At 71.0% G+C, this 224,264-nt stretch carries 204 protein-coding genes, 1 tRNA gene and 7 pseudogenes (2 of these 212 cut by a window edge); 103 read left to right on the top strand and 109 right to left on the bottom strand.

What is annotated here, in order from left to right:
* Together ACQEV2_RS22860 and ACQEV2_RS22855 are read left to right on the top strand one after the other, a co-directional pair.
* On the top strand, positions 1–1,955 hold the 3' portion of the coding sequence (locus tag ACQEV2_RS22860; RefSeq protein ID WP_433044501.1) for a glycosyltransferase. It extends 568 nt beyond the left edge of the window; only the last 1,955 of its 2,523 coding nucleotides appear in the window; its start codon lies beyond the left edge, outside the window; the stop codon is at positions 1,953–1,955.
* A gap of 156 nt (positions 1,956–2,111) precedes the next feature.
* Positions 2,112–2,762: a hypothetical protein gene (locus ACQEV2_RS22855; RefSeq protein ID WP_433044498.1), complete on the top strand. Its 651-nt coding sequence runs from the start codon at positions 2,112–2,114 to the stop codon at positions 2,760–2,762.
* Positions 2,763–2,777: 15 nt separating this feature from the next.
* Here the strand turns inward: ACQEV2_RS22855 and ACQEV2_RS22850 are convergent, their stop codons facing one another.
* Both ACQEV2_RS22850 and ACQEV2_RS22845 read right to left on the bottom strand, forming a co-directional pair.
* Entirely contained in the window at positions 2,778–3,068 is a 291-nt protein-coding gene (locus ACQEV2_RS22850) for a DUF3303 family protein (RefSeq protein ID WP_433044495.1), read from the bottom strand.
* 146 nt (positions 3,069–3,214) lie between these two features.
* Complete coding sequence (locus tag ACQEV2_RS22845; protein ID WP_433044492.1) at positions 3,215–4,498, bottom strand: adenylosuccinate synthase; 1,284 nt, start codon at positions 4,496–4,498, stop codon at positions 3,215–3,217.
* Positions 4,499–4,694: 196 nt separating this feature from the next.
* On the opposite strand from ACQEV2_RS22845, the gene ACQEV2_RS22840 reads away from it, so the two are divergent.
* Complete coding sequence (locus ACQEV2_RS22840; protein ID WP_433044489.1) at positions 4,695–5,555, top strand: diacylglycerol kinase; 861 nt, start codon at positions 4,695–4,697, stop codon at positions 5,553–5,555.
* Position 5,556: 1 nt separating this feature from the next.
* On the opposite strand, the gene ACQEV2_RS22835 is transcribed toward ACQEV2_RS22840, so the two are convergent.
* Entirely contained in the window at positions 5,557–6,153 is a 597-nt protein-coding gene (locus ACQEV2_RS22835) for a Uma2 family endonuclease (protein ID WP_433044486.1), read from the bottom strand.
* A gap of 102 nt (positions 6,154–6,255) precedes the next feature.
* Positions 6,256–6,750 carry a GbsR/MarR family transcriptional regulator gene (locus ACQEV2_RS22830; RefSeq protein WP_433044483.1) on the bottom strand — a complete coding sequence of 165 codons (495 nt, stop codon included), beginning with the start codon at positions 6,748–6,750 and terminating at the stop codon, positions 6,256–6,258.
* Between the two features lie 73 nt (positions 6,751–6,823).
* Between ACQEV2_RS22830 and ACQEV2_RS22825 the strand changes: the two genes are divergently transcribed.
* Positions 6,824–7,732 (top strand): ABC transporter ATP-binding protein, encoded by a 909-nt coding sequence (locus ACQEV2_RS22825; RefSeq protein ID WP_433044480.1) that lies wholly within the window; start codon positions 6,824–6,826, stop codon positions 7,730–7,732.
* A pseudogene (locus ACQEV2_RS22820) lies at positions 7,729–9,338 on the top strand (ABC transporter permease). Before ACQEV2_RS22825 ends, ACQEV2_RS22820 begins: the two are co-directional and overlap by 4 nt.
* 6 nt (positions 9,339–9,344) lie before the next feature.
* On the opposite strand, the gene ACQEV2_RS22815 reads toward ACQEV2_RS22820, so the two are convergent.
* The 6 genes and pseudogenes from ACQEV2_RS22815 to ACQEV2_RS22790 all read right to left on the bottom strand — a co-directional run bounded on the left by ACQEV2_RS22815 (position 9,345) and on the right by ACQEV2_RS22790 (position 14,494).
* Complete coding sequence (locus ACQEV2_RS22815; RefSeq protein WP_433044477.1) at positions 9,345–9,872, bottom strand: Uma2 family endonuclease; 528 nt, start codon at positions 9,870–9,872, stop codon at positions 9,345–9,347.
* Positions 9,873–9,960: 88 nt separating this feature from the next.
* Positions 9,961–11,181 carry a cytochrome P450 gene (locus ACQEV2_RS22810; RefSeq protein WP_433044470.1) on the bottom strand — a complete coding sequence of 407 codons (1,221 nt, stop codon included), beginning with the start codon at positions 11,179–11,181 and terminating at the stop codon, positions 9,961–9,963.
* A gap of 66 nt (positions 11,182–11,247) precedes the next feature.
* Positions 11,248–11,682, bottom strand: a complete 435-nt coding sequence (locus ACQEV2_RS22805; RefSeq protein WP_433044467.1) for a VOC family protein — start codon at positions 11,680–11,682, stop codon at positions 11,248–11,250.
* 23 nt (positions 11,683–11,705) lie between these two features.
* Positions 11,706–12,371 (bottom strand): response regulator, encoded by a 666-nt coding sequence (locus ACQEV2_RS22800; RefSeq protein ID WP_433044464.1) that lies wholly within the window; start codon positions 12,369–12,371, stop codon positions 11,706–11,708.
* Positions 12,368–13,756, bottom strand: coding sequence for a sensor histidine kinase (locus tag ACQEV2_RS22795; protein WP_433044461.1), 1,389 nt, complete (start codon positions 13,754–13,756; stop codon positions 12,368–12,370). The genes ACQEV2_RS22800 and ACQEV2_RS22795 overlap by 4 nt, the downstream gene beginning before the upstream one ends.
* A gap of 137 nt (positions 13,757–13,893) precedes the next feature.
* Positions 13,894–14,494 (bottom strand): annotated as a pseudogene (locus ACQEV2_RS22790) (TetR/AcrR family transcriptional regulator).
* A 210-nt stretch (positions 14,495–14,704) separates the two neighbouring features.
* Here ACQEV2_RS22790 and ACQEV2_RS22785 point away from each other — a divergent pair.
* The 5 genes and pseudogenes from ACQEV2_RS22785 (at position 14,705) to ACQEV2_RS22765 (ending at position 20,231) form a co-directional block, all read left to right on the top strand.
* Positions 14,705–15,612: pseudogene (locus tag ACQEV2_RS22785) on the top strand (alpha/beta hydrolase family protein).
* A 172-nt stretch (positions 15,613–15,784) separates the two neighbouring features.
* A complete protein-coding gene (locus tag ACQEV2_RS22780; RefSeq protein WP_433044458.1) occupies positions 15,785–16,888 on the top strand; it encodes an alpha/beta hydrolase in 1,104 nt (367 codons plus the stop codon).
* Complete coding sequence (locus tag ACQEV2_RS22775) at positions 16,881–18,197, top strand: acyltransferase family protein (RefSeq protein WP_433044455.1); 1,317 nt, start codon at positions 16,881–16,883, stop codon at positions 18,195–18,197. Before ACQEV2_RS22780 ends, ACQEV2_RS22775 begins: the two co-directional genes overlap by 8 nt.
* Positions 18,190–19,560, top strand: a complete 1,371-nt coding sequence (locus ACQEV2_RS22770; protein WP_433044452.1) for a sensor histidine kinase — start codon at positions 18,190–18,192, stop codon at positions 19,558–19,560. The genes ACQEV2_RS22775 and ACQEV2_RS22770 overlap by 8 nt, the downstream gene beginning before the upstream one ends.
* Complete coding sequence (locus ACQEV2_RS22765; RefSeq protein ID WP_433044449.1) at positions 19,557–20,231, top strand: response regulator; 675 nt, start codon at positions 19,557–19,559, stop codon at positions 20,229–20,231. Before ACQEV2_RS22770 ends, ACQEV2_RS22765 begins: the two co-directional genes overlap by 4 nt.
* An 82-nt stretch (positions 20,232–20,313) precedes the next feature.
* Here ACQEV2_RS22765 and kynU read toward each other — a convergent pair whose 3' ends face one another.
* The 3 genes from kynU to ACQEV2_RS22750 form a co-directional block, all read right to left on the bottom strand.
* Positions 20,314–21,519 (bottom strand): kynureninase, encoded by a 1,206-nt coding sequence (kynU, locus tag ACQEV2_RS22760; RefSeq protein ID WP_433044446.1) that lies wholly within the window; start codon positions 21,517–21,519, stop codon positions 20,314–20,316.
* Entirely contained in the window at positions 21,512–22,384 is an 873-nt protein-coding gene (locus tag ACQEV2_RS22755) for a tryptophan 2,3-dioxygenase family protein (RefSeq protein ID WP_433044443.1), read from the bottom strand. The genes kynU and ACQEV2_RS22755 overlap by 8 nt, the downstream gene beginning before the upstream one ends.
* A gap of 152 nt (positions 22,385–22,536) precedes the next feature.
* Complete coding sequence (locus tag ACQEV2_RS22750; RefSeq protein ID WP_433044440.1) at positions 22,537–22,950, bottom strand: DUF3151 domain-containing protein; 414 nt, start codon at positions 22,948–22,950, stop codon at positions 22,537–22,539.
* Between the two features lie 59 nt (positions 22,951–23,009).
* On the opposite strand from ACQEV2_RS22750, the gene ACQEV2_RS22745 reads away from it, so the two are divergent.
* The 4 genes from ACQEV2_RS22745 to ACQEV2_RS22730 all read left to right on the top strand — a co-directional run bounded on the left by ACQEV2_RS22745 (position 23,010) and on the right by ACQEV2_RS22730 (position 27,100).
* Positions 23,010–23,798: an aldose 1-epimerase gene (locus tag ACQEV2_RS22745; RefSeq protein ID WP_433044437.1), complete on the top strand. Its 789-nt coding sequence runs from the start codon at positions 23,010–23,012 to the stop codon at positions 23,796–23,798.
* A gap of 10 nt (positions 23,799–23,808) precedes the next feature.
* Positions 23,809–24,357, top strand: a complete 549-nt coding sequence (gene pyrE / locus ACQEV2_RS22740; RefSeq protein ID WP_003999325.1) for an orotate phosphoribosyltransferase — start codon at positions 23,809–23,811, stop codon at positions 24,355–24,357.
* A 175-nt stretch (positions 24,358–24,532) separates the two neighbouring features.
* Positions 24,533–25,564, top strand: coding sequence for a class II fructose-bisphosphate aldolase (gene fbaA, locus ACQEV2_RS22735; protein WP_433044434.1), 1,032 nt, complete (start codon positions 24,533–24,535; stop codon positions 25,562–25,564).
* Between the two features lie 69 nt (positions 25,565–25,633).
* Positions 25,634–27,100, top strand: coding sequence for an MFS transporter (locus tag ACQEV2_RS22730; protein ID WP_433044431.1), 1,467 nt, complete (start codon positions 25,634–25,636; stop codon positions 27,098–27,100).
* 105 nt (positions 27,101–27,205) lie between these two features.
* Here ACQEV2_RS22730 and ACQEV2_RS22725 read toward each other — a convergent pair whose 3' ends face one another.
* The 4 genes from ACQEV2_RS22725 to ACQEV2_RS22710 all read right to left on the bottom strand — a co-directional run bounded on the left by ACQEV2_RS22725 (position 27,206) and on the right by ACQEV2_RS22710 (position 31,166).
* Positions 27,206–28,057 (bottom strand): SRPBCC domain-containing protein, encoded by an 852-nt coding sequence (locus ACQEV2_RS22725; RefSeq protein WP_433044428.1) that lies wholly within the window; start codon positions 28,055–28,057, stop codon positions 27,206–27,208.
* Between the two features lie 182 nt (positions 28,058–28,239).
* Positions 28,240–29,883 (bottom strand): polyamine aminopropyltransferase, encoded by a 1,644-nt coding sequence (locus tag ACQEV2_RS22720; RefSeq protein ID WP_433044425.1) that lies wholly within the window; start codon positions 29,881–29,883, stop codon positions 28,240–28,242.
* Positions 29,884–29,919: 36 nt separating this feature from the next.
* Positions 29,920–30,519: a DUF2617 family protein gene (locus ACQEV2_RS22715; protein ID WP_433044422.1), complete on the bottom strand. Its 600-nt coding sequence runs from the start codon at positions 30,517–30,519 to the stop codon at positions 29,920–29,922.
* A 380-nt stretch (positions 30,520–30,899) separates the two neighbouring features.
* The gene (locus tag ACQEV2_RS22710) at positions 30,900–31,166 is read right to left on the bottom strand and encodes a hypothetical protein (protein ID WP_433044419.1); all 267 of its coding nucleotides are present in this window, start codon (positions 31,164–31,166) and stop codon (positions 30,900–30,902) included.
* Positions 31,167–31,305: 139 nt separating this feature from the next.
* On the opposite strand from ACQEV2_RS22710, the gene ACQEV2_RS22705 reads away from it, so the two are divergent.
* A complete protein-coding gene (locus tag ACQEV2_RS22705) occupies positions 31,306–32,490 on the top strand; it encodes a pyridoxal phosphate-dependent aminotransferase (RefSeq protein WP_433044416.1) in 1,185 nt (394 codons plus the stop codon).
* 194 nt (positions 32,491–32,684) lie between these two features.
* The gene (locus ACQEV2_RS22700) at positions 32,685–33,806 is read left to right on the top strand and encodes a hypothetical protein (protein WP_433044413.1); all 1,122 of its coding nucleotides are present in this window, start codon (positions 32,685–32,687) and stop codon (positions 33,804–33,806) included.
* 55 nt (positions 33,807–33,861) lie between these two features.
* Here ACQEV2_RS22700 and ACQEV2_RS22695 read toward each other — a convergent pair whose 3' ends face one another.
* From ACQEV2_RS22695 to clpB, 3 genes are all read right to left on the bottom strand, one after another.
* The gene (locus ACQEV2_RS22695; protein ID WP_433044410.1) at positions 33,862–34,389 is read right to left on the bottom strand and encodes a YbjN domain-containing protein; all 528 of its coding nucleotides are present in this window, start codon (positions 34,387–34,389) and stop codon (positions 33,862–33,864) included.
* Positions 34,390–34,509: 120 nt separating this feature from the next.
* On the bottom strand, positions 34,510–35,037 hold the full coding sequence (locus ACQEV2_RS22690) for a hypothetical protein (protein ID WP_433044407.1): 528 nt from the start codon (positions 35,035–35,037) through the stop codon (positions 34,510–34,512).
* A gap of 414 nt (positions 35,038–35,451) precedes the next feature.
* Positions 35,452–38,049, bottom strand: coding sequence for an ATP-dependent chaperone ClpB (gene clpB, locus ACQEV2_RS22685; RefSeq protein WP_433044404.1), 2,598 nt, complete (start codon positions 38,047–38,049; stop codon positions 35,452–35,454).
* Positions 38,050–38,168: 119 nt separating this feature from the next.
* On the opposite strand from clpB, the gene ACQEV2_RS22680 reads away from it, so the two are divergent.
* Positions 38,169–38,582 (top strand): pyridoxamine 5'-phosphate oxidase family protein, encoded by a 414-nt coding sequence (locus ACQEV2_RS22680; RefSeq protein ID WP_433044401.1) that lies wholly within the window; start codon positions 38,169–38,171, stop codon positions 38,580–38,582.
* A 175-nt stretch (positions 38,583–38,757) separates the two neighbouring features.
* Here the strand turns inward: ACQEV2_RS22680 and ACQEV2_RS22675 are convergent, their stop codons facing one another.
* Positions 38,758–39,093, bottom strand: coding sequence for a hypothetical protein (locus ACQEV2_RS22675; RefSeq protein ID WP_031482824.1), 336 nt, complete (start codon positions 39,091–39,093; stop codon positions 38,758–38,760).
* A 297-nt stretch (positions 39,094–39,390) separates the two neighbouring features.
* Here ACQEV2_RS22675 and ACQEV2_RS22670 point away from each other — a divergent pair, with 297 nt between their 5' ends.
* Positions 39,391–40,428: a helix-turn-helix transcriptional regulator gene (locus ACQEV2_RS22670; protein ID WP_433044397.1), complete on the top strand. Its 1,038-nt coding sequence runs from the start codon at positions 39,391–39,393 to the stop codon at positions 40,426–40,428.
* Complete coding sequence (locus tag ACQEV2_RS22665; protein ID WP_433044394.1) at positions 40,425–41,453, top strand: LuxR C-terminal-related transcriptional regulator; 1,029 nt, start codon at positions 40,425–40,427, stop codon at positions 41,451–41,453. Before ACQEV2_RS22670 ends, ACQEV2_RS22665 begins: the two co-directional genes overlap by 4 nt.
* Here the strand turns inward: ACQEV2_RS22665 and ACQEV2_RS22660 are convergent.
* Complete coding sequence (locus ACQEV2_RS22660; RefSeq protein WP_433044391.1) at positions 41,365–42,459, bottom strand: LuxR C-terminal-related transcriptional regulator; 1,095 nt, start codon at positions 42,457–42,459, stop codon at positions 41,365–41,367. The genes ACQEV2_RS22665 and ACQEV2_RS22660 overlap by 89 nt on opposite strands.
* 386 nt (positions 42,460–42,845) lie before the next feature.
* Here ACQEV2_RS22660 and ACQEV2_RS22655 point away from each other — a divergent pair, with 386 nt between their 5' ends.
* From ACQEV2_RS22655 to ACQEV2_RS22645, 3 genes are read left to right on the top strand one after another with little or no spacing between them, the layout of a single operon-like run.
* The gene (locus ACQEV2_RS22655) at positions 42,846–44,390 is read left to right on the top strand and encodes a circularly permuted type 2 ATP-grasp protein (RefSeq protein WP_433044388.1); all 1,545 of its coding nucleotides are present in this window, start codon (positions 42,846–42,848) and stop codon (positions 44,388–44,390) included.
* Positions 44,387–45,319 (top strand): alpha-E domain-containing protein, encoded by a 933-nt coding sequence (locus ACQEV2_RS22650; protein ID WP_433044385.1) that lies wholly within the window; start codon positions 44,387–44,389, stop codon positions 45,317–45,319. Before ACQEV2_RS22655 ends, ACQEV2_RS22650 begins: the two co-directional genes overlap by 4 nt.
* 2 nt (positions 45,320–45,321) lie before the next feature.
* Positions 45,322–46,176, top strand: coding sequence for a transglutaminase family protein (locus ACQEV2_RS22645; protein ID WP_433044382.1), 855 nt, complete (start codon positions 45,322–45,324; stop codon positions 46,174–46,176).
* Between the two features lie 63 nt (positions 46,177–46,239).
* Here ACQEV2_RS22645 and ACQEV2_RS22640 read toward each other — a convergent pair whose 3' ends face one another.
* The gene (locus ACQEV2_RS22640) at positions 46,240–47,358 is read right to left on the bottom strand and encodes a sugar ABC transporter substrate-binding protein (protein ID WP_433044379.1); all 1,119 of its coding nucleotides are present in this window, start codon (positions 47,356–47,358) and stop codon (positions 46,240–46,242) included.
* 305 nt (positions 47,359–47,663) lie between these two features.
* On the opposite strand from ACQEV2_RS22640, the gene ACQEV2_RS22635 reads away from it, so the two are divergent.
* The 4 genes and pseudogenes from ACQEV2_RS22635 to ACQEV2_RS22620 all read left to right on the top strand — a co-directional run bounded on the left by ACQEV2_RS22635 (position 47,664) and on the right by ACQEV2_RS22620 (position 55,531).
* Complete coding sequence (locus ACQEV2_RS22635) at positions 47,664–49,358, top strand: fibronectin type III domain-containing protein (protein WP_433044376.1); 1,695 nt, start codon at positions 47,664–47,666, stop codon at positions 49,356–49,358.
* A gap of 163 nt (positions 49,359–49,521) precedes the next feature.
* Positions 49,522–51,242 (top strand): annotated as a pseudogene (locus tag ACQEV2_RS22630) (PA14 domain-containing protein).
* Between the two features lie 186 nt (positions 51,243–51,428).
* Positions 51,429–53,456 carry a fibronectin type III domain-containing protein gene (locus tag ACQEV2_RS22625; protein ID WP_433044373.1) on the top strand — a complete coding sequence of 676 codons (2,028 nt, stop codon included), beginning with the start codon at positions 51,429–51,431 and terminating at the stop codon, positions 53,454–53,456.
* Positions 53,457–53,458: 2 nt separating this feature from the next.
* Complete coding sequence (locus tag ACQEV2_RS22620; RefSeq protein WP_433044370.1) at positions 53,459–55,531, top strand: PA14 domain-containing protein; 2,073 nt, start codon at positions 53,459–53,461, stop codon at positions 55,529–55,531.
* Between the two features lie 60 nt (positions 55,532–55,591).
* Here the strand turns inward: ACQEV2_RS22620 and ACQEV2_RS22615 are convergent, their stop codons facing one another.
* The 5 genes from ACQEV2_RS22615 to ACQEV2_RS22595 form a co-directional block, all read right to left on the bottom strand.
* A complete protein-coding gene (locus ACQEV2_RS22615; protein ID WP_003999354.1) occupies positions 55,592–56,038 on the bottom strand; it encodes a heat shock protein transcriptional repressor HspR in 447 nt (148 codons plus the stop codon).
* A gap of 5 nt (positions 56,039–56,043) precedes the next feature.
* Complete coding sequence (dnaJ, locus tag ACQEV2_RS22610; RefSeq protein WP_433044366.1) at positions 56,044–57,222, bottom strand: molecular chaperone DnaJ; 1,179 nt, start codon at positions 57,220–57,222, stop codon at positions 56,044–56,046.
* A gap of 42 nt (positions 57,223–57,264) precedes the next feature.
* A complete protein-coding gene (gene grpE, locus ACQEV2_RS22605) occupies positions 57,265–57,933 on the bottom strand; it encodes a nucleotide exchange factor GrpE (protein WP_433044363.1) in 669 nt (222 codons plus the stop codon).
* Positions 57,933–59,783: a molecular chaperone DnaK gene (gene dnaK / locus ACQEV2_RS22600; RefSeq protein WP_433044360.1), complete on the bottom strand. Its 1,851-nt coding sequence runs from the start codon at positions 59,781–59,783 to the stop codon at positions 57,933–57,935. The genes grpE and dnaK overlap by 1 nt, the downstream gene beginning before the upstream one ends.
* Before the next feature lie 94 nt (positions 59,784–59,877).
* Positions 59,878–60,942 carry an MraY family glycosyltransferase gene (locus tag ACQEV2_RS22595; RefSeq protein ID WP_433044357.1) on the bottom strand — a complete coding sequence of 355 codons (1,065 nt, stop codon included), beginning with the start codon at positions 60,940–60,942 and terminating at the stop codon, positions 59,878–59,880.
* A 220-nt stretch (positions 60,943–61,162) separates the two neighbouring features.
* Between ACQEV2_RS22595 and ACQEV2_RS22590 the strand changes: the two genes are divergently transcribed.
* Positions 61,163–63,457 carry a heterodisulfide reductase-related iron-sulfur binding cluster gene (locus ACQEV2_RS22590; RefSeq protein ID WP_433044354.1) on the top strand — a complete coding sequence of 765 codons (2,295 nt, stop codon included), beginning with the start codon at positions 61,163–61,165 and terminating at the stop codon, positions 63,455–63,457.
* A gap of 92 nt (positions 63,458–63,549) precedes the next feature.
* On the opposite strand, the gene ACQEV2_RS22585 is transcribed toward ACQEV2_RS22590, so the two are convergent.
* Complete coding sequence (locus tag ACQEV2_RS22585; protein WP_433044351.1) at positions 63,550–64,074, bottom strand: hypothetical protein; 525 nt, start codon at positions 64,072–64,074, stop codon at positions 63,550–63,552.
* 124 nt (positions 64,075–64,198) lie between these two features.
* Here ACQEV2_RS22585 and ACQEV2_RS22580 point away from each other — a divergent pair, with 124 nt between their 5' ends.
* Together ACQEV2_RS22580 and ACQEV2_RS22575 are read left to right on the top strand one after the other, a co-directional pair.
* On the top strand, positions 64,199–65,557 hold the full coding sequence (locus ACQEV2_RS22580; RefSeq protein ID WP_433044348.1) for a HEAT repeat domain-containing protein: 1,359 nt from the start codon (positions 64,199–64,201) through the stop codon (positions 65,555–65,557).
* Between the two features lie 58 nt (positions 65,558–65,615).
* Positions 65,616–65,909, top strand: coding sequence for a zinc-ribbon domain-containing protein (locus ACQEV2_RS22575; RefSeq protein ID WP_433044345.1), 294 nt, complete (start codon positions 65,616–65,618; stop codon positions 65,907–65,909).
* A gap of 5 nt (positions 65,910–65,914) precedes the next feature.
* Here the strand turns inward: ACQEV2_RS22575 and ACQEV2_RS22570 are convergent, their stop codons facing one another.
* The 4 genes from ACQEV2_RS22570 to ACQEV2_RS22555 all read right to left on the bottom strand — a co-directional run bounded on the left by ACQEV2_RS22570 (position 65,915) and on the right by ACQEV2_RS22555 (position 69,205).
* Positions 65,915–66,661, bottom strand: a complete 747-nt coding sequence (locus ACQEV2_RS22570) for a DUF2637 domain-containing protein (protein WP_433044342.1) — start codon at positions 66,659–66,661, stop codon at positions 65,915–65,917.
* Between the two features lie 2 nt (positions 66,662–66,663).
* A complete protein-coding gene (locus ACQEV2_RS22565; protein ID WP_433044340.1) occupies positions 66,664–66,843 on the bottom strand; it encodes a hypothetical protein in 180 nt (59 codons plus the stop codon).
* Between the two features lie 567 nt (positions 66,844–67,410).
* Positions 67,411–68,625: an MFS transporter gene (locus ACQEV2_RS22560; RefSeq protein WP_433044338.1), complete on the bottom strand. Its 1,215-nt coding sequence runs from the start codon at positions 68,623–68,625 to the stop codon at positions 67,411–67,413.
* A gap of 31 nt (positions 68,626–68,656) precedes the next feature.
* Positions 68,657–69,205 (bottom strand): YciI family protein, encoded by a 549-nt coding sequence (locus ACQEV2_RS22555; RefSeq protein WP_433054702.1) that lies wholly within the window; start codon positions 69,203–69,205, stop codon positions 68,657–68,659.
* Between the two features lie 46 nt (positions 69,206–69,251).
* Between ACQEV2_RS22555 and ACQEV2_RS22550 the strand changes: the two genes are divergently transcribed.
* Complete coding sequence (locus ACQEV2_RS22550) at positions 69,252–69,710, top strand: GNAT family N-acetyltransferase (protein ID WP_433044335.1); 459 nt, start codon at positions 69,252–69,254, stop codon at positions 69,708–69,710.
* 42 nt (positions 69,711–69,752) lie between these two features.
* Here the strand turns inward: ACQEV2_RS22550 and ACQEV2_RS22545 are convergent, their stop codons facing one another.
* Positions 69,753–70,547, bottom strand: a complete 795-nt coding sequence (locus tag ACQEV2_RS22545) for an SAM-dependent methyltransferase (RefSeq protein ID WP_433044332.1) — start codon at positions 70,545–70,547, stop codon at positions 69,753–69,755.
* 248 nt (positions 70,548–70,795) lie between these two features.
* Here ACQEV2_RS22545 and ACQEV2_RS22540 point away from each other — a divergent pair, with 248 nt between their 5' ends.
* The gene (locus tag ACQEV2_RS22540; protein ID WP_433044329.1) at positions 70,796–72,091 is read left to right on the top strand and encodes an FG-GAP repeat domain-containing protein; all 1,296 of its coding nucleotides are present in this window, start codon (positions 70,796–70,798) and stop codon (positions 72,089–72,091) included.
* A gap of 30 nt (positions 72,092–72,121) precedes the next feature.
* Here ACQEV2_RS22540 and ACQEV2_RS22535 read toward each other — a convergent pair whose 3' ends face one another.
* The 4 genes from ACQEV2_RS22535 to ACQEV2_RS22520 are packed head-to-tail and all read right to left on the bottom strand — an operon-like array spanning position 72,122 to position 75,097.
* Complete coding sequence (locus tag ACQEV2_RS22535) at positions 72,122–72,733, bottom strand: hypothetical protein (protein WP_433044326.1); 612 nt, start codon at positions 72,731–72,733, stop codon at positions 72,122–72,124.
* A 14-nt stretch (positions 72,734–72,747) separates the two neighbouring features.
* Positions 72,748–73,488: a hypothetical protein gene (locus ACQEV2_RS22530; protein WP_433044323.1), complete on the bottom strand. Its 741-nt coding sequence runs from the start codon at positions 73,486–73,488 to the stop codon at positions 72,748–72,750.
* Positions 73,485–74,786, bottom strand: coding sequence for a hypothetical protein (locus tag ACQEV2_RS22525; protein ID WP_433044320.1), 1,302 nt, complete (start codon positions 74,784–74,786; stop codon positions 73,485–73,487). The genes ACQEV2_RS22530 and ACQEV2_RS22525 overlap by 4 nt, the downstream gene beginning before the upstream one ends.
* A gap of 5 nt (positions 74,787–74,791) precedes the next feature.
* Positions 74,792–75,097, bottom strand: coding sequence for a hypothetical protein (locus tag ACQEV2_RS22520; protein WP_433044317.1), 306 nt, complete (start codon positions 75,095–75,097; stop codon positions 74,792–74,794).
* A gap of 189 nt (positions 75,098–75,286) precedes the next feature.
* Here ACQEV2_RS22520 and ACQEV2_RS22515 point away from each other — a divergent pair, with 189 nt between their 5' ends.
* Positions 75,287–75,658, top strand: a complete 372-nt coding sequence (locus ACQEV2_RS22515; protein WP_433044314.1) for a squamosa promoter-binding protein 15 — start codon at positions 75,287–75,289, stop codon at positions 75,656–75,658.
* A 59-nt stretch (positions 75,659–75,717) separates the two neighbouring features.
* Positions 75,718–76,374, top strand: a complete 657-nt coding sequence (locus ACQEV2_RS22510; RefSeq protein ID WP_433044311.1) for a DUF5701 family protein — start codon at positions 75,718–75,720, stop codon at positions 76,372–76,374.
* On the opposite strand, the gene ACQEV2_RS22505 is transcribed toward ACQEV2_RS22510, so the two are convergent.
* Together ACQEV2_RS22505 and ACQEV2_RS22500 are read right to left on the bottom strand one after the other, a co-directional pair.
* Entirely contained in the window at positions 76,371–76,544 is a 174-nt protein-coding gene (locus tag ACQEV2_RS22505) for a DUF397 domain-containing protein (protein WP_433044308.1), read from the bottom strand. The genes ACQEV2_RS22510 and ACQEV2_RS22505 overlap by 4 nt on opposite strands.
* 11 nt (positions 76,545–76,555) lie before the next feature.
* Positions 76,556–77,401 (bottom strand): helix-turn-helix domain-containing protein, encoded by an 846-nt coding sequence (locus tag ACQEV2_RS22500; RefSeq protein WP_433044305.1) that lies wholly within the window; start codon positions 77,399–77,401, stop codon positions 76,556–76,558.
* A 192-nt stretch (positions 77,402–77,593) separates the two neighbouring features.
* Between ACQEV2_RS22500 and ACQEV2_RS22495 the strand changes: the two genes are divergently transcribed.
* From ACQEV2_RS22495 to ACQEV2_RS22480, 4 genes are all read left to right on the top strand, one after another.
* Positions 77,594–78,007, top strand: a complete 414-nt coding sequence (locus ACQEV2_RS22495) for an ATP-binding protein (RefSeq protein WP_433044302.1) — start codon at positions 77,594–77,596, stop codon at positions 78,005–78,007.
* A gap of 176 nt (positions 78,008–78,183) precedes the next feature.
* Positions 78,184–79,677, top strand: coding sequence for a VCBS repeat-containing protein (locus ACQEV2_RS22490; RefSeq protein WP_433044299.1), 1,494 nt, complete (start codon positions 78,184–78,186; stop codon positions 79,675–79,677).
* Positions 79,678–79,764: 87 nt separating this feature from the next.
* Positions 79,765–81,198: an FG-GAP-like repeat-containing protein gene (locus ACQEV2_RS22485; RefSeq protein ID WP_433044296.1), complete on the top strand. Its 1,434-nt coding sequence runs from the start codon at positions 79,765–79,767 to the stop codon at positions 81,196–81,198.
* 103 nt (positions 81,199–81,301) lie between these two features.
* A complete protein-coding gene (locus ACQEV2_RS22480; protein WP_433044293.1) occupies positions 81,302–82,330 on the top strand; it encodes a Yip1 family protein in 1,029 nt (342 codons plus the stop codon).
* A 114-nt stretch (positions 82,331–82,444) separates the two neighbouring features.
* Here the strand turns inward: ACQEV2_RS22480 and ACQEV2_RS22475 are convergent, their stop codons facing one another.
* From ACQEV2_RS22475 to dcd, 3 genes are all read right to left on the bottom strand, one after another.
* A complete protein-coding gene (locus ACQEV2_RS22475) occupies positions 82,445–83,230 on the bottom strand; it encodes a calcium-binding protein (RefSeq protein ID WP_433044290.1) in 786 nt (261 codons plus the stop codon).
* Between the two features lie 120 nt (positions 83,231–83,350).
* Positions 83,351–83,857, bottom strand: a complete 507-nt coding sequence (locus ACQEV2_RS22470) for a phosphoribosyltransferase (protein WP_433044287.1) — start codon at positions 83,855–83,857, stop codon at positions 83,351–83,353.
* Entirely contained in the window at positions 83,854–84,429 is a 576-nt protein-coding gene (gene dcd, locus ACQEV2_RS22465) for a dCTP deaminase (RefSeq protein ID WP_030054451.1), read from the bottom strand. Before dcd ends, ACQEV2_RS22470 begins: the two co-directional genes overlap by 4 nt.
* Before the next feature lie 597 nt (positions 84,430–85,026).
* Here dcd and ACQEV2_RS22460 point away from each other — a divergent pair.
* Positions 85,027–85,100: transfer RNA gene (locus ACQEV2_RS22460), tRNA-Gly, on the top strand.
* 348 nt (positions 85,101–85,448) lie between these two features.
* The gene (locus ACQEV2_RS22455) at positions 85,449–87,140 is read left to right on the top strand and encodes an acetolactate synthase large subunit (RefSeq protein WP_433044284.1); all 1,692 of its coding nucleotides are present in this window, start codon (positions 85,449–85,451) and stop codon (positions 87,138–87,140) included.
* Positions 87,141–87,654: 514 nt separating this feature from the next.
* On the opposite strand, the gene ACQEV2_RS22450 is transcribed toward ACQEV2_RS22455, so the two are convergent.
* Both ACQEV2_RS22450 and ACQEV2_RS22445 read right to left on the bottom strand, forming a co-directional pair.
* Positions 87,655–88,374, bottom strand: a complete 720-nt coding sequence (locus tag ACQEV2_RS22450) for an SRPBCC family protein (RefSeq protein WP_433044281.1) — start codon at positions 88,372–88,374, stop codon at positions 87,655–87,657.
* A gap of 50 nt (positions 88,375–88,424) precedes the next feature.
* The gene (locus tag ACQEV2_RS22445) at positions 88,425–89,456 is read right to left on the bottom strand and encodes a medium chain dehydrogenase/reductase family protein (RefSeq protein ID WP_433044278.1); all 1,032 of its coding nucleotides are present in this window, start codon (positions 89,454–89,456) and stop codon (positions 88,425–88,427) included.
* 103 nt (positions 89,457–89,559) lie between these two features.
* Between ACQEV2_RS22445 and ACQEV2_RS22440 the strand changes: the two genes are divergently transcribed.
* Positions 89,560–90,216: a TetR/AcrR family transcriptional regulator gene (locus ACQEV2_RS22440; RefSeq protein WP_433044275.1), complete on the top strand. Its 657-nt coding sequence runs from the start codon at positions 89,560–89,562 to the stop codon at positions 90,214–90,216.
* 613 nt (positions 90,217–90,829) lie between these two features.
* On the opposite strand, the gene ACQEV2_RS22435 is transcribed toward ACQEV2_RS22440, so the two are convergent.
* The 3 genes from ACQEV2_RS22435 to ACQEV2_RS22425 all read right to left on the bottom strand — a co-directional run bounded on the left by ACQEV2_RS22435 (position 90,830) and on the right by ACQEV2_RS22425 (position 93,592).
* Positions 90,830–91,966 (bottom strand): PQQ-dependent sugar dehydrogenase, encoded by a 1,137-nt coding sequence (locus ACQEV2_RS22435; protein WP_433044272.1) that lies wholly within the window; start codon positions 91,964–91,966, stop codon positions 90,830–90,832.
* 397 nt (positions 91,967–92,363) lie between these two features.
* Positions 92,364–92,786 (bottom strand): DUF4345 family protein, encoded by a 423-nt coding sequence (locus ACQEV2_RS22430; protein WP_433044269.1) that lies wholly within the window; start codon positions 92,784–92,786, stop codon positions 92,364–92,366.
* Between the two features lie 44 nt (positions 92,787–92,830).
* On the bottom strand, positions 92,831–93,592 hold the full coding sequence (locus ACQEV2_RS22425) for an SDR family NAD(P)-dependent oxidoreductase (protein WP_433044265.1): 762 nt from the start codon (positions 93,590–93,592) through the stop codon (positions 92,831–92,833).
* A 273-nt stretch (positions 93,593–93,865) separates the two neighbouring features.
* On the opposite strand from ACQEV2_RS22425, the gene ACQEV2_RS22420 reads away from it, so the two are divergent.
* Positions 93,866–94,762: an AraC family transcriptional regulator N-terminal domain-containing protein gene (locus tag ACQEV2_RS22420; protein ID WP_433044262.1), complete on the top strand. Its 897-nt coding sequence runs from the start codon at positions 93,866–93,868 to the stop codon at positions 94,760–94,762.
* 232 nt (positions 94,763–94,994) lie between these two features.
* Here ACQEV2_RS22420 and ACQEV2_RS22415 read toward each other — a convergent pair whose 3' ends face one another.
* Complete coding sequence (locus tag ACQEV2_RS22415; protein WP_433044259.1) at positions 94,995–95,324, bottom strand: hypothetical protein; 330 nt, start codon at positions 95,322–95,324, stop codon at positions 94,995–94,997.
* A gap of 249 nt (positions 95,325–95,573) precedes the next feature.
* Here ACQEV2_RS22415 and ACQEV2_RS22410 point away from each other — a divergent pair, with 249 nt between their 5' ends.
* Positions 95,574–96,038, top strand: a complete 465-nt coding sequence (locus ACQEV2_RS22410) for a hypothetical protein (RefSeq protein ID WP_433044256.1) — start codon at positions 95,574–95,576, stop codon at positions 96,036–96,038.
* Positions 96,039–96,321: 283 nt separating this feature from the next.
* On the opposite strand, the pseudogene ACQEV2_RS22405 reads toward ACQEV2_RS22410, so the two are convergent.
* A pseudogene (locus ACQEV2_RS22405) lies at positions 96,322–96,655 on the bottom strand (hypothetical protein); the annotation flags it as partial.
* Positions 96,656–97,065: 410 nt separating this feature from the next.
* Between ACQEV2_RS22405 and ACQEV2_RS22400 the strand changes: the two are divergent.
* The 3 genes from ACQEV2_RS22400 (at position 97,066) to secD (ending at position 101,716) form a co-directional block, all read left to right on the top strand.
* The gene (locus tag ACQEV2_RS22400; protein ID WP_433044253.1) at positions 97,066–98,502 is read left to right on the top strand and encodes a non-reducing end alpha-L-arabinofuranosidase family hydrolase; all 1,437 of its coding nucleotides are present in this window, start codon (positions 97,066–97,068) and stop codon (positions 98,500–98,502) included.
* A gap of 404 nt (positions 98,503–98,906) precedes the next feature.
* Positions 98,907–99,311 carry a hypothetical protein gene (locus ACQEV2_RS22395; RefSeq protein WP_433044250.1) on the top strand — a complete coding sequence of 135 codons (405 nt, stop codon included), beginning with the start codon at positions 98,907–98,909 and terminating at the stop codon, positions 99,309–99,311.
* A gap of 62 nt (positions 99,312–99,373) precedes the next feature.
* Positions 99,374–101,716, top strand: a complete 2,343-nt coding sequence (gene secD / locus ACQEV2_RS22390) for a protein translocase subunit SecD (protein WP_433044247.1) — start codon at positions 99,374–99,376, stop codon at positions 101,714–101,716.
* A gap of 946 nt (positions 101,717–102,662) precedes the next feature.
* On the opposite strand, the gene ACQEV2_RS22385 is transcribed toward secD, so the two are convergent.
* The 3 genes from ACQEV2_RS22385 to ACQEV2_RS22375 form a co-directional block, all read right to left on the bottom strand.
* Positions 102,663–103,106 carry a PIN domain-containing protein gene (locus ACQEV2_RS22385; RefSeq protein ID WP_433044244.1) on the bottom strand — a complete coding sequence of 148 codons (444 nt, stop codon included), beginning with the start codon at positions 103,104–103,106 and terminating at the stop codon, positions 102,663–102,665.
* Complete coding sequence (locus tag ACQEV2_RS22380) at positions 103,103–103,363, bottom strand: CopG family transcriptional regulator (RefSeq protein WP_433054699.1); 261 nt, start codon at positions 103,361–103,363, stop codon at positions 103,103–103,105. Before ACQEV2_RS22380 ends, ACQEV2_RS22385 begins: the two co-directional genes overlap by 4 nt.
* 301 nt (positions 103,364–103,664) lie before the next feature.
* Positions 103,665–104,438 (bottom strand): calcium-binding protein, encoded by a 774-nt coding sequence (locus ACQEV2_RS22375; RefSeq protein WP_433044241.1) that lies wholly within the window; start codon positions 104,436–104,438, stop codon positions 103,665–103,667.
* Positions 104,439–105,185: 747 nt separating this feature from the next.
* On the opposite strand from ACQEV2_RS22375, the gene ACQEV2_RS22370 reads away from it, so the two are divergent.
* Positions 105,186–108,953, top strand: coding sequence for an FG-GAP-like repeat-containing protein (locus ACQEV2_RS22370; RefSeq protein WP_433044238.1), 3,768 nt, complete (start codon positions 105,186–105,188; stop codon positions 108,951–108,953).
* Between the two features lie 281 nt (positions 108,954–109,234).
* Here the strand turns inward: ACQEV2_RS22370 and ACQEV2_RS22365 are convergent, their stop codons facing one another.
* From ACQEV2_RS22365 to ACQEV2_RS22355, 3 genes are all read right to left on the bottom strand, one after another.
* Positions 109,235–109,471 carry a helix-turn-helix domain-containing protein gene (locus ACQEV2_RS22365; protein ID WP_433044235.1) on the bottom strand — a complete coding sequence of 79 codons (237 nt, stop codon included), beginning with the start codon at positions 109,469–109,471 and terminating at the stop codon, positions 109,235–109,237.
* On the bottom strand, positions 109,471–110,055 hold the full coding sequence (locus ACQEV2_RS22360; protein WP_433044232.1) for a DUF2975 domain-containing protein: 585 nt from the start codon (positions 110,053–110,055) through the stop codon (positions 109,471–109,473). The genes ACQEV2_RS22365 and ACQEV2_RS22360 overlap by 1 nt, the downstream gene beginning before the upstream one ends.
* A gap of 294 nt (positions 110,056–110,349) precedes the next feature.
* Positions 110,350–111,750: a M1 family metallopeptidase gene (locus ACQEV2_RS22355; protein ID WP_433044229.1), complete on the bottom strand. Its 1,401-nt coding sequence runs from the start codon at positions 111,748–111,750 to the stop codon at positions 110,350–110,352.
* 263 nt (positions 111,751–112,013) lie between these two features.
* On the opposite strand from ACQEV2_RS22355, the gene ACQEV2_RS22350 reads away from it, so the two are divergent.
* The 9 genes from ACQEV2_RS22350 (at position 112,014) to ACQEV2_RS22310 (ending at position 121,236) form a co-directional block, all read left to right on the top strand.
* Positions 112,014–112,448: a hypothetical protein gene (locus ACQEV2_RS22350; RefSeq protein WP_433044226.1), complete on the top strand. Its 435-nt coding sequence runs from the start codon at positions 112,014–112,016 to the stop codon at positions 112,446–112,448.
* 149 nt (positions 112,449–112,597) lie between these two features.
* On the top strand, positions 112,598–113,488 hold the full coding sequence (locus ACQEV2_RS22345) for a hypothetical protein (protein ID WP_433044223.1): 891 nt from the start codon (positions 112,598–112,600) through the stop codon (positions 113,486–113,488).
* A 60-nt stretch (positions 113,489–113,548) separates the two neighbouring features.
* A complete protein-coding gene (locus ACQEV2_RS22340; RefSeq protein ID WP_433044220.1) occupies positions 113,549–115,171 on the top strand; it encodes a peptidoglycan-binding protein in 1,623 nt (540 codons plus the stop codon).
* Between the two features lie 107 nt (positions 115,172–115,278).
* Positions 115,279–116,007 carry an ABC transporter ATP-binding protein gene (locus tag ACQEV2_RS22335; RefSeq protein ID WP_433054696.1) on the top strand — a complete coding sequence of 243 codons (729 nt, stop codon included), beginning with the start codon at positions 115,279–115,281 and terminating at the stop codon, positions 116,005–116,007.
* A 71-nt stretch (positions 116,008–116,078) separates the two neighbouring features.
* A complete protein-coding gene (locus ACQEV2_RS22330) occupies positions 116,079–117,290 on the top strand; it encodes an ABC transporter permease (RefSeq protein WP_433054693.1) in 1,212 nt (403 codons plus the stop codon).
* A gap of 150 nt (positions 117,291–117,440) precedes the next feature.
* A complete protein-coding gene (locus tag ACQEV2_RS22325) occupies positions 117,441–117,908 on the top strand; it encodes a DUF5990 family protein (protein WP_433044217.1) in 468 nt (155 codons plus the stop codon).
* 413 nt (positions 117,909–118,321) lie between these two features.
* Entirely contained in the window at positions 118,322–118,525 is a 204-nt protein-coding gene (locus tag ACQEV2_RS22320; RefSeq protein WP_048585022.1) for a cold-shock protein, read from the top strand.
* Between the two features lie 252 nt (positions 118,526–118,777).
* Positions 118,778–120,271, top strand: coding sequence for a DEAD/DEAH box helicase (locus tag ACQEV2_RS22315; RefSeq protein ID WP_433044214.1), 1,494 nt, complete (start codon positions 118,778–118,780; stop codon positions 120,269–120,271).
* Between the two features lie 611 nt (positions 120,272–120,882).
* On the top strand, positions 120,883–121,236 hold the full coding sequence (locus ACQEV2_RS22310) for a MerR family transcriptional regulator (RefSeq protein WP_433044211.1): 354 nt from the start codon (positions 120,883–120,885) through the stop codon (positions 121,234–121,236).
* A gap of 92 nt (positions 121,237–121,328) precedes the next feature.
* Here the strand turns inward: ACQEV2_RS22310 and ACQEV2_RS22305 are convergent, their stop codons facing one another.
* Positions 121,329–122,030, bottom strand: coding sequence for a DUF4232 domain-containing protein (locus tag ACQEV2_RS22305; protein ID WP_433044208.1), 702 nt, complete (start codon positions 122,028–122,030; stop codon positions 121,329–121,331).
* Positions 122,031–122,258: 228 nt separating this feature from the next.
* On the opposite strand from ACQEV2_RS22305, the gene ACQEV2_RS22300 reads away from it, so the two are divergent.
* Entirely contained in the window at positions 122,259–123,599 is a 1,341-nt protein-coding gene (locus ACQEV2_RS22300; protein ID WP_433044205.1) for a helix-turn-helix domain-containing protein, read from the top strand.
* A 217-nt stretch (positions 123,600–123,816) separates the two neighbouring features.
* On the opposite strand, the gene ACQEV2_RS22295 is transcribed toward ACQEV2_RS22300, so the two are convergent.
* Complete coding sequence (locus ACQEV2_RS22295; protein WP_433044202.1) at positions 123,817–124,815, bottom strand: RNA polymerase subunit sigma-70; 999 nt, start codon at positions 124,813–124,815, stop codon at positions 123,817–123,819.
* A 248-nt stretch (positions 124,816–125,063) separates the two neighbouring features.
* Here ACQEV2_RS22295 and ACQEV2_RS22290 point away from each other — a divergent pair, with 248 nt between their 5' ends.
* Positions 125,064–127,715 carry an RICIN domain-containing protein gene (locus ACQEV2_RS22290; RefSeq protein ID WP_433044199.1) on the top strand — a complete coding sequence of 884 codons (2,652 nt, stop codon included), beginning with the start codon at positions 125,064–125,066 and terminating at the stop codon, positions 127,713–127,715.
* Between the two features lie 70 nt (positions 127,716–127,785).
* Here the strand turns inward: ACQEV2_RS22290 and ACQEV2_RS22285 are convergent, their stop codons facing one another.
* A complete protein-coding gene (locus ACQEV2_RS22285) occupies positions 127,786–128,466 on the bottom strand; it encodes a hypothetical protein (RefSeq protein ID WP_433044196.1) in 681 nt (226 codons plus the stop codon).
* A 332-nt stretch (positions 128,467–128,798) separates the two neighbouring features.
* Between ACQEV2_RS22285 and ACQEV2_RS22280 the strand changes: the two genes are divergently transcribed.
* On the top strand, positions 128,799–131,951 hold the full coding sequence (locus ACQEV2_RS22280) for an FG-GAP-like repeat-containing protein (protein ID WP_433044193.1): 3,153 nt from the start codon (positions 128,799–128,801) through the stop codon (positions 131,949–131,951).
* A 57-nt stretch (positions 131,952–132,008) separates the two neighbouring features.
* Here the strand turns inward: ACQEV2_RS22280 and ACQEV2_RS22275 are convergent, their stop codons facing one another.
* Genes ACQEV2_RS22275 through ACQEV2_RS22265 form a run of 3 tightly spaced genes read right to left on the bottom strand, consistent with a single transcriptional unit; the run spans position 132,009 to position 135,709 of the window.
* Positions 132,009–133,052: an ABC transporter ATP-binding protein gene (locus ACQEV2_RS22275; protein ID WP_433044190.1), complete on the bottom strand. Its 1,044-nt coding sequence runs from the start codon at positions 133,050–133,052 to the stop codon at positions 132,009–132,011.
* Positions 133,049–134,656 carry an ABC transporter permease gene (locus ACQEV2_RS22270; RefSeq protein ID WP_433044187.1) on the bottom strand — a complete coding sequence of 536 codons (1,608 nt, stop codon included), beginning with the start codon at positions 134,654–134,656 and terminating at the stop codon, positions 133,049–133,051. The genes ACQEV2_RS22275 and ACQEV2_RS22270 overlap by 4 nt, the downstream gene beginning before the upstream one ends.
* 6 nt (positions 134,657–134,662) lie before the next feature.
* Positions 134,663–135,709: an iron ABC transporter substrate-binding protein gene (locus ACQEV2_RS22265; protein ID WP_433044184.1), complete on the bottom strand. Its 1,047-nt coding sequence runs from the start codon at positions 135,707–135,709 to the stop codon at positions 134,663–134,665.
* A 220-nt stretch (positions 135,710–135,929) separates the two neighbouring features.
* Between ACQEV2_RS22265 and ACQEV2_RS22260 the strand changes: the two genes are divergently transcribed.
* Entirely contained in the window at positions 135,930–138,548 is a 2,619-nt protein-coding gene (locus ACQEV2_RS22260; protein ID WP_433044181.1) for an AMP-binding protein, read from the top strand.
* A 181-nt stretch (positions 138,549–138,729) separates the two neighbouring features.
* Entirely contained in the window at positions 138,730–138,855 is a 126-nt protein-coding gene (locus ACQEV2_RS22255) for a hypothetical protein (RefSeq protein ID WP_433044178.1), read from the top strand.
* Positions 138,856–138,909: 54 nt separating this feature from the next.
* On the opposite strand, the gene ACQEV2_RS22250 is transcribed toward ACQEV2_RS22255, so the two are convergent.
* Both ACQEV2_RS22250 and ACQEV2_RS22245 read right to left on the bottom strand, forming a co-directional pair.
* A complete protein-coding gene (locus ACQEV2_RS22250) occupies positions 138,910–139,332 on the bottom strand; it encodes a peptidase inhibitor family I36 protein (protein ID WP_433044175.1) in 423 nt (140 codons plus the stop codon).
* Between the two features lie 146 nt (positions 139,333–139,478).
* Positions 139,479–140,420: a hypothetical protein gene (locus ACQEV2_RS22245; protein ID WP_433044172.1), complete on the bottom strand. Its 942-nt coding sequence runs from the start codon at positions 140,418–140,420 to the stop codon at positions 139,479–139,481.
* A 548-nt stretch (positions 140,421–140,968) separates the two neighbouring features.
* On the opposite strand from ACQEV2_RS22245, the gene ACQEV2_RS22240 reads away from it, so the two are divergent.
* From ACQEV2_RS22240 to ACQEV2_RS22230, 3 genes are all read left to right on the top strand, one after another.
* Positions 140,969–142,120, top strand: coding sequence for a hypothetical protein (locus tag ACQEV2_RS22240; protein ID WP_433054690.1), 1,152 nt, complete (start codon positions 140,969–140,971; stop codon positions 142,118–142,120).
* 226 nt (positions 142,121–142,346) lie between these two features.
* Positions 142,347–143,147 (top strand): serine/threonine protein kinase, encoded by an 801-nt coding sequence (locus tag ACQEV2_RS22235; RefSeq protein ID WP_433044169.1) that lies wholly within the window; start codon positions 142,347–142,349, stop codon positions 143,145–143,147.
* A complete protein-coding gene (locus ACQEV2_RS22230; RefSeq protein WP_433044166.1) occupies positions 143,144–144,679 on the top strand; it encodes a serine/threonine-protein kinase in 1,536 nt (511 codons plus the stop codon). The genes ACQEV2_RS22235 and ACQEV2_RS22230 overlap by 4 nt, the downstream gene beginning before the upstream one ends.
* Before the next feature lie 82 nt (positions 144,680–144,761).
* Here ACQEV2_RS22230 and ACQEV2_RS22225 read toward each other — a convergent pair whose 3' ends face one another.
* Positions 144,762–145,574 (bottom strand): peptidoglycan DD-metalloendopeptidase family protein, encoded by an 813-nt coding sequence (locus ACQEV2_RS22225; protein ID WP_433044163.1) that lies wholly within the window; start codon positions 145,572–145,574, stop codon positions 144,762–144,764.
* Between the two features lie 201 nt (positions 145,575–145,775).
* On the opposite strand from ACQEV2_RS22225, the gene ACQEV2_RS22220 reads away from it, so the two are divergent.
* Positions 145,776–147,071, top strand: a complete 1,296-nt coding sequence (locus tag ACQEV2_RS22220; protein WP_433044160.1) for an SH3 domain-containing protein — start codon at positions 145,776–145,778, stop codon at positions 147,069–147,071.
* A gap of 103 nt (positions 147,072–147,174) precedes the next feature.
* On the opposite strand, the gene ACQEV2_RS22215 is transcribed toward ACQEV2_RS22220, so the two are convergent.
* The 5 genes from ACQEV2_RS22215 to ACQEV2_RS22195 form a co-directional block, all read right to left on the bottom strand.
* The gene (locus tag ACQEV2_RS22215) at positions 147,175–147,570 is read right to left on the bottom strand and encodes a DUF5994 family protein (RefSeq protein WP_433044157.1); all 396 of its coding nucleotides are present in this window, start codon (positions 147,568–147,570) and stop codon (positions 147,175–147,177) included.
* 365 nt (positions 147,571–147,935) lie between these two features.
* Positions 147,936–148,220: a hypothetical protein gene (locus ACQEV2_RS22210; protein WP_433044154.1), complete on the bottom strand. Its 285-nt coding sequence runs from the start codon at positions 148,218–148,220 to the stop codon at positions 147,936–147,938.
* 240 nt (positions 148,221–148,460) lie between these two features.
* Positions 148,461–148,646: a hypothetical protein gene (locus ACQEV2_RS22205; protein ID WP_433044151.1), complete on the bottom strand. Its 186-nt coding sequence runs from the start codon at positions 148,644–148,646 to the stop codon at positions 148,461–148,463.
* 35 nt (positions 148,647–148,681) lie between these two features.
* A complete protein-coding gene (locus ACQEV2_RS22200; protein ID WP_433044148.1) occupies positions 148,682–149,719 on the bottom strand; it encodes a fatty acid desaturase family protein in 1,038 nt (345 codons plus the stop codon).
* A 138-nt stretch (positions 149,720–149,857) separates the two neighbouring features.
* On the bottom strand, positions 149,858–151,006 hold the full coding sequence (locus ACQEV2_RS22195) for a ferredoxin reductase (RefSeq protein WP_433044145.1): 1,149 nt from the start codon (positions 151,004–151,006) through the stop codon (positions 149,858–149,860).
* 1,644 nt (positions 151,007–152,650) lie between these two features.
* On the opposite strand from ACQEV2_RS22195, the gene ACQEV2_RS22190 reads away from it, so the two are divergent.
* The gene (locus ACQEV2_RS22190) at positions 152,651–153,424 is read left to right on the top strand and encodes a polysaccharide deacetylase family protein (RefSeq protein ID WP_433044142.1); all 774 of its coding nucleotides are present in this window, start codon (positions 152,651–152,653) and stop codon (positions 153,422–153,424) included.
* Positions 153,425–153,436: 12 nt separating this feature from the next.
* Here the strand turns inward: ACQEV2_RS22190 and ACQEV2_RS22185 are convergent.
* A pseudogene (locus ACQEV2_RS22185) lies at positions 153,437–153,968 on the bottom strand (dihydrofolate reductase family protein).
* Positions 153,969–154,270: 302 nt separating this feature from the next.
* Here ACQEV2_RS22185 and ACQEV2_RS22180 point away from each other — a divergent pair.
* From ACQEV2_RS22180 to ACQEV2_RS22140, 9 genes are all read left to right on the top strand, one after another.
* Positions 154,271–154,780, top strand: a complete 510-nt coding sequence (locus ACQEV2_RS22180) for a DUF5994 family protein (protein WP_433044139.1) — start codon at positions 154,271–154,273, stop codon at positions 154,778–154,780.
* Positions 154,777–155,133, top strand: coding sequence for a PRC-barrel domain-containing protein (locus ACQEV2_RS22175; protein ID WP_433044136.1), 357 nt, complete (start codon positions 154,777–154,779; stop codon positions 155,131–155,133). Before ACQEV2_RS22180 ends, ACQEV2_RS22175 begins: the two co-directional genes overlap by 4 nt.
* A 21-nt stretch (positions 155,134–155,154) precedes the next feature.
* Positions 155,155–155,325 carry a hypothetical protein gene (locus tag ACQEV2_RS22170; protein WP_433055248.1) on the top strand — a complete coding sequence of 57 codons (171 nt, stop codon included), beginning with the start codon at positions 155,155–155,157 and terminating at the stop codon, positions 155,323–155,325.
* A 175-nt stretch (positions 155,326–155,500) separates the two neighbouring features.
* Positions 155,501–155,839, top strand: a complete 339-nt coding sequence (locus ACQEV2_RS22165; RefSeq protein ID WP_433044133.1) for a MerR family transcriptional regulator — start codon at positions 155,501–155,503, stop codon at positions 155,837–155,839.
* A 231-nt stretch (positions 155,840–156,070) separates the two neighbouring features.
* On the top strand, positions 156,071–156,274 hold the full coding sequence (locus ACQEV2_RS22160; RefSeq protein ID WP_007383480.1) for a cold-shock protein: 204 nt from the start codon (positions 156,071–156,073) through the stop codon (positions 156,272–156,274).
* A 239-nt stretch (positions 156,275–156,513) separates the two neighbouring features.
* On the top strand, positions 156,514–158,076 hold the full coding sequence (locus ACQEV2_RS22155) for a DEAD/DEAH box helicase (RefSeq protein WP_433044129.1): 1,563 nt from the start codon (positions 156,514–156,516) through the stop codon (positions 158,074–158,076).
* A 133-nt stretch (positions 158,077–158,209) separates the two neighbouring features.
* Complete coding sequence (locus ACQEV2_RS22150; RefSeq protein WP_433044126.1) at positions 158,210–158,617, top strand: CBS domain-containing protein; 408 nt, start codon at positions 158,210–158,212, stop codon at positions 158,615–158,617.
* Positions 158,618–158,690: 73 nt separating this feature from the next.
* Positions 158,691–158,981: an SCO5918 family protein gene (locus ACQEV2_RS22145; RefSeq protein WP_433044123.1), complete on the top strand. Its 291-nt coding sequence runs from the start codon at positions 158,691–158,693 to the stop codon at positions 158,979–158,981.
* Positions 158,982–159,037: 56 nt separating this feature from the next.
* A complete protein-coding gene (locus ACQEV2_RS22140; RefSeq protein WP_433044120.1) occupies positions 159,038–159,421 on the top strand; it encodes a hypothetical protein in 384 nt (127 codons plus the stop codon).
* Positions 159,422–159,784: 363 nt separating this feature from the next.
* Here the strand turns inward: ACQEV2_RS22140 and ACQEV2_RS22135 are convergent, their stop codons facing one another.
* On the bottom strand, positions 159,785–160,552 hold the full coding sequence (locus ACQEV2_RS22135; RefSeq protein WP_433044117.1) for an ATP-binding cassette domain-containing protein: 768 nt from the start codon (positions 160,550–160,552) through the stop codon (positions 159,785–159,787).
* A gap of 111 nt (positions 160,553–160,663) precedes the next feature.
* On the opposite strand from ACQEV2_RS22135, the gene ACQEV2_RS22130 reads away from it, so the two are divergent.
* Positions 160,664–161,704 (top strand): substrate-binding domain-containing protein, encoded by a 1,041-nt coding sequence (locus tag ACQEV2_RS22130; RefSeq protein WP_433044114.1) that lies wholly within the window; start codon positions 160,664–160,666, stop codon positions 161,702–161,704.
* Positions 161,705–161,744: 40 nt separating this feature from the next.
* On the top strand, positions 161,745–162,758 hold the full coding sequence (locus ACQEV2_RS22125; RefSeq protein WP_433044111.1) for an ABC transporter permease: 1,014 nt from the start codon (positions 161,745–161,747) through the stop codon (positions 162,756–162,758).
* 57 nt (positions 162,759–162,815) lie between these two features.
* On the opposite strand, the gene ACQEV2_RS22120 is transcribed toward ACQEV2_RS22125, so the two are convergent.
* From ACQEV2_RS22120 to ACQEV2_RS22095, 6 genes are all read right to left on the bottom strand, one after another.
* On the bottom strand, positions 162,816–163,592 hold the full coding sequence (locus ACQEV2_RS22120) for an Fpg/Nei family DNA glycosylase (RefSeq protein WP_433044108.1): 777 nt from the start codon (positions 163,590–163,592) through the stop codon (positions 162,816–162,818).
* A gap of 7 nt (positions 163,593–163,599) precedes the next feature.
* A complete protein-coding gene (locus tag ACQEV2_RS22115) occupies positions 163,600–164,451 on the bottom strand; it encodes an MBL fold metallo-hydrolase (protein WP_433044105.1) in 852 nt (283 codons plus the stop codon).
* Between the two features lie 172 nt (positions 164,452–164,623).
* Entirely contained in the window at positions 164,624–166,474 is a 1,851-nt protein-coding gene (uppS, locus tag ACQEV2_RS22110) for a polyprenyl diphosphate synthase (protein WP_433044102.1), read from the bottom strand.
* A 1-nt stretch (position 166,475) separates the two neighbouring features.
* On the bottom strand, positions 166,476–166,853 hold the full coding sequence (locus ACQEV2_RS22105) for a DUF6114 domain-containing protein (RefSeq protein ID WP_433044099.1): 378 nt from the start codon (positions 166,851–166,853) through the stop codon (positions 166,476–166,478).
* Between the two features lie 23 nt (positions 166,854–166,876).
* Positions 166,877–167,479 carry a DUF6230 family protein gene (locus tag ACQEV2_RS22100; RefSeq protein ID WP_433044096.1) on the bottom strand — a complete coding sequence of 201 codons (603 nt, stop codon included), beginning with the start codon at positions 167,477–167,479 and terminating at the stop codon, positions 166,877–166,879.
* Positions 167,480–167,653: 174 nt separating this feature from the next.
* A complete protein-coding gene (locus ACQEV2_RS22095; RefSeq protein ID WP_433044093.1) occupies positions 167,654–168,127 on the bottom strand; it encodes an SRPBCC family protein in 474 nt (157 codons plus the stop codon).
* A 123-nt stretch (positions 168,128–168,250) separates the two neighbouring features.
* Between ACQEV2_RS22095 and ACQEV2_RS22090 the strand changes: the two genes are divergently transcribed.
* The 3 genes from ACQEV2_RS22090 (at position 168,251) to ACQEV2_RS22080 (ending at position 170,849) form a co-directional block, all read left to right on the top strand.
* Positions 168,251–169,777 (top strand): FAD-dependent oxidoreductase, encoded by a 1,527-nt coding sequence (locus tag ACQEV2_RS22090; protein WP_433044090.1) that lies wholly within the window; start codon positions 168,251–168,253, stop codon positions 169,775–169,777.
* Positions 169,778–169,894: 117 nt separating this feature from the next.
* The gene (locus ACQEV2_RS22085) at positions 169,895–170,071 is read left to right on the top strand and encodes a hypothetical protein (RefSeq protein WP_433044087.1); all 177 of its coding nucleotides are present in this window, start codon (positions 169,895–169,897) and stop codon (positions 170,069–170,071) included.
* A 226-nt stretch (positions 170,072–170,297) separates the two neighbouring features.
* Positions 170,298–170,849, top strand: a complete 552-nt coding sequence (locus tag ACQEV2_RS22080; protein WP_433044084.1) for a tellurite resistance TerB family protein — start codon at positions 170,298–170,300, stop codon at positions 170,847–170,849.
* A gap of 39 nt (positions 170,850–170,888) precedes the next feature.
* Here ACQEV2_RS22080 and ACQEV2_RS22075 read toward each other — a convergent pair whose 3' ends face one another.
* The 5 genes from ACQEV2_RS22075 to ACQEV2_RS22055 form a co-directional block, all read right to left on the bottom strand.
* Positions 170,889–172,127 carry a sensor histidine kinase gene (locus tag ACQEV2_RS22075; protein WP_433044081.1) on the bottom strand — a complete coding sequence of 413 codons (1,239 nt, stop codon included), beginning with the start codon at positions 172,125–172,127 and terminating at the stop codon, positions 170,889–170,891.
* Between the two features lie 115 nt (positions 172,128–172,242).
* Positions 172,243–174,450: an MMPL family transporter gene (locus ACQEV2_RS22070; protein ID WP_433044078.1), complete on the bottom strand. Its 2,208-nt coding sequence runs from the start codon at positions 174,448–174,450 to the stop codon at positions 172,243–172,245.
* 533 nt (positions 174,451–174,983) lie between these two features.
* Complete coding sequence (locus ACQEV2_RS22065; protein ID WP_433044074.1) at positions 174,984–176,273, bottom strand: vWA domain-containing protein; 1,290 nt, start codon at positions 176,271–176,273, stop codon at positions 174,984–174,986.
* Complete coding sequence (locus ACQEV2_RS22060; RefSeq protein ID WP_433044071.1) at positions 176,270–177,511, bottom strand: AAA family ATPase; 1,242 nt, start codon at positions 177,509–177,511, stop codon at positions 176,270–176,272. Before ACQEV2_RS22060 ends, ACQEV2_RS22065 begins: the two co-directional genes overlap by 4 nt.
* Positions 177,512–177,632: 121 nt before the next feature.
* Positions 177,633–179,117, bottom strand: coding sequence for a hypothetical protein (locus tag ACQEV2_RS22055; RefSeq protein WP_433044068.1), 1,485 nt, complete (start codon positions 179,115–179,117; stop codon positions 177,633–177,635).
* A 282-nt stretch (positions 179,118–179,399) separates the two neighbouring features.
* On the opposite strand from ACQEV2_RS22055, the gene ACQEV2_RS22050 reads away from it, so the two are divergent.
* Entirely contained in the window at positions 179,400–180,365 is a 966-nt protein-coding gene (locus ACQEV2_RS22050; RefSeq protein WP_433044065.1) for an expansin EXLX1 family cellulose-binding protein, read from the top strand.
* Positions 180,366–180,375: 10 nt separating this feature from the next.
* On the opposite strand, the gene ACQEV2_RS22045 is transcribed toward ACQEV2_RS22050, so the two are convergent.
* Positions 180,376–181,176, bottom strand: a complete 801-nt coding sequence (locus ACQEV2_RS22045) for a hypothetical protein (RefSeq protein WP_433044062.1) — start codon at positions 181,174–181,176, stop codon at positions 180,376–180,378.
* Positions 181,177–181,519: 343 nt separating this feature from the next.
* On the opposite strand from ACQEV2_RS22045, the gene ACQEV2_RS22040 reads away from it, so the two are divergent.
* Positions 181,520–182,161, top strand: a complete 642-nt coding sequence (locus ACQEV2_RS22040) for an HAD family hydrolase (RefSeq protein WP_433044059.1) — start codon at positions 181,520–181,522, stop codon at positions 182,159–182,161.
* Between the two features lie 385 nt (positions 182,162–182,546).
* Here the strand turns inward: ACQEV2_RS22040 and ACQEV2_RS22035 are convergent, their stop codons facing one another.
* Together ACQEV2_RS22035 and ACQEV2_RS22030 are read right to left on the bottom strand one after the other, a co-directional pair.
* Positions 182,547–182,957 (bottom strand): hypothetical protein, encoded by a 411-nt coding sequence (locus ACQEV2_RS22035; protein WP_433055245.1) that lies wholly within the window; start codon positions 182,955–182,957, stop codon positions 182,547–182,549.
* A 46-nt stretch (positions 182,958–183,003) separates the two neighbouring features.
* Positions 183,004–183,288 (bottom strand): annotated as a pseudogene (locus ACQEV2_RS22030) (methyltransferase domain-containing protein); the annotation flags it as partial.
* A 206-nt stretch (positions 183,289–183,494) separates the two neighbouring features.
* On the opposite strand from ACQEV2_RS22030, the gene ACQEV2_RS22025 reads away from it, so the two are divergent.
* Positions 183,495–184,259, top strand: coding sequence for a hypothetical protein (locus tag ACQEV2_RS22025; protein ID WP_433044056.1), 765 nt, complete (start codon positions 183,495–183,497; stop codon positions 184,257–184,259).
* 12 nt (positions 184,260–184,271) lie between these two features.
* Here the strand turns inward: ACQEV2_RS22025 and ACQEV2_RS22020 are convergent, their stop codons facing one another.
* From ACQEV2_RS22020 to ACQEV2_RS22005, 4 genes are all read right to left on the bottom strand, one after another.
* Positions 184,272–184,796, bottom strand: a complete 525-nt coding sequence (locus ACQEV2_RS22020) for a hypothetical protein (protein ID WP_433044053.1) — start codon at positions 184,794–184,796, stop codon at positions 184,272–184,274.
* Positions 184,780–185,280 carry an RNA polymerase sigma factor gene (locus ACQEV2_RS22015; protein WP_433044050.1) on the bottom strand — a complete coding sequence of 167 codons (501 nt, stop codon included), beginning with the start codon at positions 185,278–185,280 and terminating at the stop codon, positions 184,780–184,782. Before ACQEV2_RS22015 ends, ACQEV2_RS22020 begins: the two co-directional genes overlap by 17 nt.
* 154 nt (positions 185,281–185,434) lie before the next feature.
* Complete coding sequence (locus tag ACQEV2_RS22010; protein WP_433044047.1) at positions 185,435–186,070, bottom strand: class F sortase; 636 nt, start codon at positions 186,068–186,070, stop codon at positions 185,435–185,437.
* Positions 186,067–186,468, bottom strand: a complete 402-nt coding sequence (locus ACQEV2_RS22005; protein ID WP_433044044.1) for a sortase-dependent protein — start codon at positions 186,466–186,468, stop codon at positions 186,067–186,069. The genes ACQEV2_RS22010 and ACQEV2_RS22005 overlap by 4 nt, the downstream gene beginning before the upstream one ends.
* A 221-nt stretch (positions 186,469–186,689) precedes the next feature.
* Between ACQEV2_RS22005 and ACQEV2_RS22000 the strand changes: the two genes are divergently transcribed.
* The gene (locus ACQEV2_RS22000) at positions 186,690–187,124 is read left to right on the top strand and encodes a DUF6153 family protein (RefSeq protein ID WP_433044041.1); all 435 of its coding nucleotides are present in this window, start codon (positions 186,690–186,692) and stop codon (positions 187,122–187,124) included.
* Positions 187,125–187,228: 104 nt separating this feature from the next.
* On the top strand, positions 187,229–187,888 hold the full coding sequence (locus ACQEV2_RS21995) for a DUF305 domain-containing protein (RefSeq protein ID WP_433044038.1): 660 nt from the start codon (positions 187,229–187,231) through the stop codon (positions 187,886–187,888).
* Positions 187,889–188,192: 304 nt separating this feature from the next.
* On the opposite strand, the gene ACQEV2_RS21990 is transcribed toward ACQEV2_RS21995, so the two are convergent.
* Positions 188,193–188,900, bottom strand: a complete 708-nt coding sequence (locus tag ACQEV2_RS21990) for a response regulator transcription factor (protein WP_433044035.1) — start codon at positions 188,898–188,900, stop codon at positions 188,193–188,195.
* A 185-nt stretch (positions 188,901–189,085) separates the two neighbouring features.
* Positions 189,086–189,547: a MarR family winged helix-turn-helix transcriptional regulator gene (locus ACQEV2_RS21985; protein WP_433054687.1), complete on the bottom strand. Its 462-nt coding sequence runs from the start codon at positions 189,545–189,547 to the stop codon at positions 189,086–189,088.
* Here ACQEV2_RS21985 and ACQEV2_RS21980 point away from each other — a divergent pair.
* The 3 genes from ACQEV2_RS21980 (at position 189,488) to ACQEV2_RS21970 (ending at position 191,309) form a co-directional block, all read left to right on the top strand.
* Complete coding sequence (locus ACQEV2_RS21980; protein WP_433054684.1) at positions 189,488–190,372, top strand: zinc-dependent alcohol dehydrogenase; 885 nt, start codon at positions 189,488–189,490, stop codon at positions 190,370–190,372. The two genes, ACQEV2_RS21985 and ACQEV2_RS21980, sit on opposite strands and share 60 nt — an antisense overlap.
* Positions 190,373–190,450: 78 nt before the next feature.
* The gene (locus ACQEV2_RS21975; RefSeq protein WP_433044032.1) at positions 190,451–190,846 is read left to right on the top strand and encodes a VOC family protein; all 396 of its coding nucleotides are present in this window, start codon (positions 190,451–190,453) and stop codon (positions 190,844–190,846) included.
* Positions 190,847–190,940: 94 nt separating this feature from the next.
* The gene (locus tag ACQEV2_RS21970) at positions 190,941–191,309 is read left to right on the top strand and encodes a DUF6479 family protein (protein WP_433044029.1); all 369 of its coding nucleotides are present in this window, start codon (positions 190,941–190,943) and stop codon (positions 191,307–191,309) included.
* 120 nt (positions 191,310–191,429) lie between these two features.
* On the opposite strand, the gene ACQEV2_RS21965 is transcribed toward ACQEV2_RS21970, so the two are convergent.
* Positions 191,430–192,056 (bottom strand): DUF7144 family membrane protein, encoded by a 627-nt coding sequence (locus ACQEV2_RS21965; RefSeq protein WP_433044026.1) that lies wholly within the window; start codon positions 192,054–192,056, stop codon positions 191,430–191,432.
* Positions 192,057–192,176: 120 nt separating this feature from the next.
* Here ACQEV2_RS21965 and ACQEV2_RS21960 point away from each other — a divergent pair, with 120 nt between their 5' ends.
* The gene (locus ACQEV2_RS21960) at positions 192,177–192,635 is read left to right on the top strand and encodes an FxLYD domain-containing protein (protein WP_433044023.1); all 459 of its coding nucleotides are present in this window, start codon (positions 192,177–192,179) and stop codon (positions 192,633–192,635) included.
* A 112-nt stretch (positions 192,636–192,747) separates the two neighbouring features.
* On the top strand, positions 192,748–193,596 hold the full coding sequence (locus tag ACQEV2_RS21955; protein WP_433044020.1) for a GNAT family N-acetyltransferase: 849 nt from the start codon (positions 192,748–192,750) through the stop codon (positions 193,594–193,596).
* Positions 193,597–193,693: 97 nt separating this feature from the next.
* Here the strand turns inward: ACQEV2_RS21955 and ACQEV2_RS21950 are convergent, their stop codons facing one another.
* Both ACQEV2_RS21950 and ACQEV2_RS21945 read right to left on the bottom strand, forming a co-directional pair.
* Positions 193,694–194,527, bottom strand: a complete 834-nt coding sequence (locus ACQEV2_RS21950) for a carboxypeptidase regulatory-like domain-containing protein (protein ID WP_433044017.1) — start codon at positions 194,525–194,527, stop codon at positions 193,694–193,696.
* 125 nt (positions 194,528–194,652) lie between these two features.
* On the bottom strand, positions 194,653–194,937 hold the full coding sequence (locus ACQEV2_RS21945) for a hypothetical protein (protein ID WP_433044014.1): 285 nt from the start codon (positions 194,935–194,937) through the stop codon (positions 194,653–194,655).
* Positions 194,938–195,077: 140 nt separating this feature from the next.
* Here ACQEV2_RS21945 and ACQEV2_RS21940 point away from each other — a divergent pair, with 140 nt between their 5' ends.
* On the top strand, positions 195,078–197,459 hold the full coding sequence (locus tag ACQEV2_RS21940; RefSeq protein WP_433044011.1) for a tetratricopeptide repeat protein: 2,382 nt from the start codon (positions 195,078–195,080) through the stop codon (positions 197,457–197,459).
* 35 nt (positions 197,460–197,494) lie between these two features.
* Here ACQEV2_RS21940 and ACQEV2_RS21935 read toward each other — a convergent pair whose 3' ends face one another.
* Positions 197,495–199,168, bottom strand: a complete 1,674-nt coding sequence (locus tag ACQEV2_RS21935; protein ID WP_433044008.1) for a glycoside hydrolase family 13 protein — start codon at positions 199,166–199,168, stop codon at positions 197,495–197,497.
* Positions 199,169–199,418: 250 nt separating this feature from the next.
* Between ACQEV2_RS21935 and ACQEV2_RS21930 the strand changes: the two genes are divergently transcribed.
* Positions 199,419–200,354, top strand: a complete 936-nt coding sequence (locus ACQEV2_RS21930; RefSeq protein WP_433044005.1) for an LAETG motif-containing sortase-dependent surface protein — start codon at positions 199,419–199,421, stop codon at positions 200,352–200,354.
* A gap of 61 nt (positions 200,355–200,415) precedes the next feature.
* Here ACQEV2_RS21930 and ACQEV2_RS21925 read toward each other — a convergent pair whose 3' ends face one another.
* The 4 genes from ACQEV2_RS21925 to thrS all read right to left on the bottom strand — a co-directional run bounded on the left by ACQEV2_RS21925 (position 200,416) and on the right by thrS (position 204,414).
* Entirely contained in the window at positions 200,416–200,919 is a 504-nt protein-coding gene (locus ACQEV2_RS21925) for a hypothetical protein (protein ID WP_433044002.1), read from the bottom strand.
* Between the two features lie 89 nt (positions 200,920–201,008).
* On the bottom strand, positions 201,009–202,004 hold the full coding sequence (locus tag ACQEV2_RS21920; protein ID WP_433043998.1) for an ArsR/SmtB family transcription factor: 996 nt from the start codon (positions 202,002–202,004) through the stop codon (positions 201,009–201,011).
* Between the two features lie 100 nt (positions 202,005–202,104).
* Positions 202,105–203,073, bottom strand: coding sequence for a nucleoside hydrolase (locus ACQEV2_RS21915; protein WP_433043994.1), 969 nt, complete (start codon positions 203,071–203,073; stop codon positions 202,105–202,107).
* Positions 203,074–203,190: 117 nt separating this feature from the next.
* Positions 203,191–204,414, bottom strand: a complete 1,224-nt coding sequence (thrS, locus tag ACQEV2_RS21910) for a threonine--tRNA ligase (protein ID WP_433043991.1) — start codon at positions 204,412–204,414, stop codon at positions 203,191–203,193.
* 278 nt (positions 204,415–204,692) lie between these two features.
* On the opposite strand from thrS, the gene ACQEV2_RS21905 reads away from it, so the two are divergent.
* Positions 204,693–205,520, top strand: coding sequence for a helix-turn-helix domain-containing protein (locus ACQEV2_RS21905; protein WP_433054681.1), 828 nt, complete (start codon positions 204,693–204,695; stop codon positions 205,518–205,520).
* Positions 205,501–205,674: a DUF397 domain-containing protein gene (locus tag ACQEV2_RS21900; protein WP_433043988.1), complete on the top strand. Its 174-nt coding sequence runs from the start codon at positions 205,501–205,503 to the stop codon at positions 205,672–205,674. Before ACQEV2_RS21905 ends, ACQEV2_RS21900 begins: the two co-directional genes overlap by 20 nt.
* A 3-nt stretch (positions 205,675–205,677) precedes the next feature.
* Here ACQEV2_RS21900 and ACQEV2_RS21895 read toward each other — a convergent pair whose 3' ends face one another.
* Entirely contained in the window at positions 205,678–206,394 is a 717-nt protein-coding gene (locus ACQEV2_RS21895; RefSeq protein ID WP_433043985.1) for a TetR/AcrR family transcriptional regulator, read from the bottom strand.
* 117 nt (positions 206,395–206,511) lie between these two features.
* On the opposite strand from ACQEV2_RS21895, the gene ACQEV2_RS21890 reads away from it, so the two are divergent.
* Positions 206,512–207,219 carry an NAD(P)-dependent oxidoreductase gene (locus tag ACQEV2_RS21890; protein WP_433043982.1) on the top strand — a complete coding sequence of 236 codons (708 nt, stop codon included), beginning with the start codon at positions 206,512–206,514 and terminating at the stop codon, positions 207,217–207,219.
* Positions 207,220–207,353: 134 nt separating this feature from the next.
* Positions 207,354–208,130, top strand: coding sequence for a hypothetical protein (locus ACQEV2_RS21885; protein ID WP_433043979.1), 777 nt, complete (start codon positions 207,354–207,356; stop codon positions 208,128–208,130).
* Here ACQEV2_RS21885 and ACQEV2_RS21880 read toward each other — a convergent pair.
* From ACQEV2_RS21880 to ACQEV2_RS21860, 5 genes are all read right to left on the bottom strand, one after another.
* Entirely contained in the window at positions 208,127–208,402 is a 276-nt protein-coding gene (locus ACQEV2_RS21880; protein ID WP_433043976.1) for a ribosomal protein L7/L12, read from the bottom strand. The two genes, ACQEV2_RS21885 and ACQEV2_RS21880, sit on opposite strands and share 4 nt — an antisense overlap.
* A gap of 66 nt (positions 208,403–208,468) precedes the next feature.
* Positions 208,469–209,158 carry a GAF and ANTAR domain-containing protein gene (locus ACQEV2_RS21875; protein ID WP_433043973.1) on the bottom strand — a complete coding sequence of 230 codons (690 nt, stop codon included), beginning with the start codon at positions 209,156–209,158 and terminating at the stop codon, positions 208,469–208,471.
* Between the two features lie 215 nt (positions 209,159–209,373).
* Complete coding sequence (locus tag ACQEV2_RS21870) at positions 209,374–210,135, bottom strand: TIGR03943 family putative permease subunit (RefSeq protein ID WP_433043970.1); 762 nt, start codon at positions 210,133–210,135, stop codon at positions 209,374–209,376.
* Positions 210,132–211,151 (bottom strand): permease, encoded by a 1,020-nt coding sequence (locus tag ACQEV2_RS21865; RefSeq protein ID WP_433043967.1) that lies wholly within the window; start codon positions 211,149–211,151, stop codon positions 210,132–210,134. The genes ACQEV2_RS21870 and ACQEV2_RS21865 overlap by 4 nt, the downstream gene beginning before the upstream one ends.
* A 75-nt stretch (positions 211,152–211,226) precedes the next feature.
* Entirely contained in the window at positions 211,227–212,576 is a 1,350-nt protein-coding gene (locus tag ACQEV2_RS21860; protein ID WP_433043964.1) for a tetratricopeptide repeat protein, read from the bottom strand.
* A gap of 109 nt (positions 212,577–212,685) precedes the next feature.
* Here ACQEV2_RS21860 and ACQEV2_RS21855 point away from each other — a divergent pair, with 109 nt between their 5' ends.
* The 3 genes from ACQEV2_RS21855 (at position 212,686) to ACQEV2_RS21845 (ending at position 215,417) form a co-directional block, all read left to right on the top strand.
* Entirely contained in the window at positions 212,686–212,865 is a 180-nt protein-coding gene (locus ACQEV2_RS21855) for a hypothetical protein (RefSeq protein WP_433043961.1), read from the top strand.
* 206 nt (positions 212,866–213,071) lie between these two features.
* Entirely contained in the window at positions 213,072–213,206 is a 135-nt protein-coding gene (locus tag ACQEV2_RS21850; RefSeq protein WP_433043958.1) for an NPP1 family protein, read from the top strand.
* A 234-nt stretch (positions 213,207–213,440) separates the two neighbouring features.
* Positions 213,441–215,417, top strand: a complete 1,977-nt coding sequence (locus ACQEV2_RS21845) for an Ig-like domain repeat protein (protein WP_433043955.1) — start codon at positions 213,441–213,443, stop codon at positions 215,415–215,417.
* 1 nt (position 215,418) lies between these two features.
* Here ACQEV2_RS21845 and ACQEV2_RS21840 read toward each other — a convergent pair whose 3' ends face one another.
* The gene (locus ACQEV2_RS21840) at positions 215,419–217,191 is read right to left on the bottom strand and encodes a hypothetical protein (protein WP_433043952.1); all 1,773 of its coding nucleotides are present in this window, start codon (positions 217,189–217,191) and stop codon (positions 215,419–215,421) included.
* Positions 217,192–217,260: 69 nt separating this feature from the next.
* A complete protein-coding gene (locus ACQEV2_RS21835) occupies positions 217,261–218,475 on the bottom strand; it encodes a PP2C family protein-serine/threonine phosphatase (RefSeq protein WP_433043949.1) in 1,215 nt (404 codons plus the stop codon).
* Positions 218,476–218,645: 170 nt separating this feature from the next.
* Between ACQEV2_RS21835 and ACQEV2_RS21830 the strand changes: the two genes are divergently transcribed.
* Both ACQEV2_RS21830 and ACQEV2_RS21825 read left to right on the top strand, forming a co-directional pair.
* A complete protein-coding gene (locus tag ACQEV2_RS21830; protein WP_433043947.1) occupies positions 218,646–219,104 on the top strand; it encodes a hypothetical protein in 459 nt (152 codons plus the stop codon).
* 226 nt (positions 219,105–219,330) lie between these two features.
* A complete protein-coding gene (locus ACQEV2_RS21825) occupies positions 219,331–220,242 on the top strand; it encodes a hypothetical protein (RefSeq protein WP_433054678.1) in 912 nt (303 codons plus the stop codon).
* Positions 220,243–220,260: 18 nt separating this feature from the next.
* Here the strand turns inward: ACQEV2_RS21825 and ACQEV2_RS21820 are convergent, their stop codons facing one another.
* The gene (locus tag ACQEV2_RS21820; RefSeq protein WP_433054675.1) at positions 220,261–221,586 is read right to left on the bottom strand and encodes a PLP-dependent aminotransferase family protein; all 1,326 of its coding nucleotides are present in this window, start codon (positions 221,584–221,586) and stop codon (positions 220,261–220,263) included.
* Positions 221,587–221,663: 77 nt separating this feature from the next.
* On the opposite strand from ACQEV2_RS21820, the gene ACQEV2_RS21815 reads away from it, so the two are divergent.
* From ACQEV2_RS21815 to ACQEV2_RS21805, 3 genes are all read left to right on the top strand, one after another.
* A complete protein-coding gene (locus ACQEV2_RS21815) occupies positions 221,664–222,443 on the top strand; it encodes an alpha/beta fold hydrolase (protein ID WP_433043944.1) in 780 nt (259 codons plus the stop codon).
* Between the two features lie 246 nt (positions 222,444–222,689).
* Positions 222,690–223,649, top strand: coding sequence for an endonuclease/exonuclease/phosphatase family protein (locus ACQEV2_RS21810; protein ID WP_433054672.1), 960 nt, complete (start codon positions 222,690–222,692; stop codon positions 223,647–223,649).
* 41 nt (positions 223,650–223,690) lie between these two features.
* Positions 223,691–224,264: the beginning of an FUSC family protein gene (locus tag ACQEV2_RS21805; protein ID WP_433043941.1), read on the top strand. 1,370 nt of this gene lie beyond the right edge of the window; the window shows 574 of its 1,944 coding nt (coding positions 1–574); its start codon is at positions 223,691–223,693; its stop codon lies off the right edge, out of view.

The following is a 224,264-nucleotide window of genomic DNA, read 5'->3' as shown; positions in this document are numbered from 1 at the left end:
GCGACACCCAGTGCGGCTTCAAGCTCTACGACGGCGACCGCGCCCGCGAGGCCTACGCCGCCTCCCGCGTCAACGGCTGGGCCATCGACGTCGAGGTGTTACGGCACCTGCACCGCGCCGGCCTCCCCGTCGCCGAGGTCCCCGTCCGCTGGTCCCACCGCCCCGGCTCGAAGGTCACCCCCCTCGACTACGCCCGCGCCCTCACGGAGACCACCCGCATCGCCCTCCGTTCCGTGCGCGATGTCCGCCCCGCCGACCTCTTCGCGGCCTTCGTCTTCCTCCTCATGTCGGTGGCCCTCTACTCCGGCCGCTTCTTCGACCCGGCCCACCGCTACCTCCCCGACTCCCTGCGCGACCAGAACCAGTGGGAGTGGTTCTTCGCGGTCACGGCCGACAACGTCGCCCACCTCCGCAACCCTCTCTTCACCGACCTCCAGGGCTTCCCCGACGGCGTGAACCTCATGGCCAACACGGTCATGCTGGGCCTCTCCGTCCCCCTGACGCCCCTCACCCTGCTCGCCGGCCCGGCAGTCGCCCTCAGCCTGGTCATGACGCTGGGCCTCGCCGCGACCGCGGCCGCCTGGTACTGGCTGATCGTCAGACACGTCGTACGCGGACGGACCGCGGCGTTCCTCGGCGCCTCGCTGGCCGCCTTCGCGCCGCCGATGGTCAGCCACGCCCACGCGCACCCGAACTTCGTCGTCCTCTTCATGATCCCGCTGATCATCGACCGCTCCCTGCGCCTGTGCACGGGCACCCGGGTCGTACGGGACGGGGTGGTCCTGGGTCTGATGGCGGCGTACCAGGTCTTCCTCGGCGAGGAGCCGTTGCTGCTGGCGGCGTTGGGGATGCTCCTCTTCGCCGCCGCCTACGCCGCCGTACGCCGGGACACGGCACGAGAAGCCTGGCGACCGCTGCTCAGAGGCCTCCTCATCGGCGCCTCCGTCTGCCTCCCCCTGGTCGTGTACCCCCTGGTCTGGCAGTTCGCCGGCCCGCAGAGCTACACCGACATCGAGCACAACCCCCGCTCGTTCAACAGCCCCCTCGCCCTGCTCTCCTTCGCCGAGCGGTCCTGGCTCGCGGGCGACGCGGAGACGGCGAACGCCCTGGCCTTCAACACCACCGAGCAGAACGCCTTCTACGGCTGGCCGCTGGCCCTCCTCGCCTTCGCGATTCTCGTACGGCTGTGGGAGCGGGCCCTGGTCAGGGCGCTGGCGTTCACCGCGGTGGCCGCCGCGTTCCTGTCCCTCGGGCGGGAGTTCCGTATTCCGCTGACGGACACCACGCTCCCCGGTCCGTGGCAACTCCTCGCCGACAGGCCGCTGTTCGAGGCGGTCATCGAGAGCCGGAACGCGATGATCTGCGCCCCCGCGCTGGGCATGCTGCTCGCGATCGCCGTCGACCGGCTCCTGGCGGCCCGCCCCCTGAGCACGCGGTACGTCGGCCTGCTGGGTGTCGGTCTCGCGCTGCTCCCCCTCGTCCCGGCCCCCCTGAAGGCCGTCGACCGCATCGACGTGCCCGCCTTCATCGCGGACGGCACCTGGACGTCGTACGTCCGCGAGGGCGAGTCCCTCGTGCCGGTGCCGCTGCCCGACCCCGGTGACGCGGAGGCGCTGCACTGGCAGACCGAGGCCGGCCTCGGCTTCAAGCTGGCGGGCGGCTATTTCAACGGCCCCTACGGCGACGAACGCGTCGGCATCTACGGCGCCGAGCCCCGCTTCACCTCCAACCTGCTGCGCGATGTGCGCAACTCGGGCCAGGTCCCGCCGGTCGACGACTCCTGGCGGGAGCAGGCCCGGGCGGATCTGGCGTACTGGCGGGCGGGCGTCCTGGTGCTGGCCCCGCAGCCGAACGACGGTGCGCTGCGTGAGACCGTGGAGAAGCTGGTGGGCGGTCCCGGTAGGTGGGTCGACGGAGTGTGGGTATGGGACCTGCACGAACGGGGACTCGCATGAGGTGCCCGGATGCGGATCCCGGGGCCGCGGCCCGCATCAGGAGCTGCATCGGGCGCTGCATGACGGGTCCGCCCCCGAGCCGCACCGATTACCCTTCCCTGACCACTGTGCTACGCCTTTGCCACGCCGTGCGACCGCTGTGTGAGGAGCCCTCTTTTGGCCTGTGACCTGTGGCTGGTACCGCTTGTCGACGTGTTGTGCCACACCCCCGACAACCCCTTCGCCGAGGAACTCGCGCAATACAACAAGGTGCTCGCCGAGGCCGGGCTGCCGCCGGTGCCGGTGTACCAGTACATGCCGGGCCTGTCCGGTGACGTCGCCCCGGTCGCCGGTTTCGACTACGACGCGCTGCATTTCCTGCGCCGCGCCTACCTGCTCCAGGTCTGCGGGCTCCCGGTCACCCCGGTCGACGAACTGGGCGGCGACTACGAGCAGCTCCTGGAGATGTTCGAGACGACGGCCCAGCAGTCCCACCTGGTCTGGCACTACGACCACGCGGGCGCCTACGTCCCCGTCGACTTCCCGAACCCGCTCTCCAACGACGAACTCCTGGCGGGCGGCGGCCCGCTCGGCTCCTCCCAGGCACTCCTGCGGGAGCTGGAGTTCGTGGCCCCGGTGATCGGCATCGACCCGGCCAACCCTCCGGCGGCCCCCCAGCCCCCGCTCGCACCCACGGCCCTGGAGGAACCGGCCGTCCCCGCCCCCTACGACCCGAGCCCCTTCGCCCGCGAACGGCACGTCTGGCTGGGACTGCACGCGGCGGCGACTCGGAGCCTGGCGCAGGGGTCGATGATCGTGTTCAGCTGACCTGCGTCAGCCGACCTACTTCAGCTGGGACAGGCCCTTCTGCAGATCCTCGAGGTTCATCACCGGCGTGTAGTCCACCTTGGCGCCGAAGACCTGGAAGAGCTGCTCGGTGAGCGGTGGCAACTGTGCGGATTCCTGCATGTCGAAGACCAGGAACATGGTGCGGACCCCGTTGTCGGGGCTGAAGTAGGAGGCCTCCGGCTTGAACCCCTCCATGATCTCCTGCATCACCTGCGGCATCTTGCCGCTGCGGATGACCTCGTTCGCCTTCTCCGTGTCCAAATGGGCCTGCAGCAGCACGCGCATGCCACTCACCTTCTTCCAGTCGCCGCTGAGCTTTACGAGCTCACGTTATGAGCGACATGCGCACTTTGCCCGTTCAGTACGCCGGCCGGGGCAACGCGAAGCGCCCCGGCGGTCGCTCGACCACCGGGGCGCGACGCCTGTGCGTCCTACAGGAACGAGTTGATCTCGATCGTCTCGTCCCGGCCCGGTCCCACGCCGATCGCGGAGATCGGCGCGCCGGACATCTCCTCCAGCGCCTTGACGTAGTTCTGGGCGTTCTTCGGCAGGTCGGCGAAGGACTTGGCCTTGCTGATGTCCTCGCTCCAGCCCGGCAGCATCTCGTAGACCGGCTTCGCGTGGTGGAAGTCGGACTGGGAGTACGGGAGTTCCTCGACGCGCTTGCCGTCGATCTCGTACGCCACGCAGACCGGGATCTGCTCCCAGCCGGTCAGGACGTCCAGCTTGGTGAGGAAGAAGTCCGTCAGGCCGTTCACGCGGGTCGCGTAGCGGGCGATCACCGCGTCGAACCAGCCACAGCGGCGGTCACGGCCGGTCGTCACGCCCCGCTCGCCGCCGATGCGGCGCAGCGCCTCGCCGTCCTCGTCGAAGAGCTCGGTCGGGAACGGGCCGGCGCCGACCCGGGTCGTGTAGGCCTTGAGGATGCCGATGACCCGGCTGATCTTCGTCGGACCGACGCCGGCGCCGGTGCAGGCGCCGCCCGCCGTCGGGTTCGACGACGTGACGAAGGGATAGGTCCCGTGGTCGATGTCGAGGAGGGTGCCCTGGCCGCCCTCGAAGAGGACCACCTTGTCGTCCTCCAGCGCCTGGTTGAGGATCAGGACGGTGTCGGCGACGTACGGCTCGATCTTCTCGGCGTAGTCCAGCAGCTCCTCGACGACCTGGCCGACGGCGATCGCGCGACGGTTGTAGAGCTTGGTGAGGATCTGGTTCTTGACGTCCAGGGCGGCCTCGACCTTCTGCTGAAGGATCGACTCGTCGTAGAGGTCCTGGACGCGGATGCCGACGCGGTTGATCTTGTCGGCGTAGGTCGGGCCGATGCCCCGGCCGGTGGTGCCGATCTTGCGCTTGCCGAGGAAACGCTCGGTCACCTTGTCGACCGTCACGTTGTACGGCGTGATGATGTGCGCGTTTCCGCTGATGAGGAGCTTGGACGTGTCGACGCCTCGCTCGTTCAGCCCGCTCAGCTCGGAGAGCAGGACCGACGGGTCGACGACGACACCGTTGCCGATGACCGGGGTGCACCCCGGGGACAGGATTCCGGAAGGGAGGAGGTGGAGGGCGTACTTCTGATCACCCACGACTACCGTGTGGCCGGCGTTGTTGCCGCCCTGGTAACGCACCACGTAGTCGACGGATCCGCCTAGCAGGTCCGTCGCCTTTCCCTTGCCTTCGTCACCCCACTGAGCACCGAGCAGCACAAGTGCGGGCACGCGCGTACACCCCTTCCGGGCGGGGCATGTCCAAGGTCAGGGGAGCACGCGTAGGGTTTCCGCCGCGTGCACCACGACCGGCCGCGATCGACATTGGCCGCGAACCGTCGGACCGGATGGCCCCGGAATAGACGAAGCCCCTGGCGCAATAGCGCAAGGGGCTCTTGCACAAAGATGCTACCCGAGGAAGCGAGGCATGGCCGAGGTGGCGACTTTCGCGATGTCCGATCAGCTGCTCGTGGTGATCGATCCGATCGCTCGCAGGACGGACGGGGAGTCCGTACGCATCGCGAAAGACGTGCTCAGCGCGGGTGCGGCGACGAAGGTGTGCCTCCCGGAGGGGCCGGACGAATTCGCCCGCGCGCTGGCCCGGCGCGGGTCGCGGCGGCCGGTGGTCATCGGCGACGACCGGGCGCTGATGCGGACGGTGTCGCTTTTGCACCGCCAGCGGGAGCTGGCCGAATGTGTGCTGTCGGTCGTGCCGGTCGGGAGCGCGCTGTCGCTGGCCGAATCCCTCGGGGTGCCGACGGGAGCGGTGGCGGCGGCCCGGGCCGTGCTGGAGGGGGTGGAGCGGCGGCTGGACCTTCTCGTGGACGACAGCGACGGGGTGGTGCTGGGCGAGCTGCGGATCCCGCCGGTCCGGGAGACTGCCGCGCCGAACGGTGCCACCGCGCTGGGGCCGGGCGCCGGGCGGCCGTGGCTGCGGACCTGCCAGTCGCTCGTACGCACCCTGGTGCCGGCGCGGGCCCCCTCCGCCGCCGGATCCGGGCCCTCGCGGCTGCGGGTCGAGGTCGACGGGGCGACGCTGGTCGATCTGGACCAGCCGGTGGCGGGGGTGTCGGTGACGCCGGGCGCCGCCGGTGTGGCCGCGGTGGAGGTACGGCGGGCCTCGGTGGGCGCGGAGGCGTCGCCGCTGCGGGCCGAGGGGCGGACGGTGACCGTGTCAGGGGCGCATTTCCGGTACCGGGCGGATGCGGAGGTGTCGGGGCCGGTGCGGACGCGGACGTGGACGGTGCGGGAGGGGGCTTGGGGGTTGACGGTGCCGGCAGCGGGGTGAGTCAGGACCGAGTGTTCTTCTTGGGTCGGTGGAACTCGCTGGTGTCGAGGATGCAGCCGAAGGGATCGGGGATGGGGAGCTTTTCGCCGAACGGCTTCTTGATACGGATCTGGTACTCCTTGGCCGACGGGGACCCGTAGACGGTGGCTTCTTGCTGTTGCATGTCAAGGATCAGGTACACGGGAACACCCGCCCCGGCGTAGACCTCCACCTTGCCGGTCAGGTCGTCGTTCCGAGTGGAGGGAGAAGTCAGCTCCGCGACGAAGGACAGGGCTTCGCCGTCCAAGCGGTTGCTCTCCGTTTCAAAGACCTGCTCATGCGCCGCATGGATGTCCGGCCCGTACGCACACGCGTCCCCTGGGAACACGTAGAGGAACGGACCGCAGCTGATGCGGTGGCCTTCAGGAAGACGGGGTTTCAGCTGTTCACACACCTGCTCCATCACGCGGTGGTAGAAGCCCTTCGACCACGGCGACAAGACGAAGCCCCCTCTGACGATCTCGGCCCTGTAGCCAGGCACGTCCAACTCGTCGAGGATGTCCAGCATGTCCTCGAAGCTGTAGGGCTCGATGCCGCTTATCGTCGGTCGCTCAGTCATCAACGTCATGATGCGCCCCTCCCCTTGATACGGGCCAGCCGCAACTCAGAGTAGCGGCTCGCATACAGCTCCCTGGCCGATCTACGCAGACAGCGCGGGGCATCACATACCGAACATCTTCTCCCGGTGCGCCCGCCACCGCTCCATCATCTCCGCGACCTCCCCCTCGATGAACTCGAAGAAGGCCAGCGTCTCCGCCATGCGGCGCCCCGCCGGGGTGTCGGGGCCGAGGCTGGTGACGCCTTCGCGCAGCGCCCCCTCCCACCGCTTGATGACGGCCTCACGGTTGGTCAGGGCCTCGTACCACTGGTCGCCGTGCACCCGGTAGCGCTCCCGGCGCGAGCCGGGCTCCCGCTCGCGGGACACCATGTGCGTCTGGGCGAGGTAGCGCACCGCCCCGGACACCGCCGCGGGGCTGATCTGCAGCTGTTCGCTGAGCTCGGCGGAGGTCAGCACACCCTTGTCGGAGGAGAGCAGCGCGGCGAACACCCGGGCGGCCATGCGCTGCATCCCGGCCTCGACGAGCTGCGCCGCGAAGGACTCGACGAACTTCGACACGGCCTCGGCGTCCCGCCCACCACCAGCTGCTTGCGTCATGGGCCCATCCTATCCGTGCTTCATACGCTTCCTTAACTTCACAAATTTCTGAAAGAAGCGTACGTTCTGAAGCATGACGAAGGCAATCACCGTCTCCGGACTGCACAAGTCGTTCGGCACGACGCACGCGCTCGACGGCCTCGACCTGGACGTCGCGACCGGCGAGGTCCACGGCTTCCTCGGCCCCAACGGCGCAGGAAAGTCCACCACCATCCGCGTCCTGCTCGGCCTGCTGCGCGCCGACTCGGGCGGCGCGCAGGTGCTCGGCCGCGACCCGTGGGCGGACGCCGTGGAGGTGCACCGCCGTATCGCCTACGTCCCCGGCGACGTCACCCTGTGGCGCAACCTCTCCGGCGGCGAGGTCATCGACCTGTACGGCCGGCTGCGTGGGGGCCTGGACCCGGCCCGCCGCGCCGAGCTGATCGAACGCTTCGAGCTGGACCCGACGAAGAAGGGCCGCACGTACTCCAAGGGCAACCGGCAGAAGGTCGCCCTGGTCGCCGCCTTCGCGTCGGACGTCGACCTGCTGATCCTGGACGAGCCGACCTCGGGCCTCGACCCGCTGATGGAGGAGGTCTTCCAGCGCTGTGTGGCGGAGGAGCGGGAGCGGGGCCGCACGATTCTGCTGTCCTCGCACATCCTCAGCGAGGTCGAGGAGCTCTGCGACCGGGTCAGCATCATCCGCAAGGGCCGTACGGTCGAGACCGGTTCGCTCGCCGACCTGCGCCATCTGACGCGGACCAGCGTCACGGCCGAACTGGCCGGTCCGCCCAACGGCTTGTCGCTTCTGCCGGGCGTCCACGACCTCGACGTACAGGGCCGCCGCGTCCGCCTCCAGGTGGACACGGACAAACTCGACGCCGTCCTGCGGTCGTTGACCGACTCCGGCGTACGGTCGCTGACGTCGACGCCGCCGACGCTGGAGGAGCTGTTCCTGCGGCACTACCAGGACGACGTGCGGGAAAGGGTGGCCGCACGATGACCACCACGACCACCGACTTCGCCGTACGGTCCGCGGGCACCCGCCAACTGGCCGGCACCGGAACCCTGTTGCGTTTCGCGCTGCGCCGCGACCGGCTGATGATCCCGGTCTGGGTGGGCGTGAACGCCCTCATGATCCTCTCCATGCCGAACACGCTGGAGAACCTGTACGCCACCCCGGCCGAGCGGGCCGACCTGGTACAGAACACGGCGGCCAACGCCTCCTTCCGCGCGCTGATCGGGCCGGTCTTCGACGACTCGATCGGCGCCCTGACGGCCTGGCGCGTCGGCGTGTACGCGGGCGCGCTCGCGGCCGTGCTGAGCCTGCTTCTCGTCGTACGGCACACCCGGGACGAGGAGGAGAGCGGCCGCCAGGAGCTGGTGGCGTCCGGGATGGTGGGGCGCAGGGCCTCCCTGACGGCCGCGCTGCTGACGGCGGCCGTCGCGAACGCCGTACTGGCTCTGCTGGTGGCGGCCGGGCTGTCCGGCCAGGGTGTCTCCGGGGCGCTGGCCTTCGGGCTCGGGCTCGCCGGGGTCGGCATGGTGTTCGCCACGCTGGCGGCGATCGTCGCCCAGTTCACGGAGAGCGCGCGGCTGGCGCGGGGGCTGACGGCCGGGCTGCTGGTGGCTGCTTTCGTGCTGCGGGCGGCGGGCGACTCGGCGTCCGACGACGGTTCGTCGGTGCTGACGTGGGTGTCGCCGCTGGGCTGGCTGGAGAACCTGCGGGCCTTCGCGGACGAGCGGTGGTGGGTGCTGTTGTTGTTCCTGGCGGCGGCTTTGGTGCAGGGCGTCGTCGCGTACGAGCTCGCTGGGCGGCGGGACGTCGGCATGAGCTTCCTGCCGGCCCGGCCCGGGCCCGCCGACGGCCGCCTCGGTACGGCGGGGGCGCTGGCCTGGCGGTTGCAGCGGGGTGGAGTGCTCGGCTGGAGCATCGGTTTCTTTCTCGCCGGGGTCGTCTACGGCGGGCTGACCGACGGGGTGGCCGACCTGGTCGGCGAGAACGACAACGCCCGGGAGGTCTTCCAGCGGATGGGCGGGCAGTCCGGCATCACGGACGCGTTCCTGGCGTCGATGGTCGGGATGCTGGGCCTGATCGCCGCGTTGTATGTCGTGGCCTCGGTGCTGCGGCTGCACGGCGAGGAGACCTCGATGCGGGCCGAACCGATCCTGGCCAACGCGGTCGGACGACTGCGCTGGGCCGCGGGCCACCTGGTGATCGCCTTCGCCGGATCCGCCCTGATCATGCTGCTCGCGGGGCTGGGCTTCGCGGCCGGTTACGGCAAGCAGGTGGGCCCGATCCTGGGCGCCTGCCTGGTGCAGCTCCCGGCGGTGTGGGTCGTCGGCGGGCTGGCGGTGCTGCTGTACGGGGTGCTGCCGCGGGCGGCGCTGGCGGCGTGGGGTGTTGCCGGGGCGGTGCTGCTGATCGGGTGGGTGGGGCCGGCGCTCGATGTTCCGCAGACGGTGCTGGACCTGTCGCCGTTCGGGCATCTGCCGAAGCTGCCGGGTGGGGGGATGGAGTGGGGGCGGTGCTGGTCCTCACCGGGCTCGCGGTGGTGCTGGTGGCCGGGGGGCTGGCGGGGCTGCGGCGGCGGGACATGACCACGTGAGCGGGATCAGTCGACGTACTGCTTGAGCTCCTCGGTGTCGAGCTCGATGCCGACGGGGTCGGGGAGGGTCACCTTGCCGCCGAGCCCGACCACGTGGATGTCCCGGTAACCGTCCTCCGGATCCGGATCGCTGTGCACGAGAATGGACAGGTTGTCCCGGTCAATCAGCAGATAGACCGGGATACCCGCCTCGGCGTACGCCCGAGGCTTCTCGACCCGGTCGCGCTTGTGAGTGTCCGAGTCGTACGACGTGATTTCGACCGCCATCGGCACGCCGCGGGGGTCGGCCCAGTCCCCCTGGCCCACGAAGTGATCGACAGGGGCGAGCATCCCGTCGGGCCGGGCACGCATGCACTGACGGATCAGCCACATGGTGATCGTGTTGTGGTTGCCGTTCGTCGCTTTCTTGAGCCCGATCCGTCCGTCGATGAACTCGAACCTGACGGTCTCGTCCTCCCTCTCGGCGAACTCGGCGATCCGCTCGAACATGTCCACCGCCAACTGAGACGACGCACGCTCTGCCATAACCGTCATGGTGCCTCCCTTCGCAGGCAGGCACCAGCTTGTCGAGCCACCGACGACCATCGATCGGGATTCGCTCGGCGATCATCCGGACAGGTGGTCACCCCACCTCGACACGCAGCCCCTCCAACCCCCGGATCACAAAGTTCGGCTTCCGTTCCGGCTCCGCCGCCAGCCGCAGCGTCGGCGCCTTCTCCAGCAGCGCCGTCATCGACGCCGCCAGCTCGATACGGGCCAGCGGAGCCCCGATGCAGTAGTGGATGCCGGCGCTGAAGGAGATGTGCGGGTTCTCCTTGCGGGTGAGGTCCAGGCGGTCGGGGTCCGCGAAGACCTCGGGGTCGTGGTTGGCGGAGCCGAACAGCATGGCGATCTCCGCGCCCCTCGGGATCGTCGTGCCGTCGATCTCGATCTCGTCCAGCACCCAGCGCTCGAAGAGCTGCAGCGGCGTGTCGTAGCGCATCAGCTCCTCGATCGCCGACGGGACCAGGGAGTGGTCCGCGCGCAGAGCCGCGAGCTGGTCGGGGTTGCGGAACAGCGCCCACCAGCCGTTGACCGTGGCGTTCACCGTGGCCTCGTGGCCGGCGTTCAGCAGGAGAACGGCCGTCGAGATCATCTCCTGCTCGGTGAGCCGGTCACCCTCGTCGTACGCCGCGATCAGGCCGGACATCAGGTCGTCCCCCGGCTCCTTGCGCCGGGCCGCGATCAGCTCCGTGAGGTAGTCCGAGAACTCCACCGACGCGCGCACCGCCTTCGCCGCCGTCTCCTCCGACGGATTCAGCTCGTACATCCCGCAGATGTCCGCCGACCACGGCCGCAGCTGTGGCCGGTCCGCCTCCGGGATGCCCAGCATCTCGGCGATCACCGCGACGGGCAGCGGCTCGGCGACGTCCGTCAGCAGGTCGCCGCCGCCCTTCTCGACCAGCGCCGCCACCAGGTCCCCGGCCAGCCCCCGCACATACGGCTTCAGCTGCTCCACCGTGCGCGGCGTGAACGCCTTCGACACCAGCCGCCTGATCCTGGTGTGGTCCGGCGGCTCCAGGTCGAGCATCCCGTGGTCGTTGAGGACGTGGAACGGCTCGTGCTCCGCCGGCGGCGCCGTCCGCCCGAACTCCTCGTGCGTGAACCGGTGCTGGTACGTCCGGCCGAGCCTGCGGTCGCGCAGCAGCGCCGAGACGTCCGCGTGGTGCGGCACCAGCCACTGGTTCGTCGGCTCGAACCAGTGCACCCGGCCCCGGGCACGCAGGTCGGCGTAGGCGGGGTACGGGTCGGCCAGGAACGCCCGGTCCCAGGGGTCGAAAGCGAGGTCGGAAGGAGCTGCCATGCACGGACGTTAGACCGCGGTCCCCCTCTCTGACCAGGGGGCCAGGCCGTCTCTCCGACCAGCGGGTCAGGCCGTGCCGAAGTCGGGAAGCGTGACCGTGCCGTCCTCGGCGAGCGGGAAGCCGGGGTTGTGGGCGACCTCCCAGGCGTGGCCGTCGGGATCGACGAAGGCGCTGGAGTAGAAGCCGATGGCGTTGACGGCGGCCGGCTTGGTGACGGTGCCGCCGGCCCCTTCCACGGCCGCGAGAAGCGCGTCGACCTCGGCATCGGAGCGGACGTTGTGCGCGAGGACGATCCCGCCGAAACCGCCCGCCTGCCCGGGCTCCAGACCGCAGTCCCGCGCCAGCTTGTCCCGGCCCCACAGCACCAGCCCCAGGCCGCCCGCCTGGAAGAAGACGGTCTCCTCGACCTCCTGCCCCCGCCAGCCCAGCGCTTCGTAGAACGCCTTGGACCGGGCGAGATCGCAGACTCCCAGCGTGATCAATGTGATGCGCTGTTCCATCTCCTCACCGTAGCCGCGGGGCCTCAGCCCGGCGTGACCAACCGGGCCTCGTACGCGAACACCGCCGCCTGCGTCCGGTCCCGCAGCCCCAGCTTCACCAGGATCCGGCTGACGTGTGTCTTGATCGTCGACTCGGCCACCACCAGCCGCTCGGCGATCTCCGAGTTCGACAGGCCCTGCGCGATCAGCACCAGTACCTCCGTCTCCCGCTCGGTCAGGTCCCCGTACGCCGCGTGCGCGGAGGACATCATGCGCGGGGCGTCGGACAGCTTCGAGAACTCCGTGATCAGCCGCTTCGTGACCGAGGGAGCGAGCAGCGCCTCGCCGGACGCCACCACCCGTACGCCGTCGGCGAGCTGGCGCGCGGAGGCGTCCTTCAGCAGGAAGCCCGACGCTCCGGCGCGCAGCGCCTGGTACACGTACTCGTCGAGGTCGAAGGTGGTCAGCACCAGCACCTTCGCCGAGCCGTCGGCCGCGACGATCTCCCGGGTCGCCTCGATGCCGTTCAGCTCCGGCATGCGAATGTCCATCAGCACGACGTCCGGGGAGAGTTCCCGCACCCGCTCCACCGCCTCGCGGCCGTTGACGGCCTCGCCGACGACCTCGATGTCCGGCATCGCGTTCAGCAGGACCGAGAAGCCCTCGCGCACCATCATCTGATCGTCCGCGATCAGCACGCGGATGGTCATGAGCCGTCCTCTGCCGTCGTGGTGACCGGCAGGAACACCGCCACCTCATAGCCGCCGTCCTCCGTCCGGCCCGCCGTCATCTCGCCGTTCAGCATGGAGACACGCTCCCGCATGCCGGTGATGCCGTGGCCGGCGCCCATCGAAGGGGGCGGGCGCAGCCCTCCATCAGGGGTGGTGGTCGGGTGGCGGGGGGGATTCACCAGGGCCGGCGCGGGCGGCGGGCCGTTGACTATGCGCAGGCCCAGGCCGCCGAGGACGTACCCGATCTCGACGCGGGCGCTCGCGCCGGGCGCGTGCCGCAGGCTGTTGCTCAGCGCCTCCTGCACGATCCGGTACGCGGACAGCTCCACCCCGGGCGGAAGTTCGCGCACCGCCCCGGTCACCGCCTTCTCGACGCTCAGCCCCGCGTCCCGCACGTTCGCCAGCAGCGCGTCCAGGTCGGCGAGGGTGGGCTGCGGGGCGTCCGGGGCCTGATAGTCCTCGGCGCGGACGACGCCCAGGACGCGGCGCAGTTCGGTGAGGGCCGCCACCGCGTTCTCCCGGATGGTGGCGAAGGCCTTCTCCAGCTCCGGCGGCGGGTTCTCCACCCGGTAGGGGGCGGCCTCCGCCTGGATGGCGACCACGGACATGTGGTGGGCGACCACGTCGTGCAGCTCGCGGGCGATCGTCGTGCGCTCCTCCAGCAGGGTGCGCCGGGAGCGCTCGTGCGCGGTCACGGTCTGCTGGGCGGTGACCTCCTGCCGGGCCTGTCTGCGGGTGTGCCAGACGGCGACGACGAGCAGGATCAGGGCAGAGAAGACCAGCATGGGGGCGGTGTCGTCGCCGTAGTAGTAGCTCGGGCCGAGGATCACGTCCGCCACGAAGCCGTACGCCGCGGTGAGGGCCCACATGTACGCGGCCGTGCGGGGCCTGGTGCGTATGGCCACGACCGTCAGCACCGTCAGATGGCAGGCGAAGCTGGCGGGCAGCCAGGGATAGCCGTCCCCGGAGCTGCCGAAGACCTGACTGACCGGGGTGGCCGCCATGGACAGCCAGAACGCTCCGACCGGCCTGAGCATGGTCAGCAGGATCGGGAGCACGGCGAGCGGACAGAGCAGCGCGGCCGCCGCATCGCTGTCGACGCCGGCCATGAGCAGCGTGAACAGGGCGGCCACGGTGATCACGGCGTGCGGTGTCCAGGCCGCGTACTCCCGCATGCGGCCCGGCAGCCGCCGGGTCAGCGGACCGTCGACACTCATCCGCCCGAGCGGACGGTAGGCGAAGGCGTCGTGGAGCAGGTCCTGCCGCAGCCCGTGCAGGGCGTCCGCGGCCAGCCGGAACTCCGGGCTGCGCGGCTTGGCCCCGCCCCCCGGTGGCGGTGTCTGCGTGTGGGTCGTCTCGGTCACGTACAGAACGGTAGGGGGAGGGCGGGGTCGCGGTCGTCACCAGTGAGAGGGGTACTTGCGGGTCCCTCTCAAGTACTACGGTCCGGCTGGTCCGCCGGGGCGGGCACCAGGGCCGGGACCGGCACCGCAATGACCGCTCATCCGCCGTCGGCGTACGCCCCTGCCACAGCGGCCGCATGCGCGGCCCGCTCCGCGGCGGGGGCGTCGGGAATCACCCCGGTCGTCAGCAACTGGTGGTAAAGGGGGCGCCGACACCGCCCGTACGACCGCCTCCGCGTCCGTCCCGGCCGGCAGCTCCCCCCTGGCCATGCCCTGTTCCACGCACGGCGCCCACTCCGCCACCCGTGCCCCGTAGAACCGGCGGAGCGCCCGCGCCGTCCGTTCGTCGCAGGTCGCCGCGGCGATGACGGCGCGGAACAGCGCGCCCTGCCGGGGATCCGCCAACGTCCGCTGGACGAGTGCCGCATTGGCCCGCAGGTCCCCCAGCACGGACCCGGTCTCCTCGCGCGGCAGCGACCGCTCGGCCATGTCGCCGAGCAGATCGGCCACCAGCCCCGTCACCGACCCCCACCGCCGGTACACGGTCGTCTTGCCGACCTCCGCGCGCCGGGCGACGTCCGCGAGGTCGAGCCCGTCGAAGCCCCGCTCCGCCAGCACATCCCCGGCCGCCCGCAGCACGGCCGCGCGGACACGCGCGGTACGCCCTCCGGGACGTACGGTGCCGGGTTCGGCGGACATATCGGCCTCCATGATGCACGGACAGTGCGCATACGCGCCGCGATGCCAGCGTAACGAGACAGCAGAACCGTTTATCCCCTCACCCAGCGTGACATCCGCGTGTCCGCGCACGTCACCCGCCTGGTACCGTCCCCGCCAACGGCCGAATTCCCACCTGGTCCGCCACCCCCGCTTCCGTCCAAATCCGTTACGTCGCTGAGAGGTTGGAGCATGCCGGACGACGCCGCCGCAGCCCGGGCCGCCGCAGAGGAGGAGTCGGCGTTCTCGCACCCGCCCGTCGACCCCGACGCCATGGCCTCGTACGGTGACCACCCCGACCAGGTGATCGACTTCTATGCCCCGCGTGGTCAGGCCGGTCCGGGTGGCCCGGCCCCGCTGGTCGTGCTGCTGCACGGCGGGGCGTGGCGGGCGCCGTACGACCGGCGGCATGTCACGCCGTTCGCGGACTTTCTGGCGCGGCGGGGGTTCGCCGTGGCCAATGTGGAGTACCGGCGGGGGGCGGAGGGTGAAGCGGGCGCCGGCCGGGGGGCGGCCGGTTCGGGCGAGGGCGGCCCGGTCGCCGGACGCTGGCCGGAGACCTTCGACGACGTGGCCGCCGCGGTGGACGCCCTTCCCGCGCTCCTACGGGAGGCGCTCCCGCAGGCAGACCCGCGCCGGACCGTCCTCACCGGCCACTCCGCCGGCGGCCACCTGGCCCTCTGGGCGGCCGCCCGCCATGTCCTCCCCGCGGACTCCCCCTGGCGCACCGACCGCCCCTCGCCCCTGCGGGGGTGGTCGCCCTGGCCCCGATCGCCGACTTCACGGTCGCCGACAAGCTGGACGTCTGCGGGGGCGCCGTGCGGCAACTCCTGGGCGGCGACGTGGAGTTCGCCGAGCGCCGGCCCCACGCCGACCCCGCGCTCCTGCTCCCGACCGGCATCGCGACGACCCTCGTCCAGGGCCGCACCGACGATGTCGTTCCGCACGCGGTCGCCGAGTCGTACGCGGACGCGGCGGCGAAGGCGGGGGAGGTCGTCGGGCTGACGCTGCTCGAGGACGTCGGGCACTTTCCGCTGATCGATCCGGCGGCGGATGCGTGTGCGGTGGTGGTGGAGGAGATCGCGCAGTTGGCGTGGTGAGGTGGTGCGTGCGGGGTGAGCCGTCTCCTACGGGTGGCCCCCCTTCATACCCGTAATACCTGAGAGCTACGTCGCAGGTGAGCTCCCTGGCGTGACGCGGACGACGAACACGGATCCGTAACTTCCCATCCAGACAAGCCCGATGGCCGGGCGGACTGGAAGGGACACGACCATGGGGCGTACGACGGGGGGAGCCGAGGCGAGCGCGTCGGGCGAGGCGCACGCACTGCCTACGGCGCGGGGAGCAGACTGGCCGAAGAAGAACCACCGCACCCGCAGAACCCACCGCGCCCACCGCACCCCCCGTACCCCGCCCCCGCGCACCCACCGATGGCGCCGAGCCCTCCTCGCCGCCCTCATCACCGGTGCCGTGGTCGTGCCGCTGTCCGGCGCCGCGCGCCCCGAGATCCCCGCTCCGGCTCCGGCCGCCCTCGCGACGGTGACGGCGGCGACGTTGGACGAGGTGTACGCGGCCAACCGCGCCAACGCCGGCGAAGCGTCCCGTATGGCCGCGGCCCACGGCAACCGGGAGCGGGCCGCCGCGGACCGGGCGATGGCCGACCCGAACCGGCACTTCCTCACCTACGACGGCCGTGGCCCGGGCCTCGCGACGGAGGTCTTCGGCGACCTGGCCCACGCCGACCGCATCGCGGTCCTGGTCCCCGGCTCCGACACGTCCATCGACACCTACGACCGCTTCCGCGACACCGCCCGCGCCCTGCATGAGCGCCTCACCCGGGAGGCTCCGCAGGGCACAGGCACCGCGGTCGTGGCCTGGCTCGGCTACGAAACCCCGGGCACGGTCAGCACCACGGTCACGACGACGGGCCGAGCGGAGGAGGCGGCCCCGAAGCTCCGGGAGTTCATACGGCAGCTGCGCGCCGTCACCGGCCGGGAGGCTCACGTCTCGCTCCTCTGCCACTCCTACGGCTCGGTGGTCTGCGGTCGTGCGGCCGCCCAACTGGACGTGGAGAACCTGGTGTTGGTCGGCAGCCCCGGCACCGGCGCGGACACCGCCGCGGCCCTGCACACCCCGGCCCGCGTCTGGGCGGCCCGCGGCGGTGACGACTGGGTGGCGGAGGTCCCGCACATCAAGGTCGACCTGCTCGGCACGACCGTCGGCTTCGGCACCGACCCGATGTCCCCGTCCTTCGGCGCCCACGTCTTCGCGGCGGGCGACGGCGGCCACAGCGACTACTTCAGGCCCGGCTCGACGTCCCTGGCGAACCTGACCCGCATCGTCCTGGGCGATACCTCGGAGGTGACCCATGACTGAGCCAACGCATGCGCCCGGGCCTGAGCCGACGTACGAGTCGAGGCCTGATCCGACGTATGAGTCGAGGCCGGAGCCGACGCACGAGTCGCGGCCTGAGCCACCGCATGAGTCGAGGTGGAAGCGCATACGCCAGGGCGCCGCCCGCGTCGATGCCGCCACCCCCGCCGACCGGGACCGGGCGGTCGACGCCCTGCGGGCCTTCGCCATCCTCGGCGTCGTCCTGGGCCACTGGCTCGTCACGGCGTTGGTGGCGGACAGCGGCGGTACGGACCTGCGCACCGCGAGCCCGCTCCACTTCATGCCCTGGCTGGCCCCGATCTCCTGGGTGTTCCAGACCCTCGCCGTGTTCTTCCTGGTCGGCGGCCATGTGGCGACCCGCGGCTACGCCTCGGCCCGGGCACGCGGCACGACGTACGGGCAGTGGCTGACGTCCCGTCTGTCCCGCCTGTTCAAACCGGTGGCGGCCGTCCTCACCCTGTGGACGGTGGCCTCAGTGCTGCTGCTCGTCTCGGGCACGAGCACGGACACCGTCCACACGCTGCTCAAACTGGCCCTGTCCCCCCTGTGGTTCCTCCTGGTCTTCGCCGCACTGACGGCGGCGACGCCCCTCCTCCGGCGACTCAACCCCCTGTGGCCGCTGGCCGTCGTCCTCCATGTGGACCTCCTCCGCTTCGGCCTGGGCGCCCCCGCCTGGCTCGGCTGGGTGAACGTGGCGGCCGGCTGGCTCGTGCCGTACACCCTGGGCGCGGCCTGGACCCGGGGCGAGCTGGAGCGCCGGCGGGCGGGCTGGATCCTGCTGGCGGGCGGGGCGGTGGTGACGGCCGCGCTGGTCGCCTGGGCGGGCTACCCGGCCGCCATGGTCGGCGTCCCCGGCGCCGGGATCTCGAATCTGAACCCGCCGACGCTGGCCGCCGTCACGTTCGGCCTGGCCCAGTGCGGCCTGGCGCTGCTCCTTCGCGAGCCACTGCGCCGCGCGATGCGCCGCCCCATGGCCTGGGCCGCGGTGGCCCTGCTCAACCTCTCCGCCATGACGGTCTTCCTGTGGCACCAGACGGCGTTGATGGCAACCACGGCCATGGGCCTGCTCGTCGGCCGCCTCCCGGGCCTGCACAGCCTCCCCGACGACCTCCTCTGGGTGGCGGCCCGCCTCGCCTGGCTCCCGGTGTTCACAGCGGCGCTGGCGCTGTGCTGGACGACGTTCCGCACCTACGAACAGGGTCCGCGGCGCCCGACCGGTCGCCCGTCCCGTGTGGTCCGGTCACGGCCGGCCGCGCGCAGCACCGAAGCGGAGGTGCACCGCCATGCCTAGGGTTGGCCCTGTGACGGAGACGGGGATCCAGCACGCGTTCGGGAGCCGAGTCCGGCGCTGGCTGCAGGTACTGCGCGACGATCTGTGGACCGCCCAATCGGATCCGTTGCCGCCCTCCACGTGGCTGCGCTGGCTGCCGCACGGGGTGCTGTGCATCGTCGCGTTCGGCGTCACCTTGGGCGCCGTGGCACAGCTGACGGACAACGGCGGGGTGGGCGGCCAGGTCGCCTTCCTGATCGGGCTCGGGCAGGGCGGTGCGGTGGTCCTCGCGCTGTGGCGGCCCGTGCCCGGGTGGTGGCTGTCGATGGCGGCCATGGTGGCGGGTGCCGTCGAGGTGCGCCGTCACCTGCTGGCCGGCAGCGCGCACGACTTCACCTGGCCCTGGTCAGCGGCCGGGATCATCGGGCAGATGGCTGTGCTGCTCCTGCTCGCCCTACGGGTGCGCACCCGAGTGTCCCTCGAAGCGCTGGCCCTGACCGCGCTCGTCACCTATGTCATCCAGGGGCTGTGGGGGGCGGGCGGCTACCAGCCCACCGGGGTGCTCGCGATCATCCTGTCCGCGGTCGTCGTGCTCCTCGGCATCGCCCTGCGCGGCCGTCGCGAGGCGCGCGCGGAGCTGAGGCAGCAGGCCACGCTGACGGCCGAGGAGCGGGCCCGGCGCACCCTGCTGGAGGAGCGCAGCCGTATCGCACGCGAGCTGCATGACGTGGTCGCCCACCACATGTCGGTGATCTCCATCCAGGCACAGGTGGCACCGCACCTGGTGGAGAATCCCTCGGAGGAGCTGAAGGAGAACCTGGCCGGCATCCGGCAGAACGCCCTGGACGCGCTCACCGAGCTGCGCCGGGTGCTCGGAGTCCTCCGCTCCGAGAACAACGGGACTCCCGGGGACCCCTACGGCCTCGGCGAACCCGGCGGCGGTGCCGCCCCGGACGCCCCCCAGCCCATGCTCGACCGGCTCGACACCCTCATCGAGAACACCCGTGCCGCCGGGCTGGACGTCGTCACCGACATCAGGGGCGAGGCCCACTCGTACCCGACGGGCGTGGAGCTGTCCGCGTACCGGATCATTCAGGAGGCACTCAGCAACGCCCTGCGGCACGCACCGGGTTCGGAAGTGCGCGTCGAGGTCTCGCACGACTTCCACGGCCTGCATCTGGGGGTCGTCAACTCCCGTCCACAGCACCCCGTTCCGCGCTCCCCGGGTGCGGGGCACGGCCTGCTCGGCATGCGTGAACGTGCGGCTATGCTCGGCGGCCATCTCACCGCGGCCCCGACCCAGCACGGCGGTTTCGCGGTCTCGGCCTTCCTCCCGCGGGGCGACACCCCGCCGACACCCCTGACAGGAGAACCGACCCCATGACGAGCAGCCCCATCCGGGTAGTCATCGCCGACGACCAGCAGATGGTCCGGCAGGGATTCAGCGTGCTGCTCAACACCAAGCCCGACATCGATGTGATCGGCCAGGCGGTCGACGGCCTGGACGCGGTCGCGAAGGTCGCCGAACTCGCCCCCGACGTCGTCCTGATGGACATTCGCATGCCCGAACTCGGGGGCATCGAGGCCACCCGCCGCATCACCACCGCGACACCGCACATCAAGGTGCTGGTGCTGACCACCTTCGATCTCGACGAGTACGTGTACGAGGCACTGCGCGCGGGAGCCTCGGGCTTTCTCCTCAAGGACGCCTCCGCCGACCAACTGGCCGAAGCGGTACGGGTCGTGGCGGGCGGCGACGCGCTGCTCGCGCCCGGCATCACCCGGCGGCTGATCGCCGAGTTCTCCCGCCTGGACAATCGGCCCCGCGCCCCGCTCAAGGACCGCGTCGGTGACCTCACCGAGCGTGAGACGGAGGTCCTCGCCCTGATCGCGCAGGGCCTGTCGAACGCGGAGATCGCCGAGCGCCTCGTCGTCGCCGAGCAGACCGTGAAGACCCACGTGGGCCGGATCCTGGTGAAGCTGGGCCTGCGGGACCGGACGCAGGCGGCGGTGTTCGCGTACGAGTCGGGCCTGGTGCGGCCGTCCGGGTACTGAGCCGGGCGGTGCCCATGGACACCGGGCGGTGCCCATGTCCACAGGGAACCGCCCGGCCTCACCGCCCGGCCCCACCGAGGCGCTAGCTCAGCAGCTCCCCCAGCACCCGCGCCGCCCGCTCCGCATCCGCGAACCCCACATACAGCGGCGTGAAGCCGAACCGCAGCACATCGGGATGCCGGAAGTCGCCCACGACCCCCCGTTCGATGAGCCGCTTCATGACCTCCCCGGCGTCGTCACAGCGCAGCGCCACCTGACTTCCCCGCTCGTCATGAGCGACCGGAGTCAGGGACTCCACGCGCCCCTCCCCCACATACGCCCCGACGCACTCCAGGAAGAAGTCCGTCAACGCGAGGGACTTGGTCCGCACCGCCTCGATCGACACGCCCTCCCAGACCTCCAGCGCCGCCTCCAGGGCGAGCATGGAGAGGATGTCCGGCGTACCGACGCGACCGCGCAGCGCGCCCGCCGCCGGTTCGAAGGAAGCCCGCATGCCGAAGGGGTCGGCGTGCGAGTTCCAGCCGGGCAGCGGGGAGTCGAATCGGTCCTGCAGCTCGCGGCGTACGTACAGGTACGCAGGTGAACCCGGGCCGCCGTTCAAGTACTTGTAGGTGCAGCCGACCGCCAGGTCGACCCCGTGCTCGTCCAGCCCCACCGGCAGCGCGCCCGCGCTGTGGCAGAGGTCCCAGACGGCCACCGCGCCCGCCGCGTGCACGGCGGCGGTGAGGGACGGCAGGTCGTGCAGCCGGCCGGTGCGGTAGTCGACGTGGTTCAACAACACCGCGGCCGTACGGTCGCTCAGCGCACCCGGCACCTCCGCGGGCGTCACGGGCCGCAGCGTACGGCCCGTCATCCGTGCCGCGGACTCGGCGATGTACCCGTCCGTCGGGAAGGTCGTGGCGTCGACCAGGATCTCGTCCCGGGCCGAACCGGAGCCGGAACCGCCGGCCTCCGCCATCCGCACCGCCGCCACAAGTGCCTTGAAGACATTGACACTTGTCGAGTCGCCGACCACGATCTGGCCCTCGGCCGCGCCCACCAGCGGAGCGATCCGGTCGCCGATCCGCTCCGGCGCCGTCCACCAGCCGCTCTCGCCCCAGGACCGGATGCGCAGCTCACCCCACTGCCGCCGCACGACGTCCTCGACCCGCCCCGGCACGTTCGCCGGCAGGGCGCCCAGCGAGTTGCCGTCGAGGTAGACGACCTCGTCGAGCACGAACCGCTCACGCAGCTTGCCCAGTTCGTCGGCCGCGTCCAACTCACTTGCCCTGCTTGCCGGTTCAGACATGGGACCGCGCCGTCCACAGCTCCGGGAAGACGGACTTCTGCGCCCGCTTCTCCAGCCAGGCCACCCCGGCCGAACCGCCCGTACCGGCCTTCGCGCCCATGGCACGGCGAGTGGCGACCAAGTGGTCATTGCGCCAGCGCCACACCAGTTCCGCGACATCGGTCAACGCCTCGCCCAGGCGGGCGAGTTGGGAGTTCTGGTCGCCGGAGTAGATCGCGGTCCAGGCGGCCTCGACCGCCTCCGAGGGCTCGTACCGCTGCGAGACGTCCCGCTTCAGCACGGCCTCGGGGATCGCGCAGCCGCGCCGGGCGAGGAACCGCAGCACCTCGTCGTACAGGCTCGGCTCGTGCAGCGCCTTCTCCAGCTCCGCGTGGACGCGCGGGGCGCCGCGGTGCGGGACGAGCATCGACGCGGACTTCTCGGCGAGCAGGAACTCCATCCGGCGGTACATCGCCGACTGGAAGCCGGAGCCCTCGCCGAGAGCGCTGCGGTACGCGTTGAACTGGGCCGGCGTGAGCTGGCCGAGCGGCTTCCAGGAGGCGTTCAGGGCCTCCAGCTCCCGTACGGAACGCTTCAGGGCGTCGATCGCCACGCCGACGCGGTCCTCCCGCAGGGCGTGCGCCGCGGTCTCCCACTCATGGACGATGACCGTGAACCACAGCTCCATCACCTGGGTCGTGACCAGGAAGACCATCTCTCCGGGGTCGTCGGAGAGGGTGTGCTGGAGGTGGGTGAGCACGTCCGCCTTGACGTAGTCCTCGTACGGCGTCGTGCCGGCGAAATCGAGATTCGGGGTCTCGGGCTCGTGAGCCTCCGCGGACGTCGGCACGGACGTCGCCCCGGATTCGTGAGCCTGCTGGGACATCGCTGTCTCCTGTGTAACTCCGGGTAGCGGTCCGCCCTGCCGTTATCGGCAAAGGGGCCCCGGTCCCCACCCGGCATACTCCGGGATCTCCCCCGGACCTCGCAAGGCCCGCCCTGGTCACACCGACCGGGCGGGCCACGACGACGGTCCGGCTAGCCCAGCGTCTGCGCCGCCGTCGGCGAGGAGTCCTTCAGGAACTGGCTGCAGCGCTCGTACTCCTCCTGCTCGCCGATCGCTCCCGCGGCGCGGGCGAGGGCGTGCAGGGCGCGCAGGAAGCCACGGTTCGGCTCGTGCTCCCAGGGGACGGGGCCGTGGCCCTTCCAGCCGTTGCGGCGCAGGGCGTCCAGGCCGCGGTGGTAGCCCGTACGGGCATAGGCGTACGACTCCACGACGCTGCCCCGCTCGAACGCGTCGTCGGCCAGCTGGGCCCAGGCCAGCGAGGACGTCGGGTACCGCGCGGCGACGTCGGCCGGGGCGGTGCCGCCGGCGAGCAGCTCGCGCGGCTCGGGGTCGTCGGGGAGGTGGGTCGGGGGCGGGCCCCCGAGGAGGTTTTCGTGAATGGCCATGCCTTCCAGTCTGGCCCATGGGGCACCCGCCCCCTTGATCACGCCAGTAGGGTCGTCCCGTGAGTGACGAAGACATCACGCTGACCGCGGGCGACGCGGAGGCGGTCGTACTGCCGGGCAACGGCGGGCGGGTCGGAGGGCTGCGCGTCGGGGGGATGGAGTTGCTGCGGCAGGGGGAGCGGTTCGGGTGCTTCCCGATGGTCCCCTGGTGCGGGCGGATCCGGGACGGGCGGTTCCTGGACGGTGCCGTGGTGCGGCAGATGCCGCTCAACGCCCCGCCGCACGCCATCCACGGCACCGCCCGGGACGGCGCCTGGAAGGTCGCCCGGGCCACGGGTGACGAGGCGGTCATCACGTACGACCTGGTCGAGCCCTGGCCCTACCCCGGCCGTGTCACCCAGATCGTGCGCCTCACCGAGGACAGCCTCACCCTCACCATGTCCGTCGAGACGTACGAGACGTCCTTCCCGGCCCAGATCGGCTGGCACCCGTGGTTCAACCGCAACCTCGGCGGCGAGGACGTACAGCTCGACTTCGGCCCCGCCTGGCAGGAGGAGCGCGACGAGGATCATCTCCCCACCGGGAATCGGATCGATCCCACGCCCGGCCCCTGGGACGACTGCTTCGGCATGCCCGGCGGCGTCGACGTCACCCTCACCTGGCCGGGGCAGCTGGAGCTGAAGGTGGCCAGCCGGGAGGAGTGGGTCGTGGTCTACGACGAGCAGGACGCCGCCGTGTGTGTGGAGCCGCAGACCGGGCCGCCCAACGGCCTGAACAGCATGCCCCGCCTGGTCACGCCCCTGGAGCCGCTCGAGGCCGCCACCGTCTGGAGCTGGCGGCGCCTCTAAGCTGGGCGGCATGACTGACGTACGCGGCGAGCTGCTGCAGCAGATCAAGGACAAGGCCGTGGTGCACGGCAAGGTGACCCTGTCGTCGGGTCTGGAAGCCGACTACTACGTCGATCTTCGGCGCATCACCCTCGACGGGGAGGCCGCCCCCCTGGTCGGGCAGGTCCTGCTCGACCTGACCGCGGAGCTGGAGTTCGACGCGGTGGGCGGGCTCACGATGGGCGCCGACCCCGTCGCCGCCGCGATGCTGCACGCCGCCGCGGCGCGCGGCAAGCGGCTCGACGCCTTCGTCGTACGCAAGGCGGCCAAGGCGCACGGGCTGCAGCGTCGGGTCGAGGGGCCGGACATCGCGGGGCGGCGCGTGCTCGTCGTCGAGGACACCTCCACCACCGGCGGCTCGCCGCTCGCCGCGGTCGAGGCCGTGCGTGAGGCGGGTGCCGAGGTCGTCGCCGTCGCGACCATCGTCGACCGGGCCACCGGCGCCGCCGAGAAGATCCAGGAGGGCGCGGGAGTGCCGTACCTGTTCGCGTACTCCAAGGACGAGCTCGGTCTCGACTGACCCCGGTCCCGGGGTCCATCCATCTCGGCTGGTGACAGACGCTCGGAGCATCCCGGTTCGTCTGGAAAGATGGGGCCGACGACGACGACGTCACACCCCCCATAGGTCTAGGTCAGGGCCGTAAGAAAAACGCAGTAACGCTGTACGTCAACCCGCACACTCAAGGAGCGGACAGATGCCCATCGCAACCCCCGAGGTCTACAACGAGATGCTCGACCGGGCGAAGGCAGGCAAGTTCGCCTACCCGGCCATCAACGTGACCTCCTCCCAGACCCTGCACGCGGCCCTGCGCGGTTTCGCGGAGGCGGAGAGCGACGGCATCATCCAGATCTCCACGGGTGGCGCCGAGTTCCTGGGCGGTCAGCACAGCAAGGACATGGTCACCGGCGCCGTCGCCCTGGCCGAGTTCGCGCACATCGTCGCCAAGAAGTACGACATCACCGTCGCCCTGCACACGGACCACTGCCCGAAGGACAAGCTCGACGGGTACGTACGTCCGCTGCTCGCGGTGTCGGAGGAGCGCGTCGCCCGTGGCGAGAACCCGCTGTTCCAGTCGCACATGTGGGACGGCTCGGCCGAGACCCTCGCCGACAACCTCTCCATCGCCCAGGAGCTGCTGGAGCGCGCCCGCGCCGCGAAGATCATCCTCGAGGTCGAGATCACCCCGACCGGTGGCGAGGAGGACGGCGTCTCGCACGAGATCAACGACTCCCTGTACACGACGGTCGACGACGCCATCCGTACGGCGGAGGCCCTGGGCCTGGGCGAGAAGGGCCGCTACCTGCTCGCCGCCTCCTTCGGCAACGTCCACGGCGTGTACAAGCCGGGCAACGTCGTGCTCCGTCCCGAGCTGCTGAAGGAGCTCAACGAGGGCGTCGCCGTCAAGTACGGCCAGCCGTCCGGTTCGCAGCCGTTCGACTTCGTCTTCCACGGCGGCTCCGGCTCCACCGAGCAGGAGATCGCGACCGCGCTGGACAACGGCGTCGTCAAGATGAACATCGACACCGACACGCAGTACGCCTTCACGCGTCCGGTCGCCGACCACATGTTCAAGAACTACGACGGTGTGCTCAAGGTCGACGGTGAGGTCGGGTCGAAGAAGACCTACGACCCCCGCACCTGGGGCAAGCTCGCCGAGGCGTCCATGGCCAAGCGGGTCGTCGAGGCCTGCTCGAACCTGCGCTCGGCGGGTACGAAGATCAAGTAACCGACGGCTCCACAGCCGTCTTCCGCGAGCCGGGTGCCACAGCACCCGGCTCGCTGTATACCTGGGGGCATGCCCGACGTCCGGCTGGCATCACCGCAGGGCAGGTGGATCCTGCTCACCACCGTCCTCGGCTCCAGCATGGCGATGCTGGACTCGACCGTCGTCAACGTCGCCCTCCCGCGCATCGGCCGCGATCTGGACGCCGACCTCGCCGCGCTGCAGTGGACGGTCAACGCGTACATGCTCACGCTGGCCGGGCTGATCCTGCTGGGCGGTTCGCTTGGGGACCGGTACGGGCGGCGCAGGATCTTCGTCGTGGGGGTCGTATGGTTCGCGGCGGCCTCACTCCTCTGCGGCATCGCCCCGAACGCCGGGGTGCTCATCGCCGCCCGGGCCCTGCAGGGCGTCGGCGGGGCGCTGCTCACGCCGGGCTCGCTCGCGCTGATCCAGGCGTCCTTCCATCCCGACGACCGCGGGCGGGCCGTCGGCCTGTGGTCGGGGTTCGGGGGCATCGGCGCGGCGGTCGGCCCGTTCCTGGGCGGCTGGCTGGTGGACGGCCCGGGCTGGCGCTGGGTGTTCCTGCTCAACGTCCCGCTGGCACTGTTCTGCATCCCCGTCGCCCTGCGCCATGTCCCCGAGTCGGGGGACGGCCGCAAGCACGGCCGCTTCGACGTGCTCGGCGCGGCCCTCGGAGCCCTGTCCCTCGCCCTGGTGACGTACGCGCTGATCGAGGCGGGCACTGGCTCTGTCACCGTCGTGCTCACCGCGGTCGCGGGTGTGGCCGCGGGGATCGCCTTCGTGGTCGTCGAGAAGCGCCGCCCCGACCCGATGATGCCGCTCGACATCTTCTCCTCCCGCCAGTTCACGGCGGTCAACCTCGTCACCCTGTGCGTATACGCGGCCCTCGGCGGCTTCTTCTTCCTCGCCGCGCTCCAACTCCAGGTCGTCTCGGGATACTCGGCGCTCGGCGCCGGTACGGCACTGCTCCCGACGACCGTCCTGATGCTCCTGCTCTCCGCCCGCTCCGGCGCCCTCGCCGACCGGATCGGCCCGCGCATCCCGCTCACCGTCGGGCCCCTGCTGTGCGCGGCCGGCATGCTACTGATGCTGCGCGTCGGGCCGGACCCCTCGTACGCCGCCGACGTGCTGCCCGCCGTGCTCGTCCTCGGCCTCGGCCTGGTCACCCTCGTCGCCCCGCTGACCGCCACCGTCCTCGCCTCGGTGGACGTCGCCCGGGCGGGCCTGGCCAGCGGCATCAACAACGCGGCGGCCCGCGCGGCCGGGCTCGTGGCCGTGGCCGCGCTGCCGCTGCTCACCGGGATGGGGCAGGAGGCCTACCGCTCACCGGACGCCTTCGACGACGCGTTCGGCCGGGCGATGCTCCTGTGCGCGGGCGCACTGACGGCCGGGGCGCTGCTCGCCTTCGCGACGGTACGGCGGCCCCCGCCGGACTGCACCCGCCCCGAGTGCCGCACCCATGGCGGCGTGACAGCACCACCGCTGGAGGGACGACCGGTGCGACGACGGGTGCCGTAGCCGCCGGGAAGTTCCTCGCCCCCGCCGCCCCTACCCGTCCCATCCTTGAAGCGGCTCCGCCCCTGGAGGACGGGATGGGTAGGGGCGGCGGGGGCGAAAAAACGCTCAGCGCCGCCGCCGCAGCATCCGCCCCACCACGATCGCCGACGCCAGGACCACCGCCGCCGCGGGTGCCGCCCAGCGCAGCGTGGAGCTGGGGACGACCGTCTGCGGCGCGGGGACCGGCGCGTAACGCCCCCGCGGCGGGGCATGGTCCACTTCCTCCGCGCTGCGGCCGATCATCGTCCGGCGGGCGTGGGCCGCCTCGGCGACGGGCGGCTCGCCCCCGGTTTCGTTCGGCCCGGTTTCGTTCTCCTCCGGCAACAGGTCCGTGCTCTCCGCGGAGGCCGCCTCGTGCCGGGGCTCCGGCGCCGGTGCGTCGTCGGCGTCCGGCGTCGTCTCGAAGTCGCTGGTCACCCGCGTTTCGAACTCTCCGGGTGCGAGGCCTTCCTCCGTGGCCTCCGTGGCTTCCGTGGCCTCCCCCGACTCCTGCTCCCCCGCCGCCGCCCCCAGGTTCTCCGCGAAGCGGTTCAGCAGGCGCGTGGCGGCCGTCCCGACCGCCTCCCCCGGCAGCTCCGACACCCGCCCGTCCGCGGAGGCCGCCCCCTCGAACCGCACCGTGGTGCCGCCGTCCGCGTCCAGGAGCCGCAGCGTGAGCGCGAGCTTGACCGAGCCGGTGCCGCGCGCCTCGGTCGCGTCGCCCTCGATGGAGTACGCACCGTCGTCCTGCGCGGTGAGCCGTACGAGCCCCCGGTACGTGATGGTGTGACCGCCGATACGCATCTTCAGCCGCCCCGCGACGGGCTCGGCGCCGGCGTCCTGCTGGAGCCCGGGGACCGCCCGGGCGACCCGCACGGGATCGGCCAGCACCGCCCTGAGCCGCTCGGGCGCAACCGGAACGAACACCTCATGCTCCATGCGTAGTGAGCCTACCTATCGGACCGGTGGCTGCACCCCTGTCGGCCGAAAACTCACCGCGCGTTGGTGTTGCCCTCGCTGGGGGCTGCCGCCCCCAGACCCCCGCTTCGGCCCCGAAGGGGCCTTGTCCTCAATCGCCGGACGGGCTGAGACGTCCTGACCGGCACCGACAAGTGGCCCCCCTAATACCGCGGATGCACCAACGTCGACGCCCCCAACCCCCCGACCCGCGTCCCCTCCGCCGCCCGCGCGTCCGCCGCCAGCCCCTCCTGCGTCACCGTCCCCAGCCGCGGCGCCCCCCGCCCCTCCCCGAGCCGCAGCGCCGGTCGCTTCCCGCCGCCGGCCAGGATGAACCCCCAGTCGTGCGGCGCGCGTGTCGGGCCCGCCGAGCGGTCGGGGCCCGGGGTGAAGCCGGAGTCATGGCCCGTGACGCGGTACGGGGCGGTGCGCAGGCCCGCCGCGCGGAGTGTCGCGTCGACCGTCCAGAAGACGCGAGGGCGGGAGGAGACCGGCCCGGCGTGCACCGCCAGGCGGCCGCGCGGGGTCAGGGCGCGGCGGGCGAGGCCGTAGAACTCCTGCGAGTACAGCTTCGTGCTGGCCGTGATGCCGGGGTCGGGCAGGTCCGAGATCACCACGTCGTACGTCGCCGGCGGCGCCGCCCGCAGCCAGCGGAACGCGTCGCCCGTCATGACGTGGACGCGGTTGTCGTCGTACGCATGGCCGTTGAGCCGGGACAGCGGAGGGTCCCGGCGCGCCAGCCGCACCACTCCGGCGTCGATCTCGACGATGTCGACCCGGTGCACCCCGGGATGGCGCAGCACCTCGCGCGCCGCCAGCCCGTCCCCGCCGCCGAGGATCAGCACGCGCGAGTGCTCGCCGCTCATCGCGGGGTGGACCAGCGCCTCGTGGTAGCGGCGTCCGTCGCGGCCGCCGACCCGGAGGCGGCCGTCGAGGAAGAGGTCGAGGGGGCGGCCGTGCGTGCCGCCGGTGATGACGACCTCCTGGATGTCCGTCTGGACCGCCACCCGTACGTCCCGCCCGTACACCGCGTGCCGTGCCGCCCGTTCGAAGTCGTCGACGAGTACGGCGGCCGCGGCGAGGACGCCGAGCACCGTGAGGTTGGCGATCACCAGCAGCCAGCGGGCACGGCGGGTGAGGTCCCCCCGGAACAGGCCGAGGACCAGCGCACCGCCCGCGACGGCGTTGACCGCGCCGGTGATCAGAGCCGAGGTCAACTGGCCGAGCAGGGGCAGGAGGAGGAACGGGAACGCGAGGCCGCCGACCAGTGCGCCCACGTAGTCCGCGGCGAACAGGTCGGCCACCGCGCCGCCCGCGTCCTGGCGGCGGATGCGCTGGATGAGCTCCATCAGCAGCGGCACTTCGGCGCCGATCAGCAGGCCGATGGTGAGGGAGAAGGCGACGAGGAGTGCCCGGGGGCCGTTGGCCCATATGCCGCCCCAGTCGCCGGTCCAGGCGAAGACGGCGTACAGGGCGAGCGCGCTGCAGCCGCCGACGAGGGCGAGGACGGCCTCGACGGCGCCGAAGCCGGCCGCTGCGAGCGGGCGCAGACGCTTCGCGACGAGGGAGCCGATGCCCATCGCGAAGACCATGACGGACAGGACGACGGAGGCCTGGGTGACCGAGTCGCCGATCAGGTACGAGGCGAGGGCGACGAGTTCGAGTTCGTACACGAGTCCGCAGGCCGCGCAGACGAAGACGCCCGCGAGGACCAGGAACCGTCCCGTGCCCGGCCGCACCGGAAGCCGCGCGCGGCCGCCCCAGGGGGGCGTTGTCCCGGGCGGGGCGGGAGCGTGCGGCTCGATCACGCTGCCGACGGTACGTTACGGAACGGGCACGCTTCGTCACCCACACGTGTGTTGTTGAGGCGGGAGACGTTTGTGTCCCCCAACGCGGGACGGGCCGAGCGGGCTTGACCGGCGCCGGGAAGTATCCGCGGCCACCCTCACCCCCACCTTCGTCCGCGTCGCCACCAACTGCCCGTCCTGCGGATACGCGTGCCACGTCCGCCAGTGGACCTGCCCCTCGTGGTGCTGGGCGAGCATGGCCGTGAAGGCGTGCGGGCTGCCGGGGAACACTCCGGCGAGGCCGTGCGGGTGGTCGGCGACCAGGGCCAGCAACTCCTGGGCGCGCCCGGCGAACTGACCCGGCGACAGGATCTCCACGCGGGCCGCGAACTCGTACTCCCAGTCGCCCACCCGCTTGGCCACGCCGAGCGGAAGGGGCGTGCTGCTGCCGGGCATGCAGGCCACCGTCTCCGAGCAGTCGCCCCGGTCCTCCTCCAGCAGCACCTGATGGGACGCGCCGAGCAGTCTCAACTGGAGCTTGGCTCCAGGCAGTTCGAGGTCCAGCATGGCCAGTGCGGGCAGCGGCTCCCGCCCCAGGGCCCAGGCGAGGTCGGCCGCGCGCGTATCGGTATAGGAGGTCTTCAGGGTCGTGAGCATGGGTCGGCTCCGCTAGCACGCAAAGAGAGGGAGGTGTCGGTCTCCGGCGCCCCCCGGCCGACACCGGGAGTCGGCCCGGTCAGCCCAGTCGGCCGGTCAGAAGGGGTGTCCGCGGGACGTCCGAGGGGCTGCGTTGGTGAAAGTTACTGAATCATGAACTGTGGCGCCGCCACAGCGTTTTTACCCAAGTTCGTAGGGTTTCCATCCCTCAGAGGGCTTATCAGCTCAACTGTTCAACTCCGGCGTGCGCCGGGGCGCACGTACAAGGCACGGCGCGCACACAAAAGGCACACGAGAGACAGGAAAGCGGGGCCGGTCCCAGGCACCGGCCCCGCTCCGTTCGGATGCGGTTCCCCCTCGGAGAGCTCAGCTGCCCCGTGTCAGCTGCCTCCGCCACCACATCCGCCCCCGCCCCCGCAGGACGACCCGCCTCCGCATGACGAGCCACCCCCGCAGGACGACGAGCTGCCCCCGCAGGACGAACCCCCCGAGCCGCCCCCACCGGCCCACCAGCTGCCGCCGCTGTCGTACGAGCGCCCCCTGCGGCTGGGCGTGCGGTGCGCCGGACGTCCGCTGCCGCGCGCGACGGACACGACGATCACCACGAACACCACTGCGACCAGCGCCCCCACGAAGAGTGTGGTCATGGCGTCAGCCTCCTTCCGTTCCCCCGAAGCGGACCGAGGCGTCCCCCGTGGGCGCCTCCCGCTCGGTGCGTGCGAGTGAGATGCCCGGCCGTGTCACGGCCCAAAGCAGAGTTGAGGAAGTCCAGAGCTTGGGCGCAGGATGACCGGCATGACCTCCACCTCCCGCCCCCTGCTGAACCGCCGGCTCGCCGAGTTCGGGACGACGATCTTCGCCGAGATGTCCGCGCTGGCCCTGCGGACCGGGTCCATCAACCTCGGCCAGGGCTTCCCCGACACCGACGGACCCGAGGAGGTCCGGGAGGCGGCGGTGCGGGCGCTGCGGGATGGGCGCGGCAACCAGTACCCGCCGGGTCCCGGCATCCCCGAGCTGCGTACCGCAGTGGCCGCGCACCAGGAGCGGCGCTACGGGCTGTCGTACGACCCGGACACGGAGGTCCTGGTCACGGCCGGCGCCACCGAGGCCATCGCGGCCGCGCTGCTTGCACTGCTGGAGCCCGGCGACGAGGTGATCGCGTTCGAGCCGTACTACGACTCGTACGCGGCCTGCATCGCGATGGCGGGCGGGACGCGGGTGCCGGTCACCCTGCGCCCGCACGAGGGAAGCTTCCGCCTGGACCTCGACGAGCTGCGCGCCGCGGTCACCGACCGCACCCGGCTGCTGCTGATCAACACCCCGCACAACCCCACCGGCACGGTCCTCACCCGTGAGGAGCTGGCCGCGATCGCCGAACTGGCCGTCGAGCGGGACCTGCTCGTGGTGACCGACGAGGTGTACGAGCACCTGGTCTTCGACGACGCCGAGCACCGGCCGCTCGCCACTTTTCCGGGCATGCGCGAGCGGACGGTGACCATCGGGTCGGCGGGCAAGACGTTCTCCTTCACCGGCTGGAAGGTCGGCTGGGTGACCGCGCCGTCCGGCCTGGTCACGGCCGTACGGTCGGCGAAGCAGTTCCTGACGTACGTGTCGTCGGGGCCGTTCCAGTACGCGGTCGCCGAGGCGCTCGCCCTGCCCGACAGCTACTTCGCGGCCTTCCGCGCGGACATGCTGGCCAAGCGGGACCTGCTGGCGGCGGGGCTGGCGGAGGCGGGATTCGAGGTGTTCAAGCCCGCGGGCACGTACTTCATCACGACCGACATCCGCCCCCTCGGCGAGACCGACGGCTTCGCCTTCTGCCGCGCCCTGCCGGAGCGGGCCGGGGTCGTCGCCATCCCCAACGCGGTCTTCTACGACCACCGGGAGGCGGGGGCGCCGTTCGTGCGGTTCGCGTTCTGCAAGCAGACGGGTGTGCTGGAGGAGGCGGTGAAGCGGCTGCGGGCGATGTGAGGAGCCACGGCCCGCGGGCGGGTCCCCTCACCCGGCAGGTGCACAAGGCGCGCGCTGGGGCGCTCAATGCTCGCTCCGCCCCGCACCGCGCCGCACAGTACGGGTGTGGCCCACGCAAGGACCCTCGTACGTCCCCCGTCACCAAGCCCCGCTCCGAACAGCCCGCCCGCCTGCCGGCGAGGACCACGGCGGCGATGGGTACCGCCCTCGGCCTGTTCGCCGCCACCCGGCTGCTGGGCGTCGCCGTAGGGGCCCTGACCGCCTGGGCCACCGACCGGCACGACGGGCATCCGCTCGCGCTGCTGGGGCGGTCCTGGGACTCGCTGTGGTACCTGGGGATCGCGGCGCACGCATACGGCCGCACCCTGCACTTCGGGCCCGGTGTCGTCCAGAGCGATCTGGCGTTCTTCCCGCTGTACCCGGCGCTGGTGCGGGCCGTCGCCGTGCTCACCCCGCTGGGCGCGGGCGCGTCGGGACTGGTCGTGTCGTGGTCGGCGGCCGGCGTGGCGGCCTGTGGGATCCACGCCCTCGGGGCCCGGCTGCACGGGCGGGCCGTCGGCACCGCGCTCGTGCTGCTCCGGGGCCTCCTCCCGCACTCGGTCGTGCTGTCGATGGCGTACACCGAGCCCGTCCTCACCGCCTTCGCCGCCTGGTCGCTGTACGCCGTGCTCGGCGGCCGCCGGCTGTGGGCGGGGGCGCTGGCCGCACTGGCGGGGCCGGCGCGGCCCAACGGGTTCGCGGTCGCGGCGGCGGTGCTGGCCGCCGCGGGGTGCGAGGCGTGGCGGAACCGCCGGCGGATCGGCGGGGTTACCCACAGGCTGTGGACGGGCGCCGCGCTCGCGCCGCTCGGCTGGGTCGCGTACGTGCTGTGGGTGGGCCGTCGCCGGGGCGACCTGCTCGGCGGCTACTTCGAGGTGCAGCGCCGGTGGGGGTCGACGTTCGACTTCGGCCGGGCTTCGGCGCACTTCGTCCGGCATGTGCTGCTGCACGGCGGCCGCTTCGTCTTCCCCATGACGATGCTGATCGTCGCGGCGGCGGTCGTCCTGTACGCGCTGCTCCTGGCCGATCGCGCCCCGCTGCCGCTGCTGGTCCACAGCGGCGTCCTGCTGCTGGTCGCGCTCGGTGGTTCGGGCTTCTTCGAGTCCAAGCCCCGCTTCCTGCTCCCCGCCTTCCCGCTCCTCCTGCCGCTCGCGCGGGCGCTGGTGCGGACGGCGAGAGCCCGGCCCTGGCACGCGGCCGTGGTGGCCGGTGCCCTGGCCGGGCTCTCCCTCGCCTACGGCGCGTATCTGGTCGTGATCGCCGATACGCCGCTGTAGGTACGTCTGCTCCCGCGCGCGGGGACGCGTTGCAGATGTGCCTGCTGTGCGCGGCTTATTCGCCGTCTTCCTCGGGCTTGTCCGCTTCGTTGACCTCCTGCTCGAGGCCGAGCTGCTCGACGAGCCACTTGTCGAACTCGATGGCGGCCCGCACCCAGCTGACCGTCGACGAGACGAAGTGCTCGAGGCTCACGCCGGTGCCGATCAGCATCTGCGCCTCGCCGATCAGGCGCACGGTGCCGTCGTCGTGCGTGTGGCTGTACACCTTCGGCCACAGGGTCCGGCGGTTCCAGTCGTCGATCGACTCCAGGAGCAGGGGCTTCTCGTCGATCTTGTGGGGCCGGTCGTAGAACGTCCGCACCGAGAAGACCTGCTGGTCGCCCTCGCCGCGGAACATGAAGTACGTACGGAACTGCTCCCACGGCGCCGCGAGGTCACCCTCGTCGTCGACGACGTACTTCAGCTCCATCTGGTCGAGGAGCTGCTTCACGAGGTCCTGATCCGGGATTACGGGGCCGGGCGGCGGCCCGGGCTGCGGCTGCTGGCCCCCGAAGTTCGGAATCGAGGACGGGTCGATGCTCACCGTGATTTTCCCTTCGTACGGATTCCGCCATCCTCCCTCATCCGGGGAGGGGGGTGGCAACCCCGGACGGGCCCTGTCAGCCGTCGGCTGACAGGATCCGGCCGCTCGTACGCAGGTGGGTCAGCCGTGGATCAGCGCGGTGCCCTGGAGTTCCTGGGTGATGGCGCCCTTGTCGTCGCCCGCGATGTCGTAGACGACCGTGGCGTCCGACGACCAGTACAGCTCACCGTCGTACGTGGTGGACGGGGCGACGCAGGTGTTCCCCGCGGTGTCGAAGTTCCAGGCGTAGTGGTCGTTGACCATGGCGGTCATGTCGCACGTCTTCTTGGTGACGACGTGGTCCTCGCCGTCCTTGGTGAGGCGCTCCTCGATCCGCGTGGTGATCTTGAAGCTGGTGAACCGGGTCGAGCCGTCGACCACGTTGTCCACGGCAAGCTGCCAGTAGACGGTCGACTTGCCGGTCATGCCGGCGCCGTTGGGCGCGTGCGCGCCGTTGTTCTCCACGATGTAGGTCGTCTTCGGCTTCTGGCCGGGGAAGACGACGTCGAACTGGGAGTTGGCCGTCCAGGCGGCCGCCGGACTGGCCATCAGGACGCCCAGGGCGACGGCGGACGAGGCGAGACCGGCTGCGGTCAGGATCTTGCGCATGCACATTCCTTCTCTGCTGGGGTGTCACAACAGGCATGCGGGGGCGCGGAGCCGCGCAAGGCGATGTGCGTGAGCGTTCCCCCGTGAAGCGTGCGCCCCAGCCGGACTGGTCAGGTCCGCTTCAGCGGGCGCCCGGTCACAGTAAGCGCTTCATGAACATGCCGACACCGGATTGATCGCCGTGGCCGAGAATCGCCGTACGAAGCGGAACGCCTCCGGTGTGGACGCCAGGCCTTGCCGTTCCGCTTCGCGATCTATGGAGATTCCGTGAAGCGGAAGGTCGGGAGTTGCGGGAGTGACTCCTGTGGTTGGCCGGAAATGATCACCGCGACAGCCTGCGTGACGCCCTCCGGCCCGCCCCGGGATGCGGGGCGGGCCGGAGGGAAGTGACCTGGCCGCGGCCAGGTCCGGCGGTCAGAGGGTCTTGCCGGTTGCCGGCCCCACCAGCAGGCCGTCGCCGAAGCGGTCGACGCGGACCGTGTCGCCGTCCTTGATCTCGCCGGAGAGGATCTCCTTGGCGAGCCGGTCGCCGATGGCGGTCTGGACGAGGCGGCGCAGGGGGCGGGCACCGTAGGCCGGGTCCATGCCCTCGTCGGCGAGCCAGGCCAGCGCCTCGTCGGTGATCTCCAGGGTGAGGCGGCGTTCCGCGAGCCGCTTGGCCAGGCGCTCGATCTGGAGCTTCGCGATGCGGCCCAGCTCCTCCTTGCTGAGGGCCGAGAAGACCACCAGGTCGTCGAGGCGGTTGAGGAACTCCGGCTTGAAGGAGGTCCGGACCACCTCCAGCACCTGCTCCTTCTTCTCCGCCTCACTGGTGATCGGGTCGACCAGGAACTGACTGCCCAGGTTCGAGGTCAGCACGAGGATCGTGTTGCGGAAGTCGACGGTACGGCCCTGACCGTCCGTCAGCCTCCCGTCGTCCAGCACCTGGAGCAGGATGTCGAAGACCTCGGGGTGCGCCTTCTCCACCTCGTCCAGCAGGATCACGCTGTACGGCCGCCGCCGCACCGCCTCCGTGAGCTGGCCGCCCTCCTCGTAGCCGACGTACCCGGGAGGCGCGCCGACCAGCCGGGCCACGCTGTGCTTCTCGGAGTACTCGGACATGTCGATGCGCACCATCGCCCGCTCGTCGTCGAAGAGGAAGTCGGCGAGCGCCTTGGCGAGTTCGGTCTTGCCGACGCCGGTCGGGCCGAGGAAGAGGAAGGACCCGGTGGGGCGGTCGGGGTCGGCGATCCCGGCACGGCTGCGGCGTACGGCGTCGCTCACGGCCCGTACGGCCTCGGTCTGGCCGATGAGCCGCTTGCCGATCTCGTCCTCCATGCGCAGCAGCTTCTGCGTCTCGCCCTCCAGGAGGCGGCCGGCGGGGATGCCGGTCCAGGAGGCGACGACGTCCGCGATGTCGTCGGAGCCGACCTCCTCCTTGACCATGGTGTCCTTGGTGACCTCCTCCTCGGCCTGCGAGGCGGCCTGCAGCTCCTTCTCCAGGGCCGGGATCTCGCCGTACAGCAACTTGGAGGCGGTGTCGAAGTCACCGTCGCGCTGGGCGCGTTCGGCCTGTCCGCGCACGTCGTCGAGCCGTTCCTTCAGCTCACCGACACGGTTGAGGGACTGCTTCTCCTTCTCCCAGCGGGCGTTGAGGCCGCGCAGCTCCTCCTCCTTGTCGGCGAGGTCGCGGCGCAGCCGCTCCAGGCGCTCGCGCGAGGCCGGGTCGGTCTCCTTCTCCAGCGCGAGCTCCTCCATCTTCAACCGGTCGACGGCGCGCTGGAGTTCATCGATCTCGAGGGGGGACGAGTCGATCTCCATACGGAGGCGGGAGGCGGACTCGTCGACGAGGTCGATGGCCTTGTCGGGCAGGAAGCGGGAGGTGATGTACCGGTCCGAGAGGGTCGCGGCCGCCACCAGCGCGCTGTCCGCGATCTGCACCTTGTGGTGGGCCTCGTACCGCCCCTTGAGCCCGCGCAGGATCGCGATGGTGTCCTCGACGGACGGCTCGGCGACCAGCACCTGCTGGAAGCGCCGCTCCAGGGCGGGGTCCTTCTCGATCCGCTCCCGGTACTCGTCGAGGGTCGTGGCACCGACCATGCGCAGCTCACCGCGGGCGAGCATGGGCTTGAGCATGTTGCCGGCGTCCATGGCGGAGTCACCGCCGGCCCCGGCGCCCACCACCGTGTGCAGCTCGTCGATGAAGGTGATGATCTGCCCGTCGGAGTCCTTGATCTCCGCGAGCACGGTCTTCAGCCGCTCCTCGAACTCACCCCGGTACTTGGCCCCGGCGACCATGGCACCGAGGTCCAGCGCGACCAGCCGCTTGTCCTTGAGCGACTCGGGCACGTCCCCCTTGACGATCCGCTGGGCGAGCCCTTCCACCACGGCGGTCTTGCCGACGCCGGGCTCACCGATGAGCACGGGGTTGTTCTTGGTCCGCCGGGAGAGCACCTGCACGACCCGCCGGATCTCCTGATCGCGCCCGATGACGGGGTCGAGCTTGCCCTCCCGCGCGGCGGCGGTGAAGTCCGTCCCGAACTTCTCCAGGGCCTTGTACTGCCCCTCGGGGTCGGCGGTGGTCACCCGGCGTCCGCCGCGCGCCTTGTGGAAGGCGTCCAGCAGCTTCTTCGCACTGGCGCCCTGCTGCGCGAGCACCTCACCCGCGGGCCCACCCTTGGCCGCGATGCCGATGAGGAGGTGCTCGGTGGAGAGATACTCGTCCCCGAGCTCCTTGGCCCGCGCCTGGGCGTCCGCGATCACGGCGAGGAGCTCACGGTTGGGCTGCGGAGGTGCGACGGTGGACCCGGTCACGCTGGGCAGCGAGGCGAGCACCTTCTCGGCGCCGGCGCGCACGGACGCCTGGTCGGCGTCGACGGCCGCCAGCAGATCGATGATGTTCTCGTTGTCCTGCCCCTGGAGCAGAGCGAGGAGCAGGTGGGCAGGGGTGAGGTCCGGGTGCCCCTCGGTCACGGCCCGGTTGCTGGCCGCGTTGATCGCGTCCCGGCTCCTGTTGGTCAGCTCGGCGTCCACGTGTCCGTTCTCCTCCTGGCGTCAGCGTCACCCAGTACTGACTGAATCAGCGTACACAAAGTTGAGTCTATTCCGCTCAAGGTAGTTCCGGGAGGGCCACGGGGGCTAGGTTCCGCACCATGGCCGCATACCCCCAGGACCCTGCCGCGCCGGACGAGCCGTACCTCACCTTCTGGCAGGAGAGGCACCTGTGCACCCTGACGACCCTGCGCCCGGACGGCACCCCGCACGTGGTACCCGTCGGAGTGACATACGACCCCGAGGCGCGGTTGGCTCGGGTCATCACGAACAAGTCGAGCACGAAGGTGGCGAACATACTGGCCGCCGGCCCCGACGGCGCGCGCGTCGCCGTCTGCCAGGTGGACGGCGGGCGGTGGGCGACGCTGGAGGGGCTCGCGTACGTCCGGACCGAGCCGGAGCGGGTCGGGGAGGCGGTGCGGCGGTACGCGGTGCGGTACGGGCGGATGCCGGCGCCGAATCCGCATCGCGTGGTGATCGAAATCGAGCTGACGCGGGCGATGGGGCGCGGGTGACCTCTTGGCGGGCGCCGAGTGGCCGGATACCGGTCGGCCGGTTTCAGCCACCGGCAGAACAGGTGGATAACAGGAAATGTCCCCGAAAACTGCAGCGGCGTCACCGTGTTCAGGTCACGGTGACGCCGCTGCGGGGGGAAGCACCTGAGCGATCTGTTACGACGGGGGAATCGCGTCAGGCACTGCGGGGGGTGGCTGAGATGGTCCTTGGGGCCGGGGCCTCCGGCTCCACCAGCCGGTGGTCGCGCTGATCGAGGTTGACGAAGATCATTCCGTACCGGATGGCACACCGCACAGGCTGCGGCGCCCCCCGAGGCCGCCGCAGACACCGGTACGCCCGCACGTCCTCTTCGTCGTCCCGCGTGACGACGACCGGCTCACCGAAGACGGTCACCATCAGCGAGTCACCGGGGTGGGGGATCGCGGTGACGAGGTCGATGAAGTGCCAGCCGGAGCGGTAGGCGGTGGCCATTTCGCGGCGGAAGGAGCGGTCATCAGGTGGAGTAGTCATGTCAGGACCAGACGCTGTCTTCTGGTGTCGGAGAAGTGTCACCGACGCCGGCAGCAGTCGTAGTGCCCGCAATGGACCAGACACTGTCCGCTCGGACGTCACCCTCCGCTGCGGAGAGGCCACTCAGAGCTCCGAAGGCCAAAACGGCGGAGAAGGCGGCGACAAGCACCGAGCGAAGCATTCTCTTCCTCATAGTCGGCTTCGTCCTCACTTGAAGGTCCCCTCTTCCCCCGTCGGATAAGACGATGGCTCATTAGGGCACTTCATGGCCACACAATCGGTGCATCATGTTCCTGCATGTTCAGGACCCTGGGGGGTGGAGATTTGACAACAAATCGGACTAAGGCGACACATCCCCATGCCATTACGCAACTGTGCGATGAGGGCGGGCGCCTCTACGCGAACGCCCTGCGCACGGGACGTATCGCCCGCGTGGATGTGGAGTCCGCTCCCTGCTTGATGGAGTTCGCTCTGCTGCACCCCGATCCTGACGACCCGAACTGGCTGCGCCCCGTGTCCCCCGCGGTGGCCCTGGCCCAACGGCTCAATCCGATCGAGCGGGAGATCACCGAGCGGAGGCAGACATCGATCGAGCTGGCCGAGGTCTTCGAGCCGTTCATGGCCCTCAGCGCCCAGGGCATGGCCCCCACTCACTCGATCACGGTCCTGGAGGGGCTCGACCGCATCAACGCCGCTCTCGACCTGGCCACCAGTCAGTGCCGGAACGAGATGCTCACGGTGCAGCCCAGCGCCCGGCACCCCGAGCGCCGGCTCATCGAAGGGCTGGAACGCGACAGGACCATGACCGAACGGGGCGTGCGGATCCGGACCCTCTACCAACACACGGCACGCTACAGCCCCGAGCGGCTGGCCTACGTGGACCGGTTCACCGATGGGAAGGTGGAGTACCGCACCATCGACGAACTGGTCGAGCGGCTGATCATCTGCGACGAGACCGTCGCCTTCATCCCCATACGCGACGACCGCCAGGTCGCCCTGGAGCTCCGCCACCCGGGCCTGGTGCTTTATCTGATCAAGGTGTTCGAGTTCATGTGGAACCGCGCTGTGCCGCTGAGCGCCGGAGCCCCCTACGAGACCGCCCATGACGGCATAACGGATATCCAGCACTCCATCGCCAAGCTCCTCGTCGAGGGCCATGTCGACGAGGCGATAGCACGACGCCTGGGCATGAACGTCCGCACCTGCCGGGCCCACATAGCCAAGCTGGCCACTGCTCTGGGCAGCGGCAGCCGTGCCCAACTCGGCTACCTCATAGCCCAGTCGGGGATCCTGGACCAGGATCAGCGGTCATCAGGTGGAGAGAACGGCGCGTGAACACGCAGGGGCACGGCCACGGCGCGGAAGAACTGTGCGATGCGGGAGCGCAGATCTACGAACGGGCCTTGCGCGAAGGCCGCGTCTCCGGCGAAGAGGCCGCCGCGGCACCGTGCCTGATCGACTTCGGCCTGCTGTATCCGGCCGTCGACGACCTGAACCGGCTGGAGCCGGTCGCGCCCGCCGTCGCCCTGCACCGGCTGCTGAGGGTGTCCGAAGAGCGGATCGCCGAAGAGCGGCGACGGGAGGAACGGCTGGCGGAGACCTTCGCGGGGCTGATGCGGATCGAGGGCCGGCGTACGGAGATCGAGGACTCACCGGCGATCCGGGTCCTCAGCGGTATGGAGCGCATCAACCAGGTCATCACCGAGGCCATGGCCGACGCGACGCAGGAAGTGCTCTGCATCCAGCCCTACAACAACGCACGCAGTGAGGCGGCAGCGGTCGTCGCCCTGGAACGCGATCAGGCCCTCCTGGACCGAGGCGGTCGCATCCGCACCCTGTATCAGCACACGCAACGCCACGCGCCCCTGGTCATCGCCCGATACGAGCAGTTGACGGGCGACGCCGAGGCCCGCACCCTCGACGAGGTCACCGAACGGCTCATCGTCGTCGACCACGCAGTCGCCTTCATCCCGGCGAGCAAGGACCGCACGCTCGCCCTCGAGGTCCGCCACCCGGCGCTGGTCGACTACTTCGTCACCACCTTCAACCGCCTGTGGCGCCTGGCCACGCCCATGCACCCCCGGACCGTCCGGCGCCCGACCCTCAACGGCATCACCCCCCGCCAGCGCGCCATCGCCGCCCTCCTCATCGAAGGCCACACCGACGCCGTGATCGCCGACCGGCTCGGCATGAACATCCGCACCGCCCGCGTCCACATCGCCAAACTCGCGGCGACGCTGGGCAGCGAGAGCCGGGCCCAACTCGGCTATCTCATCGGCCGGTCGGGGATTCTTGACCAGGAACCCCCGGCACCCCAGGCGCCCCAGGCACACCCTGCCCCGGCACCCCGGCAACGCTGATCACCGCGTCCTCGGACGACGACGCACGCGGCCGGTCCAGGCCCACCTGTGCGATACGGACCCCGAGTTGCGTACGACTCGCCGCCCCCAGCGTCTCCGACAGCCGCGCGATGTGCGCACGGCAGGTACGGACGCTTATGCCCAGCCGCTCCGCGATCACGGCGTCCTGGTGCCCCTCGGCGAGCAGCGCGGCGATGGACTGTTCGCGGTGGGAGATGCCCTCGATCCCCGTGTCCGGCAGCGGCGCCGTGAGCGGGATCGCCAGCCGCCACAGCCGCTCGAACACGGTCACCAGGTAGTGCACCAGACCCGGATGCCGCAGCTCCAGCGCCATCGTGCGGTCCGGGTTCGCCGGGACGAAGGCCACCGTGCGGTCGAAGAGGATCAGCCGGTCGATCACCTCGTCGAGCGTGCGGGCCTCGACCGAATCGCCCATCAGCTCGAGGTAGTTGAGCAGGCCCTGCCCGTGCCGGGCGACATGGGTGTACAGGTCGCGCATCCGCACACCCCGCCCGCGCAGCGCCAGCGCCCGGTGCAGCCCCTCCGTCAGCTCGTGCTCGGGTCGGATGCCGCCGGGCTGCACCGTCAGCACCTCCGTCGTGCAGGCCTCCGTCGCCGCGTCCAGGGCCCCCTGGATGCGGGAGGCGCCGTCCAGCACACGGATCGCCGTGCCCTCCGCGCCGGACGCCTGCGGTGGCTGCGGGCCGAGGCCGGCGTACCACTCGAACGCCGCCACCGCCGAACCCACGCGCCGCTGGCTCGCGCTGACCTCGTCGTACACCCCGCGCAGCAGCCGCGTCATGACCTCCTGCGGGGACGTCGGCACCAGCCAGTCCATGTCGTCGGGGTCGGGGTGCAGCAGCGCCAGCTCCAGCAGGCAGGGCACCGGCTCGGCGTCCCGGCGCGGCACGCGACCGCGCCGTACGGCCCGGGAATACACACGATCCCCGGCCTCGCACAGTCGATCGGCACCGTGCGGATGCTCCTCCGCCCCGTGCCCGGCCATCGCCCATCCACCCCCGGTCCTTGCCTCATTCGCCGGCCCGGTCCTGGTCGAGGGACCCACCGTGCACAACCCTTCGGGCCTACGGTTCACTCGCGCTTCCGCAGCGCAACTATGCGCGGACGGGCCGTGCTCCGCAACACGGCTCTCGCCGGGACGGGCGCCGTAAACCACCGATACCTCCCGTTATTTCCTGGCCTCCGTCCGCCGAGTTGCAACAAGCTGGGGGTGTCGTCCCGGACTTTGCCGTGTGCGCAGCAAAGCCCCTCGCCCCCCGCCCCTCCCTCGGGCCGTCGGCCGATTCGGCCCCCGGACGCCTCCCTTCCGCGTGCACCTCCCGGAAATCCCCCAGTGATCACCGCGTTACACCCCGCACTTAACGTCAGGCCATGGCGGACATATTTGACGCGTACGCGTTGGCCGACGCGTGGGACGAGATGTTCGAGCGGCCGGGTGAGGTCAGGACCGCCTATGAGCCGGTGCTGGCTGCGCTTCAGCCGATCGAGCCGAGTGAACTGCGCTTCCGGGCCGACCAGATGGCCCGGGCGTTCACCGACAGGGGCGTGACCTACGCCTTCGCGGGCGAGGAGCGGCCCTGGCCGCTGGACCTCGTGCCCCGCATTCTCGACGCCCTCGAATGGGATCTCATACAACGCGGGGTCGGTCAGCGGGTGCGCGCCCTGGAGGCCTACCTCGCCGACGCCTACGGACACGCCCGCGCCTTCGAGGACGGCGTGGTGCCCTGGCGGCTGCTGCTCAACTCCCCGCACTTCCACCGGGCGGCCCACGGCATCGAGCCACCGGGCGGGGTCCGGATCCACGTCGCCGGCATCGACCTCGTGCGCGACGAGGCGGGCGACTTCCGGGTGCTGGAGGACAACGTCCGGGTGCCCAGCGGTGTTTCGTACGTCATCGAGAACCGCCGGGCCATGACGCGGATCTTCCCCTCGCTCTTCGCCGAGCAGCACGTCCTGCCGGTCGACGGGTACACGCAGAAGCTGCTCGCCGCCCTGCGCGCCGCCGCACCCGACGGGACCGACGATCCGCGCGTCGTCGTGCTCACTCCCGGGCCCAATAACGCCGCCTACTTCGAACACGCCCTGCTGGCCCGGCTGATGGGCGTGCAGCTCGTCGAGGGGCACGACCTGGTCTGCCGCGGCAACCGCGTGTGGATGCGGACGACCCGCGGCGAGGTCCCCGTCCACGTCGTATACCGGCGGCTGGACGACGACTTCCTCGACCCTCTCCACTTCCGCCCCGACTCGGTGATCGGCTGCCCGGGCATCCTCAGCGCGGCCATGGCGGGCAACGTCACACTCGCGAACGCCGTCGGGAACGGGATCGCCGACGACAAGCTCCTCTACACCTACGTCCCCGAGCTCATCCGGTACTACCTCGGCGAGGAACCGATCCTCCCCAATGTGGAGTCCTACCGCCCCGACGAGCCAGGGCAACTGGAAGCCGTGCTCGACCAGATCGAGCAGCTCGTCATCAAGCCCGTCGACGGCGCCGGCGGCCAGGGCATCGTCATCGGGCCCCGGGCCGACCGCGAGACGATCGAACGCACTCGCAAAGCCGTCGTCGCCGACCCGCGCGGCTTCATCGCCCAGCGGCCCGTCGCCCTGTCCACCTCCCCCACCCTGGCGGGCGAGCGCATGGCGCCGCGCCACATCGATCTGCGCCCCTTCGCCGTCAACGACGGCAACGATGTCTGGGTGCTGCCCGGCGGCCTCACCCGTGTCGCCCTCCAGGAGGGCAACCTCATCGTCAACTCCAGCCAGGGTGGCGGCTCCAAGGACACCTGGGTGCTGGCCGAGGGCCCGACGGAGTCCCCCGCGCCCCTCAGCGCCGGCGATCCCCTCGCCGTCGCCCCGCGTCAGCTCGGACCCGACGGGACCCCCACCGTCGTACAGGAAGGGGCGCAGCAGCAGTGAACGACGTGATCCTCTCCCGTATCGCCGAGGCCCTGACCTGGACCGGACGCTATGTCGAGCGCGCCGACGCCACGGGCCGGATCCTCGACGCCTATCTCCACCGCATGCTGGAGGACCCCTGGCGCGACGAGGACGTGGCCTGCCGGTCGCTGTACGCGATCCTCGGGATGGACGCCGGCGGTGAGCCGGTGGACATGCAGCAGGTGCTCGACCAGCTGGCCTTCGACGCCCGTTCGACCGGGTCGATCGAGGGCGCGCTGGGTGCCGCCCGGCTGAATGCGCGCAGTGCCCGCGAGGCGGTGTCGTCCGAGATGTGGGAGTGCCTGAACTCGACGTGGCATGCCCTGGCCGACCAGCGGCTCGCGGCCCGCCGTACGGGTCCTTATGCCTACCTGGAGCTGGTGCGCAGGCGAGCGGCGTTGTTCTTCGGTCTGGCCGACTCGACGATGAGCCGGGACGACAGTTGGCGTTTCGTCGTCCTGGGGCGGAGCCTTGAGCGGGTGGACATGACCGTACGGCTGCTGTCGGTGCGGGTGCTGGACGCCGCGCACGCGCCCGACTGGCCGACCCTGCTGAGCGCGTCCGGCGCCGACGAGGCGTACGCGCGTGTGTACGGCGGCTTCGGCGACACCCCTCGGGTGGCCGAATTCCTGCTGCTGGACCGCGACTTCCCGCGCTCGGCGCTGCACGCGCTGACCACGGCGGAGGAGTGCCTCACCGCCCTCGGCCGCCCCCGCCAGGACCCGGCGCGCCGCCCGATCGGCCGGCTGCGCACCCGGCTCGAATATCTGGACACCCACGCCCTGGAGGAACAGCTCCCGTTGCTGCTCAGGGACCTCCAGACCGCCTGCATGGCCTCCGCCGAGGCGGTGGCGGAGCGGTTCTTCCCCTACCAGGGGCCCGTCGAGTGGGCCCAGGAAGGAGCGTGAGCATGACCACCGCAGCGTCCCGCCGTCTCCGTATCAAACACATCACGAAGGTCTCGTACGCCCAGCCGGCCGCCTCCTCGCACAACGAGGTCCGCATGACCCCGCTGACCCTGCCGAGCCAGACCACCCTGGACGCCCGGGTCACCGTCAACCCGTCGACCCCCACCTGGTCGTACTGGGACTACTGGGGCACCCAGGTCACCGGCTTCGACCTCATGGACCCGCACGGCCACCTCACCATCACGGCCTCCAGCCTCGTCGAGACGCACCCGGCGGGCACCCTGCCGCAGGCGCCCACGTGGCAGGAGCTGGCCGAACGGACCGCCGGTTCACGGCTGTTGGAGTACCTGGGCCCCACAGTCCGTACGACCGTCCCGGCCGAGCTGGTCGAGAAGGCACGGGAGGCGGCGGCCGGCCTCGACCCGCACGGGACGGCGATCGCCGTGTCCGCCCTGGTCGCCGACCGGGTCTCCTACCTGCCCGGCACCACGGGCGTGAACACCTCCGCCGCCGAGGCCTGGGACCAGGGCGCCGGCGTCTGCCAGGACATCGCCCACGTCACCATCGCCCTGCTGCGGGGCCTGGGGCTGCCGACCCGGTACGTCTCCGGCTACCTCCACCCCGAGCGCGAGGCGGAGCTGCACCGGCCGGTCGCGGGCCAGTCCCACGCCTGGGTCGAGTACTGGGCGGGCGACTGGTGCGGCTACGACCCGACCAACCGGACCCGGGCCGACGAGTCCCATGTCGTGGTCGGGCGGGGACGGGACTACGACGACGTCACCCCGCACAAGGGCATCTACCGCGGTGTGCCGGGCGGGCCGCCGGAGGTGACGGTGGAGTTCACGAGGGTGGCCTGAACGGGCCGTGGCCCGCCGGGAGACCGGCGGGCCCTGCCTGCTGAGCCGTTGCTTGCCGAGCCCTTACTTGCCGAGCCCGATCTCCTGGCAGGCGGCCTTGTACTTGGCCGAGCAGATGTCGGACAGCTCGTGGATCCCGTCCGCGACGACGGTCTTCTTGATGTTCTTCTGGGTCAGGGCGACCACGGGCACCAGCAGCGCCGGGATGTCCTTGTCGGTCGGGCTGTCGACCTGGTCCTGGGTGAGGGAGTCGAACTGGATGTCCTTGCCCTGGACCTTGGCCACGGCCATCTGCGCGGCGCTCTCGGCCTCCTGCGGGTACGACTTGTACACGCTCATGTACTGCTCGCCGCTCACGATCCGCTGCACGGCGTCCAGTTCGGCGTCCTGCCCGGTGATCGGCGGCAGGTTGGTCACGCCCGCGGCCTCCAGGGCCTTGATGACACCGCCGGCCATGCCGTCGTTGGCGGCGTAGACGCCCTTGATGTTGTTCACGCCGATCGACTGGATCGCCTGGGCCATGTTGGCCTGGGCGTTCTCCGGCTTCCAGTCCTTGGTGTCGTACGACTTGGCGATGTCCACCGCGCCGTTGAGCTCGGAGAGGGCGCCCGCCTTGAACTGCTTGGCGTTCGGGTCGGTGGGCGAGCCGTTCATCATGACGATCTTGTCGGAGGAGTCGACGGGGGCCATCGCCTCCAGGAGGCTGCGCGCCTGGACCTCGCCGACCAGTTCGTTGTCGAAGGAGACGTAGGCGTCGATCGGCCCCTCGGCCAGGCGGTCGTACGCGATGACCGGGATCCCGGCGTCCTTGGCCTTCTGCACTCCGTCGGCGATGGCGTGCGAGTCGACGGCGTCCAGCAGGATCACGTCGACCTGGTCGTCGATCATCTGCTGCAGCTGGGTCGCCTGCTTGGCCGCGTCCGCGTCGGCGTTCAGGTACTCGACCTTGCCCTGCTTGTCGGTGAGCTCGAGGACCTTGTTCCGGATGATGGGGTAGTCGAACTTGTCGTAGCGCGTGTTCGCCGTCTCCGGCAGCAGCAGCCCCACCGTGATGTCGTTGCCCTTGGTCGGGCTCGCCTCACTGCTGTCCCCACTGACGCCCAGTGCCCCGCACGCGGCGAGCGAAAGGGTCATCGTGGACGCGGCGGCCACGGCGGTGACGATACGACGCGTGGGGCGCATGGGACGCATATGAGGAGCTCACTTCTGGTGCCATCGGGACACGGGCGCGCCATTGCGCCCAGATGACTGAAAAGCCAACGCGCCGACCGCCCCCAGCGTCAAGCCGAACTACTTAACGAGTGCGCAACGCCACGCTCCGCTCCGCATGTGAAGACATGACGGACCCCCTCCAAACGCCCATTACACCCCCTCCACCGAACCTTGATCGAACAGTCGACCAAGATCCGTACAACCAAGCCCAATCCCCACGAGTCGTGATCACGACAGCCCTCGCTCCACCGTCCCCCACTCGACCAGAGGATCGAATGAACCCAGCCAGACGCACGACCGCCGCGACCGCGGCGACGGTCGTGCTCGCCACCGCGGGCACCCTGCTCACGACGACACCCGCGTCCGCCGCCGTGACCTGCACGTCGCCGGTGTACAAGCGGCAGTTCTTCGCGAACACCTCCTTTTCGGGCACACCGAAGAAGACCGACTGCGACACCACGATCAGCGAGAACTGGGGCACGGGCGCCCCGGCGTCCGGCTTGCCGTCGAACAACTTCTCCGTCCGCTGGACCGTGACGAGGGACTTCGGTTCCGGCGGCCCCTTCGCGCTGACGGCCGCCGCCCAGGACGGCATCCGTGTGTACGTGGACGGCGTCCGCAAGATCGACCTGTGGAAGAACGTGTCGTCCACGGCGTCCAAGACGGTCAACGTCGCCATGCCCTCCGGCAAGCACACCCTGCGCGTCGACCACGTCAACTGGACGGGGGCGGCGAACGTCCGGTTCACCTACGCACCGCGCACCTCAGCGACCGTCGACACGGTCAAGCCCTTTGCCCCGACCGGCACTTCGGTGTCGTACGACTCCGCCACCGGCAAGGCGAAACTCACCTGGGCGAAGAACAAGGAGATGGACCTCGCCGGGTACCGCGTCTACCGGCGCCTCCAGGGCAGCGGCAGCTGGAAGAAGCTGACCTCGACGACGGCGACCTCGTACACGGACGCCCCGCCGGCGACCGGGGAGACGTACTACTACGAGGTGCGGGCCTACGACAGGGCGGGCAACGAGTCGGCAGGCAGCGCCGACCGTCCGGTCACGACGCCGGACAGGACAGCGCCTGCCGTTCCCTCCGGGGTCACGGTCACCGACGGCCAACCGGGCGTCACGGTGGCCTGGCGCGCGGTGCCGGGGGCGACGGCGTACCTCGTACACCGGCGCTGGGAGGACGACGGCGGCGACAACCCCGTCGTGCAGGTGGCGAAGGTGACGGCCACGTCCTGGCTGGACACCAAGGTCGAGGACCGCCTGATGTACAGCTACTGGGTCACCGCGGTGGACGCCGTCGGCAACAAGTCCGCCAAGTCGGCGCCCACCTTCGTCGGGCGCGGCGACTGGGCGCCCTCGGCGCCGACCGGTCTGACGGCCGTACCGCAGTCCGGCAGTGGCATCGCACTGGCATGGCAGGCACCCACCTCGCCGATCACGCGCGACCTGTCTTCCTACCGGATCTACCGGGACGGCCGCCTCATCGACGAGGTGGGCGCCACGCGGACCTCCTACACCGACACCGGCGTCCGGCAGAGCACCTCGTACACGTACACGGTGACCGCCGTGGACACCCAGGACCAGGAGTCCGCCCCGTCGGCGCCCGTCACCGGCACCGCCCCGGCCGCCGGACTCGCCCCCGCGGCCGTGACCGGGCTGACCGGCGCCATGAACGGCACCGACATCGAGCTGCGGTGGCAGCGCAACACCGAGGAGGACGTCGATCATTACGACGTCTACCGGGGTGTGCTGGTCGACGGGGTCTGGCAGTACGAGAAGTGGGACGAGGTCCTCCCGTGGTGGGGGGACGGGACGACGCTCTTCTACTCCCAGGAGCTGTACGAGCCCCAGGGCGAGACGGCCCGCTATGCCGTGGTCGCCGTCGACCGCGCCGGCAACTCCCGCTTCACCAGCGGCGAGGACTTCTCGTACGTCACCGTCACGGAGCCGGTGAGCACCCCTTAGGCATCCGAGGGGTGAGAAGTCGGCTCCGCGCCCACGTCGCATGGCGAGGACGCCTGACGGTCCGCCCGGCAGTCACAGCGGACCGTACAACCCATGGCCCCCTCCAGGAGTCGTGATCGTCGCCGGCCCTTCCCCGGCCAACGACGATCACGACCGAGGATCCATGAACCCAGCCAGACGTACGACCACCGCGGCCGCGGCCGCCGTCGTGCTCGCCACCGCCGGCGGCCTGCTCACCGCGACCGCCACGTCCGCCTCCGCCGCGGTCAGCTGCACCTCCCCGGTGTTCAAGCGGCAGTTCTTCGCGAACACCACCTTCTCGGGGACGCCGAAGAAGACCGACTGCGACAGCGCGATCAGCGAGAACTGGGGCACCGGCGCCCCGGCCACCGGACTGCCCTCCAACTCCTTCGGCGTCCGCTGGACCGTCACGCGCGACTTCGGCTCCGGCGGCCCGTTCTCCCTCGCCGCCTCCGCCCAGGACGGCATCCGCGTCTACCTCGACGGCGTACGCAAGATCGACCTGTGGAAGAACGTGTCGTCCACGGTGTCCAAGACGGTCAACGTCACCGTCCCGTCCGGCAAGCACACCCTGCGCATCGACTTCGTCAACTGGACCGGCACGGCGAACGTCAAGTTCGCTTACGCGCCCCGCACTTCGGCATCCGTCGACACCGTCAAGCCCCTCCCCCGAGCGGAACCTCGGTGTCGTACGACTCCGCCACCGGCAAGGCGAAGCTCACCTGGGCGAAGAACAGGGAGATGGACCTCGCCGGATACCGGGTGTACCGGCGCCTCAAGGGCACGTCGTTCGGCAGCGCGCCCCTCGCGACGACGACTTCGACGTCGTACACCGACGCGACCCTGCCGGTGACCGGAGACGCGTACTTCTACGAGATACGCGCCTACGACAAGGCAGGCAACGAGTCCGCCGGTACCGCCGATCTGGGCGTCACCACCGTCGACCGGACCGCGCCCGCCGTGCCCACCGGGCTGAGCACCGCCTCCGAGCCGGAGGGGCTGACAGTCGGTTGGAGTGCGGTCGAGGGAGCGGCGTCGTACCGGGTGTACCGGGCGGCGAGTGCGGACGGGACCTACACCCGGGTCGGGACCACGAGCGGTCTCTCGTACGTCGACGCCTCGGCCGTCGAGGAGACCACCTACCACTACCGGGTGACCGCCCTCGACGCGGCGGGCAACGAGTCCGCCCGGTCCGTCGCCGTCAGCGGAAAGCGCCAGGACCTCACGCCGCCGTCCGCCGTCACCGGGGTGACCGTCACGCCGACCGAGTACGGCTTCGAGGTGCGCTGGGACGCCAACCCGACCGCCGACCTGGCGAGCTACGCGGTGCGCCGGGGCGAGCTGTGGGGGGACGAGGAGGAGCAGGTGTGCTCCCTCTACCCGGGCTTCCACGTCTCGCCCGACACCACCTCGTACGCGTACACCACCCTCCCGGACGGTGAGGAGTCCTGCTTCATCGTCGACGCCATCGACGACGCCGGGAACTCGTCCTTCAAGTGGACCGGCGAGGCCCAGGTCGTGACCGCGACCGAGCTCGACACGACGCCGAGCGTGGCAACGCCGGAGGGCTCGCCGCTGACGCTCACCGCGACCGGCGCGCAGGGCGACGAGGGGAACCTGCTCAAGTGGTCCGGGCTCGGCGGGTCGGCGCCGGAGCAGGCGGGCGGGTACCGCGTCTACCGCTGGAACCCGGCCACCTCGGTGTACGAGAAGATCGCCGACGCCGCGCCCGGAGCGGTCCAGTACTCGGACACCGGCGCCCGCCGCGGCACCACGTCCTACTACTGGGTGACCGCCGTGGCCGCCGACGGCACCGAGTCCCTGCCCGCGGCGGACTGGGCGGTCACCGCGCCGGCCGGCTGACCCGACGGGCCCCGGCCCCGCCTCGGCCCCGTGATCCCCTCACGGATCACGAAGTCCTTGGCGGGGCCTTCGGGCCCGGGCGTGGTGACGGACCCGTGCGAGATCCGTACAACCAACACCGTCCTTCGTGAGTCGTGATCAGGACAGCCCTCCGCACCGCTGTCCTGCTCAGACTCCGAGGACCGAATGAACCCACCGAGACGCACGACCGCCGCGGCCGCGACCGCCGTCGTGCTCGCCACCGCCGGCGGCCTGCTCACCACCGCCGCCCCGGCCTCCGCCGCCGTGACCTGCACCTCCCCTGTCTACAAGCGGCAGTTCTTCGCGAACACCACCTTCTCGGGCACGCCGAAGAAGACCGACTGCGACAGCGTCATCGACCAGAACTGGGGCACGGCCGCCCCGGCTTCCGGCCTGCCGTCGAACAACTTCGGCGTCCGCTGGAGCGTGACGCGCGACTTCGGCTCCGGCGGCCCGTTCTCCTTCGCCGCCTCCGGCCTGGACGGCATCCGCGTCTACCTCGACGGCGTCCGCAAGATCGACCTGTGGAAGAACACCTCCACGACCGTCTCCAAGACCGTCAACGTCACCGTCCCCTCCGGCAAGCACACCCTCCGCGTCGACTACGTCAACTGGACCGGCTCCGCCAAGGTCAAGTTCACCTACACCCCGCGCACCTCCGCGACCGTCGACACCGTCAAGCCCCTTGCCCCGACGGGCGCCGCCGTCACCTACGACCCGGCCACCAGCAAGGCCAAGCTGACCTGGGCGAAGAACAAGGAGATGGACCTCGCCGGGTACCGCGTCTACCGGCGACTGCAGGGGACCGAGGACTACCGCAGGGTCAGCAGCTTCGACCCGCTGACCACGACGTCGTTCACGGAGACGCTCGCGCCCACCGGTGCCGCCTACTACTACGAGGTCAGGGCCGTCGACAAGGCCGGCAACGAGTCGACGGGCAGCGCCGACAAGCTCGTCACCACCGTCGACCGCACCGCCCCGCTGACGCCGGTGCTGTCCGCGAGCGACGACCCCGTGCGCGGGGTCGAACTCGACTGGCAGGACGACACCTACGACGTGGACTACGACGTCTACCGGGCGGCCGCCGCCGACGGGGAGTTCGTCAAGCTGGGCATCTCGTACGGGTCGAGCCGCACCGACGAGACCGCGCCCTACGGCGACACCTCGTACTACAAGGTCGTCGCGAAGGACCCCGCCGGCAACACCGCCACCTCGCAGGTCCTCGCCTTCGCCCGGCCGCTGGCCGTGCCCTCCATGGACACCCCGCGCACGAACGACGCGGAGACCGGGATCGAGGTGCGCTGGACGACATCGAAGGCCGCGCCGACGACGTTCCGCGTCTACCGCTGGGACCTGTCCGACCCGAACGCCGTCCCCGCGCAGGTCACCTGCGAGTCGTACCGGGTGGGCAACGAGGCCGACTACTACCCGGAGTACGGCTGCACCGACTTCTCCGCCGAGCGGCACACGGGGTACGGCTACTACGTCACCAGCGTCGACAGCGCGGGCCGGGAGTCGGCTCCCTCACGAACGGTCCACGCGGGCCTGCGGGACACCACCCCGCCGCCCGCCGTCACCGGCCTGACCCACAAGAGCACGGAGTACGGCACGGTCCTGGAGTGGGACGAGAACCCCGCCCCGGACCTCGAGTCGTACAGGGTCTTCCGGGCGACCGACCTCCGCGACACCGCCACCTACGAGCATCTCGCCACGCTCCAGCCCGGCACGACCCGCTTCACCGACCTCAACGTCCCGAACGACGAGAACTGGTTCTACTTCGTGGACTCGGTGGACACGAGCCACAACTCCCTCTACACGCTGAAGGGTTACCCGGAGAGCGTCTCCGCCAACGTGAGCGTCAACGAGTTCGACCTCACCCCCGGTTACGCGCCCCCGAACACCGCGGCCACGAACCTGACCGCCCAGGCGGACGAGTCCGGCCACGCGGCGCTGTCGTGGGGCTGCGGCTCCGGCTGCGCGATCACCGGCATCCACGTGTACCGCTGGGACCGCGCCACGCAGCAGTACGTTCGGCTGACCGACGTGCCCCTGGCCACCGACGCCCGCGGCTACACGGACCCGACCACGCCGGCCGGGACCACCAGCTACTACGTCATCTCGTTCGTCGCCGCGGACGGTTCGGAGGCCTACTCCGGTCTCGCCCCCGTCGTGGTCGCGCCGAGCGGAGCCTGAGCATGAACAAGCGAACGACCCGTGTCGTACGGGCCACGGCACCCGCCGTGGTCCTCGCCACCGCGGGCACCCTGCTCGCCACGGTGCCCGCGTCCGCCGCCACGACCTGCACATCGCCGGTCTTCAAGCGGCAGTTCTTCGCGAACACCACCTTCTCGGGCACGCCGAAGAAGACCGACTGCGACGGCGTCATCGACCAGAACTGGGGCACGGGCGCCCCCGCCTCCGGACTGCCGAGCAACAACTTCGGCGTGCGGTGGAGCGTGACGCGCGACTTCGGCTCCGGCGGCCCGTTCTCCCTCACCGCCTCCGGACTCGACGGCATCCGCGTCTACCTCGACGGCGTCCGCAAGATCGACCTCTGGAAGAACACCTCCACCACCGTCGCCAAGACGGTCAACGTCACCATCCCCTCCGGCAACCACACCCTCCGCGTCGACTACGTCAACTGGACCGGCAGCGCCCGCGTCAAGTTCGCCTACGCGCCGAGGACTTCCGCCACCGTCGACAAGGTCAAGCCCCTCACCCCCACGGCCGCGGCGGTCTCGTACGACACCACCACCGGCAAGGCGAAGCTCACCTGGGCGAAGAACAAGGAGATGGACCTCGCCGGGTACCGCGTCTTCCGCCGTCTGAAGGGCACGGCGTTCGGCAGCACCCCGCTCGCGACGACCACCTCCACGGCCTACACCGACACCCCGCCGGCGACCGGCGAGACGTACTACTACGAGGTACGCGCCCACGACAAGGCCGGCAACGAGTCGACGGGCACCGCCGACCTCGCCGTCGTCACCCCGGACCGCACGGGCCCGGCCGCGCCGACGGGGCTCACCGCGCACGGCGACCTGCACGGGATGGTGCTCGGCTGGGACCCGGTGGCCGACGCGGCCGGTTACGAGCTGTACGAGAAGGACCCGGCCACCGGCGGGTACACCCTCGTCAAGAAGCTCACGGACACGTCGTACGTCCACGGCGTGGGCGACCGGGAGACGCAGCGCACCTATGTGGTGCGCGCCCACGACACGGCCGGGAACACGGGCGCGTACTCGGCGTCCATCACCTCCGACGGCGTCGACCGGACGGCCCCGGCGGCGCCCCAGGGCCTGGTGGTGAAGGCCGAGTCCGGCGCCACGCGTCTGTGGTGGAGCGCGCCGCAGAACCCCACGCAGGACGAGCTGGCCAATGGCGCGCACTTCAGCGTGGTCCGTTCGAAGGGCACCGCCCTCGGCGCCGACCCGGTGCGGGTCACCTGCGCGGAGGAGAACCAGACGCTCCAGACCGACCTGCAGACCTACTCGCTCTACTGCTCCGACGAGAGCTTCGAGCTCGACACGACCTACACCTACGGCGTCACCCTCATCGACGGCGCGGGCAACGAGTCGGCGGTCTCCAAGACGGTCACCGTGACCACCGAGGACCCCTACCCGCCGCGGCCCCTCACCGGTCTCACCGCGACGCCCCGCGCCGACGGGACCGTCCTGCGCTGGGACCCGCCGGCCGACGACGACATCGCCTCCTACCGCGCGATCCGCGGGGTGCGGCAGAGCGACGGGTCGGTCAAGTGGATCGGTGAGCTGGCGCACTGCGCGGACAAGGGCGACGACCCGCTGGCCATGATGTGCATCGACATCCCGGACGGCGAGACCTACGTGTACACGGTGATCGCCACGGACGTCTGGGGCAACACGCTCTCCCTCCTCGACCCGTCCATCCCCACCGTCACCGCGACGGAGCTGGACATCGTCCCGGGCGAACCCATCGGCAAGGACACCGGCCCGGTGACCGCCGGCGGCGGCTGGACCGTGTCCGAGCAGGTCAACCCCGCCCGCTGGGCGTGCTACGGCGACATCTGCGACACCATCACCGAGTACCGGGTGAGCCGCTGGAACACCGCGACGCAGGCCTACGAGCCGGTGGGCAGCGTGGCGGCGGTGGCGGGCACCGAGAACTACTCCTTCACCGACCGGACGCAGCCGCTCGGCTCGGTCTCCTACTACCGGGTCGTCGGTGTCCTCGCCGACGGCACCGAGACCGCGGCCGCCCACCCGTGGGTGATCCGGCCGGACCTGGTCTGAGGGACCATGCGAAAGGGGCCCGGAGAATCCTCCGGGCCCCTTCGCTCATGCGCCTGCCTGTCAGTCCTTGGCCTTCTTCGGCCGCCACACCACCAACGCGCTGGTCTGCTGCACTTCCTGATACGGCACCAGATCCCGGCGGTACGACGCGTGCACCGCCGCCTCGCGCTGCTGCATCGCCGCCGCGGCGCCGTCGAGGGCCGCCTGGAGTTCGGCGACCCGGGACTGCAGCGCGGCGACCTGGTTCTCCAGTTCGATGATGCGCTTGATACCGGCCAGGTTGATGCCCTCGTCCTGCGACAACTGCTGGACGGTGCGCAGCAGTTCGATGTCGCGGGCCGAGTAGCGGCGGCCGCGGCCGGCCGTGCGGTCCGGAGACACCAGGCCCAGACGGTCGTACTGGCGCAGCGTCTGCGGGTGCAGGCCGGAGAGCTGGGCCGCCACCGAGATGACGTAGACCGGGGTCTCCTCGGTCAGTTCATACGGGTTGCGTCGACGGCCGTCCATCTCGATCAAGCTCCCTTCGCGGCCTGGAACAGCTCCGCCCGCGGGTCCTCCCCCGCGGTCGCCTCGCGATACGCCTCGAGCGCGTCACGAGCCTTCCCCGAAAGGTCCTTCGGGACACTCACCTCGACGGTGACCAGCAGGTCCCCGCGGGTGCCGTCCTTGCGGACCGCGCCCTTGCCCCTGGCCCGCATGGTGCGGCCGTTGGGCGTGCCGGGCGGCAGTTTCAGGGTGACCGGCGGTCCGCCCAGGGTGGGGACCCTGACCTCGCCTCCGAGGGCCGCCTCCGTGAAGGTCACGGGGACGGTCACCGTGAGGTTGTCGCCCTTGCGGCCGAACACGGGGTGGGCGTCGACGTGCACGGTGACGTACAGGTCGCCCGCCGGGCCGCCACGCTCGCCGGGCGCCCCTTTGCCGCGCAGGCGGATGCGCTGGCCGTCGGACACCCCGGCCGGGATGCGGACCTGCATGGTGCGGGACGACTTGGCCCGGCCGCTGCCCTTGCAATCCAGGCAGGGGTGCTCGGCGATCAGGCCGCGCCCCTTGCAGTCCGGGCAGGGGTCGGTGAGGGAGAACCCGCCACCGGAGCCCCGGGCCACCTGGCCGGTGCCGACACAGGTCGGGCACACCCGGGGCGTGCCGTTCTTGTCGCCGGTGCCCGCGCAGGCCTTGCACGGGGACTGCGAGGACATGCGCAGCGGGACCGTCGCGCCCTCGATCGCCTCGGTGAAGCTGAGGGTGACCTCGGTGTCGATGTCCTGGCCGCGCCGGGGCTGGGTACGGGTGGTGCCCGTACCGCCGCGGTTGAACAGGCCCCCGAAGACGTCACCGAGTCCGCCGCCGAAGCCGCCGGCTCCCCCTTGGCCCTGGGCGCCGCCTCCGAAGAGGTCGCCCAGGTCGAAGTTGAAGGAGCCGCCCGTGCCGCCGGGCCCCGGGCGGAAGCCGCCGTTGCCGAAGAGGGCGCGGGCCTCGTCGTACTCCTTGCGCTTCTTGGGGTCACCGAGGACGTCGTTCGCCTCGGAGATCTCCTTGAACCGCTCCTCCGCCTTGACGTTGCCCTTGTTGGCGTCCGGGTGGTACTCGCGGGCGAGCTTCCGGTACGCCTTCTTGATCTCGGCCTCGGTGGCGTCCTTGGGGACGCCGAGGACCTTGTAGTAGTCCTTCTCGATGAAGTCCTTGGTGCTCATCCTCGACGTACCCCCTTCCCGTGGTTCCTCGTTGTTTCAAGCTCAGCCCTCGTCCGGGCCACCGCTCTCCTTGTCGTCGGCCGCCGCGGCCTGCTCGTCGGACCCCTCGGCCTTGACGGTCTGCGCGCCCGGCTGGGGCTCGGCGACGGCCACCCGCGCGGGGCGGATGGTGCGCTCGCCGATGCGATACCCCGGCTGGAGGATCGCGACGCAGGTCGTCTCGGTGACGTCCGGCGCGTAGGAATGCATGAGCGCCTCGTGGATCGTCGGGTCGAAGGGCTCGCCCTCCTTGCCGAACTGCTGCAGGCCCATCTTGGCGGCCACGGTCTCCAAGGACTCCGCCACCGACTTGAACCCGCCGACGAGTTCGCCGTGCTCCCGCGCGCGGCCGATGTCGTCGAGCACGGGCAGGAGCTCGGTCAGGAGGTTCGCGATGGCGATCTCCTTGACCGCGATCCGGTCGCGCTCGACGCGGCGGCGGTAGTTCTGGTACTCGGCCTGGAGCCGCTGGAGGTCCGCCGTGCGCTCACCGAGCGCCGTACGCACCTGGTCCAGCTGGGCCACCAGACCGGCGTCTGCTGCTGATACGTCCCCGGCCGGGGCCGCCCCCTCGCTGTTCGACGAGGGTGCGGCCTTCGACTCGGCGTCGTCGGGGGTCGCGCCGGAGGGGACGTCGGGCTTCTCTTCGAAGCCCGGGGTCTCCTCCGTCATTACGCGACACCGTCCTTGCGCTCGTCGTCCACGATCTCGGCGTCGACGACGTCGTCGTCAGCAGCGGCCTTGCCGCCCTGGGTGGCGCCCTCCGGACCGCCCGTGGCCTGTCCGGCCTGGGCGTCCGCGTACATGGCCTGGCCCACCTTCTGCGAGACCGCGGCGACCTTCTCGGTGGCCGTGCGGATCTCGGCGGTGTCCTCGCCCTTGAGCGCGGTCTTCAGCTCCTCGACGGCGGCCTCGACCTCGGTCTTGACCTCGCCGGGGACCTTGTCCTCGTTGTCCTTGAGGAACTTCTCCGTCTGGTAGACGAGCTGCTCGCCCTGGTTGCGGGTCTCGGCGGCCTCGCGGCGGCGGTGGTCCTCCTCCGCGTACTGCTCGGCCTCCTGGCGCATGCGGTCGACCTCGTCCTTCGGCAGCGAGGAGCCGCCGGTGACGGTCATCTTCTGCTCCTTGCCCGTGCCCAGGTCCTTGGCGGTCACGTGCATGATGCCGTTGGCGTCGATGTCGAAGGACACCTCGATCTGCGGGACGCCACGCGGCGCCGGCGGCAGACCGGTCAGCTCGAACATGCCGAGCTTCTTGTTGTACGCCGCGATCTCGCGCTCGCCCTGGTAGACCTGGATCTGCACGGACGGCTGGTTGTCCTCGGCCGTCGTGAAGATCTCGGAGCGCTTCGTCGGGATCGTGGTGTTGCGCTCGATGAGCTTGGTCATGATGCCGCCCTTGGTCTCGATACCGAGGGACAGCGGGGTCACGTCGAGGAGCAGGACGTCCTTGACCTCACCCTTGAGGACACCGGCCTGGAGCGAGGCGCCGATGGCGACGACCTCGTCCGGGTTCACACCCTTGTTGGCCTCCTTGCCGCCGGTCAGCTCCTTGACGAGCTCGGCGACGGCGGGCATACGGGTGGAGCCACCGACGAGGACGACGTGGTCGATCTCGTTGATGGAGACGCCGGCGTCCTTCATGACGTTGAAGAACGGGGTCTTGCAGCGCTCCAGCAGATCGGCCGTCAGCTGCTGGAACTGAGCCCGGGTGAGCTTCTCGTCCAGGTGCAGCGGGCCCTCGGCGGAGGCGGTGATGTAGGGCAGGTTGATCGAGGTCTCGGTGGAGGAGGACAGCTCGATCTTGGCCTTCTCGGCGGCCTCGCGGAGGCGCTGCAGGGCCATCTTGTCCTTGGCGAGGTCCACGCCGTGACCGGACTTGAACTGCTGCACCAGGTAGTCGACGACGCGCTGGTCCCAGTCGTCACCACCGAGGTGGTTGTCACCGTTGGTGGCCTTCACCTCGACGACGCCGTCGCCGATCTCCAGGAGGGACACGTCGAAGGTGCCGCCACCGAGGTCGAAGACGAGGATCGTCTGGTCGTCCTTGTCGAGGCCGTACGCGAGCGCGGCCGCGGTCGGCTCGTTGACGATACGCAGGACGTTCAGACCGGCGATCTCGCCGGCCTCCTTCGTCGCCTGACGCTCGGAGTCGTTGAAGTAGGCCGGGACGGTGATGACCGCGTCGGTCACCTTCTCGCCCAGGTAGGCCTCGGCGTCCCGCTTCAGCTTCTGGAGGATGAAGGCGGAGATCTGCTGCGGGTTGAAGGGCTTCCCGTCGAGCTCCATCTTCCAGTCGGTGCCCATGTGACGCTTCACGGACCGGATGGTCCGGTCGACGTTGGTGACCGCCTGACGCTTGGCGACCTCGCCGACGAGCACCTCACCGTTCTTGGCGAAGGCGACGACGGAAGGCGTGGTCCTGGCGCCCTCGGCGTTGGTGATGACGGTGGGCTCGCCGCCCTCCAGAACGCTGACGACGGAGTTAGTCGTGCCCAGGTCGATGCCGACCGCACGTGCCATGGTTGATTCCTCCAGCTGACTTGAGTGGAACGGACTCAAGTGTGCATGACGCCCCACGCCCGGTCAACAGAGCTGAGTCGACCGCACTCAACTCTTATCCGTTCCTTACACGCAACTGCGCCCTGACCTGCGTAGATGTGGAGTGACCAACCGTCCGAAAGGGATCCCCTACGGGAAAAGAGGGTTGACGCCGGGGTCCGTAGACCTTGATCCGCAGCAGTCCGAGTACGACGACGAGGGCGCCCACCCCCACCCAGTACACCCCGGACACGGGAATCCAGGCCATGTGCACGAGGACGCCGACGAGTACCCCGGCGAAGCCCGCGACACCCAGGAGGACGGTCACCGCCTGCGGGGTGAGGCCGAGCCGGCGCAGGCGGTGGGCGAGATGGTCGGGGCCGCCCCGCAGCAGCGGCCGTCCGGCCAGCCGGCGGGACAGCGTCACGAGGAGCACGTCGGCGGTGACGAGCGCGCTGAGCGCATAGAGGACGCCCGCGCTCGACGCCGGAGCGTGCCCGGCACGGGTCATCACGGCCGACGACGCCAGCACGAACCCGACGAACAGCGACCCGCACGCCCCCAGCCCGGTCCGCGCGGGAGGCCAGTTGTGCATGAGGAAACCGGTCAGGGCGGCGGCGAGCACACTCAGCAGCACGGCGAGTTCGTCCATCATCTCGGCCGCCGCGAGGACACCGACGCCGAAGGCGGTGACCACCCCGACGGTGCCGGCCAGTGCGTCCGCGTGGTCGAGCGCCTTGAAACCGACGGCGACGAGGACGATCCAGCCGACGGCCGGCACCCCCATGAGGAAGCCGGTCTCGCCGTACGGCACCACGCAGGCCGCCGCCACGGCCGTACCGCCGACCAGGAACCGCGCCTTCACCCGCCGTACGTCGGCGACCAGCCCGAGCAGGGCGACGGCGCCCGCGGCGATCAGCAGCCGCCTGATCTCGGGGCCCAGCGGGGCCACCCCCGCCCACTCCCAGCCGGCGACGACCAGACAGGTCGCGAGGACGACACCCGCACCGCCGAGCAACGGCAGCGGCCGCTGCCGCCGGCGGTCGATGATGCCGAGGCGCAGCGCGGGCAGCCGGAACAGCGCCGCAAGGAAGGCGGCGAGGAGGAGGGCGGTGGTGGCGGCGGCGATCCCGTACAGCACGGAGCTAGGTTAGTGCCGTATGCCCCATTACGAGATGAATAACACGATCGGATCTTAAGGCAACCCTCAGCGATTCAGATCACCCCGCACCTGGCTACAGTGCGACGGAAGATGGGGGTAGTCTCAAACGGACTACCTAAGTTACCGCTTAGTAGTCTCGGGAGGCCGAACCTCTCGACGATCCTCTCGAAGACCCCTCGCAGGCCCGAGGAGCCCCGAAATGCAACTCGCCGCGATCATCGTGTCGCTGGTCCTGACCGTGGTCGGCGTTGCGCTGCTCGCACGCGCCATCGGCCAGTTCGTCCGGTACTTCAAGCTCGGCCAGCCGGTGCCGGCCGGCAGCCGGACCGACAACCCCTACGCGCGCAGTGTGACGCTGGTGCGGGAGTTCCTCGGCCACACCCGGATGAACCGGTGGGGCATCGTGGGCTTCGCCCACTGGTTCGTCGCCATCGGCTTCCTGACGCTGCCGCCGACCATCATCACGGCGTACGGCCAGCTCTTCGAGGCCGACTGGACGCTGCCGGTCATCGGCGGCTTCCTCCCGTACGAGCTGTACATCGAGTTCATCGCCGCGATGACCACCGTCGGCATCGTCACGCTGATGGTCATCCGCCTGCTGAGCCTGCCCTCCCGGGCGGGCCGCAAGTCGCGGTTCGCGGGCTCGAAGATGGGCCAGGCGTACTTCGTCGAGTACGTCATCTTCACCATCGGTCTGGCCATCTACGTCCTGCGCGGCCTTGAGGGCGCGCTGCACCACGTGGACCACTTCGAGGCGGCGTACTTCGCGTCGTACCCGCTGATCCTGGCCTTCAAGGGCCTGAGCGTGGCGACGCTGCAGAACCTGGTCTACCTGTTCGCGATGATCAAGCTGAGCACGACCATGATCTGGATGATCACGGTCTCGCTCAACACCAACATGGGCGTCGCCTGGCACCGCTTCCTGGCCTTCCCGAACATCTGGTTCAAGCGCAACGCGACGGGTGAGACCTCGCTGGGTGCGCTGCTGCCCATGACCTCGGGCGGCAAGCCGATCGACTTCACCGACCCCGGTGACGACGACGTCTTCGGTGTCTCCCAGGTCGAGCAGTTCTCCTGGAAGGGCTTGCTGGACTTCTCCACCTGCACCGAGTGCGGCCGCTGCCAGTCGCAGTGCCCCGCCTGGAACACGGGCAAGCCGCTCTCCCCGAAGCTGCTGATCATGTCGCTGCGCGACCACGCGCACGCCAAGGCGCCGTACCTGCTGGCCGGTGGCGGCAAGACCATGGAGGGCGAGGAGAAGGCGTCCGAGGAGCAGCTCAAGGACGTCCCGGCGGCCGCCCTCGCGGAGGCCGAGCGTCCGCTGATGGGGACCGTCGAGGAGAACGGCGTCATCGACCCGGACGTCCTGTGGTCCTGCACCACCTGCGGCGCCTGTGTCGAGCAGTGCCCGGTGGACATCGAGCACATCGACCACATCGTCGACATGCGCCGCTACCAGGTCATGATCGAGTCCGCGTTCCCGTCCGAGGCGGGCACGATGCTCAAGAACCTGGAGAAGAAGGGCAATCCCTGGGGCCTGGCCAAGAAGCAGCGCCTGGAGTGGCTGAAGGAAGTCGACTTCGAGGTGCCGGTCGTCGGCAAGGACATCGAGGACCTCACCGAGGTCGAGTACCTGTACTGGGTCGGCTGCGCCGGCGCCCTGGAGGACCGCGCCAAGAAGACCACCAAGGCCTTCGCCGAGCTGCTCCACATGGCGGGCGTGAAGTTCGCGATCATGGGCGGCGACGAGAAGTGCACGGGTGACTCCGCCCGCCGCCTCGGCAACGAGCCCCTGTTCCAGGAGCTCGGTATGGAGAACGTGGCCGCGCTGAACATGGCCTTCGGCGAGGAGATGGACGAGGACGGCAACGTCACGCCCGAGTCGAAGAAGCCGAAGTCGGCGAAGAAGATCGTCGCCACCTGCCCGCACTGCCTCAACACGATCGGCAACGAGTACCCGCAGATCGGCGGCGACTACGAGGTCATCCACCACACCCAGCTGCTCCAGCACCTGGTGGACGAGGGCAAGCTGATCCCGGTCACCCCGGTCGAGGGCATCATCACTTACCACGACCCGTGCTACCTGGGCCGCCACAACAAGATCTACACGCCGCCGCGCGAGATCATCGCCAGCGTCCCGGGCGTCCGCAACGAGGAGATGCACCGCCACAAGGAGCGCGGCTTCTGCTGTGGCGCCGGTGGTGCGCGGATGTGGATGGAGGAGCGGATCGGCAAGCGCATCAACAACGAGCGCGTCGACGAGGCCCTCTCGGTCAACCCGGACATCGTCTCGACGGCCTGCCCGTTCTGCCTGGTCATGCTCACGGACTCCGTGAACGGCAAGAAGAACGAGGGCAAGGCCAAGGAGTCCATCCAGGTCGTCGACGTCGCCCAGCTGCTGCTGGAGTCGGTCAAGACGCCGGTCACGGACGACGATCCCCCAGCGGGCGAGGCCGAGACGGAGAACGAGCCGGAGCCGGCGCCGGCGAAGTAGCCGGCCCCGACGGCGCATGACGACGCCCCCTGTCCCGCATGGGACAGGGGGCGTCGTCGTTCCTTCCGCGTCCGGGCTGTTCGCGGTGCTCGTCAGTCGTCGGCCGCCACCAGCAGGGAGAGGACGCCCGAGCCGCGGTCGACGAGGACCAGTTCATGGAACTCGATGTGGATGGGGCCGTAGTCGTGGCGCGCGTCCTCCGGAAGGGCACCCAGCGCGTAGCGGCTCGTCGCGTCCCGGATCGGCTCGTAGGCCACCTCCCGCAGCCTTGCGTCCAGGGCGGCGGGAACGCCGGCTCCGGACGTGGCCCAGACCCGGACGGTGGCCGTCGCGGTGGCCTCGTCGACGGCCTCGTACGCGTCCGGCGTGATCCGGTGCGACCACCACTGTCCATGGCGCGGCTCGTCCCAGAGGTCGGCCCCGTCGTAGGTGTCCCGGAACTGGGGGTGCGCGATCAGGGCGGCGAGCAGGTCGCGGTCCTCACAGGGACCGGCCGGCAGGCGGAAGCGCTTGACGTCGACCCAGCGGTACCCATGGTCGTGGCTGCCCGGGAAGTCGAAGTGGCGGAAGTTGACGAAGGCGCTGTCCCAGTGGGTGAGCTCGGGTGGTGCGTGCATGCCGATCAGCTTGCTCCAGTGCGGGGCGCCGAGGAGACCCGGCCCCCGGCTCCGCCCGCCTGGAAGAAGACCGCGCGAAGAAAATGGGGCGAGCCGGAAGGAGTTCCTGCGTACCTTGACGCGCATGAACAGGGGGAAGGAACCGGACGGGCTCGTGACGGCCGTTCGCGCGGGGGACGCCGATGCCGTGCGGGAGTTGCTGGAGCAGGGCGCCGATCCGGACACGGTGGACGAGAGCGGGCTGCCCGTGCTGTGCGGGGCCGTCGCGGCGTACGACGCGCCCGTCGCCGAGGCGCTGGTGGAGGGCGGCGCGGATCCGGACCGGGTGCTGCCGGACGGGACGACTCCGCTGGAACGGGCGATCGACGGCGGCTCCCCGGCGGTGTTCTCGGCGGTACTCGGCAAGGAGCCCCGGCTGCGGCTCCCGGAAGCCGACCGGGAACGACTTCTCGCCCTGGCCCGGCACTGGTACACGACTGGCGTGGTCGAGGAGTTGCGGCGACGGACCGGATCGTCGGACCCCGCCACCACCTTCCGGGTCAAGGACGACGAGTACCACGAGATCGACCAGGTCTCCCTCGGCGGACTCGTCGTACGGGCCGGACACGCCGGCATCCTGACCTCCCTGGAGTGGGCCTTCCGCATCCTGCCCCCCGTCGACGAACTGATCGACCGTGCCATGGCGCACCCGGACGAGCGCGACGCGAACTGGTGGGCCGTGCTCTGGACCCTCCTCGAGCGGCGCAGCTACGAGGCATGGTCGGCCGTGGTGACCCATCGCCACCACCCCTCCCCGGCACGCCGCCGGTTCGTCATGGACTACCTACGGGTCAGGGCACTGATGTGGACCGGCAACGGCTATGACGAGAAGAAGGAGAGCGCCTTCCTGGCGGCCTGGGCGGCCGAGGAGTCGGACAGCGAGATCCTCGCGAAGGTACTCGACGCCTTCACCACCAACTACGACCATCCCGACCAGGAGGCCATCGGGCTGCGCCACGCCGCCCATCCCGACCCCCGCGTACGCCGGGAGGTGCCGTACGCCCTGTCCGATGAGTACGTACCCCGCTCCCCCGCGGCCAGGGAGGCCCTGCGCGCCCTCACCCGCGACCCCGACGCCGAGGTACGCCTCGCCGCCTGCACGGCGGCCGTGGGGGACGACAGCCTCCTCCCGGACCTGACCCGGGCGCTGCTGCTCCTGCTCGAGGAGCCGGACGCCTCCGTGCGGAGCGCCGCCGCGGCCGGGCTGGCCACCTCCGGGGACCGTTCGCCCGCCGTCGCCGACGCCCTGGCCGCGCTGCTCGACGACGGCGACCAGAACGTCCGCCTGGAGGCCGGCTACGGTCTCGCCAAGCGGGACGACCCACGCACCGCGGACGCGATCGAGCGGGTGGGGCCGCTCGGCGACCAGCATGTGGACGACCACAGGGCCAGTGCGCTGTGGCGCTGGGAGTGGGAGAAGAAGCAGGCGGCCGCCGATCAATGACGCAGACTGGATGCCGTATGTGTCTTCGCACTGCCCCCTCCCCCGGAAGGACCCCGGCGTGATCATCTTCGGCACCAAGGGCTACCTGTACCAGCTCGCGATACTCACCCTGGTGTGCGGCCAGTGCGGTAACCCCTCCGCGCACACGCTCAGGAAGCGCGTCACGAAGTTCACGCTGTTCTTCGTGCCGCTGTTCCCGTTCTCGACCAAGTACACGACGCAGTGCACCTTCTGCGGCGCCGAGCAGAAGGTGACCCCCGAGCAGGCCGAGCAGCTGCAGGCGCAGGCCGCCGCGGGCGGTCACGGCGGTCAGCAGCCCTACGGGCAGCCGCAGCAGCCGTACCGTCCCTGAGCGGTCTACGGCTTCGGCTGCTTGGGCCCGTTCAGCGTGTCGGCGGCGTGCTTGGGGCCGGGCCGTGACGAGAACTGGCTGACGAGTTCGCGGAAGCAGACCAGCGCGGTGATCGGCGGAATTCCGACGACCACCATTCCCAGCAGGGAATCCGCCGACTGGCCGATGCACAGAGCCACCGCCGTGCCGGAGGAGATCAGCATGACGGCCCAGGACCGCCGGGCGGTGCGTCGCTGAACGGATGCCCGCAGGATCGACAGACCCGCCAGCAGCCACGGCCCGTACACCGTGAGTGGCCACCAATGAGCCAGCTTCGGCGACACCACGGTCAGCGCGATGGAGCGCAGCTGATCGTACGAATACGAAATGGACCAGGTGAGCATCGTCACCGCGCACAGGGTGATGAGGGTGACCAGGATTCCGACGGAGAAGATCTTCGGGTTTCCGGCGATGATCTGAGCGCTCGGCTGAGGACGCCGGTGATGGGCCGGGCGGGCCGGGGGCCTGTCGTTGTCCAGCGGAGGCGGAACCGGATCCGGGCGAAACGGATCCGGCCGAAACGGATCCGGCCGAAGCGGATCCAGGCGGACCTGCTCCAGGCCCTGGGTCGTGCTCAGCATCTGTGCCAGCTCCTCGTCCAGGTCCCAGCCCTCCGACGAGATCGCCGGGTCGGGAACCTGCCAGAGGTGCTGCATATCCAGCTGCTGGGTGTAATGAGGCTGTTCGTCTACCGCTTCATAGTCGGCCCTCATCGCTAGAACTTTTCCCCTTCCAGTGCAGCCCGGAGATATTCACGCTCCATCCGGCTGATGGTTTTCAGGAAGTCCTCGAGCAGATCCGAGCAGTGCGTGATGCCCTCCGCAGCGGTCTGATCAGCTACCTGACGCGACCCCAGCGAAAGAGCCTCAGCTACGTGTTTTTCCTGCCAAGTCACGCCCACCTAACGACTGCCACGCGGGGCAGGACATCTGGCATTCGGGGGAATATGCGTCAACGGTGATTATCTGGAAGATCCAGTTCCGGGCCGGGCGCTGAAATTCAGAAAATGTATGACGCGGTGTTATCGATAGCCCGGCTGATAGCCCGACCGGGTCACAGCCGTACACCCTCCTGGAGGTACACCCCGTCGGCCGTGACGCGATCCGTTCGGTGGCCGCGCCGCAGGGCGATGTCGACGGGGCGGGTCCCGTCGCCGGCCCGCAGCGTGCGGAACGCGCCGTACTCCAGCAGGCGCTCGGGCCCTCCAGGCGCCCGGAGCGCGGAACACGGCCGGCCAGTCCCCGTCCCGGGCGGCGTCGGCCAGACGGTCCCGCTCCGCGGCCCACTCGTCCTTCAGAGAGGACCGCCGGGTGACCCCGTCCCATCGCGCAGTGCCATCGCCCTTCACGCCGCCGAGTGCAGGAACCACGTGATCACGCCCGACCGTCGGCCCCACGTCCAGAGACGGCACGAACCAGCCACACCGCGTGAACCCACCGCTGGTGTCGTGCGAGGCGCAGGCTCATCCGTCGCCGGGCTGCTCCTGGGCCGCGCCGGGCGCGGCACGCCGCCTCGCCGTCAGGACGAGAGCCGGGCCGACGGCGAGGAGGACGGCGAGGGCCGCGTAGCCGTAGGTGAGGGTGGCCAGGGAGGCGACGGCGGCGACGAGCAGGGGGCCGCCCGCGTCGCCGAGTTCGCGGCCGAGTTCGGCGGAGCCCATGGTCTGGCCGAGCCGTTCGGCGGGGGTCGAAGCGGCCAGGGCGGCGAAGCCCAGCGGGGTGATCAGGCCGGTGCCGGTGCCGATCAGGGCCGCGGCGAGGAGGACGCCGGTCAGGCCGGGGAGCATCGCGCAGGCCAGGCCCGCCGCCGTGGTCAGCAGCCCGGCGGTGAGGCCGGTGCGGACGGTGAGGCGGCCGTCGTCCAGGGCTCGCCCGGCCTTCGGCTGTACGACGGCCGCGCAGGCCGCCAGCACCGACACCGCGGCTCCGGTCGCCACCGTGCCGAGCCCCGCGGCGGCGCCGGAGACCGGCAGGAAGCCGACGCCGACGGAGAGCGCGGCGGTGGCGCCGGCCAGGGCTGCCGTGGGCCGCAGGAACGCCGGGTCGGTCAGGCGCCGGGCGAGGTCCAGGACCGTCTGCCGTTGCTTGGGCAGCGGGGGTACGTGCGGGACGGCGACCGCGGCCCAGAGCGCGACGGCGGCGCCGAGCACCGCGAGGACGGTGAACAGCAGCCGCAGGCCGCCGGCCCACACCAGGACGCCGCCGAGCAGCGGGCCGAGGGTGTAGCCGATGGACTTGTGGAAGCCGTAGCTGCCGAAGGCCCGCCCGTGCCCCGTGGCCGGGTTCAGCCGGGCGACCAGCGCGGAGGCGGACGGAGAGAAGGCGGAGGCCGCGGCGCCCTGCCCCAGGCGGGCCGCCCAGAGCCAGCCGGGGCTGTCCGCGACGACGTAGGCGGCGGAGGCGGCCGCGAACGCGACGAGCCCGCCGAGCAGCACCGGCCGGGCGCCGATCCGGTCGGCGAGCGTCCCGAACAGCGGCTTGAGCAGCACCTCGGCGCCGTCGTACAGGGCGAGCAGCCCGCCCAGGACGAGCAGGGAGGTCACGGCGTCCTCGCTGTGCCCGCCGAGGTTGGCGGCGATGCCGTGGGCGCCGAAGGCGGTGGTGAAGCCGGCGGCGTAGAGGGGCCACATCTGGGCGGAGGGGGCAGGGGCGGCCTGTCGGGCCGAGGCCGCGGTCATCCGCCGCCTCCCGCCCTCATCCCCCAGCTCCTCATCGCCGCCCGCCGAACTCCCAGTCGTGCACCTCGATCTCGGCATACCGGTCCACGGTCAGGACGGCGCGTGCCGTGTCCGGATCCGGGGCCCTGAGCAGCGCGACCGTACCCAGCCACCTCGTGCCGTCGTCCGACAGCAGCGGCCCGTACGCGATCAGTTCGTCCCGGTCGGGCGGCACGGTGAGGTCGGTGGCCTGCCCCGTGCCGAGGCCGAGCACCAGGTAGCGGTTGCCGCCTGTCCGGCCACCGGGGAAGTCCCACATGGTGCGGCCCAGCAGGTTCCGCCACCGGCGCAGCAGCACGTCCCGGTAGACGCCGGCCTGGTAGTTGGGCTCGTCGAAGGCGAAGGCGCGGGCGGCGGCGGGGTCCGGGAGGTCGACGATGTGCACGCTGCCGCTGGGCGTCTCGCCGTCGTCGGCGAAGGTCGGGCCGCGGGCGATCAACTCCTTGGCGTAGCCGTCCATGTAGGCCCAGTGCGCTTCCCCCAACTCCTCGCGCAACTCGACGGAGCCGGACCGGTCGCGGTGGTAGCAGAAGAACTCCATGCGCTCAGTCAAGCCGGGCGCACCCCGACGCGCTAGCGTGCCGATCATGGCGGACTGGGAGATACGGCCCGCCTCGGCGTCGGACGTCGAGGCGGTGGCCGAGTTGCGTGCTGTCGTGCTGCGGGCGGATCTGGAGCGGCTCGGGCGGTACGACGAGCGGCGGGTGCGGCAGCGGCTGCGGGACGGGTTCGAGCCGGCCCACACCTGGGTGATCGAGGTGGGCGGCGTGTTCGCCGGATGCGTGGCGCTGCGACCGGCCGAGGACGCCCACTGGCTGGAGCACTTCTACCTGGCCTCGCACCTCCAGGGCAGCGGTATCGGTTCGGGCGTCCTGCGGCACCTGCTGGAGCGGTGTGACCGCAGCGGCCTCCTCGTCCGGCTCAACGTGCTGCAGGGCAGTCCGGCCCGACGGCTGTACGAGCGGCACGGATTCACCGTCGAGACCGAGGATCCGGTGGACGTGTTCATGGCCCGCCGCCCGCACACCGCCGCCATCAACAGCTGACCGCGCCCGCCACTCACGGCCAGCGGCCGACCACCCCCGCCGCTACGGCTTCCGCCCCACCCCACCGAAGTCGTCGACCTCCGCCGGCACCTGCTCACCGTCCCCGCTCGGGCGCCACCGCGAGACGGACACGAGACCGGGCTCCAGCAGCTCAAGCCCCTCGAAGAACCGGGCGAGCTCCTCCGGGCTGCGGTTGACGCGGGGGTTGTCGCTCGCCTCGTTCCACTGCTCGATCATCTCGCGCATCTGCTGGGGGTTGATCACCTCGGTGTCGTCGCAGAGCACGAGGTAGCTGCCGGAGGGCAGCGCGTCCACCAGGCGGCCGACGATGTCGTACACGGTGTCGTCGGTGATGTGGGCGGTGATCCCCAGCAGGATCAGCGCGACCGGTTGCGTGAAGTCCAGGGTCTTGGCGGCCTGTTCCAGGATGGTCTCGGGTTCGCGCAGGTCGGCGTCGATGTAGTCGGTGGCGCCCTCGGGGGTGCTGGTGAGCAGCGCCTCCGCGTGGGCGAGCACGACGGGGTCGTGATCGACGTAGACGATCCGGGTTTCGGGGACGAGCCGCTGGGCGACCTCGTGGGTGTTGTTCGCGGTCGGCAGGCCGGTGCCGACGTCCAGGAACTGCCGTATCCCGGCCTCGCGGACGAGGAACTCCACCGTCCGCACGAGGAACGCCCGCTGGGCCAGGGCGATGTCGAGGATCGCCGGATTGGCGCCCGCGATCTGGTCGCCGACCTGCCGGTCTATCTCGTAGCAGTCCTTCCCGCCGAGCCAGTAGTTCCAGATCCGGGCGGAATGCGGCACGCTGCTGTTGATCAGCGGACGTTCAAGTGACATGGAAGCTCCCCGAGTTGGCCGGATGTCACCCACAACCTAACCCCGCGGACCGCCGCCCGCCCCGGAGACCGGACGGTGCGGGAAGGCGGGGAGGCGGGAAGGCGGCGAGGCGGAAATGCGGGAAGCCGGCCTGGCCGATAATCCCCGCAACCCGTGCGGCAATGCGTGCACAGGACTGTCACCCCTTCTCGAACGCGTGCATCATTACCCAGTTGTTGTCCCTGGTGCTGACGAGGTGAGCGGTGCGCATGCGAAGAGCCGGGCTGGTTACGGCGGCCCTGAGCACCACCCTCCTGCTGACGACGGCCTGCGGCTCCACGCAGCACGACGAGCCCGAGGCGACCCGGCACACGCCCCTCGCGATAGCCGACGCCCCCGCCAAGCTCCCGGTCCCCCGCGGCAAGGGCAGCGAGGTGGCGGACGACTTCAACGGCGACGGCCACCGCGACCTCGTCCTCAACGACCTGGTCAAGGCCCAGGCCCACGCCGACGACGCGGGCATCGGCATCGTCTACGGCAGCGACCGCGGACTCACCCCCGGCGCACGGCAGCTGCTCAGCCCCAAGCGGCAGGCGGCCCCGACGAAGGGCCAGTTGCCGGCCGTGTTCGACGCGGAGGCGACCTGCGACCTGGACGGCGACGGCTTCACGGACCTGGTCGTCTCCACCGACCCGCCCTACGACGGCCAGGGCCGGCCCCCGGTCCCCCTCCAACTGCTCTTCGGCTCCCCGAAGGGCCTCACCGGCAAGGCGGTCAAGCTCACCATCCCCGCCGCCGCCCGCGCCGGCAACGACTGGCCCGACCAGCCGGTGTGCGGCGACTTCGACGGCGACGAGGCGCAGGACCTGGTCGTCCACGCGTCGAACGGCCAACTGTCCTTTCTCCGCGGCCCGTTCACCCGCAAGGGCACCCCGCGAGCGGCCGGCGCACCCGTCCCGGCACCCGGCAACGCCCCCACGGGCCCGTCCGCCGACGTCAACAGGGACGGCTACGACGACCTGGTGATCCGTACGACGGAGGGCACCGGCTCCTCGGCCCTCGTCCTCGGCGGCCCCACCGGACCCACCCGCACGGGCGTCACCCTCCCCTCCGGCATCGACGTCGCCCTCGGCGCCTTCGGCAAGGCCAAGTCCACCCTGGACGCGGCGATCGGCTCACCGGGCGGCACGTCCCTGCGCTACGACCTCCCGGCCACCGCAGCACGCGGCACCCTCGACGTCCCCGGCTCGGTGCTCGACGCCGCCGACTTCGACGGCGACGGCGTCAGCGAACTCGTCTCCAGCGGCTCGCGGTTGCGGATCTTCCATGGCCGTACGGCAGGACTCGCGACGGCGGGCATGGTGACCGTGGAGCCACCGGCCCAGGGCACGACGCGTGTCGTGACCGTCGGTGACTTCGACGGGGACGGGCGGGCGGACCTGGTGGTGCGGACGTACGTCGGCGAGACGAAGGACACGGTGGCCGTGTATCCCGGCGCGAAGAAGGGGCTGGTGGCGGCGGAGCCGTCGGTGAGGTTCTCCAGCGCGGAGTTCCTGGCGCCGTAGGGGACGCAGGGGACGCAGGGGACGTCCGCGTCAGTCGGCGACGCGTGCGCCGATGGCCCGGGCGCGGCGGCGGGCTTCGGGGCTGAGGCCCTTGCGGCGGGGCGAGGTGCGGTAGTCATAGGCGGTGGGCTGAGCGAGGCAGGCCAGACCGCGCAGGCCGGGCTTGGCCACGACACAGGCGAAGCGGGGGTCGCCCGCGTACCAGAGTTCCTCGTCGTAGCCCTTCAGGGCCGCGTAGGTCCAGGACCGGAACAGCCCGGCGTTCACCTTCAGCGAGACCGTCGTCTCCGGACGGTCGGGGTCGGGCAGCACGAACACGGCGTTGCCCTTGTTGACCCGGACGGCGCCGGGCTGCTGACGCCAGGGGTAGACGGTGAGGATGCGCCATATGCGCCACCCGCGCGCCAGCCGGCCGAGGGCCAGGACCATGGCGTACATGATCCCGAACAGAACCAGCACCATGGGAACGACCGCGGCCACGGGCAGGAGGAGCGTGACGTACAGCGCGCCCCACCACAGCGCCACGAGGCCGATCGCCTTGACCAGTCGCCATGCCGCCCAGCGGAGGAACGCGGGTGGGGTGCCGGGTGTGTCCCAGGCCGGCGGTCCGTCGAAGCCGTGCTTGCTGGGGTTCGTGATCATCTGGGTGTCCCGGGTCAGCCGAAGTCGGAGGCGATGTCGTTCGCGATGCTGCCGGGGCCGTCGGCCTCGTCACCGCGTGCGGCACGCTCGATCTCGGGCAGCGGATCGTGGAAGGACACCGTGTACGCGATGCCTTCCATCAGGTCGCGGTAGTGCTTCCGTGAACCCACGGCCGTGGTGCTCAGCGTCAGGACGCCCAGCTGTGTGCCAGAAGGGGCCGGGATGTAGAGGTTGCACTGGTAGACCTCCTGGCTGGGCATCCCCTCCAGGACCGGCATGGTGATCATGGTGTCGGAGATCGTCGCCGGACGACCGCCCGGAAGCGTCAACAGCCCCACGTTCTCGGCAGATTCGCGCAGGGACACGGCACGCACCGCCGTGACCTTGGCCGGGGCCCACTCGATGTCCGTGAGCGCCACCGTGAACACGGACGAGGCGGAGGATCCGTCGTCCGCGTAGTGCATGCCGAGCGAGCAGGCGATGACGCCTTCGCTCCGCATCTGCTTGGCCATGAACCGGACGTCCCGCAGCGCTCCCGTGTACCGGTCGCGCTGGTCCTCGGGGGCGACCTCCAGGATCAGTGCGAGCGCCTGCTCAAGATACGTCTCCTGCTCGGAGCCCGGCTGGGGATCGAGAGCGTCGATGGGCACGTCGACGAAGGAGTCCGGCAGTGCGTACCAGATCTTCGAGCTCGGGTCCCTGGCCGTGTCGTCGATGACCAGACGCATCGGAACCTCGGCGGCTTCCTGTGTCATCGCAACACCGCAGCGACGTTGCGGACGACCGAGTAAGCGCCGGGGCCGTCGAACAGACCCGCGCGGGCCGCGTCGACCCCGGTGGCCGTGTTCTTGCCGCCGTCGCTCTTCAAAGCGTCGATGTTCTCGGCAGCCAGCCCGTAGCCGGCGGTGACGACACCCGCGACCGGCGAGACATAGTCCATGCCCGCTCTGACCGCCTGGCTGCCCCCCGCTGCCTTGGCCACCAGGTCTCCGACGGGATTGAAGGAACCCGCGGACGCGATCCGGCCCGCGGCCTTGGCGGTGTCGTCGGCGAACCGGCCGAGGAACTGCCCGGCGCTCACGGCCTCGGAGGCGAACCTCGTCGACTGGATCGCGCCGTTGAGGCCACGGCTCACGGCGCCCACACCCGGTACCGCGCCCAGGGCGTCACCCACGAGCCCCACCGAGTTCTCCCAGAAGTCCGCGTCGAACTCGCCCTTGGTGAACCCGTCCGCGAGCGACGCCCGCACCTTGGGATCGGAGAGCCGGGAGGCCATCGTCGCCAGGCTCAGCGCACCCGCGGCGAGCAGCATCGCGATCCCGAACGGCCCCGTGCACAGCAGCGCCAGCAACCCCGCCACCGCCGCCAGCACACTGAGGATGTTGGTCAGGTTGTCCCCGATCCAGCTGAGCGCCTTGCTCAGCCACCCCGGCTCCTCGGGCGCCAGATCCTTCGTGGAGTCCTTCAGCTGCTTCGCGATCTCCCGCGCCTGGTCCTCGTGCGTCCCCTCCAGCTCCCGCGCCTTGCGGATCACTTCGTCGAGGGCGCCCTGCGCGTTGTTGACGGCGGTGACGGCGTCGTTGAGGCGGGCGTTGGCCGCGTTCAGGCGGGCCTGGGCGGCCTGCAGCTCGGGGCCCTCCTCGAAGGTCTGCCCCGCGAGCTTGAGGTCGGGGTCCTGCTTGGCCGTCTCGTGCCGGGAGTTGGCGGCCTTCAGGTCGCCCTTGTGGTCGGCCGCCTCGGCGTCGTACTTGGACGCCAGCTCCCTGCGGCCGGTCAGCCCGCCGTGCCAGGCGCCGAGGTGACCGGCGGCCTTGGTCAGCGAGGTGTGGGCGTCCTTCATGTACTTCGGCAGGTCGCCGTCGAGGGCCTCGCGGAAGCCGACGGCGGCGTCGCCCTCCCAGAAACTCGACTCACCGAGCAGCTTGTCGATCTTCTGATACGCCGTCTGCAGCGCGTTCGCCGAATTGACGAGCTGGGTACGGAGCTTCTCGACCTCGCCCGGCTCTCCCGGCACGGGATTCCAGCCAAGGTGCACATACGGGTTCTGTGCCATCGCGATCACTTCCCCGCGGCCGCGGCGCGCTTGAAGCTCTCCTCCAGGGAGGTCTCCACTTCGCGGTAGTTGTCCGTGTTCTTCTGGAGCCCCTCGGTGAGCTTGCCGATGCGCTCCTTGATCTGCTCGTTGCCGTACTTCCAGCGCTCCTGGAACGCGTCGCACGCCTCGTCCAGCTCCGGCGTCCCGATCTGGTCGGCCCGTACATGCTGCAGAGCGGTCCGGACCTGCTCAAGGCTGTCGTGGGCGCTGTTGAGGTCCTTGGTGAACGCAGCGAGCTGATCAATATCGGTCTTGAAGTGCTCCCCCACGCAGGTCCTCCCCGTTAACGCTTCGCGCTCGCATCGGCAAACGACGGCGGCCGTCGAATGGCCAGATCATGCCATGGAAGGGTAAAGAGACCACGCCGGGATCACGGAATCCACACGAATCGGTTCGGGCGGCCGAGCGCCTCGAAAAGCGCTCGCTCGGTTGGTTCGTGTGGAGGTACAACGAGTGCCATGAGTTGGGTTGCCAATGTGATGATCTCGGCCGATTCCGCCGACGGGACGAACGTCGAAGCCCTCAATGGCTGGCTGCGCGACGAGGCCGGCGTCGGCCACCTCAATCTCACCACCGACCAGGATCCCGGGTGGGGCGGCTGGAAGTGGCCCGAATGCAGGGTGTGGGCGGGCGCCCTGAACCACTGCGATCTGGCTGCTCTGCGGAAACGGGTTGCCGAGACGCCATGGCGGGAGCCCAACGTGGTGCAGCTCTTCGTCATGGACCAGGAGGAGTCGTTCTTCCGTCTGTGGATGATCCGAGGCGGCCAACTGAGGCAGTTCGCGCCCCTGGAGCCGTCGGAAGAGGATGCGGACTTCTATCTGACCTGACGCCCCCACGACCCGAAGGCCCGAAGGCTCGACGGTCCGACCACAAACCGAGGAGGATTGTGCCCGATACGTCGCCCAACGCCACCCTGCCCCCGCTCCCGCCCCTCGCCACCCAGGCGGAACACCTGATCGCGCTCGGCGTGCACGAGCTCGCGGGGATACCCGCCGACGCCATGCGCGCCTTCGCCGAGAACACCCACGGCGGTGACGGCAACGCCCTGCTCGCCGTCCACCCGGAGCGCGCCCCCGCGTCCGCCCTCGCACCGCTGCTCCGTCACGACGGCAAGCCCGGCTTCGTCGTCGTCGACATGCCCGACGTCGACGACTTCGCCCCCGACGCCGTCGAGCTGCCCCATGCACCTCTCTACGTCGTCACCGGCGTCGACCGCGGCGACCACATGGCCAACTGGAGCCCGGAGGAGGCATTGCCCGCCCTCACCAAGGAGGAACGCACCCCGCTGCTGCTCACCGAGGGCATCCACTGGGTGCTCCAGCAGCCGGCGGCCCTCGAACGCAACCGCTGCTTCATGACGATCGGCTCCCGGCTGCGCAAGGCGAACGGCACGTTGGACGCTCGTACGCCGGCGATCTGGATCAGCAACGGCACGGGGCGGGACGGCCGAGAGCGGCGCAACGCCCCGAAGGTGGGCTGGTGCTGGTGGGGCAACCGGCATACGTGGCTGGGCTTCGCCTCCGCGACGGGGCGGGGGCGCTAGCGCAGGTGACGTATGAGGGCGGCGAGTCCGGTGGGGGTGGTGGTGATCATCGTGTCGGGCTCGTCGCTTTCGCGGAGGAGGAAGGAGCCTTGGAGGGAGGCGAGCTCCACGCAGTCGGCCTCGGCGTCGCCGGAGAAGGACGACTTCTGCCACACGGGACTCTCTGCCATGTCGGCGCCTTTCACATCTGCTGAGCCAAGCGGTGAATGAAGTCCTTCGACTCTACGATCCCCAAGGCCGCCTTCTGCACCGCCGCGAAGGCCCTCCGATACCGTTCGAGCTGCGCCTCCGCGTCCAGAAAGTTACCGCCGTGAGGGGTGTCCATCAGCACAGTGTCCAGTTGAGGAACAGGGCCGCCAAGAATCGTCGGGGCGAAGCCCACGCGGAAGTTGTCCACATCGAACGGCACCACGCGCACGGTGACTTGAGGACGCTCGGCCTGTTCCAGGATGTGCTTCAACTGCCTCCGAGCCACTCCGCTGTCAGCCTTCTTGATACGCAAGGCCGCTTCGTGGATCACCGCCTCGTACACGAAGTCATCCCGATCGAGGACCTCCTGTCGCCTGCGCCGGAACTGCACACGTAGCTCGCGCTGCTCCTCGGGCGTCCCCCACGTGCTGTCGTTGTACGACGCCCGTAGCTGTTCCCCACTCTGCAACAGCCCGGGGATGTACACGATCTCGAACGTCCTCAAGTGCCCCGTGTGGTGCTCCAGTTCCGCGAGGTCAAGATGCCCCCGGGGGAGTCGCCCCCGATACTCCTCCCACCAACCACGCACCCGCTCGGTCGCCATGACCTCCAGCGCCTCGACGAGCGGAGTCCCGCCGGCCCCGTAATGGCCAGCCAAAAACCGTACGCGTTCTGCGCTCACACCGGCGCGCCCCGCCTCCACGTTGGAGAGCTTGCCCTCGTTGATTCCGGTTGCGCGGGCTGCCTCCCGAAGGCCCAGCCCAGCTCGCTCCCGGAGCTTGCGCAACTCCTTGCCGAGGCGCTCCTGCCGAATGGTGATGACGCTCCTGGCGACCATCTGCCCCTCCTCTCCCATGAGTTGAGTACACGATATTCGGGGTCGAGCTTGACCCGAGTCAAGCTCGACCCCTACCGTCGGTGACGTCGCAACCACTCCCCGGAGCGGAAGTGCATCACCGCGCCCTGCCCTCAATCACCCGCGCGGTCGACGGAGCCACCGCCCACCACTCATCCACCCCAAGGAGCCCTCATGCCCTCGTCCTGGGAATACACCCTCTACATCCCCCACGACCCCCGAGCCGTAGCCATCTCCCGCCGCACCCTCGCCGACATCCTCACCACCCACCACCTCCCCACCCTCGTCGAACCCGCCCAACTACTCGCCTCCGAACTCCTCACCAACGCCCTCCGCCACACCACCGGCCCCGCCGCCTTGAAGCTCCGCCAGTCCGGCCCCTCGTTCCGCCTCGGCGCCTGGGACACCGACCCCACTCCCCCGACCGAAGCCCCCTGGCAATCGGACGACGACGAACCCGGCGAAACCGGCCGCGGCCTCCACCTCATCCACGCCTACGCCGACGACTGGGGCTGGTTCCAGGTCAACGGCCCAAGAGGCGGCCACGGCAAGTACGTATGGTGCGAAATCGGCGCCAAACCCAAATAGCCCCTGGCGCCTCGAAGAATCCCCGAACTCACATACAACCCTGACGCCCCACCGCGAGTCTCCTGATCGCCAACCGTCCGTGAACCCCAGGCCAACTCCCGGCCAACACATACGGACAAGGCACCCCAACGACTGCGATGCCACCCAGGCATCCCGCATGCCGCAGGAGAACCCGCATGCACAAGCTCCACCCGCGCCGCACGGCACGACTCGCCCTCGCGACGGCCACCGCGGCCGCGCTGACGGGCGGTCTGCTCACCTTCACGGCGGCGACGGCGACCGCCGCCGACTCGACCGCCGTCCCGCACGCCGACTTCAACGGCGACGGCATCGGCGACGTGGCCTTCTCGGCCCAGGACGCCTACGTCGGCGGCAAGAAGGCCGCCGGCCAGCTCGTCGTCCTGTACGGCACCGGCAGCGGCGTGTCCTCCGCCAAGCGCAGCACCGTCAGCCAGAACACCACCGGCAGCCCGGGTACCGCCGAGTCCGGCGACTGGTTCGGCGTGGACACCGCGTACGCCGACTTCAACGGCGACGGCTACGACGACCTCGCCGTCGGCTCCCCGGGCGAGGACGTCGGCAGTGACGTCGACGGCGGCGGCCTCGCCATCCTGTGGGGCTCGGCCTCCGGCATCACCGGCAAGGGCGTCACGGTCGCCGACCCGGCGCCCACCTCCCACGACCGCTGGGGCAGGACCCTCGCCGCCGGCGACTTCGACGGGGACGGCAAGGCCGACCTGGCCGTGGGCAGCTCGGCCGTCACGGTCCACGTCTTCAAGGGCGGCTTCAACTCCTCCGGCACGGCCGGCGGGCGCTACACCGTGAAGCCCCCGATCATGGGCGGCACGGGCGGCGGCCCGATGAACCTGACCGCCGGCAACATCAACGGCGGCCCGGAGACCGATCTGGTGGTCGACGGCTTCGAGACCGAGACCGGCTACGGCTGGAACCGCAACTACTTCATCCCCGGCAGCGCGAGCGGCCTGCAGGGCTCCCAGGCCACGGCCCTCAAGCCCGGCGTGATCACCGCGGTCGGCGACATCGACAAGGACGGCTACGGCGACATCGTCAGCGGTGCCTACTGGAACGCCACCACGGAGGACGGCACGACCGTCCCGGACTCCTCCAACGGCGGCAAGGTCTGGGTGACGTACGGCTCGGACGGCGGCCCGCAAACCTCGTCGGCCACCGGCATCACCCAGAACACCGGCAACGTCCCCGGCACCTCCGAGGGCAACGACTACTTCGGCTACGAGCTCGACCTCGGCGACGTCAACGGCGACGGCTTCCTCGACCTCGCGATCGGCGTCGCGGGCGAGAACATCGGCAGCGCCGTGGACACCGGCGCGGTCACGATCCTCTACGGCACCGCGGACGGCCTGAACACCGCCTCGGGCGCCCAGTCCTTCGCCCAGAGCACCGCGGGCGTCCCGGGCGAGGACGAGAGCGGCGACCGGCTCGGCATGGACGTCAAGCTCGACGACGTCACCGGCGACGGCAAGGCCGACCTCGTCGCGGGCTCGGGCGAGAACGACGGCAACGGCGCGGTCCTCTACCTGCCCTCCGACGGCACGAAGATCACCACGACCGGCGCCCGCACCATCTCCCCGAGCACCTCCGGCGTCTCGACGACGGGCGCGCCGTACTTCGGCTCGAACTTCGCCGACTGATCGGCCGTACGCCCCGGTCGTACGCCTGGACAGGCCGGGCCCGTCCCGCCACGGGCCCGGCCGCCCTCCCCCTCTGGAGCACCCACCTTGCGCAAGCGCACCCTCCTCCTCGCCGCCACCCTCACCACGGGCCTCCTCACCGCGCTGCCCGCCACCACCGCCTCCGCCGCCCCCTCCGGCCTGTCCGGCGACTTCAACGGCGACGGCTACCGTGACGTCGTCATCGGCGCGCCGCTCGCCCCGGTCGCCGGCAAGAGCGACGCCGGCTACGTCGCCGTGGTCTACGGCACGTCGAGCGGCCTGGACACCGGCAAGCGGCAGATCATCAGCCAGGCCACCGACGGCATCCCCGGCGTCCCCGAGAACTACGACGACTTCGGCGACCGTCTGACCACCGGCGACCTGGACGGCGACGGCTACACGGACATCGTCGTCGGCGTGCACCGCGAACGGATCGCCGCGACCGACCAGTTCGGGGTGCTGACGGTGCTGTGGGGCGGCGCGACCGGCATCAAGTCCGGCACCGACATCACGTCGCCGCTCCCCCAGTACAAGAACGAGCTCGGCTGGTCCGTGGCGACCGGTGACTTCGACGGCGACGGCGACACCGACCTGGCCACGGCGAACGTCGCCGCCCCCGGGCTCAACATCTTCCAGGGCCCGATCTCCCGTACCGGCGCCGCCACCGGGCTCGTCGGCATCGACACGCAGGAGCAGACCGGCGTCAGCACCGACAAGCTCGTGGCGGGCGACGTCACCGGCGACGGCACGTCGGACCTGCTGGTCATGGGCCAGGAGGAGATCACCGGCGGCTACCGCACCCGCAGCGTCCTGTACAAGGGGTCGGCCTCCGGCCTGACGGCGGGCCCCAAGGTCGCCGGCGGCTACGACGCGGTCATCGCCGACGTCGACAAGGACGGCCACGGCGACATCGTCACCGGCAACTTCATGGAGAAGTCGACCAGCGAGCCGAACGGCGGCCTCGGCGGCGCGATCACCGTGACGTACGGCGCCTCGGGCGGCCTGAGCACCCGCACCCCGGCCCGTATCACCCAGGACACGGCGGGTGTGCCGGGCGCAGCGGAGAAGGACGACGCCTTCGGCTGGAGCCTCGCGGCCGGAGACACGAACGGTGACGGTTACGCCGACATCGCGACCGGCGTCACGCACGAGAGCCTGAGCGGCAAGTACGCCGCCGGCTCGGTCGTGGTCCTGCGCGGCTCCGCCTCCGGCCTGACGGGCAGCGGTGCCAGGTCCTTCTCCCAGGACACCAGCGGCGTCCCCGGGACCGCCGAGGCCCGCGACGCCTTCGGCCACGCGGTCTTCCTCACCGACACCGACAAGAACGGCCGCGCGGAGCTGATCACGAGCGCCATCGGCGAGAACGACGGCGCGGGCGGGGCCTGGGTCCTGAAGGGCACCTCCACCGGCATCACGGCCACGGGTGCAAAGTCCTTCGGCAGCACCACCCTGGGCGGCCCCTCGGGCCTGACCTACTTCGGCGACGTACTGGCGGGCTGACCCGCCGGTGTGAACTCCCTCAGGGGAGAAGTAACCGGTGTGAACTCCCTTAGGGGAGAAGTAAGGGGAAGGCGTGCCAACCCCCTTAGGGGATGTTGGGGGGATGTCACAGCTCGGCCGCAAAGCCGGGCCCGAACCACTGGGCCCGGCACGCGAATCTCCGGGACCAGGTACGTTCGAAGACGTGGCTGGATTCAGGATCGGACGCGGCAGCCGTAACCACGGCACCCCGCAAACGCGCCCCCAACAACCTCCGTACGGGCAGCAGGCGCCCCAGGGACCGCCGTACGGCTCTCCCCCGCCGCCGCAGCAGCCGTACGGCGGCTCGCGCGGCGGCGCAGGCGGCTGGCCGCAGGCGAACGGCGGCGGTGGCTACGGCGGTTACGGCGCCGGCGGGCACGGTGGTCATGGCGGGCACGGCGAGCCGGAGTACTTCGGCGACGGTGGCTACCCGCACGGCTCCGGTGGCGGCGCCCCGGACCCGTACGCGGCGAACAACCCGGGCCACACCCAGGCCTTCTCGGTCGGCGAGGACCCCTACAGCCAAGGCGAGACCTACCAGGCCGGCGCGGCCCCCGCCGCCCCGATCGGCCCCCGCCTGCACTGGAAGGACCTGCTGCGGGGCATCGTCCTCTCCCCCGCCCAGACGTTCCTCCGGATGCGGGACTACACGATGTGGGGCCCCGCCCTGATCGTGACCTTCTTCTACGGCCTGCTCGCGGTCTTCGGCTTCGACGGCGCGAGGGAGGACGCGATCAACGCGACTCTCTCGAACGCGGTCCCGATCGTCCTGACCACGGCGATCGCGATGGTGCTGTCCGCCTTCGTCCTGGGCGTGGTCACCCACACCCTGGCCCGCCAGCTCGGCGGGGACGGCGCCTGGCAGCCCACGGTCGGCCTCTCCATGCTGATCATGTGCCTCACGGACGCCCCCCGCCTGGTCTTCGCCATGTTCGCCGGCGGCGACGCGACCTTCGTCCAGGTACTGGGCTGGGCGACCTGGGTGGCGGCGGGCGCCCTCCTCACCCTGATGGTGTCCAAGTCCCACGACCTGCCGTGGCCGAAGGCCTTGGGCGCGAGCGCGATCCAGCTGATCGCGCTGCTGTCGATCGTGAAGCTGGGCACGTTCTAGTTCTGACGCGCACAGGCATACGAAAGGGCCCCCGCTGCTCGCGGCAGGGGCCCTTTCCTTGTGCTGCTACCGGTCTCGGCTGCTACTGGTCCGTGCTGCTACTGGTCTGTGCTGCTACTGGACGTCGACGAAGTCGCCGGCCGCGTTGGCCGCCGGGGTCGTCGACGTGCCCGCGAAGCTGTAGCGGAAGTAGCCGTCGGTGGAGGCGGTGACGGTCGTCTTGAGGTTGCCCGTCGAGTTGGTCTTGATCGTCTTCACCGTGGTGTAGGTGCTGCTGCCCTTCTTGCGGAACTGCAGCTTCACCGACTGGTTCGCATAGCCGTGGTACAGGCTGTCCTCCCAGTTGGCCCGGGAGAGCTTGCCGGTGACCGTGATGGTCTTGCCCTTCTTCACCGGCTCCGGCGAGGCGTTGACCGTCAGCTTCGAGGCGCGCTGCACCTTGAACGTGGTGGCCGCGTCCCGGTGGATGTAGTCGTAGTCATGGGCGGAGACCAGCGTGGCGAGGTTCCAGGTGGCCGCCGCGCTGTTGCCGTTGATGGCCGAGCCGCCCTGCGGGTCGAAAGTCAGCGTGCCCGTGCAGGTCGAGGTGGTGACGCTCACCTTGACGCAGGTGATCTCGCCGTCGTCGTACCAGATCTGGTCGTAGTTCGGCGTCGGACCGTCGCCGGTGATGTACGTGGTCTCCTTGATGCCCGAATCGTCCGACGCGGTCACGGAGACCTTGGCGGTCACCACGTTGGTGGTACCGACCACGACCGGCTTGCCGCCGTTGACGACGACCTTGTCGATCGTGATGTTGCCCGAGCCGCCGTCCTCCGCCTGGGCGGCGGTGGCACTGACGGCGGTGGCGACCAGCGCGACGCTGGTGCCGAGCAGGGCAAGGCGCGTGGTTGCGCGCATGAACGTTCCCCCCACAAAGTCTTTGTTTGATCAGACTCGATTTGATCAAACTTGATTGATCAGAGGGGAGCGTACGGCGTTGGCCAACAATTCACCACGCCGTTATTTCACCACCTGCGGTCAGAGCGCTTCCTTGTTCACCTTGGCCGCTTCACCGGACTTGTGCACCGGAGGCAACACACTCCACGGAAAGTTGATCCACTCATCGGTGCGCTTCCACACGTACTCGCACTTCACGAGGGAGTGGGACTTCTCATAGATGACGGCGGACCGCACCTCGGCGACATGATCGAGGCAGAAGTCGTGCACCAGCTTGAGCGTCTTGCCGGTGTCGGCGACGTCGTCGGCGATCAGCACCTTCTTGTCGGTGAAATCGATCGCGTTGGGAACGGGAGCGAGCATGACGGGCATGTCGAGGGTCGTCCCCACGCCCGTGTAGAACTCCACATTCACGAGATGCAGGTTCTTGCAGTCGAGGGCGTAGGCGAGCCCGCCGGCGACGAAGACTCCGCCGCGGGCGATGCTGAGCACGATGTCCGGCACATAGCCGTCGTCAGCGATGGTCTGGGCGAGCTCGCGGACGGCGGTGCCGAACCGCTCGTAGGTCAGATTCTCCCGCACGCTCACACCTGGGTCCGATGGAAGTTCTTGAAGGACCGGGAGGCGGTGGGCCCGCGCTGCCCCTGGTACCGCGACCCGTACCGCTCACTGCCGTACGGGAACTCGGCGGGCGAACTGAGCCGGAACATGCACAGCTGGCCGATCTTCATGCCGGGCCAGAGCTTGATGGGGAGGGTGGCGAGGTTGGACAGCTCGAGGGTGACATGCCCGCTGAACCCCGGGTCGATGAACCCGGCGGTGGAGTGGGTGACCAGCCCGAGCCGCCCGAGCGAGCTCTTGCCTTCGAGCCGCGAGGCAAGATCGTCGGGAAGGGTGATGACCTCATACGTAGAGGCGAGAACGAACTCCCCGGGATGCAGGATGAACGGCTCATCACCCTCGGGTTCGACGAGCCGAGTGAGGTCGGCCTGCTCGACGGAGGGGTCGATGTGCGGGTACCGGTGGTTCTCGAACACCCGGAAGTACCGGTCCAGCCGGACATCGATGCTCGACGGCTGCACCATGGATTCGTCGTAGGGATCGATCCGTACCCGCCCGGCGTCGATCTCGGCCCGGATGTCCTTGTCTGAGAGAAGCACGCCCCGAGGATACGCAAGGCGCGCGGAACGGCCACAATCGCGGCTTCCGCGCGCCCGACGCTGCACCTGCTGTTACTGCTGTTACCTCTGTCGCAGTCTGTTACTACTGTCGCTTCTGTGACCGCTGCTGCTGTCGCTTCTGTGACTGCCGTGCTACCGCTTCTCCAGCGTCACCGGCACCACACTGCGGAGCCGGGCACACCGGGGACATCGGAGGAGCCGGCCGGGGCCGAGTCGCTCGGCCTGCTGCATCGGGAACGAAGCGGTGCTGAACACGTGCCCATCGGCACAACGGACGACGGTGCGCTCCATCAAGTCCTAGAGTCCCTTCCCCAAGAGCCGCGTCTGGCTGCTACCTGCCTGACGACGAAGGCCACATTACGGGATCAAAAGGACGACCCTCCAGGCGGCACTCCGCCCCCGCCCGGACCCTCTCCCACCCCTCCACCGTACGCCCCAACTCCGTTCCCCCGCAGCCACATCCACCCCCTGAAACGCACTCAGGCCCCACGGCGTCAGCGCCCGGGGCCGGAGATGAGGTACAGTGACGAGGCGATCGGACACCGCCTCCGGATCATCTCGGGGCGGGCGTCTTACGCGGGTGTAGTTTAATGGTAGAACATCAGCTTCCCAAGCTGAGAGCGCGAGTTCGATTCTCGTCACCCGCTCCACGACTAAGGCCCAGGTCAGAGAACCGGGCCTTTTTGCTGTCCGCTGCGATCAGTGGTCGCGTGCCAGATTCGTGCCAGAAGGCTGGTCGTCGTACCGGGCCGGCGGTGCGTCAGTGGCGGGCGACGAAGTGGTCACACGGTCCTCCCTGAGCCTGCCGCCGCTCGGTGTCCGGTGGCGAGTCCATATCCGGGTCCAGCGTGTGGGCCGACCGCGGAAAGCGCCACCACAGCGCCTCCGAATGGCCTCGGCGGTGCTTGAGCTCCGGCACGGGTCGGTACCCCGTCACTGGTCCCCGGGCGGCGGCCGACAGGTGGCCGAGGCGGGCGGGGCGTGCCTACGGTCGCCCCATGGGCACCGAAAGCGCGAACGGGTCGCGGGACACTGCAGCAGTGGATGACGTCGCGCACCTGTTGGTGCGTTGTCTGCGGGCCGAGGGCGTCGAGTACGTCTTCGGGATCCCCGGTGAGGAGAACATCCGTTTCGTCGACGCGCTGAACGACTCCGGGATCCGGTACGTCCTGGTACGTCACGAACAGGCCGCCTCGTTCATGGCGGAGATCTACGGGCGGCTGACCGGCCGGGCCGGTGTGTGTTCGGCCACGCTGGGGCCTGGCGCGATCAATCTGCTGCTCGGCACCGCGGACGCCATGACGAACAGTGCGCCGCTGGTGGCCCTGGCCGCCCAGGGCTCCCTGCGCCGCATCCACAAGGAGTCGCACCAGGTCATCGACCTGGTGTCGATGTTCGCTCCCGTCACCCAGTGGTCGGCCCGTATCGAGTGTCCGGACGCGGTGCCGGAGATGACACGCAAGGCGTTCAAGACGGCGCAGAGCGAACGGCCCGGCGCCGTGTTCCTCGCGGTCCCCGAGGACGTCGAAGCGGAGCGTCCCGCCGGGCCGCTGGCGCCCCTGCAGATCGATACGGTGCGGGCCGACGCGCCGTCACCCTCCCAGATCGCACGGGCGGCCGAAGTGCTTTCGGCCGCACGGCGCCCGGTCGTGCTGGCAGGCCATGGCGCCGCCGGAACCGGGGCCTCGGCCGCCCTGGTGCGGTTCGCCGAACGGCTGAACATCCCGGTCGCGACCACCTTCCACGGCAAGGGCGTCTTTCCCGACGACCATCCGAACGCCCTCGGCGCGGTCGGCTTCATGCGCCACGACTATGGCAACTTCGGCTTCGACGCGGCCGATGTGCTGCTCTGCGTGGGCTACGAGATCCAGGAGTTCGACCCGGCCAAGATCAACCCGAACGGTGACAAGCGGATCGTTCACGTCCACCGCTTCCCCGCCGAGGTGGACACCCACTACCCGGTCACCGTGGGTGTCGAAAGTGACCCCTCACAGGCGCTGGACGCGCTCGCGGCAGCACTGCCCGAGGGACTCACCTACGATTCGGGAAGCAGCGAGAAGATCCGCACCCTGCTCGACGAAGAGCGGCAGTACGGACGTGACAACGACGCGTTTCCCCTGGTGCCGCAGCGCGTCGTGACCGATGTGCGCACCGCGCTGGACCGCCACGACATCGTGCTCGCCGACACCGGCGCCGGAAAGATGTGGATGTCCCGTCTCTACCCCACCTACGAACCGGACACCTGCCTGGTCTCCAACGGCCTGTCCACGATGGGGTTCGCACTGCCGGGTGCCATCGCCGCCAAGCTGGCCCGGCCGGACCGGCGCGTCCTGGCGATGATGGGGGACGGCTCGTTCCTGATGAACTCTCAGGAACTGGAGACGGCCGTCCGTGAACGCGTCCCGCTGGTCGTCCTGGTCCTGGTGGACGAGGAATACGGCCTGATCACCTGGAAGATGGAACTCGAACTCGGCCGCCACAGCCACACCCGGTTCACCAACCCTGACCTGGTCGCCTACGCCGAAAGCTTCGGCGCACGCGGCTACGTGATCGAGAGCGCCGACCAACTGCTGCCCGCACTGCGTCGCGCCCTCGACGACGACTCGGTCTCCGTGATCGCCTGCCCCGTCGACTACTCCGAGAACCTGCGCCTGACCGACAGGCTGGGCAGTCTCCACGGCCCGTTCTGATCCGACAGCCCCAGAGCCTCCCGGCCGGCATCGGGAAGGACCCCACACCGGCGAACCCGCCACGGGGCCGTCGTCGGCCACACCGTCCAGGCCGGCCTGTACGTCCGCAATCCGGCGTCCGCCTCCGACAGAAGCCATCTCGACGCAGGGCCGGCCGAAGCCTTCACCCACCCGTTCCGGGCCCGCTCTCCGGACCGCGTGCCCATAGCGTGCCCTTAAGAGCGGTCAACGACGGTCGACAGCGGCGTGACCGTGTCCTGCCGACTGCTGTACCAGGGCGCTTGAGGCCAGGTCAGCGGCTGACTGGCCCTTCAAGCGCCATCGCTTCCCAAGCTGAGAGCGCGAGTTCGATTCTCGTCACCCGCTCCATGATGAAGGCCCAGGTCAGAGACCTGGGCCTGTTTGCTGTTGAGTGAGGTCAGTCGTCGCTTGCCGACTGCATGCCGGAAGGCGGATCGCCGTCAGGGCTTCGTTCGAGATCGGCGGGGAGGGCCATCAAGGCCGCCCGATCCGGTCAGTGGGGACGCGGGTGGTCGCTGGTGAGGGCTTCGGCGGTGGTCTTCAGGTCGTGCAGCCACGCTTCGAGGCCCGCGCCGAGGGCCGCGGTTGCGGTGGGCACGTCTGCTTCTACCTGGGTGCCGGCCCAGGTTTCCTCGGTGTGGACGTGCAGGCCGCCCACGACCCTGCGGAAGGTCCACAGGTGGATGCCCTCGTCGATGCGCAGCCCCTCACCTGTCGCGGGTCCGCTCCACAGGATGCAGTCGTGGCGCCGGAGTTCCTGGACGGTGGAGGTGATGGCGAGTGTGGTGGCGGGGGTCGTGGGGGTGGCGGGCGCGGGGGTCGTCCACCGGAACTGCGAACCCGACTTCAGGCGGCCGGGATCGAGACGTTCGGCGGTGGTGACAGGGGGCTGCCAGGACGGCCAGCGTTCGACGTCGGTCTGCAGTTTCCAGACAGTGCTCAGTGGCGCCTTGATCACGATGTCGGACTCGTAGCGGATGAGGGCGGTGGTATCGACGCCTCGTCCGCCGCACTGGGACGTACCGCCGTGGGGGGCGACGGCAGCCTGGGCGGTCGGGATGGTGCTCGCCAGAACGGCGGCGACGGCGAGCGCGACCGCGGCCTTACCGGCGCGAGGCCGGCGCCGGAGGGTTCGTGTGCGCGGGTGCAAGGGGTGGGGGCGCAGGGGGCGGGGGTGCTGACCGGGGGCGTTCGACGGGCCGATGCTGAACATGGTGTCCTCTTGTTTCGTTGTGGTGATCGGATCGGGCCACTCACGTTCTGCTACGGATTCAGAACGACCTTTCCGGCGGCGGTGCCCGACTCGGCCAGCCGCAGGGCTTCGGCGACGCGGGTGAGCGGCAGTTGCGCGGCGATCTGAGCTGTGACCTCGCCGCGCTGGAGGGCGGCGAAGACCTGGGTGAGGTCGGTGCGGAGGCGGGCGCGGAAGCGGTTCTTGGCCAGGGCCCGGCCGGCCCAGACATTGAAGAAGTAGGCGCGGCGGCGGTTGGGCAGGGCGTTCCACAGCCATACCCGGCCGAGCAGCTTGAGAACGGGCCACTGCTTGGAGCCCTCGTCGTCCCGGGTCGAAGCACTGCCGTACGAGACGAGCGTGCCGCCGGGGGCGAGAAGGCGCCAGGAGTCGACGATGCCGCGGCCGCCGACGTGGTCGAAGACGGCGTCCACCCCATGGGGGGCGAGTTCGCGGATCCGTGCGGCGACGTCGTCGGTGCGGTAGTCGACGGGGGCAACTCCCCGTTCGCGCAGGGCGTCGTGGTGGCGCGTGGACGCCGTGCCGATCACCTGCGCGCCTGCGGCCTGGGCGAGTTGGACCAGGACCGATCCGACGCCACCGTTCGCGCCGTGCACCACGACGGTCTGCCCCGCACGGACGCGGGCCTTGCGGTGCAGCATCTGCCAGGCGGTGATGCCGTTGACGACCAGGGTCTCGGCCTCCGCCGCACCGATCCCGTCAGGCACAGGTACCACGTCCGCCGCGTCGACGAGCACATGACTGGCCCAGCCACCGACCTTGACCAGCGCGGCGACCCGGGTGCCGGCCAGGCCCCGCTCGACTCCCGCACCGGTCGACAGCACCGTACCCACGAGGTCGTAGCCGGGCACGAAGGGGAACGGCGGCTGGTCGTAGTAGCGGCCGCGCCGCATCTGCTGCTCGGCGAAGGAGATGCCGGTCGCCTCCATCCGGATCACGACCTGGCCGGGGCCCGCGGCGGGTACGGCTCCATGCCTGATCTGGAATCCCTCGGGCTCGACCTTGCCCGGAAGGACGACCTCGACGAGTCCATCGGCGTGCATGGCAACCTCCACAGAGTCAGTGAGTTACAGGGCTTCGCGTTCGTTAGAAGTTATAACCGCACAAGTTCGAAAGTGTCAATAACTTCAGTGATAGCCTCTAACTATGGTGAACTCGGAAGCGGAGACCCCGCGTGCTCGCTACCGCACCCAGGTGCGTACGGAGATCAAAGAGCGCGCGTGGGAACAGATCGCCACGGCGGGCGCGTCCGCGCTCTCCCTCAACGCGATCGCCAAGCAGATGGGCATGAGCGGACCCGCGCTGTACCGGTACTTCGGCGGTCGCGACGAGCTGATCACCGAGCTCGTCAGGGACGCGTACCGAAGCCTTGCCGACACCTTCCGCGCGGCCTCGGAGGGCGGTGCCGATGTGACCGCGCTGGCGCACGCGTTGCGGGGATGGGCCCTGCGGCACCCACAGCGTTACTTCCTCATCTACGGCACGCCCGTCCCCGGATACCAAGCGCCCGACGACACGACCGCGATCTCGTCCGAGATCATGGCGACGCTGTTGGACGCCTGTGCCGCATTGCCCTTGGGCGGACCGGCGACACCGTTCGACGCGCACCTCGAAGATCACCGGGACTGGGCGGACGGCCATCCCGCCCCGCCCGCGGCCCTCCATCGGGCCCTGACCTTCTGGACCCGGCTGCACGGCGTCCTGTCCCTGGAACTCGCCGGCCACTTCACCGGTATGGGAATCGACCCCGCGCAGCTCTTCGCCGCCGAGCTGGACGACCTGATGGGTGCGCCGGCGAACTGACCACGTCACGCCCGGCCTTGGTTCGTGCCCACGGCGTTCCCTTCAGAGCGGACAACCACGGTCAACAGCGGTGCGATCCAACTTGTACGCCCTCCCAGGCAGAAGGCATCTGTGCAGCTCAGGGCCATAGCGTCCGCCCAAGTGCCGTCGCTTCCCAAGCTGAGAGCGCGAGTTCGATTCTCGTCACCCGCTCCATGATGAACCCCAGGTCAGCGGCCTGGGGTTTGTTGCTTGATCAGTCCAATGTGGGGGTGGCGTGCCCTCTGCGTGTCCTAAAGGCAGGCCGAAGGGCCACTGAAGGGGACACCGTGCAAACTCCCCAAGAGATCGGCCGGGTCTGCCGCCATCACTCGTCGGCCGAAGTCCTGAGCCAAGCCTCGCGCGTACCCGCCGACTGAGGGGGATCTGACGGTGCTTCCACGAAAGGGCCAGCCGGCCTGCCGCGGTTCCGGGCCGAGCCCGGAGAGGCCCGACCCGAGGTCCTGCACCCGAAGGACGTCAAGGTTCTCGGGCCGGGGCGGCGGGCTGGTCTCAGGTGGGCCGGAGATCCCGGAGATGATCCAGCCGACCTGGGTGACACTCGCTACTCGGCGGCTTGTTCATCCGGTGGTCATTACGCCGGGTCGATGCGGGAGACGCTGCCACGCAGGTCGAGCACGTACAGCTCGCCATTGCCTTCCTGCACGAACGAGACGACCCGGCCGCCGTCGACTCCGAGGTCGCTCACTCCGGTCACCTCGCCGTTCTCCATCTGCAGAGCACGGATGGTGCCGTCGCAGTAGTCGCTGAAGACGTACTGACCCTTGAGATCCGGGATCGCCTCGCCTCGGTAGACGTATCCGCCGGTCACCGAGCAGCCCAGCCCGCTGCGGTCGTACTCGTGGATCGGCGGTACGTGGTTCGCGGGCACCGTGCCGCCCCGGAAGGGATGGTTGCCCTCCATCTGGGACCAGCCGTAGTTCTCGCCGCCCTTGCTGGCTGCCGGGGCCCAGTCGATCTCCTCCCAGGCGCTCTGGCCGACGTCCCCGATCAGCAGGTCGCCCGTGCCCGCGTCGAAGGAGAACCGCCAGGGATTGCGCAGCCCGTACGCCCAGATCTCGTCCTTCGCGTTCGGGTCGTCCACGAACGGGTTGTCCGGCGGGATCGCGTACGGCTTGCCACCGCTCGGGTCGATCCGCAGTAGCTTGCCGAGCAGCGTGTCGAGGTTCTGCCCGTTGCCGTGCGGGTCGCCGCCCGAGCCACCGTCGCCGAGCGCGATGTAGAGGTAGCCGTCGGGGCCGAACGCGATGTCGCCGCCGTTGTGGTTCGCGTAGGGCTGTGTCTGGGTGAGGACGGTGCGCCGAGTGTCCGGCTGGATCTTGCCGTCCCGCACCGCGAACTCGTCAACGGTGCTGGTGCCTTGGAGGTTCGTGAACGAGATGTAGAAGTGCGCGAACTCCTTGTCGAACGCGACGCCCAGCAGGCCGCGTTCGCCGTTGGTGGTGGTCTCGCTGGAAATGTCGATGACGGGCTCGCCGAGCCCGTCATCGTCCAAGACCCTTACTCTGCCCGCGCGTTCGGCTATCCAGACCGTGCCACCGGGACCAGCGGTGCCGGCGGTTGGATTCTGGGCCGTGGCCACCTTCTTGAGCACGACTTTTGCTGCCTGACGTGGGGCGCTGAGCTCGTCAGCGGACGCCGTGGTCAAGGCGAGGGAAGCGACGAGGCAGAGGCTGCCGATGATCGCCGAGCTTCTGGTGCGAACTTTCACCGTGATCCTCCTAGAGGCGGCGAACGGGGGAGGTCACCCGGCTGCTGGAGGCAGAGATAGGTGGGTGTCGTCCACACCGGCACGCACACCTGGGGGGTGGGGGATTGGTGCGCTACTGGCCACAGCTGAGGCTACCGGGACAGGGATTGTTGAAATAGACCACACTCCGCCACCCATTTACCTCCGCTCCGCTTTCCGTCGCGTCCTCCACCTCCCCGTTCCCCGGCACTCTGGGCCCAGGTCGAGGCCCTGGGCCTTGTTGTCGGCGCGGAAGCAGAGCCTCAGCTCGTGAGGGTGAAGTACTTCCAGGCGCCGTACATCGTCGAATTCACGCTGTCGCCCGAGCCGTCGGCGTAGATCTGGACCCGGCGCTGTGGGTTGCGCCGGGGTCGGTGCGTCAGGCGGTGGCCGGCACTCGTCTGGTTCGAAGTGCGGTGGAGTGCGCCCCGATGATGGCGAACGCGAGGATGAACTCCAGGGCGCCGAAGGACAGGAACTCTGCCGGCCGGTCGGGCAGGCCGTTCTGGGCTATGGAGAGCACCCGCCCGAGCGCCCCGAAGAAGACCGGGACGGCCAGGAAGTAGACGAGCACACCCCGCGAACGGGTTGTTGCCGCCGCCCAGGCGAACAACGGCGCCCAGCCGATGTAGACGCCTGCCATGAAGCGGTGGATGTGGTCCGCGGTGGCATCGCCCTCCGCGGCTCCCCGCACTATTTGCAGCCCGGCGCCGGCGACGATGATGGCGGTTGCCAGCAGCAGGCAGACCCGGACTATGAACTCGGCCCGCGTAAGAGGCCTGAGAGGGATGTCGGCAGTCATGGTGCTTCCTCGCTTGTCTCGCAGATGGCCCGCGGGCTTGATGGTCAGACCTGCTCGGTGGGGCGTACGAGCAGGTCGGCGACGGCCACGTGGCGCGGACGGGTGACGATGTAGCCGACGGTGTCGGCGATGTCCTGGCTCTGGAGCCGCTCGATGTCACCCAGGCCGGCGGCGATGTGCTGCTGAACGGCTTCGGGGTTGTGGGTGCGCAGTTCGGTGTCGACGCTGCCCGGCTCGATGACGGACACGCGGACGTGCTGGCGTGCCAGTTCCTGGCGCAGCGACTCGCTGAAGGCGTTGACGCCGAACTTGCTGGCGCTGTACGCGGCCATCATGGGGTAGGCGCGACGGCCGCTGAGGGAGCTGATGTTGACGATGTCGGCGACCCGACGCGGCTCCTCGGCGGCGGCCTTGACCAGGTGGGGCACGGCCGCGTGGGCGGTGTACATCAGGCCCATGAGGTTGATGTCGATCATGCGCCGCCAGTCGTTGAGGTCGGCGCCCGGGGCGGGTCCGAGCAGCATGAGGCCGGCGTTGTTGACCAGCGTGTCCAAGCGGCCCAGGCCCTCGACGGTCCGCTCCACCGCCTCCGCGGCGTTCTGCGCGTCGGTGATGTCGGCGGGCACCACCAGGGCCTTTCCGCCCGCGCCGGTGATCTCCCCGGCGAGGTCGGTGAGCCGGTCCTCGCGCCGGCCGACCACGGCCACGGAAGCGCCCTCGCGGGCCAGCTCCAAGGCGGTGGCGTGGCCGATACCGCTGGACGCGCCGGTGACCAGGGCGACGGTTCCTTCAAGACGACGAGTCATGGTTGAAGCCTTTCGATGAAACGGCCACGCTGCTGCGAGCCGTGCAGGACACGCCGCGTTCGTAGGCCCTGTGGACGGTGGCGATGCTGCTCTCGGACCGATCGACTCTCGGACCGATCGACCCCGGCCGCGAGGCCCTGGCGGCCGAAGCGCGCGCTGGGCGACGGTCGTGGTCCGCTGTGCCACGTCCTCAACGCTAAGGACACGGCACCTGGGGGTCATGGGGCACCGATCGCATAGGATTGCCTGATCCTCTCAAGCAAGGAGGTCGTCGTGCTGGACCGACTCGCCTCGGCCATCGACCGGCACTTCGTGGGAGTGGGCTCGCCCACCGCGGTGCCCCGGCTCACCCTGGTCGCACTCGACGAACCCGTCGAGCCCACCGACCGGCTCGAGGATCCGATGCTCTGTTTCGTCGCCGCCGGTACGAAACGCACCACCGCGGGGGACCTGCGCCATGTCGCGCACGCCGGCGAGATGCTGTTCACCACCATCGCCCTGCCCGTCACCGTCGCAGTGGAGAAGGTGCCCTACCGGTCCGCCGTCCTGCGATTCGACAGCCAGGCGCTGGCCGAACTGCTCGTCGAGCTGCACGAGACGGGCCCGGCCACCCCGGCGACGATCGAAGCGCAGGTGACCGCGCCGATGACACCGGAACTCATCGACGCGCTCACCCGCTACGTCCGGCTCCTCGACAGCCCCGACGACATCCGCCCCCTCGCCACCCGGGTGGAGAGCGAGATCCTCTACCGCCTGCTGCGCAGCTCCCTCGGCCCCGTCCTGCGCCAGTGGTCACTGGACGACTCGACCACCGCCCGGATGCGCGAGGTGGCCCGATGGATCTGCGCCCGCTACACCGAGCCGCTCAGAATCGACGAGATCGCCGCCGTGGCACACATGAGCCCCGCCAGCCTGCACCGGCACTTCAAAGCGGCCACCGGCATGAGCCCGCTCAAGTACCAGAAATCCCTGCGCCTGCAGGAGGCACAGCGGCGCCTGGTCGCCGGCGGCGCCACCGCGGCCCAGATCGCGCAGGCGGTCGGATACACGAGCGCCACCCAGTTCAATCGCGAGTACCGCAGCACCTACGGCCTCCCGCCCGGCCAGGACGCGGCTCGCCTACGCGCTCGGCTCGCCCACACCCCCACCGCCACGACCCAGCAGGCGTAGGCCCAGGCAGTCAGACGCGCGAGAGCTTGCTCGAGCGCCGTCGCTTCCCAAGCTGAGGGCCGAGGCACCTTCGTCACGGACCGGCCCGTCGTGGCTTGCTCTGGTCGACGGCGCCAGCAGCGTGGCCAAGGTCGGTGGGGATGCGGCGAGGTATACGCGCGCGTGGTCGGTCGGCGTCCCCTCCGTCGTGGCGGACTGTCGTCGGCTGAGGTACCAACGATTCCCCGGCTCTTCAGTACGAAGGCTTAGAGCCGGCGGACTGGTCGAGGTGGAACGCGGAGCCCGGAGCCGTCGGAGTCCAACCCTCACTCAGGGCAAGCCGAACAGCCGCAGCAACACCGGACGGCAATACAGGCTCAGCCTCAAGACCGATCCAGTTGCTCGGATGCGGCTGGTCGGTCGTGACCACGAGCATCGTCCCTGGCGTATCCGCATGCTCGACCGCGAACGTGCACGGCGACCAGGCCAGGCCCTGGAAGTACGTCGGCCTGCCTCGCAGCCGCCAGCGGTACACCGTGCCGTCGACAACGATGCGTCGCGATCCCTTGCGGACCAACGCCATGACTCCCCCTTCCACAGCGAAGATGCTAACGACCCTAGCTCCGCGCTCCGTCTCACTTTCCGGTTCCGCCGTTCATGGCCGTTCAGACGAGGCCGAGGGCAGAAGCCGCTCCCAGGATCAGCCGCCCATGAACGCAGGTGAACGCCCCCGAACGACGCCCACCACCCCACCACCACAGTTGGAAAGCGTGTTGGCATCGGAGTTGGGTTACGGCCCGCGGAGGACGGCGAGGCATGATCAGCTTGGGACGTGGAGACCATCATCGCCAGCGGTATAGCCGTCCTGGGGACGCTGCTTGGTTCGGGGATCACCTTGGCGTTCCAGCAGCGCACCACCGACAGAAGCCACCAGTTCACCCGCCGCGAGAAGCTCCGGCAGGAACGACTCGATGCCTACTCTGCCTACGCCGGCGCGTTGGTCAACTACCGCCGCTGCCTGGTTCACCTCTGGTTCTGCGAGCACGAACAGCCACCACCGGAGGACCCCGACACAGTGCGGATCCGCGCCTACGACCTACGCTCCAACGCCCAAGAGGCTCTGTTCCGGGTGCAGATGCTCACCGATGACGAGACGCTGAGCCGGGCCGCGGAGGCCGTGCTCGCAGACGTTACATCGCTGTCCAAAACAGACAGCAGAACCGAACTCGACGGTGCCAGGGTACGGACCCGTGACGACATCAGCCGACTGGTCCGAGCGGCCAAGGAACACCTCTGACGCACTTGCCGACGCGCCGGTTGGCAGAGGGCCACGCTGACAGTGCTGCACCACTCGCGCACCAGATCGAGCGGGGAACAGCGGGGAATCGCGGTGAAAACAGCCGAGCCCCCAGAGGCCGCGAACCGGCCGTTTGGGCAGGTCAGCGCCTACATGGTGCTCTCGATGTCCGCAGCTTCCCAAGCTGAGAGCGCGAGTTCGATTCTGTCACCCGCTCCACGGCTAAGGCCCAGGTCAGAGACCCGGGCCTTTTTTCTGTCCATCGTGATCAGTCGTCGCGTGCCAGATTCGTGCCAGAACACTGATCGCGCGCGTGCCCCGCGTGTCGGAGATCGTAGAACCGGCAGCCCTCGGGCATGCCGACGATCTCACCCGCCTTGCGCCACTTCCGGCCGAAGGTGCTGCGCCGGAAGGGAGCGCCCTTCTTGGCGATGCACCGCTCAGCTGCCTTCTCCTTACCGGCCCCCTTGATGCGGCAAGGATTGCGCGTGATCGCTCGTCGTCCACGGCGGTCTCCATGAATGCCTTGAGGAGCCGGTATGCCTTGGCGTCATCGTCTTCGCCCCCGTGGTCCGCAGCCGGTCGGCCCGCCGCTCACGGACACGCGGCGCGGTGATCGAAGGAGGGCCGCAGGTCAGCGAGCCGGCCGAGGGCAAGCGGACCCAGCCTCACAAGCACGGCAGGGACCGGGGGAGATGCATCAGCAGGCACGGGACACTCTCGTGATCATCAGGCGTACGACACCCGCAATGATCACCAAGCCCGTGCCCGCACTGCTACCCGCCCCTCGCGCCAAAGACCCGCACAACCACGGGCCTTGAAGCCGCGCGGTGTCAGCCTGCGAATGCTTCGGCTCGGAATTGCGCGAGAGGTATTGACGCCGTTCACCGGAACCCTATCATCCAGCTGATCGACAGTTCGACCCTTGTTCGGAATACCGAACATACCAGGACCGTACCCCACCGACATCCGGACACCCTCTGGCGGGGCAAACCGGAGCCGCTTGCTCAAGGATGACGAGGTCCGCATGCACAGTCGTAGTTTCAACCGCAGACATCCGTCTGCGGTGCTCGCCGCCGCGGTTGCGGCCCTGGCCGCGTTGGCGGGGATGCTCGTCGCCAGCCCGGCTCAGGCGGCCACCACCGGCGCCGTGCGCGGCGTCAGTTCCGGCCGGTGTCTCGATGTGCCGGGCGCCAGCCAGACCAACGGCACGAACGTGCAGATCTGGGACTGCACGGGCGGGACCAACCAGCAGTGGACGCTCACGGACAACAACCAGCTGACCGTGTACGGCAACAAGTGCCTGGATGTTCCGGGCCACACCACCACGGCCGGTACCCGGCCGGTGATCTGGGCCTGTAACGGCGGTACGAACCAGCAGTGGCGGGTGAACGCCGACGGCACGATCGTCGCCGTGGAGTCCGGGCTGTGCCTGGACGTCAGCGGCGGCGCTACGGCCAACGGCACGGCGGTGCAGCTCTGGAATTGCAACAGCGGCAGCAACCAGAAGTGGACCGGCCTGTCCACGCCGCCGGGCAACACGTGTGCTCTTCCGTCGACGTACCGGTGGACCTCGACGGGTCCGTTGGCGCAGCCGGCGAACGGGTGGGCCTCACTGAAGGACTTCACCACCGTGACGCACAACGGCCGGCACCTGGTGTACGCGACCACCTCCGACGGATCGTCGTGGGGCACGATGGGGTTCCGTCCCTTCACGAACTGGTCGGACATGGGGACGGCCACCCAGACCAGGATGAGCCAGCTCGCGGTGGCGCCCAAACTGTTCTACTTCGCGCCCAAGAACATCTGGGTGCTGGCCTCGAATGGGTGGGGTACCGCCTGGCAGTTCGCCTACCGCACGTCCAGCGACCCCACCAACCCCAACGGCTGGTCCGCGCCGCAGCCGCTGTTCACCGGCAGCTTCCCCGCCGGCGAGGGTGGCGTCCCGATCGACCCGACCCTGATCGCCAACGACCAGAACATGTACCTGTTCTTCGCCGGGGACAACGGCAAGATCTACCGGGCGAGCATGCCGATCGGGAACTTCCCCGGCAGCTTCGGCTCGTCGTACACGACGATCATGAGCGACACGGAGAAGAACCTGTTCGAGGCGCCGGAGGTCTACAAGGTCCAGGGCCAGAACCAGTACCTCATGATCGTTGAGGCTCGGGGTGCGACTGAGCAGCGCTTCTTCCGCTCGTTCACGGCCTCCAGTCTGAACGGTTCGTGGACCCCGCAGGCCGCCACCGAGAGCAACCCCTTCGCGGGCAAGGCCAACAGCGGTGCCACCTGGACCAACGACATCAGCCACGGTGACCTGGTCCGCAACAACCCTGACCAGACCATGAGCATCGACCCCTGCAACCTGCAGTTCCTCTACCAGGGCCACTCCCCCAACACACCGCCGGACACCCCCTACCTGAAACTGCCGTACCGGCCGGGCCTGCTCACCCTGCAGCGCTGATCCGCCTGATCCACGGTGATCGCGATGGGTGCGGTCCGCCGACGCGTAGACGAGTTGTCTACGGCGTGGGCACCCCCACCTGCTGACCGGTACTCATCGCCTTGAGGAGCCCCAGCCGCACGTCGGCTGGGGCTCCGCCTCGAAGGGGCGTAGCCGACTCCGGCTCCGGAAGTGCGGTGGCGGCACGGGTCAAGGGTTCATACCGCAGCCTCGTCCCGCCCCTTCCCCCGCACTTCCGTGCCGCCGCACCAGCGCACTCCGCAGGCAGCAACATTCCTGCGGTGAGTCGGGAACCTCCCGACGCCCGACGGCGTTCGTGTCACTGACGGCCGGACGAGCCGAGCCGTGGCTCACAGTGCTCAACTGCTGATTCCGTACGACGACTTGACCGGGGGGCAAGAGGCGTGCAGCAGCACCGCGCACACCCCACGCGCCCGGCCGCCGTCGTGCTCTCCGCGCTGCTCGCGGTCCTGACCTTCCTCCTACCGGTGTCGGCCAAGTCGACGCCGGCGTCCCGCCCGTCCTCGACGGGCACGGCCGCGACAGCGACCGCGCAGGCGTCCGCGACCGCCGACGCGCAGCGACCCGTCGCCGTGGCGCACTCCGTGCTCGGCCACGCCGACGCCGTGCCGTACCCGTACCACGGCTTCCTGGGTCCTGGCACCGGGGACGCAGCCCCGCACCGCGCTGTCGGCGGCCCCGCCGTGGCCGTGGCGGCCGCGGCCGCAGGAGCGAGCCGGGGCGCCCACGCGTATCGCCCGCGCGGCCCGCCGTCCCGATGGTGCACCGAAGTCCGTATCGACGCCTGACCGTTCGCCTCCGCGCCCGGGGCAGACGTCGACTCCGTCTGCCTGCCCATCGTGGAGAACTCATGTCTCGCGCGCCCATGTGGCGGGCGATCGTCGCCCTAGGTGTGATCGCCGCCTCGCTCTTCTTCGCTCTCACCCAGTCCGCCCGCCTCGGCCTCGACCTGCGCGGCGGCACCCAGATCGTCCTGGAGACCAAGGACTCACCCGTCGTCAAGGCCGATGCCGAATCGACCCAGCGGGCCCTGGAGGTGCTCCGCCAGCGGGTCGACGCGCTCGGCGTGTCCGAGCCGAGCCTGTACCGGTCCGGACAGCAGCGGATCTTCGTCGAGCTGCCCGGCGTACAGGACCCGCGCGAGGCCGCCGAAGTCATCGGCCGCACCGCGCAGTTGACCGTCCACCCGGTGCAGGGCGCGACGGACCAGCAGGACGCGACCAAGGGGAAGCCTGCCAAGGACGGCTCGCGCACCCTGGCCGACCCCGACCAGAAGGGGGCGTTCCTCAAGCTCGGGCCCACCGTCCTCACCGGCGAGGGCGTCAAGGACGCCGAAGCGGTGCTCGACCAGCAGACGATGTCGGGCTGGATGGTCAACCTCACCTTCCGCGGGCAGGCAGGCAAGGACTGGGCACGGGTCACCGGGGCGGCGGCCTGTGCCCCGCAGGGCGCCCCCGAGAGGCGCGTCGCCATCGTCCTGGACGGCAAGGTCCTCTCGGCGCCCGGCGTCAACGCGGATGTGGCGTGCGAGGTCGGCATCTCCGGCGGCTCCACGCAGATCACCGGCGGCTTCGGCCGAGAAGAGGCCCGCGATCTGGCCGCGCTCGTCAAGGGCGGTGCGCTGCCGGTGCCCGTGGAGGTCGCGGAGCAGCGTACCGTCGGCCCCACGCTCGGTGCCGACGCCATCGCCGCCAGCGCCCAGGCCGCGGTCATCGGGCTCGCCCTGACAGGGCTGTTCATCCTCGTCGTCTACCGGCTGCTCGGCGCCCTGGCCACCATCGCGCTCGCGCTGTACGGGCTGATCTCCTACGCCGTACTGGTCGCCCTGGGCGCGACCCTGACACTGCCCGGACTCGCCGGTTTCGTCCTGGCGATCGGCATGGCGGTGGACGCGAACGTGCTGGTCTTCGAGCGTGCCCGCGAGGAGTATCTGGGAGTCCGCGCCCTGACGTCGGCCTCGGCGCGCCTGGACAAGCCGCTGCGCACCGGCTTCGCCAAGACCTGGAGCGCGGTCGTCGACTCGAATGTGACCACGCTGCTCGCGGCCGGGCTGCTCTTCTTCTTCGCCACCGGACCTGTCAAGGGCTTCGGCGTCACGCTCTCCATCGGTGTCCTCGTCTCGATGATCTCGGCCCTGGTGATCACCCGGGTCCTCGCCGACTTCGCGATCCGGCGCCGCTTCGTGCGCAACCGGCCCGGCCTGACCGGGATCACCTCCCATGGCCGGGTGCGTGCCTGGCTCGCGCGCCGCAAACCCCGCCTGGTGCACCACCGGCGCCGCTGGCTCGGCGTCAGCGCGCTGCTGATCGCGGTTGCCGTCGCCGGAATCGGCCTGCGCGGGCTGGAATTCGGCGTGGAATTCACCGGCGGGCGCCTGGTGGAGTACAGCACCAGCAGGCCCATGGACGTGGACGCAGCACGTTCGGCGGTCACGGACGCCGGGTTCCCGCGCGCGGTGGTGCAGGAGTCGGGGAACGGGGACATCTCGGTACGCACCGGTGAGCTGAGCAACGACCAGCAGCACACGATCAGAACGGCGCTGGCGAAGGAGGGCGGTGAGGTCACTGTCGAGCGGGACGAGCTGATCGGCCCGAGCCTCGGCGACGAGCTGCGCCGGCACGCGCTCATCGCGCTCGGCATCGCCGTCGCGACCCAGCTGATCTACCTCAGCGTACGGTTCCGGTGGACGTTCGCCGCCGCGGCGGTGTCGGCCATGGTGCACGACGTGCTGCTTGTGGTGGGCCTGTTCGCCTGGCTCGGCAGGCCCGTCGACAGCGTCTTCCTGGCGGCCCTGCTCACGGTCATCGGGTACTCCGTCAATGACACCGTCGTCGTCTTCGACCGGGTGCGCGAGGCGCGCCGCCGCGATCCGGCGGCGGACCTGGAAACCACCGCGAACAAGGCCGTCATCCAGACGTTGCCGCGCACCGTGAACACCGGTATGGGCGCGCTGTTCATCCTGGCAGCCCTGGCCGTGCTCGGCGGTGACTCGCTCGCGGACTTCTCCGTGGCGCTGATCGCCGGCGTGGTGATCGGTATGGCATCGACGGTGTTCACTGCCGTGCCGATCGCCGTGCAGCTTGAGGGCAGCCGCCCGGCGCCGCCAGTGCGCCCCAAGCGCAGCGAGGACAGCGGGGCGCGCAGTCCGCTGGAGCGACGCGGGCGGGCGCGGGATTCAGGCGCTGTGGTGTGAGGGCACGCGGAGGCGCGTGGGGAAGACGCGGATGGCCGGGCGCATCCCCCGATCCGGCTGTGCAACGTGCAGCATGCTCCTCGTTCGACGCCGGTACCCGTCTATGGCGACAGACCCACGTTTCTTACAAGTGGCTCGGCAATCGTTTCCGCAGGTGATCAGCCGGAGGCGGTCGGCCTGGATGAAGAACGAAGGGCCGGCACCATGGTGGGCGATTTCCTCGCCCACCTCACCGGCAGACTCCTCGGGGACCGGCTACGCGCAGGCTGCGTAGCCCGTCGCATCCCCGGCGCCGCTCCGGGGGGCACAAGGTCGACTGCCGCGAGCGGTAGCAGCAACTCAGCCTCCCTGCCTCGACAGGACATGCGCGTCCGCAACGCCGTAAAGACGCCGACCTCCGAGCGGGACGGGCCCGGCATGAATCGCTCCTTGCCGATGCCCGGCCGCGCGGCTCTCGACGGCGTGCCCTCCGCGTGCCCTTGAGAGCGGACAACCACGGTCAACAACGGTGCCGTCAAGCGCCCGCACCAGCAGCAAGTCGACAGATCTGCGCAGGTCAGGGAGTGTAGGGCTCCGCCAGCGCCGTCGTTTCCCAAGTTGAGAGCGCGAGTTCGATTCTCCTCACCCGCTCTTCTTGAAGCCCCCAGGTCAGCCGCCTGGGGCTTGTGTTTTGGCGGGGGTTCTCCAGCAGTTTCAGCCCGCCAGGCACACGAAGATTGGGCGCGCGGAGGGCACGGGTGTCGGGCCGTAGCCGTTCGCGTAACGCTCCCAGCGTCGGAAACCATCGTTGGCCTGCGGCTTCGCAGTTCGCGCCGAAACCTCCCCGCGCCAGAAGGCCTCAGCCTGCTTGTCCCTCAGCAGGGCTGAGCGTCGGTGCGTGCGCAGCGGAGGCGATACGTGCCGAAGCCCTTTGCAGCGGCTGCGACTTCGGCATGGGAAGCCCTGGTCACAACGGCAGGTCGTCGGGCAGGACCCGGAATGCCTTGTGCCGGCCCAACGGCCGTACGGCACGGAAGTCGCGCCGGTCGAGGGTGAGGATCGCGTCGGTGTCGTAGTCCGCGGCCAGCGCTACGTTCACCGCGTCGGCGAGGTCGAGATCCAGTGCGTGGTAACGGCCACGAACAGACTGGGCTGCGCCCAGGTGATCCTCTGTGATCTCCGGCATGAGGACCCGGCCCCGGCTCATCCAGCGGCGAAGATCGTCGACAGCGCTGACGGCGGCTTCGCGCCCGAGTTCGCGCGTGGCCACGTGATCGAGCTCCGCCAGCAGGAGTGGGGACATGACCAGGAGACCGGCCGCCATGATCGCCTCATTCGCAGCCCCGTGCTCCGGGTGCGTCGAGTCGAGGGCGGCCAGGAGGCCGGACGTGTCCGCGATGACGATGATCACGCGGCAGTTCCGGAGCCCGTCTCGCGACGGACCGCGTCAGCGACCGCGTCACGGACCTCGGCCTTGGACGGCGTACGCCCCGACCCCTCGAAGGTGCGTGAGAACAGCGGCTCGTCCCAGACTCGATTCGCCATCGCCGCGAGATGGATCCCCTGCCGGATGATCTCGGCCTCGCTTATGCCCCGGCGCTTGGCCGCTTCCTTGATGATCGCCAGGTCCTCGGGGTCGGCGTAGACGTTCGTGCGCTTCATGGACATGTACCAAGCGTAGTCCATGTACTGGATTGATGTATAGCGCTTTCCGTACTCGGAGAAGTCCCGGGGAGCCCTGCCCAACGCCCGCTGGACGCCGTCATTGGGGGAGGTGAGGCCGCCTGAGCGGACGTACTCGTACAGACCGACCGACAGCTGCACCCACTTCTCCGCCTGCCGGGCGAACGCGGCGACGGCCTCCGCGGGCTGCGGGCTGCCGAGGTCGGGGACCACCAGGTACATCCCCGTCACGCCCCGCAGGGCCGGTCCCAGGTGGAGCGGTCCGTCCAGTCGAAGCGCGACACGTCTAACGAACGTCCACGAAGTCACCCGTCGCCTTGACGCCCCGAGTTGTCATGGTACTTCTGAATTCATACCGCCAGTAGCGGTCCGCGGTTGCGGTGACCTTCGCTGTGGCTACGCCGGTGGAGTTCGTGGTGGTGTAGCCCAGAGACTCGTAGTAGTCGGTGCCCGGTCGGCGGAACTCGAGGTAAGCGCGCTGGTTTGTGTAGCCGCGGTAGTCGTGGGTGTCCCAGTTGGCCCGGGTGAGTTTGCCCGAGACGGTGATGGTGCCGCCCTTGGCGACAGGCTCGGGAGAAGCGTTGGCGGTCAGCTTGGCGTAACGCTTCATGAAGAAGGTGGTGTGGCCGTCCGCCTTCACGTAGTCCCCGTCGTTGGCGTTGGCTTCGACGTAGACCTTCCAGATGCCGGCCAGCGAGTTTTTCAGCTCACGTCGGGGGTCGATCGTGTAGTGCTTGGTGCAGACGGACGTGGTTCCGTCTGGTGTGCACACCGGTGCCGCTTCGCTGGACTTCAGGACCGCGTCGGCGTTGCTGATGCTACTTCCGTGATAGAGCGTGAAGTCCGCGGACTTGATGCCCGAATCGTCGCTGGCCGTCAGCTTGACGGTGATCGTCCTTGAGTCGGTGGTGCCCAGGACGACGTCGTTGCCCGAGCCGCCCCCGCCGGTGATCCGGAAGCCGCCTACATCAGCGTTGCCCACTACCTCGTCCGCCTGCGCACCTGGAGTGAGGAGGGCGGCTATGGCCAGAGAACCGAGCAGAGCAGAGCCGATCGTCAATCTACGCATTGAGTCCCCGAAGGGTCGGGCCCGCCTCTTCGGCAGGCCGCCTATAAGTGCCGGAAGTGTACGCATCGGCGATCAAGGGCTGGAGACGGGCCTCCGACACAGCCGATGCGCACCGGCGGGCAGGCGAGATGATGAGTTTGGTCGCTCTGCCCGCTGCGCTTCGAAGCCGTGCCCACGGCCTGCCCGTACGACCGGACAACCACGGTCAACAGCGGTGCCGCCGTGCCCCGGCGACGCCGCTGGCGCGATGAATCCCCGCAGGTCACCGACCATGTCGCCGCTGGAGCGCCGTCGCTTCCCAAGGTGAGAGCGCGAGTTCGATTCTCGTCACCCGCTCCACGCTGAAGCCCAGGCCAGGGACCTGGGCCGCCGCCCCACCAGTACGCCACCGGGGCCCGCACAAAGGGGGGCGTGGCCGTCATGGTCGCCCCCGGGCAACGTCAACGACTCCACCGTCTTCGACGCGGTCCTCGACGTAGTGCGGGAGACCCGGTTCGCCACGGGCGTCCTCGTCGCAGGCCCATGCGGTCGTCGCCGACAAGGCGAACGATGCATTGAGAAGGTGCGGTGTCCCTGTTCGGCCGGGACTCGCCCCCGAGACACCTGGTAACAGGTGTCTCAAGAGGCACATCTGTGCGATCATGCGCCTGATTTCGCCGTGCGCCGCCCTTGATCCCGCGGTCACGTAGGGCCCCGGCATTCACTTGCGTCGCTCGACGCCGTCCTGGGGGGAACGCAATGCCCTACTGCCTGTGTACACGCGGGAGATCTGCGGCGTACACCGCACTGCTGTTCACGCTCACGCTGTCGGTCCTGCTGGCAGCCCTTCTCCCGGTCGGCGCGGCACAGGCGTCCGACGGCACCATGAGCACTGCCGCGTCCGATGCCACCACATCGGCCACCGCGACCGGCAGCACCACATCGTCCGCCTCGGCCTCCTCCCCCGCCGAGGACTGCGCCAGCCTCCCGCTCGCCCCCTTCGGAGACCCGGGTTCCGCGCTGGGCAAGGCGACTGTCCCCGCCGGTGGCAGCGCCTGCTTCACCTTCACCGCCGAACGGCCCGGCCTGCACCGCGTGCTGACGGAGCGCACCGCGACGAGCGCCCAGGTCTTCGACGGTGAGACCGAGTTGGACTGCTACGACGCCACGTGGGGCAGCGGCTGGTGCACGCTGCCGCGCGCCGGCGCCTTCACCCTGAAGCTCGTCAACACCAGCTGGGGGACCGACGCCCGCGAGATCCCCGTGACCGTCACCCCGCTCGCCGCCAACGTCGGCTGTGCGCAGGAGACCGGCACGTCCTGGGACCTTGCTCCGGTCACCGGCTCCGCGGCCTCTCCGTTCGGTCTTGTGTGCCATCCGTTCACGGGAAAGCCCGGCGAGCGGATCACTGTGGACTTCCACACCGATACGTACGGCGAGAGCATCAACTGGATCACCGATGAGACGGGTGCCCACATCTGCCCGCACTTCAACGAGGACGACAGCGAGGGATGTGTGCTGCCCGGCGACGGGCCGTACCGGGTGCTGGGGCACGTCAGCCAGGCCGAGCGCGGCTTCCCCACCCCGTACACCCTGAAGATCCGCCGGCTGTCCGACCCCGCCGGTTGTGCGCGCGTCCCCGTGAACGCGTACAACTCCGCCCCCACCACGGTGGATCCTGCCGTCGGCTGCAAGATTTTCGCTGCCTCGGCGGCGGGGCGGTACACCGTGTACGAGGTGACCGACGGAGCCCGTTCAAGCCTCAGCGTGTACGACCGTGACGGGAAAACCGTCTGCGCCGGCTGCGGTATCCCCGCCGGTGACTACACCGTCCTCACCGACCACGCCACGCTCATCGTCGACCGCGCCGGAACCGCCGGCTGCGAACCGGTCGAACTCGGCACCCACCAGGGCACTTTCGCAACGGCGGGCGAGATCGACTGCCTGACGCTGCCGCTTCCCGAGGGCGCCCGGATGGCCGCGCTGACGCCCCTGAGCGGGCCGGCTCCGCAGCCGGAGGTCGTGGTCGTCGACGCCGACGGCGTCCAGCGGTGCAACTGGGAGACCCTCGGCGCGGGCACCTGCGCACTGAACGGCTCCGCCCCCTTCCGCGCCCTGGTGTCCACCGACGACAGCAACACGGCGACCGGTTCGTACCGCATCGCCCTGCACCGCACGGACGCGGCGAGCGGCTGCCCGGCCGTCCCGGCGGGCGACTTCACCTCCGACAGCGCCGCGGCCCGGTTCAGCACCGGCGACGGAGTCTTCTCGCACTGCCTGTCCATCCCGGCGGACGACCACAGCGCGATGGAGAACCTCCAACTGCGGGCCCTCTCCGGCAGTTCCACCGCCGAGTTCTCGGTGCTGGATGCCGGCGGCAAGCAGGTCTGCGACGTCTGGCCCTCCCTGTCCACCTGGACCACCTGCGCCCTCGCCCCGGGCGTCGCGCACACCGTGCTGGTCACCGGCCGCGACACCGCCGCCGAGTACACCCTCGCCCGGCGTGACGTCACCACCACCGCCAAGGGCTGCACGGCCAACCCGTCGACCCCGGTGGGCGGTTCGTCCACGGACGGCACTCCGGCGGCGCCCGGCCTGCTGCTCTGCCGCCAGGTCACCACCGACGATGCCGGGGACACCCTGCACCTCGACGTCCGCGACCCGCTGGGCACAGCCAACATCCTGGCGTACGACGCGGAGGGCGACGCCGTCTGCTCGTACCGCAACAAGGCGTGCGCGGTCACCGGCTCCACCAGCTACCAGGTCCTCGTCACCGTCCCGACGAACCTCAAGGCCGCCGAGTCCTACCGGTTCGACGCCCTGCGCATCGCGACTCCCGCCGGACCGGCCGCCGAGTGCGCCAAGGTCCCGAACGTCAGCTACGGGTACGGACCGGTCACCGGCACCCTCGACGAGCAGCACACCGCGGTCTGCGCGGCGCTGCCCACGGCCTACGCCGACCACTTCGACTTCGTGGTCAGCGACACCGCGGGCGGCACCCACACTGCTGTGCCCGCGCTGTACGACGCGAGCCTGGACAACAACTGCGTCCGCTTCACCCCCACCGGCTACCAGTGCTACGTCAGCGAGCCGTACACCACGGACGTCACCCCGAGCATCCTGGTCGTCGGGCTGCCGGAGAAGGCCTCGCAGACCGCCTACAAGGCGGAACTCGTCTGTGCGTACTCGCTCTGCGGCACCGAGAAGACCAGCGTCGGCACGGTCACCCCGAGCAGCGGAGTGAGCGGCGGCAAGGCCACGGTGACCGTGACAGGCACGGCCCTGCACGAGGACGACAAGGTACAGATCAGCCGGTCCGGCAGGACGGTCGAGTCCACCACCACCACGGTGGCCGCCGACCGCAAGTCCCTGACGACCGTCCTGGACCTGACCGGACTCACCGCGGGGGACTGGAACCTCAGCGTCATCACCCACAACGGCTGGGAGTACCCGCGCGGCTCCTTCACGGTCACCCCGGCCCCGCTGAAGAACACCGCCGACCCGACGATCACCGGCACCGCCCAGGTCGGTGCCAGGCTCACCGCCCAGCCCGGATCCTGGACGCCGGCCCCGGACTCGTACACCTACCAGTGGAAGGCCGACGGCCAGGCCATCTCCGGGGCCACCGCCTCCACGTACGTGGTGCCCGCCTCGCTGCGCGGCAAGAAGCTGACCGTGGCCGTCACCGCACGCAAGAGCGGCTGGCAGAGCGCGACGGCCGAGTCGTCCGCACGCGTCATCACGGCGGCGCCCAGGGACCACGCGGGCGCCGGCTCGGTGCCGGACGGCGTCGGGGATCTGCTGACGCTGAACTCCACCGGCTCGCTCACCTTCCAGCATGGTTCGGTTACGGGGGTCTTCTCGGGCAGGACCAGCGGCTCGGGCTGGTCGACATCCATCAAGGCGGTGCCGTTCGGGGACGTGAACGGTGACCGGTGCAACGACGTGCTGGTCCGGATGGCCGACGGCTCCCTGCGGGCGTACCGGCCGGGCTGCGGCAAGGCGGTCACGCCGTCGACGTCGTACGTGTCGCTGGGCACGGGCTGGAACCAGTACAACGTGCTGACCTCGCCGGGCGACATCACCGGTGACGGGCGGGCGGATCTGATCACCCGTAACTCCTCCACCGGGGTGGTGTATCTGCACAAGGGCACCAGCGACGGAAAGCTGGCGACGCGGGTGAAGCTGTACGACAACTGGAAGGGCTACAAGAAGATCATCGGGGTCGGAGATCTGAACGGCGACGGCCATGGGGATCTGCTGGCACAGGATCCCTCGAACGAACTGTGGCGCTACAACGGCACGGGGACGGGGAAGTTCGCGGGCCGGGTGAAGGTGTTCGACGACTGGGGTGCGGCGTACAACGTCGTCGTCGGCGTCGGGGACATCACCCGTGACGGGAAGGCCGACCTCGTCTCCCGGGACACCTCCGGCAACCTGTGGCGCAACAGCGGCGACGGCAGGGGATCGTTCTCCGGCCGGGTGAAGATCGCCACCGGATGGCAGGTCTACAAGGCTCTCTTCTGACCTGATGCCGCGAGAGGACCAGGAAGGCCCCGACCGTGACGGTCGGGGCCTTTCCTAGCCCTCAGAGCAGCGTGTGCTGTGCGGTCGTAAGGTCGGTGTACCGCGTTCCGGTTTGGCTCCCGGCCTTTACGGCTTCCCAGCAGCCGTCGCGGTGCGCGGGTCGACCTTGATGTCCGACGGATGCAGGAACGACCCGGCGTCGGGTGAACGCAGGTCAGATCCATGCCGGCCTCCCGGTACGCCCCTTTGTGCACGGGGTCATGGCAAAACACGAGCCAAGGCTATGGCCCCGGCTTGGCGGGGTCGTGGGTGATCAGGTCTCCCGGCTGGCAGTGGAGGACCTCGCAGATCCTCGACAGGGTCGAGAAGCGGATGGCCTTGGCCCGTCCGTTTTTCAGGATGGACAGGTTGACGACGGTGATACCCACTTGCGCGGCCAGCTCGGTAAGGGTCATGCCGCGCTCGATGAGAAGGCGGTCGAGGTGGATCCGGATCGCGTGAGGTTCCTCTTCGGACATCAGATGGTCCCTTCGAGGTCCTCTCGCATGCGCACACCCTCGCGCATGATCTTCCCCATGATCACTGCCGTGAGGCCCGCGAGGACGAGCACCAGCGGCCCGGAGACCGTCGGACCAGAACCGACGATCGGCGCCATGCTCTCGACGAGCCAGGATCGCGACCAGCCGACGGTGAGGCCGGCCAGCGGCGTGCCCACGGCGACGAACCAGCCGAGAACGGAGAGCCGTTGCGCCACCGCCTCGGTGAACGGGCCCTGCAGCAGGACGGCCTTCAGCAGTCGGGAGAAGAGCAGCAGCGCGAGCGCACCGAACAGCAGCCACGGCAGTTCGCCCCCGAGATCGGCGGCGCGCTGGCCCACGGAGGGACTGTCCTGGCACAGGCGCGCGGCACTGCTGGAGGCCTCCACGCCCGCGCCCACCGGCAGTGAGTCCGCCAGTGAGGCGTTGTTCCAGAAGTCCGTCTGCACGCAGACGGCCCCGTCGTCGAGCATGTGCGTGACCGCCGTGCCGACGAAGGCGAGCCCGCAGAGCACCGCCAGTGCCCAGGTCACCGAGGCCAGGGTCCTCGTGAGTCGCGTGTTCATCTCATCTCCCCCTATCGATTTTCGATAAGTGCAAGATAGAGGAGCATATCGATATTCGACAAGTACCTGGCCGTCGGTGGGTCGGGTGCGGTAGCCGCGGGTGGCGGCATCTGCGCCAAGCCGGCTCACCGGGGCACGGGACCAGGCGGCTCCTCGGTGGCGCGCCACGGATGGGAGCCGCTGTGTCAGTCCCGGGTCAGGGGCAGGGCCGTTCGGGCCCTCGTTGGCGCGGCGGCAGGCAAGGGGCCTCCGTCCGATCCGCCTGGGCGGTCTCGGTGACGGCGCCCAGCGGTTTCACCGGATGCGGTGCTTCGTCCAGAAGGGGTCCAGGTCCGTGTCCGTCACGGACTGTGCGGCCTTCTTGAAGTCGGCCGTGGTGGAGACGCCGTACCAGTGGTCGCGGGCGTACCGCTTGAGGAGTCGCGCCATCGTGTCGGCTCCGAGGGTGCGTTCCAGGCGGGCCAGGGCGCAGGAGCCGGCCGTGTAGATGAGGTGGTACTCGCCGGGGTGTTTGGCCCAGTAGGCCATCGAGTTGGTGAGCGCGGTGTGCTCGCTCGGCCAGTCGGCGTCCGACCAGCAGTCGCGGGTGTCCCAGCCGTAGAAGCGTGCGTTGGCGTATTGGGCGAAGCTCTCGTCCAGCCAGGGTGCGCCGTATTCGTCGTTGCCCACGATGCCGTACCACCACTGGTGGGCCACCTCGTGGACGACGGCGCCGCCCTCCTCGGTGGTGCCGAGGATGACCAGGCCGGGGTACTCCATACCGCCGCCGAAGTCTTTGGCCATCACGAAGTCGATCTCGCCGTAGGGATAGCGGCCGAACTCCTTGCCGAACCGGTCGACGGCGGCGACGCCGTCCTTGCGGTTGAGGCGTACACCCGCGGCGGGCGTGTTCGGCGCCCAGTACGACTTCACGCGCACCCCACCGGGCGAGGTCTCCGTCGCTGTGCGGAACGGGCCCGCCGCCCACGCGAAGTCCCGCACCCGCTGCGCGACGCTGTGCGTGACCGTGCGGCCGGGGTTGCCGTGGCTGGTCCAAGTGCGGCCCGTTGCGGGGATTTTCAGGGACGACGGGTGGTCGATACGCACACGGAAGTCGCTCGCCAGGGCATAGAAGCTCTCGCCGGTCGACACATACGGATCGAGGTGCCATCCCTTCGCGTCGTGCACGGCGAGCACCGGCAGCGCGTTGCCCAGGAAGCGGAACGCGCCCTCGCGGCCGAAGCGGTCGTTGCGCTGGGGCACCGTGATGGACACGTCGAAGGAGACGGCCGTCCGCTCGCCGCGCGCGAGCGGCTTCGGCAGGGTGATGCGCAGTGCGGTGCAGTCCACGGTGAGGCGGCCCGCAGTGCCACCGCGCACCTTGGACATCTTGACCGGGGGTGGCTTGCCCGGCGTGCCGCACTTGTCGTTGCCGTTGCCCCACAGACGTACGTACACCTCATGCAGGGGCCGGTCGGAGGCGTTGCGGAACGACACCCGCTGCCGGCCCGTCCAGTGGGAGCCGTCGGCGTCGCCGCGCAGGGACACGTCGTAGCGAAGCCGATCGGGCGTCGCGGCCTTGGCTTTGGGTGCGGGCGCGGGTGCCGTCGCGGCGCCGGCGCCGGTGGCGCCCGCCGTCACGAGCAAGGCGAGCGGGACAACGAGCAGACGGCGACCGGCCCTTGACCACCACGCGGGTGCGCGTAACGACGACATGGCAGCGGATCATGCCACACCGGTCTGACAATGAGCTGGTGAGCCGCACCGGTGTCGCATCACCCCGTGGCCGAATAGTGCATGGCCGAAACCTTGCCAGATGATCATCGGCCATCTACCTTTGCGCAGGCGCCACTTATTTCACACATACATGGCGACGTGGCGCCGAGGGCTTCACGTTCTCTTCCACCCGGAGCCCTCTGCCGTTCCCCAGGGCTGCCACCTCCCCCACAGGGCAGCGTCACCGATGGAGAAACCACTTCATGAACGCTTCGATGAAGCACGCCCTGCGCGCGTCAGGCATCGCGACGGCAGCCGCCGCGATGGTGATGGGCATGTCCGTGTCTGCGAACGCCGCACAGTTCAACGGGATATGCGAGAGCAAGGAAGTGTGCATCTACCAGCACACTTACCTCGACGGCGGCTGGATCGACCACCAGTACGCGGACCCGAACTACATCAACAACACGTATACCGGTGGCGGCGTCCCGGACGTGGGGACCAACGACAGAACGTCCTCGATCGACAGCTGGGACCAGAACTGGAAGGTCCGGTTCTTCGTCAACTCCTACTACGGCGGCTCGCGTCAGACCGTGGCGGAGTACGCGCGCCTCAACACCGTCGAGTACAACGACGCGTACAGCTCCCACTGCTGGAACGACGGCGGTGTCAGCGGCTACAGCCAGTGCAACTTCTGACGGGGACCTGAGCACGCACCGATGAGCCGGGGGCCCCGTCTCCTCCCCCGGCTCCTGTTCCCGGACCATGCTCCATCGGTCCGGGAACGCCCCTCCCCCTCCCCTCCCCCCTCCCCGTGCACCGCCCATCCTGAGAACGGATCGCCACCTTGGCCGCACCAAGCCGCTCCCGCATCGCGCGCCTCCACCGGTCCTCGCCGGTCGCCCTGGCGCTGGCTGCCCTCACACTCTCCGGCTGCGCCGGGATCGCCTCGGGCGGGTCCGCCGCAGACTCCGACCGGGACCCCATCACCATCGGTGAGGTCAGCACCATCACCAGCGCGCAGCAGCTGTCCTTCCCCCTGGACACCTACGAACTCACTCCCGCGCAGTCCCGCCAGCTCGAACTCGCACAGGACCGGCTGGTGGTGACGTGCATGACCGCGCAGGGCTTCCAGTGGGCCGCACCCGAACGTCCGGCTCTGGCCGAAGGCAACCGGCACGGCCGCCGGTACGGCATCCTCGACGAGGCGGAGGCACGCCGGACCGGCTACCACGGCGCGCCCCAGACCAACGCGGGCGCCAAGGGCCGGGAGGAGGGACAGGACAGCTCCGAAACAGCCCAGAAGGCCGCGGGTGAGTGCGTGCTGAAGGCTCGGGCACAGCTCAGCGGCAAGAAGTCGATGGACAAGGCAGACGCCACCACCGACATGTACGTCGAGCAGCTCATCGTGCAGGACGCGCAGGACCCCCAGGTCCTGAAGGCGTTCGCCAAGTGGAGCGACTGTATGAGCGAGGCCGGCCACGACTACAGCGACCCATGGGCGTCCAACAACGACCCGGAGTGGGGCAAGTCGGAGACGGCCACGGAACGCGAGCGCCAGGTCGCGGCCGCCGACGCGGCCTGCAAGATCAGCACGAACCTGGCCGGTGTGTGGCTCGCGGTGGAGACCGCGTACCAGGAGCGGACGCTCGAGAAGAACGCGGAAGCGCTCGCCCAGGCGAAGAAGGACAACGAGGAGCGGATCCGCAGGGCAGCGGACGTTCTCGGCAAGGGCTGAGCCTGCCGCGCGGTGTCCGTATCGATCCCCGAAGGCCGCCGCCAGGCGGAGAGGAACTCAGTGACAGGGCACGACACCCCCCACTCGCCCCCACAGGGCCCACAGGACCCGTCGCCGCAGGCCGCTGCCGGAGCCGGGAGCGCGGGAGCGGGCGCCGAGAACGACGCGGCCACGGAGTCCGGGCGGCGTGCGGCTCGATCGCCGTTGGACCGCGGGCGCCGGCTGGTCGTCGCCGTCGTGGCCTCGGCAGTCCTGCTGACCGCCGCAGGTGCCGCCACGACCGCGCTGATCAAGTCGCCGGCACAGGCCGCGGCCGAGACCGCGCCGCCGCCCGCCGACGTCCTGACAGCCCCTGTGGAGAAGCGGGTCCTCACCTCGTCCGTCATCCTGCGCGGCACCGTCGTCGCCGGCCAGACCGTGGACGTCACGCCGTCCGGAGCAAGCGAGGGCGGCAGCCCCGTGGTGACCAAGCTGCCGCTGAGCAGCGGCAGCAGCGTGCGTGCCGGCACACTGCTGGCCGAGGTGTCCGGCCGTCCCGTCATCGCCCTGCGCGGCACACTGCCCGTCTACCGCGATCTCAAGCCCGGATCCGAAGGGGCCGACGTCAGGCAGCTGCAGCGATCACTCAGGGATCTGGGACACCCCACCGCGCCGGATCCACGCGGGGAGTTCGGGGCCGGGACCAAGACCGCTGTCACCGCGCTGTACCGGTCTCTCGGCTACGACCCGCTGCCCGCGGTCGCCGACGGCGACGCCGTGAAGTCGGCGCGGCAGCAGGTCACCGCCATGGAGCGGGCCCGGGACGACGCACAAGCGGCAGTGACCAGCGCCGAGGAGGGCGACGGCGGAAGTGGTGGCGGGACGGCGACCGCGTCCGGCGAGGCGGACGCGGACCAGACCGCTGGGAAAGGCTCCGGCACCGCGGCTGACGAAGGGGGCGACGCGTCCGCGCTCGACGAGCTCCGCACCCAGGTCGAGCGGGCCGAGGAGGATCTGGCCGAGGCGCGCGCCGCGTTGACCGCGGCGCTGGCTGCGGAGGGCCCCATGGTCCCCGCGTCCGAGGTGGTCTTCGTCAAGAGCGTGCCGGCCCGGGTGGACAGCCTGTCCGCCACGGTCGGCAGCACGGTGTCGGGACCGGTGATGAAGCTGTCGACGGGTGCCCTCGTGGTGCACGGTCGTCTTCAGTCGTTCCAGAAGGACCTGGTCCGGGCCGGGCAGAAGGTACGGATCCTGTCCGAACTGACCGGCGCCGAGTCGACCGCGACAGTGGCCTCCGTGTCCGACGAGATGTCCTCGGGACAGAGCACCGTGACCGAGCAGGACACCGGCAAGCAGGACGCGGCCAGCGGGCCGGGCCATCTGCTGGTCGTCAGACCCGACAAGCCACTGCCCTCGGATCTCGCCGGTCAGGACGTCCGCCTGACCGTCGAGGCGGCGTCCACCAGGAAGGCGGTCCTGGTCGTGCCGGTCACCGCCGTGTCCTCCGCGGCAGACGGCCGGACGGTCGTCACCGTGGTGTCCCGGAACGGCGTCCAGCGGCGTGTCGAGGTACGGCCGGGAACGACCGGGGACGGGTTCGTGGAGATCGTCCCGGTCGGTGGCGGGAAAGCGCTCGGCGTAGGAGACAACGTGCTCACCGGTATCCGGCGGTCCGGGACAGGCAGCGCGGGGACTGCCCGGTGAGGGCCGTGACGCGCGCCCGGAACCGTCTCGCCGGGCTCCGCCGGGGAGCCGCGGCACACCTCGGCGAGGCACCGGAGACCGCCGCTCCCGAGGCGGGGGACGCTCCCGTGATCGAGTTCCGCGGTGTCGGGCTGACCTACCCCGGCCCGCCACCCGTCACGGCCTTCCGACCCTGCGAACTGACCATCAACCGGGGGGACTTCGTCACCGTCGTCGGTCCCTCGGGGTCAGGCAAGTCGACGTTCCTCAACATCGCCGGTCTGCTCGACGCGCCCACCACGGGCAGCTACCTCCTGGATGGAATCGACACCGGTGCCCTCAAGGACTCCGAACGCACCGCGCTGCGAGGGCGACGTATCGGGTTCGTCTTCCAGTCCTTCCATCTGATGCAGCACCGCAGCGCCCGGGAGAACGTCGCTCTGGCCATGCTCTACGGCGCCGCCCCTCGTGCGGACCGCGTCCGTCGGGCCGATGAAGCGCTGCGTCGGGTGGGCCTGGCGCATCGGCTGGACGCCCTGCCCAGCCGGATGTCCGGCGGCGAGCGCCAGCGCGTCGCCATCGCCCGCGCCCTGGTCGCCCGGCCGTCGTTGCTGCTGTGCGACGAGCCCACCGGCAATCTGGACAGCAGCAACGCCGACACGGTGCTGCGGCTGCTGGAGGCACTGCACAGCGACGGCATGACCGTGGTTCTGATCACGCACGACGCCGAGGTGGCCGCCCGCGGCGTCCGGACGATCACCATCAGAGACGGTGTCCTGCGTGAACTGCGTGCTGACGAGGGCGATGAACACGGCAGGCGCACCCGGGCCGACGAGGCACAGGAGTCGGCAGAGTGAGGGGGACCGGACGGTTGAGCAAAGCCGTACATCCGGGAAAGGGCGACCGGCACGGCACGGCTCGCCCAGACATCGAGCTGACCTCCTTCGGCCTGCGCGACCTGGTGGCCGAGGCCCTCGCCGGCATACTCCAGCGCCCCGGCCGAGCGGCACTCACCGCCCTGGGTACCGTCCTGGGCGTCGGCGCGTTCGTCGCCGTCCTGGGGCTGACCGCCACTGCCTCCTCCCAGATCGACTCACGGTTCAGTCTCCTGACCGCCACCGAGGTGACCATCGAGGACGTCGCCCGCGAACAGAACGAGTTCGCCGGACCCGCATTCCCCGAAGACGCAGGGGAGCGGATCGAGCACCTCAACGGTGTCGAGCACGCCGGGGTCCACTGGCCCGTACGCGCGAGTGAGGGCCGGCAGTTGTCCGTACGGTCCTCGCCGGTCGCGGGCGCCACCGGAGAGAAGACCGATGTGGTGGCCGCCGCGCCGGGAGCCCTGCTCGCCGCCGTTCCCCATCTCGCACAGGGGCGGCTCTACGACGCGTACCACGCCGACGCCCGCCAGCGGGTCGTCGTCCTCAGCAGCAGCGTCGCGGACCGGCTGGGGATCACCACGTTGGAAGCGCAGCCTGCCGTGTTCATCGGGGAACACCCGTTCACCGTCATCGGCATCGTTGACGACGTCCAGCGCAAACCCGATCTCCTGCTTTCGGTACTCGTCCCGCACACCACCGCCGAACAGCTGTGGGGCACGCCGACGGAGGAGGCGGAGATGCTCATCGCCACCCGTATCGGCGCGGCCGTCCAGATCGCCGACGAGGCGCCGACGGCGCTGCGCCCGGATCACCCCGAGTACCTCAGGGCCATCGCGCCGCCCGATCCCAGGAAACTGCGCTCCTCGGTCACCTCCGATCTGGACGAGCTGTTTCTCCTCCTGGCCTCCATCTGCCTGGTGATCGGGGCTGTCGGCATCGCCAACACCACCCTGGTCGCCGTCCTGGAGCGCACCGGGGAGATCGGCCTGCGTCGTGCGGTGGGGGCCCGCAGCAGGCATGTCGCTTCCCAGTTCCTCACCGAGTCCGGTGCCCTGGGTGCGCTCGGCGGCCTGGTGGGGACCAGCATCGGTACCCTCGTGGTCGTCGTGGTGGCCGTGGCCCGGGACTGGACGCCCGTGATCCACACCGGCACCATCGCCGCTGCTCCGGCGATCGGCCTGGTGACCGGGCTTCTGGCCGGTCTCTACCCGGCTCTGCGTGCAGCCCGTATCCAGCCGGTCGAAGCCCTGCGTCGCTGAGCGGCACCGTGCACAGCGGCTCCGCCCGGGAGCACCAGCTGGGACGGACGAGAGCCTGCCACCGAACCGCAGGCCGACCGGAACGCGCCGGGCCCACGCCGGTTCGAGGTCGGCGGACCTCCGCTCGGACGAGGGCGGGATGATGACGTCATGCGCATCCGCATCGACGCCGTCGACCTGCCCGGCCTCACCCGTCCCGCCTCTGCCGACGGCAGCGTCCCCGCGTACGGCAACATCCATGTCGCCGTGCAACGCCGCGACCGTCCGGCCGAGCTCCTCGAGCCACAGCCCGGCGACGCACCGTCCGTGACATGGACCCTGGAGTGCACCACGAGCACCTCGCCGACCGGCATCGAGGTCAAAGGCCCCTACGTGCAGCACCGACTGGGCCGACGGTTCATCTACCTGTCGTGGGGCACGGTCGACGAGTCGGGCACCTTCACGATGTTCCGACGCGCCAAACTCATGCTCGACGTCATCCCCGCCGACGTACTCGCCGCCGCCGCACGCGACGGGCTGCTGGTCGGACGCCTCGGCCTGACCGACGCACAGGGCGGTCCCCTGTGCGCACGCGTCGAGCCCCCGCACATCATCTGGACCGCCGCACGTGCCGGCTAGGAGAGGTCGCATACCGTCCCGTCGTGCTCTCCTGGCCGATGTGACCTTCATCGCGCCAGGGGGTCTCGGCGCGTTCGACATGGTCCCGCCCGTTGATGACGATGGCGGCGGCGCACGGCTCATCGACGGAGGTCATGGCGCTGTGGCCGGAAGCGGTCGGCAGGAACACTGCATCCGCGCGGATCAATATCTGTCCCCGTGAAGTGAGAAATAGGTGCGGCCCACGACGAGTATTCCTCGATCGCCGACCAGGGTGGAATTATTGACCACGCGGGGCCGACCACACCGTGCTAATGTCGATCTCAGTTGCAAGTGTGGTTGCCAGAGGGTTCATTTTCCGACGGGTTAATCAGCACGGCGACACGGAATCCGCACAGGGCGAATTCCGAACTCGTCTCCGAAGGAGAAATGACATGACTACTGGCACCGTGAAGTGGTTCAACGCGGAAAAGGGCTTCGGCTTCATCGAGCAGGACGGCGGCGGCCCCGACGTCTTCGCCCACTACTCGAACATCGCCGCCCAGGGCTTCCGCGAGCTGCAGGAAGGCCAGAAGGTGTCGTTCGACATCGCGCAGGGCCAGAAGGGCCCGACCGCCGAGAACATCGTTCCCGCCTGACACCGGCAGCAACGCATACTTCGCAGCTGGGGCCCGCACCTTGGGGTGCGGGCCCCGGCTCGCTGCTTTTCAGGGCGCATGACGGGAAGGCCCCACGGCCTCACCGAACGGTGACGCATTCCCCGTCGATCCGACGTCGATCCGGCTCGGCGCCCATCATCTCCGGCTCGTTCTCGCGATTCTCTGCGCCGTTCATTTTGCTGCGGAATTTCCTTGCTACGTGCCTACGTGCCACATCGAGGAAGGTTCCGCTTGAACCGCGCACGCACGACCCGCACGACCCGCGCCCACGACCGCTCCCGGGGATCTGCCGCCCAGCGCTCCGGAGCGCCGCGGCGTTCCACCGGTCACGAACGTCGACCGGCCGCACGCCAGGGCGAGTTCGCGCCGCCTGAGACGATCACGCCCGCGCTGTCCGCCGTCGAGTCGTTCGCCGACCTCGCCCTGCCGGCGCCGTTGCTGGCCGCGCTCGGTCACGAGGGCGTGACCGTACCGTTCCCCATCCAGGGGGCGACCCTGCCGAACTCCCTCGCCGGACGCGACGTGCTCGGCCGTGGCCGCACCGGGTCGGGCAAGACCCTCGCCTTCGGCCTCGCTGTGCTGGCCCGTACGGCGGGCCGGCGCGCGGAGCCGCGGCAGCCGCTCGCCCTGGTCCTCGTCCCCACCCGCGAGCTCGCCCAGCAGGTGACCGACGCGCTCACCCCGTACGCCCGCTCCGTGCGGCTGCGGCTGGCCACCGTGGTCGGCGGCATGTCGATCGGCCGGCAGGCCGGTGCGCTGCGGGCCGGGGCGGAGGTCGTCGTCGCGACGCCGGGACGCCTCAAGGACCTCATCGACCGGGGTGACTGCCGACTTGACCAGGTCCGCATCACCGTCCTCGACGAGGCCGACCAGATGACCGACATGGGCTTCATGCCCCAGGTCACCGCCCTGCTCGACCAGGTGCGCCCCGAGGGGCAGCGGATGCTTTTCTCGGCCACCCTCGACCGCAACGTCGATCTGCTCGTCCGCCGCTACCTGACGGACCCGGTGGTCCACTCCGTCGACCCGTCGGCGGGTGCGGTCACCACGATGGAACACCACGTGCTCCACGTACACGAAGCGGACAAGCACCGGACGACCACCGAGATCGCGGCGCGAGACGGCCGGGTGATCATGTTCCTGGACACCAAGCACGCCGTGGACCGGCTGACGAAGCACCTGCTGAGCAGCGGTGTCCGCGCCGCGGCTCTGCACGGCGGCAAGTCCCAGCCCCAGCGCACACGGACCCTCGCCCAGTTCAAGACCGGCCATGTGACGGTCCTGGTGGCGACCAACGTCGCGGCCCGCGGCATCCACGTCGACAACCTCGACCTGGTCGTCAACGTGGATCCGCCGGGCGACCACAAGGACTACCTGCACCGCGGCGGCCGTACCGCCCGCGCCGGCGAGTCCGGCAGCGTCGTCACCCTCGTCACACCCGACCAGCGCCGCGGCATCAGCCGGCTGATGGCTTCGGCCGGCATCGCCCCGCGAGTCACCCAGGTACGTTCGGGTGAGGCCGAACTGAGCCGCATCACTGGCGCCCAGGCCCCTTCCGGCGTCCCTGTCGTCATCACCACCCCCGCCGTGGCACCTCCCCGCCGCGCCGCGTCCTCCGCGGATCCCGCGTCCCGAGGCCGCCGCGCCCGCCCCGCCCGGGGGCGCACCACCGGAGGAGCGGGGCGACGCCGGGCACAGCGGCCCGCCGTGGGCCCGGCTGCCTAGAGGCACCGACCCGAAGCCCACCCGGCCATCAGGATCCCGTGAGGGCCCTGCCGACGCGCGTCGGCAGGGCCCTCACCGCCGTCTCGCCGTCCGTTCTCCGCCCGGCGTCACTCGTTCTTGCAGGTCACAGGCTATCTGGTCCCCCAAAGGACTGAAATCTACTTTTGCCAGAGTAGACATTGGGCGTCAGCACGGTTAGCCTTTTTCTCGTCAAGATGGTCAAGCGAAGCCCGGCAGACACGAACTGCCGGGGTGCAGTACACGAAATACGCAGGTCAGGCGGCTCGCAGGTCGACGGGTCGCCAACAGCACCACCGAGCAGTACCGCAGTACCAGTTCACCAAGTAGTTGGTTCAAAGGAAGGACGGAGGAGCAGACGCCATCAGGATCGCCCGGCCCGAGAGGCACTCGGACCGGGTACCGCAAGACCCCGGATTGGAAGGTGGTCCCCGGTCACGCAGCCGCGATCCCCGCACCCCCCTTCTGCAGGGCTGGTAGCGGAAACAGAAGGTCGGCACAGCATTAGGGCCGACAGATGGTGTTGAATTTCCTTCGGGGCCCTGGTGCCGTACGGCACCAGGGCCCCTCGACGCATTGCACAACGAGGTGACATGACAGCAGATATCCCCCTCAATGATCGCCTGGACGACGACGACTACCCCGCATACACGATGGGGCGGGCCGCCGAGATGCTCGGGACCACGCCGGCCTTCCTCCGAGCCATCGGGGAGGCTCGTCTGATCACTCCGCTCCGCTCGGAGGGTGGACACCGCCGGTACTCCCGCTACCAACTGCGGATCGCGGCGCGCGCCCGCGAGCTCGTCGACAGGGGCACCCCGATCGAGGCCGCATGCCGCATCGTCATCCTCGAGGACCAACTCGAGGAAGCTCAGCGCATCAACGCCGAGTACCGCCGCCGCGCCGGACACGAAGCAACCGACAGTTCCGTTCCCGGTTCCGGCTGATCACGTGGCGGGCCGGTCGGCTCGAACGTGCTCGTCACCCGCTCCATGACCAAGGCCCAGGCCAGAGACCGGGGCCTTTTTGCTGTCCCTTATCACCAGGCCAGGGCGTCGGCCATGGTCGACTGCCAGTACGAGACGCGGATCGAGTCGTCGACGTGGACGCCCTTCGCGGGGAGGGACGGGTTGGCGGCGGCGCTCGCGCCCTGGTCGAAGTGGACCGTGAGGGACTTGGCCGTGTAGCCGTTCGAACCGCTGCCGTCGGCGGCCGAGAGAAGGACGCTCGCATAGCCCGACTCGCCAGGAGCCAGCGTGACCACCGCCTGCGGCTTGGAGTCCTCGAAGGCCGGCGGGACGGACTGGGCCTCGCCGAATCGGACCACCGGATAGCCGGTGAGGTCGCAGTTCTTCGAGCCGGTGTTGGTGACGGTGAGGAGAAGGTGGTTCAGGGGGCGGGAGACCTCCGTGGCGGCCGTCCGGGTGGAGCTGGGGGAGCAGGGGGTTGTGGTGGGCTCCGAGTCCTTGGAGCCGGTTGTGCCGCTCGAACCGGCCGCACCGCCGGTCGAGCCTTCGGAGGTCGAGCCGGCCGAGTCGGTCCGAGCCGTCCCCGTTGAGGTTCCCCGGCCCGCCTCGGGCGAGGGCGTGGTGGAGGCCGTGGGCGCCGACTTGGACGCCGATCCTGCCGATGCCCCCTCGTCCTGGACGCCGTTCCCACTGTTGCATGCCGTCAACGTCAGCGTGGCGGCCGTGAGCGCGGCGGCGACGAGCATGCGGGTGCGGTGGGTGCGTGTGGACATGTGATCCCCCTTGTGCGGTACGGGTGTTGGCATGGGCCGCTCGACCGGATGCCCGAAACGGCGTGCCGGGAGCGGCGTGCTTGGATGACCCGAGCTTGTGCGGTGACCCGTCCCGGCCGCCACGGCTGCCGGGGTAACCGGGACGCTGGAACGCTTGCAGTGGCTCTGACCTGGGGGAATGACCTCCCCCTGGAATGGGGGTCCGGGACGTGGGGAGAGGGAGGAACGGTGGCGGGGGACGAGTTCTCGGAGCTGTTGGGCCGGTTGAAGGAGCGGTCCGGGCTCAGTTACGGGGTGCTCGGGAAGCGGCTGCACACGAGTGCGTCCACGCTTCACAGATACGTCAACGGGGATGCCGTACCGACGGATTACGCGCCCGTGGAGCGGTTCGCGCGGGTGTGCAAGGCGACGCCCGAGGAACTGGTGGAGCTGCATCGGCGGTGGGTGCTCGCGGATGCCCGGCGGAGGCGGAGGGCGGGTGGGGCCCCTGCCGAGGAGGAACCGCGGGCGCGGACGGCGACGGAGGCTGGAACCGGCGCGGCGGAGGCCGGGACCGAGATGTCGGGAACCGAAGCGCCAACGGCCGAGGACGGTCCCGAGGGTGGGCGGCGGCCCTGGGCGAAGGCTCCCGCGGCCCGGCGGCGTACCGTCCTTCTCGCCGGGACGGCCGTGGCCGCCGTCCTCGTGCCGGCCGTGCTCCTGGCGAGTCTTGGGACCGGCGAGGGGGAGGACAACCGGGGCGGGAAGCAGCCCATGGGGGCTGCCTCTCAATCTGCCGGCTCCGGCGATTCCGCCGACGAAAGCCCCGGCGCCTCCGAGTCGGCCGGCGCGAAGGGCAGGTCGGCCTCGCCGTCCGCCTCACGCGGCGGCACTCCCACGGCACCCGCCTCCGCCTCCCGGAGCAGTGGGGCCGGGACGGCCCAGGACGGCGGCTCCGAGAACGGGGCCACCGCGCCCAACGTCGCCGTCAATCCGTACAAGTGGGAAGACCCGTGCAGCCAGCACTACCTGGTCGACCGGCAGCCCGAGCAGGTGCCTCCGCCGCCGAGTGAGCCGGACGCGCGCGGGTGGGTCACCGCGCTCGGCGGGGTCCCCGGCGGGCAGCAGATGCTCGCGCTGACCGTGCAGGGCACCGGGAAGGCCACCGTCGTCCTGGAGGAACTGCATGTGCGGGTGGTGGAGAAGAGCGCGCCGCTCGCCTGGAACGACTTCGAGATGGGCGTCGGATGCGGTGGCGGCGTCGAGACGGCATCATTCGGGGTGGACCTCGATGCCGGGCGGCCCGCCCTCTCCCCCAAGGCCGGTCAGCGCGACTTCCCGTACAAGGTGAGTGAGTCCGATCCCGAGGTCTTCTACATCTTCGCGGACGCGCGGGCGCACAACGTGAGCTGGTACCTGGAGCTGGTCTGGTCCAGCGGTGACCAGCGGGGCACCGTACGCGTCGACGACAACGGCCATCCCTTCCGGACGAGCGGGAACGTGGGACGGCCCGCGTACAACCATCCGCTCGGTTCCTCCGAGTGGGGACGGAACGAGCACACCCCCGACATTCCTACACCGTGGACGTGAGACCTGGGGCGAGGCGGACCGGCTGAACGTGCGGGACTTCCAGAAGTCCCGCAAGGAACTGCGCGGCGACACCGACGGCAGCCCCGGCCCGCTGACCTGGCGCCTGCTGTTCTCCTGAAACCACGAGGTCCGTACCCCGGAAGGTTCGGCCGCTCAAGCCCCGCCGGTGCGGCAGCAGGACCGCGCGGCGGGGCGGCGCCTGAGAGCGCGAGTTCGACTACTCCGTGCCGTCGGCCGGCAGGCGCTCCGGCAGCCCGAGCCGCGGGAACTGGTCGTCGTGGAACGTGATGATCTCGGTGATCGCGCCACCGGTGACGCGCAGGACGTCGATCGTCAGCGGCAGGTACGCGCCCTCCTGCTTCCGCCAGAGGTAGAAGGCGACGGCGGGCTGCCGGTTCACGGAAGTGCGGACGCCACGCAGACCCTTCATGCCCTCGAAGCCGCTCTCGACCCAGTCGTTCACGACCGCGTCGCGGCCGACGTACAGGCCCGGCGTGGGCGGCATCGAGCAGCGCACGTCGTCCCGCAGCATCGCGGCGAGCGCCGGGATGTCCGTGGCCACGCTGGCGTCGGTGTAGCGGCGCACCAGCTCACGCGTCCCGGCGTCCTGTTCGCCGCCGGTCCAGTCCTGCCGCTCGGCCGGCAGGTGCTCCCGCATGCCGGCGCGGGCCCGCTGCAGCGCGCTGTTCACGGAGTTGACGGAGTCCCCGAGGAGCTCCGCGACCTCCTTCGCCGGCCAGCCGAGCACGTCCCGCAGGATCAGCACGGCCCGCGGGCGCGGCGCGAGGTGCTGGACCGCGACCACATACGCCAGCTCGATCGTCTCCCGCGCCACGGCCACGGTCTCCGGCTCCTCCGCGTCTCCCGCGGGCAGCTCGTCGAGCAGCCGGTCCGGGTAGGGCTGCAGCCACAGCACCTCGCCGCCGGTCGCAGGCTCCGGGCGGGCCTTGGCGAGCAGGTCCAGGCAGGCGTTGGTGGCGATCCCGTACAGCCAGGCCCGGAACGTGGACCGCCCCTCGAAGGTCTCCCGCCGCCTCCAGGCACGCAGGAACGTCTCCTGCACGGTGTCCTCGGCGTCCTCGAACGACCCGAGCATCCGGTAGCAGTGCACGTGCAGCTCCCGCCGGTGCCGCTGTGCCAGCCCCGAGAACTCCGGCTCGTCGACCTCGCCCAGATCGCTCACGCCCAGCTCCTCCAGCCGTGTGTCCGCACTCATCACGTCATCCTTCCGCCTCGTCGTGTCCCCTCGTAGGTGTGACGGGTGCGGGCGCCAAAACTCATCACCGGGGTCGGTCGGCATCGCTGATCCGCGCCTACCGCACCACGAGATGCCTGAAAAGAAGTTCCCGGCTCGCGGCAACCCTGTGCGGCGCCTGTGACGACAAGGCAGCGGATCCGGCCAGTTCCGGTGGCCGGGATCCGGCATTCCTCCGGTGAACAGCACGCAAGGAGAACCTCACCCCCATGGACAACCCCACGAACGGCGGGCGCCGCGGGCGTCACCGCCGTCGCTGGACCGCCACCGGCCTGCTGCTCGGCGTGCCCGCAGTCCTCGTGCCGTACCTCCTGTTCACGCAGGAGGACTCACAGGCAGCGACGGTCGATGGCAATGCGTACTACCGGCTGGTTTCCGTGCGCAGTGGCAAGGTGCTGGACGTCAACGGCTTCTCCACCGCCGACGGCACCCGTATCCAGCAGTGGACCGACCAGGACTCCGCCAACCAGCAGTGGAAGCTGAGGCCCACCGGGGACGGCTACTACGAGCTGGTCAACCGCAACAGCGGCAAGGTGCTGGGCATAGCCGGCGATTCGACCGCCGAGAAGGCCGCCGCCGAGCAGCAGACCGACAGCTCCTCCACCTCCCAGGAGTGGCGAATGGACGAGGTGAGCGGCTCCGACGCCGTCACCTTCACCTCTCGCAGGAGCGGCCAGGTCCTGGACGTCTCCGGGGGCTCCACGGCCCAGGGTGCGCCAGTCATCCAGTATCCGAGCAGGGGCAGCACCAACCAGCAGTGGAAGCTGGTGAAATCGGCCCAGACCCAGGCGTCCGGGGCCGGCAGTGCGCAGACCACGGCCGCGGCGGGACCGTATGTGTGGAACAACGCCCAGGTGGTGGGCGGCGGCTACGTCACCGGGCTGGTGTTCAACCCCCGTGAGAAGGGCCTGCTGTACGCGCGTACCGACATGGGCGGCGCCTACCGCTGGGACGCCGCGGCCGAGCAGTGGATCCCGCTGACCGACTGGGTCGGGGAGAAGGACTGGAACCTGCTGGGCATCGATTCGGTGGCCACCGACCCCGTCGACCCCAAGCGGCTCTACCTCGCGGCGGGCACCTACACCAACGAGTGGGCGGGCAACGGCGCGATCCTGCGCTCCACGGACCGGGGCCGCTCCTTCAAGCGCACCGATCTGCCATTCAAGCTGGGCGGCAACGAGGACGGCCGCGGGGCGGGCGAACGGCTGGCGATCGATCCCGGGGACAACGGCACCCTGCTGCTGGGCACCCGCAAGAACGGCCTGTGGCGCAGCACCGACCACGGCGCGACATGGAGGCAGGTCTCCTCGTTCCCCGTCAAGGACGGGGCGAGCAGCGGCGCGGGCATCGCCTTCGTGACGTATGGCCCGGCCGGCAGTAAGACGGTCTATGTCGGCGTCGCGGACCGGTCCACCTCCCTGTACCGCTCCACCGACGGCGGCGACACCTGGCAGGCCGTTTCCGGGCAGCCGACCGGCGAGATGCCGCAGCACGGTGTGCTCTCCGGTGACGGCTCGCTGTACCTGACGTACACCAACGCCCTCGGGCCGAACGGGGTGACGGCGGGCTCGGTGTGGAAGCACACGCCGGCCGGCGGGGCGTGGAAGAACATCTCGCCGTCCCAGGGCAACTACGGGTTCTCCGGCCTGGCAGTCGACCCGCGCAAGCCGTCCACGGTGATGGTCACCACCCTCGGCCGCTGGTGGCCCGAGGACGAGATCTACCGGACCACCGACGGCGGTACGACCTGGAAGGCCCTGGCCGACAAGTCGGTGCGGAGCGCCTCCGCCGCTCCTTACGTCGGTACCCACACCGGGCACTGGATGACCGCCCTGGCCATCGACCCCTTCAACTCCGGGCACGTGCTGTACGGCACCGGCAACGGCATCTGGCGCAGCAAGGACGCCAACGCCTCCGACAGCGGCGGCACCAGCCACTGGAGCGCGGGGGCCCGAGGGCTGGAGGAGACCGCGCTGATGGACGCGATCGCCCCGCCCGGCGGCGCCACCGTCATCACCGCCATGGGCGACCAAGGCGGTTTCCGCCACGACTCCCTGACCAAGGTGCCCGCCGGGCGGCTGAAGAACCCGATGATGACCAACAGCACCGACATCGATTTCGCCCAGTCCAAGCCCGCGCTGACGGTCCGCGTCGGCCTTGGCGGGGACAAGGACGGCGCCTACTCCACCGACGGCGGCACCAGCTGGACCGGCTTCAGGACAGAGCCGGTGGACAGCGCCAACGCCGGACATGTCGCGCTCGCGGCTGACGGCTCCGCCATCGTCTGGACCCAGGCCGGCCAGGCCCCGTACCGCTCGACCGACAAGGGGGCGAGCTGGTCGAAGGTCAGCGGCCTGGGCACGGGCGCCGTGGTGGTCGCCGACCGCTCCTCGGCCAGGACCTTCTACTCACTGTCCGGCGGCACGCTCTACGCCGGCACCGACGACGGCGCGACCTTCACCGCCCGCGCCACCAACCTGCCCGGCGGCGAGCTCACGGCCGCCCCCGGCATCGCCGGAGACCTGTGGATCGCCGGCGGCGGCAAGGGGCTGCTGCACTCCACCGACGGCGGCCGCACCTTCACCACGCTCAAGACGGTGCAGTCCGCCTCCGCCCTCGGCTTCGGCAAGGCCGCGCCGGGCGCCGATTATCAGGCGCTGTACCTGATCGGTACCGTCAAGGACGTCACCGGCGTCTTCCGCTCCACCGACAAGGGCGCCACCTGGCTCCGCGTCAACGACGACGCCCACCAGTGGGGCAGCATCGGCGGCGTCGGCGTCATCACCGGCGACCCCGACACCTTCGGGCGCGTCTACGTCGGCACCAACGGACGCGGCCTCCAGTACGGCGACCCGTCCTGACCCCGACGCCCGAGCGGGGCCGCGGGCACAACGGCCCGCGGCCCCTGACGCGGGACGCGCCGCGCGGTGCTCAAGTCCCGAGGACCAGCACCCGGAACGGCCCCAGCGGGGACGTCCGAGGCGTGTCGCCTTCGAGATACCGCCAGCCCCAGGAGCACAGCGTCTTCACGGTATAGGGGTCGTAGCGGTTGACCAGCGTGACGCCGAGGACGGCACCGCGGTCGGTGAGCAGCCGTTTCTGCATGCGCCGGGCGAGGTTCCAGGCTCGGTCCTGATTCTGCCTGCGCACCCGGGGCGGCACGAGAATCCTGGAGATCACCAGGAGGCGTCCGGAGGCGGCCAGGCGTAGCAGGCTGCCCGGAAGGTATCCGTCGAAGCCCTCCCACCAGGGACCGTCGCCGCGTACGGGGAAGCCGTAGGCGCATCCGGTCAGCGCGGTGGTCTCCGCGATCAGCAACTCGAAGCCCGGTCGCCGTACGTCGGCCGCCAGCCGTCGCATGAAGGCGCCGCGGGCCTGGTTCCAGGCCCATGGACCGCCGCCCGAGGTCTCGGCGTACAGGTCGCCCAGTTCCTCCAGTCGGTCCTCGATCTGACGCCGGGTCAGCGCACGGACTCGCTCTCCCTCGCGGGGCGAGGAACCCCGTTCCGGCCTGGGCGGGCGTGGCTCCCGCACACTCCGCCGGTCCGGGCCGGCCTGCGGCCCGAAGTGGCGTGAGCTGGTCGTGGGCCGAACCGGCACGTGCACGGTCATGAGGCAAGCCCTGCCCCGGACACGGGCGGACCCGGTCCGGCGTCGTCGGTCGCCGAAGGCGGCACCGGCGTCGGAGCCGGTACGCGACATGCCCTCGGTGCCTCCACGGTACTCCCGGACTGCATGCGTCGCCCCGCTGCCCGTTTCGCCCGCTGATCAGCGATTTATGAACGCGTTCGAATTGCATGGACGCCCTGTGTTACCTTCCGGCGCTTGCTGGAGGCCTGCTCCGCATCGCGCCGCGTCGATGTGCACCGTCTGTGCGTGTTCGCGTGTGTCCGTGTGCGTCCGCGTCGAGCTGCCTCCTCACCACCAGCCAGTTGGAGGTATGTGTGACAGGGCGACACTCGCCTGGCCGTAGGCGTACGTTCATACGCACCGGCATCGCCACTGCCGCGGCGCTCGCGGTCGCCGGAGGCACCGTCCCGTTGCTGCTCCAAGGAGCGCAGGCCCAGGCGGCACCGGTCACCATCGACGCGCCCGACCGCCATCTGCCGCGTGGCAACGCGCTGTACGCCGCGGGCCCCGACGGACAGCTCGAGCGGAGGGAGCCCGACGGCTCCGGGACCGGCCTCGGCCGTTACCGCTGGGTGCCCGCCGAGGGGGACCCGGTCGATCTGGGCAGCCAGGAGCAGGCCGAGGCCGGGGCCGTGACCGGCGCCGGATCCAACACCGTCGGCATCTACGACGAAGCCGCCCGCACCGTCACCCTCAAGGACCTCAAGGCCGGGACCTCGACCGAGATCACCCTGCCCGAGGGGCAGAAGTACCTCGGCACGTACGGCACCGCCGTGCTGACCGGCGTCTGGGCCGACGGCGCCGAGCGCGGCGAGCTGCACATCCTGCGTGCCGAGGGTTCCAGCACCACCGACACCCCGGTGGCCGGGCTGGACGCGGGCGCCATCGCCGGTCACACCGTCCAGGGCGGCGACGCCAGGACGCTGGCCGTGCACTACTTCGTCGAGGGGCGCGGCCCGGCCCTGGGGCTGCTCGACCTGGAGAGCGCGAAGATCACCGCGGCGCTGGGCGGCGTCAGCGTGGACGGGAACTCCATGGCGGTGTTCTCGCCCGACCGCATCGCCTTCTACAACGACGACATGTACGGCGTCCGCGTCTGGGACCGCTCGGACGTCACCAAGGAGCCGGTCTACGTCAAGGTCGGCATGTCCGCGTTCGGGGACACCGAGGAGACCAAGGGCAAGCCGGTGATCGGCCTGTCCGGCGACTACGTCCTGCTCACCCGCAACCCCGTCTGGATTCCCGAGTCGGACATCCGCGTACGGCTCGGAAACCCGCTGTACGCCTACCCGTTGGACGGCGGCGAGCGCAGCACCGTGCTGGCGCACGTCCAGTCCCGGATCGTGCAGGCCCCGGATGGCGGGGCTCTGGTGACCGGCGGCACGGGCGCCGCGGACTGGGCGGTGCGCAAGGTGGCGCCGGGCGCCGACGGGAAGCCCGTGGTCACGGCCGTGCACGGTGTGCCGGCGAAGGCGGGCAAGGTCGCGTCCCTGTCCCTGGCCGCCGGGCGGCTCACCACCGCCGAGCCCGACAGCCGTGCGCTGCCCGCGGTGGCGCAGCGCGGCGGCATCACCGTCGGCACGACGTCGTCGACGGGGACGTGGCGGGTGGTGGCCGAGCCGGACGGATCGGACGCGGACCGGTTCAAGCGGTACGCGGACGTCCGGCCGGTCGGCACCGGTGACGGCCGCTCCGTGGTCCTGGCCGACAACGCCGGGCAGGACGTGCTGGAGTCAGCCGACGCGGACGGCAAGGTCACCGACCTGACGAAGCTGACCGGCGCCCCGTACGGCGCCTGGGGCGACGGCGACAAGGTGCTGTCGGCGTCCGGCCGGTACGCGGTCTACGGGCGGCCCGGCGCGGAGGAGGACAAGTACCTGGTCGACCAGGACGACCCCTCGTACCGCGTCCTCGAGGGCATGACCAATGCCGCCGTCTGGGGCACCGCGCTGTGGACCGTGGACGGCTCCGGCAACCTCGAGGGCACGGGCCTGCCCACCGCCTCGGGCACGGCCACCGTCTCCGCCTGCGCCGCCAAGGACCTGCAGGCCGTGGGGCGTTGGGTGTACTGGGAGTGCTCGTCGCCGTACGAGACGAACCCCGTCGAGGTGTACGACGCCGCGACCGGGACCCGGATGACCCTGCCCCGGCCCGGCAAGCTGGGCGACGGGTACGTGGTCTCGTACGACAGCGCGACGCGACGTGTCGAGGTCACCGACTTCCACACCGGGACCGTGGCCGAGCCGCGCACCGTCGAGGAGCTGCCCGCCGACCCCGGCGTCAAGGACCCGGTCAGCGCGGACCCCTACGGCGGGACGTTCGCCTACGCGGTCGGCGACGGACGGGTGCGGGTCGCGGACAGCGGCGTGCCGACGTCCCCGGTGAAGAAGATCCAGTCGCGCGTCGAGTCGTCGGTGGACGTCTCCGCCAACTCCGCCGACCGGACCTGGAGCGCCTCCTGGCTGCTGTCCAAGCCGGTCACCGGCGCCAAGGCCGAGATCCGGGACAAGACCGGGCGCGTGGTGCGCACGCTGACCCCGACCCGCCGCGACGCCTCGCTCGCCACCGCCTGGGACGGCAAGGTCGGCGACACCCGGTACGCCACCGACGGCACCTACACCTGGCGGCTGACCGGCACCCCGGCCGACGGACAGGGTCCGGCGCTCACCGCCACCGGCACCTTCACCCTGACCGGCGGCGCCCGGCCGTACCACGACCTCAACGGCGGCGCGGGCGACCTGATGACGCTCACCTCCTCCGGCTACCTCACCACCCACTACGGCAACGGCACAGGCGCCTTCGGCAGCAAGGCGTCCGGCTCCGGCTGGCCCGCGGGCACGGTCGCCGTCCCGTTCGGCGACCTCACCAAGGACCGCTGCAACGACCTCCTGGTCCGCATGTCCGACGGCGCCCTGCGCCGCTACACGGGCAAGTGCGCGGGCGGCGGCTACAGCGCCGGCGGCAGCTACACGGCCCTGGGCACCGGCTGGCAGCAGTACAACGTGCTGACCGCGCCCGGTGACCTCACCGGCGACGGCCGTACGGACCTGATCGCGCGGCAGTCCTCCACGGGCGACATCTACCTGTTCGCCGACAACGGCTCCGGCGGCTTCAAGAGCCGGGTGAAGATCCGCTCGGCGTGGACGTACACCCACATCACCGGTGCCGGCGACCTCAACGGCGACGGCTTCGGCGACCTGCTGGCCCGCCGCAGCGACGGCACGCTCTTCCGTTACGACGGCACGGGCGCGGGTCAGTTCAAGGAGCGGGTCACCGTCTTCACGTCCTGGGGCAGGACGTACAACGCGATGGTGGGCGTCGGCGACATCACCGGTGACGGCAGGGCCGACCTGGTCGTCCGCGACACCTCCGGGAACCTCTACCGCAACAACGGCAAGGGGAACGGCTCCTTCACCTCGCGCACGCAGATCGCCACCGGGTGGCAGGGCTACAAGGGCCTGTTCTAGAGAACGGCTGAAAGTCCCGGATTCCGGCCCCGGCTCGATCGAGTCGGGGCCGGCCGCTTACGGATGGAGGCCCGCCTCCCCCACGACCCGGATGCCTGTCTCCTCCCCGGGGCGGACGGGCAGCGGGCCCGCGACGCGGATGCCGACCGGGGTGTCGTGGCCCTCGACGGCCACGGTGACCATGGCGTCGTGGCCGTAGTAGCAGATGTCGGTCACCGTGCCCCTCACGGTGTCCTCGGAGTCCGCATCGGTCAGGCGGAGTTGTTCCGGGCGCAGCAGGACCGTGCCGGCGCTCAGTCCGCCGGGCGGAGTGGCGAGGGGGACGGGGCCCAGGGCGGTTCGGGCCGTGCCGTTGCCGTCGACGGTGGCGGGGAGCAGGACGGCGTCTCCGACGAAGTCGGCGATCCAGGGGTCGGCGGGACGGCGGTAGAGGTCCTGCGGGGTGTCGCACTGTGCGACGCGGCCGTCCCGTACGACGGCGACGAGGTCGGCGGTGGACAGGGCCTCCTGCTGGTCGTGCGTGACGAGGATCGCCGTGGCGCCAGTCGCGCGCAGCGCCGCGCGTACGTCCGACCGCACTCCCGTCCGCAGTGCGCTGTCGAGGGCGTTGAACGGCTCGTCCAGGAGCACGAGTTGGGGGCTCGGGGCGAGTGCGCGGGCGACGGCGACGCGCTGTTGCTGGCCGCCGGACAGTTCGTGGGGCATGCGGTCGCCGTATCCGGCGAGGCCGACCAGTTCCAGCATCTCCTCGGTGCGGCGCCGCCGTGCGGTCCGTTCGACGCCGGTCAGTCCGAAGGCCACGTTGCGGGCAACGGTGAGGTGGGGGAAGAGGGCGCCCTCCTGGGGCACGATGCCGATGTGGCGCCGTTCCGGCGGCAGGTGGACGCCGGGACCGCCGAGGATGCGGTCGCCGAGGCGGACGGTGCCCGCGTCGGCGCGCAGGAATCCGGCGACGATCCGCAGGAGGGTGGTCTTGCCGCAGCCGGAGGGACCGAGCACGGCGGCCAACGCGCCCGCCGGAACGGCGAGTTCGAGCCCGCGTAGGACCGGCTCCCCGGCTCCGTAGGACTTGGTGAGCCCTTCGACGTGCAGTTCGTTCATTTCCGGTGCCTGCCTAGGAGGTACGAGGGGACGGCGGCCAGCAGGATCAGTGCGGCGGCGTAGGGAGCGGCGGCGGCGAAGGATCCGGCACCGGTCTCGGTCCACAGCCGGGTGGCGAGGGTGTCCATGCCGGTGGGGCGCAGCAGGAGGGTCGCGGGGAGTTCCTTCATGCAGACCACGAAGGTGAGCGCGGCCCCGGCGGCCACGCCGGGCGCGGCCAGCGGCACGGTGACCTCGCGCAGCACCTGCCACGGCCGGCGGCCGAGCGAACGGGCCACGTCCTCCAGGACGGGCGGTGCCTGCAGCACGGCCGCGCGGGTGGCGGCCACCGCGACCGGCAGGAAGAGGACCGCGTACGCGCCGACCAGCAGCGGGAGTTGCTGGTACAGGGGGTAGGCGTAGCGCACGGCGAAGAAGACCAGTGCGAGGGCGACCGTGATGCCGGGCAGCGCGTGGCCGGCGTAGGCCGCCTGCTCCAGCAGGCCTGCTCCGCGCCCCTTGTGCCGGGCGGCGATCACCCCGACCGGCAGCGCGAGGACCGTGGTGAGGCCGGCGCCCGCCGCCGCGACCCCGAAGGTGGCCCAGGCGGTCTCCGCGAGGCCGTTCAGGTCCCAGGTGGCCGAGCTGCCGACGGCCAGCCAGTAGCCGAGGGTGCCGAGCGGGAAGGCGACGGCGACGGCCGTCACCGCCCCGCACCACAGCAGGGCGATGGGCCGCCACCGGCCGAGTCCGAGCGGAACCGCCGGGCGGGCGGTGCCCGTTCCGGTCCTTGCGTGGCCGGCCCGGCCGCGGGTGCGGGCTTCGGCGGCGACGAGCGCGACCGTCATCACCACCAGGACGACGCTGAGCGCGGCGGCCGGGGTGCGGTCGAAGGAGGCTCGGTAGGAGGTGTGGATGGCCCGGGTGAAGGTGTCGTACCGCATCAGCGAGACCGCGCCGAAGTCGGAGAGCACGTACAGCGCGACGAGCAGCGCCCCGCCCGCGGCCGCCGGTCGCAGCTGCGGGAACGTGACGCCGAAGAAGGTACGCAGCGGGCCGTGACCGAGCGAGCGCGCGGCCTCCTCCTGGGCCGGGTCGATGCCCCGCAGTGCGGCGGCGACCGGCAGATGGACGTAGGGGAAGCTGACCAGTGTCAGGGCGAGTGCGGCGCCCCCGAAGCCGGCGAGGTCCGGCTCGGCCGACAGCCAGGCGAACGCGGCCACGTAACTAGGCACTGCCAGCGGCAGTGTGGCCAGCACCGACCAGGCGCGGGCTCCGGGCAGCGCGGTGCGCACGGTCAGCCAGGCCAGTGAGACACCCAGCACCAGACACGCCGCCACGACCACGGCGGTCAGGCCGAGGCTGCGGCCGAGCAGGTCGAGCGTCCGCTCGTCTGCGATGACGTCCCAGGCGAAGGCCGGGCCGCGTTCCAGGGCGCGGACGGCGAGGTAGCCGAGGGGCAGCAGGGCGAAGAGGGCCGCGACGCAGGCGGGGACGAGCAGGACCAGGGGCGGCCTGGTGCCGGCCCGTGCGCTGAGCGAACGCGCCGCGCGGGCGGGCACGGCCTCGCGCCCGGCCGGGGCGGGGACTCCGGTCGGGCGCGAGGGCGACGGCGGTGTGGGCACGGCGGGTCAGACCAGTCCGACGTCCTGAAGCATGGCCAGTGTCTCCTGGAGGGACTCCAGCTTGCCGAGGTCGATGCCGGGGGACTCGAGCGAGTCGAACGGAGGCAGGCCCTCCACGGTGCTGGTGACGCCCGCGGCCAGCGGGTACTCCTTCGTCGTGTCCGCGAAGTAGGTCTGCGCCTCCTTCGACAGCAGGAAGTCCACCGCCTTCTGGGCGGTCGCGCTCTGCCCGCTGTCCTTGAGGATGCCCGCGCCGGCGACGTTGATCAGTGCGCCGGGGTCCTGGCCGGGCAGGAAGTGCAGCTTGGAGTTGACCTTGTCCTCGCCCTTCTCCGCGACCCGCTCGTACCAGTAGTAGTGGTTGACCAGGCCGAGTTCGACCTCGCCGGCCTCGACCGCGTCCAGGGTCGCCAGGTTGTGGGCGTACGTCTTGGCGCCGTTCGCCTTCAGGTCCTGGAGCCACTTGCGGGTGACCTCGTCGCCCTTCAGCACCCGCATGCCGGTCACGAACGCCTGGAACGAGGCGTTGGTGGGCGCAAAGCCGACCTTGCCCTTCCACTCCGGCTTCACGACGTCGAAGACGCTGTCCGGGACCTTGTCCTCGGTGACCTTGTCCGGGTTGTAGGCGATCACCCGGACCCGCCCGGAGAGGCCGACCCAGTCGCCGCCGGAGCCGCGGTACGCCTCGTCGACCTTGTCGAGCGTGGCCGCGGGCAGCTTCTGGAGCATGCCCTCCCGGGACAGGGCGCCCAGCGCGCCGGCGTCCTGGGAGAAGAACAGCCCGGCCTTGGTGCGGTCGCCCTCCTCGAGGATCTGCGCGGCGAGTTCCGCGCTTTCGCCGTAGCGGACCTCGACCTTGGTGCCGACGGCCTTCTCCAGCTTGTCGAGGATCGGCTTGACCAGCTTCTCGTTGCGGCCGGAGTAGATGACGAGGGAGGAGTCGCCTCCCTCGCCCCCGCTGTCCTTGTCGTCGGAGCCGCACGCCGCGAGGGCGGGGAGCAGCAGGCCGGCCGCGAGCAGCGCAGTGATCCGGCGAACCGAGGGGCGTCGCATGGTGTGTGCCTTCCTACGGGGCTCGCGGCGAAGCGATCCTGTGGATTTGCTGTGGCTTGTTTTTGACCATGCTATGAATAAGGTAAAGCTTACCTAATCGTCAAGGGTTCTGTGCTAACAGCGGACGTTGCCGCGGAAAGGGCACCCCGTGGTCCACCTCTCCGGATCCCTCCCGGCACCTGCCGTCCCCGACACACCACCCGCCCCATGGCCGAAAACCGTGCCGTTCGCGCGCGGGCTCGCGGCGTACGGCGACCGCCTCGCGCTCAGCACGCCGGACGGCGACCTGTCGTACCGCGAACTGGCCGAGCGGGTGGCCGCCACCGCCGAGCGCCTCGGTCCGGTACGGCGGCTGGTGCTGCTGGCCGGCGCCAACCGCGCCGACGCGCTCGTCACGCACCTGGCCGCCCTGTCGGCCGGTCACCCCGTCCTGCTCGTCCCCGGCGACAGCGCCAGCACGATCCGCTCACTGACCGAGGCGTACGCCCCCGATGTCGTGGCCCGCCCGCACACCGACGGGACGTGGACCCTCGACGAACGGCACCCCGAGAGCGCCCACACCCTCCACCCGGACCTGGCCCTGCTGCTGAGCACCTCCGGCTCGACCGGCTCGCCCAAACTGGTGCGGCTCTCCCACGAGAACCTCCAGGCCAACGCCGAGTCCATCGCCGCCTATCTCGGCATCGACGACACCGACCGCGCGGCCACCACGCTGCCCATGCACTACTGCTACGGCCTGTCCGTCATCCACAGCCATCTGCTGCGCGGCGCCGGGCTCGTCCTCACCGAACGGTCCGTGTCCGACGCCGCCTTCTGGGAGGAGTTCCGCGCCGCACGCGGCACCTCGCTCGCCGGGGTGCCGTACACCTTCGACCTGCTCGACCGTGTCGGCTTCGCACACATGCGGCTGCCGCACCTGCGCCGCGTCACCCAGGCCGGGGGGCGGCTGGCACCCGAACGCGTCGCCCGTTACGCCGAGTTGGGCCGCCACTCCGGCTGGGAGCTGTTCGTGATGTACGGCCAGACCGAGGCCACGGCCCGCATGGCCTATCTCCCGCCGCACCTTGTCGCCGAACGCCCCGAGGCCATCGGTGTACCGATACCCGGCGGCTCCTTCCGGCTGCACCCGGTCGACGGCCACGGTCCGGGCGTCGGCGAACTGGTGTACTCGGGGCCGAACGTGATGCTGGGTTACGCCGAGAGCCCGGCCGACCTCGCCCTCGGCCGGACCCTGCGGGAACTGCACACCGGAGACCTCGCCAGGCAGGCGCCCGACGGGCTCTACGAGATCGTGGGCCGCCGCAGCCGCTTCGCGAAGATCCTCGGACTGCGGATCGACCCGCAGCAAGTGGAGACCCTGCTCGCGGGACACGGGGTCACCGCGTACTGCGCGGGGGACGGGGAGGCCCTGGCGGTGGCCGCGCTCGGCGGCGCCGGCGAGGAGACACGGATCAGACGGCTGGTCGCGGAGCAGTGCGGGCTCCCGGCCCGGGCGATACGGGTGCGGGCCCTTGCCGAACTCCCCCGCCTGACCACGGGAAAGCCCGACTACGAGGCCGTACGGCGACTGACGCGCCCGGAGGAGGATGCGGGACAGGGAGAAGGAGCGGGAGAGGGGAAGGGAGCGGGAGAGGGAGAGGGACTCGGCACCGGTGAGGATCTCCGTCGCCTCTTCGCGGAGATCCTCGACCGCGCCGACGTCACCGAGGACAGCAGTTTCGTCAGCCTCGGCGGCGACTCACTGTGCTACGTCGAGATGTCCCTGCGCCTGGAGGAGGCGCTGGGCCACCTCCCCACCGACTGGCACACGAGGACCGTCCGGGAACTGCGGGCCCTGGCGGCGCCGGTGGCACAGACGCCGGAAGGAAAGGACAGCGCGGACACACCGCGCACCCAGCCCGCCCCGCCGCTGATGCGGGCACTGCGCTCCTGGACGGCCCCTCAGTCCTGGCGGACCCGCCGCACCCTGGAGACCGGCATCGCCCTGCGCGCGATCGGGATCGTCCTCATCGTCGGCTCGCACATCCAGATCTTCGACATCAAGGGCTTCGCCCACATCCTCCTCGGCGTCGCGGGCTACAACTTCGCCCGCTTCCAGCTGACCGGCGCCGAACGCCGCGAGCGCGTACGGCACCTGTGGGGCAGCATCGCCCGCATCGCGGTACCGAGCATGGTGTGGATCACCGGGGCGGTGGTCCTGACCGACTTCTACGATCCGGCGAACGCCGTGCTGCTCAACAGCCTGCTCTCCCAGGGGAACGACCGCTTCGACTGGGCCTACTGGTTCGTGGAGGCCCTGGTCTACTACCTCGTCGCCCTCGCCGCCCTCATGGCCGTACCGCTGCTGGACCGACTGGAGCGGCGGTACGCGTTCGGGGTGCCGCTGGCACTCATGGGCGTCGCGCTGGTCGGCCGCTACGACCTGCTGGGGCTGGCATCCGCTCGCCCCCAGCTGAGTCCCTCGGTGGTCTTCTGGCTGTTCGCCCTGGGGTGGGCGGCAGCGCGGGCCGGCACTGTGCGGCAACGGGCCCTGCTCACAGCCGTGCTGCTGCTCACCGTCCCCGGTCTGTTCCAGGACCAGCCCCTGCGCACGGCCCTCGTGATCGTCGGGCTGGGGCTGCTGATCTGGGTGCCGACCCTGCCCAGCCTCGGCCCGATCAGCACGCTCGCCGGCGTCCTGGCGAGTGGCTCCCTCTACATCTACCTGACGCACTACCAGGTCTACCCCTACCTCCAGGAGAGCTTCCCGCTCACCGCTCTGTTCGCCTCGCTCGCGATCGGCGTCGGCTACGCGGCGGTCGTGACCCGGACGGCACGGGCGGTCCGCCGGGCCGCGTAGAGCAGACCTACTGCTCGCGGCTGCCGGTGGTGCCGGGGGCGGGTGGGCAGGTGCCGGAGCTCGATGCCCCGTCCTGTCCCTTCAGTTCCACGGCGACCTGGCCGTCGGCGTCCTGGCTGTAGGCGATCGTGCAGGTCAGCTGGCGTAGAGCGACGCGAACGCCGCCTGGTTCTACCGGCAGGTGCGGCCCGGCGACCCGCTCGAGATCACCGGCAAGGACACCAAGGGCGTGGTCGCGCCCGGGAACGGCTTCGGCGCGTGGAACCTCTCGTGGACCGAGTGGCAGCAGAAGAGCGCGCTGCGCTGAGCTGCCGCCGCCGCTCGCGCCGGTGCTGGGCCCGAGGCGAGCGGCGGTGACGGGTCAGCAGGGGCCGTTCACCCAGCGGTTGGCCTCACCCTGGTCGTTCGCCACCTCGTCCCACTTGTTGCCCCAACCGGGGTCCAGGCAGAAGGAGTTCCCGCCGTAGCCGTTGTCCGCGTAGACCACCACGGAGCTGAACGAGGTGCCGGTGCCGTTGTTGTACCAGGACGAGTCCTCGTGGGCGATGTACGCGTTGGCGGTGTCCGACCAGATGGGGTTGTCGTACTTGAACTTGGCGATGCCGACGCCGGCTTGGTCGTAGTTGATGCCCTTGTAGACGCACAGGTACTGCTGCGGGCAGTTACCGGGATTGTCGCGGCTGTAGGTGGGCTTCGTACCCCCGGCCTGGGCGGTGGTGGCGGCGATCGGAAGCAGGGCGGCGGCCAGGGCCAGCCCCAGCAGGGCGCGCTTGGTGGTGCGCATGGGTTTCTCCGTATCTACTTCTGGTGGATTCCCTCCGGCGGGCGCCGGGGGTCCCACGCCCGGGCCTACGGCGGCCGGGCGCGCGGGTTCGGTGGGGTGGTGCGGGTGGTGGTGTGAGTGGCGCCAGTGGTGTCAGTGGTGCGGCCTCAGCCGGAGCCGACGATGGAGCGGGCCCGGCCGAGCGCGGTCGTGACCGCCTGGGTGTAGTAGCGGGTCTGGCGCGCGAACTCGTGACGTGCGGCGTCCCGCACGTGCTCCCGTTGCAGCCGGGTGCCGGTCCTGGCCAGTCCGGCCGTGCGGTTGCACTCGGCGTCGGCGACGGCGACGGTCACCTCGCGCTTGAACGCCTCCTCGGCGGTGCGGGACCGGTTCTCCTTCGCCACGGCGCCGATGGCCTGCGAAGAGCTCGGGTAGGCCAGCCCCCGTGCCTTCATGCAGGCACGCCAGTCGGCCAGCGCCTCGGTGTACCGGGGTTCCGCCACCACCTCGTCGAAGGTGAAGTACGCCAGGTTCACCACAGCCGCCTTGGCCTCGGTCCACTTGCGCAGATCGCCGTAGAGCCGTCGTCGGGCGTCGGCCTGGCAGCCGTCGGCGCTGGTGAAGATCTGGCCGCGGCCGGGTGCCGGGACGACGATCGCGGCGCGGTCGGTGCCGTTCAGGGCGCGGTCGAACTCGGCCTTGCGCTGCGGCGGGAGGGAGGCGACGTAGCGTGCCTGGGGGCTGTTCTCGGCCGCGGCCTTACCGTCCCGGTTGCCGTCTTGGTCGCCCTCACCGTCGCCGATCCGGGCCGCCTCGGCCAGACCGTAGCCGTGCCGGCGGGCCCAGGCGACGTCGTCCAGGCCGAAGCGGCGTTCGGGCGCCTCGCTGCGCGGCCCGCCCGGGTCGAGCCGGTACTGGAAGCCCTTGTCCCGCATACAGCTGGTGATCAGCCGCTGCTCGGCCTCGCTGAGGAGCCCTCGCTCCGCGTCGGTCAGCCCGGTGCGCAGCCGGCCGCCGGTGTCCTCGGACGGCCGGTCGGCGGCGGAGCAGGCCGTGACGAGCAGCAGGCCCGTCACGGCGAGCGTCCGGAGCAGATCCTTTCCGCTCATCGGAACTCCTCGTGTCGTCGATGGTGGTCCGCCGCCGGGTGACGGCTTCGGCGGCGGACGGAACGTGTGGCGCCGGCCGACGGGGTGAGGCGCGGCCGAACGCTGCGGAACGTATCCGGGGGGCGGCCGGGCGCGTCATCCGGAAGTTCGCGGAATGACGCGTGCGGGGCGGTGGGGTAGAGCCGGGGCGGCCCGGTCGCGGGTGGCTGCGGGTGAGCGGCGCGTAGGTGCGGACACCCCGTCAACTTCCGGATACCGGGCGGCTGATGAGCGCCGTAGCGTGCTCCCGCCGCCTGCGGGCCGGGCTGCCACCGCCGCCACCCATCCACACCAAGAACCACCGGCGCCGGTGCACGGCTCCCCGCCCTGCCCCGCGCTGCCCGGCCCGTACCGGTGCCCGTACCAGGGCGCCGCGGTGGCCCGAGTGAGAAGGGGAACCCACTGTGCACAGTCCGACCACCCACCACGGCGGATCAGCCGCCGACCGACCGCCGAACCGGCGCGGTTCGCGCCTGGGGCGACTCGGCGCCGTCGCCGCCGTCCTCGCCCTGGCCGCTACGGTGCTGGGCCTGACCGGGGCGCCACCGGCCACCGCCGCACCGGCCACCTCCGCACCTGCCCGCGCCACGCAGGCCGAGGTACCGGCGGGCGTGACCGCCGGCGTGGCGGTCTTCGACCGTACGACCGGGACCTTCACCGAACGGCTCAACGAGACCATGCGGTTCCGCTCGGCCTCGGTGGTGAAGCTGCTCATCGCCCTCGACTACCTGCGCACCCGCGACCCCCGCACCCTGTCCGCCGCCGACCGCACCCGCCTCGACTCGATGCTGCGCAGCAGCGACGACAACGCGGCCGGCTACTACTGGGACCTCGGCGGGCGTAGGGCGATCATCGACCGGACGGTGGCGCAGCTCGGCCTGACCGACACCGCCAACCCGCCCGCGGGGTACGAGGGTTACTGGGGCTACGTCGCCTTGTCGGCCGCCGACACGGTGCGGATCTACCGGTACATCCTGGACACCGCCTCCGCGCCGGTGCGCGACTACGTGATGGGCAACCTGCGGCAGTCGACGCGCTGCGGCACCGACGGGTTCGACCAGCAGTTCGGCATCGCGGGCTCCTTCGAGCGGCCGCGGACGGTCAAGCAGGGCTGGTCCGGCTTCGGCAGCTCCGGCGGGTGCACCCCCAAGCCCCCGACGACGGTCCCGGCCGCGGCGGAGCGGCGGTCCGCACCGGCACAGCGGTCCGCTGCGCCACGTGCCGCTGCCGGGGTCGACCTGACGCGCGAGGCGCTGCACACCACGGGCACGGTCGGGGCCGGTGACCGCACCATCGTGGCCGTGTTCACCCTGCACCCCGACGGCACCCCGTACGGCACCGCTTACACGGCCGTCAACCGGCTCACCCGCTCCCTCGACGTGCCGGGCGCCGCCCGCCCCTCGGGAACCTGGTTCGGCACCTGGGGCTCGGGCGTGAACGTGCGCCCGCGGCCGACCACCGTCGACTCCGCGCCACTGACGATGCTGCCGGCCGGCGTGGAGGTCCTGGTGAGCTGCCAGAAGCTGGGCCAGGAGGTCACCATTCCGCCATACACGAACGCGTGGTGGGCGTATCTCCCCCAGTACGGCGGCTACATCACCAACATCTACATCAGCTCGCCGGGCAACCAGCTCCCCGGCGTGCCCGTCTGCTCCTCGTAAAAAGCGCTGGCCGAACGGCAAAGGGCCGCACGTGGAACGGACTCCACGTGCGGCCCGCCCTCCGCTCCCCTCCCCCGTGCGCCGGCCCCCGGGCGAACGGCCACCCCCGCCCACCGGCAGAATCCAGCCGACGCGCGCGCGAACGAGCCCGCACGGGGTACCCCCCGGGGCTACGATGCCTGCCGGCCAATGACCAAGGCCGAAAACGGGGAAGGAAAGACTGCCGATGAGCGGCATACTGATCCATTTGCCGTCAGCGCACCTCACTGAGCCCGCGACGAGCCTGCGCCTGGGGGCGGGGGAAGCGGCGCGCTTCGGCCGTGGCACGAAGGCGCATCCCGTCGAACTGCTGCTGCCCGACCCGGCCGTCTCCCGGCTCGCCGGCGAGATCCGGGTGACGGAGGACCACTGGCAGCTCACCAACTACTCCACCACCCACAGTTACCTGGTCGAGAACCCGGAAGGGGCCGGGGAGTACCTGCGGGTCCCGCCGCGCCGGTCGGGGGCGCCGATCCCGTTCGAGTTCGCCCGGGTCGTGCTGCCCACCCGGGGCTCCACGGTGAGCTTCCAGGTGTTCGCGCCCGACCACGTCTACCTCGACCCGGACGATCCCGGCGGTGCCTGGGGCACCCGCACCCTCAACGCCTACTCCCTGGACGAGACCGCCACGTACTTCCTCGTCCTGGTGGCCCTCTGCGAACCGCGGCTGCGCGACGAGTCGGCCGTCTCCGTGCCGACCACCCCGCAGGTCGTGGAACGCATCCGCACCCACCCGGCACTGACGCGGCTCACCGCGCGGGCGGTCAGCGCCCACATCGACTACTTGGCGGAGCAGAAACTGCGGGTGCGGGGCCCACAGGACCTCGCCGACCCGGGCAGCGGTGCGCGGCGCACCGGCAAGCGCGAGGCCGTGGTCGGCGTCGCGCTCCGCTTCGGCCTGGTCCGCGAGGAACACCTGGCACTGCTGCCACCCCGCACCCCGGGCCTCCCGCTCCCGGAACAGGCACGGTCCGGGGGCCACCGGTGAGCGGTGCGGGGGAGACGTACGACGAGACGGTCGACGGGAGAACCGGCGCACCGGGGCGTGGCGGGACCGGTGAGTGGGGGGACGGCGGGGCCGGTGAGACGCCCGGCCGGATACCCCGGGGCTTTCGCGTGGGCCGCTGGGAGGTCACCGAGCCGATCGCCGACGGCGGCTGGGGACGCGTCTACGAGGGCCGCGACACGGCGGTGTACGCAGCGGCCCCGGAGCAGGCGGAGACCGCGGAGGGGAGCGCCAGGGCAGGGAACGCCGCGGGTGGGCGCCGAGTCGCTTTGAAGTTCCTGCCGACCTCGGGGCTGGCCCCCCGGCAGGCCGAACGGCTGGCGGAGACGGCGCGGCGCGAGATCGAGTTCGGGGGCCGTGCCCACCATCCCCGGCTGATGCGGCTGCTGGACTCCGTGGTGCTCGGCGACTGCGAGGTGCCCGGGCTGGACGGCGCCGTCGTGCTGGTCATGGAGCGGGCCGAGAGCAGCCTGCAGGACCTGCTGGACGCCGCGGACAGCAGCCCCCTGCCGGAAGCGGACCGGCTGCTGACCGAGATCTGCGAGGGGCTGGCCCACCTGCACGGGCTCGGCTGGGTGCACGGCGACCTGAAGCCGGCCAACGTGCTGATCATGGCGGACGGTTCGGTACGGCTCTCCGACTTCGGTCTCACCGCCGAGCTGGAGGGGACGCGCGGCACCCACGGCTACATCCCGCCCCTCGGATCGCCCGACTATCTGCCGCCCGAGCGCTGGAGGGCCCCGCTGGACGAACGCGGGGTGCAGGTGCGGCCCTCTGCCGACGTGTGGGCCCTGGGCGTGATGATCCATCAGGTGTTCACCGGGGGTGCCTCGCCCTTCCCCGGGGCCACCCCCACTTCCCGGGCTTCGGCGGTCCAGGAGTACGCCGAGGGCAGGGCACCGCTCAGACTGCACGTCGCGGTGCCGGAGTTCTGGCGCGCCCTGGCCGCCGACTGCCTCCTGCCCGCACACGCCGAGCGTGCGGCGCACACGGCGGAGAGCCTGCTGGAACGCGTCCGGGCCGCCGGCCACGGGGACGGCCGCCCCGCCGCCCGTCAGCGGACCGGCAAGCGGGCCGTGGCGCTGGCCGCGGGCGCCGTACTGGCCCTGCTCGGCGCGGGCGGCGCCGCCTGGTGGCAGTGGGGAGGCTCCGACGGCGACGCCGGGCGAACGGCTCCGGAGGCAAGGCTGAGCGTGTACAACGCCGACGACAAGTGCCGCGCCCGCACGGACCGGCACCCGGAGTGCAGCCTCGGCCTCGCCATCGACCCCACCGCGGCGTACGTCCTGGACAACGTGGTGCAGACCCGGGTGTGGCACGGTGACGCCCTCGCCGTCGAGTGCGGTATGGAGCGCGGCATCCCCATCACCGACGAGGCGGGCGTCCGGTCGTCCCGGTGGTACCGGGTGCGGCTGCCCAAGGCGGAGAAGGGCCCGGAGACCATGCGGACCACCGCCTGGCTGCCCGGCGTGCGGACCAGGACCCGCCCCGCCGTCCCGGCCTGCGCCGGCTGATCCGCGAGCCGCGGTGGCCCAGCCCTGGCCGGGCCGGGCCGCCACGGCCGCACGCAACAGCACCGGATCGCCACAGCCGCTCTCACCCGCACTGTGTGCTGACGCCGCCCGTCTCGTCGCCCTTGAGGTAGATGCCGCTGACGTAGCCGACCCCGCCCGCGTTCAGCGGCAGGCGGACCCACTTGTCGTTGGTGATGCCCTCGGCGGTCACGCTCTGGCCGACCACCCAACACTGGGCCGGGTAGGACTCGCCCGCGTACACCTTGCTGACGACACCACACGAAGTCGACGCACAGGAACGGACGTTGGCCTCGGCCCACGCCGTCACCGTCGTCGAACCACCCCCACCACCCCCGCCACCCCCGCCGGGCGTGCACGGCAGCCCGACTCCGCGGTCGCGCAAGTACGGGACCGGGTCGATGCCGCGGACGGAGGTGGACGTGCCGACGCGCACCCGCAGATGCAGGTGGACGCCGGTGGAGTCGCCCTCGGAGCCCATCAGGGCGATGCGCTGACCGGCCGACACCTGCTGGCCGACGGAGACGTCCCGCTGGTACATGTGCCCGTACTCGGTCACCGTGCCGTCGGGATGCAGGATGCGGATCCACTGGCCGTATCCCTGGGCCGGACCGGACGCGATGACCTCGCCGGCGCCGACCGCGTGGATCGGGGTGCCGAGCGAGTTCGCGATGTCGACACCGTCGTGGGTGCTGCTGTAGCCCTGGGTGACCACGCCGGCGGCCGGGCAGGAGCCGTCGAAGGCGGTGGCGGAGGTTGCGGCGGTGGTGCCGTTCGTCGCCGCGTGGCCGGGGGCGGCCGCCGCGAGGGGCAGCAGCAGGGCCGCCGCGGCCAGCAGGCCGGCCCGCAGGTTCATGCCGCGCAGAGCAGGACGCACGTGGGTTCCTCCCATGGGGTGGTGGCTTCTGACGAGCCGTCGGATGCGGTGGACCGGCCCCGCCCGCTGTGGGGCGGCCGGCCGGACCACGGACCCTAGACGCGCGGCGGTCGGGCGGGGCATCCGGAAGTTTGCGGAGAGACGGTGCCCCGGGAGGGCGGTAGTCCTGGACCGTCGTCCACATCCGCCAAGGGGGAACCCGTGCATGTCGCATCCGTGCGTGCCAAGTGGCGTACGCCGCTGTGGAGAACGCAGATCCTGTGTCTGCTGCTCATCCTGATGGGCCTGGCGGCGGCACCGCCCGCCGCCGCGCAGGATCCGAAACGTCAGAACAGCTGGCGTATCGACCTGGCGGGACCGGAGGCCGACCGCGGCAACGTCGCCCGCCGTCCGGACGGGATCACCGTCAAGGACAGCAAGGGCCGGACACCGTCGGCACCCGGCGCCTCCCACGCCGTCTACACCTCGCCCGGCAGAAGCCTCGGCCGTCAGCTCACGGCGTTCACCGTGCGGACCGAGGCGGAAATCCCCACCGGCACCAAGGTGCTGACCGAGATCCGGGGCAGCAACCACCCGGGCACCTGGACGCAGTGGCGGACCCCGGACGGCGCCGGCGCGGTCCGGCTGCCGCAGGCGGTCTCCCTCCTCCAGGTCCGGCTCACCCTGCTCGGCGTCCCCGGCGGGCCGTCCCCCACCGTCCACACCGTCACCGTCACCGCCGCGGCCGAGCAGCCCGCGCCGCAGCAGACCCCGCAGAACGGCATGTCGGCGGCCGCGTCCGGCCCCACCTACCGGCTGTTCGCCACCCGGGAGGGCCTCACCGGGCAGACCACCGCCAACGGCCACGTCATCCAGCCCCGCGACCACTTCGTGGCCCTGCCCTCGCGCCGGATGCTGGCGACCAACGGCGGACACGAGTACCAGGTGCGGCTGTGCTACAAGGGGCGGTGCGAGACCGCGCCCGTGTGGGACGTCGGCCCCTGGAACACCCGCGACGACTACTGGAATCCGCCCGCGCAGCGGGAGATGTGGCGGGACCTGCCGCAGGGCACCCCCGAGTCCCAGGCGGCGTACCTCAACGGCTACAACGGCGGGCTCGACGAGTTCGGCCGGCGGGTCGCCAACCCGGCCGGCATCGACGTCGCGGACGGCACTTTCTGGGACGGCCTCGGCATGACCGACAACGACTGGGTGGACGTCACCTTCATGCCGGACGGGAGCGGCGGGGGTGGTGGGGGTGGTTCGACGACGGTGACGGCGTGGGCCGAGGCCAACGTCCGTTCCTGTGCGTCGACTTCGTGTGGTGTCGTCAGCAAGGTGTACGCGGGCGAGTCCTACCCGGCCCAGTGTTGGGTGGTCGGCCAGAGCGTGACCGCCGAGGGCATCACCAACGACAAGTGGGTCCGCCTGCCGCTGAACGCGGGCGGGGTCGGCTACGTCAGCGGCATCTACCTCAAGGGCGACGAGACGGGCGGCGTCAGCACACAGTGCGGCTGAAGGCGCAGGTACGGGGACTTCAGGGCGCAAGTACGGGGACGTCGAGGACGCAGATCGGCGGCGACCCGTCAGCGTTCCGGTCGGCCGTGCTTCCGCGGTTTCCTCAAACGCTGCCGTCCATCAGCTGCCCGGCCTCCGACTCCGCCGCGTCGGGGGGCACCACCAGCAGGTCCCACCGGCCGCGCCCCGGTGCCAGCAGGCAGACGGTGTCCGCGGCCTGGGGCACGTTCGTCCGGCGCAGACGTACGACCTGGTTGGCGATGAGCACCCGGCCGGGAGAGGCCGTCCACCGGCCGCCGTTCACGACGACGCTGGTGATCTGCCCCCAGGCCGGTGGCAATCCGCTCAGCAGGCCGGGGAGTTCGGCGGTCAGGTCGTACGAGCGGGGCCACCAGGCGCCGTCGATGCGCCGCGCCTGCCGGACGTACGGCGTCTGGGCCGCGAGCCGCAGGCGGGCATCGGTCGGGGAGGGTTCGGAAGGGGACGGGGCGAGTGTCATGAGAGCTCCTGGGACGAGGCCGGGGATGCGTGGTTTCGTACGCGGCGGGCGGCGATGCGCTTCGGGGTGGGCCGGCGCACGTCACTCACCCAGCCGAGGCGTTCGAAGAGGCGGATGACGCCGACGGAGGGATCGATCTGGCCGCACCCGCCGCCACTACCGGGCCCCTACGGGCGCCTCGGACTGCGGGACGGGCGCCCGGGTGCCGTCCGGCCGGACGCCGGGAGGGGGGCTGGCGGGGCTGAGGGACACGGGCGCTCCTTGGCCTGGCGCGAACAGTGCGGCCGGGGTCAGGGGCTGCGCCTCTTCGGGGCGTGCGGTGGATCGTGGGCGGAGGACGGCTGTGGATACGAGGGCGCGGACCGTCAGCCGGTCTCGCCCGGGTGGGTGCGGTCGACGGACGGCCTGCTGGTCTCGAGCCAGGTGCGGAGCGGGCCGGCGGCATGCGCGGCGTTCAGCGTGAGGTGCAGTCGCGTCCCCGTCCCCGAGGGACCCACGGGATAGCTGCGCTGCTCGCCCCCGGCGAACATCAGCCGGAGCGCGTCCGCGACGCGCCGGGCAGCTTCGGCGTCGTCGGAGACGATACGCACCTCGACCCTGCCCTCGGTCGCCTCCGGACGGTCTGGAGGGTGCGTGGTTTCGGAGGTCATGGGACGGCCCCTGCCCCGGACCGGAAGGGTCCGTGTCGGTGCGCGACGAGGACGAGACTGGTTCGGTCACCGGTGTGCGGGATGCCCTCGACACGTCCACGGTACTCCCCGTCGACCCGGGACACGGCGCCCGGCGAAGGGGGACGGGCCGGTTCGGGGTCCCCTGTCCAGGGCCCGCCCCCGCACTGCTCGTCCCCGGTCACGTATCGGCCGTCTCCGCACGCGAGGCGTCGCGAACGGTCACCGACGGTCGAACAGCCCTGCTGCGGCGAAAGCTACGACGTGACCTTCATTGGCGGCAGCGCCCCTGGACGCCCTGTGCGCGGCGAGCACACCCGCCTCCTGGAACTCTTCGCGCTCCAGCACGACCAGGGCCCCCGTGCGGGCCCGCGCCACGGGCTGGAGCCAGGTGGAGCACACGCTCACCGCCCGCCCCCTCGGCCGAGGACCGGCACGGCTGATCACCGCCGCGGCTCCCACGGCACCGCGTGGCGCAGGACCCGCCCCCACATCGACGCGTACTGCCGCCACAGCGGCCCCGTCACATACGGGAGGCCGTACTTCTCGCACAGGCGGCGCACCCGCGGGGCCAGTTCGGCGTACCGGCTGCTGGGCAGGTCGGGGAAGAGGTGGTGCTCGATCTGGTGGTCGAGGTTGCCGGTGAGTACATGGAGCAGGAAGCCTCCTTCGAAGTCCGCCGAGCCCTGGATCTGACGCACGTACCACTCGCCGCGGCTCTCGCCCTCGATCTGCTCCTCGGTGAAGGTCGTTACGTCACCCGGGAAGTGGCCGCAGAAGATCACCGTGTGCGCCCAGACGTTGCGCAGTCCGTTCGCGGTGAGGTTGCCCAGCAGACAGGGCAGCGCGGAGGGGCCGGCGAGGAGCGGGAAGAGGACGTAGTCCTTGGCGATCTGCCGCACCGCCTTCCGCGCCAGCCCGGCGATCTCCCCGCACAGGCTCCGCACGCTCTTGCGGCCGTCGACGACGGCGTCCGCCTCGAGGTCGTACAGGGCGATGCCCCACTCGAAGACGGGCGCGAGCAGGGCGGCGTACAGCGGCTGGAGGAGGTGCACCGGGTGCCAGGGCTGATCGGGGCTCATCCGCAGGATGGTGTAGCCGAGGTCGCGGTCCCGGCCGACGACGTTGGTGTACGTGTGGTGCAGGTGATTGTGGGTGTGCTTCCAGGCGTCGGCGGGGGTGAGGAAGTCCCACTCCCAGGTGGTCGAGTGGATCGCCGGGTCGCCCATCCAGTCCCACTGGCCGTGCAGGACGTTGTGGCCCAGCTCCATGTTCTCCAGGATCTTGGCGACGGTGAGCATCGCCGTGCCCGCGCACCAGGCCGGCGGGAGGACCGAGACGGCGAGCGCGAGCCGACCGCCCGTCTCCAGGCCTCGTTGGACGGCGATCACGGTACGGATGTAGCGGGCGTCGTCGGCCCCGCGGGCGAGGACGATCTCGGCGCGGATCTCGTCGAGTTCCCGGCCCAGTTCGTCGGTCATTTCGCGGGTCATTTCGTGGGCCGTTCCGTGGGCCGTTCCGTGGGCCGTTCCGTGGTCGTTTCGTCGGCCCGGTCGACTCGCCTGGTCGACTCGCTTGGTCGATATTGCTGCGGTCATGAGGGGCCTCCTCGGGAGGTCCTAGACATCGAGGACGAGCGGACCTGTGGCCGCGTTGACACAGGTCTGGATCAACTCGCCCGGTTCACCGTGCACTTCACCGGTCCGCAGATCACGGACCCGCCCGTCGGCGAGCGGGGTCAGGCACCCGAAGCAGATGCCCCGCCGACAGCCGTACGGCATGACGACACCGGCCGCCTCGCCGGTGTTCAACAGCGGGACGGACGGCGCCGACTCCGCCTCCACACCACTGCGCCGGAACCGCACCCGCCCACCGGAGGCGTCGGCACCGGGCGGCACGAAAGGTCGCGGCCGGAAGCGCTCGATGTGCAGGCACTGGGCCGCACCGGCCGCGTCCCAGTGCGCCTGGAGCGCGTCGAGAAGCCCGGCGGGACCGCAGGCCCAGGTCTGCCGGTCCCGCCAGTCGGGGCAGAGCTGGGCGAGGTGGCGCGGGGTGAGCCGGCCGGCGGTGCGCGTGTAGTGCAGACGGAGGCGCAGCCACGGCAACCGGTCTGCCAGATCGGTCAGTTCGGCGCGGAAGAGGCAGTCGTCGGGGTCGGGCGCACTGTGCAGGAGGAGGACGTCGGCCGGCGCCATGGGTGTGGTGGAGCGCCGGGCCAGCGTGCGCAGCATCCCCATCACCGGGGTGATCCCGCTGCCCGCCGTCACCATCAGCATCCGGGCGGGCAGCGCCTCGGGCAGGACGAACTCGCCCTGCGCGGGGCCGAGTCGGAGCACGGTGCCGGGTGGTGTGCGGTGCACCAGGTACGGGGAGACCGTGCCGCCGGGATCCTCCCGGACGGTGAGGGTCAGCTCCCGGTCCGTCGCCGGGCCCCCATCGTCCTGCGGCGACGTCAACGAGTACGTACGCCAGTGCCGTACGCCGTCCAGCTCGACCCCGACCGGCAGGTACTGCCCGGCGCGATGGCCCCGCCAGCCCCGCCCCGGCCGGAGCACCAGCGTGACGGCACGCGGCCCTTCGGGGCGCACGGCCGTCACCCGGCCCGCGGGGTGCCGTGCGGACAGCAGCGGGTCGATCAGGCCGAGGTAGTCGTCCGGCGTGAGCGGGCTGGTCAGCCGACCCGCGACGGCCAGCAGAGCGCGGCCGACGGGGCCGACGATCCGCCCGGAGAGCGGACCGGCCTGGGCCAGGTGCAGGGGGACGGGCATGCGCGGGCTTCCCTCCTCGTAGGTGGCACGGGCAACGGAACCGGCACTCGGTGGACGCCGGTACGACAGGCCATCGGGGGACGGTTGGCCGACGGGCCGACGGGCCGGCGGTGATCAGCGATCACCCGCGTGGGGGCGCGGCAGCCGGGGCCCCCGTGCCGCCCCTTCGGAAGGCCGATTGGTCGGGACGCCGACGGTTCAGGGCATCGAGGTCGGGCGCCGACGGTTCACACGGCACCCCCTAGTAGCTCGCGGCGCCCACGGATCCCGCGACGCCGGTTCCACGCCACGCCTGCGGATGAAAGGCGATCACCCTTGGATCCGGCGCGTCCACAGCCTCCGCTTCCCCGAGGCTCGCGGGAAGGAGACCGTGCCGCCAGCGAACCACGCCCTGCTGCTCCGCGCGGGTGCGCCGGTCGTCTTCGCGCCACCAGCCCCGGCCCCTCCCACCTGCCGCCGCCCGGAACCGGCGGCACGGCCGACGGCGGACATCGGCTCCGGTCTGCGCGGACCCGGACGGGGCAACCGCCCCCTCGGCCCGGCACATGACCGGATCCGGCCGCCGAACGACCGCGACAGGGCCCAGCACACGACCTTCGCCCGAAGACCGTCCGTGGCAGGCCCCGCACACCACAATCGCCGACGGACGACGGACGACGGACGACGGACAACCATGCCCCGTTCCGGTGGAATCCCGCCGAGGGACGTCGAAAGCCGCCGGGACGGTTCCGTCACTGCCCCGGCGGCCCGGTGAGTCCGGCCCGACCGGGCCGGACCCCCTCGCCTCGGCACGCACCCCGCCTCTCAGGCCGTCGGGACCGGCACGAGGAGGCTGTCCCACGGACGACCGGGCAAGGGCGGCCCACGGGAGACGCGTGACCGAAGTGGCGCCCCGTCCGGGCCGGTGCCGACACGGTGCTGCGGATGATGCCCCCGCAGGTCCCCGGGCTGCGGTGTGGGAAGGCCTGTCCCCGGTACGGGACCGGGAGTTGGCCCCTGAACCGGCCGCCGGCTCGCGGTGGGTCGGCGTGCGTTCGGGTGCGGACAGCTGCGCGGCTGCGCTCCGTGCCCGCGTCCACCGTATGCCCGCCGGAGCCGAAAGCACCCGGCCGCCCGCCACCCGTGGAAACCGGCGACCATTGGCCCCGTGCCCGACCGGAACGGCTCCCATGGCCCGGCACCGTGGCTCACGGGGGCCGTACGTCCAGACATGGACCGCGCGCCTCTGGAGCGCCGGACGACATCACCGCGATCGCGTCCGAGATCACGGCGACCCTCCCGGAAGCCTGTGCCGCCGGTATGGGAATCGACCCCGCGCAACTCTTAGCCGCCGAACTGGACGACCTGACCGACCCGCCGGCGAACTGACCACGCGACGCCACGCCACGTCCCGCCCTCGCGCGCCCACAGCGCGCCCTTCAGAGCACAGCCGAACAGCCCCCGGCTCCCACCTCCGGATGAGCCGTCCGATCGTGCCGAAGCACCGCCACCCGCTCTCGCGCCGCTCGGCGAGTTGTCCGCGAACTCCCCGGGGATTGTCCGTGATCGGTAACGGACGCATCCCCTGGCCGCCGTCCCTCGTCCTGCCAGGTGGTCGCGAGGTGACCGGGGATCGGCGAGGAACTGGGCGGAAGCGGGGCGGACATGGCACGGCACGGTGGCGGGCGGGGCTGGTACGGCAAGGTCGTCGGGGCGGCGCTCGGGGTGACGGTGCTCGCCGCGGGTGCCGCGGTGTGGACCGCGCAGGCCGGTGCCGTGGGCGGTTCGGCGCCGAAGGCGACCGCGTCGGCCACGCCGGGCAGTGCCGTCAAGCCGGTCGCGGTGACCATCGCGCACGCCTCGGACAAGGGGGCGCGCGGCGTCAACATCACCATCGACGACGGCCCCGACCCCGTATGGACGCCCCAAGTGCTCGACGTGCTGCGGGAGTACGGGGTGAAGGCCACGTTCTGCATGGTGGGGACGCAGGCGCAGGCCCACCCGGACCTCGTGAAGAAGGTGGTCGCGGCCGGGCACCGGCTGTGCGACCACTCGGTGTCGCACGACACCACCATGGACAAGCAGTCCCAGGCCTACCAGTCGCAGCAGATACTCGACGCCGAACGCATGATCACCAAGGCGTCCGGGGGCGTACGGCCGATGTACTACCGGGCGCCCGGCGGGGCCTTCACCCCCTACAGCCGCACCCTCGCCGCCTCCCGGGGCATGCGCCCGCTGGGCTGGAACGTGGATACCAAGGACTTCGAGCGACCGGGCACGGACGCCATCGTCGCCACCGTCGAAAGGGAGCTGCCCAACGGGCCGACGCTTCTCTTCCACGACGCGGGAGGCGACCGCTCCCAGACCGTCGAGGCCCTGCGCCGGATCCTCCCCCGGCTCAAGGAGCAGAGCTACTCCTTCGGCTTCCCGGTGCGCTGAGCCCCGTACGGCTCAGGACAGCACGTGGTAGGTCACGTGCGTGACCCGGCTCCCCGCCCTCGACTGCACCTGCTTCAGGTTCAGGGGCGGGACGCCCTCGAACAGGCGGGTGCCGGCGCCGAGTGTGAGCGGCACGATGTGCAGCCGCAGCTCGTCGATCAAGCCGGCGGCGAGGTACTGGTTGATGGTGGTCGAGCCGCCCTGGATCGCGACATCGCCGTCGCCGGCCGCCGCACGTGCCTGGGCCAGTGCCGACTCGATTCCGTCGGTGACGAAGTAGTACGTGGTGCCCCCGCCCATCGGCTGGGGCTCGCGCGCGTGGTGGGTGAGCACGAACACCGGCGCGTGGTACGGCGGATGGCTTGGCGCCGCCCATCTGGTCGACCTCGGCCCGGTTCTCGTCGCCACCGTCGAACATCCAGGCGGGCAGCTTGTCGCCCCAGCCGTCGCCACCGTCGTCGCCGAACGGGCGTTCCTCGGTCTGATGGAGCCCGGCCGAGTACCCGTCGGCCGAGATCATGATGTCGCAGATCACCCTGCTCATGGGTTCGGTCACTGCTCCCTCGTCCTCGTGGCGGCCTTCGTCGCCTTCGGACCGGGTGGAGAGCGTGTACCCGGTACAGCGGCCGTCGTAGACCGGAGGCACTGGGGCAGCCGGGCGGCGACGAGGGCGGCGACGCTGCTGCCGGGGAGGCTGTCCCGGAGCCCGGCTGACGGACGGCCGCAGGAGTAGCGTGGGACGAAGAAGACCGGGAGATCTTCTCCCGGCCTGCCGTCGGCCCCTTTCACGAACCGCCGGCCCACGTTCAGGAGCCGCTGCCGAAACCGCACAGGCAGGTGAGCACAGTGCCCGGTACCGACCCCCCGCCCACGGAGGGACTCCTCCCGGACGGCCTTCACGAGTCCGTACTCCCGGGGACGGCGCTCCTGCGGCTGGAGACGACGCACGACCGCCGGGGAGTGCTGGACGGCGCGTGGTGGCCGCGCTCCCGTGATGTCGGCGCCGAGCTGCCCGGTCTGATCGGCGCGCTGAGCGAACACCTCGGGCCGATCGCGCGGGTCGGCCTGGACTCCGCCGCCTGGGACGGACTGCCGACGCGCCTGGTCGTCGACGGCCGGGTGGTGCACATCGACGCGTCGTCCGTGGGTGACGACACCGTCCTGGTCACCCGAGGCGATCAGGACATCTTCTCGCTGCTGGTCGTACCGCCGGACACGCCGGTCGCCGCGGCGCGGGCGGCGATGGCCCAGGCGGTGCGTGCCGACAACGTCAAAGGGGCGAGGCGGATCCTCGTCGACACCGGTGCCGAGCCCCTCGCTTCCCCCTCCGGCGGTGGAGACAGGGAGCAGGCATGATCCGCGCGGCCGATGTCCGGGAGTGGCGCGAACACGCCGTGGTCGACCCCAAGGGGCGGAAGATCGGCACGCTCGAGGCCGTCTACGTGGACACGGCCACCGACGAACCGGCCATGGCCACCGTCCGTACGGGGCTGCCCACCCGTCAGCGCCTGGTTTTCGTCCCGCTCGACGAGGTGGTCCTGGGGCCCGGGTACGTCAAGGTCTCCCATGCCAAGGGGGAGGTGCGAAAGGCGCCCTCCATCGGGACGGACGACGTGCTGCCCGCGGAGCAGGAGGAGACGATCTTCCGCTACTACGACATGGCGTACCAGCCGGGTGCGCACGGCGAACGTCAACTCGCGCGCCGCTGACCCCGCCAGGAGGTGGTCGGGTTGCTGGTGACCTTTCTGCTGCTTCTGCTGGTGGCCGTCGTCCTGGGAATCATCGGTGCGGCGGCGGACGGCCTGGGCTATCTGCTGGCCTTCGGTGTCGTGCTCTTCGTGGCGGATGTGGCGTTCGCCGCAGTGGCGTCCCGGCGCGTCCCCCGGCGTCCCGTGCGCTGACCCTTCACGCCGTTCGCAGTCCGGCCGGCGCGGCGGGTGAAAGTCTGTAATGGCGAGACCACATCTCCGTGCCTGCCGGAGTTAGGGTTGTCGCACCAGGCAGATGGTGCCGGATCTCGCGGAGCACGGGTGCCGCACACGCCCGGGCTCACCGCGCCCCCGAAACGAAGGTGCTATGCCCGCTGATAACGCCCCTGTCGCCGGGAACCTCGACGACGACGACTACCCCGCCTACACCATGGGGCGGGCAGCCGACGTCCTCGGCACCACGCCGGCCTTCCTCCGGGCCGTCGGCGAAGCCGATCTGATCACTCCCCTGCGCTCGGAAGGCGGCCACCGCCGGTACTCCCGCCGCCAGTTGCGCATCGCGGCCCGCGCCCGCGAACTCGTCGACCAGGGCACCCCCATCGAGGCCGCGTGCCGCATCGTCTCCCTCGAGGACCAGCTCGACGACGCCCTCCGCCTGAACCGGGACATGCGCCGGGAGCTGGACGAGCGCGGCACGGATACCTAGTCCCGCCACTACAGAAATAAAGGCCACCGCGGGATAAGAATTCCTGAACGATGGCGAAAACCCATGGGGACTTCCGCCCGACCTGTGTTAGCGTGATAGCAGTTGCAGTTTTGGTTACCAGAGACTTGATTCTTTGCAGAGCTTTCCGGATGCTTCCGGAGGGGTGATCACAGCGGCGACTCGGGCCCGTAAAGTGCGGAGTCCGGCACTGCCCCCCAAGGGAGATTCAATATGGCATCTGGCACCGTGAAGTGGTTCAACGCGGAAAAGGGCTTCGGCTTCATCGAGCAGGACGGCGGCGGCGCTGACGTGTTCGCCCACTACTCGAACATCGCCACCAGCGGCTTCCGCGAGCTTCAGGAAGGCCAGAAGGTTACCTTCGACGTCACGCAGGGCCAGAAGGGCCCGCAGGCCGAGAACATCGTTCCTGCCTGACGCCGACGCGTCACACGAACCTTGTGACTGGGGCCCGCACTCTAGGGGTGCGGGCCCCAGCTCGTTAGTCTCCCGGATCCTCTGTGTTTTCCGGGATTTTCCGCGTTCTTGAACAGCCCCGGCACTCAGGCCGAGAGGGCTCGTTTCAGCATTTCCCTCGGCTCATTCTTGCGAATCCTCGTGCGGCTTGCGCTGCCGGCTGGAATTCCTCGATACGCCGCATCGAGGAAGGTTCCTCCATGAACCGCACCCGCAGTACCGGCCGCGGCTCCGGCCGCTTCCGCGCCCAGGAGAAGGGCCGGCAGAGTCCCCGTTCGGGCACCGGGCGAAACAGTGGCCCACGGGCACGCGTCGCCGCACGCCCGCAGGAGTTCACCCTGCCGGTCACCCTCACCGAGCCGCTGCCGGCGGTCGCGACGTTCACCGAACTCGACATGCCCGCACCTCTGCTGGCCGCGCTCGGCACCGAGGGCGTGACCGTGCCCTTCCCGATCCAGGCGGCCACGCTGCCGAACGCGCTGGCCGGCCGGGACGTGCTGGGCCGCGGGCGCACCGGCTCCGGCAAGACGCTCGCCTTCGGCCTGCCCGTACTGGCCCGGCTCGACGGGCAGCGGGCCCAGCCCCGACAGCCGCTGGCCCTCGTCCTCGTCCCCACCCGGGAACTGGCCCAGCAGGTCACCGACGCGCTCGCCCCCTACGCCCGCGCCCTGCGTCTGCGGCTCGCCACCGTGGTGGGCGGCATGGCGATCGGCCGCCAGGCGAGTGCGCTGCGCGGCGGCGCCGAGGTGGTCGTGGCGACGCCCGGCCGCCTCAAGGACCTCATCGAACGGGGCGACTGCCGGCTGGACCGCGTCGCCGTCACGGTCCTGGACGAAGCCGACCAGATGGCCGACATGGGCTTCATGCCGCAGGTGACCGCGCTGCTCGACCAAGTCGCCCCCGGCGGCCAGCGGTTGCTGTTCTCGGCCACTCTGGACCGCAACATCGACCTCCTGGTACGGCGCTACCTCCACGACCCCGTGGTGCACTCGGTCGACCCGTCCGCGGGCGCCGTCAGCACCATGGAACACCATCTGCTGCACGTGCACGACGACGACAAGCACACCACCGCCACCGAGATCGCCGCCCGTGACGGTCGAGTGATCATGTTCCTGGACACCAAGCACGCGGCCGACCGGCTGGCCAAGCACCTGCTGTCCGTCGGTGTGCGTGCCTCGGCCCTGCACGGCGGCAAGTCCCAGCCGCAGCGCAACCGGACGCTCGCCCGGTTCAAGGACGGCCATGTCACGGTCCTGGTGGCCACCAACGTCGCCGCCCGCGGCATCCACGTCGACGACCTCGACCTCGTCGTGAACGTCGACCCTCCCGGCGACCACAAGGACTACCTGCACCGCGGCGGCCGTACCGCCCGGGCGGGCGGGTCCGGCACCGTCGTCACCCTCGTCCTGCCGCACCAGCGTCGCGCGGTGGACCGTCTGATGGCGGATGCCGGCATCACGGCGCGTACGGTCCGGATCCGGCCGGGCGAGACCGAACTGCAGCGCATCACCGGCGCCCGGACTCCGTCCGGTGTGCCCGTCACCATCACCCCATCGGCCACCGAACAGGGCGAACCCACGGGATCCGCCGACCGCGCCCGCAACGGACGGGCCACCGGCCGGGGTCGAAGGGCACGGGCCGCCGGTCGTAGTAGTACCGGACGGGCCGCCGACCGTGGAGGAGCCGGACGAGCCACCGACCGCGGAGGAGCCGGACGGGCCGCCGCGCGGACCCGGCACTCCGCCCCGAGGAACAACCCATAGCCCCGGCAGTCAGCCCACCCCGACAGCCCGGCAGCCCCGGCACAGAGATTCGCCCCAGTGGTCGTGACGGGCCTCGGCTCGTGCTGCGGCCCCGACGGACTCGTCCTGCCGACCCGACGAAGAGGAGAAGCCCTTGACGCCGATTCCAGCCCCCACGCTGCAGGCCGGAACCACCGACGGCACCGGTCTGACCGCCAGTGACGCCATGTACGCCCCCGGACCCCAGGTGGACGACCACATGACCGTCGACGTGGCGCTGTCCGTGCTCATCGGCGCCCGCGTCCCACACCTGCTCCTCGAGGACGAGGACGGGCGGTGCGCGGGACTGGTGACCCTCGCCGAGCTCTCCGCGCACCGCGGTGGCTCGTGGTACGGGGACCGGACGCGGCTGCGGGACATCCCCTTCGACCGCGGGCCGTTCACCTCGTCCATGGCCGAACTCGGCGAGGCCGAGGCCGCCATGCGGGTCCGGGCCCTCGACGTGTCCCCCGTGATCGACGAGCACGGATACGCCCTGGGCGTCCTCTCGCTCACCCACTGACCGCTCCCCCACTGACCGCTGCCGCACGGTCGGCCCCTGACGGTGTTTCTCTCCCAACTCTGTGGAGGCATCCATGCGTTGTGTCATCGCCCGTTTCCCCTTCGACCTGGTCAAGAGCGAGGTCGAGCAGTCGATGAGCGGGATCAAGCCCGAACCCGTCACCGGCGTGGCCGTCACCATCGGCCGCCGCGTCTACTCCGTGATGCAGGTCGGGGAAGTGATCACCAAGCAGGACCGCCGCGACTTCACCGCGGGGGAGATGCGCCGGGCCCTGACCCGGCTCGGCTTCACCTGCCACAACGCCCCCGCGATCACGCCGCCCAGAGACGCGGCGCGCCCGGACGAGGGTGTGCTGGGCTGGTGAAAACAGTCCGGCTCCTGCGCGCGCCGACACCCGGCCTCGGGCTAGGCTCCTGAGGCATGAAGCGCCCTGACGACCTGCTCGTCACGATCGCCGCGATGGTGGAGTCGCAGCACAGCAGCCGGATGTCCCTGACCGTGGTGATTCCGGGAGCCGTCCTCACCGGACGGCTCGCCCCGGAAGCCCTGTGGAAGGAACGCGTCGCCGAAGTCCTGCGGGACTCCGAGCACCTGGGGCGGTTCGCCGCCGCGTTCACCCCGGACCGGGGCAGCGGCGACCGTCGACCGGAGCAAGGTGACGGACCGCCCACGCACCTCCACTTCCACGTCGCCCGGATCCTCCAGGGAAGCTTCGGCATCCCTGAGACGGGAGGCATGTACCGCGTCCCGATCGAGGACGTGAGCGCGTGGACCATCGGGGACATCGGCTACTCGGACCAGTGAGGCCCCGGCGCCTCGCTCTCCACGTCGGTCGGCAGATGAGGCGCGGTTTGCGGTGTGGAACGCCGAAGGATGTGGCACTCGGCCTATGAGCGGGCCGTACACATGAACCGCGCACTCGTCCGGGCAAGCGGTTCGGCAGTGAGTCGTGAGCCGCACGAGGGCCGGTACGGCCCGCCCCGCCCGGTTGCCGCCGCCGCAGGGTTGCCCGGCGACAACCGGGGTGGTCTCGTCGACTCCCAAAGGCGTACGGCGATCAGCGCGATGTCGTCGCGTGCGCCGCCTCTGACGCGGGGGGCGGTGATGTCTGCATGGCTGCTGCCCGCCATCCCGGGACCCCCGAGATCCCACCTCTCCATGTACGAGTCAGTCATGCCCCGTGGCGCCGACGATGGCGGAGAAGATCCTGTCCTGCGGTGTGGTCGGCACATGGAAGAAGCCGTTGTTGCGGCCCAGCCGCAGCACCGCCGCCTCGTCCGCCACCGCCTTGACGTCGCCCAGGTTGTGACTGATGAGGATGACCCCGATGCCCCGCTCGCGGAGTTCGTCGACGAGGTCGAGGACGTGGCCGGTCTGCGGAACCCCCAGCGCCGCGGTGGGCTCGTCGAGGAGGAGGGCCTTCGGCCGGCCGAGGAGCGCGCGGGATATCGCCACGGTCTGCCGCTGGCCCGCGGACAGCGAAGCGACCGGAGCACGGACGTCGGGGACACGGATGCCCAGCGCGTCCAGCTGCCGTCGGGCCTCGCCCCGCATGCCGCCGCTGTCCATCAACCGGAACAGGCGACCCCGCACACCGGGGCACCGGCGTTCCCGCCCCAGGAACAGGTTCTCGGCGACATCGAGGTTGTCGCACAGCGCCAGGTTCTGGTAGACGGTCGCGATGCCCAGGCGCTGGGCGATCCGGGGGGTCCTGACATGGACGACCTGGCCCTCCCACTCGATGACGCCTTCGTCGGCGGGGTCGACCCCCGCGATGACCCTGATGAGGGTGGACTTGCCGGCACCGTTGTCGCCGAGCAGGGCGACCACCTCCCCCGCGTGCAGCTCCAGGTCGACGTCCTTGAGGGCCTGGACGGCGCCGAACCGCTTGGAGACTCCGCGCAGCGAGAGGAGTGGCGGACCGGCCACGCGCATCTCACCTTCTCCGCCAGAGAGGGGCAAATACGATATTTATTAACAATCTAGGCGCATGTGTCGACCAGAGGCCTCCCAGACGCTGGATCCGGCCGGAAGAGGGTGTCACCGATGGCACACCACCACACCGTCCGCAAGCGCAGCCGGCCACGGCGCCCCCGGCAGGGAGCCACGCTCCTCCTGGTGGGCACGTTGCTGCTCGGCGCCGCGGCCTGTGGCGGCGATCAGGACTCCGGCGAGGGCGACGGGACACCGAAGGTCACGATCGGTCTGGTGACCAAGACCGAGACCAACCCGTTCTTCGTGACCATGCGCAAGGCCGCCGCGGACGCCGCCAAGAAGAACGGCGCCGAGCTCATCGCGCTGGCCGGCAAGTTCGACGGCGACAACGAGGGCCAGGTCGCCGCGGTGGAGAGCCTCATCGCCCGCGACGTGCAGGGCATCCTGATCACGCCGTCGAACACGACCGGCGTCCTGGGCGCCATCGCGGAGGCCCGGCGCCAGGGCATCCTGGTGATCGCGCTGGACAGCGCCACGGACCCGGAGGACGCCGTGGACGCCACGTACGCGACCGACAACGTCAAGGCCGGACGCCTCCAGGGCGCGTATGTCAGGGCCGTGCTCGCCGACCGGGCGCCCCAACTGCTCATGCTGGACGGCACGGAGGGTTCCTCGGTCAGCCAGGAGCGTCACGACGGGTTCCTCGACGGCTTCGGGATCGAGGATGACTCACCGGCGATCCGAGGGCGGGCGAACACCAACGGCGACCGCAACCTGGCGCAGACCGCCATGGAGAACCTGCTGCAGCGCACGACCGACGTGAACTCGGTCTACACCATCAACGAACCGGTGGCCGACGGCGCCTCCGCGGCCATCGCCGCCCGCGGCCTCACCCGGCAGGTGACCATCGGCACCATCGACGGCGGCTGCGCCGGCGTACGGGCCGTCAAGGCCGGCAAGTACGCGGCCACCGTCATGCAGTTCCCGGTCAGGATGGCCGACCGGGGCGTGGCCGCGGTCGTCGAGTTCGCCGAGAGCGGGCGGAAACCGTCCGGCTTCACCGACACGGGCACGGAACTCATCACCGACCAGCCGGTGCGGGGACTGGCGTCCCACGACACGGCCTGGGGACTCCAGCGCTGCTGGGGATGACCGGCGTGCGCCGAGCGGTGGAAGGAACCAGTAAAGGACCATGAGATCTCCCGGTACGCCCAGCCCCACCGCCGAGCCGGAGCCCGGCGCCGCGCTGCGGGAGGCGCTGCGGTACGCCCTGCGTACGCCGACGGCCGGCCCGCTGGCCGCCCTGGCCGTCGCCGTACTGGTCTTCTCGCTCACGACGGACACCTTCATGACGCCGGGAAACCTGTCCCTGGTGCTGCAGCAGACCATCGTGATCGGCACCCTGGCGCTGGGGCAGTCGCTGATCATCCTCACCGCGGGCATCGACCTGGCGAACGGGGCCATCGCCGTCCTCGCCACGATCGTCATGGCCAAACTCGTCTTCGACGGGGGCAGCCCGGCGGCGGCGCTGCTGCTCGGCCTGGCCGTGGCGGTCCTCCTCGGGACCGTCAACGGCCTGCTCGTGGCCCGGCTCGGCCTGCCGCCGTTCATCGTCACCCTGGGCGCGCTGAGCGTCCTCTACGCCACGGCCAGGCTCTACTCCGACTCCCGCAGCTATCCGGTGACCAGCGATCTGCTCGACTTCTGGGGGCACGGCATCCACCTCGGCGGCGTCCTCGTCACCTGGGGAACGTTCCTGCTCCTGGGCCTGTACGCGTTCTTCTGGTACGTGCTCACCCGGACGAGCTGGGGACGGCACATCTACGCCGTCGGCAACGCCCCCGAGTCCGCCCGCCTGACCGGCATCAACGTGCGGCGCACGATCCTGTCGGTCTACGTCACCGCCGGTCTCCTCTACGGCATCGCCGCCTGGCAGGCCCTCGGACGCATTCCCAACGCCGACCCCAACGCCTACCAGACGGCGAACCTGGAGAGCATCACCGCCGTCGTCATCGGCGGGACCAGCCTCTTCGGCGGCCGGGGAAGCATCGTCGGAACGCTGATCGGAGCGCTCATCGTGAACGTGCTCCGCTCCGGCCTCACCCAGGCGGGCATCGACAGCCTCTACCAGGACGTCGCGACCGGGACCCTGGTCGTCGTCGCGGTCAGCGTCGACAAGGTCCTGCGCAGGGGCGACACGCGCTGATACGTGGCACTGGCTGATAGGCGCCACCGGCTGATGCGCACTACCGGCTGATCGGGACTACTGACACTGCGGACACCACACCGTGCCACGGCCCGCCATCCGGGACCGGCGCAGCGAGGTGCCGCAGCGCGGGCAGGCCGGGGCGGGGTCGTCCCGGTGACCGGTGAGCCAGGAGTCCCGGGGCGGGACACAGCCGGCGGTGACCGCGGAGCGCAGGGCGCGGCGCATGTGCGTGTACAGGCGGCGGCGGTCGGGCTCGGTGAGGTCGCTCGCCCGGCTCGCGGGGTGCAGGCCTGCCCGCCACAGGATCTCGTCGGCCAGCAGATTGCCGAGTCCGGCCAGGACGGACTGGTCGGTGAGGGCCGTTTTGAGGCTGCCGCGGCGTGCGGAGAGCGCGGTCTCGAACTCCTCGCGGCTCACCGCAAGCGCGTCGGGTCCCTGGCGCTCCAGCAGAGCCGCGACCTCCGACTCGTCGTGGGCGAGCCACAGGCCCTGCAGCTTGCGCTGGTCGCGGAAGCGGAGCTGACGGTCGCGGGACAGGGTGAACAGGACGCGGTCGTGCGCCTCGACCGCGTCGTCGGGACGGCTGCAGACCAGTCGGCCGGTCATGCCGAAGTGCAGCAGGAGTGTGGGGCCGCCGGTGCGGGCGAGCAGCCACTTCCCGTGCCGCTCCGGCTCGGTGAAACGCCGGCCTTCCAGGGCGTCCCGCAGGCTCCGCGTGCTCACCCCGTGCAGTACGCCGGTGTCGCGCACGTCGACGCGTTGGATGATCCTGCCCTTCGCGCAGGAGGTGAGCACCTTCCGGAACCCCTCGACGTCCGGCAGCTCGGGCATGAGTGCGTCAGGTGGCCGACGGCCGTGGCTGTTCCGGCGGAACCGAGCTCTCGGCGACCGCCATCCACTGGTCGAGGTCGGCCTGCGTGAACTCCGGCCACGGCGGAATCTCGGGCAACCGGCGCAGAAGGTCGTACGCCTCCCCGATCTGGGGCCGGCGGAGCACCGGCGTGTGGCAGCCGGCGATGACCTCGGCGTCCAGCCGCTGGAAGTCGTCCACCACCGCCCCGAACTTCCGGCCGTCCAGCAGCGCGACCCAGGGCGAGACCAGGCGCCCGCCGAAGAGCTGCCCCTCGCGGAACTCCTCCGCCGACAGGTCGGCGGTTTCGGCCATGGGGGTGGGCACGTTCGTCGCGAAGGTGTCCACCGCCCACAGGACGTGTGTCTTCGGGTCGAAGAGGGCGCGGGTGGTCGGGTTGTCGTACAGCGGTGGCCGCTTGGCGACCAGCGTGCGGTCACCCACGTCCAGCCGGTCGCCCTCGATCATGAAGCGGCACCGGTTGACCGGTGTCTCCCACTCCTCGGCCATGCGCCCGATCGAGAACCACGTCGTCAGCAGGGTCGCGTTCGGGCATTCGGCGAGGACCGGCAGGAGGTTGCCGGCGTGGTCACGGTCGTCGTGGGTGAGGAAGATCCACCGCACGTCCAGCGGATCCACCACGGACCATGCGGCCTCCAGCCACTGCGACCGCACCGCCGGCGCCCCCGTGTCCACGAGGACCGGCTCGGCTCCCCGGATCACCATCGAGTTCATCGGGAAGTGGCCGACCGGCGGGGCCTCCAGGGCCCACGGGATGACGAACGTCTCCTCCGCGATCCGGTACGGCTGCAGAAGACTGAAGGTTTCCATCGTGGTCATCGCTGCTCTCCCTGGTACGGGGTCGGGTCGCAGCGCCTGTCAGTCCAGTCCAGCCCCACGGCACGCCTGCGTCAAACGCAGGGGCAGACACCTCCCGGGTCTGCGTCTCCCACACGCCCTTCCGGCAGGCCGAAGCGGCTGGGCAAGCTCGCTACGTATGCGGTTCGACTGGTCAGCCGTCCCGGAGGAGCTGGGCGGGGACGCGGGGCACGGAGCCGTAGCGGCGGGTGCGGCGGGCGTACTGTTCGAGGGCGTTCCACAGGTCGCGGCGGTCCACCTCCGGCCATGGGGTGTCCAGGAACAGCAGCTCGGCGTAAGTGGACTGCCAGGGAAGGAAGTTGGAGGTCCGCTGGTCGCCGCCGGTGCGCAGCAGCAGGTCGACGTCGGGCAGTTCGGGGACGTGCAGGTAGCGGGCGAAGGCGTGCTCGGAGACCGAGCCCGGGTCGATCCTCCCGGCGGCCGCCTCCTGAGCGAGGCGCGCCGCGGCTGCCGTGATCTCGGCGCGGCCCCCGTAGTTCACGCACAGGGTCAGGGTCAGTGCGGAGCGGTCGCGGCTGGTCCGCTCGGCCTCGGCGAGTGTCTCGATCACGTCGGCCGGCAGCCGGGAGCGCAGCCCGGCCCAGCGCACGCGGACGTCCAGCGGCTCGGCGTCGTCGGTGATCCGGCGCAGGAGCGAGGGGATCTCGTACATCAGCGCGTGCAGTTCGTCGGCGGGGCGCTTCCAGTTCTCGGTGGAGAACGCGTACACGGTCAGGTACCTCAGACCGATCTCCAGGGCGCCGTGAACGACGTCGATCAGTGCCTCGGCGCCCGCCCGGTGGCCGTCGGTGCGGGGCAGGCCGCGGGCGGTGGCCCAGCGGCCGTTGCCGTCCATGACGATCGCGACATGGCGTGGCTTGGCCTCGGCGGGCAGCTGGGGCGGGCGGGCACCGGACGGGTGGGGGGCCGGCGGGGCGATCGCGCGCCGCTCGGCGGCGAGCCGGCGCACTTCACCGGCCCTGCCTTCGGGGGCGTCGGCCGGTGTCGGCGGCGGGCAGGGCCGTACGGGGAAGGGGAACAGGCCCCAGGCCAGCGCCGCCCGGGCCCGGGCCGGAAGCAGCACGCGCAGCCGGGCGCTCCGCGGCAGGTCCGGGCGGCGCCGCAGCAGCGCGGCGGGGGCATCGGCGACGGCCTCGAGCCGCAGCCGGTACAGGTCGGTGTAGGCGCCGAGCGCGACACCGACCGCCGGATGCAGCACGGAAGGCACCGGTGTCCGGTCCAGCCAGCCGCGGGCCCGGTCGGCCAGTCGGCGCACCAGTTCCTCGAAGGCCGGGGTGCTGCGGCGGGCCAGCAGGTCCGCGCGGCGCACTCCGGCCTCGTCCAAGGCCTCCTGCGGCAGCGGCACATGGCCGCGGGCCAGGTCGTCGGAGAGGTCGACGAGGGCGTCGGTCAAGTACACGGCGTCGACCGCCGTCTGCCACTGCACCGCCGCGTCCGGTACGCCCGCGGCGATCGCCTCCGGCTCGGCGGACAGGCCCGCGACCCGCAGCAGCAGGGAGCCCGTGCGCAGCACGAACGGCGTGTTGACCAGGCTGCTGTAGCGCCGCCACTCCTGCCACGTGGCGAACCGGCGCCCGTGGACGTCCTGGCGCAGCTGCTCGAACAGGGTGTGCATGAAGCCCGGCGGCAGGTTCCAGGTGAGCATGGTGTGGATCAATGCCTGCCGCACCGGGTCGGCGCTGCGACCGTCGCGCAGGTCCGCGTCGAACGCGGAGATCCACGCTTCCAGCCGTCCGGCGCGTTCGGTGTCCGCCGTGTCCGCCGTGTCCGCCGTGTCCGCCAGACCGTCCACCGTCCCCAGGGCGCCGTACAACGCCCAGGTGGCGGTCCGCAGGGGCGGTGGCAGCAGCAGCGATACGGCGTACTCGATCTCGCCGGTGGTGCGCGCGACGCGGCGGCACGCTTCGTAACCGCGGCGCAGGGCCGGGTCGTGGATGCCGCTACGGCCGTAGACGCCGACGGGGCGCAGGACGGGAGCCCCCACCTCACGCCCCCTCTCCGGCCGCGGGCGCCTGCTGCGGGACCCAGGCGAGGGCCAGCGCGCTGCCGACGGCGGTGAGCAGGAAGCCGAGGAGCAGGCCGCCGAGGTTGGCCGCGACCAGGCTGACCAGGGACAGTACGGCGGCCAGGGCGCCGGAGAAGTAGCGCAGGGCCGGGTTCTGCCACGTCGTGACACCGGCGACGACGAACAGGGCGCCCAGGGCCCACGAGGCGGCACCCGCCGTGCCGGTGAACCGCAGGAACCCTAGCCCCACCCACGAGACGCAGATCAACTCCAGCCCGCCGAGCCCGAGCAGCAGCCCCGCCGCGAACGGGCGGCCCCGGCGCCATCCCCGCCACTCGGATCGCAGGTCGGATCGCATCGCCGTAGTCGTCGGACCGCTGCTCATCGGCCCGCCCCCGGCTCGCAGCCGCCCTCGCCCCGGCGCAGGTCGATGGTGACGCCACGGGACGTGATCGTCCCGGCCGTGAAGGCGTGCGGCTGTGTCGTCACCCTGCTGCCGCTGACCCTCTCGGCACCGACGGTGAACAGGCCCGTGGGCCGCTCCAGGGACACCCGCGGGGTGTCGAACCGCGCGCCGGAGAGCTTCACCGTCCCGGCCGTCGCCTTGCCCGCCTCCACGGTCAGCCCGGTGGCGGAGGCCTGCTCGATCCGTACGACGGCCGTCACCGCGCCGATGACCGGTAGCTGAGCGGTGGAGGTCACGCAGGCGTCCTCCACGGTGGCCCGTTCCATCCGCGTGGCCAGCGCCGGCAGCACCCCGCCGCGCCCGGAAGCGCCCGGGGAGGCCGACACACCCGACCCGGACACCCGCGCGGCATGCACCGTGACCGGCACCTCCCCCGCGAACGCCACGGAGACGGCCCCTGCGGCGCTTCCGGCCAGCAGGACGGAGGCACCCACGAGCAGGGGCGCAAGAGCCAGGGCGAACCGCAGACGGCTCGTCCGCCCGGCATGGGTCGTCACGGGGACGGTCTTCTCGATCACGCCCGGCCCAACGATCCCCCCGGACCGAAGTACCGCCTAACTCACCATCGGCTGATACGACACCCAGTCGGTTGCCGCGGCGGGAACCGACTGGACACGCCTCCGGCCGGCCCCACGGGAGCGTGGGACCGGCCGGGGTGGTTCCTGCCGTGAGCGCGTGCGCGCGGGGAACCGTCAGAGGGTGGTGCCGGGGTCCCCCGGCCGGATGCGTCCGCGCCAGCCGCCGGTGCCGCTGCCGCTCTCGACATAGTCCTTGAAGCGGCGCAGGTCTCCCTTCACCCGCCGGTCGATCATGCCCAGCGCGTCGGCGCCCTTCTCGACGACACCGGTGGGCTCGATGTCCATCGTGAGCTCCACCCGGGTGTGCGTGTCGTCCAGCCGCTCGAACCGGACCGAGCCACGCTGCTCGGTGTCACCACCGATGGACCGCCAGGTGATCCGGTCGTCCGGCATCTGGTCGATGATCTCCGTGTCGAACTCGCGCCGCACCCCACCGATGCTGGTGGTCCAGTGGTTGTGCCGGTCGTCGAGCTGCTTGACCTCGTCGACGCCTTCCATGAAGTTCGGGAAGTCCTCGAACTGGGTCCACTGGTCGTACGCCCTGCGGAGCGGGACTTCCACCTCGACCGTTTCCTTGACCGTGCTCATTGATCCCTCCTGGTCCGCTGTCTCGCCGGGGCCGGCCGCGTTCGTACACCGGCCTCCAGCGTGTGTACGGAGCACCGGGTACCCGTCCGCGTGGCACCTCACCATGACGGGAACTCGGCGGCCATGAACGCTGAGACAGAGCTCCGCAGCTCCTACTGGCTGGAAACCGCACCGCCCGGCGAACCCGCTCCCCCACCGGCCGCCGACCTCGCCGTCGACGTCGCCGTGGTCGGCGGCGGCATCGCGGGGCTCAGTACCGCCTGGGAACTGGTGCAGCAGGGACATGAGGTGGCCGTCCTGGAGGCGGGCCGCCTCGCCGCGGGCGTCACCGGCCACACGACGGCCAAACTCACCGCCCAGCACACCCTGATCTACGACCGCCTGCGCCGCACCCGCGGACCGGAGGGCGCCCGGCTGTACGCGCGCTCGCAGACCGCCGCGATCCGGCACGCGGCCGAGATCGTGCAGGAGCTGGGCATCGACTGCGACTGGGAGGAGGCGGCGGCGTTCACGTACGCCGAGAAACCGCATGGCGTCCGGGAGCTGCGAGCCGAGGCGGAGGCGGCACGGGAGGCCGGGCTGCCCGCCGAGTTCGTCACGGAGACGGAGCTGCCCTTCCCGGTCGCCGGGGCGGTCCGGGTGACCGGGCAGGCCCAGTTCCATCCCCGGAAGTACCTGCTGGCACTCGCGGACGACCTGCGCCGGCGCGGCGGCTCGGTGTACGAGGGCACGCGGGTCGTCAGCCTCACCGAGGGCGAACCCTGCGTGCTGTCGACCGACGCCGGGGTGTCGGTGCGCGCCCGCGATGTCGTGATCGCCACGCACTACCCCGTCTTCGACCGCGCCCTGCTCTTCACCCGGCTGTCCCCGCGCCGCGAGCTGGTCGTGGCCGCGCCCATCGACGAGAAGCGGGCGCCGCGCAACATGTACATCACCCCGGAGCAGGCCACGCGCTCCATCCGCACGGCGCCCCTCGGCGACGGCAAACGCCTGCTGATCGTCACCGGGGAGCACTTCACGCCCGGCACGGCCGACGTCGAGGAACGGTTCGGCCGGCTGACCGCCTGGGCCGGCGCCTGCTTCCCCGGGCTCACGTTCACCCACCGATGGGCCACGCAGGACAACGACTCCACCGACACCGTCCCGCTCGTCGGGCCGCTCCACCCCGGCAGCCGGCACACCTATGTGGCGACCGGGTTCGGCGGCTGGGGGATGAGCGGCGGCATCATGGCGGGCCGTCTGCTCGCCGACCTCGTGAGCGGGCGAAAGGTCGAGTGGAGCGGACTGTACGATCCGCGCCGCCTGGCCTCCGTGGTCCGGGAGGGAGGGGCGTTCCTGAAGCACCAGGCCCAGGTGGCCCGGCACTTCGTCGGCGACCGGATCCCGCCGCTGAGCGGGCCCGCGCCGGAGGAGATCGCCCCGGGCGACGGCGCCGTGGTGCGCATGGGCGGAGGGCAGTGGGCGATCCACTGCGACGAGAAGGGCCAGCTCCAGGCGGTTTCGGCCCGCTGCACCCACCTCGGCTGCATCGTGGCCTTCAACCGCGCGGAACAGGCGTGGGAGTGCCCGTGCCACGGCTCCCGGTTCGCCCCGGACGGCCGGATCCTGCAGGGGCCGGCGGTACGGCCGCTGCGGAAGCGCGACCTGTGAGCAGTACGCCCCTGAGCAGCACGGCGTTTGACGACCACAGCCGAGGGAACCCGTCGGCGCATGATCGTTGGCCCCCGGAGGCCGAGAGTTTCCGATGCAGAAAGAAGTTGAGGCGCCGTGATCGCGCGCACTGCCGAGAAGAAGGTCCTGAAGGTACGCGAGACCGGCTGGACGAAGGCCCGTCACCTGCGGGGCAAGGCCATCCGTACCTGTCTCCCCGCCGTGGAGGACAGCAGTTCTCCGCGCTCGGCCCACAAGAGCGCCGAGTGGAACATCGTCCGGGGCGAGGACTGAGGGCGACGGCGCGGCGCACGGTATCCGCAGGCGAGCCCCTCACCCAGGTCTACCGCCTCACCGCCGGCGACCCGCAGGCCAGGGGCACGGGGGCCCCGAAGGTGGCCCGCTACGGCTGAACTTGGGTTCCCCGGGAACTTCGCAGGGCCGGGGGGAGTTGGCAGGTCGACGCAGAAAACGCACGCGGACGACCGGAACGACAAGGGCTCAAGCCGAGGTGGCACGGATGGCGATGTGGGATCGGATCAAGGACCAGGCCAAGGGTCTGCAGCAGCAGGCGCAGGGCACGCGGGGCGCCGGCGGACACGGCCGGCCGGGTTCGGGGTCCTCGAGGGGATCGCGGGCACAGCTGGTGAACACGCTCAAGTCCCAGCTCAGCTCCCTCAAGACGGAGTTGAAGAGCGGCGCCTACCGGGACGCCAGCATGGCGATGTGCGCCCTGGTCGCCGCCGCCGACGGGCAGGTCGACCCGGCCGAGCGGCAGCATGTGGAGTCGCTGATCCTGAACAACGACGTCCTGCAGAACTTCCCGTCCGAACAGCTCCGCCAGCGCTTCAACAAGCACGTCGACCAGCTGGCGTTCAACTTCCAGCAGGGCAAGCAGGAGGCCCTGCAGGAGATCGCCAAGGCGGCGAAGAAGCCGACGGAGGCCAGGGCGGTCGTACAGACCGGCTTCGTCGTCGCGGGCGCGGACGGATACGTCGCCCCGGCCGAGGACCAGGTCCTGCGCGAGGCGTGCTCCGTACTCGGCCTGTCCCCCCAGGAGTTCGGCCTCTGACGCCGCATCACCTCCGACTGATCCGGAGCTAACGCAGTGTCACGGCGTGGCGTCCTCCCCGGCGCCGTGCGGCTGCAAGGGCAGGGTGGTGGCGACCTCGAAGCCGCCCTCGGGACGGTGGCCGGCGCACAGCTCCCCGCCGATGGAGCGGGCGCGTTCACGCATGCCCATGACGCCGAAGCCCCGGCTCCCCGCGGCCTCGGACGCCTCGGGGGTCACCGCACCGTCGTTGCTGACGGTGATGGTCAGACGGGAGCCGCTGTACTCGAACCGGACGTGCGCGGCCTGGGTGGCGGCATGCTTGGTGACGTTGGTCAGCGCCTCCTGGACGATCCGGAAAGCGGTCAGGTCGACTCCCGGTGAGAGGGGCTGCGGCTCCCCTTCGGTGGTGACCGTGACCTTGAGCCCGGCGGAGGCGCACGCCGAGACCAGCTCGGGCAGGCGGGCGAGCCCGGGCGACGGTTCCAGCGGTGTCGAGTCGGGGTCGCCGCTGTGCCGCAGCAGGCCCAGCGTGGCCTTCAGCTCGCGCAGCGCGGACGACGTGGTGCCGGTCAGGTCGGTGAGGATCGCCTTGGTCTGCTCCGGGCTGGTCAGCGCCAGATGCGCGGCCGTACCCGCCTGGGCGTTGGCCAGCGCCAGGTGGTGGGCGACGACGTCGTGCAGCTCACGGGCGATGCGCATGCGCTCCTCGGTGACGCGCAGCCGCGCCTCCTCCTCCCGGGTGCGCTCGGCGTGCTCGGCGCGGGCCTGCACCGCCTTGAGGTAGGCACGCCGCAGCCGGGTCATGGTGCCGGCGGCCAGGGGCAGCAGCAGCCAGAAGAACGGGCCGATCGTCCTGAGCAGCAGCGACAGATGGTCCATGGAGTCGGAGATCGCCGCCGCGATCACCACCGCGACCAGGGTGGTGACGCCGTAGGCGCGGGTGGTCCTGCGGTCGGTGAGGGTGGCCAGCCAGTAGAGCGCCGCCATGACAGGTGCCAGCAGCAGAGGCGTGAGCAGGTATCCCAGCGCGATGGCGACCACGGTGCAGGCCGCGGTCACCACGACGGCGACGCGCGGGTGGCTGCGGTGCTTCAGCAGGGCGAGACAGGCCACGCCCATGAGAACGACGGCGGTCTTGTCCTGGTCCGGCGGGTCGGCACCGGGCAGGGTGAGCGCGCTGCCGAGGGACGCACAGCCCATCAGTGCCAGGACGAGTGCCAGGTCGACGACGAAGGGGTGACGGCCCGCGAACGAGTCGAGGCGGTCCGCGTAGCGCCGCTCCGGGCTGGTGATCATCGTGCTCTCCGGTCGGTGGGCTGGGTCCATGGTGGAGGCTTCCGGTGTGGACGGCCGACGGGACCGCCCGTGTCCTTCGTCACGGGCGGTCCCTGTGGGGGGTGGGGCGAGTGGATCAGGTGCGCGCCACTTCCAGATCGGCCGCCGCGGTCGGAGCCGGTTCCGCCTCCGGCCGTCGGCTGAGCGCCTCGCCCTCCACGTCGACGCGGGGCAGGATCCGGTCCAGCCACTTCGGCAGCCACCACGCCTTGTCGCCGAGCAGGGCCAGCACAGCCGGCACGATCGCCATCCGTACGACGAAGGCGTCGAACAGTACGGCGGAGGCCAGCCCGAACCCGATCATCTTGATCATGGAGTCGCTCTCGCCGATGAACCCGGCGAAGACCGCGATCATGATCAGAGCGGCGGCCACGACGACGCGGGCGCTGTGCCGGAAGCCGGACGTGACCGCCGCACGGGCCGGCTCCCCGTGGACGTACGCCTCCCGCATCCGCGAGACGAGGAAGACCTCGTAGTCCATGGCGAGCCCGAAGACGATGCCCACCAGGAAGATCGGCATCAGGCTCATGATCGGCCCGGTCTGCTCCACGCCCAGCAGTCCGGCGCCGTGCCCCTGCTGGAAGACCACGACGACCGCGCCGAGGGAGGCCAGCACCGACAGCAGGAAGCCGACGGCCGCCTTGAGCGGGACGAGCACGGACCGGAAGACCATCAGCAGCAGCACGACCGCGAGGCCGACCACGACGATCAGATAGGGCACCAGCGCGGCCTGTACCTTGTCGGCGATGTCGATGTTCAGCGCGGTGGTGCCGGTGACCTCGAAGGTCGCCCCGGTCTCCGTCTCGATCCCGGGACGCTCGTCCCGGATGGTGGTCACCAGGTCCTTGGTCTTCTCGTCGGTCGGCGCGGTGGACGGCACGACCGAGAAGACGGCGGTGTCACCGGCTTCGTTGAAGCGCGCCGGGGAGACGGACACGACGCCCTTGGTGCCGCCGATCTCCTCGGAGACGGTCGTGACCGCGCCCTTCGGGTCGTCGGCGCCCTTGACGTCCACGACGACGGTCAACGGTCCGTTGAAGCCCGGCCCGAAGGCCTCGGCGAGCGCGTCGTAGGCCCGCCGCTCGGTGGTGGAGGTCGACTTGGCCTCGTCGCCGGGCATGCCCAGCTGCAACTGGGTCATCGGCACGGCGAGCGCGCCGAGGCCCAGGACGCCGAGCAGCAGCACGGGCAGGGGCCGGCGCAGCACGAACCGCGCCCAGCGCGTACCGCCGTTGTCGCCGGCCTCTTCCATACGACCGCTCTTGCGGGCCCGCCTCGGCAGCACGGCGTTCGGCCAGAAGCCGAGGAACGCCGGGACCAGGGTCAGCGCGATCAGTACGGCGACGACGACCGCACCCGCCGCGGCCAGGCCCATCTTGGTGAGCATCGGAATGCCGACGACCGACAGTCCGGCGAGCGCGATCACGACGGTGAGCCCGGCGAAGACGACGGCGGAGCCGGCCGTCCCGACGGCGAGACCGGTCGCCTCCTGCGGCGTACGGCCCTTGGCGCGCTCCTCCCGGTACCGCGAGACGACGAACAGGGCGTAGTCGATCCCGACCGCGAGGCCCAGCATCATCGCGAGGGTGCCGGTCGTGGTGGACAGGCCGAGGGCGTCGGACAGGGCGAGGATCGTGGCCATACTGACGCCGACGCCGATGATCGCGGTCAGCAGCGGCAGCCCGGCGGCGGCCGACGAACCGAAGGTGACGAGGAGGACGACGGCGGCGATCGCGACGCCGATCACCTCGGCCGCCCCGCCCGGACCGCCTCCGTCGTCCATCGCGCTCCCGCCGGCCTCGACGGTCAGCCCGGAGTCGCGGGCGTCGTGGAGGGTCTTCTCCAACTGCGCCTTGCTGGCGTCGGTGAGGTCACTGGCGCCGACCTTGTAGGTGACGGTCGCATACGCCGTCGTACCGTCCTTGCTGACCGCCTCGGCCTGGAACGGATCGACGACGGACGCCACCTGCGAACCGTCGCCCAGCTCGGCCACGGCCTCCTCGACGGCCTTCTTGTTCCCGGTGGCGGTCACCTTCTCACCGCCCGGCGCGACGAAGACGACCCGCGCGGTCGCGCCGTCGGCCGTCGCACCCGGGAAGCGCTCCTCCATCAGGTCGAACGCCTTCTGCGACTCGATGCCCGGCATGGAGAACTCCTCGTCGGAGGCTCCCGGAGCCTTGAGGGCACCCAGCCCGACGGCGGCGAGCACAGCCGCCCAGACCAGGGCGACGTACCAGCGCCGCCGGAAGGCCAGACGGCCCACTCGATACAGGAAATCAGCCACGACAGGGTCTCCACATCTGGGACTCGAACGTGTGCCCAGGCTGTCGGGAGCGGGGGCGCCATGTCGTCGTGCGGCTGCCGACAATCCGCCGTACTGAGAACGCAGTACGCATCGGTGGATACGTCAGCCACGGGTACGACGGGGAGGGGTGCGCCCGACCGGAAGTACGGCAGCCACAGGCTCGGCCGGGAAACCGTGGCCGGCCGACCGCCAGACCGGCTGCCCCGCGGGAAGACCGGAGATCACCGCTCGTCGGCTGAGCCGCACCCGCCCGACTCGCCACTCCGGTCTCCCCGGCCGACGAACCGGCGATCACTGGCACGGCAAGGGAGCCACACGCGACCCACCCACCAGACCGGTCACCCCGGCCGACACATCAGCGATCACCGGCACGGCAGCGAAGCCGCACGCGGCCGACTCAGCAGGCCGACTTCCCAGGCCGACAGACCGGCGACCACCGGCACGACAGGAACGTCACACGCGACCCACCCACCAGGCCGACCTCCCCCCGACCGCCGCCCGAGCCGTCCTGCCTACCCGATCTCGACGACCCGCGCCCACGCCGGCGGCAGGTCCGGCACATAGTCGGGGTCGTTCTCGTTCACCGAGCCCCCTCCCGTCCCCCGGGGGAACAGCCCCACGACCGTCCGGCACGGCGGCCGGGTGCTCGGCCACGGGGTCTGACCGTCCGTCAGGGCGACGACGACATCGGGCCGGGGCCGCGCTCCGAGCGCCCTGGCGAAGCCGGCGCGCAGATCCGTGCCGCCGCCTCCGACCAGCGGAATCCCCTCGGCACGGCACAACCGGTGCACACCCCCGGCGGCCGCGTCGCACGCCACGACGCTGACCAGGTCGCGCCGCCCGCCGACGGCCCGGGAGATCGCGGCGACCTCCAGCAGCGCGCTGCCCAGTTCGGCGTCGCTGACCGAGCCGGAGGTGTCGATGACGACGCAGACCCGGGGCGGCCTGCGCCGCAGGCTCGGCAGCACGGCGCCGGGCACCGAGGCCGAACGGCGCGAGGGGCGGCCGTACGTGTAGTCCTCGCCGGCACCCGGCCCGGAGGCCGCCGAACGGACCGCCGCGCCCAGCAACTCCCGCCACGGCTGCGGCGGATGGAAGACCTCCTCCGCCCACCGCTGCCACCCCGCCGAGGCATCACCCGGCCGCCCGGTGATGCTCTGCGCCACCCGGAACCGGACGGCGTCCCGTTCCCGCGCGCTGAGCCCGTGGGCGCCGTCCGCCCCCAGGTCCCACTCCCGTTCGAGCCCGTCGGCCCCACTGCCGCAGTCCAGCCAGGCCAGGTCCTGCGTACGCGGCCCGAGCCGGAACTGACGCAGATAGTCCTCCATCAGCTCGCCCTCGCCCAGCATCAAGGTCCGCGGCAGGACGGCGCCCTCGGGCCGGGCGAGCCCGTCGCCGTACACGTCGTCGTTGATCTCGCAGTCCGCGGCGATGTTCATCCGCAGCCGCTCCCCCGGCCCGGTCAGCCCGCGCTCACGCGCCACCCGGTCACTGCGCCCGTGATGGTCACGCAGCAGATGCGACACCTCGTGCACCCACACCCCGGCCAGCTCCTCCACCGGCGTACGGTCCACGAACGCGGGCGAGACATAGCACCGCCAGTGCCGGTCGACGGCCATCGTCGGCACCTGCCGCGACTCCACGACGTGCAGGGCGAACAGGGCGGTCGCCAGATAGGGCCGGACGCGGGCGGCGTGCAGCCGGGCGGCGAAGAGCTTGTCGCGGTCGAGGGTTGCGGCCCGGGCAGATGCTTGGCTCCTGCCTCGTGATCCCTCGGCCGTGCCGGAGGCGCCCCCGCTCACCGGCCCGCCTTCGCGGCCACCGCCGCCGTCCGGTCCGCCGCGTGATCCGCTCGCCGGGACAGGGACACGACTCCGGCGAGCTGCTCGATCGACGGCGGCACGTCCCAGTCCTCCTGGCGGAGCGAGGCGAGGGTGGAGGCGGGGACGACGACGAGGTCCGGAGCCCCGGTCTCCACCGCCCGCACCAGCAGCGCCCAGGCCGCATCCCAACGGGACTTCTCGGGACGCGCCCGTACCGCCTCCACCACCCCGTCGAGCGCGGCCTGCCGCAGATCCCCCCGCTCGGGCAGCACGGCACCGGCCGGGTCGGCGAGCAGCAGCTCGGGGTCCGGCAGGTCCATCCGGTCCACGCTCGCCAGCAGCTCCAGCCCGGGACCGTCCCCCACGGTGCCCCTGACCAGCAGCGACAGCACGTCCCGCGAGGAACCGGCTGCGGTCGCGAAGGCGATCAGACGCTGCGTCATCTCCCAGCTGCGAGGAGAGGGCCACGGGCCACCCCGGCGCGTCTCGCTGTTGGGCAGCCGGTGCACAAGACCCGGCCGCCCGGAGAGCAGCCCGCAGACCGCGCGCCGGGCGAAGTCCACGGCCGACGGCAGCTTCTGCGGGTCGAGGCGCGGCAGGGTCGCCCGCGGCCAGGTCCCGCCCAGCCCCCGTACGACGACCTCGTGGTCGTGGGCCCACTGCAGATGCACGAACCGGTTGGCCAGCGGCGCGCTCAGCTCCCAGCCGTCGGCCGCCGAGGACCGCGGGTTGGCGGCGGCCACGATCCGTACGCCCGGGGGCAGTTGCAGCGCCCCGATCCTCCGCTCGAGCACGACCCGCAACAGCGCGGCCTGCACGGCCGGCGGCGCGGTGGACAACTCGTCCAGGAACAACAGCCCCCGCCCGGCCTTCACCAGCCGCACGGCCCAGTCCGGCGGCGCCATCGGCACACCCTGCTCGGCCGGATCGTCCCCGACGACGGGCAGTCCCGAGAAGTCGGACGGCTCGTGCACGCTGGCGATCACCGTGGTCAGCGGCAGCTCCAGCGCGGCGGCGAGCTGGGTGAGGGCAGCGGTCTTGCCGATACCCGGCTCACCCCACAGGAGGACGGGCAGGTCGGCGGCGACGGCCAGGGTCAGGGCCTCCAGTTGGGTGTCGGGGCGGGGTTCGGTGGTGGTGTCACCGAGGAGGGCCAACAGGTCGGCGGCGACGTCGAGTTGGGAGACGGGGGGCGTTGGGGCGAGGTTGGTGGGCATGTGTGATCACCTTTGGGTACGAGGGCGTGGGCGCCCGGGCATGGGACTGTCGCGGTGCGTAGGTGCTGGATGGCGTGAGGAACCGGCTGTGTGGCCGTGCGGCGGAGCCGTACACCCCAGGTCAGTCGAAGGTCGCGTGGCGTCTGCGTGAGCGCCGGTCGCGAGGGCGGCGGCGGTCCGGAGGGATGAGTTCGCGTCCGGGCCGGGGCCCGGGCCCCGGTTCGGTCAGGCCGGCTCTGAACAGCCCGTACACGATCCGCCGCTCCGCCGCCGCGGCCAACTCGTCCCGCAGGGCACCGTGGCGCAGCACGGCATCCGGACCCACCAGCCCCTCCACGACGGCCAGGGCACCGGCGATGTCGCCGTGATCGAGGCGTTCGCGCACATCGGGCAGGCAGTCCGGACGCCGGTGCGCCTCGTCGATGACCTGGAGGCACGGAAGGGGCGTTCCGGTCAGGGCGGCCAGCAGTTCCTCCCGCCGGATCTCGGCCGGGTCGTGGTCCAACGGCGCCAGTACGCCGTCGACGAGACCGATCCGGTGCCGTGCTCCCCGGCACTCGACGAGGCGTGGCTGCCCTGCCCGTTCAGGACTTACGGACGGCCGGGGCGCCGGTGAATGATCCGGTACGAGGGCGGAGGCGACCAGCGGATGCAGCCGATCGGCGTCGATGAGCCCGAGGCGGAGCAACTCCAGGTCGGGCAGCACCCAGGTCGCCGCGTCGGGCAGAACAGGCAGCTCGGAGGCACGCCCCTTGGCGGAGGCCGCGATCCGCAGCGCGGGCGGCCCACCCCTGCCGTCCCCCGCCGCTTCCCCGTCCCCGACCCCGTCCGCGGGCACCTCCAGAACCAGCCGGTGCCGTCCCCCCAACCGCACGAGCACGGCACCACTGGACCGCCCTTCGGCGCGCAGGAGTATCCGCGCCTCGTCCGCCCACCGGTCAACGGCACAGCGGCGCCCGTACGGCAGAGCCTCCAACAGGCCTGGCTCCATCCCGGCCCGGTCATCGGCGGGGAGATCGCCGCGACCGCCAAAACCGCCGAGACCGCCCCCGGACCTGACCCGCAGCTCACCGGCCCTGCGCACATCCCACAGGTGACGGTGCAGATCGAGACGGAACCGCCGGTTGGGCCGGGGATGCGGATGCCGACAGACACGACCCCCGCACCCGGCCGCGGACTCGGCCCCGTCCCACAACGCAAGACTGATCCGCTGACCGGCATCGGCCCACGCAGGCGGCGTCCTCACCACGAGATACAGCGGCCGTCTGCCGTCCCGCCCTGCACCGTCGTACCGGGCCAGAGCAAGGGTCAGCCCCGGCCGCAGCAGCCCGTCGGGAGCGATTCTCGGCATGTGCCAGCGCAGCAGGTCGGGAGCGAGATGCCGTAGATCGGCCCGCACCCGACCGGCGACTTCGCGGCCGTGATCACGCGCCACGGACCGCAGATGGAGATCGACGTCGAAACCCGAGGCGGCACAGGCCCCCGCCCAGTCCCCCGCCAGCCGGCGGGCGGTCGCGGTCTCGATCATGGAGGCCGGCACGGCGAACTCACGCACGCGCGGCCAGAAGGAAAGCCGGGTATCCCCGTTCGCGAACTGAGTGAGCATCAGCACTCACCTTGCGCGGACGGGACCCCCAATCTGTCAACAGAATGAGTTGTCATCGCGGGCGAGCGTAACGCTGCTCGCCCGCGACCTCCAGGGATTTTCCTCCGCCCTGTGACGTTCTTGACGGCGAGGTTCTGGGACTCGGCGACCCGGACCCTCGCACGCGGCAACCTTTCCGCCTTGCGCGACCACTGATACCCGTGAGGCCCCTCCGCCGGGTGGCTGGGGCGCCTCGCAGGAACCACGTCCTCTGCTTCCGCCGAACCACGTAAGGACTCACCCGTGGCATCCCGTTCCCACCGCCGGTCCCCGCGCAAGTGGCACACGGCCCTCGTCCCCGCCGCGGTCGTGGCGGCCGTCGCACTCGCCGCGGCCCTGCTGATGGCGCTGCGCCCCGATGGGGGGACGACGGCCGGCCATGCGGGGACGACGCCCGCGGACGACACCCGGTCGGTGTCCCCGCGGACGACACCGAGCCCTCATCCGAATCCACCGCGGAAGCCGAAGCGCCCCAGCAAGGCCACCCCCACGGCAACGCCTGCCACGGCGACGCCCCGGCCGGACGGGGGTCCCGCAAAGGCACGCCCTTCGACCACGACGACTCCCCGACCGGCGTCGGCGACGGCCCCCCTGGCGGGGCGGATCCGCCCCGGCGTCACCTACGACGGGGTCGCCACCTTCTACGACGCCGGCAACGGCGACGGAGCCTGCCTCTACGGCCCGGCCGACGACGTCATGACGGCGGCGATGAACCACACGGACTACGAGACCTCCAAGGCATGCGGCGCCTACATACGCGTCCGTGCGGCAACCGGCGCCTCCGTGACGGTCCGCATCACCAACGAGTGCCCGCTCCCCTGCGCTCCCGGCCAACTCGACCTGAGCGCCGAGGCCTTCGCCAAGCTGGCGACTCCCTCTGCCGGGCGCATCCCCATCACCTGGACGCTGCTGAGCCCCGGCACGTCCGACACGATGTCGGTCCGGTACAAGACCGGCTCCAGCATTCACTGGTGCGGCATTCAGGTGGTGGGGCACCGGAATCCGGTGGCGCGGCTGGAGGTTCGGGACGGCAGTGGGTGGCGTCAGTTGCCGCGTACTGAGTACAACTACTTCCTCTCCGAGCAGGGGAGGGGGTGCGGCGGGGCGATCAGGGTCACCGACATCTACGGGGAGGCGTTGACGGTGGACGGGGTCGGTGTACGCCCGGATGTGCTGCAACCGACGGGGGTGCAGTTCGCGGCGCACTGAGTGGGGTGCGTCAGGTCTGACCGCTTCCTGCGACCCGCGTGGTGGACGGACCGTCGCCACCGGTGCCGCCACCGGTGCCGCCATAGGCGTCGTCGTCGGCGCCGGCATCGGCGTCGCTATCGGCGTCGTCATCCAAGTCGCCGCGGAGGGCGGCGAGGACGAAGGCCACCATGGAGGTCAGGATGAGCAGCGCGAGCGGCCCCCAGATCGCCGGAATCGCCCATAGCGGCCAGTCGTTGGCCGCCTGCGCCCAGAGCGTCAGGATGGCTGTGCCGCCCAGGCCGACGCCGTGCCACCGCACCACGGCCGCTGCTCTCGCATGACGCCGCCTGCCCGGCACGAACAGCGGCCACAGCCCTCCGACGAGGGCGGCCAGACCGAACGAGACACAGGCGAGCGCGCCGCCGAGCCGGTCCTCGGGCCACCCCACGGGCCCCGACGACGTCTGCTGCCGCCGCCCGTCGGCGTCCCGGACCTCGACGACCTCCCCGTGCCAGATCAGACCGACGACCTTCTCGCCCGGCTCCATCTCCGACACCACCGGATCGGTGTGCGGGAACGTCACCTCCCACGGCTTGCCGGACGGCAGCACCAACTCGGCCTCCGGAGGCTCGCGTCTTTTACGACGCTGCGTATCGACTTCACGAACGGTGAATTCCTGCTCCCACAGACACCCCGTCGCCTCCACCGGGACGGAGGCACACGCGGGCGCCGCACGGAACTCCCGCTCCCGCTCCAGCGCTCCGCGCACCTGGAAGGCCATCGCCACCCCGACACCGAGAACCACGACAGCGATCAGCACCCATGCCACGGCCCCCGTGACCTTGCGCCCAGCCGACCCCACACCGCCCCCTCATCCGTCCCGCGAATCCCCTCAGACACATTTGAGCACGCCGGCCGATGACCGCCTCGGGCCCTCGGGTCCTCGGGGCACCAGACCGTGGAGATGCGGTTGGTGACCCCGCCCGGTGAGGGGCCCACGGCACGATGGTGTCCATTGAGCGGGTCTACGACTACCAGCGCCCTCCCCAGAGCTTGCAGCCGGAAGGGCCCGGGGCCGCTCGGCCTCCTCGGACAGCAGCACCTCCGCTCGGGGTGTTGCAGTTGCCTGCCATGATCGATGCGTGACCAGTGAACCTGGGCGGCCGGGCCGCATGAGATACGTACTGTTCGACGTCGACGGCACGTTGATCGACGCGGTGAGCAACCAGCGCCGGGTCTGGGGAACCTGGGCGGAGCGGTACGGGCTCGATGCGGACGAGGTCTACCGGGTGGCTCTGCGGACGCGGCCGATGGAGACGTTCGCGCAGGTCGCCGCGGACCGTGATCCGCACGAATGCCTGGCCGCGCTGCACGAACTGGAGGACGACGACGTACGGTCCGGCGTCTATACGGCTTTCGACGGCGCGTCGGAGCTGCTGCACGGCCTGACGCCGGGAGCCTGGGCGCTGGTGACCTCGAACTACGAGCACCGGGTACGCGGCCGCTTCCTGCGGACGGGGCTGCCGATGCCCGACGTGATCGTGGACGCGGCCGCGGTCGAGGAGGGCAAGCCCTCTCCCGTGCCGTATCTGCAGGCCGCTGCGCGGCTGGGTGCCGAGCCGGAAGACTGCCTGGTCATCGAGGACGCACCCTCCGGCGTACAGTCGGGACTGCACGCCGGGATGACAGTGTGGGGCGTGAACGCCACGGTCCCGGTAGAAGGCGTGCACCGCCACTTCGCCAGCCTGCGCGAGGCAGTCCCGCACATCCTTGCCTTCGCGTCCGCCGGGTCCTGCGGGGATGCCGCGGCCTGAGGCAGTCCGCTGGAGCCCCGCACGCTCCGTCCAGGAGTGAATCCGCTCGACGTCCTCGGCGCGCTGCTGACAGACGTGGTCCGAGAAGCTCCGGCACCGACTGCATATACGGTGGCTCGCTACGCCTGAGGTGACGGCGGCGTCGAGGAACGCGCCTCAGGGGATCAGTTAATCGATTGACAGACCGCGTGCAAGCACTTTGGGGCCGCACCACAAGCGCACCAGAGCGGGCGGGGAACAGCGGGAATCACGGGGAAGCAGCCAGGCCCACGAGGCCGCGCCGGAGCCGTTCGCCCTGGTCAGCACCCGGCCGAGCCTCAAAATGATCGGAGCTTCGCCAGCTGATGGCGGCAGCACTGAGAACCAAGAGGCAGCGCACAACCACCTAGGTGATCACCAGCAAGATTAGCCACATCAGGGCGGCAAATGAGGGTAGTGCGTAGACAATCAGTGGCAGTGAGCTCAAGCCTGGCGGCCGGCAGGTCAGTGTCTCTGCGTACTCAGCGAACCTCGCAGTTGCGAGGCGCTGGATCGCTCGGAAGTACCGGAAGTGGCGATGCCCGACATACAGCCAGGTCAGCGTGAACGCGATTCCGAACGCTGCGATCACGCGCGCTGAGGGTAGGTTTGTATCACCAGCGGTCAGGATGGTGCCGTAGGCCACAGCCAAGAGGGACTGAGCTACCAGGAACAGGTTCCCTTGCTGGTAGCGCACATTGTCCTCGTGGAGGCAGTGCTGCCAAAGCCGGTTGTCCGCTGCCTGGTCCTCGTGTGCCCCATCGGCTGATTCCCCCATGGGAGCTCTTTGCCCGTCTGTTGGGCGGAACTATCCCGTCCGTGGCGCGTCGCAGCTTCAGCATCCTGGCGCTGGCGTCGATGCCGGTGACGACCGCACCGCGGTCGCGCAGTGCAGCGGACAGGGGGCCTGAGCCGCAGCCGGCGTCCAGGATTCGACGGCCGGTCACCTCTCCGGCGAGGGCCAGCATCGCGGGCCGCGCGTAGTACGCGTTCACGAGACTGTTCTCGGTCTCCGCCGAGTACGCCTCGGCGAAACTGTCGTAGTCATTCACCCGGACCGGAGCGGGGGACTGGGCGAGACTCTCGGGCACATCGGTCGCGCGTTCCATCGTCGCAGCCCAGGAGTCACATGATCCGCCGGACAGAACGCGGCGGTGGAAGTCTCCGAGGCCGATCTGATCGCCGTCATCACCCAGCGCCGCCCACGACCGCCCCGCGCCGCCCCAACCCCCCGTGCCGTATCCTCACGCCACCCGCCGTGCCCGCGACCAGGGGGGATCCAGGATCGTCGGCCGGCTCGACTTTGTGGGGATTCATGCGTTCAGCATCCATAGGTGCCGTTCTCGCCGGCGCCCTCGCCCTGTGCGGCTCTGCTCTCACCGCCGTGCCCGCGCAGGCCGCGGAGACCGGTGTGGAGATCAAGAAGGTGTCCGTGAACGGTGGCAAGAGCATCGTCTTCGGGATCTCCCGGACGGAGTCGTTCACCATCTCGGTGACCGCTTCCGATGATTCGGGGATCAGTTCGGACCTCGCGTTCTTGGCGATCGATCGGGAGAAGGGGGACGACTACTGGTCGTACCACGGCGTTCCCTCGTGCACGGCCAGCAGCGCCACCACGTCCACCTGCAAGCTCACCGTCAAGCTCGACAGGGACATCGACCTGCCCCGCAACACGCTTGCCGGGCCCTGGGACGTGTACGTCCAGCTCAAGGCCAAGGACGGTGACTACTACGGCGGCGTCTACGGCACCCACCCGGTGAAGCGGCGCTCCACGCTCAGCGTCGACGCCTCGCCCGAGCCGGTGACCAAGGGCAAGGCGATCACGGTCACGGGCAAGCTCGCCCGGGCCAACTGGGACCGGTACGTCTACGCGGGCTACACCTATCAGTCCGTGCAGCTCCAGTTCCGCCCCAAGGACAGCAGCACCTACACCACCGTCAAGACCGTCAAGACGGACGGAACCGGCAAGTTGCGGACGAGCGTCACCGCCAACCGCGACGGCTACTGGCGCTGGAACTTCGCCGGCACCGCCACCACGCCGGCCGTCAAGACCGCCGGGGACTTCGTCGACGTCCGTTGACGTACCGGTTGCCTACGGCCGCGTCGGCGTCGGCACCGACGTCGGTGTCCCCGACGGCGCCGACGACGGCTCGGCAGTGGCGGCCGTACCGCTCGGTGTCCGGGAGGAGCCGCCGGTCCCTTCGCTCCTCGCGGCGGAGGGACGGACGGTCTCCCGCGGCTCCGTCGGCGTAGGTGAGGGCGATCGGGTGGACGGCTCCGACGGGCGGGACGACTCCGACGGCGTGGGCGTCGGCGACGGCTCGGACGGTGTCGTACGGGTGGTCGCCGGCGGGGGTGCCAGCGGGGGCGTCGGGGACGCGGGGCCGTCGGGCCTCGTGAAGTACAGCGGCACCGCGATGAGCGCCGCGACCGCGCAGGTCGCGCCGAGCCCCGCTGCTGTGCGCAGGAGGCGGCGGCGGGATGCCTTGCGGCGGATCGCCTCGTAGTGGCCGGGGGGTGGGGCGAGGTAGGCCGAGGACGGGCGGAGGATCACCGCGAGGGGGTCGTCCGGGGCCGGCCCGGTGCCGTCCGGGTCGTCGTCAAAGCGTGTGGTCAAGGCTTCTCCTCAGGTGGGCGCGGAGCAGTTCGCGGGCCGCGTGGAGGTCGGCCTTGACGGTTCCTTCCTTGCGTCCGGTCAGCACGGACACCTCCCGGATCGGCATGTCAGCGTAGTAGTGGAGGAGGATCGGCGTACGGAGGCGTTCGGGGAGGGACTGGACCAGCAGGCGTACGGACGGATCCGCCTGTTCCGTCTGTGAGTTGGCGGCCGCCAGCGCCGCCTCCGCCGTGGCCTGGCGCATCGCCTTCCGCTCGCGTTCCAGCTTGCGCCAGTGGTCCCGGACCAGGTTCGCCGCGGTGACGTAGAGGAAGCCGCGCGGTTCCTCCACCCGACTCCAGCGTGCCCAGAGCCGGGTGAACGCCTCGGAGGCGATCTCGTGAGCCGTCTCGTCGTCGTCGACCAGACGGCGGCACCAGCCGGCGAGGCGCGGATACAGGGCGGCGAACAGCTCGGACGCTGCCTTGTCTCGGGACCGTTTCAACGCTCTCCATGGTCGTGACGGCAGTGGTGGTGACAGCAGTGGTCGTGACGGCAGTTGTGGGGCCAGTTCCTGTGGGGGAGGATGCCGGGCCATCGGATTGCGTTCCGGTGGCCCGGCTCACCCCGGCATCGGTTTCGGTCGGACAGCCGGTCGGTCAAGGGGACGTGGAGCTCAACTCGGCGAAGACGATCACGTTGTCGCGGTACTCGTCCCCGGCACGCGGACCCCCGCACGTGATCAGCCGCAGCTCCGGCCGGTCTACGTCCCCGTACACGTCGTCCGCCGGGAAGTCCGCCTTGGCGACCGTCCGTACGGCGCTGACCGCGAACTCCGCCGAACTGCCGTCCTCCCTGCGCGCCACGATCCGGTCGCCCCGGTGCAGCCGGGCGAGGTGGCGGAACACCCCGTCCCCGTAGGCGCCCACCGTGACATGGCCGAGGATGACCGACGGCCCGACCTGACCCGGCGTCGGCGAGTGCCGGTACCAGCCGGCGCGGTCGTCGGCCGTGATCGGCGGCACCTGCACGGTGCCGTTCGCCGCCAAGCCGAGGCGGATGACGGGGGTGTCCACGCCGATCGCCGGGATCCGCAGCCTGACCGGTGCCGAACGGGCGAGGGAACGCGTCGAGTTCGCGGATTCCGGGGCAGACGGACCCTCATCCGCCGCGTTCGTACCCCTCGTTCGCCGGGAGCGCGCGCTGGCGGCAGGTTCCGTTCCGTGGCCACCACAGCCCACCAGCAGCGAGGCCATCGCCGCCGTGGTGAACGCCCGCCTCGACAGCGGCGTCATGCCCCGTTCGCCCGCCGACGCCGTACGACGAAGGCCGTCGCGCCACCGGCGAGCAGCACCGCGGCCGCTCCCCCGCCGATCAGCCCGCCCCGTTCGCTCCCGGACCCCGAAGTCGGCGTCACTCCGGTGTCGGGCGCCCCCGACGGTACGACGGAGACCTGGCCGTCCTCCGACGGCCGTGTCGGTTCGGCCGCCGACGGTTCCGAGGGGGCCGGGGTCGCGGTCCGGGTCGGCTCGGCGCTCGGTGCGGTGCTCGGCTCGGCGCTGGGCGTCGGGACGGCGGTGGCCGTCCGGCTGGGGGCCTGCGTCGGGGAAGGTCCGTCGGCGAAGGCGGGCGTGACGCTCGCCAGCAGGGCGGTGCACGTAAGTGCCATGGCGCTGAGGACGGTTCGGCGCATTGAGTCGCTCTCTTTCGTCGTTCGCCCGGTGAGTGACGGGCTGGGTGACGGGTCGAGCGGAGAGACGACGGGGCGACGGGGCGGGTTGTAAAGGGATGGCAAAGTCGCCGACGGCTCCCTTTCCAGAGGAAACTTCGACGCCAACCAGTTCTGGTCCGATACGAACGGCGTTTGCCGTTACCTGGTGAACCGGCCGAGCGCGGCATCCGTACGATGAAGGCGTGACCGCCCGTGCACAGCACCACCGTGCGCTGCGGCTCCCGGTGACGGGGCCGTGGCGCATGCTTCTGCTGCTCGGGCTGCTCGCCGGGCTGTTCGGGATGCACGCGCTCGCGCCCGGCAACGCGGTCGCGGCCGCCTCTCCTCACTCCCATGCGCATGCCATGAGCGCCCCTGTGCCGGTCACGGCCGATATGCCGGTCCCGCCCGGCGAGCGCGTCTGTCACGGCGGCGACACGGGCGGCGGGCACGCCCAGCATGCCGACCCGACGTGCGCCTCCGGTGCCGTCGGCGCGGGGCCCGTGCTGCCTGGCCTGTTGCCGGATCCGGCCGGAAGTGCCGTCCACGGCGACCTCTCCGGCCGTTCCGTGACCGCCGCGCCGGACGGCGGGCGCGCGCCTCCCTCACTGGCCGAACTGCAGATCCTGCGGACCTAGGACAAGGCCGAGCCGTCCCCGTCCCCCTGGGGTACGGCACCCAGCCATGTCCATGCCGCGCCCACGTCGGCGCAGCACTTCTCGTACCCGCAGGAGTTCTCAGCATGAGCAGCACGCGTACTCTCGTCCGTCGCGCCGCCCTGGCCGTGACGGCCGCCACCGCCGCCCTCGTCCTCGCCGCCTGCGGCGGTGACAACGGCGGCTCCGACTCCGGCGCCGCGGCCAAGGAGTCGGCCACGTCGAGCGCCGACTCCACCGCCGGCGCCTCCGCCGACGCCCACAACGACCAGGACGTCTCCTTCGCGCAGGGCATGATCCCGCACCACCAGCAGGCCGTCGAGATGGCGGAGATGGCCGCCGACCGCGCGTCCTCCGCACAGGTCAAGGACCTCGCCGCGCGCATCCGGAAGGCGCAGGACCCGGAGATCGAGACCATGTCCGGATGGCTGAAGGCCTGGGGCGAGGACGTACCCTTGGCGATGCCCGGCATGGACCACTCCGGCGGTCACTCCGGTGGTTCCGGCATGGCCGGGATGATGGACCAGAAGGACATGGACGAGCTGATGAAGGCGTCCGGCAAGGCCTTCGACACCATGTTCCTGACCATGATGGTCGAGCACCACGAAGGCGCGGTGGAGATGGCCACCACCGAGAAGGAGAAGGGCCAGTACGGTCCCGCGACCGACCTGGCCGACGCGATCATCACCGCCCAGACCGCCGAGATCCAGGAGATGAACAAGCTGCTCGGCAAGACCGGCAGCTGACGCTCCGGGGGCGGACGACGGGGCGTGGTTCACTTCCCGTCGCCCGCCATCTGGCTCGGACGGGGCGCGGGCGCCACCGCGCGCGCCGGTCGATCGTCGCTCGCTGTGCGTCCGTGGTCGCGGCTCGGATGCCGCTCGCCTCCCTCGCCCCGGCCGCCCGCGACCGGCTCCGCGACGCCCTGCACGCCGCGGTCCCGACCGCGCCGGACGGTTCCGTCCCGCTCACGGCAGGGGCGCGGGCGGTGCGGGAGTCCGGCCGTGGGCGGTGTGGGGAGTCCGGTGGTGGCCACTGGGGGAGCGGGTCTCAATCGGCGCCGCCGCCCAGCCGGTAGCCGAACCCCCGCCTCGTATGGATCAGAGCCGGTTCCCCGGGACCGCCGTCCACCTTGCGCCGCAGCCGCGAGACCAGCTTCTCGATCGCCTCGTTGGCCCGGAAGTCCCCCCAGACATGACGGCTGATCTGCTCCTTCGACAGCACGCACTCGGCGTTGACGAGCAGATGGCGCAGCAGACGGTACTCGGCGGGGGTGAGGTCGAGGGGGCGTGTGCCGCGCCGGGCCCGGCAGGTGGCGTCGTCCAGGACCAGGTCGCCGTAGCGGGGCAGGACCGGCTGCCGTTCGGGGCGCCGGCGACGCAGCAGGACGTCGACCCGGGCGAGGACCTCGGCGATGCGCAGCGGCTTGGTGACGTAGTCCTGCTCGCCCGGGCCGAGTTCGGGGACGAGGCGGTGGAGCGTGTCGCAGGTGGTGAGGAAGAGCAGTGGGGCGGGGGGCGGTTGCGTGAGGTGCTGGAGGAGTACCGCGTCCCACACCGCCAGGTCGAAGCGGTGCTCGGTGAGCCGGGTCATCCCCTCGGCACCCGTGCCCGCCGTGCCGACCCGGTAGCCGGCCAACTCCAAGGTGATACTGAGCAGTTCGCTGTCCGCCGGATCGGCGGCGACGACCAGCACCCGCTGACCGTCACCGCGCGGCGGCGAGGGCTTCGCCAGGAGGCTCGAGACGTTCGCGTTCATGGCGACACCCTTCGTGTGGGGGGATGCGCTGCGTACGGGACGGTCGTTCGGGCGGCGGGCGCTTCGACAACGCGGCGAGCGGCGTGCCGGGCGCTGCGGACGGGTGGGACGCGGACAGGCGGGACGCGGACAGGCAGAGGTGGGCAGCGGGAGCGGGCAGGCGGAAGTGGGCAGGCGGGACCGGATCAGACAGGCCCGAGGCCGGCGGCCGGTACGTCGGCGTGGGTGATGAAGTCGTCGACCAGGCGATGGAAGAGCCCGGCCAGCTGCCGCAGGTCGTCGTCCGACCAGTCGGCCAGTGCCATGCGCATGCCGATGCGGCTCGCCTCCCTGATGCGGTGCGCGGCCGCCCTTCCCGCGTCGGTGAGTTCGATGCGCCGGGCGCGCCGGTCGTGCGGGTCCGTCGCCCTGACCACATAGCCGGCCCGCTCCAACTGCTGCACCTGGCGCGTGACATGGGACGCCTCCACCGCCAGCAGCCCCGCCAGCACACCGGGCCGCATCGGTTCCGTCTCGGCGAGGCGGCGCAGGATCGCCACGGCGGCCCGGTCGAGGTCCATACCGGCCGCGGCCATCGGGTACTCGTGCTGTCTCGCCCGGCCCACCAGGTAGCTGATGCGGGTGAGGCACTTCTCGATCTCCACGATGAGATCGTCGAGGTCGGGGCCGACGTCGGCGGGCTGAAGGCCGGCGACCGGGTCGTCGTCAATCCGCAGGGCGTGCCCTCGGGGATCATCGGGTGCGGTGGTGCGCACGGGGCCATGAGCGAGTACCTGCTGATCGAGGAGGCGGAGGTCGGCAGAAACCTCGCCGCCTTCCCCGACCACGTGCCCTTCGACGTCGCCGCCCTCAACGAGCCGATGGCCGTCGCCCGGCACTGCGTCAACCGCTCCGAGGCCAAGCCGGCCGACAAGGTCGTCGTCTTCGGCGCCGGGCCCATCGGGCTGGGTGCCACCATCTGGCTGAAGCTGCGCGGGGTCGAGCACGTGGTCGTCGCCGACGTCATTCCGGAGCGGCTCGAGACGGCGCTGGCCGTCGGCGCCGACGCCGTCATCGACTCGGCGGAGGAGGACGTCACCGAGCGGCTGACCGAGTTGCACGGGCCGGCCGCGAACGCCCTCGGGCAGGCCCGGGCCGGTACGGACATCTATATCGACGCCGCGGGTGTTCCCGCCGTCCTTCAGGCTGCGGTCGACTCCGCCAAGTGGGGCGCCAAGGTGGTCATGGTCGCCGTGCAGAAGAAGTCCGACGCGATCGATCTCGGCGGGATGCTCCGCAGCGAGCTCACGCTCATCGCCTCGCAGGGATATCCGACCGAGATCTTCGAGGTCACCGCCGAAATCGCCGAGCACCACGAGCGGTTCGCGAAGCTGATCAGCCATCGGGTGCCGTTCGGAGAGGTGGAGCGGGCGTTCGGGCTGGCGATGACGCCGGGGGCGGCGGAGAAGGTCGTCGTCACCTTCGATGCGTAGCCGGGCCCACTGAGCCGGAGCCGGCTGCCGGAGCTCAACCCACTGAGCCGATCGCCTCACACCGAACCCACCGCCGCCGTGGCCACGCGAAACCGCCTAAGAGGAGCCACAGATGTCCGACGCAGGGAGCGCAGGGAACGCAGCACCGGCGAGCGCGGGGCGTTCTCGTCCCCCGACGGCCGGGTCACCATCCTCGACGCCGGACGGGCCACGCTGGAGCTGACCGATCCGAACCACGCCGAGTTCATCGACGAGGTCGAGGTCGGCCGACGGGTGGCGGGCCATATCCGGGTCGCCTTCCAGGTGGACGACGCCGCCACCGCCACGGCCAGGCTGGCGGCCGCCGGAGCCGAGGTCCTCGCGGAACCGACCCGCACGCCCGGGAACTCCCTCAACTCCTGCCTCGAAGCGCCCGGCGCCCTTCAGCTGACGCTCTTCACGGAGCTGGACGAGGCGGTCGAGAAACGCGCGTAGACCCGCGAGCACAAGCGGTTCGAGGCTCCCGTCGGCGCCGGGACGGACCTCTCCCGCGGGGAGCTTATTCGACCGTTTCGGTGATAATTGGGGCATGAGTACTGCGACGTTTGTACTAGCGGCCTCGTCGAGTGAAGTACTCAACGTGATCGCCGCCTTCGTGGGTGGCCTGTTCATCGCAGGCGCACTGATCTGGGCCGTGCAACTCGGCATGCGGGTCCGTGACAAGGAACTGCCCAGGCCCAAGCCCGACGAGCAGCCGCACCTCCCCGACACCGGCCCGGTCCACGAGATCCGGGAGATCCGGGAGCCGGACGAAGTGCCGCATGCGGAGGGCAAGGAACGGCTCCTGCCGCACGAGCTGCACCACGCGGGCAGCAAGCGCAGCGAGGACCAGCACCGCAAGCGCTGGCTGCCCGGCAAGAGCGGCTCCTTCGGGGGAGGCGGTCTGGGACACGCCTGAGCCCGGGACACGGGACAAGCCCAGGACACAGGGCATACGGGCGTCGGGGCCGGCTGCGCGATGAGCCGTGCCCCGGCGACCTGCTCGGCTCACCGGGCTGAACGGCTCCGAGGAGTCCCGTCAGGATCGGTGAGCCGCTGGGGCGTAGCCGCGCTGCGAAGCGCTGGGCGGGCCGAGCGTGCCGGGGGCGCCGCCGGAGACATCCGGGGCCAGGGCGAGGGCCAGGATCACGAAGAAGTCGATCCCCACCATGATCACCGACCACACCGGCGTGTACGGCAGGAACAGGAAGTGGGCGACCATGCTGAGGGACGCCAGGAAGATGCCGGTGATCCGAGCCCACCAGGCTCCCTTGAGGACGCCATAGCCGACCGCGGCGACCACGACGCCGAGGGCGAGCAGGATCCAGCCCCACGCCGTGAGGTTGATCTTGAAGACGTAGTCGCCGAGACGGCCGTAGACATCGTCCTCCGCGATCGCGGAGATGCCCTGCAGGACGGCCAGCAGCCCGTTCACCAGCATCAGCACACCGGCGAAGACGAGCCCGCCGGTGGCCCAGCCGGTGGCGGCGGGCTCCGGCTGGTATCCGCCGGCGGGGGCGGGTGCGGCGGCGGGCCCGGCCTCGGCCGCACGGCGGGAACCGGGAGAGCTATGGGCTGCATCGGTTGCATGTGGTTGCGGCTGCGGCTGGCTCATGGCTGCCGTACCCCACTTCTCGCGTGCCAGTTCTTCGGTCGGTACGACCATGGCTCCCCCCGGAGGCCCGCCACCACGGGGGACGGGCCGATCGGGTGACGGCCGGGGTGCGGGGACGGGCGTACGGATCTTCACTGAAGGTCGAACCGGAACGCACTCGCTGGAGGCGCCATGCCCGGTCACCGAACCCGGTGGACGACGACCACGATCCTCACTACGACAGCCGCCATGGCCGCCGCCCTCCTGACCGCGTGCGGCGACGACGACACACCCTCCTCGGTGGCCAGCAAGGCGGCATCGGCCTTCGCCTCGGCGACGGCCGAAGCGGGCCGGCAGCTGGACGACATCAAGGGCGGCATCGACGCCAAGGACGCGGTGCGCCTGGCCGCCCCGACGACCGACGGGGACGGCCGTACGACCGTGGAGGTCACGGCGAGGAACACGACCGACTCGACGAGATCCTTCGCCGTGCAGATCAACTTCCGCGACGAGGACGGCAACCTCCTGGACGCGACCGTGGAGACCGTGTCCGACGTGCCGGCGGGTGGGACGGGCACGGGCACCGCACGCAGCACACGGGACCTGGGCGGCAAGGTACGGGCGGAGGTGGCGAGGGCGGTGCGCTACTGACGGAGATCACGAAGTGAAGTAGTCGATCAGGTCCTCGTGGCGTCTCCGCGGACGCCGAGGTGCGGGGATTTTCGGATGCGGCACGGCGCCGCCCCATGGTGGGATGCGCCGCATGAGCGACTCATCGCCGCGTGGCCGTATCGAGCAGTACTACGCCACCGTGCCCCTGCTGTTCGCCGACGCCGAGGAGTTCGGGCCGTTGCGGCTGTTCGTGCGGAAGGAACCGGGAACCCCGTACTACGGCGGTCCGAGCCACGCTCAACCCGTCGCGGAGCGCTCCGCGGCCGTCACCGCCGCCGACCTCGCCCGGGTGCGCGCCCGGCAGCGCGAGCTCCGCGTGCCGGAAGCCTTCGAATGGCTCGCCGAGGCGGCGCCGACGCTGCGCGCCCGTATCGAGGCGGCCGGCCTCCCGGTGGCGGAACGCCCGCTGATGGTCCTGGACCCGCACCACCCGCTGCCCTCGCAGCCCCTGCCGGACGGCGTCACGCTCCGCGTCCTGACGGCCGACGACCCGGCCCTGCCCGCGGCTCTCGCCCTCCCCCGCCTGGCCTTCGCCCGGGCAGGCACCGCGGTGGGCCCGGCCGGCCCCGCGGAACTGGCGGCTGTGGCTGAGGAATTGACCGCCGACGGCACGGTCGAGACGACCCGCCCCACCCTCCGCGCCGGCCACAAGACACTCGTCGCCGCCCTCGCCCCTGACGGCACCCCGCTCGCGGTCGGCCACTACCACCCCGCGAACGGCACCACCGAGATCGGCGGCGTCGGCACCCTGCCCACCGCCCGCCGCCAGGGCCTGGCCGCCGCCGTCACCGCGGCCCTGGCCACCCACGCCCGCGCCCACGGAGTGCACACCGTCTTCCTCGCCTACGCGGAGGACACCGTCGCCCGCATCTACGCCCGCCTGGGCTTCCGCCCCGCCGGCGCCACCCTTCTGATCGCCAATCAGCCGGCCCGGTCGTAGCCACGCGCACCTCAGCGGCGTCGCTTCACGCCCGTGCAGCTGACCTCCACGGAGCCGCCCTACGACTCGACGTCGAGCTCGATCCATCCACTTCGCGCTAGAAGCGACGGCCCTCGCTGTCCGACACCGTGTCCCGCTGCCCCTCCGCCGTCCCGGCCACGGTGATGTTGATCTGCTCGCTCGTCGCGCTGACGCCGTTCATCGTCGCCGTCGCCTGGAGGCGGCCCGGGCCGGGGCGGAGGGCGAGAGCGGGGACGCAGGACCAGATGCCGTCGGGGGCGGCCGTGGTCGTGCAGACCTCGTTCTCCGCGGCGTCGCGGACCGTGACCTGGGCGCCGGGGTAGGCCGTCCCGGCCGTCTGCGGCGACGCGCTCAGCGGGACGCCCGACTGGGGGCGGGACAGGGTCGGGGCGGGCAACCCTACCGTCACGGCGCAGGCGCCCTTCGCCCGCACGGTGCCCTTCGCGTCCCTCAGGGTCAGGGTGCAGTCGGGGAGACGGGTGCCGGGTTCGGCGTCCGGGCGGACCCACAGGACGAAGGGGAACGTACGGCTCTTCCAGGCCGCCGCTGCCGACTCGTCGCCGGCCGCGGCGGACGTCCCCGTGAAGGTGTACGTCCCGCTGCCCCCGCCCCGCGCCACCTCCCCCCGGTACCCGCTCATCGTGAACGGCGTACCCGTCACCCTCGCCCTCGCCGGCGCCGTCAGCGTCAGCTTGGACCCCGCCGCCAGCGCCGCGCCCTCGTACCCGCCGACCTCGACGCGGCCCTCCCGCCCGGGCTCGATGGTCGCGGACGCCCGCAGGGCACGGGCGGCGCGTTCGGCAGCCGGGCCTTCACCGCCGTAAGCCGTTCCGGACGTGGTCCCGGACATCACCGTCACGCCCGCCACGGCGAGCGCCCCCCATGTCGTCGTCTTCCAGGACCTGCTCATCGTCGGCGAACTCCTCACACGAGCAACGGCAACCGCAACGGCCAAACAGCACTGCCTGCGATTCTCACGGCCGTCCCCCCGACCGGCGCGCGTTGTTGGTCCGTACGGGCAGAGGGACGGCCGCGTCAGCCGTCCCCCTCCGGCTGCGGATGCCGTACCGCCTTCTTCACATCCGCCTCGACCTCGGTCCGCGAGGTGCCCTGTTCCTTCGCGTACTCGGTCATCGCGGACTGGACGTCACGGGCGAGGTCGCGCCAGGCCCGCCAGGCGGTCTCGTACGTGTCGGTCTGGAGCTCGGTCCAGGGTGTGTGGGCGGGCGGACCGTACTGGTCCCGGAGCTCCTCGACCCTGGTGTGCGCCTGGTCCGCCGCCCGCTGCATGGCGACCAGTTCGTCGAAGGTGCGTGCCATGCCTGCGCATCCTTGGGCAGCGGGACCTTGCCACCCGCCACGCCACGCCGCCCTCCGGCCGACCGGGTCTCCTCGAAGCCCGCGAAGCACCCATCCAGATCACAACCGCAGGCATCGCGGCTGCGGCACACTGAACGTCGATGACCGCTGAGCAGAGCCGCCGCTCCCACACCGTTGCCTCCGGACCCCGGTCCGTGGCGGCTCAGTCCATTGAGATAGCCAGCTCGGGCGACGGGGCGCACATCGAGCGGCACGTCCACCACTGGCCCGGCCCGGTCCCCTCCCCGGCCGATGTGAAACCCGCCGGACAGAGCAATGTGCCCTGGAGCGACCCGCGCCTCTTCGTCGGCCGTGAGGACGCCCTGGCGCAGCTCGCCGTACCGCCCGAGAACGCCCGGGACCTGAACGTTCAGACGGTCTGCGGACTCGCCGGCGTCGGCAAGAGCACCCTCGTCCAGCACCACGTGCACCGCAGCCGGGAGCGGTACACGTTGACCTGGTGGATCACGGCGGACACGCACGAGAACCTCACCGCCGGGTTGGCCGACCTCACCTTTCGTCTCAACCCGGTGTTCCGTACGGCCGCCACCAGTGAGGACGCCGCCGCCTGGGCCATCACCTGGCTGAGCAGCCACGGCGGCTGGCTCCTGGTCCTGGACAACGTGGAGGACCTGAGCCACGTCCGTCCTCTCCTGCTCGAATCCATGGCCGGCCACCTCATCGTCACGACGCGCCGCGACCTCGGTGTCGAGCCGCCCGGCACGCGACTGCGTCTGGAGGTGCTCGGCGAGGAGGAGTCGGTGGCCGTGCTGACCGGGATCACCGGGCACGGAGACGATCCCGACGAGCGGGTGGCCGCCGCCCGGCTCGCGGGCGAACTCGGGCACCTCCCCCTGGCCTTGCAGCAGGTCGGTGCGTACGTCGTCCAGACACAGAGCACGTTGAGCGACTACCTCCAGCGGCTGAGCGCGGATCCGGCACGCCTGCACGCCGCCGTACCCGAGGGCGTCGATCCGGAGCGGACCGTCACCCGCATCTGGCATCACACGCTCCAGCACATCGACCGACGCGACCCGACAGCCGTCCAACTGCTGCGGGTCCTCGCCCATTTCGCGCCCGAGGACATTCCACGGGACACGCTCCGCCACGCCCTCGCCGATCCCCTCGACCTCGACCGGTCGCTGTCCGTCCTCAACAGCTACAGCCTCATCACCCTCACTCCCACGACCGTCTCCATCCACCGGCTCCTGCAGTCGGTCATCCGCAGTTCCGTCAGTCAGGAGACGTCCAGGCGGCGTGTCTTCTCGACACCGGCGCAATGGATGCGCAGTCGCAGCCGGTTGCCGTGGCGACGCAGGAAAGTGCGCCACCTCACCGCGGACATCGTTCCGGACATCGCCGCCGCGGGTCAGGTGCTCCAACGCGCGCTGAGCGGGACGGACTCCAGGGATCCGAAGGACTGGCCCCGCTGGCGCGCTCTGCTGCCGCACATCGAGGCGCTCTTCTCACAGGCCTCCGACGACCATCAGCTCCTCTTCCCCGATCTGCTGATGCTCACCTGCTCCTATCTCCTCTCCCAGGGGCTCGATGCCCGTGCGCTTGCCTACGGCGAGATGCTGCTGAGGGCCGGAGAGAAATTCCGGACGCCGGACCATGTGCCTCCCGGCCTGATCACGGCACTGAGCCTTCTCACGATGGCCCATTGCAGCCTGGGGAACTACACGAAGGCGTGCGAGACGGGTGAACGCGGTCTTGCCCTGTGCGCGGCGTTCGACGAGGACGAAGCAGAGTTGCTGGTGCAGAGTCAGTCCACCATGAACAACCTCGCCGCCGCCTATCGGAGCCTCGGCCGCTACGAGGACGCCCTTCCCCTCGATCAGAAGTCCGTGGAGATCGCCGAGCGCCTGCACGGGAACCACCCGCTGACCTCGGTCTCTCTGAGCAACCTGGGTCGCACCATGGAAAAGCTCGGTCGATACGACGAGGCCCTGGAACTGTCCCGAAGAGCGCTGGACATCAGCAGGGACACGATGCCGGCCGCCCACCCGACGAACCTGACCAACCTCAACAACCTCGCCACCGTGCTGCTCTGTCTCGAGCACCACGAGGACGCCGAGCGAGTGAATCTCGAGTTGCTGGAACAGTGCGAGGAAGCTCTGGGCGGTGATCATCCCTTTGTCTCCGTCGCGCTGAGCAACCTGGCCACCACTTACTGCCGGACGAGCCGTTACGAGGAGGCACTCCCGCTCGCGAGGCGGGCCGCGGACATCAGCGGGGAGGCCCTCGGGCCGGACCACCCCACCACCCTCACCAACCTCCACAACCTCGCCCACATCCACTGCATGCTGGGACAGCACGGGGAAGAGGTCGCCCTCGCCCTGGTGGCGCTCAAGATCAGCCTGGATGCCTTCGGCCCCGAGCACCCCCTGTCGGAGCGCCTCACGGCCCTCCTGTCGTCCCATCAGGATGTCGTGCGAACGCTGCTCTCCGAGCTCAAGCCTGACCCTGACGCCGTGACGTGAGCTGCGTCCACCTGTGTCCGCCCTCGTCCGATCGCCTACGTCAGCCAGACCGTCGTGTCCGGGCCCAGCCGCCCCTCCTCCAGCGGCGCGCTCGCGATGAGCACCTCACCCGGCGGCAGCTGCACCGCCGTACCGGAGAGGTTGGCCACGCAGCGCCAGCCGTCCGAGCGGGCGAAGTGCAGGACGCCGGGGGGAGCGTCCGGCACCCACTCCAGTTCCTCGCCCTCCAGCAGCTTGCGGCGCAGGCGCAGGGCCGTGCGGTAGAGCTCCAGGGTGGAGCCGTCGACGCCGTCCTGGGCCTCGACGGCGTACGCCGCGAAGGACGGCGGCTGCGGGAGCCACGCGCCACCCGCGCCGAAGCCGTACGACGGGCCCGTCGTCGTCCACGGCAGCGGCACCCGGCAGCCGTCGCGGCCCTTGCGGACGCGTCCCGTCTGTTCCCAGATCGGGTCCTGGAGGACCTCGAAGGGCAGCTCGGCGACCTCGGGCAGGCCGAGTTCCTCGCCCTGGTAGACGTACGACGAACCGGGCAGCGCGAGCATGAGGAGGGTCGCGGCGCGGGCGCGGCGCAGGCCGGCGGACTCGTCGACGGCCGGGGCGTGGCCGCCGGAGAGCAGCCAGGCGTTCTCGTCGGTGCCGGGCGGAAGCATCAGGCGGGAGGTGTGGCGTACGACGTCGTGGTTGGAGAGGACCCAGGTGGCCGAGGCGCCTGCCGCGCGGGCCGTGGCCAGCGAGTCGGTGATGATCCGCTTCAGCTCGTCCGCGTCCCAACCCGCCTGCAGGTACTCGAAGTTGAAGGCCTGGCCGAGTTCGTCGGGGCGGGCGTACAGGGCGCGGCGGGCACTGGGGTTCACCCAGGCCTCGGCGACCGCCATGCGGGGCGGGCGGTAGGCGTCGAGGATCTTGCGCCAGTCGCGGTAGATCTCGTGGACCTCGTCGCGGTCGTAGAAGGGGTGGGTGCCGGGCGGGAACTGCGGGAGCGCGTCCTCGCGGCTCAGTTCCGGGGCGCCGAGGTCCCGTAGCGGCTCGCTCAGGTCCTTGGCGAGCGCGTGGGCCACGTCGACGCGGAAGCCGTCGACGCCGCGGTCGGACCAGAAGCGCAAGGTGGTGCGGAAGTCGGCGCGTACCTCCTCGTTCTCCCAGTTCAGGTCCGGCTGCTGGGGGGTGAAGAGGTGCAGGTACCACTGGCCGTCGGGGACCCGGCGCCAGGCGCTGCCGCCGAAGACGGACTGCCAGTCGGTGGGCGGGAGTTCGCCGTGCGGGCCGCGGCCGTCGCGGAAGACGTAGCGGTCGCGGGCGGGCGAGCCGGGGCCGGCCCGCAGCGCCTCCTGGAACCAGACGTGCTGGTGGGAGGTGTGGTTGGGCACCAGGTCGACGATGACCTTCAGGCCGAGGCGGTGGGCTTCGGCGACCATGGCGTCGAAGTCGTCGAGGGTGCCGAGGCGGGGGTCGACGTCGCGGTAGTCGGCGACGTCGTAGCCGCCGTCGGCCAGTTCGGAGGGGTAGAAGGGGCTGAGCCACAGGGCGTCGACACCGAGCGCGGCGAGGTGGCCCAGACGCTGGGCGACGCCCTTCAGGTCACCGAGCCCGTCGCCGTCGCCGTCGGCGAAGCTGCGGGGATAGACCTGGTAGATGACGGCCTGGCGCCACCAGTCGGGGTTGCGGGACGAGAGGTCGGGGGTGTCGGGCGTGGTGGTGCGGACGGTCACGCGGACTCCTCATCGGTGCGTACGGGCGACAGTGAGAACTCTGTCCACTTGGCCGGAAAAGCGAACACCGCACAGTGCGGAGTAGATCATTCCTGGTGTGATGGAATTGTGATTGCCGTTTGAACTTCCCTTGCGTTCCCGCAGGTTGACAGCGTTCTCCCGTCACCCGACGATGTCTTCACGCTGTGGCGCATGTGACCAATGAGCCCAGTGATTCTTCTTCGACCACTCACCCCACGAGGGGATACGCATGTCCATAGCGAGACGTGTCATCGCGCGGCGCCTGCTGGGGGCGGGCGCCGCGTCGCTCGCCCTGTGCGCGGCCACCGTCGCCTCCGCCTCCGGCGCCTGGGCCACCGGCACGCCCGGCGGTGACGGCTGGAAGTCCGGCGGCGCCTACCAGCCGGGCACCGGCGCCGGCACGGAGACGGCCACCGACCGCTGCCAGTTCTCGCTCGACGGCACGAACTTCTACGACTCGGTCAAGGTCGACGACCAGAGCCTGAAGGTCAGCGGCGACGGCAAGGTCCACATCACGGTCCGCGCCGCCGCCGACGCCACCACCTGCACCGCCTCGCTCGCCTCCTACCTCGCCCACGGGGCGACCTTCGCCACCTCCGGCGAGCAGGTCTTCGTCGACTTCGACACGGTCACCGTCAAGCCCGGCCAGACCGACACCCTCGACATCGCCGTCCCGGACGCGGGCTGCTTCGCGCAGATCGACCTGTACCGCGGCGCGGTGAAGTTCGACGGCAAGCTCGACGCGAACGACGGCTTCGTCCACGGCGACCTGCCCAAGGGCCCGGACCGCCCGGTCATCAAGGACAAGCTGATCGCGGCCTGGAACGGCGGCACGAAGGACTGCACGACCGAGCCTCCGGCGACCGAGGAGCCGCCGACCACGCCGCCCGCGGAGCCGTCGGAGCCGCCGTCCGAGGAGCCGTCGACCCCGGCGGAGGAGACGACGCCGCCGGCCTCGGAGACGCCGTCGACCGAGACCCCGACCCCGGAGCCCTCCGACTCGACCTCGCCCCCGGCGCCGTCCCCCAACGGCGGCGGCGACCTCGCCGAGACCGGCGGCAGCAGCGCGACCGGCCCGATCGCCATCGGCGCGGTGGTGCTGGTGGCGGGCGGCGCGGCGTTCGTCGTGGCGTCGAAGCGGCGGCGTACGGCCCCGCGTTCTTGAGCGACGGCAGGTGAAAGGGCCCGGGGTGATGACCCCGGGCCCCTTTGCGTGCGGGGGCCGGTCAGCAGTTGCGGATGGACCAGACCGGGTCCCAGTTGTACGAGTGGAGGGTCGGCCAGTCGGGCTTGAAGGAGTGCAGCACGTTGCCGCTCTGACCGTAGAAGTACGAGGTGACGCCGCCCGTCTGGTGGTCGTAGTAGTAGCCACCGCCGATCCAGTTGGACAGGGAGTACCTGGCGCACCGGTAGAGGAAGTAGATCTTCCAGCTGTTGGTGGTGGGATCCCAGACCTCGGTGCAGAGGTTTCCGCTGCCGCAGTTGAAGGTGCCGCCCGGTGCCACGTGGATGAAGTCGGCGGCCGGGGAGATGCCCGGCGAGACCGCCGCGGCGGAGAGGTCGGCGGCCTGTGCGCCCTGCGGCGCCGGCGGTGCGACCAGGTTGCGGCCGGGTGCGGCGTCGGCCGAGTGAGCGGGCGCGGCCTGGGCCGGTGCCGTGGCGGTGAACACGGCCGCCAGCACACAAAGCAGCGCACCGATGATGCCGATGAGGGAACGTCTGTCGCGCATTCTGGTTCAACCCCCTGTGTGGAACGGCGACTTGGTCGCCCTCAGACTGTCCGCGCCCTGCCTCGGCTGCCACACGTTGAAGGCGTGCCTTAAACGGAAGCCTGGGCGCCGTCGAGAAGGGCGAGTCCCGCGGGGGTGATGGTGTGGACGACGTACTTCTTGTGCCGCATGCTCAGCAGCAGCCCCGCCCGGCGCAGCACGCCGGTGTGCTGGCTGACGGCGGCCCCCGAGATGCCGAAGCGCTCGGCGAGTTCACCCGTCGTGCGGCCCGTGACGACGTCCTCCAGGATCGCGGCACGCGTATGCCCGATCAGCGCGCCCAGCTCCGCACCGCCTTCCGTACCACCGGCTCCGCCGGCCCAGCCGAGGGTGTGCTGGATCGGGTAGACCAGGACCGGCGTCAGGTCGGCGAGGGCGAGTGTCAGGGGTCTTCGCAGGCAGAAGAAGGACGGCTGCAGCAGCAACCCCCGCCCGGCCAGCCGCAGGTCGCGGTGGACGGGATAGTCGGCCTCCAGGACCGGCGGCTGCCAGCGCAGCACGGGGCGGAAGCCCGCCAGCAGACCGTCGGTGCCGCCCTCCAGCACCGCACGCGCGCGTACGGCCCGGTCGGCGTCGACCTGGGCCCTGATCCGGGGCCAGAAGGGCGCGAGCGCATGCCGGTGATGGGCGTGCAGGACGGCACCCAGTCCGCGCAGGGCCTCGGGCTCACCGTCGGCCAGGGCCCTGGTGCCGGGCGGCAGCGGACGCGGGCGGACGGGGGAGGCGGCGAGCCGGGCGAGGTCGCCGCGGAGCCGGACCCGGGGCGTGCCGAGCACGGTGTCGACCGCGTGCGCCAGATCGAAGGAGCCGCGCAGGTCGGGGGTGAGGAAGTCAGGGAAGTAGCCCCGGGGCGGCAGCAGCGCGGCGAGCAGCCCGTGCACGGGGCCCACGCGCGGCCGCACGAGCCTGCGCCACTCCTCGAAGAGCAGCGGGGCGTCCGCACCGATCAGCGCCTGGAAACTGGTGGCGATCTCCCAGAGGGGATCGGGGGCGGCGGCGACGCGCACGCGCGCGAGGTCGTCGGCGGTGAAGTGCACCCGCAGCATGGGGTCTCCGATGGTGGTCGGTCATCGGACCCCATGACAGTGACCGAGCCGCACTTGTGAGAACAAGGCGGCATTCGGACACCCGGAATCAGGCGCTTCGTCAGACGCTCTCCACCGTCTGCAGGTACAGCTTCACGAACCGGTCCACGTCCACGTCCAGGGCCACGTCCACCAGGTGCTGTTCGCGCAGGCCGGCGTGGATCTCGGACTCGCCGGGGCGTGGGCGGCGGTCGACGATGGTCTGGCCGCGCGTCGGGCCCGGAGCGAGGGAGACCTCCACGGGAAGGAGGCTGGTGGTGATGCCCGCCGGATCCACGACCGTGCACACCGCGCCCGCGTCGCCGATGCCGCCGGCCTCGGAGTCGTCGGCGACGTCCGGCGTGGCCGGGCGGTGGGCCAGCAGGTCGCCCGCGAGCCGGGCGCCGGGCTCCGCGCTCGCCCGCAGCCGCCGTACGTCCGCCCCGGGGACCACGACCCGCCGGAAGACGTCCAGCCCGTACATGGTGATCGGCACCCCGGCCGTGAGCAGGATCGCGGCCGCCTCCGGGTCGTGCCACACGTTGAACTCGGCGACCGGCGTGGCGTTCCCGCAGGCCACCGCCCCGCCCATGAAGACGATCCGCTCGATGTTGTGCGTGACCTCCGGGTGCGTGCGCAGCAGCAGTGCGATGTTGGTGAGGGGCGCGGTGGGGATCAGGGTCACCGGGCGCGGCGACGCCAGGATCTCGCGGCGCAGCAGCGTCACCGCGTCCACGTCGGCCGGGGCGCGGGTCGGGGCGGGCAGGCTCATGTCGCCCATACCGTCGTCGCCGTGCACGTGCCGCGCCGAGCGCGCGGGTTCGATCAGCGGGCGGGCGGCGCCCCGGGCGACGGGGATGTTGGGGGCGCCGGCCTGCTCCAGCACGGTCAGGGTGTTGCGTACGACGCCGTCCACGTCCGTGTTCCCGGCCACGCAGGTCACCGCGCGCAGGTCTAGCCCCGGGTGGCGTACGGCGAACAGCAGCGCGAGGGCGTCGTCGACGCCGGTGTCGCAGTCGATGATCACGGGACGAGTCCTCTTCGGTTCCACGGCGTTGACCTTACGGCGTCGTGAGGCGTCGTGGGTGGGGGGGCGGAGCGGGGTGGGGGGTTCGGATCGTTGGCGTCTGCGGGTCGATCGCGGCTGGTCGCGCAGTTCCCCGCGCCCCTAGAGGCCTACCTCGGAACTGCGCGCTGCTACGTGCTCGGTGATTCGGGCGATCAGTTCCGCGCCCTGCATGGTCCCGGGCTTGCGGCCGTCTCGTAGGCGTACGGCCGCGAGGTCGCCGTCCTCCGCCGCCTCGCGCTCCCCGATCACGGCCTGGTATGGCACGAGGCGGGCGGCGCGGATGCGGGCCCCGAGGGTGCCCTGCTCGGGGCCGGCGAGTTCGGCCCGCAGGCCCTGGTCGAGGGCCCGGCCCAGTAGCTTCTCGGCGTGCTCGACCTGCTCCTCCGCGACGGGGAGGAGCACCAGCTGTACGGGGGCCAGCCACGCCGGGAACGCGCCTCCGTGCTGCTCGATCAGATGCGCGACCGCGCGCTCCACGCTGCCGATGATGCTGCGGTGGACCATGACCGGGCGGTGCTTGGCGCCGTCGGGGCCGATGTAGTGCAGGTCGAAGCGTTCGGGCTGGTGGAAGTCGATCTGGACGGTGGAAAGGGTGGCTTCCCGGCCGGCGCGGTCGGTGATCTGGACGTCGATCTTGGGCCCGTAGAAGGCGGCCTCGCCCTCGGCGGCGTCGTACTCGATCCCCTCCAGGACGTCTTCGAGCAACGCGGTGGCCCGGCGCCACAGCGCGGGATCGGCGACGTACTTGCCGCCGTCCCCCGGCAGGGACAGGCGGTACCGGGCCGCGCGGATGCCGAGGTCGGCGTAGGCGCGGGCGATGAGGTCGAGGGCGGCGCGGGCCTCTTCCACCGCCTGTTCCAGGGTGCAGAAGATGTGGGCGTCGTTGAGGTGGATGGCACGGACGCGGGTGAGGCCGCCGAGGACGCCGGACAGCTCGGAGCGGTACATGCCGCCCAACTCGGCCATGCGGAAGGGTAGTTCGCGGTAGCTGTGGGAGCGGGAGCGGTAGATCAGGGCGTGGTGCGGGCACAGGCTGGGGCGCAGGACGACCTGTTCGGCGCCCAGTTCCATCGGCGGGAACATGTCGTCGCTGTAGTGGTCCCAGTGCCCGGAGATCTCGTACAGCTCGCGTTTGCCGAGCACGGGTGAGTACACGTGCCGGTAGCCGGCCTCGCGCTCGGCCTCGCGGATGTACTCCTCCAGCACATGCCGGACGACCGCCCCGTCGGGCAGCCAGTAGGGCAGGCCGGCGCCCATCAGGGGGTCGGTGTCGAAGAGGCCGAGCTCGCGGCCGAGGCGGCGGTGGTCGTGCGGGGCGTTCATGGCTACTCCTCCAGGTGAACGGACGAGCACCCCACGACAAAACCCCGGGGCACTCGCCCCGGGGCTTCGATTCGCTCAGCTGTCAGCGCGGCGCCGGGACGGGGTCCGGCGTCGTCGTGAGAGACGGGTTGGCGCGCTGCATGGGGCGACGGTAACGGGGGCGGCTTGGAGGCGCGATTGATTTTCACGATTCCCATCACCAGCGTGAAGTCACACGGTTACGCTCAGCTACAGACCGGACGTAACGACGCGCAACGTCGACCTTGGGGGTGCCTGCCTTGGTTCACATCCGCCAACTCGATCCCACGGCTTCTCCGTTGGACTACTTCGGCTACGAGCTGAGGAGGAAGCGTGAGGAAGCGGGGCTGACGTTGAAGCAGCTGGGCTCGATCTTGTTCTGCTCGGGCTCGCTGATCGGCCAGATCGAGACGACGCTGAAGGTGCCGACGCGGGATTTCGCCGAGCGTGTGGACGCGGCGCTGGTGACGGAAGGGTACTTTTCGAGGCTCGTGGGGCTGGTTCTACGGAGCCAGTTGCCGACCTGGTTCCAGCCATTCGCCGACATGGAGGCGAAGGCGACGTACATCTCCACGTATCAGTGCCAGCTGGTCTACGGCCTTCTGCAGACGAAGGCGTACGCGCGAGCGGTGATGGAGGTGGACCACACCGTTACGCTCGACGAGATGGTGGCGGCACGGATGGAGCGGCAACGCATCCTGGAGCGCGAACAGCCGCCCTCGCTGTGGGTCGTGCTGGACGAGGCGGTGCTGTATCGGGAGATCGGCGGCCGGGAGGTCATGCGCGAGCAACTCGCCCATCTGTTGAGCTTCCAGGACAACCAGTCGGTGCACATCCAAGTGCTGCCGTTCTCGGCCGGTCAGCACGCGGGGGTGATGGGGTCCTTCACTCTCCTGCGCTTCGACGATCACCCCGACCTGTTCTACAGCGAGAGCTACGACCGGGGGCACATGACGGCCAACCCCGCAGTAATGAGGGAGCGTTCGGTCGGTTACGCTCGCCTTCAGGCCGAGGCTCTCTCCCCGAAGGCATCGGCGGCCCTGATCGCGCGGGTGATGGAGGAACGCTATGGAGCTGAAGTGGCGTAAGTCGTCCTACAGCGGCAGCAGCGGTGGCGAATGCGTCGAGGTCGCCGCCCTCACCCCCCGCATCGCCGTCCGCGACTCCAAGAACCCCGACCACGGCACCCTCACCCTCTCGCCGAAGGCCTTCCGTACCTTCGTGGAGCACGTCAAGCGGTAGCGGTCAGCTCCGGCGCGGGACGCCCAACGTCCTCACCAACTGGGCGAGTTCCTCCCGGAAGAGCTTGTCGGGGCTGGTGGTCTGCGTGTGCATGTGGCCGTAGATCTCCAGTGACACCAGGCCGTGCAGGTGTCCCCAGATGCGCAGGGCGAGGGCGACGGCTGCGGGTGGCAGCTCGGGGAAGGCGGGGCGGACCTTGTCGAGGAGCCCGGGGTCGAAGTCGGACCAGTCGAAGGCGCTGTCCTCGTAGAGGTGCTGGGCGTGGGGCCAGGCGGCTGCCGCCAGTGCCGTGAGTCCGGTGCAGACCCGGCGTGCGGCCTCCGGGGCGGGGCCGCCTTCGGGGGCGTGGTAGCCGGGGACAGGGTCGCCGTAGATGAGCCGGAAACCCTGGGGGTTCACCAGGGCCCAGTTCCGGAACGCGCCCGCCCACGCCTCGATCCGGGCGGCGGGATCCGTGGCGGGAGCGCCCTCCCAGGCGGCGTCCACGGCGTCGGCCAAGGCGGTGTACACGTCGTTGATGAGCGTGGTGACCAGGTCGTCCCGGGTCGCGAAGTAGCCGTAGATGGCGTTGGCGGTCATGCCCATCTCGCGGGCGATGGCCCGCAGGGTGATGGCATCCGGGCCGCCCGAGGCCATCAGGGCCAGCGCCACCTTCTTGATCTCGGCCGTCGTCTCGGCGCGTAGCCGCTCGCGCCTTCCCCTGCTGCCCGTGACTGTCACAACGGGCACTCTACAGCGTCAAGTTACTTAGCCCTGTACATCTACTTCACGCCGTATAGTTTCTTCACGGCGTCACGTGACCGTGGCGTCCGACGTCTGCATGCACAGGGGAGAACCATGCACATCGGAGTCATCGGAGCCACGGGCACCATCGGCAGCCGGGTCGTCACCGAGGCCCTCCAACGGGGCCACCGCGTCAAGGCGTTCAGCCGGGACGCCGCTCGGGCGCAGCGCGAAGAGAGCCGGGACAACATCACCTGGACGAGCGTCGACATCCTGGACCCGAAGAGCGTCGCGGGCGTCCTGCCCGGACTCGACGTCCTGATCAGCGGGTTCCAGCCGGGCAATGCCGCCGAGGACTTCGCGGACACCGTGCGGCGCTCGATCGCCGACCCGACCGTCTACGTGACGGCGGCCCAGTCCCTGCTGAAGGCTCTGGAGAGCCACCCGCGGACCCGCCTCATCGTGATCGGCGGCGCCGGCAGCCTCGAAATCGGACCGGGAGTGGTGCGCGCGGACTCCGACGAGCTGCTGCACGCCGCACTCGACCAGCTGGGACTGCCCCGCGAGTACGCGGCAGCGGTACGCGGCCACCGCGACGCCCTGAACGTCCTGCGGACCTCGAACCGGCTGTGGACCTACTTCAGCCCCGCGGAGGAGATCGGCCCCGGCGAGCGCACCGGTCGCTTCAGGATCGGTGGCGATCAGCCGGTCCTGGACGCCGACGGCCGCAGCCGCATCTCGGTGGAGGACGCGGCCGTCGCCCTGATCGACGAGGCGGAGCTGCCCCGCTTCGTGCAGCGCCGCTTCACCATCGGCTACTGACAGCCCCCCTCGTCACCCCTCGTCACCCGGACGGCCCGGCGCACTGGTGGACGTACGGGCGTGGTGGTGCCTTAGGAACACGAACACGTACCCGATCTTGAGCGCACCCTCGACGCCAGCACAGGAGGCTCGCGATGCCCCGTCCCTCGGCCCGCACCGTCATCGCCTCGACGCTCTCGGTCGGACTGCTGAGCGCGTCCGCATGCACCGTCACCGGGCTGGACAAGGCGATCAAGGGTGTCCCCGACGCGGTGTCCCCCGCGGCCACCGCCACCACGCCGCGGACTCCCGTCGCCGCCCCCACGCTCACCGAGGCCCAGGCGCGGGCCGCCCTCATCAGCGAGGACGACCTCGGCGAACCCTGGGTGCCCACCGAGGGCGGCGCCACCTGGCGGGACGCCATGCTCAAGGCGAGCGCCGAGTCGGCCGACTGCCGGCGGCTGCTCGACGCCCTGTACGCGGAGGAGCTCTTCGGCCCCGACGCCCGTACGCGCGCGTCGGTCGGGCTGGACGACGAGTGGGACGAGGCCCAGCTGCGCTACCAGGTCGTGGCCCATCGGACCGAGGACATCGACCGGACGTTGGCCTGGCTCGGCAGCCTGCCGGACAAGTGCGGCGAGTTCACGGCGACCGCGCGCGGCGGAACGATGACCGTGGAGGTGAGTGAGGCGGAGATGCCGGAGGTCGGGGACGCCCGGCAGGGGCTGCGGGTGGTCCTCAGCGCCGTCTCGGAGTACGACGAGGCGCCCATGCTCACGCTGCACGTCGCCGCCGTCCGCGTGGGCGACGACGCGATCACCATCACCAACGGCGGCCTCGGCGACGTACCGGCGGACGCCACCGCGACGGCCGTCGAACTGGGCGCCCAGCGGCTGGCGGAGGTCAGGAAGCGGGGGCGGGCGCACGTCTAGGCGATGCCCTCCACGGCGTCCTTGGCCTCCTTCAGGCCCGCCCCGGTGATCTCCCGGTAGACCTTGATCGCCTGGATCTTCTTGCCGTCCCGTACGAGCGCCACGACCTCGTTCATCCGGGGGTCGTCCGCGCGCAGCCCCAAGTGGTCGATGATCAAGTCGAGTTTGCGCTCGACGCGGGCAACTCGCTGGTCGGCCTGTGAGACCCGGCTCTGGATGGTCAGGACGGCCATGAGGCCGACGAAGGCGAAGACGAAAGCTGCTATGTCCATGGACGATGATCTTAGGAGGAGCCCGGACCCCGGGCTTTGACCGCCTAGTCCTGGTCCAGCCGCAGCCTAGTCCTGGTCCAACCGCAGCCGATGCGCCACCACGTCCCGTGCCACGTCCAGTGCCATGCGCCCGTGCGCGAACGCGTGGGCGCGCAGCCGGGCCAGTGCCTCGCCCGTGCCGATGCCCAGCTGGGCCATGATCATGCCGGCCGCCTGGTAGACCTGGTCGTGGTCGGTGGCGAGGCCGCTGAGCCACCGTTCGTCGTCCAGGTCGCCCGCGTCCTCCGCGCGCGGCAGCGCCATCAGCGCCACGGTCATCATCCCGGCCATCAGCCGGGCCGTCCGCAGCTCCCGGTCGGTGAGGCCGCCGGGAGTGTCACGGTAGAGGTCGAGCGTGCCCACGCACACCGAGTCGCTGCCCAGGGGCATCGAGTACACCGCCCGGACCCCGGCGGCCGTGGCCTGCTGGGCGAACACCGGCCAGCGCAGAACGTCCCGCCCGGCCGTCAGGTCGCAGGCGAGCACGGGGGCACCGTTCTCCGCCGCGGACTGGCAGGGGCCGTCGCCCAGAGTGGCCTGGAGCTCGGTCACATACGCGGCCTGCGCACTGCTCGCGCCCAGCTGGACGGGCATGCCGTCGCTGTGCAGCGACACGCTCGCACCGGTCACAGGCAGCAGCTCCACTGCGACGTCGCACAACCTGGCCGGAACCTCGCCGGGTCCCGCACCGCGTATGCCTTCGGCGAGCGCGTCCATGGCACCGCCGCTCCCTCGCCCTGGCTCACCACGCTGATCGTCTCTGGGCCGCACGGCAGCCTCCTCAGTCGAGCGCGGCCTGTCGGTCCAAGGAGCCCTCCGGCGGCCACCCCACCGCCCGCCCCGGACGACGCCCGACTACCCGTAGGGCGTACCGCAAAACCCCGGCCGACGACACATCGTGGCACCCGGCTGTCGGCACTCCTGGCGGAGCGTCACCGCTGCTCGTACGGGTTCGCCGGCTGCGTGACCCGCCGTACCGACGTGGCGTCCAGGACGGGTGGCCAGGCCCCGTCCGTGCCGAGCGCGCCCTTGGGGTGCCAGGTCCCGGTGACGGTGACCCAGGTGTCGGCGGGCGGCGCGTCCGCGCCCCGGATCTCGACCTTGCTGGTGGTGGCGTCGGCGGCGCAGCAGGCAACCAGGAGGCGGGTGACGTACCAGGTGCCGTCGTCGTCGCGGGTGACGAAGCCGGTCAGCCGGACCGTGCGGCCCGCCAGCGACCGCCCGCTGTCGTAGATAGCCCGGGAACTGAACTCCCCCAGCGTCAGCTCCACCGTGTCCCCGGCCGGCAGTGCCGGGAACGTCCCGATCCCTTGCGCCGCCCGCTGCGCCGCCTCGCGTTCGGCGCTGTAGGAGCCGAGGGCGGGAGGCGGGAAGAGGAGGAGCGCGAGGGCGGGGAGGGTGAGGAGCCAGGCGATACGGGGGCTGTGACTGTGGCTATGGCTACGGCTGTGACCGTCACCGTGAGTGTCGCTGTCGCTGTCACTGTCGCTGTCACTGGTGCGGTCGTCATGCTCATGTCCCAGTCGTACGACCGCTGCCACCACCCCCAGCACGGCCAGTACGACACCGGACACCACCAGGTACGGTCGCAGCGCCTGCTGCACATACCGCAGGTACAGCTCGCTGAAGAGCGAGATCCGCAGGATCGCCGCGCCCGTCAGGAGCAGCAGCACCGCCGGTCCGTACCGCCTCACAGCAGCCACCATCCCACCAGCGCGCTGCTCGCCACGGCCACCACCCACGTCACGGACGAGAACCGCAGGGCGAAGGACCGACCGAAGGTTCCCGCCTGGAGGGCGATCAGCTTCAGGTCGACCATCGGGCCGACGACCATGAACGCCAGCCGCGCGGTCGGCGAGAACCCGCTCAGCGAGGCGGCGACGAACGCGTCCGCCTCGCTGCACACGCACAGGACGACCGCCAGCAGCGCCAGGAGCAGCACCGACAGCCACACCGACCCGGTGAAGAGATCCAGCACCGACCTCGGCACCGCGATGTTGAAGGTCGCCGCGGCCGCCGCGCCGAGGACGAGGAAGCCGCCGGCGTGGAGGAAGTCGTGCTGGAGGCCGGCGGTGAAGGCGCGCAGGCCGGAGGCGGTGGGGTCGGTGTGCCGCTTCGGCGGCCGCAGCCACTCCTCGCGGCCGAACCGGGCCCACAGCCAGCCCATCACCACGGCGGTGGCGAGCGAGGCGACGAGCCGGGCGAGGACCATCGTCGGCTGCCCCGGGAAGGCGACGGATGTGGCGACCAGGACGACCGGGTTGATGGCGGGGGCGGACAGGAGGAAGGCGAGGGCGGCCGCGGGGGCGACGCCGCGCCGGATCAGGCTCCCGGCCACCGGCACGGAGGCGCACTCGCAGCCGGGCAGGACGACACCCGCCGCTCCCGCGACGGGCACGGCGAGGGCCTGATTCCGGGGCAGCAGCCTGCGGAAGACCTTCTCCGGCACGAAGGCCCCGATCGCCGCCGAGACGACCGTGCCGAGCAGCAGGAACGGCACGCCCTGCACCGCGATCGCCGTGAAGACGGTCCACCAGGCGGCGACGGGCGGGGTGTAGAGGTCGAGGGCAAGCACGGGGCCGAGGACCGAGACGACCGTGGCGATGGCGAGGAGCGCGGCACCGCCGAGCACGGCGTACACGAGCGCGCGTAGACCGAGCCGCAGCCCGTCGCCCACGGTCCGCTGGTTGTCCACCGTGTCCGTCCCCACCCGTGCGAAAACGCTCCTGTTCGAAAGCGCTCCGCGAAGGCTAACCGGTGAGGCCTGTGCACAGGCTTGGGTTCGTTACAGAGGTGGCTGTGCGGGGGCCGGGCCCAGGGTTGTCGTGCCGGGGGCCGTGCGGTGGCCCAAGCCCGTCCGGTAGGCGTCCAGGGCCGCCTCCACTCTGCCCGTGCGGCGGAGCAGGTCACCCAGGAGCCGGCACAGGTCGGCCAGGTCGCCCGCCGCGCCCGCGCGCTCCAGGAGGCTCAGGGCGCGGACGTAGTGCTCCTCGGCGGTCTCGGTGTCGTGGGTGTCCTCGGCGATGATGCCGAGGAGGCGGTGGGCGGCGGCGGAGTGCAGGGCGCCCCGTTCGGGGGTGAGGTCGCTGAGCACCTCGTGGAGGAGGGCGGCGGCCTCGTCGGACCTGCCGCGGCGGTGCAGTACGTCGGCGAGTTCAACGGCGACCTGGCTGGTGTAGAGGGCGGCGCGCTGGGCGGTGAGCATGGCCCGGGCCTCCCGCAGCTCCGCCTCGGCGCGCTCCAGGTCGCCGTTCTGGGCGTAGACGTAGCCGCGCATCCAGTGGCAGTTGGCGAGTTCGGTGCGCAGCTGGAGCCGGCGGTAGAGCTCGGCGGCCTTGGCTAGGGAGGCGTCGGCCTCGGCGATGCGGCCCTCGGCGAGCAGGGTGCGGGCGACCGAGCGGTGCATACGGGCCACCAGGGCGGGGTCACCGGCCTGCGCGGCCAGGGCGAGGGCGTACTCGGCGGCCTGGGCGGCGCGGGCGTGGGCGCCCATGTCCATGTAAGGGCCGATGGCGCTGGCGTAGAGCAGGAGCAGGGCGTCGGGGTCGTGCAGGCCGCCGCGGTTCAGCTCGTCGAGGGTGGACTCCAACAGATATACGGCGTAACGGAGTTCACCGGCGAGGTAGTGGGACACCGCCCTTCCGCGCAGGGCCGGGACGCGGGCGGGCAGCGGGGCGTCGGCCTCGGCGAGCACCTGCTCGGCCCGCTCGAAGTGGCGCCGGGCCTCGGTCAGTTCGCCGGTGTCGAGGCCGCACTCGCCGAGCCCGAGCAGTGCGTCGGCCTCCACGTCGAGGACCCCGTGCTCCCGCGCCTCGGCGAGCAGGGCGGCGTACTGCTCCGCGGCCGCCTCGGCCTCTCCCGTGGCGAGCGTGCGCTGCGCCCCGGTCAGGCGCAGCCGCAGATCGGTGGCGAGGTGGGCGGGGCGCCCGGTCGCCAGCTCCTCGAAGCCGACGCCGAGCCGGCCGGCGAGATGCCGCAGCGCGTCGTCGGAGGGCCGCACCCGGCCGGCCTCCAGCGTGGAGATGTACGCGGGCGTGTAGGCCGGCTCGGCCAACTGCCGCTGGGTCAGCCCGCGTTCGACGCGCAGCTGCTGCACCCGGCGTCCGATGACGCCCGGGTCGTCACGCTCGGCCATCGCCCCAACTCCCCCAGCACCCCTTGCCGTTCGGCTTGGACCACCCCTAGGTTAAACCGTGTATTAAACGTGCTTAATACATTGCTGCTGAGAGCTGGGAGAGGTCGCCGTGCTCGAACGCACCAGCACCACCGAGCGTTACACCCGAGGCGTCGCCGCCGCAGTGGTGGCCGTGGTGACGCTGATCCTGGCGGCGAACGCGGGGCCGGCGAGGGCGGCGGATCCGGGAGCGGCGTACCAGGTCAAGGACGTCGTGCCCGCCCAACACCCGGTGCCGCCCGCGCCGTAGGGCCTGTCGCCGCGTCAGTGCGTGTGCCCGGTCAGTGCGTGCACCTGCTGGGGTCCAGCCGCTTCTCGGCCTTGCTCTCGATCCCGTCGGGCTCCCAGCGGTCGTTGCTGACGCGGACGAGCTTGTCGGAGACGCCGTCTATGTAGTAGCCGTACGAGTAGATCTTCTTGAAGGCGCTGCCCTTGCCGCGTCAGGAGTCCACCTGCGTGACCCTGCCGTCGGAAGCCCGCCAGGCGTACGCCCAGATGTCCGACTTCGGCCGGGCGAACTTCCCGCTCAAGGACGGCAACTTCACCAGCAACCTGAACAAGGCCAGGCCCGCCGAGGCCCCCACCTTCTGACCGGGGGCCCGGCGCAACCGCCCCCGCGGGACACTCCCCCCTGTCCCGCCGGGGGCTTCTCTCTGTCTCTCACCTGTTGTCTCCCCCGGTGTCTCTCACCTGTCTCTTACGCACCCTTTCACCCGGCTGTCAGCACCATGACCTAGCCTTCGATCACTCACGGCGGCACGCGTGCCCTCTTCCGCCGCGGCCGCCCCTCATCGCTTCATTCGTTCCGGGGGGTTCGAAACCACCGTGCGCAGACGCACTCTCCCCGCCGCGACAGCGCTCGCGGTCCTGTTCAGCTCGGTCGCCCTGGTCGCGACCGGCGCCGGGTCGGCGGCGGCCGACTCCAGCACGTCCCTTCCCCTGAAGTCGACCGGCGACATGGTCGTCGACGGCGTCCACCAGCGGGTCTTCATCAGCGACCCGGACGCCGGCCAGGTCGTCGTCACCGACTACGCGGGCTCGGTCGTCGGCACCGTCGGCTCGCTGCCCGGCGTCCGCGGCCTGGAGCTGTCGCCCGACTCCGGCACCGTGTACGCGGCCGTGGGCAACGCCGACGCGATCGCCGCCATCGACACGGCGACCGCGACCGAGGCCCACCGCTACTCCACCGGCACCGCCGACCCGCAGTACCTCGCCGAGACCGGCGGCAAGATCTGGTTCGGCTACGGCGGCGCCGCCCAGGGCCAGATCGGCTCCCTCGACCTGAGCGGCACCGACCCGGTCGTCACCCTGAACCAGGCGCCCACCAACGCCTGGTACTCCGCCCCGATCCTGGACGCCTCCGCCGGCGCCCCGGGCACCCTCGTCGCGGGCGCCCCCGGCCAGAGCCCGGTCGTCCTCGCGGTCTACGACGTCTCCTCCGGCACGCCGAGCGAGACCGCGCACGCCTTCGACCCCGGCAGCACGGGCGGCGGCAACCTCATGGACATGGCCGTCACGCCCGACGGCAAGGACGTCGTCACGGCCAGCGGCGCCCCGTACTACCAGGCCGTGTACAAGCTCACGGACCTGTCCAAGGACGGCGCGTACACCACCAACCCGTACCCGAACGCCGTGGACATCGCCCCGAACGGCGACGTCGCCGCGGGCACCAGCTCCACGGACGAGCCGGACGTCCACCTCTTCAAGCCGGGCACCTCGCTCGCGCTGAAGGAGTACGACCTCGGCTCCGACCAGCTCACCGCGCGCGGCCTCGCCTGGGCGCCCGACGCCAGCAAGCTCTTCGCGGTGTCCCGCACCGGCAGCGACGCCTACGCGCTGCACGTCTACGACGACCCGACGAAGGTGTCCTCGACCCTCACGGTGAACGCGCCGGCCACCGCCACCCGCGCCAAGCCCCTCACCGTCACCGGCACGCTGGCCTCCTCGTCCGCTTTCCCGGCGGGCACCACGGTCTCCGTCACCCGCACCGACGCCGAGTCCCCGAGCGGCAAGGCGCTCGGCACGGCGACCGTCGCGGCGGACGGCTCGTACTCCTTCACGGACACCCCGCCGGCCGGCGGCACGGTCAAGTACACCGTCACGTACGCGGGGGACGCCGACCACGCGGGCGCCACGGCATCCGGCTCGGTCAGCGTCGCCAGGACGGCGACCACCCTGACGCTGAACAACAACCTCAAGACATACGGCTACGGCAGCTACGTCACCTTCACCGCGCACCTCGGCACCACGTACAAGAACCGCACGGTGGAGATCTGGGCCGACCCCTACGGCTCCGACAAGCCCAACGCACTGGTGAAGAAGGGCACGGTCGACGCGAGCGGCAACCTGACGGCGACCGTCCACCTCACCCGGGACACCAAGGTCAGCGCGAAGTTCACGGGTGACACGCGGTATGCGGCGAAGACGGTGACGAACACCGTCTACACGAAGGTGAAGATCTCGACGTCGCTGAGCGGCTCCTACAAGACCGCCACCGCCTGGAACGCGACGTACTACTACTTCCGCCAGTCCAAGGACCCGGTCTACGACACCACGATGACGCCGTACCCGGGCCGCAAGTACCAGCTCCAGGTCCAGGCCTTCTCCGACGGCGCCTGGCACACCACGGACACCGAGTACTTCGCGCTCGACTCCTACGGCAAGGACTCGGTCGTCCTGGACGGCACCCCGCCCACCGGTGTCCGCTTCCGGCTCCGCTCCTCGTACATCGACACGACGTCGGGTGACAACGTCAACACGACGACGTACGGCGCCTACAAGTACTTCGTCTTCACCCGCTGATTCACCCGCTGACCTGCAGCTGCCGCAGCTGCTGAAGGACGTTCTCCAGAGCGCCCCGCCGCCGTCCCGGCACTCGGCCCCGTAGCTCCGCGAGCACGGGGCCGAGTTCACGTGCGGGGGCGGCGTCCTTGATCTGCCCCCACTGGTGATGGGCCCGGTCGACCGCGGCCTCCACCGCGGGCGCGTCCGGCGCCTGCCCGGCGGAGAGCCGCGCCGAGGCGACCGTCAGCCAGGTCCGGCAACTCCGCACCGCGTCCCCCGCCAGCATCGCCAAATCCGCCCGCACCTCGATCCAGTGCAACGCCTCCTCGGAGGCGGGGCCATGGGCCCGCAGGGCCACCTGCTCGTGGTGAGCGGCCAACGCCTCGGCCTCCCCGTGCCGCCCGGCTTCGGCGGCAGCCGCGATCACTGCGTGGGGGTCGGTGGGGGTGGGGGTTTGCGCGGCCGGCTGCACCGGGCTCGGCGCGGGGAGCTGGGCCGGGGCGGGGGTGGGGAGCTGGGCCGGCGTGGGCGCGGGGCTGTGCGCGGGCATCGGAGGGATGGTCTGCGCGGGGCTCGGCGCGAGGCTTTGTGCGGGGTTCGGCGCCGAGCCTTCCGAGGACTGCTGAGGCAAGCCCTGCGCAGGAGCCGACGCCGCGACCGGCGCCGCGCTTGCCGAGGACTCTTGTGGCGAAACCTGCGCCGGAGTCGGCGTGGGGCTCTCCGGCGGCAGGACCTGGGCAGTAGCCCCCGCCGGAACCGACGCAGGAAACTCCGGCGGTAGCGGCGGTTGCCGCATCAGGACCGGCGCGGGAGCCTGCGCCCGGGTCGGCGTGGGGGCCTCGGGCGGCAGAACCTGCGCGGGAACCCCATCCCGGACCGGCGCGGAGCCCTCCGACAGCAGAACCTGCGCGGGAACCCCATCCCGAATCGACGCAGACCCCTCCGACAGCAAAACCTGCGCAGAAACCCCATCCCGAATCGACGCAGAGCCCTCCGACGGCAAAACCTGCCCGGGAACCCCGCCCCGGACCGGCGCAGAGCCCTCCGGCGGGAGGTGGCGTGGAGTCTGCGGGGCGTCCTGGCGCGGTGGCTGTACCGCGCTGTGCGGGCGGAGTTGTACAGGGGGCTGGGCGACGATGTGCGGGGGGATATGTGCAGGGCTCTGGGCCGTCAGGACGATGTCGGTACCCATGCCGCCCTCGGGGGAGATCCGGGCCAGTGCCTGCTGGTGGAGTTGGTCGAGGGGTGGGCGGTGGCCGCTGCGGAGGAGGGTGGCGACGGCCTTCATGTATGTCGGCCCCGCCAGCGTGCGGCGGTTGGGCGGCGGGGCGATACGGCCGTAGACCGCGTTGTTGCGCCCCGAGTCGAGGGGGTTGGCGCGCAGCCACTGCCAGGTCTCGGCGTCGGCGTGCAGGTCGAGGAGGAGGGTCGTCGAGCCCGGTGCGCGCAGGCGCAGTTCCTCGCGGATCCAGTGCCAGGGGAAGCCGGTGTAGCGGACCGTCTGCGGGGTGGTGCGTGCCAGCGCCAGGTGGGGGAGGTGCTGGCGGCGGTCCAGGTGGAGCTGGCCGGTGACGAAGACCGTGAGCGGGGCGGGGGTGGCCGCGGCGGCGCGCAGGCGGGTGAGGACGGCCTGCGGTTCCAGCGGGTCGGCGAGTTCCACGACGTTCGCCGTGTCCGTGCCGGACAGCACCGCGGGCGGGACGGCGGCGAGGATCGGGAGCACGGAGGCGGCATCCACCAGACAGCCCTTGCCCGCCGGGGCGGCGGCCAGCAGCAGCACGGTTCCGGGCATCGGTCCCTCCCCATCCCCCGTCGATCACGTACGGCAGCACCGTAACCGCTGCGGCTGGGAAGCGGGATCTCAGGACTGGGTGCGCCCGATTCCGTCCCCATTCCCCCCGCCTTTCCCGACGCCATTCCCCACGCCTTTCCCCACCCAGGCTCTCCGCCGTACCGCGAACACCGTCGTGTCGTCGGCCAGCCGCCCACCGCAGTGCCGCAGCGTGCGCTCCCGGACGAACGCGACCAGGCGCGCGGGACGTGCGAGACCCGGGTCGGCGGCGACGGCCGCGGCGACCTCGGCGGCGAGCGGGTAGAAGGCGCCGGCGCCGTCCCGGGCCTCGGTCACCCCGTCCGTCGTCAGCAGCAGCGTCTCGTCGGGGGCGAGGGGCACGCGCAGCACCGGCGGCGGACCGTCGGCGGGGGCGAGTTCGCCGAGGCCGAGGGGGAGGCCGTGGTCGGGCGGCAGGGACCGTACGCCGTCGGGGCCGACGACGAGCGGGGAGTCGTGCCCGAGGACGACGGCGTCCATCACGCCCGGCTGCCCCTCCGGGAAGTCGAGCAGGACCGCCGTGGCGAACCGGTCGCCGTCCTCCCGCCCCAGAGCCGTGCGCATCCGGATGTGCCGCTGCATCCGCACCTCCAGCCGCGCGGCCACCGCCGTCAGGTCGGCCTCGTGATAGGCGGCCTCCCGGAACGTGCCGAGCAGCGCGGCCGCCGCCTCCACCGCGCCCAGCCCCTTGCCCTGGACGTCCCCGACGATGACGCGGGTGCCGTGCAGGCCGGTCTGGATGTCGTAGAAGTCGCCGCCGACCCGGGCCTCGCTGTCGGCGGACAGATACACCCCCGCGTGGTCGAGCCCGCCCCAGCCCGGCGGCAGCGGGCGCAGCACGGTACGGCGGATGGTCTCCGTGACGTCCTGCATGTGCAGCATGCGCCGCTCGCCGCGCACCCGGATCACGCAGGCCAGCGTGGCGAGGACACCGCCGATGCCGGCGAGGACGAGGTCGGGGAGACCGGCCTGGTACTCGTGCGGCAGCACGGCGTCCGCGGCGACGTACGTGGCGGGCGCGAGCACCGCGAACACGGCCGTCCCCCACACCCCGCAGATCGCGGCGGCGATACCGGGCACCAGCACGATCCACGACAGGATCCGGAAGTCGCTGCTGGTCCTGAAGTCGACCAGCACGATGGCGACGAGCAGCAGCAGCGGGGGCACCCAGGCGACACTGCGGCCGCGCACGCGCAGCAGCGTGGCGCCCTGCGGGCCGGCTCCACCGTCGCTTACGGCCCTCATGGGCTCAGCGAAGCACGCCGTTGGTTCGGCCGCATCCGGGTACCCGGGGTTCCTGTGACCGTGCCCGGGGCTGCCGCCCCTGGACGGGCTGACAGGCAACGCCGACTTGCCACGCAGCCCCCTCAGGTGTGCCCTTGATGGCGGGGGCGAGGAGAGAGAGGAGTGCTCTCATGGCTCATGCGGCACCCGCGTCCGGTCGAGGGACGTCAAGGACGGCGGCGACCGGCCCGAGCGGCCTGCCCGACGTGTTCAGCGTGCGCACGCACCGCATCGCGAGCGTCGCCGTGCCGATCGTCCTCGGCCTCGTCTACGGCTACTGGGCCGCGGCGAACCGGCGCTCCGGCGGCGAGATCACCGGCTGGAACCTGCTCTTCGGCTTCGTCACCGCGTTCGCGTTCATGGTGCTGTACGTCGCCGTGCGCGAGGTCGCCTCACGCACGATCCGCGAGGTGCACGCGATCCTGTGGGGCGCCTTCCTGGGCGGCGCGTTCGGGTTCCTGTACAGCCAGAGCGGCAACACCGTCCTCAAGTCCTCGGCCATGGGGTTCGTGATCGGCGCGGTCGTCTTCGTCGTGCTGTTCTACCGCTACTACACGCACGAGGACGCCCGGGGCCGCCGTATCCGATGACGGACGCACGGATCGGCCCCGGTCGCTGATGGCGCCGGGGCCGACCCGTTCCCCTTCATCCACCCACGGGTTGGTCTCTCTGATCCATGAGACACCCGTTCGGGTGAACGCTCCACCGGAGAGCGCACCAGTGCGGCCGTATGCAGGCACACCACTGGCACTCCCGCCCCCGCGCACCTTGCCTGAAAAGGTGCCCACCCATGTGCCACCCTCAGTGCCCACCGCCGTGCCCACCCCCGTGCGGAACGCCCTGTCGGCAGCGCTGATCGCCCTGTCGTGCCTCCTCGTGCCGTGCGGCGCGCTGGCGGCCTGGGTGACGTACGGGCTCGCCGACACCGGCCGCTACGTCACCGCGATGGCGCCGCTCGCCGCGGATCCGGCCGTGCAGGGCGCGGTGGCGGACACCGTCGGGGCCGGGCTCGTGCAGGAGGTCGCGCCCCGGCTCGGCCACGAGCTCGACACCCGCGACGAGGACGGCATCGTACGGCCCTTCGTGCACGACGCGGTGCGCTCGTTCACCCGGACCGAGGCCTTCCGCACGGCGTGGGAGGCGGGCAACCGGGCGGTCCACGACGCCGTGCTGAGCGCCCTTCAGGACGGGCGCGACCGCACGGTCACCGTCGACCTCGCCCCGGTCACCGCCCAGGTCAAACGCCGACTCGCCGAGGACCACGTGCCGTTGGCGCGGCACATCCCGGTCGAGCACACCGAGGTCGCCGTGCTTCCGGCCGCGGAGCTGGACCGGCTCAGGAAGGGGTACGACGTGCTGGAAGTCGCCGGTTTCTGGCTGCCCGTCTCGGCCGTCGTGCTGGCCGCGACGGGCATCGCGGTCGCCGCCTGCCGCCGCCGCGCGGTCACGGCGACGGCGCTGGGCACGGCCCTCGGCGGCGCGTCCCTGCTGCTCGCGGTGGCGATCGGCCGCCGGCTCACGCTGGCCGACCTGCCCGAGGCGGCCCACCGCCCGGCCGCGGGCGCGGTCTACGACGCCCTGACCCAGACCCTGCGCACGGTGTCCTGGCTGCTGATCGCCCTCGGTCTGACGGCAGCCCTCGTCTGCCGGCTCACGGAGCAGCTCGCACGACGCCGACGAGCGTCCGCCGCGGATCCGGCCCCGGAGCCGACGCGAGCCCGAATCTGACGGCACCCGCCGGCAACCTCACGAAGCACCTCGCACGACCCCGGCCAACCTCCGCAACGCCCACCGCAGATCCGGCTCCGGGGCCGAGGCGAGCCCGAGTCTGATGGCGTTCGGGGTGCGGTTCGGGTCGACGGCGAAGGCAGGGCCCGGGGTCACCGCGATGCCGTGCGCGGCCGCCGCGGCCGTGAAGGTGTCGGCGCGCCACGGCGCGGGCAGCTCCCACCAGGCGAAGAGGGCGCGCGGATCGGACTGTACGGCGAACCCGCGCAGCTCCTCGCCGACGATCCGCTGCCGGTGCGCCGCGTCCGCCCGCTTCGCCGCGACCAGCCGCCGTACCGTCCCGTCCCCGATCCACCGCACGGCCGCCTCCACCGCGAACCGCCCCGCGCTCCACCCACCGGACCGCACGGCCGCCGCCAGCGCCTCGACCCGCTCCTCGGGCGCGACGACGAAGCCGACGGTGAGCCCCGGGGCGACGCGCTTGGAGAGGCTGTCGACGACATGGGTGAGGCCGGGCGCGTGGGCGGCGAGGGGGTCGGGCGGCGGGTCGGCGAGGAAGGACCAGATGCGGTCCTCGACGACGGGGATGTCCAGGGCACGGACGGTGGCGGCGAGGTGGGCGAGCCGCTCGCCGCTCATCGTGAGGGACGTCGGATTGTGCAGCGTCGGCTGGACGTAGAGGGCGGACAGCGGGGCACTGCGGTGGACGGCGGCGACGGACTCCGGACGCACCCCGCCCTCGTCCGCAGCGAGCGCGACCAGCGTGATGCCGAGCCGGGCGGCGATCTCCTTGACCAGGGGATACGTCAGCGGTTCGACACCGAGGCGCCCGCCGGGGCGGACGAGGGAGGCGAGGGTGGCGGCGATGGCCTGGCGGGCGTTGCCGGTGAAGACGACCTGGGCTGGGGCAGGACGCCAGCCGGGCGTGGTGAGGAGGGAGGCGGCGGCTTCCCTGGCGGGGGCCGTGCCGAGGGCGGGCGCGGGGCGCAGGGCGTCGGTCAGGACGTCGGGGCGCAGGAGCGGGGCGAGGGTGGGGGCGAGGAGCTCCGACTGGCCCGGCGCGGAAGGGTAGTTGAGCTCCAGGTTGACCACCGCCGCGGTCGCGGACTCGACGAGCGACCGCCCGGTCCCCGCCGGCGCGGCCCGCACGAAGGTGCCGCGGCCGACCTCGCCGACGACCAGTCCGCGCCGGACGAGTTCGGCGTACACCCGCCCCGCCGTCGACCCGGCGATCCCGCGCCGCCGCGCGAACACCCGCTGCGGAGGCAGCCGTTCGCCGGGCCTGAGCCGTCCGGCGGTGATGTCGTCGGCTATGCGGTCGGCGAGGTGCCGGTAGTCCTCCACGAGCTCTCCCCCTGACATTGCACCGAGGGCAAAGATCTTATTGCACCGAGGAGTTGGGCCGATCTAGGGTCGTTCACATGAGCCCCTTCCTCGCATACGAGGACAAAGGCGCCGATACGCCATCGGCCCCCCTCGTCCTCATCCACGGCCACCCCTTCGACCGCACGATGTGGACCCCGCAGATCGGGGCCTTCTCTCCCACCCGCCGGGTCATCGCCCCCGACCTGCGCGGTTACGGCGCCTCCCCGGTCGTCCCCGGCATCACTCCGCTCTCCGACTTCGCCCGGGACATCGAGGCCCTGCTGGACGACCTGAAGGTGGAGTCGTGCGTGCTGGCGGGCCTGTCGATGGGCGGCCAGATCGTCATGGAGTGCTACGACCGCTTCCCCGACCGCATCCGGGGGCTGGTCCTCGCCGACACCTTCCCGGCGGCGGAGACGGCCGAGGGCAAGAGGGCGCGGGGCGCCATGGCGGACCGGCTGCTGCGCGAGGGCATGCGCGGATACGCCGACGAGGTGCTGGAGAAGATGGTCGCGCCGTACGCGGACGCCGAGGTCAAGGCCCATGTCCACCGCATGATGACGGCGACGCCGCCCGAGGGCGCCGCGGCGGCCATGCGCGGCCGCGCCGAACGCCCCGACTACCGCGCGCTGCTGACCCGCGTCACGGTCCCGGCCCTGGTGGTCGTGGGCGCGGACGACGCCTACACCCCCGTCTCCGACGCGGAGGCGATGCACGCCGCACTCCCGGACTCGACCCTACGGGTGATCGACGGCGCGGCGCACATGCCGAACCTGGAGCGGCCGGGGGAGTTCAACGGGGCGCTGGGGGCGTTCCTGGCTCGTATCGACGGGTAACCCGCATCCCGCTCACGAACCGCTCACAGCCATGTTCATGAAGGCCACGAGCAGCACGAAGGTGATCGCCCCGCCCTGGACGACCTTTACCGCGGTCATCATCGGCGCACCCCGCCGGGACCCCTCCCGCGCAACCTTCGCCCCACAGCCACCGTCTTTGAGGGAGAATCCGGGACATCCCACCCGCGAACGGAAGGCCGGGACTTGGAGAGTGCGGCTGCCGAGTGGACGGCTTCCCCGGACGGCATGCCGGGACGGCGACGTGGGCGACAGCTCGGCATCTGGTCGGCCGCCCTGCTGTTGCTGGGCGTCAGCGCGGTCGTCGGCTGCCGTGTCGCCGACACCGACGGCATCACCCCGATCCCGCAGTTCCTCGCCTTCCTGCCGTGGCTGCTCGTGCCCGCCGGCCTCGCGCTGCTGCTCGCGCTGTTCTCGCGCTGGTGGACCGGCATCGTATGGGCCGTCGTGCTGTTCGGGCTGCTGGCCTGGTTCATCGAGCCGTACGGAAAGACCGGCCGGCCGGACGGCCCCCCGCTCGCCTCCTTCAGGGTGCTGACCTCGAACGTCGAGTTCGGACAGGCGACCGAGGCCCTCGTCACCGCAGTCCGCCGGGAGAAGCCGGACATCGTGTTCGTCCAGGAGTGCGAGCACACCTGCGACGCCACGCTCCGCAAGGCCCTCGGCACCGACTATCCGCACCGGGCGGCCCAGGTGGCCGGCGGCTCGGCGGGCTCCGTCGTCCTCAGCCGCTTCCCGCTCACCTCCGCCGAGGGCGTCCCCGGCGCCATGGCCATGCCCGGCGCCGTCGCCGACGTACGCGGGCACGCCGTACGGCTGCAGCTCGCGCACCCGGTGCCGCCGATGCCCGGCGACATCGACCGGTGGCGCCGGGAACTCGACGCGCTGCACGACTTCGCCGCCGAGGCCGACGGCACGCCCCTCGTCCTCGCCGGCGACTTCAACGCCTCCCAGGACCACGCCGCCTTCCGCCGCATCCTCGACACCGGCCTGCGCGACGCCGCCCGGCTCACCGGCCACGACCGCACCCCCAGCTGGCCGACCCTGACCACCCCGACCTTCGGGGCGCAGATCGACCACGTGCTCCTCTCCTCCGACTTCTCCGTCCGCACCGCCCGCTTCCTCGACCTGCCCGACACCGACCACCGCGCCCTGCTCGTCGACCTCACCCTTCACCAGCGCGGATGAGGTGAACGACGAGCCGAACAAGGGTGCTCATAATGGGGCGCATGCCCCGCGAGTTCCCCATCGGCCTCACGCCCCCCGACTGGCTGGTGCGGAACCTCCGGGCCCAGCCGGCCCCCGTCAACCGGCCGGCCATGGTCCGCGCCGCGCTCGCGATGGCCCTCCCCCTGGCCATCGGCCTCGCCGTCGACCGCCCCGCCTACGGCGCCCTCGCCTCCATGGGCGCCCTCAACGGCGTCCTCAGCGACACCGCCGCCGCGTACCGCATCCGCGTCCCCACCATCGCGATCCCCCAGCTCTTCGGCGCCGTCGGCATCACCTTCGGCACCCTGGTGTACGGCCACGGCTGGGTCGCCGTCGCCGCCGTCACCGGGGTCGCGCTGGTCTCCGGGATGATCTCGACGATCGGCGCGGTCGCCTCCGTGTCGGGGCTGGTGCTGCTGCTGACCTGCGTGGTCGGGGCGGGGCTGCCGATGCCGGGCGAGTGGTGGATCGCGCCGCTGCTGATGTCCGGCGGCGGGCTGCTCGTCCTGGTCCTCGCGCTGCTCGCCTGGCCGCTGCGGTCGGGGGTGCCGGAGCGAACGGCGGTCGCGGACACCTACCGGGCGGTCGCCGAGC

This window comes from Streptomyces sp. CA-251387, assembly GCF_050936625.1.
In the GTDB taxonomy this organism is placed as follows: domain Bacteria; phylum Actinomycetota; class Actinomycetes; order Streptomycetales; family Streptomycetaceae; genus Streptomyces.
Note: the sequence above shows the minus strand (reverse complement) of the source record. Positions and strands in the feature narration are given on the sequence as shown.

What these genes read in the sequence shown, in the direction of transcription:
- ACQEV2_RS21960 (WP_433044023.1), top strand. Translation starts at nt 192,177, where the DNA reads ATGCCCGGTCACCGAACCCGGTGGACGACGACCACGATCCTCACTACG.
- ACQEV2_RS22555 (WP_433054702.1), bottom strand. Translation starts at nt 69,205, where the DNA reads ATGGAGTTCTTCTGCTACCACCGCGACCGGTCCGGCTCCGTCGAGTTG.
- ACQEV2_RS21890 (WP_433043982.1), top strand. Translation starts at nt 206,512, where the DNA reads ATGCACATCGGAGTCATCGGAGCCACGGGCACCATCGGCAGCCGGGTC.
- ACQEV2_RS22095 (WP_433044093.1), bottom strand. Translation starts at nt 168,127, where the DNA reads ATGAGCACGGTCAAGGAAACGGTCGAGGTGGAAGTCCCGCTCCGCAGG.
- ACQEV2_RS21880 (WP_433043976.1), bottom strand. Translation starts at nt 208,402, where the DNA reads ATGGACATAGCAGCTTTCGTCTTCGCCTTCGTCGGCCTCATGGCCGTC.
- ACQEV2_RS22635 (WP_433044376.1), top strand. Translation starts at nt 47,664, where the DNA reads ATGAACCCAGCCAGACGCACGACCGCCGCGACCGCGGCGACGGTCGTG.
- fbaA (WP_433044434.1), top strand. Translation starts at nt 24,533, where the DNA reads ATGCCCATCGCAACCCCCGAGGTCTACAACGAGATGCTCGACCGGGCG.
- ACQEV2_RS21840 (WP_433043952.1), bottom strand. Translation starts at nt 217,191, where the DNA reads ATGCCCGGAACCGTGCTGCTGCTGGCCGCCGCCCCGGCGGGCAAGGGC.
- ACQEV2_RS22380 (WP_433054699.1), bottom strand. Translation starts at nt 103,363, where the DNA reads ATGTCCATGAAGCGCACGAACGTCTACGCCGACCCCGAGGACCTGGCG.
- ACQEV2_RS22505 (WP_433044308.1), bottom strand. Translation starts at nt 76,544, where the DNA reads ATGGCAGAGAGTCCCGTGTGGCAGAAGTCGTCCTTCTCCGGCGACGCC.
- ACQEV2_RS22625 (WP_433044373.1), top strand. Translation starts at nt 51,429, where the DNA reads ATGAACCCACCGAGACGCACGACCGCCGCGGCCGCGACCGCCGTCGTG.
- ACQEV2_RS22690 (WP_433044407.1), bottom strand. Translation starts at nt 35,037, where the DNA reads ATGCGCAAGATCCTGACCGCAGCCGGTCTCGCCTCGTCCGCCGTCGCC.
- ACQEV2_RS22285 (WP_433044196.1), bottom strand. Translation starts at nt 128,466, where the DNA reads ATGACCGTGCACGTGCCGGTTCGGCCCACGACCAGCTCACGCCACTTC.
- ACQEV2_RS22115 (WP_433044105.1), bottom strand. Translation starts at nt 164,451, where the DNA reads ATGACCACGATGGAAACCTTCAGTCTTCTGCAGCCGTACCGGATCGCG.
- ACQEV2_RS22560 (WP_433044338.1), bottom strand. Translation starts at nt 68,625, where the DNA reads ATGACCGCGGCCTCGGCCCGACAGGCCGCCCCTGCCCCCTCCGCCCAG.
- ACQEV2_RS21995 (WP_433044038.1), top strand. Translation starts at nt 187,229, where the DNA reads ATGAGCAGCACGCGTACTCTCGTCCGTCGCGCCGCCCTGGCCGTGACG.
- ACQEV2_RS22025 (WP_433044056.1), top strand. Translation starts at nt 183,495, where the DNA reads ATGCGTTCAGCATCCATAGGTGCCGTTCTCGCCGGCGCCCTCGCCCTG.
- ACQEV2_RS21810 (WP_433054672.1), top strand. Translation starts at nt 222,690, where the DNA reads ATGCCGGGACGGCGACGTGGGCGACAGCTCGGCATCTGGTCGGCCGCC.
- ACQEV2_RS22310 (WP_433044211.1), top strand. Translation starts at nt 120,883, where the DNA reads ATGACAGCAGATATCCCCCTCAATGATCGCCTGGACGACGACGACTAC.
- ACQEV2_RS21945 (WP_433044014.1), bottom strand. Translation starts at nt 194,937, where the DNA reads ATGGCACGCACCTTCGACGAACTGGTCGCCATGCAGCGGGCGGCGGAC.
- ACQEV2_RS22350 (WP_433044226.1), top strand. Translation starts at nt 112,014, where the DNA reads ATGAACGCTTCGATGAAGCACGCCCTGCGCGCGTCAGGCATCGCGACG.
- ACQEV2_RS22215 (WP_433044157.1), bottom strand. Translation starts at nt 147,570, where the DNA reads ATGACACTCGCCCCGTCCCCTTCCGAACCCTCCCCGACCGATGCCCGC.
- ACQEV2_RS22615 (WP_003999354.1), bottom strand. Translation starts at nt 56,038, where the DNA reads ATGGACGGCCGTCGACGCAACCCGTATGAACTGACCGAGGAGACCCCG.
- ACQEV2_RS22370 (WP_433044238.1), top strand. Translation starts at nt 105,186, where the DNA reads ATGCCCTACTGCCTGTGTACACGCGGGAGATCTGCGGCGTACACCGCA.
- ACQEV2_RS22475 (WP_433044290.1), bottom strand. Translation starts at nt 83,230, where the DNA reads ATGCGCGCAACCACGCGCCTTGCCCTGCTCGGCACCAGCGTCGCGCTG.
- ACQEV2_RS22530 (WP_433044323.1), bottom strand. Translation starts at nt 73,488, where the DNA reads ATGACACAGGAAGCCGCCGAGGTTCCGATGCGTCTGGTCATCGACGAC.
- ACQEV2_RS22705 (WP_433044416.1), top strand. Translation starts at nt 31,306, where the DNA reads ATGACCGGCATGACCTCCACCTCCCGCCCCCTGCTGAACCGCCGGCTC.
- ACQEV2_RS22160 (WP_007383480.1), top strand. Translation starts at nt 156,071, where the DNA reads ATGGCATCTGGCACCGTGAAGTGGTTCAACGCGGAAAAGGGCTTCGGC.
- ACQEV2_RS22550 (WP_433044335.1), top strand. Translation starts at nt 69,252, where the DNA reads ATGGCGGACTGGGAGATACGGCCCGCCTCGGCGTCGGACGTCGAGGCG.
- ACQEV2_RS21965 (WP_433044026.1), bottom strand. Translation starts at nt 192,056, where the DNA reads ATGGTCGTACCGACCGAAGAACTGGCACGCGAGAAGTGGGGTACGGCA.
- ACQEV2_RS22815 (WP_433044477.1), bottom strand. Translation starts at nt 9,872, where the DNA reads ATGACGGTTATGGCAGAGCGTGCGTCGTCTCAGTTGGCGGTGGACATG.
- ACQEV2_RS22445 (WP_433044278.1), bottom strand. Translation starts at nt 89,456, where the DNA reads ATGCACGCCGATGGACTCGTCGAGGTCGTCCTTCCGGGCAAGGTCGAG.
- ACQEV2_RS22325 (WP_433044217.1), top strand. Translation starts at nt 117,441, where the DNA reads ATGCGCATCCGCATCGACGCCGTCGACCTGCCCGGCCTCACCCGTCCC.
- ACQEV2_RS22295 (WP_433044202.1), bottom strand. Translation starts at nt 124,815, where the DNA reads ATGAGTGCGGACACACGGCTGGAGGAGCTGGGCGTGAGCGATCTGGGC.
- ACQEV2_RS22770 (WP_433044452.1), top strand. Translation starts at nt 18,190, where the DNA reads ATGCCTAGGGTTGGCCCTGTGACGGAGACGGGGATCCAGCACGCGTTC.
- ACQEV2_RS22105 (WP_433044099.1), bottom strand. Translation starts at nt 166,853, where the DNA reads ATGCGATCCGACCTGCGATCCGAGTGGCGGGGATGGCGCCGGGGCCGC.
- ACQEV2_RS21885 (WP_433043979.1), top strand. Translation starts at nt 207,354, where the DNA reads ATGCCCCGTCCCTCGGCCCGCACCGTCATCGCCTCGACGCTCTCGGTC.
- ACQEV2_RS22305 (WP_433044208.1), bottom strand. Translation starts at nt 122,030, where the DNA reads ATGTCCACACGCACCCACCGCACCCGCATGCTCGTCGCCGCCGCGCTC.
- ACQEV2_RS21955 (WP_433044020.1), top strand. Translation starts at nt 192,748, where the DNA reads ATGAGCGACTCATCGCCGCGTGGCCGTATCGAGCAGTACTACGCCACC.
- ACQEV2_RS22035 (WP_433055245.1), bottom strand. Translation starts at nt 182,957, where the DNA reads ATGGGGGAATCAGCCGATGGGGCACACGAGGACCAGGCAGCGGACAAC.
- ACQEV2_RS21925 (WP_433044002.1), bottom strand. Translation starts at nt 200,919, where the DNA reads ATGCGCGACAGACGTTCCCTCATCGGCATCATCGGTGCGCTGCTTTGT.
- ACQEV2_RS22495 (WP_433044302.1), top strand. Translation starts at nt 77,594, where the DNA reads ATGCCCTCGTCCTGGGAATACACCCTCTACATCCCCCACGACCCCCGA.
- ACQEV2_RS22535 (WP_433044326.1), bottom strand. Translation starts at nt 72,733, where the DNA reads ATGATCACGAACCCCAGCAAGCACGGCTTCGACGGACCGCCGGCCTGG.
- ACQEV2_RS22195 (WP_433044145.1), bottom strand. Translation starts at nt 151,006, where the DNA reads ATGCCCGTCCCCCTGCACCTGGCCCAGGCCGGTCCGCTCTCCGGGCGG.
- ACQEV2_RS22590 (WP_433044354.1), top strand. Translation starts at nt 61,163, where the DNA reads ATGCAACTCGCCGCGATCATCGTGTCGCTGGTCCTGACCGTGGTCGGC.
- ACQEV2_RS21990 (WP_433044035.1), bottom strand. Translation starts at nt 188,900, where the DNA reads ATGAACGCGAACGTCTCGAGCCTCCTGGCGAAGCCCTCGCCGCCGCGC.
- ACQEV2_RS22480 (WP_433044293.1), top strand. Translation starts at nt 81,302, where the DNA reads ATGTCACAGCTCGGCCGCAAAGCCGGGCCCGAACCACTGGGCCCGGCA.
- ACQEV2_RS22450 (WP_433044281.1), bottom strand. Translation starts at nt 88,374, where the DNA reads ATGTTCAGCATCGGCCCGTCGAACGCCCCCGGTCAGCACCCCCGCCCC.
- ACQEV2_RS22090 (WP_433044090.1), top strand. Translation starts at nt 168,251, where the DNA reads ATGAACGCTGAGACAGAGCTCCGCAGCTCCTACTGGCTGGAAACCGCA.
- ACQEV2_RS22670 (WP_433044397.1), top strand. Translation starts at nt 39,391, where the DNA reads ATGTTCAGGACCCTGGGGGGTGGAGATTTGACAACAAATCGGACTAAG.
- ACQEV2_RS22570 (WP_433044342.1), bottom strand. Translation starts at nt 66,661, where the DNA reads ATGAGGGCCGACTATGAAGCGGTAGACGAACAGCCTCATTACACCCAG.
- ACQEV2_RS21950 (WP_433044017.1), bottom strand. Translation starts at nt 194,527, where the DNA reads ATGAGCAGGTCCTGGAAGACGACGACATGGGGGGCGCTCGCCGTGGCG.
- ACQEV2_RS22840 (WP_433044489.1), top strand. Translation starts at nt 4,695, where the DNA reads ATGGCCGAGGTGGCGACTTTCGCGATGTCCGATCAGCTGCTCGTGGTG.
- ACQEV2_RS22750 (WP_433044440.1), bottom strand. Translation starts at nt 22,950, where the DNA reads ATGGCCATTCACGAAAACCTCCTCGGGGGCCCGCCCCCGACCCACCTC.
- ACQEV2_RS22805 (WP_433044467.1), bottom strand. Translation starts at nt 11,682, where the DNA reads ATGGAACAGCGCATCACATTGATCACGCTGGGAGTCTGCGATCTCGCC.
- ACQEV2_RS22055 (WP_433044068.1), bottom strand. Translation starts at nt 179,117, where the DNA reads ATGCTCACTCAGTTCGCGAACGGGGATACCCGGCTTTCCTTCTGGCCG.
- ACQEV2_RS22275 (WP_433044190.1), bottom strand. Translation starts at nt 133,052, where the DNA reads ATGAACGAACTGCACGTCGAAGGGCTCACCAAGTCCTACGGAGCCGGG.
- ACQEV2_RS22765 (WP_433044449.1), top strand. Translation starts at nt 19,557, where the DNA reads ATGACGAGCAGCCCCATCCGGGTAGTCATCGCCGACGACCAGCAGATG.
- ACQEV2_RS21835 (WP_433043949.1), bottom strand. Translation starts at nt 218,475, where the DNA reads ATGAGGGCCGTAAGCGACGGTGGAGCCGGCCCGCAGGGCGCCACGCTG.
- ACQEV2_RS22415 (WP_433044259.1), bottom strand. Translation starts at nt 95,324, where the DNA reads ATGGCGTTGGTCCGCAAGGGATCGCGACGCATCGTTGTCGACGGCACG.
- ACQEV2_RS22175 (WP_433044136.1), top strand. Translation starts at nt 154,777, where the DNA reads ATGATCCGCGCGGCCGATGTCCGGGAGTGGCGCGAACACGCCGTGGTC.
- ACQEV2_RS22400 (WP_433044253.1), top strand. Translation starts at nt 97,066, where the DNA reads ATGCACAGTCGTAGTTTCAACCGCAGACATCCGTCTGCGGTGCTCGCC.
- pyrE (WP_003999325.1), top strand. Translation starts at nt 23,809, where the DNA reads ATGACTGACGTACGCGGCGAGCTGCTGCAGCAGATCAAGGACAAGGCC.
- ACQEV2_RS22755 (WP_433044443.1), bottom strand. Translation starts at nt 22,384, where the DNA reads ATGTCCCAGCAGGCTCACGAATCCGGGGCGACGTCCGTGCCGACGTCC.
- ACQEV2_RS22680 (WP_433044401.1), top strand. Translation starts at nt 38,169, where the DNA reads ATGGCCGCATACCCCCAGGACCCTGCCGCGCCGGACGAGCCGTACCTC.
- kynU (WP_433044446.1), bottom strand. Translation starts at nt 21,519, where the DNA reads ATGTCTGAACCGGCAAGCAGGGCAAGTGAGTTGGACGCGGCCGACGAA.
- ACQEV2_RS22700 (WP_433044413.1), top strand. Translation starts at nt 32,685, where the DNA reads ATGGGTACCGCCCTCGGCCTGTTCGCCGCCACCCGGCTGCTGGGCGTC.
- ACQEV2_RS22675 (WP_031482824.1), bottom strand. Translation starts at nt 39,093, where the DNA reads ATGACTACTCCACCTGATGACCGCTCCTTCCGCCGCGAAATGGCCACC.
- ACQEV2_RS21940 (WP_433044011.1), top strand. Translation starts at nt 195,078, where the DNA reads ATGACCGCTGAGCAGAGCCGCCGCTCCCACACCGTTGCCTCCGGACCC.
- ACQEV2_RS22040 (WP_433044059.1), top strand. Translation starts at nt 181,520, where the DNA reads ATGAGATACGTACTGTTCGACGTCGACGGCACGTTGATCGACGCGGTG.
- ACQEV2_RS22780 (WP_433044458.1), top strand. Translation starts at nt 15,785, where the DNA reads ATGGGGCGTACGACGGGGGGAGCCGAGGCGAGCGCGTCGGGCGAGGCG.
- ACQEV2_RS22265 (WP_433044184.1), bottom strand. Translation starts at nt 135,709, where the DNA reads ATGCGACGCCCCTCGGTTCGCCGGATCACTGCGCTGCTCGCGGCCGGC.
- ACQEV2_RS22660 (WP_433044391.1), bottom strand. Translation starts at nt 42,459, where the DNA reads ATGGCCGGGCACGGGGCGGAGGAGCATCCGCACGGTGCCGATCGACTG.
- ACQEV2_RS21830 (WP_433043947.1), top strand. Translation starts at nt 218,646, where the DNA reads ATGGCTCATGCGGCACCCGCGTCCGGTCGAGGGACGTCAAGGACGGCG.
- ACQEV2_RS22140 (WP_433044120.1), top strand. Translation starts at nt 159,038, where the DNA reads ATGAAGCGCCCTGACGACCTGCTCGTCACGATCGCCGCGATGGTGGAG.
- ACQEV2_RS22120 (WP_433044108.1), bottom strand. Translation starts at nt 163,592, where the DNA reads ATGCCCGAGCTGCCGGACGTCGAGGGGTTCCGGAAGGTGCTCACCTCC.
- ACQEV2_RS22715 (WP_433044422.1), bottom strand. Translation starts at nt 30,519, where the DNA reads ATGCTCACGACCCTGAAGACCTCCTATACCGATACGCGCGCGGCCGAC.
- ACQEV2_RS22320 (WP_048585022.1), top strand. Translation starts at nt 118,322, where the DNA reads ATGACTACTGGCACCGTGAAGTGGTTCAACGCGGAAAAGGGCTTCGGC.
- ACQEV2_RS22810 (WP_433044470.1), bottom strand. Translation starts at nt 11,181, where the DNA reads ATGGCAGCTCCTTCCGACCTCGCTTTCGACCCCTGGGACCGGGCGTTC.
- ACQEV2_RS22490 (WP_433044299.1), top strand. Translation starts at nt 78,184, where the DNA reads ATGCACAAGCTCCACCCGCGCCGCACGGCACGACTCGCCCTCGCGACG.
- ACQEV2_RS22010 (WP_433044047.1), bottom strand. Translation starts at nt 186,070, where the DNA reads ATGACGCCGCTGTCGAGGCGGGCGTTCACCACGGCGGCGATGGCCTCG.
- ACQEV2_RS22525 (WP_433044320.1), bottom strand. Translation starts at nt 74,786, where the DNA reads ATGGCACAGAACCCGTATGTGCACCTTGGCTGGAATCCCGTGCCGGGA.
- ACQEV2_RS22130 (WP_433044114.1), top strand. Translation starts at nt 160,664, where the DNA reads ATGGCACACCACCACACCGTCCGCAAGCGCAGCCGGCCACGGCGCCCC.
- dnaJ (WP_433044366.1), bottom strand. Translation starts at nt 57,222, where the DNA reads ATGAGCACCAAGGACTTCATCGAGAAGGACTACTACAAGGTCCTCGGC.
- ACQEV2_RS22500 (WP_433044305.1), bottom strand. Translation starts at nt 77,401, where the DNA reads ATGGTCGCCAGGAGCGTCATCACCATTCGGCAGGAGCGCCTCGGCAAG.
- ACQEV2_RS22585 (WP_433044351.1), bottom strand. Translation starts at nt 64,074, where the DNA reads ATGCACGCACCACCCGAGCTCACCCACTGGGACAGCGCCTTCGTCAAC.
- grpE (WP_433044363.1), bottom strand. Translation starts at nt 57,933, where the DNA reads ATGACGGAGGAGACCCCGGGCTTCGAAGAGAAGCCCGACGTCCCCTCC.
- ACQEV2_RS22365 (WP_433044235.1), bottom strand. Translation starts at nt 109,471, where the DNA reads ATGTCCGAAGAGGAACCTCACGCGATCCGGATCCACCTCGACCGCCTT.
- ACQEV2_RS21900 (WP_433043988.1), top strand. Translation starts at nt 205,501, where the DNA reads ATGGAGCTGAAGTGGCGTAAGTCGTCCTACAGCGGCAGCAGCGGTGGC.
- ACQEV2_RS22235 (WP_433044169.1), top strand. Translation starts at nt 142,347, where the DNA reads ATGAGCGGCATACTGATCCATTTGCCGTCAGCGCACCTCACTGAGCCC.
- ACQEV2_RS22545 (WP_433044332.1), bottom strand. Translation starts at nt 70,547, where the DNA reads ATGTCACTTGAACGTCCGCTGATCAACAGCAGCGTGCCGCATTCCGCC.
- ACQEV2_RS22245 (WP_433044172.1), bottom strand. Translation starts at nt 140,420, where the DNA reads ATGAGCGGAAAGGATCTGCTCCGGACGCTCGCCGTGACGGGCCTGCTG.
- ACQEV2_RS21875 (WP_433043973.1), bottom strand. Translation starts at nt 209,158, where the DNA reads ATGGACGCGCTCGCCGAAGGCATACGCGGTGCGGGACCCGGCGAGGTT.
- ACQEV2_RS22725 (WP_433044428.1), bottom strand. Translation starts at nt 28,057, where the DNA reads ATGGAGCATGAGGTGTTCGTTCCGGTTGCGCCCGAGCGGCTCAGGGCG.
- ACQEV2_RS22645 (WP_433044382.1), top strand. Translation starts at nt 45,322, where the DNA reads ATGACCACCGCAGCGTCCCGCCGTCTCCGTATCAAACACATCACGAAG.
- ACQEV2_RS21815 (WP_433043944.1), top strand. Translation starts at nt 221,664, where the DNA reads ATGAGCCCCTTCCTCGCATACGAGGACAAAGGCGCCGATACGCCATCG.
- ACQEV2_RS22125 (WP_433044111.1), top strand. Translation starts at nt 161,745, where the DNA reads ATGAGATCTCCCGGTACGCCCAGCCCCACCGCCGAGCCGGAGCCCGGC.
- ACQEV2_RS22290 (WP_433044199.1), top strand. Translation starts at nt 125,064, where the DNA reads ATGGACAACCCCACGAACGGCGGGCGCCGCGGGCGTCACCGCCGTCGC.
- ACQEV2_RS21920 (WP_433043998.1), bottom strand. Translation starts at nt 202,004, where the DNA reads ATGCTGCGGGTGCACTTCACCGCCGACGACCTCGCGCGCGTGCGCGTC.
- ACQEV2_RS21970 (WP_433044029.1), top strand. Translation starts at nt 190,941, where the DNA reads ATGAGTACTGCGACGTTTGTACTAGCGGCCTCGTCGAGTGAAGTACTC.
- ACQEV2_RS22830 (WP_433044483.1), bottom strand. Translation starts at nt 6,750, where the DNA reads ATGACGCAAGCAGCTGGTGGTGGGCGGGACGCCGAGGCCGTGTCGAAG.
- ACQEV2_RS22145 (WP_433044123.1), top strand. Translation starts at nt 158,691, where the DNA reads ATGCGTTGTGTCATCGCCCGTTTCCCCTTCGACCTGGTCAAGAGCGAG.
- ACQEV2_RS22190 (WP_433044142.1), top strand. Translation starts at nt 152,651, where the DNA reads ATGGCACGGCACGGTGGCGGGCGGGGCTGGTACGGCAAGGTCGTCGGG.
- dnaK (WP_433044360.1), bottom strand. Translation starts at nt 59,783, where the DNA reads ATGGCACGTGCGGTCGGCATCGACCTGGGCACGACTAACTCCGTCGTC.
- ACQEV2_RS22425 (WP_433044265.1), bottom strand. Translation starts at nt 93,592, where the DNA reads ATGACTCGTCGTCTTGAAGGAACCGTCGCCCTGGTCACCGGCGCGTCC.
- ACQEV2_RS22710 (WP_433044419.1), bottom strand. Translation starts at nt 31,166, where the DNA reads ATGACCACACTCTTCGTGGGGGCGCTGGTCGCAGTGGTGTTCGTGGTG.
- ACQEV2_RS22580 (WP_433044348.1), top strand. Translation starts at nt 64,199, where the DNA reads ATGAACAGGGGGAAGGAACCGGACGGGCTCGTGACGGCCGTTCGCGCG.
- ACQEV2_RS22800 (WP_433044464.1), bottom strand. Translation starts at nt 12,371, where the DNA reads ATGACCATCCGCGTGCTGATCGCGGACGATCAGATGATGGTGCGCGAG.
- ACQEV2_RS22360 (WP_433044232.1), bottom strand. Translation starts at nt 110,055, where the DNA reads ATGAACACGCGACTCACGAGGACCCTGGCCTCGGTGACCTGGGCACTG.
- ACQEV2_RS22540 (WP_433044329.1), top strand. Translation starts at nt 70,796, where the DNA reads ATGCGAAGAGCCGGGCTGGTTACGGCGGCCCTGAGCACCACCCTCCTG.
- ACQEV2_RS22455 (WP_433044284.1), top strand. Translation starts at nt 85,449, where the DNA reads ATGGGCACCGAAAGCGCGAACGGGTCGCGGGACACTGCAGCAGTGGAT.
- ACQEV2_RS22655 (WP_433044388.1), top strand. Translation starts at nt 42,846, where the DNA reads ATGGCGGACATATTTGACGCGTACGCGTTGGCCGACGCGTGGGACGAG.
- ACQEV2_RS22005 (WP_433044044.1), bottom strand. Translation starts at nt 186,468, where the DNA reads ATGCGCCGAACCGTCCTCAGCGCCATGGCACTTACGTGCACCGCCCTG.
- ACQEV2_RS21930 (WP_433044005.1), top strand. Translation starts at nt 199,419, where the DNA reads ATGTCCATAGCGAGACGTGTCATCGCGCGGCGCCTGCTGGGGGCGGGC.
- ACQEV2_RS22640 (WP_433044379.1), bottom strand. Translation starts at nt 47,358, where the DNA reads ATGCGCCCCACGCGTCGTATCGTCACCGCCGTGGCCGCCGCGTCCACG.
- secD (WP_433044247.1), top strand. Translation starts at nt 99,374, where the DNA reads ATGTCTCGCGCGCCCATGTGGCGGGCGATCGTCGCCCTAGGTGTGATC.
- ACQEV2_RS22080 (WP_433044084.1), top strand. Translation starts at nt 170,298, where the DNA reads ATGGCGATGTGGGATCGGATCAAGGACCAGGCCAAGGGTCTGCAGCAG.
- ACQEV2_RS22850 (WP_433044495.1), bottom strand. Translation starts at nt 3,068, where the DNA reads ATGCGCGTGCTGCTGCAGGCCCATTTGGACACGGAGAAGGCGAACGAG.
- ACQEV2_RS22155 (WP_433044129.1), top strand. Translation starts at nt 156,514, where the DNA reads ATGAACCGCACCCGCAGTACCGGCCGCGGCTCCGGCCGCTTCCGCGCC.
- ACQEV2_RS21860 (WP_433043964.1), bottom strand. Translation starts at nt 212,576, where the DNA reads ATGGCCGAGCGTGACGACCCGGGCGTCATCGGACGCCGGGTGCAGCAG.
- ACQEV2_RS22200 (WP_433044148.1), bottom strand. Translation starts at nt 149,719, where the DNA reads ATGACCGACGAACTGGGCCGGGAACTCGACGAGATCCGCGCCGAGATC.
- ACQEV2_RS22165 (WP_433044133.1), top strand. Translation starts at nt 155,501, where the DNA reads ATGCCCGCTGATAACGCCCCTGTCGCCGGGAACCTCGACGACGACGAC.
- ACQEV2_RS22210 (WP_433044154.1), bottom strand. Translation starts at nt 148,220, where the DNA reads ATGACCTCCGAAACCACGCACCCTCCAGACCGTCCGGAGGCGACCGAG.
- thrS (WP_433043991.1), bottom strand. Translation starts at nt 204,414, where the DNA reads ATGAACGCCCCGCACGACCACCGCCGCCTCGGCCGCGAGCTCGGCCTC.
- ACQEV2_RS22135 (WP_433044117.1), bottom strand. Translation starts at nt 160,552, where the DNA reads ATGCGCGTGGCCGGTCCGCCACTCCTCTCGCTGCGCGGAGTCTCCAAG.
- ACQEV2_RS22430 (WP_433044269.1), bottom strand. Translation starts at nt 92,786, where the DNA reads ATGACTGCCGACATCCCTCTCAGGCCTCTTACGCGGGCCGAGTTCATA.
- ACQEV2_RS22620 (WP_433044370.1), top strand. Translation starts at nt 53,459, where the DNA reads ATGAACAAGCGAACGACCCGTGTCGTACGGGCCACGGCACCCGCCGTG.
- ACQEV2_RS22440 (WP_433044275.1), top strand. Translation starts at nt 89,560, where the DNA reads ATGGTGAACTCGGAAGCGGAGACCCCGCGTGCTCGCTACCGCACCCAG.
- ACQEV2_RS22825 (WP_433044480.1), top strand. Translation starts at nt 6,824, where the DNA reads ATGACGAAGGCAATCACCGTCTCCGGACTGCACAAGTCGTTCGGCACG.
- ACQEV2_RS22515 (WP_433044314.1), top strand. Translation starts at nt 75,287, where the DNA reads ATGAGTTGGGTTGCCAATGTGATGATCTCGGCCGATTCCGCCGACGGG.
- ACQEV2_RS22355 (WP_433044229.1), bottom strand. Translation starts at nt 111,750, where the DNA reads ATGTCGTCGTTACGCGCACCCGCGTGGTGGTCAAGGGCCGGTCGCCGT.
- ACQEV2_RS22060 (WP_433044071.1), bottom strand. Translation starts at nt 177,511, where the DNA reads ATGCCCACCAACCTCGCCCCAACGCCCCCCGTCTCCCAACTCGACGTC.
- ACQEV2_RS22075 (WP_433044081.1), bottom strand. Translation starts at nt 172,127, where the DNA reads ATGATCACCAGCCCGGAGCGGCGCTACGCGGACCGCCTCGACTCGTTC.
- ACQEV2_RS22835 (WP_433044486.1), bottom strand. Translation starts at nt 6,153, where the DNA reads ATGACTGAGCGACCGACGATAAGCGGCATCGAGCCCTACAGCTTCGAG.
- ACQEV2_RS22250 (WP_433044175.1), bottom strand. Translation starts at nt 139,332, where the DNA reads ATGCGCACCACCAAGCGCGCCCTGCTGGGGCTGGCCCTGGCCGCCGCC.
- ACQEV2_RS22775 (WP_433044455.1), top strand. Translation starts at nt 16,881, where the DNA reads ATGACTGAGCCAACGCATGCGCCCGGGCCTGAGCCGACGTACGAGTCG.
- ACQEV2_RS22730 (WP_433044431.1), top strand. Translation starts at nt 25,634, where the DNA reads ATGCCCGACGTCCGGCTGGCATCACCGCAGGGCAGGTGGATCCTGCTC.